General features: G+C 63.4%; 214 protein-coding genes and 6 pseudogenes (2 of these 220 cut by a window edge). 131 read left to right on the top strand and 89 right to left on the bottom strand.

Features of this window, described 5'->3' with window-relative positions; all coding sequences use genetic code 11:
• From IVB41_RS12465 to IVB41_RS12455, 3 genes and pseudogenes are all read right to left on the bottom strand, one after another.
• A pseudogene (locus tag IVB41_RS12465) lies at positions 1-243 on the bottom strand (YidB family protein); it reaches 215 nt to the left of the window's first position.
• 71 nt (positions 244-314) lie between these two features.
• Positions 315-935 carry a general stress protein gene (locus IVB41_RS12460; RefSeq protein WP_247431440.1) on the bottom strand — a complete coding sequence of 207 codons (621 nt, stop codon included), beginning with the start codon at positions 933-935 and terminating at the stop codon, positions 315-317.
• 35 nt (positions 936-970) lie between these two features.
• Complete coding sequence (locus IVB41_RS12455; protein ID WP_204513968.1) at positions 971-1,291, bottom strand: PepSY domain-containing protein; 321 nt, start codon at positions 1,289-1,291, stop codon at positions 971-973.
• A 379-nt stretch (positions 1,292-1,670) separates the two neighbouring features.
• Between IVB41_RS12455 and IVB41_RS12450 the strand changes: the two genes are divergently transcribed.
• Positions 1,671-1,856: a DUF3606 domain-containing protein gene (locus tag IVB41_RS12450; RefSeq protein WP_106946902.1), complete on the top strand. Its 186-nt coding sequence runs from the start codon at positions 1,671-1,673 to the stop codon at positions 1,854-1,856.
• 35 nt (positions 1,857-1,891) lie between these two features.
• Here the strand turns inward: IVB41_RS12450 and IVB41_RS12445 are convergent, their stop codons facing one another.
• Positions 1,892-2,791, bottom strand: coding sequence for a 3'-5' exonuclease (locus IVB41_RS12445; protein WP_247431437.1), 900 nt, complete (start codon positions 2,789-2,791; stop codon positions 1,892-1,894).
• 972 nt (positions 2,792-3,763) lie between these two features.
• Here IVB41_RS12445 and IVB41_RS12440 point away from each other — a divergent pair.
• Both IVB41_RS12440 and IVB41_RS12435 read left to right on the top strand, forming a co-directional pair.
• Positions 3,764-3,961, top strand: coding sequence for a hypothetical protein (locus tag IVB41_RS12440; RefSeq protein ID WP_247431434.1), 198 nt, complete (start codon positions 3,764-3,766; stop codon positions 3,959-3,961).
• A 256-nt stretch (positions 3,962-4,217) separates the two neighbouring features.
• Positions 4,218-5,990: an adenylate/guanylate cyclase domain-containing protein gene (locus IVB41_RS12435; protein WP_247431431.1), complete on the top strand. Its 1,773-nt coding sequence runs from the start codon at positions 4,218-4,220 to the stop codon at positions 5,988-5,990.
• A 384-nt stretch (positions 5,991-6,374) separates the two neighbouring features.
• On the opposite strand, the gene IVB41_RS12430 is transcribed toward IVB41_RS12435, so the two are convergent.
• From IVB41_RS12430 to IVB41_RS12415, 4 genes are all read right to left on the bottom strand, one after another.
• A complete protein-coding gene (locus IVB41_RS12430) occupies positions 6,375-6,830 on the bottom strand; it encodes a type II toxin-antitoxin system VapC family toxin (RefSeq protein ID WP_247431428.1) in 456 nt (151 codons plus the stop codon).
• Positions 6,831-6,835: 5 nt separating this feature from the next.
• Positions 6,836-7,333, bottom strand: coding sequence for a hypothetical protein (locus IVB41_RS12425; RefSeq protein WP_247431425.1), 498 nt, complete (start codon positions 7,331-7,333; stop codon positions 6,836-6,838).
• A 5-nt stretch (positions 7,334-7,338) separates the two neighbouring features.
• On the bottom strand, positions 7,339-9,156 hold the full coding sequence (gene ligD / locus IVB41_RS12420) for a DNA ligase D (protein ID WP_247431422.1): 1,818 nt from the start codon (positions 9,154-9,156) through the stop codon (positions 7,339-7,341).
• A gap of 119 nt (positions 9,157-9,275) precedes the next feature.
• On the bottom strand, positions 9,276-9,578 hold the full coding sequence (locus IVB41_RS12415) for a hypothetical protein (protein WP_247431419.1): 303 nt from the start codon (positions 9,576-9,578) through the stop codon (positions 9,276-9,278).
• A 723-nt stretch (positions 9,579-10,301) separates the two neighbouring features.
• Between IVB41_RS12415 and IVB41_RS12410 the strand changes: the two genes are divergently transcribed.
• Complete coding sequence (locus tag IVB41_RS12410; protein ID WP_247368085.1) at positions 10,302-10,532, top strand: hypothetical protein; 231 nt, start codon at positions 10,302-10,304, stop codon at positions 10,530-10,532.
• Between the two features lie 246 nt (positions 10,533-10,778).
• On the opposite strand, the gene IVB41_RS12405 is transcribed toward IVB41_RS12410, so the two are convergent.
• Positions 10,779-10,961: a hypothetical protein gene (locus IVB41_RS12405; RefSeq protein ID WP_027568297.1), complete on the bottom strand. Its 183-nt coding sequence runs from the start codon at positions 10,959-10,961 to the stop codon at positions 10,779-10,781.
• A gap of 189 nt (positions 10,962-11,150) precedes the next feature.
• On the opposite strand from IVB41_RS12405, the pseudogene IVB41_RS35605 reads away from it, so the two are divergent.
• Together IVB41_RS35605 and IVB41_RS12395 are read left to right on the top strand one after the other, a co-directional pair.
• Positions 11,151-11,585: pseudogene (locus IVB41_RS35605) on the top strand (CopG family transcriptional regulator); the annotation flags it as partial.
• A gap of 42 nt (positions 11,586-11,627) precedes the next feature.
• Entirely contained in the window at positions 11,628-12,827 is a 1,200-nt protein-coding gene (locus tag IVB41_RS12395; protein ID WP_247432843.1) for a PHB depolymerase family esterase, read from the top strand.
• A gap of 82 nt (positions 12,828-12,909) precedes the next feature.
• On the opposite strand, the gene IVB41_RS12390 is transcribed toward IVB41_RS12395, so the two are convergent.
• The 4 genes and pseudogenes from IVB41_RS12390 to IVB41_RS12375 all read right to left on the bottom strand — a co-directional run bounded on the left by IVB41_RS12390 (position 12,910) and on the right by IVB41_RS12375 (position 14,485).
• The gene (locus IVB41_RS12390; protein WP_081747905.1) at positions 12,910-13,119 is read right to left on the bottom strand and encodes a hypothetical protein; all 210 of its coding nucleotides are present in this window, start codon (positions 13,117-13,119) and stop codon (positions 12,910-12,912) included.
• A gap of 548 nt (positions 13,120-13,667) precedes the next feature.
• A complete protein-coding gene (locus IVB41_RS12385; protein WP_247431415.1) occupies positions 13,668-13,805 on the bottom strand; it encodes a hypothetical protein in 138 nt (45 codons plus the stop codon).
• Positions 13,806-13,926: 121 nt separating this feature from the next.
• Positions 13,927-14,205 (bottom strand): hypothetical protein, encoded by a 279-nt coding sequence (locus IVB41_RS12380; RefSeq protein WP_247431412.1) that lies wholly within the window; start codon positions 14,203-14,205, stop codon positions 13,927-13,929.
• A gap of 32 nt (positions 14,206-14,237) precedes the next feature.
• Positions 14,238-14,485 (bottom strand): annotated as a pseudogene (locus IVB41_RS12375) (hypothetical protein).
• 358 nt (positions 14,486-14,843) lie between these two features.
• Here IVB41_RS12375 and IVB41_RS12370 point away from each other — a divergent pair.
• The 5 genes from IVB41_RS12370 (at position 14,844) to IVB41_RS12350 (ending at position 19,894) form a co-directional block, all read left to right on the top strand.
• Positions 14,844-15,779 carry a Ku protein gene (locus IVB41_RS12370; RefSeq protein WP_247431409.1) on the top strand — a complete coding sequence of 312 codons (936 nt, stop codon included), beginning with the start codon at positions 14,844-14,846 and terminating at the stop codon, positions 15,777-15,779.
• A 157-nt stretch (positions 15,780-15,936) separates the two neighbouring features.
• Entirely contained in the window at positions 15,937-16,350 is a 414-nt protein-coding gene (locus tag IVB41_RS12365) for a response regulator (RefSeq protein WP_247431405.1), read from the top strand.
• A gap of 133 nt (positions 16,351-16,483) precedes the next feature.
• Positions 16,484-17,218, top strand: coding sequence for an alpha/beta fold hydrolase (locus IVB41_RS12360; RefSeq protein WP_249802633.1), 735 nt, complete (start codon positions 16,484-16,486; stop codon positions 17,216-17,218).
• Positions 17,219-18,367 carry a PAS domain-containing sensor histidine kinase gene (locus tag IVB41_RS12355; protein ID WP_247431399.1) on the top strand — a complete coding sequence of 383 codons (1,149 nt, stop codon included), beginning with the start codon at positions 17,219-17,221 and terminating at the stop codon, positions 18,365-18,367.
• A gap of 1,182 nt (positions 18,368-19,549) precedes the next feature.
• A complete protein-coding gene (locus IVB41_RS12350; RefSeq protein WP_249802597.1) occupies positions 19,550-19,894 on the top strand; it encodes a response regulator in 345 nt (114 codons plus the stop codon).
• Here the strand turns inward: IVB41_RS12350 and IVB41_RS12345 are convergent.
• Positions 19,891-20,235, bottom strand: a complete 345-nt coding sequence (locus tag IVB41_RS12345) for a response regulator (protein ID WP_346770826.1) — start codon at positions 20,233-20,235, stop codon at positions 19,891-19,893. The two genes, IVB41_RS12350 and IVB41_RS12345, sit on opposite strands and share 4 nt — an antisense overlap.
• A gap of 894 nt (positions 20,236-21,129) precedes the next feature.
• On the opposite strand from IVB41_RS12345, the gene IVB41_RS12340 reads away from it, so the two are divergent.
• Both IVB41_RS12340 and IVB41_RS35785 read left to right on the top strand, forming a co-directional pair.
• A complete protein-coding gene (locus tag IVB41_RS12340) occupies positions 21,130-21,519 on the top strand; it encodes a hypothetical protein (RefSeq protein WP_247431391.1) in 390 nt (129 codons plus the stop codon).
• A 12-nt stretch (positions 21,520-21,531) separates the two neighbouring features.
• On the top strand, positions 21,532-21,888 hold the full coding sequence (locus IVB41_RS35785) for a hypothetical protein (protein WP_346770825.1): 357 nt from the start codon (positions 21,532-21,534) through the stop codon (positions 21,886-21,888).
• A gap of 342 nt (positions 21,889-22,230) precedes the next feature.
• Here the strand turns inward: IVB41_RS35785 and IVB41_RS12330 are convergent, their stop codons facing one another.
• From IVB41_RS12330 to IVB41_RS12315, 4 genes and pseudogenes are all read right to left on the bottom strand, one after another.
• Entirely contained in the window at positions 22,231-22,680 is a 450-nt protein-coding gene (locus tag IVB41_RS12330; RefSeq protein WP_247431388.1) for a hypothetical protein, read from the bottom strand.
• A gap of 80 nt (positions 22,681-22,760) precedes the next feature.
• Positions 22,761-23,093: an AAA family ATPase gene (locus IVB41_RS12325; protein ID WP_247431385.1), complete on the bottom strand. Its 333-nt coding sequence runs from the start codon at positions 23,091-23,093 to the stop codon at positions 22,761-22,763.
• Positions 23,093-24,368 (bottom strand): annotated as a pseudogene (locus tag IVB41_RS12320) (exonuclease SbcCD subunit D). Before IVB41_RS12320 ends, IVB41_RS12325 begins: the two are co-directional and overlap by 1 nt.
• 155 nt (positions 24,369-24,523) lie before the next feature.
• Entirely contained in the window at positions 24,524-24,928 is a 405-nt protein-coding gene (locus tag IVB41_RS12315) for a hypothetical protein (protein WP_247431383.1), read from the bottom strand.
• A 304-nt stretch (positions 24,929-25,232) separates the two neighbouring features.
• Between IVB41_RS12315 and IVB41_RS12310 the strand changes: the two genes are divergently transcribed.
• Positions 25,233-25,394 carry a hypothetical protein gene (locus tag IVB41_RS12310; RefSeq protein WP_247431380.1) on the top strand — a complete coding sequence of 54 codons (162 nt, stop codon included), beginning with the start codon at positions 25,233-25,235 and terminating at the stop codon, positions 25,392-25,394.
• On the opposite strand, the pseudogene IVB41_RS12305 reads toward IVB41_RS12310, so the two are convergent.
• Positions 25,391-25,658, bottom strand: a pseudogene (locus IVB41_RS12305) (hypothetical protein). The gene IVB41_RS12310 and the pseudogene IVB41_RS12305 overlap by 4 nt on opposite strands.
• A gap of 80 nt (positions 25,659-25,738) precedes the next feature.
• Between IVB41_RS12305 and IVB41_RS12300 the strand changes: the two are divergent.
• Both IVB41_RS12300 and IVB41_RS12295 read left to right on the top strand, forming a co-directional pair.
• Complete coding sequence (locus IVB41_RS12300) at positions 25,739-25,972, top strand: hypothetical protein (RefSeq protein ID WP_247431377.1); 234 nt, start codon at positions 25,739-25,741, stop codon at positions 25,970-25,972.
• A 56-nt stretch (positions 25,973-26,028) separates the two neighbouring features.
• Positions 26,029-27,441, top strand: a complete 1,413-nt coding sequence (locus IVB41_RS12295; RefSeq protein WP_247431374.1) for an ATP-dependent endonuclease — start codon at positions 26,029-26,031, stop codon at positions 27,439-27,441.
• Between the two features lie 748 nt (positions 27,442-28,189).
• On the opposite strand, the gene IVB41_RS12290 is transcribed toward IVB41_RS12295, so the two are convergent.
• The 3 genes from IVB41_RS12290 to IVB41_RS12280 form a co-directional block, all read right to left on the bottom strand.
• Positions 28,190-29,299, bottom strand: coding sequence for a hypothetical protein (locus tag IVB41_RS12290; protein WP_247431371.1), 1,110 nt, complete (start codon positions 29,297-29,299; stop codon positions 28,190-28,192).
• A gap of 1,130 nt (positions 29,300-30,429) precedes the next feature.
• Positions 30,430-30,609: a hypothetical protein gene (locus IVB41_RS12285; protein ID WP_247431368.1), complete on the bottom strand. Its 180-nt coding sequence runs from the start codon at positions 30,607-30,609 to the stop codon at positions 30,430-30,432.
• The gene (locus IVB41_RS12280) at positions 30,609-30,869 is read right to left on the bottom strand and encodes a hypothetical protein (protein ID WP_247431365.1); all 261 of its coding nucleotides are present in this window, start codon (positions 30,867-30,869) and stop codon (positions 30,609-30,611) included. The genes IVB41_RS12285 and IVB41_RS12280 overlap by 1 nt, the downstream gene beginning before the upstream one ends.
• Before the next feature lie 329 nt (positions 30,870-31,198).
• Between IVB41_RS12280 and IVB41_RS12275 the strand changes: the two genes are divergently transcribed.
• The gene (locus IVB41_RS12275; RefSeq protein WP_247431361.1) at positions 31,199-31,543 is read left to right on the top strand and encodes a response regulator; all 345 of its coding nucleotides are present in this window, start codon (positions 31,199-31,201) and stop codon (positions 31,541-31,543) included.
• Here IVB41_RS12275 and IVB41_RS12270 read toward each other — a convergent pair.
• On the bottom strand, positions 31,540-31,884 hold the full coding sequence (locus IVB41_RS12270; protein WP_247431358.1) for a response regulator: 345 nt from the start codon (positions 31,882-31,884) through the stop codon (positions 31,540-31,542). The two genes, IVB41_RS12275 and IVB41_RS12270, sit on opposite strands and share 4 nt — an antisense overlap.
• A 623-nt stretch (positions 31,885-32,507) precedes the next feature.
• On the opposite strand from IVB41_RS12270, the gene IVB41_RS12265 reads away from it, so the two are divergent.
• The 3 genes from IVB41_RS12265 (at position 32,508) to IVB41_RS12255 (ending at position 33,849) form a co-directional block, all read left to right on the top strand.
• Positions 32,508-32,732, top strand: coding sequence for a hypothetical protein (locus IVB41_RS12265; RefSeq protein WP_247431355.1), 225 nt, complete (start codon positions 32,508-32,510; stop codon positions 32,730-32,732).
• Positions 32,729-33,088, top strand: coding sequence for a hypothetical protein (locus IVB41_RS12260; RefSeq protein WP_247431353.1), 360 nt, complete (start codon positions 32,729-32,731; stop codon positions 33,086-33,088). Before IVB41_RS12265 ends, IVB41_RS12260 begins: the two co-directional genes overlap by 4 nt.
• Positions 33,089-33,660: 572 nt before the next feature.
• Positions 33,661-33,849, top strand: a complete 189-nt coding sequence (locus IVB41_RS12255; protein WP_247431349.1) for a hypothetical protein — start codon at positions 33,661-33,663, stop codon at positions 33,847-33,849.
• A gap of 186 nt (positions 33,850-34,035) precedes the next feature.
• On the opposite strand, the gene IVB41_RS12250 is transcribed toward IVB41_RS12255, so the two are convergent.
• Both IVB41_RS12250 and IVB41_RS12245 read right to left on the bottom strand, forming a co-directional pair.
• Positions 34,036-35,100 (bottom strand): AAA family ATPase, encoded by a 1,065-nt coding sequence (locus IVB41_RS12250; protein ID WP_247431346.1) that lies wholly within the window; start codon positions 35,098-35,100, stop codon positions 34,036-34,038.
• A 14-nt stretch (positions 35,101-35,114) separates the two neighbouring features.
• Entirely contained in the window at positions 35,115-35,417 is a 303-nt protein-coding gene (locus IVB41_RS12245; protein ID WP_247431342.1) for a hypothetical protein, read from the bottom strand.
• Between the two features lie 460 nt (positions 35,418-35,877).
• Here IVB41_RS12245 and IVB41_RS12240 point away from each other — a divergent pair, with 460 nt between their 5' ends.
• A complete protein-coding gene (locus IVB41_RS12240) occupies positions 35,878-36,147 on the top strand; it encodes a hypothetical protein (protein WP_018453910.1) in 270 nt (89 codons plus the stop codon).
• A 102-nt stretch (positions 36,148-36,249) separates the two neighbouring features.
• On the opposite strand, the gene IVB41_RS12235 is transcribed toward IVB41_RS12240, so the two are convergent.
• Together IVB41_RS12235 and IVB41_RS12230 are read right to left on the bottom strand one after the other, a co-directional pair.
• Positions 36,250-36,978: a DUF72 domain-containing protein gene (locus IVB41_RS12235; RefSeq protein ID WP_247431340.1), complete on the bottom strand. Its 729-nt coding sequence runs from the start codon at positions 36,976-36,978 to the stop codon at positions 36,250-36,252.
• Positions 36,979-37,023: 45 nt separating this feature from the next.
• Positions 37,024-37,953 carry a Ku protein gene (locus IVB41_RS12230; protein ID WP_027570439.1) on the bottom strand — a complete coding sequence of 310 codons (930 nt, stop codon included), beginning with the start codon at positions 37,951-37,953 and terminating at the stop codon, positions 37,024-37,026.
• A 1,060-nt stretch (positions 37,954-39,013) separates the two neighbouring features.
• Between IVB41_RS12230 and IVB41_RS12225 the strand changes: the two are divergent.
• Positions 39,014-39,740 (top strand): annotated as a pseudogene (locus tag IVB41_RS12225) (SDR family NAD(P)-dependent oxidoreductase).
• 48 nt (positions 39,741-39,788) lie between these two features.
• Here IVB41_RS12225 and IVB41_RS12220 read toward each other — a convergent pair.
• Together IVB41_RS12220 and IVB41_RS12215 are read right to left on the bottom strand one after the other, a co-directional pair.
• Complete coding sequence (locus tag IVB41_RS12220) at positions 39,789-40,688, bottom strand: SMP-30/gluconolactonase/LRE family protein (protein ID WP_027570440.1); 900 nt, start codon at positions 40,686-40,688, stop codon at positions 39,789-39,791.
• Between the two features lie 33 nt (positions 40,689-40,721).
• Complete coding sequence (locus tag IVB41_RS12215; protein ID WP_027570441.1) at positions 40,722-41,381, bottom strand: GntR family transcriptional regulator; 660 nt, start codon at positions 41,379-41,381, stop codon at positions 40,722-40,724.
• Positions 41,382-41,611: 230 nt separating this feature from the next.
• Here IVB41_RS12215 and IVB41_RS12210 point away from each other — a divergent pair, with 230 nt between their 5' ends.
• The 7 genes from IVB41_RS12210 (at position 41,612) to IVB41_RS12180 (ending at position 46,817) form a co-directional block, all read left to right on the top strand.
• Positions 41,612-42,628, top strand: a complete 1,017-nt coding sequence (locus IVB41_RS12210) for a TRAP transporter substrate-binding protein (protein ID WP_027570442.1) — start codon at positions 41,612-41,614, stop codon at positions 42,626-42,628.
• A 75-nt stretch (positions 42,629-42,703) separates the two neighbouring features.
• Positions 42,704-43,213, top strand: a complete 510-nt coding sequence (locus tag IVB41_RS12205) for a TRAP transporter small permease (protein ID WP_027570443.1) — start codon at positions 42,704-42,706, stop codon at positions 43,211-43,213.
• A gap of 58 nt (positions 43,214-43,271) precedes the next feature.
• Positions 43,272-44,552, top strand: coding sequence for a TRAP transporter large permease (locus IVB41_RS12200; RefSeq protein WP_027570444.1), 1,281 nt, complete (start codon positions 43,272-43,274; stop codon positions 44,550-44,552).
• Between the two features lie 31 nt (positions 44,553-44,583).
• Entirely contained in the window at positions 44,584-45,078 is a 495-nt protein-coding gene (locus tag IVB41_RS12195; protein WP_247431337.1) for a type II 3-dehydroquinate dehydratase, read from the top strand.
• Positions 45,079-45,092: 14 nt separating this feature from the next.
• On the top strand, positions 45,093-45,749 hold the full coding sequence (locus tag IVB41_RS12190) for a hypothetical protein (protein ID WP_027570446.1): 657 nt from the start codon (positions 45,093-45,095) through the stop codon (positions 45,747-45,749).
• 335 nt (positions 45,750-46,084) lie between these two features.
• Positions 46,085-46,246, top strand: coding sequence for a DUF2934 domain-containing protein (locus tag IVB41_RS12185; protein ID WP_247358340.1), 162 nt, complete (start codon positions 46,085-46,087; stop codon positions 46,244-46,246).
• Positions 46,247-46,529: 283 nt separating this feature from the next.
• Positions 46,530-46,817 (top strand): DUF2934 domain-containing protein, encoded by a 288-nt coding sequence (locus tag IVB41_RS12180; protein ID WP_247431333.1) that lies wholly within the window; start codon positions 46,530-46,532, stop codon positions 46,815-46,817.
• A 276-nt stretch (positions 46,818-47,093) separates the two neighbouring features.
• On the opposite strand, the gene IVB41_RS12175 is transcribed toward IVB41_RS12180, so the two are convergent.
• On the bottom strand, positions 47,094-47,825 hold the full coding sequence (locus tag IVB41_RS12175) for a DUF3750 domain-containing protein (protein ID WP_247431329.1): 732 nt from the start codon (positions 47,823-47,825) through the stop codon (positions 47,094-47,096).
• A 121-nt stretch (positions 47,826-47,946) separates the two neighbouring features.
• Between IVB41_RS12175 and IVB41_RS12170 the strand changes: the two genes are divergently transcribed.
• Complete coding sequence (locus IVB41_RS12170; RefSeq protein ID WP_007595982.1) at positions 47,947-48,207, top strand: hypothetical protein; 261 nt, start codon at positions 47,947-47,949, stop codon at positions 48,205-48,207.
• Positions 48,208-48,366: 159 nt separating this feature from the next.
• Here the strand turns inward: IVB41_RS12170 and IVB41_RS12165 are convergent, their stop codons facing one another.
• On the bottom strand, positions 48,367-48,597 hold the full coding sequence (locus IVB41_RS12165) for a hypothetical protein (RefSeq protein WP_247431326.1): 231 nt from the start codon (positions 48,595-48,597) through the stop codon (positions 48,367-48,369).
• Between IVB41_RS12165 and IVB41_RS12160 the strand changes: the two genes are divergently transcribed.
• On the top strand, positions 48,596-51,712 hold the full coding sequence (locus tag IVB41_RS12160; RefSeq protein ID WP_247431322.1) for a DEAD/DEAH box helicase: 3,117 nt from the start codon (positions 48,596-48,598) through the stop codon (positions 51,710-51,712). The two genes, IVB41_RS12165 and IVB41_RS12160, sit on opposite strands and share 2 nt — an antisense overlap.
• 3 nt (positions 51,713-51,715) lie before the next feature.
• Here the strand turns inward: IVB41_RS12160 and IVB41_RS12155 are convergent, their stop codons facing one another.
• The 5 genes from IVB41_RS12155 to glgA all read right to left on the bottom strand — a co-directional run bounded on the left by IVB41_RS12155 (position 51,716) and on the right by glgA (position 57,551).
• Positions 51,716-52,987 carry a DUF892 family protein gene (locus IVB41_RS12155; RefSeq protein ID WP_027570451.1) on the bottom strand — a complete coding sequence of 424 codons (1,272 nt, stop codon included), beginning with the start codon at positions 52,985-52,987 and terminating at the stop codon, positions 51,716-51,718.
• 146 nt (positions 52,988-53,133) lie between these two features.
• Positions 53,134-53,427 carry a hypothetical protein gene (locus IVB41_RS12150; protein WP_027570452.1) on the bottom strand — a complete coding sequence of 98 codons (294 nt, stop codon included), beginning with the start codon at positions 53,425-53,427 and terminating at the stop codon, positions 53,134-53,136.
• Between the two features lie 104 nt (positions 53,428-53,531).
• Positions 53,532-55,769, bottom strand: a complete 2,238-nt coding sequence (gene glgX / locus IVB41_RS12145; RefSeq protein WP_247431317.1) for a glycogen debranching protein GlgX — start codon at positions 55,767-55,769, stop codon at positions 53,532-53,534.
• 41 nt (positions 55,770-55,810) lie between these two features.
• Positions 55,811-56,068: a DUF3606 domain-containing protein gene (locus tag IVB41_RS12140; protein WP_247431314.1), complete on the bottom strand. Its 258-nt coding sequence runs from the start codon at positions 56,066-56,068 to the stop codon at positions 55,811-55,813.
• A 73-nt stretch (positions 56,069-56,141) separates the two neighbouring features.
• On the bottom strand, positions 56,142-57,551 hold the full coding sequence (gene glgA, locus IVB41_RS12135; RefSeq protein ID WP_247431311.1) for a glycogen synthase GlgA: 1,410 nt from the start codon (positions 57,549-57,551) through the stop codon (positions 56,142-56,144).
• Positions 57,552-57,886: 335 nt separating this feature from the next.
• Here glgA and treZ (IVB41_RS12130) point away from each other — a divergent pair, with 335 nt between their 5' ends.
• Entirely contained in the window at positions 57,887-59,698 is a 1,812-nt protein-coding gene (treZ, locus tag IVB41_RS12130) for a malto-oligosyltrehalose trehalohydrolase (protein ID WP_247431309.1), read from the top strand.
• Positions 59,699-59,761: 63 nt separating this feature from the next.
• On the top strand, positions 59,762-60,619 hold the full coding sequence (locus IVB41_RS12125) for an SDR family oxidoreductase (RefSeq protein WP_247431305.1): 858 nt from the start codon (positions 59,762-59,764) through the stop codon (positions 60,617-60,619).
• A 63-nt stretch (positions 60,620-60,682) separates the two neighbouring features.
• On the opposite strand, the gene IVB41_RS12120 is transcribed toward IVB41_RS12125, so the two are convergent.
• On the bottom strand, positions 60,683-61,198 hold the full coding sequence (locus IVB41_RS12120; RefSeq protein ID WP_027519885.1) for a ferritin-like domain-containing protein: 516 nt from the start codon (positions 61,196-61,198) through the stop codon (positions 60,683-60,685).
• An 86-nt stretch (positions 61,199-61,284) separates the two neighbouring features.
• Between IVB41_RS12120 and IVB41_RS12115 the strand changes: the two genes are divergently transcribed.
• Both IVB41_RS12115 and IVB41_RS12110 read left to right on the top strand, forming a co-directional pair.
• Entirely contained in the window at positions 61,285-61,479 is a 195-nt protein-coding gene (locus IVB41_RS12115) for a hypothetical protein (RefSeq protein ID WP_027519884.1), read from the top strand.
• Between the two features lie 122 nt (positions 61,480-61,601).
• Positions 61,602-61,784, top strand: coding sequence for a hypothetical protein (locus IVB41_RS12110; RefSeq protein WP_247431302.1), 183 nt, complete (start codon positions 61,602-61,604; stop codon positions 61,782-61,784).
• 540 nt (positions 61,785-62,324) lie between these two features.
• On the opposite strand, the gene IVB41_RS12105 is transcribed toward IVB41_RS12110, so the two are convergent.
• Entirely contained in the window at positions 62,325-64,112 is a 1,788-nt protein-coding gene (locus IVB41_RS12105) for a peptide ABC transporter substrate-binding protein (protein ID WP_247431299.1), read from the bottom strand.
• 392 nt (positions 64,113-64,504) lie between these two features.
• On the opposite strand from IVB41_RS12105, the gene IVB41_RS12100 reads away from it, so the two are divergent.
• The 9 genes from IVB41_RS12100 (at position 64,505) to IVB41_RS12060 (ending at position 73,681) form a co-directional block, all read left to right on the top strand.
• Positions 64,505-65,299: a MetQ/NlpA family ABC transporter substrate-binding protein gene (locus tag IVB41_RS12100; RefSeq protein WP_027570461.1), complete on the top strand. Its 795-nt coding sequence runs from the start codon at positions 64,505-64,507 to the stop codon at positions 65,297-65,299.
• Between the two features lie 136 nt (positions 65,300-65,435).
• Entirely contained in the window at positions 65,436-66,470 is a 1,035-nt protein-coding gene (locus IVB41_RS12095; RefSeq protein ID WP_247431296.1) for a putative FMN-dependent luciferase-like monooxygenase, read from the top strand.
• A 47-nt stretch (positions 66,471-66,517) separates the two neighbouring features.
• On the top strand, positions 66,518-67,144 hold the full coding sequence (locus IVB41_RS12090) for a CMD domain protein (RefSeq protein ID WP_247432838.1): 627 nt from the start codon (positions 66,518-66,520) through the stop codon (positions 67,142-67,144).
• Between the two features lie 12 nt (positions 67,145-67,156).
• Positions 67,157-67,741 carry an alkylhydroperoxidase domain protein gene (locus tag IVB41_RS12085; protein WP_247287730.1) on the top strand — a complete coding sequence of 195 codons (585 nt, stop codon included), beginning with the start codon at positions 67,157-67,159 and terminating at the stop codon, positions 67,739-67,741.
• Between the two features lie 60 nt (positions 67,742-67,801).
• Complete coding sequence (locus IVB41_RS12080; protein WP_247431293.1) at positions 67,802-68,959, top strand: ABC transporter substrate-binding protein; 1,158 nt, start codon at positions 67,802-67,804, stop codon at positions 68,957-68,959.
• A gap of 13 nt (positions 68,960-68,972) precedes the next feature.
• Entirely contained in the window at positions 68,973-70,796 is a 1,824-nt protein-coding gene (locus IVB41_RS12075) for an ABC transporter permease (protein WP_247431290.1), read from the top strand.
• Positions 70,796-71,629 carry an ABC transporter ATP-binding protein gene (locus IVB41_RS12070; RefSeq protein ID WP_247431287.1) on the top strand — a complete coding sequence of 278 codons (834 nt, stop codon included), beginning with the start codon at positions 70,796-70,798 and terminating at the stop codon, positions 71,627-71,629. The genes IVB41_RS12075 and IVB41_RS12070 overlap by 1 nt, the downstream gene beginning before the upstream one ends.
• The gene (locus IVB41_RS12065; RefSeq protein WP_247431283.1) at positions 71,626-72,366 is read left to right on the top strand and encodes an ABC transporter ATP-binding protein; all 741 of its coding nucleotides are present in this window, start codon (positions 71,626-71,628) and stop codon (positions 72,364-72,366) included. Before IVB41_RS12070 ends, IVB41_RS12065 begins: the two co-directional genes overlap by 4 nt.
• Positions 72,367-72,649: 283 nt before the next feature.
• Positions 72,650-73,681 carry a HoxN/HupN/NixA family nickel/cobalt transporter gene (locus IVB41_RS12060; protein WP_247432832.1) on the top strand — a complete coding sequence of 344 codons (1,032 nt, stop codon included), beginning with the start codon at positions 72,650-72,652 and terminating at the stop codon, positions 73,679-73,681.
• 16 nt (positions 73,682-73,697) lie between these two features.
• Here the strand turns inward: IVB41_RS12060 and IVB41_RS12055 are convergent, their stop codons facing one another.
• The 7 genes from IVB41_RS12055 to IVB41_RS12025 all read right to left on the bottom strand — a co-directional run bounded on the left by IVB41_RS12055 (position 73,698) and on the right by IVB41_RS12025 (position 82,831).
• The gene (locus IVB41_RS12055) at positions 73,698-75,209 is read right to left on the bottom strand and encodes an ATP-binding protein (protein WP_247431280.1); all 1,512 of its coding nucleotides are present in this window, start codon (positions 75,207-75,209) and stop codon (positions 73,698-73,700) included.
• 102 nt (positions 75,210-75,311) lie between these two features.
• Positions 75,312-76,127 carry a YkgJ family cysteine cluster protein gene (locus IVB41_RS12050; RefSeq protein WP_247431277.1) on the bottom strand — a complete coding sequence of 272 codons (816 nt, stop codon included), beginning with the start codon at positions 76,125-76,127 and terminating at the stop codon, positions 75,312-75,314.
• A 231-nt stretch (positions 76,128-76,358) separates the two neighbouring features.
• Entirely contained in the window at positions 76,359-77,423 is a 1,065-nt protein-coding gene (locus IVB41_RS12045) for a ketopantoate reductase family protein (RefSeq protein WP_247431274.1), read from the bottom strand.
• 1,026 nt (positions 77,424-78,449) lie between these two features.
• On the bottom strand, positions 78,450-79,085 hold the full coding sequence (locus tag IVB41_RS12040) for a MarR family winged helix-turn-helix transcriptional regulator (RefSeq protein ID WP_027570472.1): 636 nt from the start codon (positions 79,083-79,085) through the stop codon (positions 78,450-78,452).
• An 863-nt stretch (positions 79,086-79,948) separates the two neighbouring features.
• Positions 79,949-81,274, bottom strand: a complete 1,326-nt coding sequence (fliI, locus tag IVB41_RS12035; RefSeq protein WP_247431271.1) for a flagellar protein export ATPase FliI — start codon at positions 81,272-81,274, stop codon at positions 79,949-79,951.
• 36 nt (positions 81,275-81,310) lie between these two features.
• Positions 81,311-82,039 (bottom strand): flagellar basal-body rod protein FlgF, encoded by a 729-nt coding sequence (gene flgF, locus IVB41_RS12030; protein ID WP_007595915.1) that lies wholly within the window; start codon positions 82,037-82,039, stop codon positions 81,311-81,313.
• A 3-nt stretch (positions 82,040-82,042) separates the two neighbouring features.
• The gene (locus tag IVB41_RS12025) at positions 82,043-82,831 is read right to left on the bottom strand and encodes a DUF1217 domain-containing protein (RefSeq protein WP_247431267.1); all 789 of its coding nucleotides are present in this window, start codon (positions 82,829-82,831) and stop codon (positions 82,043-82,045) included.
• A 142-nt stretch (positions 82,832-82,973) separates the two neighbouring features.
• Between IVB41_RS12025 and motA the strand changes: the two genes are divergently transcribed.
• From motA to IVB41_RS11840, 37 genes are all read left to right on the top strand, one after another.
• Positions 82,974-83,873 carry a flagellar motor stator protein MotA gene (gene motA / locus IVB41_RS12020; RefSeq protein ID WP_007613972.1) on the top strand — a complete coding sequence of 300 codons (900 nt, stop codon included), beginning with the start codon at positions 82,974-82,976 and terminating at the stop codon, positions 83,871-83,873.
• Positions 83,870-84,808 (top strand): flagellar motor switch protein FliM, encoded by a 939-nt coding sequence (locus tag IVB41_RS12015; protein ID WP_007613971.1) that lies wholly within the window; start codon positions 83,870-83,872, stop codon positions 84,806-84,808. Before motA ends, IVB41_RS12015 begins: the two co-directional genes overlap by 4 nt.
• Complete coding sequence (locus tag IVB41_RS12010) at positions 84,789-85,103, top strand: hypothetical protein (protein ID WP_247431263.1); 315 nt, start codon at positions 84,789-84,791, stop codon at positions 85,101-85,103. Before IVB41_RS12015 ends, IVB41_RS12010 begins: the two co-directional genes overlap by 20 nt.
• 76 nt (positions 85,104-85,179) lie before the next feature.
• Positions 85,180-85,560, top strand: coding sequence for a flagellar motor switch protein FliN (fliN, locus tag IVB41_RS12005; protein WP_027519864.1), 381 nt, complete (start codon positions 85,180-85,182; stop codon positions 85,558-85,560).
• 2 nt (positions 85,561-85,562) lie between these two features.
• Positions 85,563-86,603: a flagellar motor switch protein FliG gene (locus IVB41_RS12000; RefSeq protein WP_247431260.1), complete on the top strand. Its 1,041-nt coding sequence runs from the start codon at positions 85,563-85,565 to the stop codon at positions 86,601-86,603.
• A 13-nt stretch (positions 86,604-86,616) separates the two neighbouring features.
• Complete coding sequence (gene flhB / locus IVB41_RS11995; RefSeq protein WP_247287743.1) at positions 86,617-87,702, top strand: flagellar biosynthesis protein FlhB; 1,086 nt, start codon at positions 86,617-86,619, stop codon at positions 87,700-87,702.
• An 85-nt stretch (positions 87,703-87,787) separates the two neighbouring features.
• Positions 87,788-88,168: a flagellar basal body rod protein FlgB gene (flgB, locus tag IVB41_RS11990; protein WP_027519862.1), complete on the top strand. Its 381-nt coding sequence runs from the start codon at positions 87,788-87,790 to the stop codon at positions 88,166-88,168.
• A gap of 11 nt (positions 88,169-88,179) precedes the next feature.
• Positions 88,180-88,596, top strand: a complete 417-nt coding sequence (gene flgC, locus IVB41_RS11985) for a flagellar basal body rod protein FlgC (RefSeq protein WP_007595894.1) — start codon at positions 88,180-88,182, stop codon at positions 88,594-88,596.
• Positions 88,597-88,598: 2 nt separating this feature from the next.
• Complete coding sequence (locus IVB41_RS11980) at positions 88,599-88,928, top strand: flagellar hook-basal body complex protein FliE (protein ID WP_027570478.1); 330 nt, start codon at positions 88,599-88,601, stop codon at positions 88,926-88,928.
• 15 nt (positions 88,929-88,943) lie between these two features.
• Positions 88,944-89,732, top strand: a complete 789-nt coding sequence (gene flgG, locus IVB41_RS11975; RefSeq protein WP_007595892.1) for a flagellar basal-body rod protein FlgG — start codon at positions 88,944-88,946, stop codon at positions 89,730-89,732.
• 13 nt (positions 89,733-89,745) lie between these two features.
• Complete coding sequence (gene flgA, locus IVB41_RS11970; protein ID WP_247359608.1) at positions 89,746-90,222, top strand: flagellar basal body P-ring formation chaperone FlgA; 477 nt, start codon at positions 89,746-89,748, stop codon at positions 90,220-90,222.
• A complete protein-coding gene (flgI, locus tag IVB41_RS11965; protein ID WP_247358365.1) occupies positions 90,219-91,349 on the top strand; it encodes a flagellar basal body P-ring protein FlgI in 1,131 nt (376 codons plus the stop codon). The genes flgA and flgI overlap by 4 nt, the downstream gene beginning before the upstream one ends.
• Positions 91,350-91,413: 64 nt before the next feature.
• On the top strand, positions 91,414-92,172 hold the full coding sequence (locus IVB41_RS11960; protein WP_247431256.1) for a MotE family protein: 759 nt from the start codon (positions 91,414-91,416) through the stop codon (positions 92,170-92,172).
• On the top strand, positions 92,173-92,868 hold the full coding sequence (gene flgH / locus IVB41_RS11955) for a flagellar basal body L-ring protein FlgH (protein ID WP_018453966.1): 696 nt from the start codon (positions 92,173-92,175) through the stop codon (positions 92,866-92,868).
• 42 nt (positions 92,869-92,910) lie between these two features.
• A complete protein-coding gene (locus IVB41_RS11950; protein ID WP_247401329.1) occupies positions 92,911-93,354 on the top strand; it encodes a flagellar basal body-associated FliL family protein in 444 nt (147 codons plus the stop codon).
• On the top strand, positions 93,351-94,091 hold the full coding sequence (gene fliP, locus IVB41_RS11945) for a flagellar type III secretion system pore protein FliP (protein ID WP_247401331.1): 741 nt from the start codon (positions 93,351-93,353) through the stop codon (positions 94,089-94,091). Before IVB41_RS11950 ends, fliP begins: the two co-directional genes overlap by 4 nt.
• Before the next feature lie 264 nt (positions 94,092-94,355).
• On the top strand, positions 94,356-95,264 hold the full coding sequence (locus IVB41_RS11940; RefSeq protein ID WP_247431251.1) for a flagellin: 909 nt from the start codon (positions 94,356-94,358) through the stop codon (positions 95,262-95,264).
• A gap of 268 nt (positions 95,265-95,532) precedes the next feature.
• Complete coding sequence (locus IVB41_RS11935; protein WP_027570485.1) at positions 95,533-96,444, top strand: flagellin; 912 nt, start codon at positions 95,533-95,535, stop codon at positions 96,442-96,444.
• 304 nt (positions 96,445-96,748) lie between these two features.
• Positions 96,749-98,380 (top strand): flagellar basal-body MS-ring/collar protein FliF, encoded by a 1,632-nt coding sequence (fliF, locus tag IVB41_RS11930; protein WP_027519855.1) that lies wholly within the window; start codon positions 96,749-96,751, stop codon positions 98,378-98,380.
• Positions 98,377-99,084: a hypothetical protein gene (locus tag IVB41_RS11925; RefSeq protein ID WP_247431248.1), complete on the top strand. Its 708-nt coding sequence runs from the start codon at positions 98,377-98,379 to the stop codon at positions 99,082-99,084. The genes fliF and IVB41_RS11925 overlap by 4 nt, the downstream gene beginning before the upstream one ends.
• 6 nt (positions 99,085-99,090) lie before the next feature.
• Positions 99,091-100,422 (top strand): MotB family protein, encoded by a 1,332-nt coding sequence (locus tag IVB41_RS11920; RefSeq protein ID WP_027570487.1) that lies wholly within the window; start codon positions 99,091-99,093, stop codon positions 100,420-100,422.
• A complete protein-coding gene (locus IVB41_RS11915) occupies positions 100,419-101,621 on the top strand; it encodes a chemotaxis protein (RefSeq protein WP_247401336.1) in 1,203 nt (400 codons plus the stop codon). The genes IVB41_RS11920 and IVB41_RS11915 overlap by 4 nt, the downstream gene beginning before the upstream one ends.
• Positions 101,618-102,955, top strand: a complete 1,338-nt coding sequence (locus IVB41_RS11910) for a flagellar hook-length control protein FliK (RefSeq protein ID WP_247431245.1) — start codon at positions 101,618-101,620, stop codon at positions 102,953-102,955. Before IVB41_RS11915 ends, IVB41_RS11910 begins: the two co-directional genes overlap by 4 nt.
• Positions 102,906-103,487, top strand: a complete 582-nt coding sequence (locus IVB41_RS11905; RefSeq protein WP_247358372.1) for a transglycosylase SLT domain-containing protein — start codon at positions 102,906-102,908, stop codon at positions 103,485-103,487. Before IVB41_RS11910 ends, IVB41_RS11905 begins: the two co-directional genes overlap by 50 nt.
• A 90-nt stretch (positions 103,488-103,577) precedes the next feature.
• A complete protein-coding gene (locus IVB41_RS11900) occupies positions 103,578-104,810 on the top strand; it encodes a flagellar hook protein FlgE (protein WP_027570491.1) in 1,233 nt (410 codons plus the stop codon).
• Between the two features lie 34 nt (positions 104,811-104,844).
• Complete coding sequence (gene flgK, locus IVB41_RS11895; protein WP_247287761.1) at positions 104,845-106,323, top strand: flagellar hook-associated protein FlgK; 1,479 nt, start codon at positions 104,845-104,847, stop codon at positions 106,321-106,323.
• Between the two features lie 3 nt (positions 106,324-106,326).
• Positions 106,327-107,373: a flagellar hook-associated family protein gene (locus IVB41_RS11890; protein WP_247431242.1), complete on the top strand. Its 1,047-nt coding sequence runs from the start codon at positions 106,327-106,329 to the stop codon at positions 107,371-107,373.
• A gap of 61 nt (positions 107,374-107,434) precedes the next feature.
• A complete protein-coding gene (flaF, locus tag IVB41_RS11885) occupies positions 107,435-107,779 on the top strand; it encodes a flagellar biosynthesis regulator FlaF (RefSeq protein ID WP_027570494.1) in 345 nt (114 codons plus the stop codon).
• Positions 107,779-108,189, top strand: coding sequence for a flagellar biosynthesis repressor FlbT (flbT, locus tag IVB41_RS11880; RefSeq protein ID WP_247431240.1), 411 nt, complete (start codon positions 107,779-107,781; stop codon positions 108,187-108,189). Before flaF ends, flbT begins: the two co-directional genes overlap by 1 nt.
• A 14-nt stretch (positions 108,190-108,203) precedes the next feature.
• Positions 108,204-108,620, top strand: a complete 417-nt coding sequence (flgD, locus tag IVB41_RS11875; protein WP_247287763.1) for a flagellar hook assembly protein FlgD — start codon at positions 108,204-108,206, stop codon at positions 108,618-108,620.
• The gene (fliQ, locus tag IVB41_RS11870; RefSeq protein WP_008130649.1) at positions 108,617-108,883 is read left to right on the top strand and encodes a flagellar biosynthesis protein FliQ; all 267 of its coding nucleotides are present in this window, start codon (positions 108,617-108,619) and stop codon (positions 108,881-108,883) included. The genes flgD and fliQ overlap by 4 nt, the downstream gene beginning before the upstream one ends.
• 94 nt (positions 108,884-108,977) lie before the next feature.
• On the top strand, positions 108,978-111,059 hold the full coding sequence (flhA, locus tag IVB41_RS11865) for a flagellar biosynthesis protein FlhA (protein WP_247358374.1): 2,082 nt from the start codon (positions 108,978-108,980) through the stop codon (positions 111,057-111,059).
• On the top strand, positions 111,056-111,808 hold the full coding sequence (gene fliR, locus IVB41_RS11860; protein ID WP_027570497.1) for a flagellar biosynthesis protein FliR: 753 nt from the start codon (positions 111,056-111,058) through the stop codon (positions 111,806-111,808). Before flhA ends, fliR begins: the two co-directional genes overlap by 4 nt.
• 6 nt (positions 111,809-111,814) lie before the next feature.
• The gene (locus IVB41_RS11855; protein ID WP_247431237.1) at positions 111,815-112,234 is read left to right on the top strand and encodes a hypothetical protein; all 420 of its coding nucleotides are present in this window, start codon (positions 111,815-111,817) and stop codon (positions 112,232-112,234) included.
• Positions 112,231-112,716, top strand: a complete 486-nt coding sequence (locus tag IVB41_RS11850) for a rod-binding protein (RefSeq protein ID WP_247431234.1) — start codon at positions 112,231-112,233, stop codon at positions 112,714-112,716. The genes IVB41_RS11855 and IVB41_RS11850 overlap by 4 nt, the downstream gene beginning before the upstream one ends.
• Before the next feature lie 42 nt (positions 112,717-112,758).
• A complete protein-coding gene (locus IVB41_RS11845; protein WP_247431231.1) occupies positions 112,759-113,271 on the top strand; it encodes a flagellar biosynthesis protein FlgN in 513 nt (170 codons plus the stop codon).
• A complete protein-coding gene (locus IVB41_RS11840; RefSeq protein WP_247431228.1) occupies positions 113,268-113,726 on the top strand; it encodes a hypothetical protein in 459 nt (152 codons plus the stop codon). The genes IVB41_RS11845 and IVB41_RS11840 overlap by 4 nt, the downstream gene beginning before the upstream one ends.
• 171 nt (positions 113,727-113,897) lie before the next feature.
• On the opposite strand, the gene IVB41_RS11835 is transcribed toward IVB41_RS11840, so the two are convergent.
• Positions 113,898-114,668 carry a response regulator transcription factor gene (locus IVB41_RS11835; protein ID WP_007595845.1) on the bottom strand — a complete coding sequence of 257 codons (771 nt, stop codon included), beginning with the start codon at positions 114,666-114,668 and terminating at the stop codon, positions 113,898-113,900.
• An 815-nt stretch (positions 114,669-115,483) separates the two neighbouring features.
• Here IVB41_RS11835 and IVB41_RS11830 point away from each other — a divergent pair.
• On the top strand, positions 115,484-116,488 hold the full coding sequence (locus IVB41_RS11830; protein WP_247431225.1) for a hypothetical protein: 1,005 nt from the start codon (positions 115,484-115,486) through the stop codon (positions 116,486-116,488).
• 13 nt (positions 116,489-116,501) lie between these two features.
• Here the strand turns inward: IVB41_RS11830 and IVB41_RS11825 are convergent, their stop codons facing one another.
• Positions 116,502-117,080 carry a MarR family winged helix-turn-helix transcriptional regulator gene (locus tag IVB41_RS11825; RefSeq protein ID WP_027570502.1) on the bottom strand — a complete coding sequence of 193 codons (579 nt, stop codon included), beginning with the start codon at positions 117,078-117,080 and terminating at the stop codon, positions 116,502-116,504.
• Between the two features lie 405 nt (positions 117,081-117,485).
• Here IVB41_RS11825 and IVB41_RS11820 point away from each other — a divergent pair, with 405 nt between their 5' ends.
• Both IVB41_RS11820 and IVB41_RS11815 read left to right on the top strand, forming a co-directional pair.
• Positions 117,486-118,775, top strand: a complete 1,290-nt coding sequence (locus IVB41_RS11820) for an MFS transporter (protein WP_247432829.1) — start codon at positions 117,486-117,488, stop codon at positions 118,773-118,775.
• A 112-nt stretch (positions 118,776-118,887) separates the two neighbouring features.
• The gene (locus IVB41_RS11815) at positions 118,888-119,775 is read left to right on the top strand and encodes a dienelactone hydrolase family protein (protein WP_247431222.1); all 888 of its coding nucleotides are present in this window, start codon (positions 118,888-118,890) and stop codon (positions 119,773-119,775) included.
• A 56-nt stretch (positions 119,776-119,831) separates the two neighbouring features.
• Here the strand turns inward: IVB41_RS11815 and IVB41_RS11810 are convergent, their stop codons facing one another.
• Entirely contained in the window at positions 119,832-121,097 is a 1,266-nt protein-coding gene (locus IVB41_RS11810; RefSeq protein ID WP_247431219.1) for a serine hydrolase, read from the bottom strand.
• A gap of 120 nt (positions 121,098-121,217) precedes the next feature.
• Positions 121,218-122,069: an SDR family oxidoreductase gene (locus IVB41_RS11805; protein WP_247431216.1), complete on the bottom strand. Its 852-nt coding sequence runs from the start codon at positions 122,067-122,069 to the stop codon at positions 121,218-121,220.
• Between the two features lie 145 nt (positions 122,070-122,214).
• Here IVB41_RS11805 and IVB41_RS11800 point away from each other — a divergent pair, with 145 nt between their 5' ends.
• Positions 122,215-122,976 carry an HAD family hydrolase gene (locus IVB41_RS11800; protein WP_247431213.1) on the top strand — a complete coding sequence of 254 codons (762 nt, stop codon included), beginning with the start codon at positions 122,215-122,217 and terminating at the stop codon, positions 122,974-122,976.
• A 24-nt stretch (positions 122,977-123,000) separates the two neighbouring features.
• Here IVB41_RS11800 and IVB41_RS11795 read toward each other — a convergent pair whose 3' ends face one another.
• Complete coding sequence (locus IVB41_RS11795) at positions 123,001-123,408, bottom strand: nuclear transport factor 2 family protein (RefSeq protein WP_027519831.1); 408 nt, start codon at positions 123,406-123,408, stop codon at positions 123,001-123,003.
• 100 nt (positions 123,409-123,508) lie between these two features.
• Positions 123,509-124,993, bottom strand: a complete 1,485-nt coding sequence (locus tag IVB41_RS11790) for a mannitol dehydrogenase family protein (RefSeq protein WP_247431209.1) — start codon at positions 124,991-124,993, stop codon at positions 123,509-123,511.
• 144 nt (positions 124,994-125,137) lie between these two features.
• Between IVB41_RS11790 and IVB41_RS11785 the strand changes: the two genes are divergently transcribed.
• The 7 genes from IVB41_RS11785 to IVB41_RS11755 all read left to right on the top strand — a co-directional run bounded on the left by IVB41_RS11785 (position 125,138) and on the right by IVB41_RS11755 (position 132,564).
• The gene (locus tag IVB41_RS11785; protein ID WP_247431207.1) at positions 125,138-125,947 is read left to right on the top strand and encodes a FadR/GntR family transcriptional regulator; all 810 of its coding nucleotides are present in this window, start codon (positions 125,138-125,140) and stop codon (positions 125,945-125,947) included.
• Positions 125,948-126,051: 104 nt separating this feature from the next.
• On the top strand, positions 126,052-127,011 hold the full coding sequence (locus IVB41_RS11780) for a sialic acid TRAP transporter substrate-binding protein SiaP (protein WP_035963484.1): 960 nt from the start codon (positions 126,052-126,054) through the stop codon (positions 127,009-127,011).
• A 136-nt stretch (positions 127,012-127,147) separates the two neighbouring features.
• Complete coding sequence (locus IVB41_RS11775; protein WP_247287781.1) at positions 127,148-127,726, top strand: TRAP transporter small permease; 579 nt, start codon at positions 127,148-127,150, stop codon at positions 127,724-127,726.
• 4 nt (positions 127,727-127,730) lie between these two features.
• A complete protein-coding gene (locus IVB41_RS11770; RefSeq protein ID WP_247431203.1) occupies positions 127,731-129,137 on the top strand; it encodes a TRAP transporter large permease in 1,407 nt (468 codons plus the stop codon).
• Positions 129,134-130,183, top strand: a complete 1,050-nt coding sequence (locus IVB41_RS11765) for an L-idonate 5-dehydrogenase (protein WP_247401353.1) — start codon at positions 129,134-129,136, stop codon at positions 130,181-130,183. Before IVB41_RS11770 ends, IVB41_RS11765 begins: the two co-directional genes overlap by 4 nt.
• A 15-nt stretch (positions 130,184-130,198) precedes the next feature.
• Positions 130,199-131,389, top strand: coding sequence for a mannonate dehydratase (gene uxuA / locus IVB41_RS11760; protein ID WP_247431200.1), 1,191 nt, complete (start codon positions 130,199-130,201; stop codon positions 131,387-131,389).
• 263 nt (positions 131,390-131,652) lie between these two features.
• On the top strand, positions 131,653-132,564 hold the full coding sequence (locus IVB41_RS11755) for a lipase family protein (RefSeq protein WP_247431197.1): 912 nt from the start codon (positions 131,653-131,655) through the stop codon (positions 132,562-132,564).
• Positions 132,565-132,621: 57 nt separating this feature from the next.
• Here IVB41_RS11755 and IVB41_RS11750 read toward each other — a convergent pair whose 3' ends face one another.
• On the bottom strand, positions 132,622-133,560 hold the full coding sequence (locus IVB41_RS11750; RefSeq protein ID WP_247431194.1) for a LysR family transcriptional regulator: 939 nt from the start codon (positions 133,558-133,560) through the stop codon (positions 132,622-132,624).
• Positions 133,561-133,771: 211 nt separating this feature from the next.
• On the opposite strand from IVB41_RS11750, the gene IVB41_RS11745 reads away from it, so the two are divergent.
• The 12 genes from IVB41_RS11745 to IVB41_RS11690 all read left to right on the top strand — a co-directional run bounded on the left by IVB41_RS11745 (position 133,772) and on the right by IVB41_RS11690 (position 145,697).
• Entirely contained in the window at positions 133,772-134,854 is a 1,083-nt protein-coding gene (locus IVB41_RS11745) for an ABC transporter ATP-binding protein (RefSeq protein WP_247431192.1), read from the top strand.
• 38 nt (positions 134,855-134,892) lie between these two features.
• Positions 134,893-135,609, top strand: a complete 717-nt coding sequence (locus IVB41_RS11740; protein WP_027570518.1) for an HAD family hydrolase — start codon at positions 134,893-134,895, stop codon at positions 135,607-135,609.
• Positions 135,610-135,624: 15 nt separating this feature from the next.
• Complete coding sequence (locus IVB41_RS11735; RefSeq protein WP_247431189.1) at positions 135,625-136,932, top strand: FAD-binding oxidoreductase; 1,308 nt, start codon at positions 135,625-135,627, stop codon at positions 136,930-136,932.
• Positions 136,933-136,960: 28 nt separating this feature from the next.
• Positions 136,961-138,019: an ABC transporter substrate-binding protein gene (locus IVB41_RS11730; RefSeq protein ID WP_247431186.1), complete on the top strand. Its 1,059-nt coding sequence runs from the start codon at positions 136,961-136,963 to the stop codon at positions 138,017-138,019.
• A gap of 28 nt (positions 138,020-138,047) precedes the next feature.
• Positions 138,048-138,905 (top strand): ABC transporter permease, encoded by an 858-nt coding sequence (locus IVB41_RS11725; RefSeq protein WP_247287793.1) that lies wholly within the window; start codon positions 138,048-138,050, stop codon positions 138,903-138,905.
• Positions 138,902-139,687, top strand: coding sequence for an ABC transporter permease (locus IVB41_RS11720; RefSeq protein WP_247287794.1), 786 nt, complete (start codon positions 138,902-138,904; stop codon positions 139,685-139,687). Before IVB41_RS11725 ends, IVB41_RS11720 begins: the two co-directional genes overlap by 4 nt.
• A gap of 198 nt (positions 139,688-139,885) precedes the next feature.
• Entirely contained in the window at positions 139,886-141,547 is a 1,662-nt protein-coding gene (locus tag IVB41_RS11715) for a thiamine pyrophosphate-binding protein (RefSeq protein ID WP_247431183.1), read from the top strand.
• Positions 141,548-141,550: 3 nt separating this feature from the next.
• Entirely contained in the window at positions 141,551-142,816 is a 1,266-nt protein-coding gene (locus tag IVB41_RS11710) for an FAD-binding oxidoreductase (protein ID WP_247401356.1), read from the top strand.
• Positions 142,817-142,825: 9 nt separating this feature from the next.
• Positions 142,826-143,569, top strand: coding sequence for an aspartate/glutamate racemase family protein (locus tag IVB41_RS11705; protein ID WP_247358402.1), 744 nt, complete (start codon positions 142,826-142,828; stop codon positions 143,567-143,569).
• A gap of 162 nt (positions 143,570-143,731) precedes the next feature.
• Positions 143,732-144,271, top strand: a complete 540-nt coding sequence (locus IVB41_RS11700) for a thiamine pyrophosphate-binding protein (RefSeq protein WP_247431180.1) — start codon at positions 143,732-143,734, stop codon at positions 144,269-144,271.
• Positions 144,271-144,861 carry a thiamine pyrophosphate-dependent enzyme gene (locus IVB41_RS11695; protein ID WP_247431177.1) on the top strand — a complete coding sequence of 197 codons (591 nt, stop codon included), beginning with the start codon at positions 144,271-144,273 and terminating at the stop codon, positions 144,859-144,861. Before IVB41_RS11700 ends, IVB41_RS11695 begins: the two co-directional genes overlap by 1 nt.
• Positions 144,862-144,917: 56 nt before the next feature.
• Positions 144,918-145,697, top strand: a complete 780-nt coding sequence (locus IVB41_RS11690; RefSeq protein ID WP_247431175.1) for an SDR family NAD(P)-dependent oxidoreductase — start codon at positions 144,918-144,920, stop codon at positions 145,695-145,697.
• A 144-nt stretch (positions 145,698-145,841) separates the two neighbouring features.
• On the opposite strand, the gene IVB41_RS11685 is transcribed toward IVB41_RS11690, so the two are convergent.
• The 3 genes from IVB41_RS11685 to IVB41_RS11675 are packed head-to-tail and all read right to left on the bottom strand — an operon-like array spanning position 145,842 to position 149,609.
• The gene (locus IVB41_RS11685) at positions 145,842-146,636 is read right to left on the bottom strand and encodes an IclR family transcriptional regulator (protein ID WP_247431172.1); all 795 of its coding nucleotides are present in this window, start codon (positions 146,634-146,636) and stop codon (positions 145,842-145,844) included.
• A 17-nt stretch (positions 146,637-146,653) separates the two neighbouring features.
• Positions 146,654-148,387 carry an FAD-dependent oxidoreductase gene (locus tag IVB41_RS11680; protein WP_247431169.1) on the bottom strand — a complete coding sequence of 578 codons (1,734 nt, stop codon included), beginning with the start codon at positions 148,385-148,387 and terminating at the stop codon, positions 146,654-146,656.
• A gap of 7 nt (positions 148,388-148,394) precedes the next feature.
• The gene (locus tag IVB41_RS11675) at positions 148,395-149,609 is read right to left on the bottom strand and encodes an ABC transporter substrate-binding protein (RefSeq protein ID WP_247431166.1); all 1,215 of its coding nucleotides are present in this window, start codon (positions 149,607-149,609) and stop codon (positions 148,395-148,397) included.
• A 348-nt stretch (positions 149,610-149,957) separates the two neighbouring features.
• On the opposite strand from IVB41_RS11675, the gene IVB41_RS11670 reads away from it, so the two are divergent.
• The 9 genes from IVB41_RS11670 (at position 149,958) to IVB41_RS11630 (ending at position 161,079) form a co-directional block, all read left to right on the top strand.
• On the top strand, positions 149,958-151,259 hold the full coding sequence (locus IVB41_RS11670) for an MFS transporter (RefSeq protein WP_027570532.1): 1,302 nt from the start codon (positions 149,958-149,960) through the stop codon (positions 151,257-151,259).
• A gap of 264 nt (positions 151,260-151,523) precedes the next feature.
• Positions 151,524-152,873, top strand: coding sequence for a PotD/PotF family extracellular solute-binding protein (locus IVB41_RS11665; RefSeq protein ID WP_247358416.1), 1,350 nt, complete (start codon positions 151,524-151,526; stop codon positions 152,871-152,873).
• 55 nt (positions 152,874-152,928) lie between these two features.
• Positions 152,929-153,846 carry an ABC transporter permease gene (locus tag IVB41_RS11660; protein WP_247431162.1) on the top strand — a complete coding sequence of 306 codons (918 nt, stop codon included), beginning with the start codon at positions 152,929-152,931 and terminating at the stop codon, positions 153,844-153,846.
• Complete coding sequence (locus IVB41_RS11655) at positions 153,843-154,748, top strand: ABC transporter permease (protein ID WP_247431159.1); 906 nt, start codon at positions 153,843-153,845, stop codon at positions 154,746-154,748. Before IVB41_RS11660 ends, IVB41_RS11655 begins: the two co-directional genes overlap by 4 nt.
• 8 nt (positions 154,749-154,756) lie before the next feature.
• Positions 154,757-155,863 (top strand): ABC transporter ATP-binding protein, encoded by a 1,107-nt coding sequence (locus IVB41_RS11650; protein WP_247431156.1) that lies wholly within the window; start codon positions 154,757-154,759, stop codon positions 155,861-155,863.
• A 21-nt stretch (positions 155,864-155,884) separates the two neighbouring features.
• Entirely contained in the window at positions 155,885-156,376 is a 492-nt protein-coding gene (locus tag IVB41_RS11645; protein ID WP_247431154.1) for a (2Fe-2S)-binding protein, read from the top strand.
• 2 nt (positions 156,377-156,378) lie between these two features.
• Positions 156,379-158,766 carry a xanthine dehydrogenase family protein molybdopterin-binding subunit gene (locus IVB41_RS11640; protein WP_247431151.1) on the top strand — a complete coding sequence of 796 codons (2,388 nt, stop codon included), beginning with the start codon at positions 156,379-156,381 and terminating at the stop codon, positions 158,764-158,766.
• Positions 158,767-158,777: 11 nt separating this feature from the next.
• Positions 158,778-159,575, top strand: coding sequence for a xanthine dehydrogenase family protein subunit M (locus IVB41_RS11635; protein ID WP_247431148.1), 798 nt, complete (start codon positions 158,778-158,780; stop codon positions 159,573-159,575).
• Positions 159,576-159,591: 16 nt separating this feature from the next.
• On the top strand, positions 159,592-161,079 hold the full coding sequence (locus IVB41_RS11630; protein ID WP_247431145.1) for an amidase: 1,488 nt from the start codon (positions 159,592-159,594) through the stop codon (positions 161,077-161,079).
• 3 nt (positions 161,080-161,082) lie between these two features.
• Here the strand turns inward: IVB41_RS11630 and IVB41_RS11625 are convergent, their stop codons facing one another.
• Complete coding sequence (locus tag IVB41_RS11625; RefSeq protein WP_007613849.1) at positions 161,083-161,982, bottom strand: LysR substrate-binding domain-containing protein; 900 nt, start codon at positions 161,980-161,982, stop codon at positions 161,083-161,085.
• 202 nt (positions 161,983-162,184) lie between these two features.
• Here IVB41_RS11625 and IVB41_RS11620 point away from each other — a divergent pair, with 202 nt between their 5' ends.
• The gene (locus tag IVB41_RS11620) at positions 162,185-162,982 is read left to right on the top strand and encodes a fumarylacetoacetate hydrolase family protein (RefSeq protein WP_247358427.1); all 798 of its coding nucleotides are present in this window, start codon (positions 162,185-162,187) and stop codon (positions 162,980-162,982) included.
• 189 nt (positions 162,983-163,171) lie between these two features.
• Here the strand turns inward: IVB41_RS11620 and IVB41_RS11615 are convergent, their stop codons facing one another.
• Both IVB41_RS11615 and IVB41_RS11610 read right to left on the bottom strand, forming a co-directional pair.
• A complete protein-coding gene (locus IVB41_RS11615; RefSeq protein WP_247287818.1) occupies positions 163,172-164,023 on the bottom strand; it encodes a CoA ester lyase in 852 nt (283 codons plus the stop codon).
• On the bottom strand, positions 164,023-164,475 hold the full coding sequence (locus IVB41_RS11610; protein ID WP_007595761.1) for a MaoC family dehydratase: 453 nt from the start codon (positions 164,473-164,475) through the stop codon (positions 164,023-164,025). The genes IVB41_RS11615 and IVB41_RS11610 overlap by 1 nt, the downstream gene beginning before the upstream one ends.
• Before the next feature lie 227 nt (positions 164,476-164,702).
• On the opposite strand from IVB41_RS11610, the gene IVB41_RS11605 reads away from it, so the two are divergent.
• Positions 164,703-165,869 carry an acyl-CoA dehydrogenase family protein gene (locus tag IVB41_RS11605; protein WP_247358431.1) on the top strand — a complete coding sequence of 389 codons (1,167 nt, stop codon included), beginning with the start codon at positions 164,703-164,705 and terminating at the stop codon, positions 165,867-165,869.
• 55 nt (positions 165,870-165,924) lie between these two features.
• On the opposite strand, the gene IVB41_RS11600 is transcribed toward IVB41_RS11605, so the two are convergent.
• From IVB41_RS11600 to IVB41_RS11590, 3 genes are all read right to left on the bottom strand, one after another.
• Entirely contained in the window at positions 165,925-167,511 is a 1,587-nt protein-coding gene (locus IVB41_RS11600) for an AMP-binding protein (protein ID WP_247431142.1), read from the bottom strand.
• 33 nt (positions 167,512-167,544) lie between these two features.
• On the bottom strand, positions 167,545-168,180 hold the full coding sequence (upp, locus tag IVB41_RS11595) for a uracil phosphoribosyltransferase (RefSeq protein WP_085351919.1): 636 nt from the start codon (positions 168,178-168,180) through the stop codon (positions 167,545-167,547).
• Positions 168,181-168,394: 214 nt separating this feature from the next.
• Positions 168,395-168,862, bottom strand: a complete 468-nt coding sequence (locus IVB41_RS11590) for a hypothetical protein (RefSeq protein ID WP_247431139.1) — start codon at positions 168,860-168,862, stop codon at positions 168,395-168,397.
• A 490-nt stretch (positions 168,863-169,352) separates the two neighbouring features.
• Here IVB41_RS11590 and IVB41_RS11585 point away from each other — a divergent pair, with 490 nt between their 5' ends.
• From IVB41_RS11585 to IVB41_RS11560, 6 genes are all read left to right on the top strand, one after another.
• Entirely contained in the window at positions 169,353-169,442 is a 90-nt protein-coding gene (locus tag IVB41_RS11585) for a K(+)-transporting ATPase subunit F (RefSeq protein WP_018454042.1), read from the top strand.
• A gap of 31 nt (positions 169,443-169,473) precedes the next feature.
• On the top strand, positions 169,474-171,177 hold the full coding sequence (gene kdpA / locus IVB41_RS11580) for a potassium-transporting ATPase subunit KdpA (protein WP_247431136.1): 1,704 nt from the start codon (positions 169,474-169,476) through the stop codon (positions 171,175-171,177).
• 65 nt (positions 171,178-171,242) lie between these two features.
• Positions 171,243-173,357, top strand: coding sequence for a potassium-transporting ATPase subunit KdpB (gene kdpB / locus IVB41_RS11575; RefSeq protein ID WP_247431133.1), 2,115 nt, complete (start codon positions 171,243-171,245; stop codon positions 173,355-173,357).
• A gap of 110 nt (positions 173,358-173,467) precedes the next feature.
• On the top strand, positions 173,468-174,070 hold the full coding sequence (locus IVB41_RS11570) for a K(+)-transporting ATPase subunit C (protein WP_247431129.1): 603 nt from the start codon (positions 173,468-173,470) through the stop codon (positions 174,068-174,070).
• 37 nt (positions 174,071-174,107) lie between these two features.
• Complete coding sequence (locus tag IVB41_RS11565) at positions 174,108-176,831, top strand: sensor histidine kinase KdpD (protein ID WP_247431124.1); 2,724 nt, start codon at positions 174,108-174,110, stop codon at positions 176,829-176,831.
• The gene (locus IVB41_RS11560; protein ID WP_247431122.1) at positions 176,828-177,517 is read left to right on the top strand and encodes a response regulator; all 690 of its coding nucleotides are present in this window, start codon (positions 176,828-176,830) and stop codon (positions 177,515-177,517) included. The genes IVB41_RS11565 and IVB41_RS11560 overlap by 4 nt, the downstream gene beginning before the upstream one ends.
• Before the next feature lie 261 nt (positions 177,518-177,778).
• Here the strand turns inward: IVB41_RS11560 and IVB41_RS11555 are convergent, their stop codons facing one another.
• Complete coding sequence (locus IVB41_RS11555; protein ID WP_247431119.1) at positions 177,779-178,663, bottom strand: Ku protein; 885 nt, start codon at positions 178,661-178,663, stop codon at positions 177,779-177,781.
• 118 nt (positions 178,664-178,781) lie between these two features.
• Between IVB41_RS11555 and ligD (IVB41_RS11550) the strand changes: the two genes are divergently transcribed.
• Positions 178,782-181,472 carry a DNA ligase D gene (gene ligD, locus IVB41_RS11550; RefSeq protein ID WP_247431117.1) on the top strand — a complete coding sequence of 897 codons (2,691 nt, stop codon included), beginning with the start codon at positions 178,782-178,784 and terminating at the stop codon, positions 181,470-181,472.
• Positions 181,473-181,575: 103 nt separating this feature from the next.
• Here ligD (IVB41_RS11550) and IVB41_RS11545 read toward each other — a convergent pair whose 3' ends face one another.
• Positions 181,576-181,740: a DUF3309 family protein gene (locus tag IVB41_RS11545; RefSeq protein WP_007595743.1), complete on the bottom strand. Its 165-nt coding sequence runs from the start codon at positions 181,738-181,740 to the stop codon at positions 181,576-181,578.
• Positions 181,741-181,925: 185 nt separating this feature from the next.
• Here IVB41_RS11545 and IVB41_RS11540 point away from each other — a divergent pair, with 185 nt between their 5' ends.
• Positions 181,926-182,243 carry a polyhydroxyalkanoic acid system family protein gene (locus IVB41_RS11540; RefSeq protein ID WP_247431114.1) on the top strand — a complete coding sequence of 106 codons (318 nt, stop codon included), beginning with the start codon at positions 181,926-181,928 and terminating at the stop codon, positions 182,241-182,243.
• A 3-nt stretch (positions 182,244-182,246) separates the two neighbouring features.
• Here the strand turns inward: IVB41_RS11540 and treY are convergent, their stop codons facing one another.
• The 6 genes from treY to IVB41_RS11510 are packed head-to-tail and all read right to left on the bottom strand — an operon-like array spanning position 182,247 to position 196,247.
• The gene (gene treY / locus IVB41_RS11535) at positions 182,247-185,033 is read right to left on the bottom strand and encodes a malto-oligosyltrehalose synthase (protein WP_247431111.1); all 2,787 of its coding nucleotides are present in this window, start codon (positions 185,031-185,033) and stop codon (positions 182,247-182,249) included.
• Between the two features lies 1 nt (position 185,034).
• Positions 185,035-186,786 carry a malto-oligosyltrehalose trehalohydrolase gene (gene treZ, locus IVB41_RS11530; RefSeq protein WP_247431108.1) on the bottom strand — a complete coding sequence of 584 codons (1,752 nt, stop codon included), beginning with the start codon at positions 186,784-186,786 and terminating at the stop codon, positions 185,035-185,037.
• Complete coding sequence (gene glgX, locus IVB41_RS11525; RefSeq protein ID WP_247431105.1) at positions 186,783-188,861, bottom strand: glycogen debranching protein GlgX; 2,079 nt, start codon at positions 188,859-188,861, stop codon at positions 186,783-186,785. Before glgX (IVB41_RS11525) ends, treZ (IVB41_RS11530) begins: the two co-directional genes overlap by 4 nt.
• Positions 188,862-188,864: 3 nt before the next feature.
• Positions 188,865-191,003 (bottom strand): 1,4-alpha-glucan branching protein GlgB, encoded by a 2,139-nt coding sequence (gene glgB / locus IVB41_RS11520; protein WP_247431101.1) that lies wholly within the window; start codon positions 191,001-191,003, stop codon positions 188,865-188,867.
• Complete coding sequence (gene treS, locus IVB41_RS11515) at positions 190,996-194,289, bottom strand: maltose alpha-D-glucosyltransferase (protein WP_247431097.1); 3,294 nt, start codon at positions 194,287-194,289, stop codon at positions 190,996-190,998. Before treS ends, glgB begins: the two co-directional genes overlap by 8 nt.
• A gap of 11 nt (positions 194,290-194,300) precedes the next feature.
• Positions 194,301-196,247, bottom strand: a complete 1,947-nt coding sequence (locus IVB41_RS11510) for a maltotransferase domain-containing protein (RefSeq protein ID WP_247431094.1) — start codon at positions 196,245-196,247, stop codon at positions 194,301-194,303.
• 203 nt (positions 196,248-196,450) lie between these two features.
• Between IVB41_RS11510 and malQ the strand changes: the two genes are divergently transcribed.
• Both malQ and IVB41_RS11500 read left to right on the top strand, forming a co-directional pair.
• Positions 196,451-198,412: a 4-alpha-glucanotransferase gene (gene malQ / locus IVB41_RS11505; RefSeq protein ID WP_247431091.1), complete on the top strand. Its 1,962-nt coding sequence runs from the start codon at positions 196,451-196,453 to the stop codon at positions 198,410-198,412.
• Positions 198,413-198,454: 42 nt separating this feature from the next.
• Complete coding sequence (locus tag IVB41_RS11500) at positions 198,455-200,254, top strand: glycoside hydrolase family 15 protein (RefSeq protein WP_247431087.1); 1,800 nt, start codon at positions 198,455-198,457, stop codon at positions 200,252-200,254.
• 4 nt (positions 200,255-200,258) lie between these two features.
• On the opposite strand, the gene IVB41_RS11495 is transcribed toward IVB41_RS11500, so the two are convergent.
• From IVB41_RS11495 to IVB41_RS11470, 6 genes are read right to left on the bottom strand one after another with little or no spacing between them, the layout of a single operon-like run.
• The gene (locus IVB41_RS11495; protein WP_247431082.1) at positions 200,259-201,071 is read right to left on the bottom strand and encodes an HAD family hydrolase; all 813 of its coding nucleotides are present in this window, start codon (positions 201,069-201,071) and stop codon (positions 200,259-200,261) included.
• A gap of 34 nt (positions 201,072-201,105) precedes the next feature.
• Positions 201,106-201,636 (bottom strand): gluconokinase, encoded by a 531-nt coding sequence (locus IVB41_RS11490; protein ID WP_247431079.1) that lies wholly within the window; start codon positions 201,634-201,636, stop codon positions 201,106-201,108.
• Positions 201,623-202,372, bottom strand: coding sequence for a 6-phosphogluconolactonase (pgl, locus tag IVB41_RS11485; RefSeq protein ID WP_247431076.1), 750 nt, complete (start codon positions 202,370-202,372; stop codon positions 201,623-201,625). Before pgl ends, IVB41_RS11490 begins: the two co-directional genes overlap by 14 nt.
• Positions 202,369-203,880 (bottom strand): glucose-6-phosphate dehydrogenase, encoded by a 1,512-nt coding sequence (gene zwf / locus IVB41_RS11480; protein WP_027570566.1) that lies wholly within the window; start codon positions 203,878-203,880, stop codon positions 202,369-202,371. The genes pgl and zwf overlap by 4 nt, the downstream gene beginning before the upstream one ends.
• Before the next feature lie 43 nt (positions 203,881-203,923).
• Positions 203,924-204,922: a phosphogluconate dehydrogenase (NAD(+)-dependent, decarboxylating) gene (gene gnd, locus IVB41_RS11475; RefSeq protein WP_027570567.1), complete on the bottom strand. Its 999-nt coding sequence runs from the start codon at positions 204,920-204,922 to the stop codon at positions 203,924-203,926.
• 13 nt (positions 204,923-204,935) lie between these two features.
• The gene (locus IVB41_RS11470) at positions 204,936-207,785 is read right to left on the bottom strand and encodes a bifunctional transaldolase/phosoglucose isomerase (RefSeq protein WP_247431073.1); all 2,850 of its coding nucleotides are present in this window, start codon (positions 207,783-207,785) and stop codon (positions 204,936-204,938) included.
• Between the two features lie 307 nt (positions 207,786-208,092).
• Between IVB41_RS11470 and IVB41_RS11465 the strand changes: the two genes are divergently transcribed.
• The 4 genes from IVB41_RS11465 (at position 208,093) to IVB41_RS11450 (ending at position 213,827) form a co-directional block, all read left to right on the top strand.
• On the top strand, positions 208,093-208,755 hold the full coding sequence (locus IVB41_RS11465) for a hypothetical protein (protein ID WP_247431069.1): 663 nt from the start codon (positions 208,093-208,095) through the stop codon (positions 208,753-208,755).
• A 299-nt stretch (positions 208,756-209,054) separates the two neighbouring features.
• Positions 209,055-210,998 carry a PrkA family serine protein kinase gene (locus IVB41_RS11460; protein WP_007595704.1) on the top strand — a complete coding sequence of 648 codons (1,944 nt, stop codon included), beginning with the start codon at positions 209,055-209,057 and terminating at the stop codon, positions 210,996-210,998.
• A 19-nt stretch (positions 210,999-211,017) separates the two neighbouring features.
• Positions 211,018-212,295, top strand: a complete 1,278-nt coding sequence (locus tag IVB41_RS11455) for a YeaH/YhbH family protein (RefSeq protein ID WP_247432826.1) — start codon at positions 211,018-211,020, stop codon at positions 212,293-212,295.
• Positions 212,292-213,827, top strand: a complete 1,536-nt coding sequence (locus IVB41_RS11450) for a SpoVR family protein (RefSeq protein ID WP_247401472.1) — start codon at positions 212,292-212,294, stop codon at positions 213,825-213,827. Before IVB41_RS11455 ends, IVB41_RS11450 begins: the two co-directional genes overlap by 4 nt.
• A gap of 214 nt (positions 213,828-214,041) precedes the next feature.
• Here IVB41_RS11450 and IVB41_RS11445 read toward each other — a convergent pair whose 3' ends face one another.
• The 6 genes from IVB41_RS11445 to IVB41_RS11420 all read right to left on the bottom strand — a co-directional run bounded on the left by IVB41_RS11445 (position 214,042) and on the right by IVB41_RS11420 (position 216,821).
• Entirely contained in the window at positions 214,042-214,485 is a 444-nt protein-coding gene (locus IVB41_RS11445; RefSeq protein ID WP_247431066.1) for a DUF1801 domain-containing protein, read from the bottom strand.
• A 2-nt stretch (positions 214,486-214,487) separates the two neighbouring features.
• Positions 214,488-214,706, bottom strand: a complete 219-nt coding sequence (locus IVB41_RS11440; RefSeq protein WP_027570573.1) for a hypothetical protein — start codon at positions 214,704-214,706, stop codon at positions 214,488-214,490.
• Positions 214,707-214,750: 44 nt separating this feature from the next.
• Positions 214,751-215,182 (bottom strand): SRPBCC domain-containing protein, encoded by a 432-nt coding sequence (locus IVB41_RS11435; RefSeq protein ID WP_247358468.1) that lies wholly within the window; start codon positions 215,180-215,182, stop codon positions 214,751-214,753.
• Positions 215,179-215,505: a helix-turn-helix transcriptional regulator gene (locus tag IVB41_RS11430; protein WP_007595691.1), complete on the bottom strand. Its 327-nt coding sequence runs from the start codon at positions 215,503-215,505 to the stop codon at positions 215,179-215,181. Before IVB41_RS11430 ends, IVB41_RS11435 begins: the two co-directional genes overlap by 4 nt.
• Positions 215,506-215,719: 214 nt before the next feature.
• Positions 215,720-216,169 (bottom strand): DsrE family protein, encoded by a 450-nt coding sequence (locus IVB41_RS11425; protein WP_247431062.1) that lies wholly within the window; start codon positions 216,167-216,169, stop codon positions 215,720-215,722.
• 31 nt (positions 216,170-216,200) lie between these two features.
• Complete coding sequence (locus IVB41_RS11420) at positions 216,201-216,821, bottom strand: hypothetical protein (RefSeq protein ID WP_247287858.1); 621 nt, start codon at positions 216,819-216,821, stop codon at positions 216,201-216,203.
• 300 nt (positions 216,822-217,121) lie between these two features.
• Here IVB41_RS11420 and IVB41_RS11415 point away from each other — a divergent pair, with 300 nt between their 5' ends.
• Together IVB41_RS11415 and IVB41_RS11410 are read left to right on the top strand one after the other, a co-directional pair.
• Positions 217,122-218,684 (top strand): SUMF1/EgtB/PvdO family nonheme iron enzyme, encoded by a 1,563-nt coding sequence (locus IVB41_RS11415; RefSeq protein ID WP_247431058.1) that lies wholly within the window; start codon positions 217,122-217,124, stop codon positions 218,682-218,684.
• A 17-nt stretch (positions 218,685-218,701) separates the two neighbouring features.
• Positions 218,702-219,145: a DUF4399 domain-containing protein gene (locus tag IVB41_RS11410; RefSeq protein WP_247287860.1), complete on the top strand. Its 444-nt coding sequence runs from the start codon at positions 218,702-218,704 to the stop codon at positions 219,143-219,145.
• Between the two features lie 4 nt (positions 219,146-219,149).
• Here the strand turns inward: IVB41_RS11410 and IVB41_RS11405 are convergent, their stop codons facing one another.
• The 8 genes from IVB41_RS11405 to pqqC form a co-directional block, all read right to left on the bottom strand.
• Positions 219,150-220,205 (bottom strand): 2-oxoacid:ferredoxin oxidoreductase subunit beta, encoded by a 1,056-nt coding sequence (locus tag IVB41_RS11405; RefSeq protein ID WP_247431055.1) that lies wholly within the window; start codon positions 220,203-220,205, stop codon positions 219,150-219,152.
• Entirely contained in the window at positions 220,202-222,049 is a 1,848-nt protein-coding gene (locus tag IVB41_RS11400; RefSeq protein ID WP_027570579.1) for a 2-oxoacid:acceptor oxidoreductase subunit alpha, read from the bottom strand. The genes IVB41_RS11405 and IVB41_RS11400 overlap by 4 nt, the downstream gene beginning before the upstream one ends.
• On the bottom strand, positions 222,019-223,818 hold the full coding sequence (locus IVB41_RS11395; protein WP_247431050.1) for an FAD-dependent oxidoreductase: 1,800 nt from the start codon (positions 223,816-223,818) through the stop codon (positions 222,019-222,021). The genes IVB41_RS11400 and IVB41_RS11395 overlap by 31 nt, the downstream gene beginning before the upstream one ends.
• Positions 223,819-224,052: 234 nt before the next feature.
• The gene (locus IVB41_RS11390) at positions 224,053-224,730 is read right to left on the bottom strand and encodes a DUF4286 family protein (RefSeq protein WP_247431048.1); all 678 of its coding nucleotides are present in this window, start codon (positions 224,728-224,730) and stop codon (positions 224,053-224,055) included.
• Between the two features lie 15 nt (positions 224,731-224,745).
• The gene (gene pip, locus IVB41_RS11385; protein WP_247431045.1) at positions 224,746-225,732 is read right to left on the bottom strand and encodes a prolyl aminopeptidase; all 987 of its coding nucleotides are present in this window, start codon (positions 225,730-225,732) and stop codon (positions 224,746-224,748) included.
• On the bottom strand, positions 225,722-226,921 hold the full coding sequence (gene pqqE, locus IVB41_RS11380; RefSeq protein WP_247431042.1) for a pyrroloquinoline quinone biosynthesis protein PqqE: 1,200 nt from the start codon (positions 226,919-226,921) through the stop codon (positions 225,722-225,724). The genes pip and pqqE overlap by 11 nt, the downstream gene beginning before the upstream one ends.
• Complete coding sequence (gene pqqD / locus IVB41_RS11375) at positions 226,918-227,229, bottom strand: pyrroloquinoline quinone biosynthesis peptide chaperone PqqD (RefSeq protein ID WP_027519755.1); 312 nt, start codon at positions 227,227-227,229, stop codon at positions 226,918-226,920. Before pqqD ends, pqqE begins: the two co-directional genes overlap by 4 nt.
• A 6-nt stretch (positions 227,230-227,235) precedes the next feature.
• Positions 227,236-227,774 carry the 3' portion of a pyrroloquinoline-quinone synthase PqqC gene (pqqC, locus tag IVB41_RS11370; RefSeq protein WP_249800176.1) on the bottom strand. The gene runs 229 nt beyond the window's last position, so the window shows 539 of its 768 coding nt (coding positions 230-768); its start codon lies off the right edge, out of view; it ends in the stop codon at positions 227,236-227,238.

Here is a 227,774-nt window from a genome sequence, read left to right as displayed (position 1 = left end):
CCTGTCCATTCTGCTTGAAGTGCTCGAGCAATTCGCCGATCCCGCCGTTCAGGAGCGAACCGACGCCGCCGGCTCCCGCAAGGCCGCCAAGATTGCCGAGCATCCCGCTCAACGAGTCCTTGGCACCCGCCGGCTGACCGGAGGTCGCATTGCGAAACATGTCCGCCAGCTTGTCCCTATTTTGGTAACCGGCGATTGCGAGCATACCAGGAGGGCGGTCATCGATGGCATTCCGCGGCTCATTTTCGGCTCCTGAGTTCGATGATCGTCGTGAAGAAAATGGCGGCCCGCCTGGTGTGCGGGCCGCCGGTTATTCATCGCATTCCGGTGCCGTAGAGTTGGCGCTCTCTGCGGACCTCCTCCGCGCCGTAAGGTTTGGCGGAGGGATCGTAGCTCTTCCACCCGGCCTTCTGCCAGGCTGCGCTTCGGTCGCGCAAATTGACGGCGGACTGGTTCAGGATCGCTTCGTATCGCGCGCGATCCGCATCCGGCACACGAGCCGAAACCAGCGTGCCGCCGCGCCTCACACCTTCGGCGTAGAGTGGTGCTTCCTCGTCGGATACGCCAGCCTGCGTCAACGCCCCGACGACTCCGCCCGTCGCGCCGCCGGCAACGGCGCCGAGCGCGGTGGACGCGAGCCATCCGGCCGCCACTACCGGACCGAGGCCAGGGATAGCCAACAAACCAAGGCCCGCGAGCAAGCCGGCCGCGCCACCAAGACCTGCGCCGAGGCCCGCTCCCGTAGCCGCGCCTTCCGCCCGATCGTCAACCCCATCGCGATCGCGATCGACCTTCTTGTCGGTGCTGTACCAGTTGTCCGAATTGTTCGCGACGATGCTCAAATCCGAATGCGGCACGCCCGCGGCCTCCAGGCTCGCCACCGCGCGCTGCGCATCGGAATAGTTGTCGTAGAGACGTGAAATCGTAATGGTCATCTTGAATCCCTCTAAATCTTCGCTGCTGCGCGAAATTATTTGGCCGCGTTGACGTTGCCCTGGAAATCCAGGCTCACATTGGATGAGGCGCCGCCTTTACTGGCCTTTCCGCGCCAAACGCCGTTGTCGTCCTTCTTCAGCGATGTGACGTTCGTGTAGCCCGCGTCCTCGATCTTGGATTTGGCCTGCCCCTCGGTGAAGCTGTTGGCGCCTGCAACCGGCTTGCTGGAATTGTTCTGGCCAGAACTGTTGACCGCATTATTGTTGGGCCGATCGGCAGCCGGCGGCTTTTGCGCAAACGACGGGCCGGCGAGTAGCGAGGCCGCCGTCAGCAGAAGAAGAAATTTATTGTTCATGTCGTCCTCCAATAGTGGCACGGCACAACAGGTGCTGGTCCGAGAAGTTCCAATTTTTCCCGGTCCGGTCGGCTTGGGTTGAAGGGTCCTCAGGGCAACTACAAGATGGCAGCTGGCGCCGTCGCGTACTGCGCGAGGTCTGCGTCCTCGCCTCATGACGCCGAACAGTGCTGCCTCTTGACGACATCATTCGTTTGGTTCGACTTGGCGCGACCACTCTTGGAAGCATCGAAGCAGCCGCGACAGGAGGTGCTGGATACACCTGTCGAGTTACGCCGATGCAGGCCGGTCCATCCCGGTTGCCGCCCGCCGTCGCGCTCGGATAGAGGGACCGTTGCGGAACCTGCGAATCCTTACAGATTCGCAGAAGGAGGACTTGATGGCAGCCGCGAAGAAGAAGACTGCGCGAGGACGTAAGCAGGACCGGGCGCGCGTCGCAGGCGGGCAGAAGCACGAAGTCGGCTATGAGGCGAAGAAGACCGGACGGTCCGCGCCCGCGGTCAAGAAGGCGGTCAAGAAAGTAGGCAATTCCCGTAAGCGGGTCGAGAAGCGTCTCGGGCGCTGATGCGCAGGCGGCAGCTTCTTCCCGAGCTGCCGGCCTCAGATCCGGCTGGAGAAGCGCGTGAAAGCGGTCAGCGTCTGCAGCCGCGGCTCCACGTCGCGGAGATAGATCTCTGACCGGAGAAATGCGAGCTCCGCGTCGAGCGCGGACTCGCAGACGTCGACGTACCAGGACTTTGGCCGACCGTCCGTGCCGTCGCTCCAGCGATAGCCGCGCCGCTTCAGCGAATCCTTTAGTTCGAACGGCGACTGTTCGGCCCAGATCCGGATGGTCTTCTGTCGTGCGGTCTCGAGCAGGACGGCGAGCGCGGGCGCGCCGGTCGTTGGTAGGTCGAAGTCCAAGATCTCGAGCAGCGCGTGACAGTCGTCAACCGCGCGGTGCGCCTGGTGAAAATAGCCGGCGCCATTCAGAAGGTAGCCGAGCTTCGCTCCATCGAAGCCGTGCTGCCGCCACTGGACCTCGGTCGCGGAGCATGCCCACGCCTTGCGCTCGAAGACGGGCCAGTAGCGTTCGGAAAACTTCCGATCGAATCCACTATTATGCGCGATGACCAGGACCACGGAATCGTCGACGAAGGCGTTCACGGCGGCCTCGTCGATGCTGTGGCCGGCCACCATTTCGTCGGTGATGCCGGTAAGCGCCGTGATCTCGGCCGGGATCGGCTCGGACGGCTCATTGAAGGCGGAGAACGTGTCCCTGACATCAATGATGCGCCCGTCCGGCGTGTAGGCGAACTTGACCATGCCGAGCTCGATGACTTCGTCTTTGCGGTGGTCGAGGCCGGTGGTTTCGGTGTCGAGCAGGATGCCGATCCTCGTTTCCTGTCCGGAGGCCGGCATCGACGTTGGCCGTGGTATCAGGCGCCGCAGCACCCGGTAGTCGCTCGATCGGCCTAGTACCTCGGCCATCGCGGCCAGATCCGATGCGTCTTGAAACATCTCTTCTCATGGTGAGCCGAACCGGTACCCCGAGCCCCAGAATACCGGGGAGGCCGGTCGGGAGATACCTGAAAGACGAGCAATTCACGGGCTTTTCGGAAGTGTCGGTGCAGTTGGACTCCGTTGCGGGCCGCTCGCGCAAGGGCTATCGATCGCGAGCGCTCCGGAGGTCCCGCGCCGATGAATGGGGCGGATCGGGGCCGCCACTCCGGACGGCTGGACAGGGTCCGCGTATGGTGCCGACCCCGGATTGCTACGGTCCCACTGGTGCGTGCTCGTTTACGATCTGCAACTATATTTGTATCCATGGATCTCGAGTATGACCCCAAGCGCGAGGCCGTCGCGGCGATGAAGCTTGCCGCCGAAACCAACGGAGAGCGGCAGAGATGGATCACCGCCGCGCTGGCGTGGTCAGAACTCACTCGCCTCCGGGGGTCTGCCGAGGGCAACCTGGCGGAAGAGTCGCCTACGTGGCAGCTCGTTGCCGGTGCAAGGCGCTACGCCTTCCCCCACCCCCTCTCAGGCTGCTAGGTCCGCGTTCAGAGGCAAGTGCGATGCCGCACCCATCTACGACCTCAATTCCTCGCTGGTGAGGCTAACACCACCGGCAGGGGCCCTCCGACCAGACTGCCGCGTGCGCAGCATCATTTCGGCACTGAGCTTGGGCCGACTGCGACGACGACCCGCTGCGCAACCCGATCGACGGCTCGCTGCGGCCCTTCGGAGCGGTAGGTCCTTCGCTGCGCGCGGACTTTGCCTCAAGCAGTGGAACGGGCTCGGCCGGCCACGGTAGATGCGGCGGGCCTCCGCGCGAATGCACGGCCTGCGTGGCTCCGCCCTCTAGCCCCCAAAAGGCGGGGCCACGCTCATTCCTCCTCGTCCTCCCGCAGAATTTTTTCGTCATCAGTAACTTGCGTGAATCCCGGTGTGGGCGGTTCATGCAGGATCGCGCTTTCGCTGGGGAGACCTCCAATGTTCGATGCTGAAACCACCGCGCTTTTGCGCGCGGTCCTCGACGAGGTGTGCGAGAGCGTGTCACGTTACGAGACCTCTGCCCGCACCCGCGTCGCCTCCATGATCCTCGAAGCCGCCAGCAAGGGCGAGACATCGGTCGACGGGCTGAAGGAGATCGGCAGGAGTGCACTTCGCGATCCGATCGTGCGGAACTAACCTGCTCCCGGCGAGCCGCGAGTCGTCATGGGCCGGCAAGAAGCGCCGCCCGGCGCCACCAAACTACGGTGCTTAGTCAAAAATCTGCGCTGACTCAGGGCGCTATGACGTCCGCTCTGCTTCTGATATCCGGCGGCATCTCACCATAGGTCAGACTTAGGTCCGGACCGGACACCTCGAGTTCGTCCAAGATGTGAAATTCCTTGGCAGCCGCAGCCAACTGCGTAGACTGGCCGCGATCATCCAGGAGGGCGACTTGGCGATCGACCGGCACATCCGACGGTTGACCACGATCCTGGCGGCCGATGCAGTCGGCTACAGTCGGCTTGTGGGCAGTGACGAGGAAGGTACGCTCGATCGCCTCCGGGACCTTCGCAAGGACTTGATCGATCCCGCCATCACTGCCCATCGAGGTCGCATCGTCAAAACTACTGGAGACGGTTTGCTGGCCGAGTTCGCGTCGGTTGTAGATGCGGTTCGTACGGCGATCAATGTGCAGCGGGCCTTGGCCGGGAGCAACGCCGACCTAGCGCCGGACAAGCGCATTGAATTCCGCATCGGCATCAATGTTGGTGACGTGGTCGTGGAGGAAGACGGCGATCTCATGGGAGATGCGGTCAATGTGGCGGCGCGGTTGGAGGGGATTGCCGAGCCTGGCGGTATTTGCCTGTCCAGTGCCGCCTATGACCAGGTACGTGGCAAGATCGATATCGCAGCGCAAGATCGCGGCCGCCACAAATTGAAGAATATCGCCGGGCCAGTCCAAGTCTATACGCTATCGCCCACCCGCTCGGTAGCAACGGCGCCGGACAACGCCATCGCACCGCGGCTCTCTATCGTCGTCCTGCCCTTCGTCAACCTCAATGGCGACAGCGAGCAGGACTACTTCGTCGATGGTGTAACCGAAAGTCTGACAACCGACCTATCCCGCATTCCCGGAGCTTTCGTCATAGCTCGCAACACGGCCTTCACCTTCAAAGGCAAGCCACTGGACGTCCGGGTGATCGGCCGCGAACTTGGCGTTCGATACGTGATGGAAGGGAGCGTGCAGGGCGGCGCTGACCGCGTTCGGGTCAACGCGCAGCTTATCGACACAGAAACCGGCGCACACCTTTGGGCCGAACGTTTCGACAAGCCGCGCGCCGACATTTTCGACATGCAAGATGAGATCACCACGCGGCTCGCTCGGACTGTGGGCATCGAGCTCGTTGCTGCCGAAGGCCGCCGGGCCGAGCGCGAACGGCCAAACAACATGGATGCCGTAGATCTAGCTATGCGCGGTTGGGCGATCCTCAACCAACCCTTGTCGCTGCGCCGCGACCGTGCGGCGTGTGACCTATTCGACGAAGCGCTCAAGTTGGACGCCCAAAACGTCGAGGCGTTGATCGGTGTTGCGTTCTATCATGGCAACGAACTTCGCACGTTCGCCTCGATCAATCGGGACGAGCAACTACGAATCGCGCTTACCGCGATCACTCGGGCACTGACGCTGACTCCTAGCAACGCTCTTGCCCATTTTGTCCACGCCAACGTCCTGCATGTCTCGGGCGCGACAGAACGAGCGCTCAGCGAGCTTGAGTTCGCAATCGGGCTGGATCACAATCTGGCCTGGGCGCACGCCGACGCAGGCTTCATGAAGGTGCTACTCGGGCGCGCGGAAGAAGCAGAAGCTAGTCTCACAAACGCAATCCGACTCAGCCCGCGTGATCCCGGACTGGATCGCTGGCACGCCCTGCTTGGGATTGCGGATCTGTTCCTCGGCCGGCTCGACTCTGCCGTGGACCGGCTACGTAAATCGGTCGGATTGAATCCTAACGTCGGCATGCCTCATTTTTTCCTGGCGGCGGCCTCAGCCCTCAGCGGTCGCGCTACCGAGGCGCGAGAAGCGCGGAATGCCGGCCTCCGGCTCGACCCGAACTTCACCGTCGCCAGATTTCGGAACGAACGCCGCAGTGAAAACCCGACTTTCCTGGCGCAGCGCGAGCGCATCTACGAGGGCCTACGCTTGGCAGGGGTGCCGGAGGGGTAGGCTCGCCGCGAGACTGTCACGTCCAGCTTAGGTCACAAGTCGCCGCTGAAGGTAAGTTCCAGTTTGACTTAGGGAGCCGAGGTTTACGAGTACCCTAGCTGAGGCTGATGCCTCGAGCTACCAGGCTCGCGTCCAAGTGCACCTGATCGACACATCGTTGCACTGGTCCCGGGTAGTCCCGCTCTACCCAGGGCGCATCGGCGAAGCGAACCTGATCGATCTTCGAGAGCCGAAGGCAGATCCAGCTGGCTTGGAGAGGACGCCTGATGCTCGAACCGGCCTCCACAAGGGAGGGCGAATGCGCGCTCCTCGCCGGCGGCGTGGCCCAGTATGGGGCAGACCGTCTGGCGTTGGCCGGCATTGGTCACCTGCACGGGCCGGCGTTCAAGAAGCGCCGCTCGGCGCAGTGAAGACGTCGCTGTGCCCTGCGCTCACGATCTGAAACGGTCGCTTGAGACCGCGGAGGGGTCGGTACGCGGCGAAGTCAGGGTTGAACGTCGCTGCTCGGCTGATCCGCAGGCGCTCCATCAGCGCAAAACTCGTTCGGTCGATGAAGGAAAAGCTCTCGTCCCGAAACCTTGCCTCAATCTCCGAAGCCGCATCCAGATCGGCGCGCACGACGGGTTCGACCCGAACTCCGCTGTCGCGCAGCCGCTCCCAGAAGCTTTCCGCCACGTCCTTTCCGAATTTGGCCTTGAGCAGTTGCCACGTCTCGGTCAGCACCAGGTCGGTGGCAAGGTGCTGGTCGATGCTTTGGAGGATCGACTTGGCGCGCCCATTCTGAGCGTCCCGCTTGGCGGCGGCGGCAAACCAAACCGAGTTGTCAACGAACGCACTCATGCGCGTCACTCCTGGACCGGGTACTCCCAAATCTCGCGCTTCGGCACGTTGGCCTCATCCCATTCCTTCGCGCTCTCTTTGGAAACAAAGAGCCTGACCCAATCGGCATCTCCCACGCCTCGGGAGCCCGGATCCGGCGAGTAGAGCCAGACCGATTCTTCGGCTCGGCCGCCGTCCACTTGGTATTCCCAGGCCACGCCTTCAGGGTCATTTTCCTTGAACCACCTGTCGGCCGCATCGGCAGACGCAAACACCTTTATCCACCCGGGCTCGCCTATCGCGCGCGTTTTGCCGTCCTGGTAGTCGTCGAGGTAGAGCCATACGGTTCTGCCCTCGCGGCGAGCCTCGTCATGGTACCGAACCACCTCGTTCACCCTTTGCCGGTCGGACCGATCGGCCTCAGGCAGCGACATCACCGCGGCGTACAGTTCGGCAGGAATGCTGCGCCTGTCACGGCGAGGTTTGTGGCGCCATTCCGCCCATCGATCGAATGCATCCGACATATGGCTTACCTTCTCGACTTGGCGCGGAATGGATTGTCCATGGTGAAGGCGTCCGGCGCGATGCCGCTCTCGATCCGCTTCCAGGTCACGGGCGCTGCGATCGGAAATCCCTCCCGGGCGCGCGGGGAATAGGTGCCGATCGCCGTCGTCCCGCGGCCGTTGCGCAGAAAATCGAGGAAGATACGATCGCGACGCTTTGCCTGCGCAGACAGCAGGTAGCGGTCTGGATGGCGCGCTGCGAAAGCGGCCACCAGCTGATGCGCCACCCGATGCGCCTTATCGTGCAGCACCGGCTGATCCAGCGGCGCCATCAGATGGATTCCTTTGCCGCCGGTGAGCTTGGGCCAGGTCTCGAAGCCCTCGCGTTTCATCAGTGTGCGCAGAGCGAGCGCGGTCTCCACGACGGCCTCCCAGGTGACACCCTCGCCGGGATCAAGGTCGATCACGATGCGGTCGGCATGTTCGAAGTCCTCGGCGGTCGCATTCCACGGGTGCAGCTCGACAGCGCCGATCTCGACGAGACCAAGGAGGCCATCGAGGCTGTCGACCCACAGGCGAGTGCCTTGGCCGCCCTCGCGCTTCTGAATGTGGAGCTGGTGCACGGTGGCCGGAATGTCCTTCGGCAGCAGCCCCTTGTGATAGAAGGTCGTGCCGTGCACGTGACGCACCAGCTTGAGCGGACGATGCCCAAGGTGCGGCAGCGCCTTCTTCCAGACCCGGGTCCAATATTCTGCGAGTTGTTCTTTAGACGGAGCAACGGCTTCGGGCAGAAGCTGCAGGATGTTCTCTCGGGGGACGCCCAGCTTCGGCCGGCCCGCGACGGACGGCACCAGCCGCGGCGCCTTGACCTTGCGCACCGTAAGATCATCGCGGAAGCCCTTGAACACAGCTTCGCGGAGCAAGCCATCATCGGTCAGCGCGCCATATTGGACCTCGATTTCGAGGGTCGGCTCAACCCAGGTCGCCTTCGGCCTTTTGACCGCCATATGGAGCGGAGAAGTCTTGCGGATCAACGGATCAAGCCGCTCGCGTAATTCGCGCGCGGTCGTCTCGGTGTAGCCGGTACGCACCTTGCCGGCGTAGAGCAGCTTGCCGTTCTCGCGCCGGCCGACGTAGAGCGAGGCGACCTTGCGCGGGCGGGCCCCAAGCTTCTCCACGAAGGCGACGATCGGAAAGGTCTCGCTCTTCTTGCACTTGAGCTTGATCCAGCTCTCCTGCCGACCCGAGCGGTACGGCTGGCCCAGCCGCTTGGCGACCAGACCTTCGAGGCCCAGTTTGCACCCTTTGTCGAAGATCACGTGGCCGTCGGCCGCAAGCGCCTCGACGTAAATGAAGGTTTCCGGTGCGTCCTTCAGAAGCCGCTGCAGCAGGCGCTTGCGATCCTCATACACGACGCCACGCAAATCGTAGCCATCGAGGTACAGGAGATCAAACGCGTGGTAGCGCACACGCTCGCTGCGCTTGAAGCCGAGCTCGCGCCTCAGCTGCTGGAAGTCCGGCAATCCGCCACCGCCGTACACAACGGCCTCACCGTCGATGATCGCGCTGTTTGCTTTGAGCTGGTGGGCAGCTGCGGCGATCGAGGAGAATCGTTCCGTCCAGTCCAGGCCGGTACGTGAATAGACCTTGGCATCCCCATCTCGGAGGTGCAGCTGCGCGCGGTACCCGTCGGCCTTGATCTCGTAGACCCAGTCTTCGCCGCGCGGCGGCTTCTCGCGCAAGGTGGGATCACACGGCTCGATGTAACCAGGAACAGCAGCTTTGACAGCGCCATGGACGCGCGATACCCCCAAACGAGACTGACGCAACGCCACAGCACACATGCCGATTCAACGCGGTCGCGCTGATTCGTTCCGTCCAGCCCGCTACCGCGGGCGCGAAGTTAATTCCAGTCTAGGAGGTCACGCCGAGGCGCTCCATGAGGCAGACGACGTGACGATGGCTAGGAACGCTGCGCCCTTTCGATCGCTGCCTTTGCTTCTGCCAAGGTGCAGCCGTTCGCAGCACGGTAAAGTGAAACTGCGCGGACCTTCTCGCCAGCTTTGAGCGCATCCTCTATTGCTGTCGAACCACCCAGCGGCTCATAGCTCAGACCGCCATGTTTCAGTAGCAAATCGAGCTTTGCTTCAACTCTTTCCAGCGAGACCAGTCGCCGCTGCAGGCCTGTTATTTTCAGGCGAGAATAGAACGCCAGCGCCACGAGCATCGCGAGCACAAGGGCGGTAGATGTGGCAATCGTTTCCATGAAGCACTCAATTTAGCGTCGGGCGATTATCCCTCCGCATACGATTCCAGATAGCCGCAGACCGAGCACCGATAGGTCGTCACGGTAAGCGCCTTCCTGCCGAACATGAACGACTCGCGGTACGTGGCAGGCGGCACTCCCGCAAACCAGAGCAACTGCCCACGCCCCAGGCTGGGAATGAAGCCCTGCTCCATGGTCCTCTCGCATTTCGGGCAAGCTTTTTGCTCTGTCATTTCGGGATCGTAGACGGACCGCCGAACGTTACAAGCCCTCGCGGGAGCGCCCGTTCGGTCCGGGAGCTGGAGCAGATTCGGTCCCTGCCTCGTCTGCTGCCGGGCGGGTGGCACTCCAGCGGCGCCTTGTCCCTCCGGCGCAAAGGGCAGGAACGTCTCCAGTTTCGTGCGGTTGCCACGCGGGTGCGGAGAGCTCGACCATGCTTGAAACGGATACCTTGCTGGTAAAATGCCCGAACTGCGGGGCATGGCCTATGGCCGCAAACCTTCCCAAAAGCATCCCACGGGAGGTGGAGGTCGAGTTCAGATGCTCCCGGTGCACTCACCATGAGGTGGGACGTTTCCTACGCGCGAGGGCAGTGAAAGGGGACGAGCCTCACCGAGTGGCGTAGGCCGCAGGGACTGGATGGCTCAGCCTGAATTTCTCGCGGAACGGCGATGCTCCCCCGACTTGATGATCGGTGCGATTTTATTTCGGAGGAGAACGATCATGAAAACCATCGTCGCCACTGCCTGCCTGCTCGCAATTGCGTTGGCCTCGCCAGTGCAGGCCAAAGGATGCATCAAGGGCGCGATCGTGGGTGGTGTTGCCGGCCACATGGCGGGCCATGGGAAGCTCGGGGCGGTAGCCGGCTGCGCAATTGGACATCATGAGGCCAACAAGCAGAATGCCAATAACCCGAGCAACTCGAACGCCCAGGCGCCGTCCGGGCAGAAGTAGCTGTGCAGGGCGCTGCGGCAGCGCGCCCTGCTCGTCGCGAGCGAGCAAATCGACACAGATGCTCGGACCTGCCTTAGGCCAATCTGGACGGATTATTGCCCGTTCGATTGATCGGTATGACCGAGCGAGTTCTTTACGAAAGCAGCAATGGTGACGTGTGGGCGCTGCGCGTAGCGGCGGGCGGCCCTGAGCGCCAGCAATTGCTGAAGCTGATCGATACCCTGCTGGACGGCCGAGAGAAGGCGCTCAGGCCGACCATTTGTCTTCCTCACGGCGCGCTTCGTCGTCGTTGATTCGCTCGGCCAGGTCGGCAGCGGTTTCATGATCCTCCGTAGTGGCGATGGGCTCGCCATCTTGTTTCTTGATCTTTTGTCCTTCGGCGGTCACCGGAAAATCATCGGGTGCTAATCGCTTCTTGGAAGTGGACATGTGTCTTCCTCCTGTAGCAACGATGATAGCACGCCGCCCAACGAGCCCTCAGTTGGTTTCAGACGGTTAGACCTGACGACCGGACGAAGGGTTCCGTCATACCTTGGGAAATCGCGAAACGGCAGCGGCTCCGGTCCGAAAGCAAGGCGGGGAGAGACGTTTGCCTGCCGCCTTGAAATTCCCCCGTGAATGTCCATTTACCATCCATGCGCCATCCAATTGGATGGACAAATGGATGTACCGATGACCGACAATGTTCGCGAACTGCGACCCCGGACCCCGGATACGGAGAAGATCACAATCAACCTAGGCTATGTGGACCTCGGCCAGGTCGATCTCATGGTGCAGGAAGGGTTTTATTCGAATCGCTCCGATTTCATCCGGACCGCGATCCGCAACCAGCTCGAGCGGCACGCGGATGTGGTCAAGCAATCCACCGCCCGTAAAAGTCTCGACCTGGGGCTGCGTAATTATGCTCGCGTCGATCTCGAGAGGGCGCGGTGCGACGGCGAGATGCTGCACATCAACGTTCTCGGCTTGGCGACCATCGACCAGGACGTCACGCCCGAGCTGGCGCGCGCCACAATTGCCTCGGTCTCGGTGCTCGGAGCCCTTCATGCCAGCCCCGCGGTCAAGGCCGCTCCGCCGACCGAACGAGGTGAAACGATGCTGAATCCAGACATGGTTCGCGAAGCGACTCGCCTCACACGCGCCGGCCAACTGGTCGAAGCCACTGCACTGCTGCAGCGAATGCTGCGCGGCGACGGCGGCCCCGCAGCGACAAGGGGAACTACTGTGCCTGTCGAGCGTGCGAGGCTCGAGCCGCCGACACTCGAGCTGAAGGCCAGTGTCGTCGAGGAGACGGAGAGCGGGCCGTCCTCACAAGCCACGCCTGCCAAACGACACAATCGCCTCGCGCCCTTCGGCGGCGTTAAAGATCTTTCCGGTTTCGGCATGCCAAGTCCGGTCGGGCGCACTCCAATGTCCAAAGCGGACATTGCGCCGGGCGGCACAAGGTTCGTCTCTGCCACCTTCAGCAACGCGGCGGGAAGTCGGACCTACAAGCTGTTCATCCCCAGCCGCGCTGATGGAGGACCGCGTCCCCTCATCGTCATGCTTCACGGCTGCACCCAGTCACCGGATGATTTCGCCGCCGGCACCCGGATGAATTTTTTGGCGGACGTGCGGAATTGCTTCGTTGTCTATCCGGAGCAGCCACGCGGAGCCAACCATGCGAAATGCTGGAACTGGTTTCGCACAGGGGACCAGCGGCGGGATGGCGGTGAGCCTTCGCTGATCGCGGGCATCACCCGCCAGATCATGCGGGAGCATCCTATCGACCCCAAGCGCGTCTACGTCGCAGGCCTGTCGGCTGGCGGGGCCGCCGCGGCCATCATGGGTGCGACGTACCCCGACCTATATGCCGCCGTCGGCGTCCACTCCGGCCTGGCCTGCGGGGCTGCCAGCGACCTTCCGTCCGCATTGGCCGCTATGCGGCAGGGCAGCGCTGGACCGATCGGGACGGCTGGCGCATCGGTGCCGACCATCGTCTTCCATGGCGATCGCGATACCACGGTGCATCCGAGCAATGCTGACCGGATTCTCCGTGGCCCGAGCGAAGATGCGAGCCTGAGGACGGAAATTCTTCGCGGGCGAGTACCTGAGGGGCACGCATATACCCGCACCATCCTCACCGATGAAGGTGGCTTGGGCACGTCCGAGCACTGGAGCGTTCACGGGGCCGGCCATGCCTGGTCGGGAGGCAGTCCTGCCGGGTCCTACACCGATCCGCGCGGGCCGGACGCGACCAGGGAGATGCTGCGCTTCTTTTTCGAGCATTCGCTGGCAAGCTTCACACGGACATAGGGCGCGGGCTTGAATTCACATCGCCGGATCTCCGCTTTGCCTGAACGCGACGGAGCAGCCCGCTGGCGGGGTAGGCCTGAGGTCAGGCCTCGCCCGGTTCGGAGAAGATGGAAGCCGGCGGCGTGGTGCGCGGGATCGGCAGTGGTCGTTCAGTTGCTCCGGATTGCCCAGGGCCGCTCTTGGCGTCGTACCGCTTAGCGAGATCCAGCAGACGACGTCGGGTGAACGGATCGGCCCTTTCGGCGATGACACGGACCCGCTGCGCGAGACCCTGATAGAATTCCTGCTCCATGACGCACCCACAACATCACTGCCCCGACTTGAGTAGCCCGCGGTCGTTGAGTCAAGAAGGCACACGACACGCTCTTGCAACTTTCCGCGACCGTCTTGAGATCGGCATGGCGGCGGACGTAGACTGGCCGTCGCAGGGGAAAATCAGATGCCAGTGCCCTATCCGGTCCGGAAGGCGTGCCCGGCGTGCGGCAAGCCGATGAAGGCTGTGCCTGACGAAATCGCCAACGGGAAGCTGCGGTACGTCTGCACCAATTGCGGAGACGACCCGCTGCAGGACCCGACGGCCCGTAAGTGGGCGGACAGCCCGCTACGGCCGCCCGCGAAATAGGAGATTTCCCCGCGACTTCGGCGTTCTTGCGCCGACCGACCCCAGCCGGGATTTGCTCCCATGCGAATACTGACAGCCTCTGTTTCGTCGCCTGCCTGTTCTGCCGGCCTCCGCAGCGACGTGCTCAGAAACGATCGCGCATTCGCGGCCCGCGAGGCGCCCGTGTAGTTGAACGCCTCTCATTCGTGAGGGCAGTGCCCCCCGCCGGGCCCAACTTCTCAGAAGGCGAAAGGACGGCCGCTCACCACCGAATGTCCGATCACGACTAGCTCCGGTTGCTGAACCAGCAACGCAGCGACGCCGACCAGCAGCAGCATCGACGCGACCATGATGGCAATCCACTTCCTGTCGTCCATGAGACACCAATACCCGCTGCGACACCTCGTTCCGAGCATGGCCGCGGCCCGCGCTGCAAAAGATCACGATGATCTCAGTCCCCCGACCTCGAGCTCCCGCCCCTCGTATGCGAGAGCACCTTTACCAGTGTGCGGCCATCATCGATCTCCTTCCGGAAGCAGCGGGGCGGAGCCTAGGCCTCAAAGACTTTGCGGGTGTGAACCAGCTCTCACGTCCGCTGGATATCGACCGCGCCCGTAGCTTGCCGACTATGGCCTTCCGGAGCGCGCCCCGCTCTCGGCAGAGGTCGTCGACCTTGGCCCGCATCCTCGAGAGCAGCAGTTCGGCCGAGACGGTCGCGACGCCAGCCCGCTGCAGCATGTGGATTTCGCGCGTCTGGGCGCGGATCTGCCCACGCATGCGGGCGATCTCGTTCCGGACCCAGTGGAGTTTCATGAGGTACTGAGGTCGTCCGGAACGTCGCCGAACTTCCGGATCAGCTTGGCGTCGTTGAAGTCGCCGCTTGACGGGTCCCCGGTCCGCGAGAACGCGATGGCGCCGGCATGGCCAGGCTTGCGGGAGAGCGCCTCAGCCGCATGACCGCGGCGTTGGCGCTCGGGCATTCCGCCGCCTCGCCGGCGGCCACGCTGTCGTCGGAGAAAACGAACGGTAGAGCGACATAGTAGGTCACTTCAGACATCTGGCTCGTCCTTGCATTTGCGCGCCCTTGGAAGCCGTTCCCGGCGTGGCCGGTTGACACCTTCGAGCGGAGCTCCTGCAGCTGCATCGCTAACCATTCGCCACCAGCAAGGCTTTCCGGCTCCCGGGCGCAACCACCGCACGCCTCGATCGCCTGCTCGACGGCGGCGTCGAGGTACCCCGGCCCGGAATCGCACTGCTTGGAGGTTGCGTTCACACGATTTGTTCTCAGGAGTTAAGACCCACTATCCCGACTTCCGAAGGTCGGACGGCCTTCGGATGAATCTCGGGGACGGCGGCCGGCTTGTCGGACCGCGCGGGCCCGTACGTCTTGAATCCAAGTCCCCGTACCTGGAGCGTTGCGTAACCATGGCCACCGCGCGAACTGGAAAGGCTTCCTGCGCCTTTCGCTCGTCACCTGCCCCGTCGCGCTCTACCCGGCGACCTCGGAGAGCGAGAAGATCTCGTTCAACCAGCTCAACCCGCAGACCGGCCACCGCATCAAGTATCTCAAGGTCGACGCCGACACGGGCGAGGAGGTCCCGAACGAGGACATCGTCAAGGGGTACCAGCTCGAGAAGGACCAGTTCATCGAGGTTTCCAAGGAAGAGCTCGAAGAGATCGCGCTGGAATCTACACGCACCATCGAGATCGATGAGTTCGTCGAGAAGACCGACATCGATCCGCGATACCTCATCCGCCCCTACTACATCCGTCCCGACGGCAAGGTCGGCCACGACGCCTTCGCGGTGATCCGCGAGACCATCCGCGAGATGAACAAGGTCGCTATCGGGCGGGTGGTGCTGACCAACCGCGAACACATCATCTCGCTCGAGCCGATGGACAAGGGTCTTGTCGGCACGCTGCTGCGCTATCCCTACGAAGTGCGCAGCGAGCAGGAGTATTTCGAGGAGATCCAAGACGTGAAAGTGACCAAGGACATGCTGGATCTGGCCAGGCACATCGTGAATCAGAAGGCCGGTAGGTTCGACCCCGAAAAGTTCGAGGACCACTACGAAACAGCGCTGATCGATCTCGTCAACCAGAAGCGGGCCGGCAAGCCGATCACGCCGAAGGACAAGCCGGCCGCGACCAACGTCGTCAATCTGGTGGAGGCGCTGCGTCGGAGCGTCGGCCAAGAAGCGGCGCCGGCGAAAGTGGGCAAGGCGGCCAAGAACCCGCGGAAGGCGGGGGCCGGACAGAAGGAAATGCTGATGCCGATCGCCGGCAAAAAACCGGAGAAGGAAGCAGCGGCAAAGAAGCCCGCGACCTCCAAGCAGCGGAAATCGGCCTAACCGCAGGCTTGTTATCGAGCCCACACCGGCATTTCTCCTGCAAGGACTCGTCGCTCGGCGCGGATGGCTGAAAAGGTGAACGCTTCGCCCCTTGCTACGTTGGAGCGGGTGGCACGTTTGCTCGTGGACGGTGCCCTTCTTCGATGAGAGATGCGAGATGCACCTGAGCAACTCCCAAGATCCCGCAGAAAGATCGACATTTCTTCTGGTCGAGGATGAAGATCTCCTGCGGGAGATGCTGGAGGAGACCTTGGCGGAGGCAGGATACGGCGTACTCAGCGCCGCATCTGGCGAGGAGGCAACCAATCTTCTCAGCGGGAGGCCTTTGCCGCGTGCTCTCGTCACCGACATCAATTTGGGCCGCGCCAGGATGGATGGGTGGGAGCTCGCCCGTCTCGCGCGGGAGAACGAACCAAGTTGCGCGATCCTGTACGTGTCCGGCGATAGCGCGCATCGCTGGGCGGCGAATGGCGTTCCCCGAAGCGTCCTCCTGGCCAAACCCTTCGCGGGCGCCCAGTTGGTTGAGGCTATATCGAGACTTCTCCTGCGCTGCGGGTCAGCCCGGCAATAGAAGATGGATACGCCGATCACCGTTTGACCTAAGATACGGGTGTGAGAACAATGGGCCATGCGCAAGGGGGTGGGTCCCGGTGTCAATCGAATTCCGCAACAACGTGCAGATCCGGGGTCACGGCGAGCGGGCCATGATGTTTGCCCACGGGTTCGGGTGCGACCAGAACATGTGGCGCCTCGTGGCGCCTGCGTTCGAGCGCGATTTCAGCACGGTGCTGTTCGACCACGTGGGAGCTGGCCGTTCGGACCTCACCGCTTACGACCGTCAAAAATATTCGACGCTGTCCGGCTATGCCGACGACGTCGTCGAGATCGGGCGCTCGCTGCGCCTGAAGGACGCCGTATTCGTGGGGCATTCCGTGAGCGCGATGATCGGAGTTCTTGCCGCGACCAAGGATCCGACACTGTTCGAGAGCCTGGTGCTGGTCGGGCCTTCGGCGCGCTACATCGACGATCGCGACTACGTCGGCGGGTTCAGCGCTCAGCAGATCGAAGAGCTTCTTTCGTTTCTGGAGGAGAACCACATGGGATGGTCGGCGCAGATGGCGCCTGCCATCATGGGCAACTCCGACCGTCCCGAACTCGGCGAGGAACTGACCAACAGCTTCTGCCGTACCGACCCAGCCATCGCCAAGGAATTTGCCCGGGTCACCTTTCTCTCAGACAACCGGGCCGATTTGGCCAAGGTCAAAGCGCGCACGCTGATTCTCCAGTGCAGCGAAGACATCATCGCCGGGCAACAAGTGGGTGCGTACGTCCACCGCAACATCCCGAACAGCACAATGGTCGTGCTGAAGGCGACCGGCCATTGTCCCAACCTCAGCGCGCCCGACGAAGTCGTCGCCGCAATTCGAGATTTCGTCTGAGTGAACAACAATCATCCCGCCGACAGCGACTTCGAAGATCTCTACGAAAACGCGCCTTGCGGGTACCTCTCCGTTCGTCCGGACGGTCGCATCGATCGGGCCAATCGGACCCTTGCGGGCTGGATGGGCTACCAGCCCGATGACCTTCCCGGGATGCGGCTTAGCGAGCTGCTCAACATGGCGGGGCGCATATTCCTGGAGACCCATGTCGCGCCGCTGCTGCGCATGCAGGGCTTCTTCGACGAGTTCGCGCTCGATCTCCTGACCAAAACCGGAACGCGGCTGCCGGCAATCGCCAACGCGCGTGAGCGGCGGACCGACGCTGATGCGCTCCTGTTCACGCGCCTGACGATCATGCGGGCCACAGACCGGCGCCGTTACGAGCGCGGGCTGATCGACGCGCGCAACGAGAGCGACGAGCTCAAGACGGCTCTGGAAGAGCGTCTGCGACAGGAGCGCGAAAATGCCGAACTGCGCGAGCAGTTCATCGCCGTCCTCGGCCATGACCTGCGCAATCCACTCGCATCGATCGCGGCTGGCGCGCGGCTGATGCTCAAGGCCAAGACGCCGGAGGACGCGCTGCGGCTCGAGGCCATGATGCAGAGCAGCGTGGGGCGCATGGCCAAGATGATCGAAAGCGTTATGGATCTGGCGCGAGGTCGGCTCGGCGGAGGCATCTCGCTGTCGAAGGCCATCACCGCCATCGAGCCCGTTCTCGATCAGGTGGTCGCGGAACTGAGCGCCGCGCATCCGGAGCGCGACATCAAAACCCACTTCGAACTTGAAACCCCAGTGTTCTGCGATCCCACCCGCGTCGCGCAGTTGTTCTCCAACCTGCTCGGCAACGCGATCAGCCACGGCGCGCCGGACCAGCCGGTGCGCGTCGAAGCGAGCGCCAAGGCAGAAATGTTCGAACTCTCCGTGGCGAACGCAGGCGCTGCCATTCCGGAGGAAGCTCGCAAACGCCTGTTTCAGCCGTTCTACCGGGGAGAGGCTCACGGACCGGCGCAAGGGCTAGGGCTGGGCCTCTACATCGCTGCGGAGATTGCCAAAGCTCACGGGGGTTCGATTGACGTCGCTTCGTCCGAAGCGGAGACCAGGTTCACCTTCCGTATGCCGCTGCAAGGCGAAGGGGCACTTCGGCCCTAGTGGTCTCGCACCGCAAGAGCGGCCCCTGCGGCGGAGGTGTCATCGTAGGCTGAGCGCGGAAAGGTTCTGTTCACGACGGGATATCGTCGAGCCGTTCGGTTTCAGCGATCTAGGAAGGTGCGTGACGTCCTCGAGGGCCGCTTCGGAAACGGCGCATCGCGACACCTCAGCAGATAGTTGTAGCGCTCGACTCGAACGAGCTGCTCATCGAAAATCCTGCCGCCAGGTCGCCCGACGGCTCGCGCACGCCCGTCGATTCCTCAATGGTACTGGCCGTGGTCGACGGTGAGTACCGTCAAACGCTAACGGCGGCGACCCCGCAAGCGGGTCTGGCTCCAACCCGAGAACCCGGCACACGGCATGCTTCGCCACATCAGGCGTGAAACGCGGCTGGGAAGCTGCGGCGGATCACGTTTGCGCTCTTGCACTACCTACTGTCTAGATGACTTCTGACTCAGATAGGCCTACGAGCGGCCGCGGTTACCGTCTAAGAGCTGCCGCTCACCCCGTACGCCTAATCTTTTCTTCCGAGTTGCCCGCGAAGCTCTGCTTCGAGGTCGCGTATCATCTCTGCTGTTGGACCACTGGCGAACTCCCGCGCAAGCTGCAGGCATCGCGCCAACTTGTCCTGAGTGACTTCCTTTTCTCTTTCGTGATCCATGCTCTTATACGTCCGTTAAGGCACTACAGTTCACTCCGACTAGGCTGGTTAGGAAAAGCCGCTTGCCGGCGCTGCTTGGCATCCATAAGCAAGAGCCGCGTGGTTTGACGCGTTTGAATGGCGTCGTCGACGGGCCGCTGAGCCCGAGCGAGTAGTTCTTCTGTTTGTCGGCTAAATGGTCGCGACACGAGGCTCTCCCGGCTCAAAAGGCGGGAGCGCGTTGGCGTCTCTCAGTCACCGACGCCCTGGAATCGTGGACAGTGATGGCAAGGTAACGGACCACGCACGACATGGGGCCTATTTGATTGCGGACATTGGCTAGATCAGCTCAGGACTAGAGTTGCACAGTCCAGCGTGGTCACGAACCTCAATGTAGGCAAATCCAGTGCACCAGCCGTGGGTTAGGACCCCTTGGTGGATGTCGCCGGTACGGCGTTAGGCGAAAACCCTCAGGATAGATGGACTAGCGATTGTCGGAACTTCCGAACTTCACCTAAGTTAAGCAATCAGAGGTTTTTTCAATGAGACATACAGTTTTAGTCGTTGATGATGACACCGCCGTGCTCGACGTGATCGCGTGCATGCTCGAAGACATTGGCTGCCAGGTCGTATGCGCAAACAGCGGCGATGAAGCCCTGGAAAAATTGACGCGTCAGCAGAACATTTCGATCTTGATCACCGACATCAACATGCCCGGCATGGACGGCCATGAACTGGCTGAACGCGCCATGCGCATTCGGCCCTCACTCAAAGTTCTCCAGCTATCGGGCCGCGAGCGAAGGCGTGATGGCTTCCCGATGCTCAGGAAGCCGTTCTCGGAAGAAGACCTCGCGCGCGTGATGGAACAGACTACGGGCGTTTGTTAGGGCAGCAGAGTCGCTAAACAGCGTTCAAGCTCTTTCCAGAGGAAATGACTTTTGAAGGCCCGGATGACCCGCGAATCCTTCGGGCACCCCGTCCGCGCCATACCCGCTTGCGAAGGCAAACGGTATGCCCCTGCTTCGCAGGGCTTCTGCGATGGGTTCAGAACGATCTCTTCCAACTGTACGTCGAGAATGGCGGCGTCAACGCATGGGGCAGAAGCGAGCAGAAGCCCACTCTGCAGATCGTTAGCCTCGCCAGCAACGCTATGGCCCAACTCCGCCAGCATGTGCGCAATCATCATGCGAATGAGCGGTCCATCTTCGACCAGAAGTACAGATGCCATATGCGCTGCCCCAGGGCACTTTACCCAATTACATGGACCTTTAACATTGCTCCGACCTCCATGACTGCTCACCACAATTGTCGCATCTATAAATCCGAAAGAAAGCGGCCTGTTGGCGGCTCAAGAATGGATGTCACGAAGCTGGGCTTTTGACCGCAGCGATGGCATTCCTCTGCGGAGGCGCCTTGAGCTTCTTGCACGATACCCCTAGGCCGGAAGGCGATTACCATCGGCAACCCCGCGTCATTATTGAGCGTTCTCATGGAGGCTGCGGATGCTGCTTTAGATGCCCGCAGCAGTTCCGCGTTTTGGAACGTAAGTTCCTGTCGCGCGTTAAGCGAGTGGGGAATGCGCGTTGCACCCTCCAAAGGATGCTCACGCATGACTCAAAGTCGCCGCCGGATAACTCAAGCGAAGTCATTTCACGTGCGGCTGCTTGAAGAGGTAGCCAAGTGCCGGGAAGCGGCCAATCAGTTGCCGCCGGGTACCCAGCGAGAGAGTCTGATTAGGCGAAGCCGGCAAGCCGAGGCGGCAGCCCAGATGGACGATTGGCTGGCTGCGCCAAAACAATTGGCCGCGGCACCGCTGCGTCAGCTCACCAGACCGAACGAAAAAGCACGCCTTTCGTGAAACTATTAACTGAATATCTTGAACGAGCACACCAGCTCGAGCAGTTGGCTTTGGACGAGGCGATACCAGCTTCAAAGACCAGTTGTTGACCCAGGCACAAGCCTACCGAAAGCTCGCGGCCAAGCGGGCAGCGGAATATGGGCTACCACCGCCGAGCCCGGCCGATCCGAGCGCCTCCATATGACGAATGCAGTATCCAATCCCGACGCTCTGTCGTTCGCGTGCACCTAGCGGCAGGTATTCTCATCCACTCAGGAGGCTCACTTGGCAAAGGAAAAGTCGATAGTCGATAGGATTTCGGACACGGTTACAGAAATCGTGGACACCGCTTCGGCAGCAGCCGCGGCAGCGCTCAAGCCGGATCCCGAAGCGGTGGCGGCAACTACAAACGAACAGGTCTACATTCCGGAAGCGATCGACGCTGCGGCCACGCCAGCTCCGCTGTTCGCTCGGAAGAAGCGCGGGCCTGCCCCTATGAGAGCCAACAAGAGAGTGGCAGCGGCAAGGGCGAAGAAGACAGCGTCCCGTTCTCAACGCGCTGCCAAGCAACCGCAGAAGGCCGCCCAAAAAAAATCAGCTAAACGCGCGCCATCAAAAACTGCAAAGAAGGTTGCACAAAAAAGGACTGCGAAGGGCAAGAAATCGAAGCGCTAGTTGTGCTGTCAGTTGATCCAGCGCCACCAGGTGCGTCATTCGCCGGTGCTGCACTACTTTTGTTTTCTTAATTATTACCAGTTCGGGACAGTTCCAGAGCTTTCCGGAAATCGAAATTTTACGGCCCTCGACTACTTTCGTGGCGAAGGAGCCTCTTTCATGAAGCCGTCAGAGATATACAAAGAGAACGCCGATAACTGCGCCATGCTCGCAGAAGGAGAACCCTCGAAGGACAGCCCGGCCTACAAGCGGTACCGGCGCATGGAACAGGCGTGGCGCTCATTGGCAGAAGAGCAGGAATGGCTGGACGGCGAAGTGCCACCGCTTGGGACGGATCACGCCGACGTATCGACAAGGCCGCCTGGTTAGGACGTCTCTTTTCAGAGACTTGCGGCGATAGCTCATGCCGCCACTGAGAGACTCCAGCTTCCGCTGCCAGTCGACGGTGCAGCCCCCCGCCGTCCGGCGCAGACAGGCAGTGCTCAGTGAACCTCGTCTTCGACCGAAATAGTCCTCACGTCTTCGACATTCATGCTCCGAAAACGACAGATCGGCCGGCGGCGTCAACCCCTGAAACACCCGGTTGCGTGATGTGGACGGCCTGGATACCGTGGTCAGCGCGCTTTTGAAGATGCGATGGAGACGCGGGAGGCCACCCGTCGCCTGCTGGAAACGGAGCGGAGCCGCTAAGCGCAGTTTGGACCGCACGTCTCATGGGCGGGAACTCTGACATAGGTTCCTGTTTGTACATTGCAGATGCGAGGTCGCGCCATGGACCTTGCCGCCATCCGGGCTCGGATGGACAACCCCGATTGGCGATCGCGGAGCCAGCTCAGCGCTTGCTGAGAGCCTTGTGGCCTCGGTCGAGCGGGCTGTTGTCGGGCCTCTTTTGAAATGTCGACTGGCCTTTTTCGGCCAGTACCCGGTCCCGCAAGGTTTGCGCGCCTGGGCATTCCGAGCCGACCAGGCCTGCGGCATCGCCTTTAAGGAGCCGCTGGCTTGCCATGCCATGCGGTGAGCGGCTTGCCCGAGCGAGGTTCCGTAGCTGAGAAGCCCGCCGACGCCGGCTTGCTCCAGCGCAAGCAGGGCCGGTAAATTCTGCGACAGGGCATCGTCGGCGGCGACGAAGGGCAAGGCGACGTAGCAGGTGACCTCGGCCATCTCAGTCGTACCAATCCTTCCGATCGCGCGGGACGTCGAGCCGGCGGCGCGAGTAGCCGGCGGAAACCGAGGCCCGTAGCTCAGCGACCTGTGCCTCCAGGAACGGTATTGCCGGCATCGTCGAGCAGGCTGTTGTGGGGCAGTTTGATCCGGGAGAAGCTACGGACGCTCCCCAAGATATCGAGCTCGGCTTCGATCCGCATGGTCGGATACGGATGCAGGAAGTTGAACCTGCTTTGATGGTGAATGCCGTAAAAGAGGTCCATGCACGCCGACATGGCCGTGGATTTGCCGGCCTCGTTGGGTCCGTAAACGATGTGCAGGTCAGGGACGCCGGCGGTGCGCTCTCCGAAATTGATGGCCGTGTCCGTGAACTTGCCGTAGCGACGAAGTCCGAGCTTCCGAATGCGCATCAACGTGCCTCCTGCGTGCTACCGGCGGCAAGTCGCGCCAGCACCTCTTCGGATCCTTCGCTGGCCAGTCGGCCGATCAGCAGGTCGAGGCCGGTGTCGTCCGGAGCAAGGCTGCGTCGACATTCCGGTGGCAGCTGCGAGAGGAGGTCGTTGACGATACCGTCCGCTTCTGTCCGGAAGGCTTCGGACCCGACGATTTCGTCGCTCATCGTCTTTCGCAATGCTTCGACCGGATCTGCGCTTTCCGAATCGACGACGGGCCGTCGGCAGTCGATATCGATCTTTTCGATCCACACGTTGCCTATCGTCGCCGCACGAGTTTCGGCTTCCGTTCGCAGGAGATCGGTATCACGCCGGATGTTCCAGGCCATCGGGGTAGCTCCCGAAACGGCGAGTCGCGCGACCACATGATCAGATGCCGATCTGTCGGCGGCTTCGCCGAGGGCCTTGTCGACCCGGGCGGCCAAGTCCGGCCACGATGCCACCGCGGAGGCGTCGACGGCGATGCGTTCGAATTGCGCTAGGCTGACGATGCGCTCCTCCGTCGTGATGGAGGCGTCGTCCAGCACGCTAGTAAGCGTCACGGATTTGGGACCGTGTTCGCCGACGTCGCGCCCTTGCGGGATGCCGGGCATCACGACGGTACAGAGGCCTTCTGGTTGTGGAACGCTTGTGGATGTGCCCCAGCGCCCAGTAGCGGAAGCCCGAGGCGAGGAGTTCTGAGCTGCTGCATGGCGCGTATACGTCGTGAGGGGGCGAACCGTCCAGACTGGTATGCATCAGGCCGATGTTGATGGCGCCGGCGACTGGCGGCCGGTACTTGGCGAGAAGGTTTTCAGGAGCGTGCGGCTTCGCGAAGCTGAGGCCGTGAATCACGATCGGCCTTTCTCCCCGCTCCCGCGGGATCTCCACGGCGTCCGCACGGCCGCCGAACAAATGGACGTTTTCGGGAAGGACGAGCTCCTTGGTTATCTTGGAGAGGGCGTCATGGTTGCCCCGGATGATGAAGGTCTTTACGCCTGCGGTTTCCAGGCGGCGCAGTTGCTCGGCGAGAAAGCGCGCCGTCTTCATCGACGTCTGCTCGCCGTCATAGAGGTCTCCGGCGACCAAAAGCGCGTTTACCTGCTCGTCGAGGCACAGATCGACGATACGCGCGAACACGTGTCGGCTGGCGTTACCGACCAGCTCGGCGAGTCTCGGGTCCCGCAAAGCGAGCGAACGCAGCGGCGAGTCCAGGTGGATGTCTGCGGCATGGACAAAACGGAAAGCCGTCATCTTCGAACTCACTCTTCGGTCGAATCAGCAAGTGTACCGCGTGCGGCAAGCGATCATTCGATTGTTGGAAATAGCCGGCGGCCGCCGTCGTCGTTATCCCCAGCGCTTTCGTGGGTCCTTGAATGCAGGTGGATAGGTTGCCGCTCGTGACGAGTTCATTCGAACACCGGCCAGCAACCGTCTTCTTCGTGATTCCTCGTCCGCTGCGTGCAGGTGCTGTCGAGCAGGCGACGGCCGGCATCCTTCCAGATCGCGTCCGAACCGTAGAGCCGAGCGGCATCCGCCTTCTGAATTTCGACGATCCCGGCGCAGCGGCGGCAAACCACCCTGAGAACGTGTTGGGGAATTCGGCTTAGGGACAGCCCCCGTCTGGAGGCACCTGAGCCTGGGCCGTCACCACCGGCGCGAGAGTCGTCTAGGAGGGCCTGCCAATATTCTGGCGGCAAATCCTCTTCTGGAGCCAAGCCGGGCGGGCGAGGGGGCTTTTTGCCGGCGGCAGCGGCCATCTTTTCCATCTGCTTGGGTGTCGGCATGCGCCAGCTCGCGGGGCGGTCATTCATGCATTACTAGAACATATCATGAACGCGAGAGTCCAGACCGGAGCCGAAAAAAACTGCCGCTGGGATGTCGGAACCATGGTCGAACGATTGCCTTGGATCCCGACCCGCGGCCGCGAAGGAGCCGGCGGCGAAAAAAGCTCGGCCAGGCTGCAGCGCAAGTCGGCGTAGGACTCACCTACGATGACGATCGAGACAGGTGACAAGCGCGGACGTGCTCCTTTCATCGGGCGGAACTGTTTCAACCCGGTTTCCTACGGAGGCTGGCGCCACGTGCCGTTTACCTCATCGGGCTACGATATTCCGCGTGATGGGCAACGAATACGATCCTCAGGGTCAGGCAGAAGCGGCGATGAAGGAGGCCGTGCGCTCGGATGGCGTGGAGCGGCAGCGTTGGATCGAGGTCGCGCAGGCGTGGCTCAAGCTCGCCCGCCTTCGCCACGGCATCGCCTTCGCGCAGCCCAGCTAATCGCAAGCCGGCGGCCATTCGGGACAGGCGTCGCCGATAGTCCAGGACGTCCTCCACCGCCGCGACGGCTTCCTCCGCCGAGATCCCGACCGGCGCATGGTGGCGAGCATGGGCGATCGCGCGGTCGCGAGCGTGCGGATCGGTGCGATCCTGCATCCAGCCGTGCTCCTCGCACTCGCGGATGGCATAGGCCTCGTGCAATACAGAGATTGCCCATCCGCGCAGCGTCCGGATCGCCGGCCGTCTCTCCTTGGTCATCAGCATCGGGACCGCGCCTATCGGGATCGAATCGTGACCACCTCTTTTTCGTTCCCCGCTGCTAACACAAGGCTGGGATTCGGAATGTGTGGCGTAGCTTCTCCACGTGTTCCACTGCCGCTGCAAAGCGGAGCGGCAGCACGGAGAACTTCTGCCCGACGCGCGAAGTGACCTATGTTCGAGTTACCGATGCGCGCGAGGCGGTCAAGGCGCTGATTGTTGCCAATGAATTCCTAGAGCGACGCCTGGAAGAGCTTGCTTCGCCCGGTTACGCGCGCGGACGGGTGCTGCCGCGTGATCGGAAGGATTGGTATGATTAGGCTCGCTCTGCTTCGTGAAGAACCTTTTCCTTCTGCTATTCAAAAATGATTAATTCATGCTCAGCTCCATCACGGTCGGCCACATCAAATCGTTCTATGATCCGCAGACACTTACTCTTTCCGAAGCGAATGGAGCTAAGGGAAGCGGCTACAACGTTATTGTCGGAGCGAATAACAGCGGGAAGTCAAACTTCATTTCGCTTGTTGCGCAGTTGCTGGCCCCCGAGCAAAGTCTAACAATTGGTCGAGAAGGTCGCCACGCATCTGAAAAACCTGTGATCAAAGTAGGCTGGTCGCATACGAACGGCGAAATAGCTGACGTTAGCATTGATCCTAACGCGGACGGCGCAATCTTCAAGAAGGTTGGCAGCTATCAAGGCTTACATCAAAGCTTGAGGTTCGTTCCGTCTCGCAGACCTTTCGCGCCCGATTATCAAATCGGTGGAATCATGCCTTCCGATTATGAACATGGAGACCTGATTAGCCGTCGAGGAAATTTGGGCTACTTCGACACTCAGTTGGCGTCCGCTATCGCAAGACACTTCAACGACCCATCGGATAAGGCGCTATTCCTGGCTGAGCTTCAAGAGATTGATCCATCGTCCGCCAATTTCATGACTGACAATGTTGGAGGACGAAATGTGATGCTGTATGAGGGTCCGTCAAGACGACCTCACGTGCTTTCCGATACCGGCGACGGTATCACGAACCTACTGAGAATCGTCTTCGCGTTAGCGACAAGTCGGCAAGGCGACTGCCTCATCATCGATGAGCCGGAACTGTCTCTGCACCCGCAGATTCAGAGAAACTTGTACCAGCATCTGCTTTCTTACAGCGAAGATCGTCAAATAATCGTCGTTACGCACTCGCCGCACTTCGTCGGCTGGAAAGAGATTTCCACATCATCGCGGTTGTGCCGTGTTTACGTGAACCAAGGCGGCCACTCGACTGTAGCTTCTCCGAGCGCGAGTTCCTTCAATGCCGTGAGGGCGCATGCCAACATCACAAGTAGAAAATTTTATGATGCAGTTTGCAAAGAGTTGTTCTTTGCCGATAAAGCACTCTTGGTCGAGGGGGCTGACGACGTGCATTACCTCGAAAATTATTTGGACGAGGTTGGTGCAAAGCCGCTTCCATTTATGGGGTATGGATGCGGTGGCGCAAGCGCTATTGTTCCTTGGATGCGTCTATGCGTTGAAATGGGGATCAAGTGTGCTGCTCTGTTCGACGGAGATAAAAGCGAAGATTACATAAAGGCTCTGGCCGAGTTTGCCGATCAAGGAGATATCGCGCGCTCATACATCCTGTTCAAAGATGACATCAGGGATAAGCACAGACGTAGCGATACCGGAGTAGAGACCAACGAGGTGCTGAAGGAGGGGGTATTTAATCGGCGAGGAAAAATTCATCCTCAGAATTCGGAGGCGCTGAAGGCTCTGATCGAGACCATTCGGTTGTATCTAAATTAAAGCGTCCCAACAGCCATGTGGTTGCTGACGCTAAATCGATACCGAACGCCTTTATCACGACATTAATCGGCGTATGTGGTTCGCCAGCGCCCCAATCCCGAATTCCATTGGGATGAAACGAAAGGTTCGCATTGTCAACGCCGCGCCATTCGGCAACAGCGCGATAACCATTTCCAGATCGTCGAGTGCCGCGAAGCCCAAGGGCGGGCACCCATCTGTCAAGGTTCAATAGTGCGGTGTCGTTAAGCTCGCGCCACAACGTATCGCCTTCTCCGGCTTGATAAGCTTTAGGCGGACTGTACCCGAAAGGCGCTAGTGTTTGTTCAAGCCGTTGTGCCACGTCATCGGGTAGTCGAGTGCGCAGATCGTTCTGAAGCACTCTCCACAAAAGAAAAACCCGCCTTTGGGAGGCGGGCTAGACGCACCTTTGGCATCTAAGTTGACCATAACCTAGAATGCAGTTTTTTACTACCCGTGCCCTATGGTTTTGAGAAATCCATAGTGAAACGCCAGCAAATACAGGCCAGTTGTGAACCGCTCCACGGCGACCGCCCGGCACGTATGGGCCGCGCGATGCGCTGTTGAAATGGGATAAATCAAAAGAAAGCCCGACCGTGAGGCCGGGCAGTGGTAGGGCTAAAGCAGTCCCTAATGAGAGTATAGCCACCAGCTCGTTACCCCCCCCGGTGGGGGGCCAACCGATCTCATGTTCGGTTGACTGAATTATATCATCCGCCGCCGCTCCCCCTTAGGGGGCGCCCACTAGCTTTCTATCGTCAAGCTTGATGACCGCTCCGCGTGCCTGATTCCAATAGCGTCCGGGCGGCGCTTTCTCCGGCAGCATCTGGAAATCGGGCAGCACGGCAAGCGTTCCATCGATTATCTCGTCTACGGAAGGCACTTTGAACCGCTTGGATATCACCGGTACCTGATCGCGGCGGATGCGAGCTAGCCAAAGCGAGAAGCCTCTGTCGTGGCGGGCGAGATTGCGCTTCACTGAGTAAATATACCGCAGTCCTTCAACGACGCGCTGGCGACCAGCGGCAGGGGCATTTGCGCTATCACCTTTTCCAAGGCTCTTCATCGTTGCATTGTGGAACATGGCGCGTTTGAGCGGCCACCATAGGGATCGTGTTCCGACGATTATCATTCGGAGCAGCTTCTGTGCTTCCGCCCGGTCAAGCTGATCCGGTGTGGGCAGCGATGGAACGCGTCTAGCCAATTTGCTGGCGTCGAGCTTCGCCACTTCATCGAGTTCTTCGCAAGCGTCAATGAGTTGGGACAACTGGAAGTCGGGTACGTCGATCCGAAGCTTGCGCTTGTCTTTCTTGTCGAAATTCAGCTCTTCCGTTTCCCCGGCGGTGGGTTCTTCATCGTAAGCGAAATCGCCTTCGACTGCTCCCTCGTCTTTCTGCGCTACACCTGTAAGGAAGTTTTGCGTCGCCGTTGCATTGGCAGGTAGCGTTGCGGTGCTATAAATGCGATCCAGCCATTGCGCCGTGGCCCAGTTGCGACCGTTCTCATTCAAATGGTCGCCCAACCGTCCGGCAAAATATTCTTCTTGCAGGTACCAAGTGCGGGATATTTTATCGGTAGCGTGATCGACCGGCGGTCCGTGGTACGGCGGCGGCTTTTCAGGTTCAACATCGAAAGGCACGCCATCTTCCGCGCGCTCACCGGGTCGGTAAAAGCCCGGTACGTTGCTGCCGGAGCGCCGCTCCGCAATTTGATTCCTCACAATGGCGGCCGTTAGGACTGGGCAACTTATCTGGTTGCCAGTAATTGGATTTATCGGCGCCGCAAGGTGTACTTCGGCAGACGTGTTTGCGATTGCGCGTAAGAATTCGTCGTCGAGCATGATTCAGACACACGGGATCGTTCACGCGTTTTGCGCGTGCCACATGGATGTTTGATGAGCGTCCTCAGCGATGTTGCATGAGGCGGACTAGAGAAAGGGCGTTTACGTCAGATTCACAGTTGCAAGCAAGACTCAACTACAACCCAGATTACAACCTGAGATGCTATGCCAAAATGTCACCATACAGCGATTGCAACACTAAAGTTGCTGGTGTCCAATCATCAACGATTGCGTGCGCCGAATGGCGACGCGTCGCATGATCCGATGCGCTGGCGACGGAAGAGCTGGTGTAAGCACTACGTGCGAGACTCAGAGGGACGAGGTATCGCCGTTAAGATCGAACGCAACCGCAACCACAAAAAGTCGCGATGCATCACTCAGCCCGCGTTGAGCAGCGAAGCCCCCTAGCTTACGTGGCGAGAGAGGGCACAAGAACATATGCGGCGGGAAGCCCCCGGCCACCTGGGACATGGCCGGGGGCAACCAGTTGAACAGGTGGAGGCGAATCCCCCGTTCAAGTCAGACCATATCTCGGCATCCTTTTAGATTTTGCGACCCGGCTGCATCGGGGCGATAACGAAGCGACCCCGGCTTGCTCGGGGCTGGGTTCGGATGCCGGGACCGCTTTGGCGCAAGCGTGTGCTCACGCGGTGTTAGGCTCCAAAATGATCGAGCGGCGTACTATCGAAATGATCTATGCTTTAGTCGCCAAGGATGCACAATGAGTGCGCATGGAAACCCCTGAAGAACTTCTAGTACGGCTGGCGAGCGTCCTTGATCGCGTGGAATCGGGTGCTGAGCTAGTAATTTCAGGCCGCTACATCGAACGCGCGTTCGGCAGCACCCGCGCAATGTCAATTTCGAAAGCTGAGGTCTTCGCACGCGCTCACGGTTGCGATTTTAAATACAATCGGACCAAGCGGCAGGGAACGTTCTCGCGAAGGCATCCGTCGGGTGGACGAGCTTAAGATCAGGCAGACGTTCAAGGGTGGCGTGACAAACGAGTTTGATTCTGTCGAAAGGGGTGGGGAACCCAGCACCTGGCTAGACCCGCCACTATGCTCGCGGTGTTTACGTCGGTCGCGAGCAGTGCTGCAAGACCTTCAGCATTAATTTCGGTGGTAGCCTCTCTACGAAGTGGGAGGACTGCTCGGCATCGGTAACCCGTATTCCTTCGCGCGCTTCGCCGCCAGCTTTCGGTATGATTGAGCTTGCGCCAGCAACTGGTCTTTGAAGTCTGAATCGGATTCATCTGCCGCCAGCGCTTCAAGCTGAACTGCACGCTCAAGATAATCCTGCAACAGCTTCACTAATTCCTACTTCCTGGAAGGCCGCTGATTTTGGTGGCCTTCAGTAGACCGCTCAACGGCGCTGGTGGGGCCGTGTTTGGCTTGCTCAACCAGTCGCTCATCTGGGCCGCCTTTTCCGCCTGATACGCACGCTTCAACAGAAGCTCGCGTTCGGTGCCCTGAGCAAGCCGCTCTGCCGCTTCCCTGAATTTCGCGGCCTCTTCCAAAAGGCGATCCTTGAATGACTTAGTGTGCTTGACCCTGCGACGACGCTCGCTCACTCCAACCTCCCACTTTGCACCGCAAAATAGGTTTTAGCGGACCTTGACAGCACAACGAAGTGTGGGAACATAAGTTCCATTGCAGGAACGACAAACGGAAAGGCCATGACGACGGATCGTGTTAGGTCAAACCTTGAAGTTGTACTGGAAGAGGTTTGCCGCGAGCTTCCGAACGGTGGAGACCACGACGTTCGGAAGATGGTTGCGGAGCGGCTACTAAAAACCGCAGAAGCGGGACAACATACACTTGGCGAGCTTCGCGCCGTGGGACTGCGCGCCTTCGCAGAAGCGGCTAACTGGTCAGTCCGTAAATAGTTAGGGCGACGGCTATGGCGTCGGTACTGTTGGTGGAAGATGAATCGCTCATTCGCATGATGATCGCCGACATGCTCGTCGAGCTAGGCCATACGGTCGCGGGTGAAGCTGGCGATTTAGAGCGCGGGCTGTTGATTGCGTCCGCGCCGGGCGTCGATGCCGCCATTCTCGACCTACAGCTTGGAACGCATAGCTCTGAACCAATCGCACAAGCGCTGCACACCAAGGGCATTCCGTTTGCGTTTGCGAGTGGATATGGCGCCGATGGGGTGCCCGAACGGTTCAAGGATCATCCTATCCTTCAAAAGCCGTTTACTCTCGATGGGCTTCAACGCTGTTTAGCGACTCTGTTGCGCTAACAAAGCCCTGTCGTTTGCTTCATAACCCGAGCAAGGTCGCTTTCAGTGAAGGGCTTTCTGAGCAGCGGCAAGCCGCCTTTGCGCTGTTCTCGCCCTGACAACTGAAGCATCTTCAACGACGGATTTAAGCGCCTAGCTCGCTCGGCAAGTTCGTGACCGTCCATGCCCGGCATGTTGATGTCGGTGATCAAAGCCGCGATGTTTTTGTTACCCCGTAACGCTTCCAAAGCTTCATAACCACTATTTGCGGTTATTACTTCGCACCCCAAGTCTTCCAACATGCTCGCGAGCACATCGAGCACGTCGGGATCATCATCTACAAGCAAGACGATACGGCTCATGGCGAGGACTCCTGGCTTAGTTAACCTATGTGTATTGTCGATGTTCCCCGGTGGTGAGCGACAGGGCGCGCGGACAAGCTAATCACCGGCCTGCAATTAACCCGGATCAGCGAGTTTTCACGGTAGCAGAAAGTCCGCACCCCGCAGGAACAGCTCAGAATACCCCAAGTTGCCGAACATGGACGACGCATTGTCTTCCTCCCCCCTGACTGACCCGGTCAGCAATGCTGGCCGGGTTCTTCTTGCCCAAAAGGTTGTACCCGGCACGAAACGCGGGGACTAAGGGCTTTTAGGAACCCACTTGGGACTTGTATGTTGGCGGCCTATGAAGACTGCATCACAATACCTGCGCCTCTCGGCGGAATGTGAGGAGGCAGCGGCGCAAGCCGCAGACCAACTTTCCCGGCACCAGTTCTTCGTTCAGGCCAGCAGCTATCTCACGTTGGCACGCAGTGCCGAGTTTCTGAGCCGACCCCACGGTCTTAGGGCTGCCCAAAACCAGCAAGAGAATTAGTCCGCTTCGTCTAAGACCGGCCTGGTCTTACGGGCCGGTTTGTCCGACCTGTTTAGGAACCTGTTTCGGGACGCATAATTGAATCGCCTTTAGTTGACGGGGTGATGCCATGTGCCATCGCGATGCCGACGTTTGCCTGGATGCTCTTAGAGCGGCACGCGTCGAACTGAGCAGGTTCATTAATCCGTTCGAGTCATACGACGCGGTGCTGGTGCTGGACCGTCTTATAGACCTGCTCGATAGCGATGAGGTCGATGCAGCGCTGTCGTGCATCGATGCCCGCAAACATTTCAAGGTCATGGACTTCGACTATCACCGCGAGGCAGCGCCGTGAGTCAATCAGTATGGCTATATGTCAGCGTTCCAATGGATTGCGTGAAGGTGTTCGCTTCCTTTGATTCCGCTATCGAATGGCTTAGGGAGCACGATCCCGAAGGCGAGGCGGTCGAATACCCAATTGAGGAAGAGCACGCGCCATCAATCGTGCCGAAACGATCAGACATTCAGATCATCGTAAGCGCGTTCTTGGAAGCCCGTTCGGTCTTGAGCGACTATCTGATCCCCGGCGTCCCTCGCAATGCAGAGTTCACAGTCGAAAGACTGATGGACGCGCTCACGACGGACGAAGTGTTGGCGGCGCTTAGCCGGATCGAAGGGCGGCAACGCTTCGGTGTAGTTGAAGTTGAGTGAGGCCGGTAAAGCTCATCCGCGACTGCGCGCGTAACGGGTCGCAAAGTAACTTGAACAACCCGCGTTGGATCGGAAGCCGCCACCGGTCTTCCGACCGGAGGCGGTCGCTTCCGACCGACCGGGGGGTATGGGGGGAGAGAGTAACACCGTCAGTCGGAAGCAGTTGGAACGCGGTCGGAAGCTGGTAAGAACCGAAAGCGGAAGTCTGCAGCTTGAGCGTGATTGGCGGCTTGTGACCCGTAGCTGACCTGCCGCGATAAGTCGGTGCAGGACCGCTTGTGACCCATAGCCGACTTCGTCGTCCGTCATGTTGGGGTTTGGGCGCGGTACCGGCTGGCGTGCTCGGTGACCCCTGATGGACGACACTGCCGGTCGCTTATCGTGCTGCTTGACCGGAGTTTCCACTGGAGCGCGAGACCGTTGCTTTTGACTAAAAGCGGATTTTTCCAACTGGCGCTGCAACTGGGGTTCCGCTGTTCGCTCCAACGTTTTTTCAGTTCCAGAAGACTTCCGGTGCTACCTTAGGTATAAAGCAGCAGCTTGGGTGTTTCTATCGCGTTTGGAGAATGAGAATGCCGCAATTTACCGTCAGCGTCTGCTTCTGCGCTCCGGGCAAGAACTGGCACCAAGACACGTCGCGAGACGTAACCGCCACGATCACCGCAGGCAACGGCGTGCAAGCCGTGATCGCGGTTCTCGAAAATCTTCAGTTCGACGACCGCGCTGAGCTAGTGCACTTCATCCATGTCGGCGGCCAATGAGCAGTGAGAAGGCCCCTCGCAAATCGAACTCGGGCGTGAAGAACGCTTCCAGCGTCAGGTGAGAGTCCACCGTCAGCTGCACTGACTTCCGTTTATGGCCCTTAGCCGACTAGCGATGACGAACTGGACATGTCCGGTCTTAAGCAGTGAACGGACATGGCCTCGCCTGCGGTATAATCCAGCTTGCTAGTTGGAAGGTGCCAAAGCCAACACCGAGCGTTGCTTTGATGGCGGCCCAACGGTCGCAATCTTCAGCACACCGGCATCGAGTAGACGCTGCATCGCAGCCGCCATCGCCTTGGCATTGTACCCCTTGGAGTCGGGGTGCTCGCTAATCTTCTTAGGTGCATAGGTCGAAGACGGCTTGTGACTGAAGGTTTGGCCTTGCGCATTGAGCTTGATGAAGGTCGAGAGGAATACGTCATCAGCCGCCCGTTGTGCGAGGCTTGCTCCCGCACCGTCGCCGCCCTGATCGAGCACGAAGGCGCCATTGTTCCAGCGCAATGCAATCTCTTCGCCGACCGCCCCGTAGTTGGCTTTCATGACCTTCAGCAAGCGGCGGTCAGGATCATCGGCATCGGCTTGCAGATACAAGCGAGACCGGACGCTGTTTGACCATGCGGTGGACCCGCTGGTGCCGCGACCGCTCATCATTCCCGAAAGGGACGGGTGACTTAGCAACAGCACCGCGCATTCGTTATCCAGCGCCAGCTTCGCGAGCTTCTGAACGAACTGGCGCACCTGGACGCGCTTGATTTCATCGCCTGCGTACACGTCCGCCGCCGGATCGATGGCCACCAAACGCGGCTTGGCGTCGGCAACGATCTTTGAAAGCTTCGCAAATTGCGCTGACATTGATATGCCGCCCAGATCGTTCCCGGTGGCCAGCGTAGCGTCTAAGCCTGCCATTGGGATGATCTGCACCCCGGCCAGATCAGCCAACCGGTGACCGCTAGAAGCCGTTACAGCGGCAAAGCGGCGGTGCAGTTCTTCCGCGTCATCTTCGGCCGTGTACAAGAGCGCTGGTCCTTGCTGCACAGGCTTGCCGAACCATGGCTGACCGAGCGCCATTGCTGTCATCAACTGAATAGCGGTCAAGGTTTTGCCTGTTCCACCGTCGCCAGACAGGTTAGTGACAACCCCATCCGGGATCAGGTCTTGCACAATCCATTTGCGAGGCGGTACCGGCTTGTCTTGCCATTCGCGCGGATCGATGACGGGCAGGGGATCGCGTGCCAATTCGGCTTCCATGAACGGTCCCCAACTCATTGCAGCGCCCCGATCAGTTGAATGGCATATGCATCGAAGCTGTCGAAGCCGGGCCGCATGCCGACACATCGGCTTGTGTCAGATAAGGCTTCGTTCCAACGCTCTACATCATCAAGGTGCGGCGCCAAGGCGGTCATGTGGTCCGCCGTGAGCGCGACGTTGCGGGATAGCTCGCCCAACCGCAAGGCTGCGGCGTGGTTTCGGGGATCGCTAGGGAAGCGCTTGGCTACGGATTGGCGCCAGCGCGCGGTTCTGCGGAGGCTGGCGTAAATCGCCGCCTCGACTTCTGTTCTAGTCATTTTACCTGTTGAAAATGGCAGGGGACGCCCGGCCGAGCGGCGCACGAAAAGAAAAACCCGCCGTGCGCGGCGGGTTGGGGTTATCCTGATGGGTGGGGTTTAGATTCTTGGCGACATCGCCTCTATTCGGGACCGGCTCCACGTCCCAAGATCGAGAATTCCCGCAGGATTCTGTCGGCTATTGTGACCAAAACGCCCTCCCGCTACCAAAAAATCAACGCGATATCCAAGGCTCGGGAGCCGTCGTGTCCGGCCTGCCACCTTGAGAGAGCTCTAGGCTCCATTCGCGACCCTGCAGAAGCACTGGGCGCGCCTCATGCCGGCGCCGGCAGTCGGCTTGTGCACAGAGCCGCGGAACAAGGGGACGAACCTCAGCTCTGCCGACTACGAATCCCTGCTGCGTGCTAACCGCCGGAACGATAAGACGGGCGAAGGATTCGTCCCGGCAGGAGCAAGCTCGATGCTGATGACGAAGGAAAGACGACCGGCGATCCGAACGCTGCGCGGATGGGCGCTCAGCGTGCTGCAGGAAGCGGGCGCCATCCACGAATGCGAGGAGCACGGCTGGGCCAAGGACCGGGCCGACCCGCATGCGCGCGAGCACGCATTGGATATAGCCAGGCAGGAGCCACCCGAGGGCTTGTCTCCGGATCAGGCCGTCGGGCAAGTGCGCGAGGTTTTGCATTCGATCGGCGATACGTGCCCGGAGTGCCCGCCACGTCCCGATTAGGTCCCCTGCGCTGTCGCGCCGCTCGGATCGCGTGCGAGCCTCAAAGGCCTTCGACAAGGGTGGAGGACGTGAGGGATATGAGCGGACTTGCTAAAAGGCCCTTCAAGCGAGCAAGTCTAGTGCGTTCTCGATCGCTGCGCCGGCGGCGGTGTTGTCGAAGATGCACCAGGTCTCACTAGATGACGACGCAGCACCGAGCCGCACCTTCAGCGATCGCAGGAACGCCCCGTCGTAGGCGGAGTAGTAAATGCGCGGCGCTCCATGCAGTCGAAAATAGCGCAAGCCCGGCCACCCGCCCGGCAGGTCGGCATCGGGCACCCGCGCCGGATCCGCGGCGACGCTGGCAATCCGACGTTCCCTGAGCCAGGCGCCGACCTCGGACGTAAACCAGCTGACGTGACGCGGCTCGCAAGCGAGAGCGGCTGAGGTCCTTTCCTGCAGTGCGCGGAACAGGAACTCCGCATCGGACTCAACGAACATTTTGCGAGGCGCAAACTGAACGAGCAAAACCCCGAGCTTCGCACCAAGTCCGGCGCTCTCTTCGATGAACCGATCGAGTTCACCCTGCGCAAGCTGTGACGAGTGAGTAACAGACTTCGGGACCTTTACCGAAAAGCGGAAATCATCTGGCGTCGCGTTCGCCCACTTCTCATAGGTCGAACGCCGGTGCGGCTTGTGAAATGATGAGTTGATCTCGGTGGCGTTCAACACCCGCGCGTAGCGTTCAAGCTGGCTACCTACCCCGCCAACTCTTTCCTTCCAGACTCGCGGAACATTCCATCCCGCTGTGCCGAGCCGCGGCTCAGCCTTGACATGCGCGGCCTCTTCCATGTCAGTCCGTAACTGCCATCGGACATCACCGGATGTTTCACAATCTCACGCCGACTTCCGCCGCGTCCCTGCTGTCGGCTTCTTCGCCGTCGCTTCCTTAGCCAGCTTCTTACCGGCGATCGGCATCAGCATTTCCTTCTGAGCCGCGGCAGCCTTCTTCGTCTTCTTGGCAGGCTTTTTCGGAGCCTCGGTCTTTGCTGCTGCCCCGCCGACGCTCTTGCGTAGCGCGTCCATCAGATCGACGACGTTCTCGCCTTTCGGTCGATCCTTCGGCACGATCGGCTTGCCGGCGCGCTTCTGGTTGATGAGCTCGATCAGCGCGCTTTCATAATGGTCCTCGAACTTCTCCGGCTCGAATGATCCAGCCTTCTGGTTCACGATGTGCCTGGCCAGATCGAGCATGTCCTTCGTCACTTTGACGTCCTGGATCTCGTCGAAGTATTCCTGCTCGCTACGAACCTCGTAGGGATACCGCAGCAAGGTGCCGACCAGACCCTTGTCCATCGGCTCGAGCGCAATGATGTGCTCTCGGTTGGTGAGCACCACGCGCCCGATCGCAACCTTGTTCATCTCGCGGATGGTCTCGCGGATGACCGCGAAGGCGTCGTGGCCGACTTTTCCGTCCGGACGGATGTAGTAGGGGCGAATTAGGTAGCGCGGATCGATGTCGGCCTTGTCTACGAACTCGTCGATCTCGATGGTCCGCGTGGATTCCAGCGCGATCTCCTCAAGCTCCTCCTTGGTCACCTCGATGAACTGGTCCTTCTCGAGCTGGTAGCCCTTGACAATGTCCTCGTTGGGCACCTCGTCGCCGGTCTCGGCGTCGACTTTCAGGTACTTGATCCGATGACCGGTCTGACGGTTGAGCTGGTTGAAGGAGATCTTCTCGCTCTCCGACGTAGCTGGGTAGAGCGCCACGGGACAGGTGACCAACGAGAGACGCAAAAAGCCTTTCCAGTTCGCGCGGGGGGCCATGGTACGCAACACTCCATTGCGGGGACTTGGACTCAAGACGAACGGCGGGCCGCAGTTCCGACATCACCCGCAGGTGTCCACTGCAAATTGATGCCACGTCCCGGTCAAGCGGCCGGAATATATGGCGGGCGGTCATGACTCATACGGACAAAATAAGAACATACAGCGGTGACCCAACCCATGGCAGATCCTCGGTCATTAGACCTTTGTGGATCAGCCAATCCGTTGCTCTAAGGGGAGCGGCAACCCAGCCCGTCGGGCAAAACACCCGCCATCCCCGTCAACCCCTCCCCGCAAAATATTCCACTTTACCGAAATTCGGAAATAGCATATGTGTCGGCCATCCCGGCTCATCCTTGAGGGGCGATCTCGTTGTCGTCTTGATTGCGAGCCGGGCTTGCGATGGACGCGGCAGCGTCGGCACGAGATGGTGCGGGCAGGGCGGGTAGTCCCTGTGAGCCCGCAACCGCGTGCGAACGAGCGGCGCTGCTAGGCTTGGTCTCGTCTGTAAGTTTCCGGCTCCGTCGACTGGGCCGGGAAAACTGCGGTGAAATGGCGGGGCGTGCGTACGGCAAAACCGTGTGGTCCTGGCCGTCGTTGCTACGGTCAAGCTGTCGCGGAGGTGTGTGCGAGCCCAACCGGGCGGACAGCATCATCCAAATTCGCGAGGCGAGGGAGGCCAAAAGGAAAGTTCGGCTCCCGGGAGAGCACGGCATAAGCCGTCCAACCATCGCGCAGGGAAGGCCGAGTGATTGGCTACACCTGTATGCTGCTGTGCGGTTCTTTTGCGCTACATCTTCGCGCAGCGGACCGCTGGTGCCAGCCGGCACCCGGCCTTCCCTGCGCCCTCTTGGACAAGAGGGTGGAACGACCAGGCAAAGCTCGGGCGAAACGCGCTGCGAGAACGAGAACTCATGTCCGCTGTTGAAAGATCAGTCGCATCATTTCCCGGGATACGTCGAACGGCGCTCGCGCTACGCGGCCATCTCAGGCGGCCCTGCGGCGGGCCTTCGCCTTCGTCTTTGCCTCTGTTTTGCCGTCGGCTTCTCCGGCGCCGCCGATGGCGAGTTGCGTCGAGCTCCGGGGCCGGGGTGGGTATGAACCTGAGATTGAAAAGAAGTTCGCCTCCGAGGGCTTTACGGTGTTTGCGGGACGCCGCGACGCCGCCAAGCTCGAACCGCTCGTCAAGGAGATCGAGCAGGCCGGCGGCGAAATTCACGCGCGCGCGCTCGATGCGCGCAAGGAAGACCAGATCATCTCGTTTCTCGGCGATGCCGACAAGCACGCGCCGCTCGAGGTTTGCATCTTCGACGTCGGCGCCAACGTCAACTTTCCGATTCTCGACACCACCGAACGGGTGTTCCGCAAGGTCTGGGAAATGGCTTGCTATTCCGGCTTCCTCGCCGGCCGCGAGGCCGCGCGCCTGATGCTGCCCCGCGGCCAGGGCAATATCTTCTTCACCGGTGCGACGGCGAGCTTGCGCGGCGGAAGCGGCTATGCGGCGCTTTGCCAGCGCCAAGATCGGCCTGCGGGCGGTCGCGCAAGCCGCGGCGCGCGAATTGGGCCCGAAGAACATTCACGTGGCGCATCTGATCATCGATTCCGGCGTCGACACGGAATGGGTCCGGCAGCGGCGGATCGAGGCGCTCGGTCCGAACGCGCTGGATATTCCCGACCTCCTGATGCCGCCGTCGCCGGTCGCCGAATCCTATTGGATGCTCTGTCAGCAACCCAAGAGTGCCTGGACCTTCGAGCTGGAGATTGGTCCCTTCGGCGAGAGATGGTAGCGGAGCCGGTTCACGATGGCCCGTGCAAGGGTTCAGAATGAAAAGGCTTCAGAATGAATTGCCGAAGCGGTGTTCTGGAAGTCCCTGTGCGATGCCATCAATGGCCAGAACATGACCCGCCTGGGGTTCGCGGCTCAGTTGCTCGCGATCCAGAAACTTTCTGGCCGTCGTCACGAACAAGGTCTTCAGATCGGTTCCGCCGAAGCACACGCAGGTCGGATTGGTCGCCGGCACCGGAATGACGGTGTCGATCCGGCCGTCCGGCCGATAGCGTATCACCCGACCGCTGGAGAAGAATGCGGTCCACAGTCCGCCGGCGACGTCGACACACGCGCCGTCGGGCCTCTCCCCGGAGGCGCTGTAATCCGCGAACAGCCGTCTGTTGCCAATCACGCCGTCATCGAGATCGAAGTCGAACTGCCAGGTTTGGTATCGCCTCGTATCGGTGAAATAGAGCGTGCGATTGTCGGGTGAGAACGCGATGCCGTTCGTCACGATGACATCGCCGAACATGCGCGCTGTCCGGCCGTCGGCGTCCACGCGATACAGCGCCCCGTTCGGTCGATGCAGCTGGTTGTCCATGGTGCCGATCCATAGCCGGCCCCGCGCATCGACGCGCCCGTCGTTCAGGCGGTTGTCGGGGCCGCTTTCGACCTCGCAGAGCTGAGCTGGAGGACCGTCATTGGACGCGCGGCGATAAAGTCCCAGATCCTGCGCGAGCAGGTGGGAGCCATCCGCCGTCAGAGCCTGACTGCCGAGGAAGTTGCATGCGTACGGAACAACCTGATGAGCGCCTGTCGCCGGATCGAACGATTGATGCAGCCGCCGGTCGATGTCGACCCACCACAGCTTGCGGGATCGGTCGCACCACAACGGCGTCTCGCCGAGGACATCGCCGGCGGCGACCGCGGTCTCGACCCGATGTGCGGGGATCATGTCGGTGGTCATCCCGATATCTGATTCCAGCCGCGAGCCGGGCGATCAGTCCTCGTTCCAGGAGGCGAGGGCGTGCGCGACGCAACCGTTGATGTGCTCGGTGAGGACGGCTTTGGCGCTCTTGATGTCGCGCTTGAGCGCGTAGTCCAGCAGCGCCTTGTGCTGGTTGATCGTCTCCGCGCCACGGTAGCGCAGCGCATAGCGGAAATACTTGTCGAACACGACCGCGTGGGTCTGCATCAGCTCGCGCGAACCGCAGCTCGAGATCAGCGCCTGGTGGAATTCGCCGTCGTAGCGTTTGCGCAGCTCGGGATCGTCGCCCTCCTTGAGGACCGTCCGTTCGGTCGCCGCCAGCTTGTGATGCGCCGACACCACGCGGCCTTCCCACTCCACGTCGCCGGCGCGGAACGACTCGGCCATCGCATGATGCTCCAGCAGGATGCGCAGACCGGCGAGCTCACGCAGGTTCTGGATGGAGATCGGCGCCACCTCGAAGCCGCGCTGGCCCTCGGCGACCACAAAACCCTCGGAGGTCAGACGATTGAGGATCTCGCGCAGTGTGCTGACGCTGAGGCCGTAATCTTCCTTCATGGCGTCGAGCTTGAGGCGTCCGGATGGCGTGAGCACTCCGAAAATGATGTCGGCCCGGATGCGCTGATAGCCACTGTCGCCCGCCGACAGGGGCCGTTCCTCGAGTGACGTCATGCCTTCTGATCCCACCTGTCGCGATCGGTCAGCCACTTCGGAGGCGGCCGAACCATCAGCGTTGCCAGCAATATAGCAGATTTCAAATGTCGGACGTACGGTAAATCATCATATGAAATAGATATCATCATTTGACATAGAAATATATGTGTGATGTCTAAATGGACTGAGGGTGCGAAAAATGATGGCTTAAGCCGCCGTTCGCGCCCGTTCGAACAGGGAGGAAAACGATGAGCTTGCTGGTACGGGCGCTGTCTGCGACGGCGATCTGCGTGGCGCTGACGGTCGGCGCATCCGCTCAGGACGTTCAGGAGCGCACGATCAGGTGGGGACACCTGAACAACACCGATCACCCCGTCAGCTTTGGCGTGCAGAAATTCGCCGAGATCCTGCTGGCGAAGAGCGGGGGCAAGATGAAGGTCCGCGAGTTCGCGGCCTCACAGCTCGGCAACGAGTTGCAGCAGCAATCCGCGCTGCGCGGCGGCACCCAGGAGATGCTCTCGGCCTCGACGACATCACTTGCCACCGTCGTTCCGGAATTCGGTCTGATCGATTTCCCGTTCCTGTTCAACACGACCGAGCAGGCCGATGCTCTCGCGACCGGAAAATTCGGCAAGGCGATGATGGATACGCTGCCGTCGAAGGGGCTTATTGGCCTCGGATATTGGGGCCTGGGCTTCCGCAACGTCACGAACAGCACCCGTCCGATCACCAAGCTCGAGGACTTCAGCGGCCTCAAGCTTCGTGTGATTCCGAATCCGGTCTATCTCGAAAGCTTCAGTGCCTTTAAGGCAAATCCGGTCCCGATGGCTTTCGGTGAGCTGTATTCGGCGCTCGAGACCCGCACCGTCGACGGCCAGGAGAATCCCTACACGGTCATTCTCTCGAACAAGTTCTATGAAGTGCAGAAGTACGTTTCCGCCACCAATCACACTTTCACCCTGAACATCATCCTGGTGAGTAAGATCTTCTGGGACAAGCTGTCGCCAACCGAGCAGGGCCTGATGCGCGAAGCCTATGAAGAAAGCCGCGGCTATCAGAAGGAGCAGACCCGCCTCCAGACCGACAAGGCTCTGGCGGAGCTGCAGGCCAAGGGCATGCAGTACAACGCGATCGCTCCTGAAGAAACGGAGCGCATGCGGAAGGCAGCGCAGCCGGTCGCGGACAAGACGTCGGCCAGCCTTCGTCCCGAGACGGTGAAGCTCTTCAACGAAGAGGTCGAGCGCATCCGCAAGGACGTGAAGTAGTCGACTTCTGCTGTCACGCAGGCGTCGGAGTCGGCCAGTGGTCGGCTCCGCCCCTCATTTGTCCGGACGTCACGCATGGCGCGAGTTCTCGACCTCTATTGCACGTTCCTGAAGGCCGTCATTGCCGCGTGCCTCGCAGTGATGGTGGTCCTGGTCTTCGGCAATGTCGTCCTGCGCTACGGCTTCAACTCCGGAATCACGATTTCCGAAGAGTTGTCGCGCTGGCTGCTGGTCTGGTTGACCTTCCTGGGCGCAATCGTCGCGCTTCGCGAGCACGCCCATCTTGGCGTCGACAGCCTCGTCCGGATGCTGCCGGCCTCTGGCAAGCGCATATGCTTCGTTATCAACTATTGCCTGATGCTGTTTGCCGACTGGCTGCTGCTGTCGGGAAGCTGGCGCCAGACCATTATCAACATTGACGATCGCGCGCCGGCGACCGGTCTCTCGATGGCCATCTTTTACGCGGTCGGCGTGATTTTCGGCGCGTCGGCCGCAGTCATCCTTCTCTACGACCTCGTCCGCGTGCTCACTGGACAGGCGCGCGAATCCGACATGGTGGCCGTCAAGGAATCGGAAGAGCACTGATGTCTCATCGAACCGTGCCAGGCGGCGTCCACATCCAGCAGTCCACCGGGATCGCGTCATGACGATCGCCGTCTTCACCTTCTCGCTGCTGGGCGCCATGGCGCTGGGCATGCCGATCGCCTTTGCGTTGATCGTCTGCGGCGTGGCCCTGATGAGCACGATCGACATGTTCGACGCCCAGATCGTGGCGCAGAATGTTATCAACGGCGCCGACAGCTTTCCGCTGATGGCGATTCCCTTCTTCATGCTCGCGGGCGAGATCATGAACAAGGGAGGGCTGGCCAAGCGTATCGTGAATGTCGCGCTGGTCGCGGTCGGGCATTTCCGTGGCGGGCTCGGCTATGTCACGATCCTTGCCTCCTGCATCCTCGCGTCGCTGTCCGGCTCGGCGGCTGCCGATGCAGCGGCGCTCGCGTCCCTTCTGGTGCCCATGATGGTGGCGGCGGGGCACAAGAAGTCCTATGCAGCGGGCCTCGTGGCGGCGGGCGGCATCATTGCTCCCGTCATCCCGCCCAGCATCGGCTTCGTCATCTTCGGCGTCGCCGCGGGCGTCTCGATCTCGAAACTGTTTTTGGCTGGCATCGTGCCCGGACTGCTGCTCGGCGCAGGGCTCTGTCTGGCCTGGGCGTGGGTAGTGCGGAAAGAGAACCTGACGCCGCCGCCACGGGCCTCGTGGTCGGAGATCGTCAAGGCCGTCGTCGACGGCTTCTGGGCGTTGATGCTGCCGGTCATCATCGTGGTCGGCCTGCGCTTCGGCATCTTCACGCCGACGGAAGCCGCAGTGGTCGTCGCCGTCTATTCGCTGTTTGTCGCGACCTGCGTCTACCGCGAGCTGAAACTGTCGCAGCTCTACGCGATCTTCGTCTCCTCTGCCGTGACGACGAGCATCGTCATGTTCCTGGTCGCTGCGGCGCTGGTATCGTCCTGGCTCATCACCGTGTCCGAGATATCCGCGCAGGTCGTAACCCTGCTGAAGCCCTTCATGGGCAACAACACGCTGCTGATGCTCGCGATCATGGTTGTGGTTGTCATTGTGGGGACGGCGCTCGACATGACACCGACGATCCTCATTCTCACGCCGATCCTGATGCCGATCGTCAAGGCGGCGGGCATCGACCCCGTCTATTTCGGCGTGCTCTTCATCATCAACAATGCGATCGGCCTGATCACGCCACCGGTGGGCATCGTGCTCAATGTCGTCTGCGGCGTCTCCAGGATCAGCATGGAGGATATCATCAAGGGCGTCTGGCCCTTCATGATCGCGCAACTGATCGTCCTGTTCGCGATGGTGCTATTCCCGGGACTGGTGACGATCCCGGCCAAATGGTTTGCCGGCTAGACGCGTCGGCACAAAAGAAGGACAAACGAAAATGGCCGCAAGGATCATGATCCTCAACGGACCCAATCTCAATTTCCTCGGTATCCGCGAGCCTCACATCTACGGCTCGACGACGCTCGATGAGATCGAGGCGAGCTGCAAGGCGCTGGCCGATCAGCTCGGAGTCTCGATGTCGTTCCATCAAACGAACATGGAGGGCGAGCTCGTCAGCCTGATCCAGTCCGCCCATGGTAACGCGGACGCCATCATCATGAATCCCGCGGCCTATTCATTCACCTCGATCGCGCTGATCGATGCGCTGAAGATTTTCGAGGGTGTGAAGATCGAGGTGCATATCTCGAACATCCACGCGCGGGACGAGCTGCACCGCCATTCGATCACGTCGAGTGCCTGCACGGCGGTCATTTGCGGTCTCGGTCCATATGGCTATCTCGCCGCGATGCTCGCGGTCGTCCAACGGTTGGGGCAATTGCCTCAGACCATCGCACCGGCTCTGCACGGGCTTGCGGCCGGCGGCAAGGCGTAAGCATGGAGGGCGCAATGCGCGGCACGGGATTTCTTGCCATCTGGAGCGACGTCGAGGCTCACGACCTGACCGACTACCGGCACTGGCTGACGCGTGAGCACACGACCGAGCGCGTGACGACGAAGGGCTTCCTGGCATCGCGTGTCTTCCGCGCGGCAAGGGACGACATCGACCGCTTCTTTATTCTGTATGAGCTGGAGACGCCGGAGGTCCTCGACGGCGAGGCCTATCTGACGCGCCTCAACGCACCGACGCCGTGGTCCCAGCGCATCATGCCGAAGCTCGGCAATTTCATGCGGGGCGGCGGTGCCATGATCGTGCGGGGAGGGCGGGGCGAGGGCGCCTCGGTCGTGGCGCTCCGGATAGAGATGTTGCCGAAAGATCTCCAGGGTCTGGCTCAGGCGCTCGTTGCGTGCGACGGGGTTGCCGCCGTGCAGATCGGCGCGACTGACGAGGCGCGGACGTCGGTGCGGACGACCGAAAAGGGCATGCGGAAGAACGAGGGCTTCTTCGCGGGGCTTTTGCTGATCGAGGCGCTCGACGTCGCCTCGTTGCAGGCTGCCTTGCAGCGGGCAAGCGAGCTTGCGCCCGACGTCATGGCCGGGGCGAGCGAGCCGGAAGTTTATCAAAGCATGTTTGCGCTCGACGCCCGCATTGCGGATTTCGGTTGACGACAACGTTCTCGCTCGCCGCGCTGACCTGCTCGAGCTTGCGCCGCCTGCTGCTCGACGCCAGATTGGTTTGAATTGCTGGCTGACGTGGCATCCCGATACCCGCGGAACGCGCCGCGTCGGGAGTGCACCGCTTCATCGCGGGGTCCGCAAAAGGCGGCGACGGCGGCTTCGTTCGAGCTCGCGTGATCGCCGCTCCGAACTAGGAACTCTTGCGCACCATCGAGGCTTGACTCAGCGGGCCAGCGTCGCCGCCGATTTGCTGGCCTGCACGGCCCCGCCTCCAAGCCCCCATACCCCCCAGGGTGGGGCCGTGTCTCTTCGCAGGAGATGCAATGCCTGAGCCGACCGATCACGACATCAGAGAACGTGCGCACTGGCTTTGGGAGCGAGCTGGCAAGCCGGAAGGCCGCGAGGAAGAGTTCTGGCACGCGGCCGAGCAGGAGTTGCGCAACGAGGACAAGTCGAACCCAATGCGGACGCCGGATACGCTGTGACCGACAAGAGATGCCCATTCTGCCACGGTTTGGGATGGGTCTGCGAAAACCATCCGCTCCGCGCCTGGAGCGAGGAATTGGGCGGCTGCCGCTGCGGTGAGGGCATGCCCTGCACCTGCAACGTGACGGAAGATCCCGAAACAAGAGCAGTGATCGTCGATGCCGACACGACGTGGCACTAGCAATACCTGGCATTGAAGGCGGAACAGAGCCTTCCAGCAGGAATTGAGGTTGTGAGCAGCACGGGCTGCGACGCAGGCCCGTGGCTACGGCGGGGTTTGCGGTGGACGAGCGGCAAAAGATAGAGCACCAGATCGAACTCGCAACGCGAGCGGCAGCCCTTGTCAAAGACGAAACCACCGTCCAGCGATTCAAGAACTTCGCCGAGGAGCTGAAGCAAAAGCTGCTTCGCATGATGCGGCGCGGCAAGGTACGAGCGCGCGCGTACGAGCTCTGGGAGCAAGCCGGTCGTCCGGTCGATCGGGACGTGGAGTTTTGGGTCCAGGCCGAACGGCAGATCGAAGAAGAGCGCGATCAGCGGAGGCCCTCGGAAACCTCAGACAAACGGTAGAAGTTCCGGTAGCCACATCGGCAGCGAACAAGCTTCGGCCGCGCGTTCCTGGACAGAGAAAAAGCCGCCGAGTTCTTCACCCTGGCGGCTTCAAGAGTCCGTAGCTGTTGGTCGCTTCTCCAGCCTGGTGCGTACCGCCGTTACCTTGTTTGCGGCCATGCAAGATCATTCTAGGCCGAGGCGCTCGATTCTGCTGTGACCTGAAGCACACATTGAAAGGGTGATATCGGGAAGCTTGCGAGGGCACCGACTTTGATGGGACTGCTCCGTCATGCTTTACGCGCCGGCCGCGACACCCAGGCGGCCGATGCCTGGAAGCTTCAGCGCGGGGCGGCGGATGTCGAGGCCGAGCACCGCGCCGAGGAAATTGATCTCGACCCCTTCGACCCAGCCGATGGTCATGCCGAGATAGCCCGACAGCGAGGCGTAGAGCCCGGTGCCGGACGCCGTGATGCCGGCCCAGCGTCCGCTGTAGGGAAAGTCCTTGCCGATGGCGGTCGGCGGCAGCACCGCGCGCAGCTCGGGAACGACGTCCAGCGCGGCCTGCACGAAGGTGTTGGAATTCGGTCCCGGCCAGGCACTGTAGTCGCCATAGGCGCGGAACTTGTAATTCTCGATGACGGAACGGATCTTGGGAATTAGCGCTTCGGCCCGCGCGCCGTCGACGGCGACGACGGTTTCCGGGAGGGCGCCGAACCAGCGGCCGTCGGGGGCAAAGCCGTTGCTACGAATCGGGTCGCCCCAGGCCGTGTAGTCGTATCGGCTGTAAGTGGCGGCGCCCTTCTCCTTGACGACGATCCAGGTGTGGACGGCAAAAATACTGCGCCAGCGCACCGTGCGCGCGGCGAACACGCGGATCAGCGCGTCGGGATTGGCGGATGCGGGCGGCAGCAGGCCGGCACTGGAGCGATCCGCCGTCTGCCAATTGCCGCGGCCGTCGCCGCGCAAATAATAGCGGCCGGCCGACACGCCGATCGGCAGGAAGATCAGCAGCAGGAACAGAATCAAGGATTTCCTCAAAGGCCAACGGCGGTCAGGCGGGACGATGTCACCAATATAGTTCGCAAGGCACGCGGCGCCAGCGCTCTCCTGCTCTTGCATTCGGGTGGTGCGGCCATATGTTGCGTCCATGAGAAAGTTGTCGCTCGTCGAGGACCAGGCCATCCAGGCGCGAATCGCGTACATCGCGGGCGCCGAGATTTTCGATCGCCTCTTCGCCGGCATCCGGTTCGACGAAATCGACGGCAATCTGCTGTTTGCCATTGCCAGCGACGAAGACTGCGCAGCCGAGATCGAGGACGAGTTCTCGCACCAGCTCGCTGTGGTCGCAACGCATATCCTCGCGCAGAGCGTGGACGTGGTCGTGGTGCTGCCGAAGGTCCTGCAATAGCTGCCTGCCGGTTAGCCTTCTGCCCGTTCAGGCCGCTTGCCTTTACCCCCTGTCTCTGCTTTTCAACGCAATTGCAAAATTGTAATGACGTCATTGGGCGCTCAGGCCCGAGGTGCGTTATCGACGGAGCTCGACGGGAGGGCTCGTCCTCGCTCGCCTCTATTTGCGAAACAAAGTTGGATACACATTGGCGCCCACCAGGAAAGCCCGGGCCACGACCGGCGCGATAAAGACAAAAAGCAAGAGCTCGAAAAGCAAAGGCTCGATAAGCAAGAGCGCGAAAAGCAAGAGTTCGAAGAGCACGAGTTCGAAAAGCACGAGCTCGACAAGCAAGCGCCCGGACAAGAGCGCCTCGCGTTCCGCGGTCGCCTCCTCATCGCCGCTCGGCATGCTGGCGCTGCATCTGCTCGATCACTGGGAGAAGTCCGGCCGCGACGGCCTCGTCTTCCTCTGCGATGACGAGAGCAGGGCAGAGCGGCTGGGCGGCGTAATCCACGCCCTCGATCCCTCGGTCGACGTGCTGGTGTTTCCGCGCCTGAACACGCTGCCCTTCGACGGCCTCGAGCCCTCCCGCGAGATCGCGGGCCGGCGCAGCTCGGTGCTGCGGCGTCTCGCCAAGGCAAAGAAACCCGTCTTCCTGGTGTCGACCGCAGAAGCGATCATGGAACGGCTGCCGCTGCCGGCGAGCTGGTCGCGGTCGAGCCTCACGCTGAAGGTGGGCGCACCCTATTCCGGGCCCGAGCTGGAGACGCGGCTGGAAGCTCTCGGCTACGATCTCGACGAAGAGGCGGAGTATCCGGGCGGCGTCCTGTTCCATGGCAAGACGTTCGAAGTGTTTCCCGCCGGCGCGCTCGCTCCCTTCCGGATCGAGCATTCCGGAGACACGATCCGCAAGATCGTCGCGGTCGATCCCATCGAGCACGAGGTCGTCTACGAGACCGCCGAATTGATCATCGATCCCATGTCCGAAAGGATCGCGCTGGGAGCTACGCGCGGACAACGGGCGACGCTACCTGATTATTGCAGCCGCGCGCGATGGATCGCGGATGCCGGGGTATCGGCCCACGCCGAGAGCTGGCTGGGCACGATCGAGGACGCCGCCGGCCGCAGGGACGCGGAGCGCGAGTATCTGGGGCAGGCGGACTGGAAGCAGCTGAAGAAGCGCATCAGCGTGCTGCCGCGCAAGGCCGCCTTCATCTCGACGCCGGAGTTCTCGAAGCTGGCTTCGCCGCGCAAGGCGCTTCGCGCCTTTGTCGCCGATATGCAGCGCGGCGGATCGCGGCTGCTGTTCGTCGCCGCCGTCGAGGATGACCTTCGCGCGATGGAGCGCATGAGCGGCATCAAAGCGGAGCGCCTGGCCGATTGGAGCGAGGTGACGAAGGCACGGAGCCGCGAAGGCGCGCTGCTGGCCGATTTCGACGCGGGGTTCATTGGCGCCGGCCGCAAGCCGCTTGTCGTCGTGACCGCGTCCGACGTGCTCGGCAGCCGGGCCCATCATCCCCAGCCGATGGCGCGCGCCTGGAACCCGGCGTTCGATCATCCCGACGTGCCCGAAAAGGGCGCCGCCATTGTCCATCTGCAACGCGGGCTCGCTGTGCTTGACGGCTTGCAGACCCTGGACATGGGCAAGGGATCGCGACGTGAGATGATCAGGCTCAAATTCGCGGGCGACAATGCCGTGCTCGTACCGCCGTCCGATCTTGCCGTGATCTGGCCTTATGCCGGCGAGCCCGGCAAGCTGACGCTGGACAAGGCGGACGGCAGCAGCTGGTGGGCGCGGCGCACCGAGGCGGAAGCGGAAATCCAGGTCGCCGCCAAGGCGCTCGCCAAACACATCAGCCAGCGCCTCCGCCGTCGCGCACCCAAGCTGGTGCCGCCGGGGCCGGCTTACGAAAAATTCGTCGCACGGTTCCCCTATTTCACGACAGTGGACCAGGGCCAGGCGATTCAAGACGTCCTCGACGATCTTGCGGCGGGCCATCCCATGGACAGGGTGATCTGCGGTGACGTCGGCTTCGGCAAGACCGAGGTCGCGCTGCGAGCGGCAGCCGCCGTGGCGCTGTCGGGCAAGCAGGTGGCGATCGCGGCGCCGACCACAGTGCTGGCGCGGCAGCATGTCGAAACCTTCCGCAAACGGTTCGGCCCTCTCGGCATCGAGGTGGGAAGCCTCTCGCGGGCCAGTTCAGGCCCGGAGACGCGAGAGACCAAGGAGGGGCTGCGGCGCGGCACGCTGAAAGTCGTGGTCGGCACGCAGGCGCTTGCGGCAAAGGACGTGAAGTTCGCCGATCTTGGCCTCGTCATCATCGACGAAGAGCAGCATTTCGGGGCGGCGGAGAAGGCGAAGCTTTCAGGGCTCGCCAAGGGGGCTCATTCGCTGTGGATGAGCGCCACGCCGATTCCGCGCACGCTCGCGGCGGGACTTGCCGGCTTCAGGGATCTTAGCGTGATTGCCTCGCCGCCGGTTCATCGCCTTCCCATCGTGACCAGGATCGCGCCGCTGTCGGACGCTGCCATTGCCGCCGCGCTGCTCCGCGAGCGCAGGCGGCATGGTCAGAGCTTCCTGATCTGCCCGCGCATCCAGGATCTGGAGCCGATGCTGGCCCGTGTGCAATCGGTGGCGCCGGAGCTGCGCATCGTCTGCCTTCACGGCAGACTGCCCGTGGACGAGATCGACGACCGCATGATGAGTTTCGTCGATGGCGAGGCGGATGTGCTGCTGGCGACCAATATCGTGGAAAGCGGTCTCGATATTCCACGCGCGAACACCATCGTGGTGTGCTGGCCCGAAAAGTTCGGGCTTGCACAGCTGCATCAGCTCAGGGGACGGGTGGGACGCGGCGGCACGCGCGCGTTTGCTCATTTGCTGACGGAATCGACCTCGGAGCAGTCCGAGAAACGTCTGGCGGTGCTAGAGGAGTTCAGCAAGCCGGGTGCCGGCTTTGCGATCAGCGAGCGCGACCTCGACCTTAGGGGCGCCGGCGATCTGTTTTCGGAACAGCAGTCCGGGCACGTCCAGGTGTTCGGACCCGTGCTCTACAGTCATCTGCTGAAGCGGGCGTCCGAGCGAGGCAGCGATACCGGCGCCGATCTGTGGGTCCCCGATCTCAATATGCCGTTGGCCGACATGCTGCCTGAAGGCTACGTGCAATCGGAAGCGGTCCGGCTCGAGATCTATGGCCGCGCTGCCAGGTGCCGAAGCGACGACGATCTGGAAGACCTGGAGGAGGAGATCTCGCGTCGTTTCGGCAGACTGCCGCCGGAGGCCCGCGACTTCTTCGCATCCGCCAGGCTCCGGATCGATTGCAAACGGCGCGGCATCGTCAGGCTCGATGTCGGGCCCGAGGCCGTCGCCGCGACGTTCCTGCCAGGGCGGCTGCGGAAATTCAGGGGGAAGTCGGAGGGCCAATTGCTGCAGCGCGACGGCGACCGCGTCGTCTACGCCGGTCGCCGTGATCAGGACCCGTTCAAACGCGTCGAGGAATTCCTCGAACCCCTCGACGCCTAGGGATCATTCGGTCTGCTCGACCGCCGCGGGCATTTTCGCCACCGACATCAGCGAGCGGGCCACCTGGTTGAGGAGTTGGTCGGCGTTCTCCTCCTCGGCCAGCGATTTCGACAGCAGGGCGACGATCGCACTGTGGCGCAGCTGCTGGGCGAGGTTGCGCGCAGTAGTGTAGCCTGCGATCTCGTAATGCTCGACGCGTTGCGCTGCGCCGATCAGGGCGAGGTCGGCCGCCGCGTCCTCCTTGTCCTCGCCCTCGGCCATGACTTCCTGGCCCTCCTCGACGAGGCCCATCATGCCCTTGCAGGGCTTGGCGCGGGCGGATTTACCGAGCATTTCGAAGCATTCGTTGATGCGCTCGACCTGCGCTTCGGTCTCGGCGAGGTGCTGCTCAAACAGCTCACGCAATTGGTCGAAGCGGGCGGCCTCCGCCATCTTGGGAAGCGCCTTGGTCAATTGCTTCTCGGCATGCAGGATATCGCGCAGCTCGTTGATGAGCAGATCGCCCAGACCGGCTTCGTCTGCGGGTGGCGAACTCTCGGTGACGATGGCCGAGGCCGGACCCGGTTCGCCCGCCTGAATCGCCGGCGACTCCGTGAAGACCCAGTCGCCGCCCTCGTTCCACGGTCCGCGCGTGTCGATCTCGCCATGATCACCGGCGCCGGTAGAATCGTTGAAGAACTGATCCACGAGGCCGGGCGTCGGGGCGATGCGGCCGATGCTGAACGCCGGCTTGCCCATGCTCTCGAGCGCGAGCGCGAACGCCTTCATGTGCGTGATCTCGCGGGTCATCAGGAACTGCAGCGCGTCCTTGCTGCCGGCGTCGTCGCAGAAATTGATCAGCCGCTCGTAGACGATCTTGGCCCGCGCCTCTGCGGCGATGTTGCTGCGCAGATCGACGTCGAGCTCGCCGGTGATCTTCAGGTAGTCGGCGGTCCAGGCATTGCCCTGGGAGTTGAAGAGATTGACCCCGCCGCCGCCGGCGATGGCGATGAGGGGATCGGCTTCGGCAGCCTGGCGGTCGAATTTCGACGGCTTGAGATGCATCCGCGCCAGCGTGCCGACCACTTCCAGATGGCTGAGCTCTTCGGTGCCGATGTCCATCAGCAGGTCCTTGCGATCGGGATCCTCGCAGTTCAATCCCTGGATCGAGTACTGCATCGCGGCAGCGAGCTCGCCATTGGCGCCGCCGAACTGCTCCAGCAGCATGTTGCCGAAGCGGGGATCCGGCTCGTCGACACGCACGGTGAACATCAGCTTCTTGACATGGTGATACATGGAAGGACTCTCGGATTGGAAGGACAGGAAAGAAGATGTCTTCCGAACGGGCGGCTTCAGCGTTCGTTCCTCGCGAAACGACCTGCGCCGATGATGTCAGGCGCAGGTCGTTCGAAGTCGATCGGCAGGATTTCGGGCGGGTTCGTTCAGCGTTGATCCGGACGCTTGGCAGGCGGCCCGCTCTTGTTGCCCGGTGCGCCCTGAATATGCGCCGGATCCTGCGATTGCACGGCGGTATTGCCAGTGGAGCTCGTCGAGCTCGATCCGACGGTCTCACCAGGCTTGGCGGTCGGCCCGTTCTTGTTGCCGGGCTGTCCGGCAATGCCGGCTCCCGAATTCTGTGCGCTCGGCGCGGACGAAACGTCAGGCTTGCTGGCCTGCGCCCAGGCTGCTGCAGGCAGCGCGAGAGCGGCGAGGATAACGGCACCTGTGAACTTCATCTCGGTGTTCTCCGACTGATGCCCCATCTACTCGAACGCCGGTGACCTGCGGGCGTTCCCTGTCTCATCAAGTCGAAAACGTCTTCTCGCACTATCATGGCGAACTATCCCGGCAGCGGCGCCTCCACGACGTCCAGCAGCGCGCCGAGGCCTTGGCGCAGGCGCCGCGTGGCGATGCTCTCGGTCGCGAGGCCGAATACCACGAGGGATCGCCCGGTCATCGCATAAACATGCCCGAATTCGAATGCGGGCATCTGCCCCTCCGGTTGATTGGTGTCGATCAATCCGATCCAGCTGCGTCCCTCGGCGACCGCGGGCAAGGTGAAATTGACGACGTCGTGATGAGCATTGTAGATCAGCAGCATGGTTGCGTCCGAACCGCGGCGCTTGATCCCGGTCTCCTGGGCGCGGCCGTCGAGCAGCAAAGCGAAACATTTGGCGTTGCCGTCCTGCCACTGCTCCGTCGTCATTTCCTCTCCGGACGGCGCGAGCCACGTCACGTCCTTGACGTCCAGCTCTTCGTTGTGGGAGCCGACCAGGAAGCGGCTGCGGTAGAGAATCGGAAATGCCTTGCGCGTCGCGATCAGCTTGCGGGTGAATTCGCGAAGGCTGCGACCGTTCGCGGTGATGCCCATCCAGTCGAGCCATGTGGTCTCGTTGTCCTGGGCGTACGCGTTGTTGTTGCCGTGCTGGGTGTGTCCAAATTCGTCGCCGGCTAGCAGCATGGGCGTGCCGTGGGACAACAGCATGGTTGCCAGCAGATTGCGCTTCTGGCGCTCGCGCAGCGCAATGATCTCCGGATCGTCCGTTGGTCCCTCGGCGCCGCAGTTCCAGGAGTGATTGTTGCTGTGGCCGTCGCGATTGTCCTCGCCATTGGCCTCGTTGTGCTTGTCGTTGAACGAAACGAGGTCGTTGAGATTGAAACCGTCATGGGCGGTGACGAAGTTGACGCTGGCCCATGGCCGACGGCCGCGCTTGTTGAAGAGATCGCCGGATCCAGACACGCGCTTGGCGAAATCCGCGATCGAACCCTCGTCGCCTTTCCAGAAAGCGCGCACGGTGTCTCTGAATTTGTCGTTCCACTCCGCCCATCCCGGCGGAAACTGACCGACCTGATAGCCGCCCGGACCGATGTCCCAGGGCTCGGCGATCAGCTTGACGCTGGAGAGCACGGGGTCCTGGCGGCATGCATCGAGAAAGCCGCCGCCTTCGTCAAACCCGTAGGGCTCCCGTGCCAGGATGGTGGCGAGGTCGAAACGGAAGCCGTCGACTCGCATCTCGGTCGCCCAGTAGCGTAGGGAATCCGCGACCAGTTGCAGCACGCGCGGGTGCGACAGGTTCACCGTATTCCCGGTACCGGTGTCGTTGATGTAATAGCGCCGCTGGTCCGGCAGCAGGCGGTAATAGCTGGCGTTGTCGATGCCCTTGAATGACAGCGTCGGACCGAGTTCGTTTCCTTCCGCGGTGTGATTGTAGACGACGTCGAGGATGACCTCGATGCCATGGGCGTGGAACTGGTTGACCATGGTCTTGAATTCGTTCGCGAACGGCGTCTTGAGGTAACGCGGCTCCGGCGCAAAGAAGGCAAGGGAGTTGTAGCCCCAGTAGTTGCGCAGGCCTTTCTCGACCAGATAGCTGTCGTCGACGAAGGCATGGATCGGCAGCAATTCTGCGCTGGTGATGCCGAGTGATCGCAAATAAGCCGGGACTTCCGAATGCGCGAGACCGGAGAACGTGCCGCGGTCCGCGTCTGGCACCAGCGGATGCAGCTGGGTAAAGCCCTTGACGTGCGTCTCGTAGACGATCGTCCGCTCCCACGGCACTTCCGGTTTGCGCGCGGCGCCCCAGGTGAACGCCGGGTCGATGACGCGGCATTTCTGCATCAAGGGCGCGCTGTCGCGTTCGTCGTAGGAGAGATCCTTGTCGGCATGGTCGAGCTGGTAGCCGAACAGCTCCGGTCCCCAGCGCAACCGGCCGACCAGCTGCTTGGCGTAGGGATCGAGCACGAGCTTGTTGGGATTGAAGCGGTGTCCCGCGTCGGGTTCGTAGGGGCCATGGACGCGGTAGCCGTAGACGGTGCCGGGACGGGCCGCGGGCAAATAGCCGTGCCAGACTTCGTCGGTATATTCCGGGAGTTCGATCCGCTCCAGTTCGGTCTCGCCGTCGTCGTCAAACAGGCAAAGCTCGACCTTGGTGGCATGGGCCGAAAACAGCGCGAAATTGACGCCGAGCCCATCCCAGGTGGCGCCGAGCGGAAACGGCTTGCCCTCGCTGATGCGGGAGCGGCGCAGGCTCGAGGCCGCCCGCGTCAGGGCGTCGTCTGAATGTACTGTTTGATCCATCGTTCCCCGTACAGCCCTTCAACAATTTGGTGCACTTGCTCTCACTTGCGCGTCGCCCGTTCGCCGGCCGTCGCAGAAGTAATCACGGCGACAGGAGGCACATCGTCTGGCTTGGGCAGCGTGGTTGCCCTTTGCAGCGCCGCCTCCTTGCTGATCGCCGCAATCGAGTTGCCGATCCGCTCCACGATGCTGGTCAGCTCCGCATCGGATAGCCCGAGACGCTTTCTGACGAGGCGCACCTGAGTAGGGTCGGCCAAGTCGAGTTTGTTGCGGATCGGCTGCGGCTTCGAGTGGCGCATGTCGAAAACTCCTGTGTAGAGTTGCAACCACCCCTCAGGCGATTCCGTTCCTTGCTCGTCTGCAGTTACCCGTCTAGATCGAGGATTTGTAGATTTCTGCGTAAGACTTGGCCGACTGTGTCCAGGTAAAGGCCTGTGCCATGGCCGCGCGGCGCATGTGATCGAGCCGGTCCTTCATGCCGAAGGTGGAAAAGGCCCGGCAAAGGCTTCCAAGGAAGCCGGGCGCCGACGCGCGGTCAAACAGGAAGCCGGTCTCGCCGTCCACGATCGTCTCGGCGAGCCCGCCGGTGCGATGGCCGATCGGCAGCGAGCCGAAGCGCTGGGCGTACATCTGGCTCAGCCCGCAGGGTTCGAAGCGCGACGGCATCAGGGTAAAGTCGCTGCCGGCGAATATCTTTCGTGCCTCGGCGTCGTCGAAGCCGATCTTCACGCCGATCGAGCGCGGCGCGCGCACCTGCGCCTGCAGCAGCGCCTCCTCGAATTGCGGTTCGCCCTTGCCTGTCACGACAATCTGGCCGCCGGCGTCGATGATCGCTTGCGCACTCTCGATGACGAGGTCGACGCCCTTCTGGTGCACCAGACGCGCCACGAGCGCGAACAGGGGACCTCTCGAGACCGCCAGCCCGAACTGTTCCCTGACATCGTCGGCGTTCAATGATCGTTCGGCCCAGTCACCGGCGCCGAACGGCTGGAACAGCGAGGAGCAGGTGCGCGGATCCCAGCTCTCGTCGATTCCGTTTAAAATGCCCGAAAGCTGGTTGCGATCGGCCCGTTGCCGCAACAGCCCTTCGAGACCGCAGCCGAACTCGGCCGTGGTGATCTCGCGGGCATAGGTCTGACTGACGGTCGTCAGGTGGGAAGCGTAGACCAGGCCGGCCTTGATGAAGGACAGGCGATTGTAGAATTCCACGCCGTCGATATTGAAGCTCGCCTCGGGAATCCCCAGCGGCGCGAGCGAGCTGCGGTCGAAGACGCCTTGATAGGCCAGATTGTGGATCGTGAACACAGTCGGAATGTGCGCGTAGTGCCATTCCAGATAGCCGGGGATCAGTGCACATTGCCAGTCATTGGCATGGACGAGATCGGCGGCCCAATCCTTGTCGACCAATCCTCTCGCGACCTGCGCTGCGGCATAAGAGAAGGTTGCGAACCGGACATTGTTGTCGCCCCAATCAGCTCCGCGGCCATCGGCATAGGGCGTGCCGTCTCGTTCGTACAACGCCGGGCACCGGACGACGTAATAGGTCATGCCGTCGGCGGTATGCCCAAGATCGATGGCAAAGGCCGGAAGGGCCGCGAAAGGTTGGCATCGTCCGACGGTCGTAAGGTCTTGTAATCCGCGCAGGACGGCCGGGTAGCCGGGGATGATGACGCGGACGTCGGCAAAGTCGCGCAAGGCGCGCGGGAGAGCCGCCGAGACGGCGGCAAGTCCACCCACTTGAATGAAGTCTGATACTTCGGGCGTCGCGAAAAGGATCCGCATGCGTCACGCCGCCCGGCCCGAGGAACACCACTGGCCTCTGCCAACCATCTCTAGAATTCCAATTGCGCTTCCCCAACGGAGCGCAATTCCTGAATTCCGCGCCGCAACAAACGTTCCTAACTTTCGCCACCGAACAGACGTTTTTCGTCCTCGGTTCAAAAGTGCACACAGAGCGTGTGCGCGGGGTGCGGCGCTCGCCTGAGGAACGAATGCCTGCATCTCGGCTTCTCACGTCCTGAGCATGCTTAAGCGATCGTAAAATCGAGCCTCGCGAAGCGTGTCGTAACTTCCAGCCATGCACGCAAAGGCGGCCAGTTTTGAGTCACAGATTGGGAATGGCAGGGCAAGCGCGACACCACGGTCCTCAATGCCTCGACCGCGGGGTCTGCTTCAATCTCTGGGCGCCGACGGCGCAATCGGTCGAATTGCTCGAAGCCGGCCGGCCGGCACTTCGAACGACGCGCGACGAGGATGGCTGGTACCAATGGTTGAGCCCCACCGCGCGTGTCGGCACGCGCTATCAGTTCAGGATTAACGAAGATCTGGTCGTTCCCGACCCTGCCGCGTTCTTCCAGCCGGACGACGTCGGGGCGCCGAGCGAGGTGGTGGACACTGCGGCGTTCCGGGACTCGGTGCTCTATCCCGGCCGCCCCTGGGCGGAGGCCGTGGTCTACGAGTTGCATGTCGGCACCTTCAGCGAGGAAGGCACCTATGCCGGTATCGAGAAGAAGCTGCCCTATCTGCGCGATCTCGGCATCACCGCGATCGAGCTGATGCCGCTCAATGACGTCCCCGGCCGGCACAATTGGGGCTATGACGGCGTGCTGCTGAACGCGCCGAATGCACGCTACGGCAGGCCGGAAGACCTCAAGCGGCTGTTACGCGCGGCGCATGCCCTCGACATCATGGTCTATCTCGACGTCGTCTATAACCATTTCGGGCCGCAGCTGAACTATCTGCACCTCTATGCAGAAAGCTTCTTCACCCCGCGCCATAGCACCGGCTGGGGGCCTTCGGTCAACCTCGAGGGACACGACGGCGCGTTCGTGCGCGAGTTCCTGATCGAGAACGCGCTGATGTGGCTGCGCGACTACGGGTTCGACGGCTTGCGGCTCGACGCCGTTCACGCGCTGAAGGACGATTCCGACCGCCATTTCCTGATCGAGCTTGCCGAGACGGTTCGCAGTCAGCTGCCGGGCCGGCGCGTGCATCTGATGCTGGAGAACGAGGCCAATCAGGCCCGCCTGCTCGACCGCGCTCAAGGGCGAACCCGGCTCTATGACGCGCAATGGGGCGATGATTTTCACAACGCGCTCCACGTCCTGCTGACGGGCGAGGACGAAGGCTATTATCGCGCCTTCGCAGACAGGCCGCTTGAACATCTCGCGCGAGCGCTCACCGAGGGCTTTGCCTACCAGGGCGAAGTCTTTCCGCTGCATGACGAACCGCGCGGCGAGCCGAGCGCGCATCTGCCGCCTGAGGCCACCATCTTCTTCGCCCAGAACCACGACCAGATCGGCAACCGCGCGCTCGGGGAGCGGCTTTCCGCGCTGGTCGGTCCGGAGAAGCTGGATCAGGCCATGGCACTGGTTCTCTTGAACCCGCATATTCCGATGTTGTTCATGGGTGAGGAAGCCGCGGCCGAGACGCCATTCCTGTTCTTCGCGGACTGGTCCGGCGAAGCTGCCGAGCTGACGCGGGAAGGGCGGCGCAAGGAGTTCGCGCACTTCAAGGCATTCTCGACGCCCGACATGCGCGCCAGAATTCCGGATCCGTGCGATGAAAAAACCTTCGAGGCATCGAAGCTCGATTGGACGGACATCGATCGCTCTCCCGCCACCGCCAGGTTTCGCGGTCTGACGACCCAATTGCTGAAGATACGGCGCGAGAAGATCGTGCCGCTGATCAAACGGGGTTTCGTGTCGGCTCATTGCAAGTTGCTGGGGGAGGACCAGCGCAAGGGCGGCCTGGATGCCCGTTGGCGGACGGAGGAGGGGGACATCTTGCAGATTGTCGCCAATTTCGCCGACCGCGAACTGCCCATGCCGGCGCTGGTCGCGGGCGAGAGCCTGTGGCGATTGGGCGCGGCCGACGCGCCAGCCCTGTTGCCGAACGACATCATCGTGCGGCTTGGCCAGGAAGCGTGATGGAACGGCGAGGAACGCTTCCGAAAGCTTTCCGTTAGCGGAGCAAATCCCTGGAGCCGCTCCATGACCGACTATCCAAAACCGCCTTATCCTCCGCAACAGCAACCGATGCCCGGTTCGACTCGCGCGATGAATCCGCGACCGGATCACGGCGAGGAGACTTACAAGGGCGCCGGGCGCCTGGCCGGAAAGAAGGCAATCATCACCGGAGGCGACAGTGGCATCGGCCGCGCGGTCGCGATCGCCTATGCCCGGGAAGGCGCGGACATCGTCATCGCCTATTTGAACGAGGACGAGGATGCCGCCGAGGTGAAGGCGCTGGTGGAGCGCGAAGGACGCAAGGTCGTCCTGATCCCCGGCGACATCCGCAATCCCGATCATTGCCGCGCGATCATCTCCCGCACCGTCGAGGCGTTCGACGCAATAGACATCCTCGTCAACAACGCGGCCCATCAGGACACGTTCAAGGAGATCGGTGATATCAGCGACGAGGAATGGCAGCGGACGTTCGAGACCAACATCCATGCCATGTTCTATCTCAGCAAGGCTGCGGTGCCCCACATGCGCCCGGGAGCGGCGATCATCAATACCGCGTCGGTAAACTCCGACATGCCGAATCCGACCCTGCTGGCCTATGCCACGACCAAGGGCGCCATTCAAAACTTTACCGGTGGGCTTGCCCAGATGCTGGCGGCAAAGGGCATTCGGGTCAATGCGGTCGCTCCGGGTCCGATCTGGACGCCGCTGATTCCATCGACGATGGCGGAGGACACCGTGAAGAATTTCGGCAAGCAGGTGCCGATGCAACGGGCCGGCCAGCCGGCCGAGCTCGCGACCGCCTATGTCATGCTCGCCGATCCGCTCTCAAGCTACACATCGGGAGCGACCCTTGCGGTCACCGGCGGCAAGCCGTTCATCTGACCGAACGTGCGACAAGAAAGTGGCAGCCCTGCGAGCAGGGCCGCCACGCCCAGTACGTCTCGATCAAGCGGCGCTGGACGCCTTGGCATTGACGCCCTTGCGAAGCGCCACCGTGTTCAGCTTGGTGTTGGCGGCCTTCTCTTCGTTCAGGTTCGTCGTGAGGAAGCGCACGATGTCGTCGTGTCCAAGCTCCTCTGCCCATGCGATCAGCGTGCCGTAGCGGCACATTTCATAATGCTCGACAGCCTGTGCGTTGGCCACGATCGCGGCGTCGAGCACGGCCTTGTCCTCGATCTCGCCCGCCGTCTCATCGGCCTCCTTGATGATGCCGTCGATGGCGGGGCAGTGTGTTCCGCTGGGCTCCTTGCCGAGCTTCGCGAACACCTTGCCGAGCCTGTCGACCTGCTTGTTGGTCTCTTCCAGATGAGCTTTCAGTCCGGTGACGAGGTCCCTGTTGGTCGCCTTGTCGATCATCTTCGGCAGCGACTTCAGGATCTGCTGTTCCGCGTAATAGATGTCCTGCAGCCCGTGCAGCAGCAGGTCTTCCATCGATTTGATGTCCTTAGTGAAGAATCCCATAAACGACGTCTCCTTTCACAATGATGGAACTGGAACGCCGCACAGCCGCAGCTGTTCCATTCCCGTGACCAGATCAGGAGAGCCGAATGAGCGATGGTGCGGATCATCTTGCGAGCCTGCTCGGACGGGCGGCGATGGACGTGTGGGGCGACATGCCGCGCGATATCCAGGAAGCGCTGTTCGAGACCGCCATGAAGGGACGGCCTGCGGAGCGGGAAGAGCTCGCGCGGCTGCTGCACGAGCGGCATCCCCGTACGCTTCATCCGGCACGGCCGGGCTGAGCCGCGGCAGGAACGATCCGGCAAGGAGCCGATTTGTAAAATGGGCGAGGCGCGGTGAATGGGATTCGACGAAGCCCGTGAGCCGTGGCTCCGCCCAGGATCATATCGGTGAGTCGAGCGGCGTGACTGAAACGATTATCGGAAAATGGTACGATCCGATCTCGCAGAGATGGATTGTGCCGCGCGAAGCGCCCCCGGTGGCGGGCTACTCGCAGTCCACCCCGGAGAAGGGGTTAGAGACCCGCGCATCGGGCGAGGCGCAGCGGATCTGGGACCTGCTGGTGGATTGCTGCGCGCGCGGGTGATTTCCGAGCCGCACTATCATTGGCTTCGGCAATTCACAGAGTGATGACATAGACCGCGAAGGCAATGATGAGCGCCAGGCTCACGACGGCGGTGCTGATCAATATCTTGCCCATGGCGCGTCCGTGCTGTCTCGCAGCGTCAATGAAACAGCCGTCCTGTTCGTTCCGGACCATCTGCTGAAGGCAGCTCCGACTGTTCACATGTGAACAAAGGGCGTCGGCACCAAATGGCTTGAACTATATCATTTGATACAGACATGGCTGCGCCCGCTCTTATCATTGGCAATCCAGAAGGGCACCGCATGGTGCCATGACATGGAGACCCGATCGTGCTCAGGCGGCGTCGCGTTCAGCAAACCACCACTCTTCAAGAGCGGCTTGCGGAGTTCACCAGGACTATCCGCGAAAGGGCCGAGTCGTTGCCCGACGGTAAGGAGAGGGATGATCTGATGAAACGGCTGAGAAGCGCCGACACGGCGTCAAACCTCGACCGTCAATTCGCCGGCAGGGATTGAGCTTACAAGGATTGAGCTGAAGGCGTCAGCTGCGGTACCAGCTCGCCAGATTCCAAGTCGTGACGTCCCATCCCGACATGTCGACCATGAGGTTGTTGACCCCTGCGTTGACGATGTTGCGGGATAGAAGCGGCAGGAACACGTTGGCCTCGCAAAAAGTTTCGTCGACCTTGATCAGCAACGCGGCGCGCTTGACGGGATCGAGCTCGTTCTGTGCAGCCTTGTAGGCCTTGTCGGCCTCGGGATCGGACCAGCGCGAGACGTTGCGGCCGAGCCATTTGTTGTCCTTGTTGGAAATTTCCCAAGAGACGCACTGGTTCAGGAAGCGCTCCGGGTCGGGCTGCGGTTGCGTGGTGTTGTACATCTCCATGTCGGCATAGAACTTCGAGTAGGTGTCGGGATTGCCGACGTCGGATGAGAAGAACACCGATGCCGTGACCGCCTTGATCTCGATCTCGATGCCGGCCTTCTGGCAGGCCTGCTTGATGATGGCCTGCGTCTTCTGACGCGGCGCATTGGTCGAGGTCTGAAAAACGAATTTGAGCTTCTTGCCGTCCTTCTCACGGAGGCCGTCCGCGCCCTTGGCCCATCCGGCTTCATCGAGGATCTTGTTGGCCTTGTTGACGTCGAACTCGTATTTCAGCTTGGGCGACTTGAACTGTTTGGGTGCGTTGACGAAGCTCGCGGTGGCGATGCCGCCGCGCCCGTAAATGAACTTCTGGATCGAGTCGCGGTCGATCAGCAGGTTAATCGCGCGGCGAACGGCAGAATCGGACAGCGTCGGGTGCTTGGTCTTGGGGCTGGAGCGCTCGCCGTCCACCTCGGTCCACGGGTCCGTCGTGTTGAGGATGATGAACTCGACGTTGCCGGAGGGCGTGACGTCGAGCTTGCCCTTGCCGCTGGCCTCCATGCGCTTGAGGACCTCCTCCTCCACCTGCATGTTCCAGGCATAATCGTATTCGCCGGTCTGCAGCACGGCGCGCGCCGCGGACACCGCATCGCCGCCGCCCTTGATTTCCAGCGTATCGAAATGCGGCTGGTTCTTGACGTGATAGTCGGGATTGCGTTCTGCCCGGATCAGGTCACCGGGCTTGAACTCGACGAATTTGTAGGGACCGGTGCCGACCGGCTTCAGATTACCGGGCGCTTCGCGCGACTTCGCGCCGACATAGTCGCCGAAATGATGTTTCGGCAGGATCGGACCGACCGAGCCGACGAAGGGATCGGCCCAGAACGGCGTCGGGGCCTTGAAGAGCACCTTGACGGTGTAGTCGTCGATCTTCTCGACCGTGATGTCCTTGTAAGAACCCGTGGTGTACGCCGCCGTGGCGAGATCCGAGGCGTATTGCCAGGTGAAAACGACGTCGTCGGCGGTGAAGGGCTTGCCGTCATGCCATCTCACGCCCTGCTTCAGTTTCCAGGTCACGCTCAGGCCGTCCGGCGAAAGGCCGCCGTTCTGCTTGGATGGGGCCTCGGCCGCGAGGCAGGGGACGAGGTTGCCCTCCTTGTCCCAGCCGGCGAGGGGCTCGAAGAAGACGCGCGAGGCGATCTGGTCCTTGGTGCCGAGCGCGAAATGCGGATTGAGCAGCGTCGGGGCCTGCCAGAGCAGGATCTTGAGCGGGCCGCCGCCGCCGGCCTTGGTCGGCTTGTAAGGCAGCGTGGCGTCCGCCATCGCCACGTCGTTCCAGACCAGGATCTGGCTGGCGACCGGCGCTGCGATCCCGATCGCAGCCATCGTCTGCATGAACGAGCGTCGCGACAGCTTGCCCTGCTTCACCTCAGCGATGGACTTGCGGATTTCGTTCTCGTTCATCGGATGATCCCCACTTCACGGACAAGTCGTCACCGGCCAAGGCCCATCATGTTTCATCAAGGGCGAGGCGGCAATGCCGACAGGGTGAGAAAACCATGCGGCGAAATGACGAACGTGCGGGGAGAGGTCTGAAGCCCGGATGGGGCCGAGCGCAAACCAGGATAAGTCCAGCCGCGGCAGGCGGCGCTCCGGATTGCGCTTCGCTCCAGCGGCGTGGGCCCAACGATCCGTGCCGTTTTGCCGTGATGCGCCTCATACTTGCGCAGGTGCATTCGTTCCCCCCATGCGCACGAACGGAGAAGCGTCGTCCGCTCCAGCAGGCCAATATGGATTTCAATTTCATTGATTTCGCGCTGCGCAGAAGCGAATACGGTTCCAATCATTGCCAAGCCATGGAGACCAAGATGTCGTTTCGCCTCCCCCTGATCCTTGCGACCGTGCTCGCCGCCTGGTCGGCCGCCGCTTCAGGCGAGACCATCAAGATCGGCGTGACGCCGGGGCCGCACGCCCAGATCTTCGAGGCCGTGAAGCCGATCGCCGCCAAGCAGGGTCTCGACATCCAGCTCATCGAATTCTCCGATTACGTCGTGCCGAACGCCGCGCTCGATGCCGGCGAGATCCAGGCCAATTCGTTCCAGAACCAGCCTTATCTGGACAACCAGAAGGCCGACCGTGGCTACAAGATCGAAGCCGCCGGCCTGACCGTGAATTTTCCGATCGGCGTCTATTCCAAGAAGCACAAGGCCTTCGCCGACATCCCCGAGGGCGGCAAGGTCTCGATCCCGAACGATCCGACCAATGGCGGCCGCGTGCTGCTGCTGCTGCGCGACAAGGGCGCGATCAAGCTGAAGGACGGCACGGGCTTCAAGCCGACGGTGCTTGATATCACCGAGAATCCCAAGAAGCTGAAGTTCATCGAAGTCGACGCAGCGCAGGCGCCGCGCGCGCTCGACGATGTCGACGCCGCGGCGATCAACACCAATTATGCAACCCAGGCGGGCCTCGATCCCGTCAAGGATCCGATCCTGCGCGAGGACCCGAAGGGTCCCTACGTCAATCTCATCGCCGTTCGCACGGTCGACAAGGACAAGCCCTGGGTCAAGATCCTGGTGGACAGCTACCACACCGCAGAGGTCAAGGAGTTCGTCCTGACCAAGTTCAAGGGCGCGGTACTGCCGAGCTGGTAGGCAGTCTGCCCAGCCAAAGTTCAGCTGAGGGCGATCCCGGCGGGCAGGCTTGCGTACGAGCCCTGCGCAATGCCCGCTTGTCTGGAGCTGCGGCAACCGACATCATCGGGGCCCATCCTCGTCCGACAGGGGTCGTATGAAACGCTTAGCAAACCTGAAACGCCTGGGGTTTTTCACGCGGCTTCTCGACGAGGCCCCGCCGGCCGACCGATATCGCTTCGCGGCCGAACAGATCGTGCGCGCCGAGAAGGCGGGCCTCGATTCCGCGTGGATCGCGCAGCACCATTTCCACGAGCGCGAGGGCGGTCTGCCGTCGCCCTTTACTTTCCTCGGTTACGTCGCTGCCCAAACCTCGCGCATCCGGCTCGGTACTGGCATCGTCACCTTGCCGCTGGAGAATGCGGTGAGGGTGGCGGAAGACGCCGCGGTGCTCGATCTGCTCTGCAACGGTCGCTTCGAGCTCGGTGTTGGCACCGGCGGCAATCCCTCGGCCTTTGCCGCGTTCGGCCTCGACGGCGCCCAGCGCAACGAGATCTTTGCGCGCAATCTCGAGGTCGTCCGCACCGCGCTGGTGGGCAAGCCGCTCGACGGTGGCGACACGCTCTATCCACAGCGGCCGCAACTGGACAACCGAATCTGGCAGGCGACGTTCTCCGTGGCGGGCGGCGCGCGTGCCGGCAAGGCAGGCGATGGCCTGTTGCTGTCGCGTACCCAGCCCCGGACCAAGGAGGCGCCGAAGGCAACGCTGGCCGAGATTCAGAATCCGGTGATCGATGCCTATCTCGAAGCGCTACCGCCGGGACGCGAGCCCCGCATCATGGCTTCGCGCACCATCTTCGTCGCCGACGACCGGACCGAGGCGATGCGCCTTGCCGATATCGGCCTGCGGCGCGCTCTGCCGCAATTCCTCAAGGGCGGCCACGCCAAGCCGGGCGAGACGCTGGAGGAGATGATCGCGGCGTTCGACACCCATGTTGGCGCGGCCGACGACGTCATCGCCTCGCTGCGCGCCGACGCCACCCTGGAGCGGGTGACCGATCTCGTCTTCCAGGCACATTCGGTCGATGCCCCGCATCCCCATATCCTGCGCTCGATCGAGCTGGTCGCGGAGAAGGTCGCGCCGGCGCTGGGCTGGGCGCGGACGGCGCCCGACGTGGCGCTGGCGGGTTAGTCGGAATGAACGCAATCGCGTTGCACGAGGCTGCAAGAGGCTGAATGATGGCTACGAAAGATATCATCGACACGCTCGCCGGGATCGAACCGGGTTCGGCTCTGGACGGCGTTCGCGCCAAGCGCGTGCAGGCGCGCGACAATGCGCAGAAGAGCTATCTCTCTCTGTTCGAGCCGATCGACGACAGTGACTTCTCGCTTGTCGAGCGTGCCGCAGTCGCGTTCTTCGTGATCGGCCTTCACCGCGAGCCGACTGTAGCTGCCTTCTATCGCGCGAAGTTAGCTGCGACCGCCGATGGCGCGCGCCTGGTCGAAGCGGTCGATGTCGAAATCGCGCGGGGCGAGACCTCGGGCCCCTACGGCGCCTTTCCGGCCGGACCGCTTTCGGTCGAGAACAAGGCCGGCCTGATCTACCGCGTCAGCGCGGAGCGCAAGGCCAGTCTCGGGGACCGGCTCGTTGCGGCGTTCGAGCATGCGCATCTGCTGGTGTTCCGCCCGCGCGATGCGGCCGCGGCCGACATGAGGGCGTTGCTCGCCGCTGGCTGGTCGAACACCGGCATCGTCACGTTCTCTCAGCTCGTTGCGTTCCTGTCGTTCCAGGTGCGCGTCGTCACCGGACTGCGCGTGCTGGGTGCCTCGCTCGGGCGCGCCGCGAACGCCGCGGCCGGCGCGTAAGGAGGCTGCATCATGAACGTTGCAAACGATGTCAATCCGCCCGTCGTCTTCACCCAGGATGAACTGGGCTGGGTGTCGTGGATCGATCCGCTGCCCGAGACTGAGCTGACCGAGCGGCATTTCGCCGGCCTCGTCGATCGCTCCCGTTCCAAGTCCGAGTATTTCCGCCTGCTGGTGCGCGATCCCGAGGTGCTGGAAGCCCGCACCAAGACCGACAAGGACATCTTCTACAACGTTGCCGACGGCCTGCCGCGCGCCGAGCGCGAACTCGCAGCGGCTGCGACCTCGCGCTACAACGGCTGCATCTACTGCGCCTCCGTGCACGCGCGTTTCGCCAGCACTTATTCCAAGCGCCGCGACGATGTGCAGCGGCTGCTCGACGAGGGCGTTGGCGCCGATCTCGGCGAGCGCTGGAATGCGGTCGTCAAGGCCTCGGTGGCGCTGGCCGCAACGCCGATCGCGTTCGGCCCCGACAATATTGATGAGCTGCGCCGCGCCGGTCTCGACGATGCGGAGATCGTCGACGTCATCAACGGCGCGTCGTTCTTCAACTGGGCGAACCGGCTGATGCTGTCGCTCGGCGAGCCCTCGAAATAGCCAATCTCACCGGCGTGGAAATTGCTGGTTGTTTCAACACCTGACAGGATGGAGCCGTCCATGAGCAACATCGATCGTCGTACCCTGGTCAAGGGCTCGCTTGCCGCCATGATGGCGGGAGCGGCCTTCTCGCGCGCCGCGCTTGCGCAATCGTCCGAACCCATTTTGCTGGGCGTCAGCGGTCCATTGACCGGCCCGAACGCGCAATATGGCACGCAGTGGAAGCAGGGCTTTGATCTCGCGCTCGACGAGATTCAGGCGGCGGGCGGCATCAACGGCCGCAAGCTCGCCTACAGCTTCGAGGACAGCCAGAGCGACCCGCGCCAGTCGGTGGCGATCGCCCAGAAGTTCGTCTCCGATCCCAGGATCGTCATGGAGCTCGGCGACTTCTCCAGTCCCGCCTCGATGGCGGCGTCGCCGATCTATCAGCGCGGCGGGCTGGTGCAGTTCGGCTTCACCAATTCGCATCCCGACTTCACCAAGGGCGGCGACTTCATGTGGAGCACCTCGGTCAGTCAGGCCGACGAGCAGCCGCTGCTGGCGGCCTATGCCGTCAAACGTCTCGGCTTGAAGAAGCTCGCTGTGCTGCACCTCAACACCGATTGGGGCCGTACCAGCCGTGACTATTTCGTCAAGGCCGCGAAAGAGCACGGCGCCGAAATCGCCGTCACCGAAGGCTACATCGCGGAGGAGCGCGACTTCCGCTCCACGCTGGTGCGGGTCCGCGACGCCAATCCGGACGGGTTGATCCTGATCTCCTATTATTCCGACGGTGCGCTGATCGCGCGCCAGGCGCGCCAGGTCGGGCTGAAGCAGGTGATCTGCGCCGCTAGCTCGGTCTACTCGCCGAAATTCCTGGAGCTCGGCGGCGATGCGGTCGAGGACGTCCATGTCGGAACGCGCTACTTCCCGGAAGACCCGCGCCTCGAGGTGCAGACGTTCATCGCGGGCTTCAAGAAGAAGTACAACGGGGTGGAGCCCGACGCGTTCAACGCCTACGCCTATGACGCGATGAACATGGCGGCCGCCGTCGTGAGGATCGGCGGCGCCGACCGGCGCGCGATCCGCGACGCCTTCACGAAAGTGAAGGACGTCTCGAGCGTGATCTTCGGCAAGGCGACGTTCGACGTCGAGAGCCGGCGCGTCAAGGGCGCCATGAACGCCGAGCTCGTCGTGCGCAAGGGCCAGTTCGCCCTCTGGGACGGCAAGCCGACCTGAGGGGATTTTCTGCGTGTCTTCCTGGCTCGACTACACGATCAACGGGCTGATCGTCGGTAACGTCTACGCCCTCGTTGCGGTCGGGCTCGCGCTGATCTTCGGCGTCAGCCGGCTGATCAACTTTGCGCAAGGCTCGATCTATCTCGTTGGCGCCTATATCGGCTGGGTCGCGGTGGTGCAGCTGCATACGCCGCTCCCGCTCACCATCATCGTGGTCGCGGTGGCGGCGGCGCTGGTGGGCTTGATCATCGAGCGGTTTGGGCTGCGTCCGCTGCAAAACTCGGTGCGCATCGCGCCGTTGCTGGCGACCATAGGCATCAGCTTCGTGCTCGATCAGCTCGTGATGCTGACCTTCTCGCCCAATCCGCGCGCGCTGCCGAGCCAGTTGCCGGATATCCGCTTCCAGATCGGCGGCGGCACGATCGGACCGCTCGATCTCCTCATCGCCGGCGTCGGCCTCACCAGCGCGTTGCTGCTGTTCGTGTTCCTGCGCTACAGCAAGCTCGGCTGGGCCGTGCGTGCCACCGCGCAGGACCGCGACGCCGCGATGCAGATGGGCGTCGACGTCAATCGCGTCAATCAGGCCGTGTTCGGCATTGCGGCCGCGCTCGGCGGCGTTTCCGGCCTGCTGGTCGGCATGTACTACAACCAGATCGACACCGCGATGAGCCTGCAGGCGACGCTCAAGGGCGTCGTCGCCGAAGTCGTTGGCGGCGCCGGCAACGTGCCGGGCGCGGTGATCGGCAGTCTGCTGCTCGGACTGGTCGAGAGCTATGGCGTCGCCGTGTTCGGCACCAGCTACCGCAATCTGTTCGCGTTCCTGCTGCTGGTCGTGGTGCTCGTGCTGCGCCCGAACGGCCTGTTCGCCAGCGCCCGGCAGGCGCCGCCCGAGCCGCTCACCGGCACTTTCATTGCGCCGAGCCGCCCGGTGCGCATTCCGCGCTGGGCTCTGCTGATCGCGACCGCCGTCTTTTCGATCCTGCCGCTGTTGCCGGTGTCGTTCTATGTGCTCCAGACCCTGATCAACGCCTGGCTGCTCGGCATGCTCGCGCTGAGCCTCACCCTGGTTGCAGGCACGATCGGTCAGGTCTCGCTGGGACACGCCGCGCTGCTCGCGATCGGGGCCTACACCTCCGCGCTGCTGTCGCTCACGTTCGCCGTGCCGGTCGGCCTTGCCATCATCGGTGGCGGCCTGATGAGTGCTGCGCTCGGCACGGCGCTGATCTCGCCGTCGTTCCGGCTGCGCGGACATTATGTGTCGATCGCGACGCTCGCGATCGGCGAGATCGTCTCGCTGGTGATCCTGAACTGGGAGAGCGTCACGCGCGGGCCCATCGGCATCTCCGGCATCCCGCCGCTGTCGCTGTTTGGCTATGAGCTGGTCAGCCCGATTTCGATCTACTGGTTCAGCTTCATCGTGATGGTGGTGCTGGCGCTGCTGCAGGGACGCCTGCTCGGCTCCCACCTCGGCCGCAGCTTTCGCGCCATCCGCGACGACGACATCGCCTCGCGCGCCTATGGGCTCAGCCTGAATCGCTACAAATCGCTGGCCTTCATCTTCGGCGGCTTTGCCGCCGGAGTCAGTGGCGGCATCGCCGCGCATCTCTATTCTTACATCAACCACGAGACCTTCAACACGCAGCAATCCATTTTGGCGCTGACCGTGGTGATCCTCGGCGGCCTCGGCAATGTCGTCGGGGCCATCGTCGGAGCGGTTGCGCTGGTCGGGCTGCCGGAAGTGTTCCGGATCGCGGCGGAGTATCGCATCCTGATCTACGGCATCGTGCTGCTGCTGCTGGTGCGGTTCAGACCGCAAGGCTTGTTGGGGACGATGTGATGAGCACGACCATGCTGTCCCTGCGCGGGCTGACGCGGCGTTTCGGCGGCCTCACCGCCGCCGATGCCATCGATCTCGATCTCGCCAAAGGCGAGCTGATCAGCATCATCGGCCCGAACGGGGCCGGCAAGACGACGTTGTTCAATCTCGTGACCGGGCTTGACCGGCCGGACGCCGGGACGGTTCGCTTCGAGGGACTGGACATCACGGGTCTCTCGCCGGAGCGGCTCGCCGCCGCAGGCATCGCGCGCACGTTCCAGCTCGGCCGCGTCTTCGGCAATCTCAGCGTGATGGATAACGTGTTGATCGGTGCCCACACGCGGCTGCGTGCGGTCAAGCCGGCCGTGCCGGTGATCGGGCCATTGCTGGAATTGGGGTTGGCGTTGCTGCGCCCCGCCAGCGTCAAGGCCGAGGAGGAGCGCTTGCGCGAAGAGGTGAAGGTCATTCTCGCGCGCTTCGGCGAACGGCTGCTGCCGCGCATCGACCAGCCGGCCTACAGCCTCTCCTACGCCAATCGCCGCCGCGTCGAGATCGCGCGGGCGCTCGCGCTGAAGCCGCGTCTGCTGCTGCTGGACGAGCCGACCGCCGGCATGAACCCGACCGAGACCACGGAGATGCAGGGGCTCGTCGCCGAGCTGAAGGCCGAAGGCCTGACGATCTTGCTGATCGAGCACAAGCTCGAAATGGTGATGCGCCTCTCCGACCGCGTCATCGTCATGGACGAGGGCAAGAAGATCGCGGAAGGCCCGGGTGAACAGGTGCGCGGCGATCCCAAGGTGATCGAGGCCTATCTCGGCCACGGCCTGACGACGAAGCAGGAGAGCGCGGCATGACGAACTCGCCTCGCGATGCGCTGCTCGCGCTCACGGACGTCAATACCTTCTACGGCCAGGCCCAGGTGCATTTCGACCTGTCGATATCAGTGCCGCGCGACCACATCGTCTGCCTGCTCGGCGGCAACGCCAGCGGTAAGTCGACGACGATGAAGATCATTTTGGGCCTGGTGAAGCCACGCTCGGGCGAGGTGACTTTCGACGGGACCTCGCTGCTCGGACTGACCACGCCGCAGATCGTCCGCCGCGGCATCGCCTCGGTGCCGGAGGCGCGGCGGCTGTTCGCCGACATGAGCGTGCGCGAGAACATCCTGATGGGCGCCTTCGTGCGCGACGACCGTGAGGCGATCGCGCAGGATCTCGACAAGATGCTCACGCTGTTCCCGAAGCTCGGCCAGCGGCTGTCGCAGCGCGCCGGCTCGCTCTCGGGCGGCGAGCAGCAGATGGTCGCGATGGCGCGCGCGCTGATGAGCCGTCCCAGGATGATCGTGATGGACGAGCCGACCATGGGCCTGTCGCCGCTTTATGTGGACCGCGTGCTGGAGCTGATCCGCACCATCAACCAGGAGGGCGTCTCGGTCTTCATGGTCGAGCAGAACGCCAGCCTCGCGCTCGAGATCGCGCACGAGGCCTATGTGCTCCAGACCGGTAAGATCGTTCTCTCCGGCTCCGCCCGCGCGCTGAAGGACGATCCGCGCATCCGCGACGCTTATCTCGGCGGCTCCGAGGCGGCATAGCGCCATCATGGCCTGCATGGTTCGAGACGCCCGCTTGCGCGGGCTCCTCACCATGAGGATTGGGCATCTCGCCGCGAAACAAGACCTCATGGTGAGGAGCCCGCGCAGCGGGCGTCTCGAAGGATGGCCGCAAGCACTGCTGCAGAACCGTGCCGCCCCCTCCGGGATTGCACTGGTCAGTATGACCATCTTATGAAAAGATCATACCGCTCGTGCGATGTGGCGTGCAGCAGACGGAATGATTGTCGTGACGAAATTATCTTTGCGGGCGGTCGAGCCCGGAATGGTGCTGCTGTTCGGCGGGCTGATCGCGGCCAACATCGGGGCCTGGGCGTGGGCGTTCGCGGCGTTCGGTGATCGGCCGACGGTGATGGCGACCGCGCTGCTCGCCTGGGTGTTCGGCCTGCGCCACGCCGTCGATGCCGACCACATCGCCGCCATCGACAATGTCGTGCGCAAACAGATGCAGGCCGGCGGCGCGCCGCGCAGCGTCGGCCTCTATTTCGCGCTCGGCCATTCCACAATCGTCGTGGTCGCGACCATGCTGCTCGCGCTCGGCGTCGTGAGCCTCGGTGGCGACAGCCTGCTCAAGGAGATCGGCGGCTTCATCGGCACCTCGGTGTCGGCGCTGTTCCTGCTGGTGATCGCGGCCATCAATCTCGTCATCTTCGCCGGCCTGTGGCGGACGTTTCGCGCGGCACGGGAGCAGGGGATTCACGACGCCGAGGGCCTCGATGCCCTGCTTGCCAATCGCGGCCTTCTGGCGCGGCTGCTCGGCCCGATGTTCCGCCTGGTGACAAAACCCTGGCACATGTATCCGCTCGGCTTTTTGTTCGGGCTTGGCTTCGACACCGCGACCGAAATCGGCCTGCTCAGCATCTCCGCCGGCGAAGCCGCGCGCGGCGCTTCGTTTGCCGATGTCCTGGTCTTCCCCGCGCTGTTCGCGTCGGGCATGGCGCTGGTCGATACCGCCGACTCGGCACTGATGGTGAGCGCCTATCGCTGGGCCTTTGTCGATCCGCTGCGAAAGCTCTGGTACAACCTCACGATCACAGGGGCTTCCGTGGCAGTGGCGCTGTTGATCGGCGGCATCGAGGCGCTCGGGCTGATCGCGGACCGGCTCGGCCTGACCGGCGGCGTGTGGGCATTGGTTGACGCGCTCAACGACTCGCTCGCCAATGTCGGCTTCGCCGTGGTCGCGCTGTTCGTGATCGCCTGGCTCGTGTCGGTCGTGCTCTATCGGCGCATGTTTGCACTTGAGCGGCGGCGCGCCGCGGATGCGCTTATCGGCGCCGAGGCCACCGAAGCGGCCTGATCGACAATCCGCTGGCTCAAGCCGACGCCGCGCTTGCGACCTGCTCCGCCGGCAGATCGTCGGCATTGGGATCGCCCGGCGCGGTGGCCCAGGCCAGCTCCACCAGCGTCACGAACCGGCGGCCGGCGCCGTCGAGCTGGCAGACGATCAGGCCCTGCTCTTCCATGTAGCCGAGCAGGCGCTGCGCCCGGCGCAGCGAATGCGAGCCGTAGGCGCGGGCGATCGCGGCGTCGCCTGGACACGGCCAGCCTTCTTTAGCCGCGCGCGCGATCATCATGAACACGCCCTGCATGTCGTCGGGCAGGATCGAGGCGCGAAGCGACACATCCTGCCAGGCGTCGTCCTCGGCATGCTCGGCGCCGAGCCCGGCGCGGGCGCGTGTCAGCATGCGGCGGAATTCGGTGAGGTCGGGCACCGCCGAGCCGAGGCCTTCGATGCGGCAGCGGACCACGAACTCCTGGTAGAGCACGCCGACCGCGCGGAAACCGGCATCGGGTGCGGCGAGCACGGCACGAAGGGTCCGATCCACGCGCTCGCGCCGGTCGGCGAGCTCCTCGGCACTGACCGGGACCTCGATCATGTCGGGGCCGATCTCCGGTGCCGCAGCCTTCGCGGCGCGGAGCTGCTCGAGCAGATCGGGCGCGGGCCGGCGCTGCGGTCGGCTGGCATCGGGGGGCGGCGCGGCCAGGATCACGGCGCGCATGTTCTCGAGTGCGGCTTCGGGCATCGGCATCAGCCGCGGCGTGGAATTGCGCGGCTGGGTTTCGGTCGCGCCGATGTTCAAACGCAGGGGGCGTCGCGACAGCGCGGGGCCGAGCGCCATGAATTGTCCGCGTTCGAGATCGCGAAAGGATTCGGCCTGCCGCCGCTCCATGCCGAGCAGGTCGGCGGCGCGCGCCATGTCGATGTCGAGGAAGGTGCGGCCCATCAGGAAGTTCGACGCTTCGGCCGCGACGTTCTTGGCGAGCTTTGCCAGCCGCTGGGTCGCGATGATCCCGGCAAGCCCGCGCTTGCGGCCGCGGCACATCAGGTTGGTCATCGCGCCGAGCGAAAGCTTTCGCGCTTCGTCAGAGACTTCGCCCGCGACCGCAGGCGCAAACAGCTGCGCCTCGTCGACGACCACCAGCATCGGGTACCAATGGTCGCGCCCGACGTCGAAGAGTCCGCCAAGGAAGGCCGCGGCGCGGCGCATCTGGTTCTCGGCGTCGAGCCCTTCGAGATTGAGCACGGTGGAGACGCGATGCAGCCGCGCGCGCTCGCCGGCGACCTGAAGGCCGCGTTCGGTGTGATCCTCGGCCTCGATCACGAGATGGCCGAAATGTTCCGCCAGCGAGACGAAATCGCCTTCGGGATCGATGATGGCCTGCTGCACCCAGGGCGCGCTCTGCTCCAGCAACCGCCGCAGCAGATGTGATTTTCCGGAGCCCGAATTGCCCTGCACCAGGAGGCGGGTCGCCAGCAGTTCCTCGAGGTCCATGGCCGCCGCGGCGCCCGCCGTGGTCTGCCCCATCTCGATCGCAACCGTCATGCCCGACTCAAGTCCCATCATTCGCGGACAGGGGCTTATCAACCCGGCCGCGGCGCGTCGAGCGCCACGGCGGAAATCATGGTCCGTTGCCCACGGCGGAGTTCAGGCGTGACGCGACAAACGTAGAAGTGCGGGCCGATAGGGGGCTTGTGGATCGTCGTCCTCATTCGAGGGAATGGCGCAGGAGCCGAATTCCTGTCTGATCCGCTCGATTTCGGCGATGCGCTCGTGCAGCCGCTGCAAATGCTCCGGGGATTTCGCCCGCCAGAATCGGAAGGTGTCGGCGGTGAGCGGCAGGAACGCGGTGCCGAACAGCGTCGGCTCGGGAACGACGGTGCGCCCGAGCAGCAGGAACCGGTCGGCGCCGGAGACGACGAGCGTCGCGTAGCCGCGATTTCCGATTCGCTTGATGCCGTTCAGCGACCATTCGGCGAGCTTGCTGAAATAGGGCTCCTCGCGCCAGCGGTCGGGGCAATGGTCATCGACCGTCACGTTCACGGCGTCCTGGCTGAAATGCACGATGATGCCCGACTTCGCCGGAAACCAGTCCTCGTCGAGATGGCCTTGCAGCCAGGCGCAGACGAATGAACGGCACATCTGGGGACGGCGCTCGTAGATGGTGCACCCGGTGCCTGTCTGCCAATGCTTGCACAGCTGGTTTACCGGCTTGTCGACGCCGGCCACCTCGAGGATGTCGCAGCAGGCATTGCACGAGCCGCATTGCCGGGTGGGCGGCGGCGCAGTTCGACCGGCTGCCCTGAACCCCTGGCTATCGCGAACGAGCAGCCGCTGTTTCTCGAGTGCGTTCAATGCGCGCTCGATCTTGAGGCGGGACAAGCCGGTCGCGTCAATGACGCCCTTTATCGTCGTTGCGCCGGCTTCCACGGCGCGAACGACCTGCAACGTCGCGTGATCCATCTTCGACTACTTGTTCTTCTGCCTTCCATCTGACGATTGCGCGCCGGTCGGGAACCTGCGGAACCGCCTGCCGGCCCGTCGCGCGGCGGATAATTCGGCAACTCGCATGGCTAGAACTCGCATGGATGCGATGTTTGCGCAAATCGGTGGCGTCCCGGGGACGGTCCGAATTGCGCCTGATCGCGATCGATGTGGCAATTCCGGGCAGCAAGGCCTGCCGCGCCGATGGTGTTACAGCGCGCCCGATCCGCCCTGCACGATCTTCTCGTTGAGCTTCAGGTCCACGGTCTCGACCGTGCGGTCGATCTCTGCATTGGGCGCGCCGAGCTGATGCGAGATCAGCTTGACCAGCAGATCGACGCGCTCGATGAAGGGCGCGCCGCCGGCCACCGCGCGTGCGGCCGATGACGGCTTCAGCAGGCTCTCGGCGGCCTTGGCATATTTCGCGAACGGCACCTGATCCTGCGGATCGGCGCCCAGACGCCGGGCGATGGCGTCGACATGCTCGTAGATCGTCTGCGAGCGCGCGAGATCACCGTGCACGGCGTCGCGGATCGACTGCGGCTCGTGTGGCGTGATGCAGCGGTAGTTGCCCGTCAGCAGCATCGACCATTTCGCCAGCGGCACGAACAGAGAATCGAACACTTTCAGCTTCACCGGCACGTCGTGGCCGTCGAGGGTCACCGCATCGATGTCGGCTTCGAGCTCGCGCAGCACCTTGTTGTGCTTCTCGTCGGCGAACACGGATGCTTTGAAATTTGTGGGCAGACCGACGTGAAGCACGTTCGCAGCCTCTTCCGGCGGACGGAACGCCTGCGGGTCGGGCGAGCACAGGGTTACGAGCCCCGGGTCGAAGCGCTCCCACACCTGCGCGTTGGTGTAGGCCTCCTCGAGATCCATGTCTGCGAGCGAGGGAATCCGTTTCAGATAGGGCAGCGGCGGCATGTTCATGATCGACAGGCACGGCAGCTTCGCCGCGGCGATCCTGACCATGAGAACGCGCACCGTGTGGTTGGTGTATTGCGGCTCCTGCATCGCAAGGCCGACCATGTCGTAGCGCGACAAGTCCACATTGGCGGGTGTCACGGCGTCGAGCTTGCCGGGCAGGTCGCGCGAGAAGATGGCGCGGTGAACCGCCTCGTCACGCAACTTGATGCGCACCTCGGTCCCCTCGCGGTTGATCAGCTCCGCGGTCTTGGCGCGGCAGACCAAGGTCACGTTGTGTCCCGCCATCAGCAGCTTCGTGCCCAGCAGGGAGCCGTAGGAAGCCCCGAGAATCAGGATGTTACGCGCCATGCCTCGTCCCTTTGCCAATTTGTGATTTTTGAGCCCCGACCGTCATCCGCGGCCGGGTTTGGCGGGCATGTAAGGCAAAGTGCGTGAGGATGGCAACTGGGATAATGGATACAAGGGCCGGGCGAATATGACATGGCGGGATCGGGCGGAGTGCATCCGGGGCTGCTCGGCCCAGCGTTCGGTACCTTCCCGGATTACGCTTGCACTCCATCCGGGCTACGGGACCTCCTCTGTGTCGCCCTCTGTCAATCTATCTTCGCGAAAATATTCCACTTTACCGAAATTCGGAATTGGCGTATGTGTCGACCATCCCGGCTCATTCTTGAGGGGCGATCTTGTGGTCGTCATGTTCGCGAGCCGGGCTTGCGGTGGACGCGGCAGCGTTCGGGTACGAGAGGCTAAGGGCAGGGCGGATTGCTCTCCGTGAGCCCAAGGCTTCGTTCCGACGAGCGGCGCTGCTAGGCTTCGTCTCGTCTGTAAGTTTCCGGCTCCGTCGACAGGGCTGGGAAAACTGCGGCGAAATGGCGGGCCGTGCGTACGGCAAAACCGTGTGGTCCTGGCCGTCGTTGCTACGGTCAAGCTCTTGCGGATGCGGCATTCGCGTCAACCGGCGCGGTGCCGGCGACTTCTGTGAGGGCGAGGGAGGCCAAAGAGAACTCGGCTCCCGGGAGAGCACGGCATAAGCCGTCCAACCATCGCGCAGGGAAGGCCGAGTGATTGGCTACACCTGTATGCTGCTGTGCGGTTTCCTTGCGCTACATCTTCGCGCAGCGGACCGCGGGTGCCAGCCGGCACCCGGCCTTCCCTGCGCCCTCTTGGACAAGAGGGTGGAGTGACGAAGCAAAACTCGGGCGAATCGCGCCGCGAGGATGCGAAGCTGTGTCTGCAATTCAAAATGCGAGCTGGAAGAGTGGCGCTACCGCCTCATACTCCGTCATTGCGAGCGCAGCGAAGCAATCCAGTCTGTCGCCGCATTACGCCATGTCGCCGCTGGGTCGCAGCTCTGCGCAGCAACGCTCGCGTGCCTCACCCCTGGTTCGCCATGCGCGCGCGGTCGAGATGCTCCTCGATCTTGGGGCGGTCGCGGGTGCGCTCGAAACTGGTGCAGAGCAGTTCGGTCTCCTCGAGCGAGACCGGGGCGCGATACAAACGGCACATGAATTCCGCCGTTGCGCGTCCCTTGCCGGTACCCGGCCCGCGTTCGGCAAGAAACATGCAGTCCCGGCAGACGCTGGCATCGAGCCGCTGATGTGCTGCGTCGAGGTGATTGAGGATGTCGCGCAGCGAATCGCGCAGCCTGACGCACTCGTCGGGTCCGAGCGCCGTGACCGCGTTCAGCACGTGATTGATCGGATCGTGCTGGCTCAGGCACTTCTCGCCCTGTGCGGTGACGTGCAGCACGACAGAACGCTTGTCTTCGTGCGACGGTTTTCGCACCAGGAAGCTCTTGCTCTCCAGCGTCTTCACGATCTGCGATGCAGTTGCCCTGGTTGCGCCGATGAAGCCGGCGAGCGCGGACGGCGTGCGCGAAAACCTGTTGGCGCGGCCGAGAAAGCGCAGCGCCATCCATTCCCGATCGCGCAACCCATGCTGATCTCCTTCGAAATACCAAGCCCTCGCTGCCTGAACCAGCAGCTCCACGGCTTCTCTTGCCAATGGCATGAATTCCTACCTTGCCCCGGGGGGCACGTTTGCGGCGCCCGCGAGCCGCCTTCCGCCGTCGCGAATGAGCCGTTTGCGAGAAGCCGTACTACCGGCAATGTTCGACACATGCACAGTGCTCTTCTCTCGCGTGAAAGCACGGACTGTGCGGCCCCCGACCTGGACCAATGGGCACTGCAAGCTATGGCACGGTAAGCGGTGTTGCTGATGGTATGCCATTCGCGGCGTTGTCGTACGGGAGCCCGAATAGCCGTCGCCAGCAGACGATGGATCGGAGTAGTTCAACCGAAGCCCCTAAGGTTCAAGTCACACGCAGACGTTTCTTATCTTCCGACGAAACGATGAATGACCTTCTCAACAAAATCAAGTAGAGACCATCTCGCAGACAGGATGTCGTCGCAGGCGAATGTAACGTTCAAGACAATCTCGCTCTTCGGGACACATGATGGTGAACGCAATACGCTGTCCCACGAGCAACATGCACGCAACTATGCGACGGTTTTATTGCACGGCACGTTGTTGACTGTCGTTGATGCAAGTTGACCGAAGCTTGTGCATGACGACGATGTGCGTCGGCATGTCATCCACAACTTGTGCGTTCTGCCAAGAACTGTCCGAGGGAACTCACAGGAATTACACGCGGCGGTTGTCCGGGTCGGATCGAGAAGTCGCCGGTTCAGTCGCATTCGGCGCGGCTGCGCGATTTCCCTCACCCGAACGGTGGAGCCGATCACGGCTGAAACCGGAGACGGGCGTGCATGTGCATGCGCTGGAAGCGTGGCGGCATGCGCAATCGCCTGTCGAAAACAACGAGCAAGGTGCGATCGCGGGGCGCCTCGCGCCCCGACTCAAGCTGAGACTTGCTAGTCGCCCTTGAGCATGTCCCGCAGCTCGCGGAACGGATCGGCGCTTGGCGGAGCCGAAGCGTCCTGCCGCATCGCGCCATAGATTCTCGGGACCATGTCGACCGCCTGGTCGAGCCCCGAATCACGTCCCGCCTGGTATCCGCCCATCAGGCGAAGGTCGCGCGTGTCCTCGTATTTGGCGATCATGGCGCGCAGCTTGCTCACCAATTCGCGCTCTTCGGGGTCCCAGACGTTATGGGCGAGACGGGAGACCGAACCCAGAACGTCCACCGCCGGGTAACGTGCCTGGTCGGCGATGTGCCTGGAGAGCACGATGTGCCCATCGAGTGTGCTGCGGATGGTATCGGCGATCGGCTCGTTGTGATCGTCGCCGTCCACCAGCACGGAGAAAATCCCGGTGATCGTGCCGGACCCCTCCTCGCCGGGTCCGGCGCGCTCCAGAAGGCGCGGCAGATCGGTGAAGACGGTGGGTGCGTAGCCGCGCGCGACTGCGGGCTCACCTGCGGCGAGCGCGACTTCACGGGCGGCGTGGGCGAACCGGGTGATCGAATCGACCATGAGCAAGACCGATTCGCCCCGGTCTCGGAAATATTCGGCGACCGCCATGGCCGTCTTCGGCGCCAGTCGCCGCATCATCGGGCTCTCGTCGCCCGTCGACACGATCGTGACGGCGCGGTGACGGTCGGCGCCCAGCACGTCCTCGATGAACTCGCGCACCTCGCGGCCGCGCTCGCCCACCAGGGCCAGCACGACGGTGTCAAAACCCTGGCTGCGGGCGAGCATCGCAAGCAGCGTCGATTTACCGACACCGGAGCCGGCAAAGATGCCGACGCGCTGGCCGGCGCAGATCGGAGCGAACAGATCGATGACGCGTACGCCGGTGCGCAGCGGCTTGTGGACCCGCGCGCGCTTCATGGCCGAAGGCGCCTCCGCCTCGGCCGAGACCGGACGCGACCCGGGGGTGAGAGGGCCCTGTCCGTCCAGCGGCGCCCCGAGCGCGTTGATGACGCGGCCCTTCCAGCTCGGATCGGGTGCGAAGGACAAAGGAGGCATCCGGTAGGCGACCGAGCCGAGGCCGCCGGCGAACTGCCGGTCGAACGGCTTGGCGATGATGCCCTCGCTGTCGATCCGCACCACCTCGCCGAGCTGGGGCTTGCCGCCGGAGTTGACGCCGATCAGTTCGCCGAGCCTGACGAAGCGCGACAGGCCGGAGACACGGAAATGCGTCGACGCGATCTCGGAGATCGCGCCGCTGACGCTTGCCAGGGGAGTGCTCTGCTGAAGCTCCAGCAGCGCCCACTCAAGTTGCCGAAGAGCGTTCAAGGAAACCGTCCAACCTCATTGCGCGCGGGGCGCAGTCTATTTGCCGGGTTCGCCCAGCGTCCGGATTGCGTTCTGGAGCGAGCTCTCAGTGCCCTCGATCATTGAATTGGTGCCGTCGAAGGCGCGCGAGGCCGCGATCAGCTTCGTCAATTCCATCATCGGATTGGCGCCCGAGCCCTCGACATAGCCCTGCTTGAAGCCGTCGCGGGAGAAGTCGGCGATGGCGGTCGCAGGCCGGTTGGGCGTGACGCCCGAATTGCCGTAGCGGTCGAGATTGGCGTCGGCGGGAATGTTGAACAGGCCGATGGTGCCGATCTCGTTGTTGTCCTGGGTGATCGCGCCGCTGCGCGCGATCGAGACCGGTCCGCCGTTCGGATCGAGGGTGATTTGCGCGCCACCGGAATCGATGACGGGGAAGCCGGAGACGGTCTGAAGGTCGCCGTTGGCGGCGATCTGGAGTCGACCGTCGCGCGTATAGACCGTGCCGTTCGGACCGGCGAAGGCGATCCAGCCCTGTCCGACCACGGCGACATCGAGTGGGTTGCCGCTCTCGGTGATGCTGCCCATCTCGCGCGAAATGATGTTGTCGCCGGGCGAGGAGAAGGCGACCGGGTTCGCGCCCGCCTTGGACAACACCGTCTCGAACTTCACCACGTCGGTGCGGAACGCCGCCGTGTTGACGTTGGCGACGTTGTTGGCGATCGTCTGGAGGCGCTTTTCGAGGGCGACCTGCGCCGACAATCCTACATAGAGGGCCGATTGCATGACTTACCTGTTGAACTTGATGTTCTGAAGTGTCGTGAGCACGTTGGTATCCATGCCAATCGACGTCGTGGCGCCGCCGATCAGGACCAGCGCCGGGTTGGTCGAGGTGTCGCTCTGGGCCCGGGTCGCATCCCACATCACCGCGAAGCGCTGCACGAATTTGGTGACCTTGGCCGGATCCTGGAAATCGGTGAGCTTGATCTTGCTCGTGATCATCTTGGCCTGGGCATCGATATCAGCCGAGCTGATCGTCGACGGCAGGCCGAGCGCCGTCTGGACCACTTGCGTCATCGCCTTGTCCGCGAGGATCTGGTAGGAATTGGTGATCGTGGAAGCCTTGCGCGTGAAATAGAGCGCCAGCCGCAGGCCCTCGTTCTGGTCGCCGGCCTTCTCCTCCATCGTCTGCGTGACGTATTGTGTCGCCGTGCCGGTCGTGGCCGCGGCGGTTTGGGTCGCCTTGTCGCCGAGGGCGGCGAAATTGAAAGCGGCGGCGAATTGCCGGTAGCGGATGTCGGTCAGCTTGTTGGCGAAGGTCTTGTTGTCGGCGATACCCTCGGTCAGCACCTTGCGCATGAACGCCTTGGCGTAGGTCATGTCGCTGAGGCCATATGCCTTCATCGCGTAGGAATAGAGGCGATAGTCCTTCAGGAAGTCGTCGATGGTCTTCACGTTGCCGATGTGGCTGAGGAAGTAATCGGTGTCGCGGCTGACGTCCGGCTGCGTCGCGACCTGTGTCAGCGACTTGCCCATCTCCTTGGTCAGTCTGGTGTAGTCCGCGATGGTGGATAGCATGACCCGCGCCCCTCTGGCCGCTTTCGCGACGTCGTCGCAAGCTGCCGTGAATCGCTTGCGCGAGGCTGGCGAGGGCGAAGCCAGCCTCGCGCAAGGCTCGCCGACTAGATATTCCCGATGGGATCGGTGATGGAGCGGCGCGTTGGGCAGTTTCGTGGGGATCGTCATCACGGTAGCGGCGCTGCTGGGCGGATTTGCCGCCATGGGCGGGCATCTGGGCGTGCTGATGCAGCCTTGGGAGTTCGTGATCATCATGGGCACCGCGGCCGGCACCTTCATCATGGCCAATCCCTGGAAGACGGTCGCGGATACCGGGCTTGCCTGCGTGCAGGCAGTGACGGGGGCAGTGCCCGGTCAACGCTACTATCTCGATCTGCTCGGCGCGCTGCACGCGCTGATGCGGGAGCTGCGGGGCAAGGGCCGCAACGAGGTCGAGGCGCATATCGACGATCCCGCGTCCTCCGAGATCTTCAAGGCGTTCCCGAGCGTGCTCGGAGATCCGTCGCTGCTCCAGTTCATCTGCGACTACGTCCGTCTCATCATCATGGGTAACGCGCGAACGCATGAGATCGAAGCGCTGATGGACGAGGAGATCCACACCATCGTGAAGAGCAAGCTGGCGCCCTACCATGCGCTGGTGGTGGTCTCGGAAGCGCTGCCCGCGCTCGGCATCGTCGCCGCGGTGCTCGGCGTCATCAAGGCCATGGGTGCGCTCGACCAGTCGCCGAAGCTGCTGGGCGGCTTCATCGGCGCCGCCCTCGTCGGCACCTTCGCCGGCATTTTCCTGTCCTACGGCATCATTTCGCCCTTCGCGATGAAGGTGAAGATGACGCGCGAAAAGCGTTGCCGGCCCTACATCATCGTCAAGCAGACGCTGCTGGCGTTCATGAACGGCGCCATGCCGCAGATCGCCGTCGAGCACGGCCGCAAGATGATCGCGAGCCCCGAGCGACCCTCGATCGACGTCGTCGAGAACGAGACGATCGCGGGACCCAAGGCGGTCGTGACCGAGGTTGAACCGAAGGCTGCGCGCGCATCATGATGGAAGCCCTCGACGTCGATCAGCGCAAGCCGCTGCCGAACTATCTGCTGGACGCCGCCGGCATCTCGATCGAGCGCATGCCGATGCTCAATGTGATCTTCGATCGCATGGCGGCGTCGTGCACGGACAGCCTGCAGCCGATGGCTGGAACGCCATGCTATTTCTCGGTCAACGGCATCACCAACGACCGTGTCGGCGACATCATCAAGGACTACGAGGCCAATGCGGTTGCGGCCGTGCTCTATGCCGAGCAGTGGGACTCCCGCATCATCATCATGCTCGACCGCGACTTCGTGTTCACGATGGTCGAGGCGATGTTCGGCTCCGACGGCGCCGAACCGCCGCTCGACGTCGAGCGCAGCTTCTCGAACATCGAGATCCGCCTGGTCCAGGCGCTGTTCGAGCGGTTCGCCAAGGCGCTGCAATCCGCTTTCGCCGGCACCTCCAACGTCACTTTCCGCGTCGAGCGGGTCGAGACCGCCATGGCATCGCTGGCGATCGGGCGGAGCGGCAACATGTCGATCTGCGCGAACATCATGCTGCAGGCACTCTACCGCGGCGGCCAGATGTTCCTCATCATTCCGCACTCCGCGCTCAACCCGCTCAGGCAGAAGCTCGCGACCGTGGTCGTGAGCGATGGCCGCGCGGCCGATCCGCGCTGGCGCGAGCAGATGGAGACGGAGGTTCACCGCACCGAGGTGACGCTGAGCGCCGTGCTGGACGAAAAGATGATTTCGCTCGGCGACGTCGTGAAGTTCCAGGTCGGCCAGGTGCTCGAGCTCGAAGCCACGCCACGCACGCTGGCTCGACTCGAGAGCAACAACCAGGTGCTGTTCTGGTGTCAGATCGGCCAGCTTGACGGCTATTACGCCATGCAGGTGGCAGATCCCGTCGATCAGAAACGGGAGTTCGTCGATGATATCCTATCTCGTTGATGCCGTGCTGCTGATCGCGCTCGCCTTCACCAGCATGCGGGTGACCCGGATGCATCGCGAGCTGGCGCGGTTGCGCAGCTACCAGGGCGAGTTCTCGATCATCGTCCAGGAGACGGCGGGCGCCTTCGACACGGTCATCACCGCAGCGCATGATTCCACCGCAAATCTCGGGCGGCTCGCCAACGTGCTGAGCACGAAGATCGATCAGGCCCACGAGGCGATCGCGGCGCTCGATGCGAGGAGCGGGCTCGCATCCGCAGCGAGCGCGGGCGGCGCCGACGTGAACAAGCATTGAAGCCGAAGCCGGCGGAATAAATACGATCGGAACGTCGCGGCGCTCCGGGAGCGGAAATACCAAGAGGCGATACCAGATGGCGCAATCCTTCGACTATGAGTCAGCATCGGCGGCCGACGAGGGGCATACCGAAACATCTCCGCTGGAGCGGTTGGCGGAGATCGCCGCGCGCACCGCGGAGGAGACCGGCAAGTTCGCCAATGTCGATGCCATCCTGCGCATTCCCGTGACCATGCAGGTGGTGCTGGGATCGGCGACCATTCCGGTGGCAAATTTGATGAAGCTCGGCCGCGGCGCGGTGGTTCCGCTCGACCACAGGGTCGGCGAACCCGTCGACGTCGTGGTCAACGGCCGCGTCGTCGCCCGCGGCGAGGTGGTCGTGGTCGAGGAAGACAATTCCCGCTTCGGCGTCTCGCTCACCGAGATTGTCGGCCCGTTGGGGCAGGGTGATACCTGACCATGGCGGCACAGGTCGGCATGGCTCCCATCAAGCAGCGAGGCGTTGCCACGCTGGGCGGGACAGAGAAGGTCGCGGCACTCCTGCTCGCCATGGGCCGGCAGGCGGCCGCGAGCGTACTCGCGCAGTTCGAGCCGCAGGATATCCGCACCGTTACAAAGGCCGCGGCCGAGCTGCGGCCGATCACGGCGCAGGAACTCGAAGCGATCGTCGAGGAGTTCGCCCAGCAATTCTCGATGGGCGCCAACATTCTCGGCACCCTCGGTGGCCTGGAAGCCGTGCTCGGCGACGTGCTTCCGGCCGACCAGGTCTCGGCCATCATGTCGGACCTGCTGGGCAATTCGAGCCGGTCCGTGTGGGACCGCGTCTCGTCGGTGTCGGAAAACTCGCTGGCAAGCTACCTGTCCAAGGAGCATCCGCAGACCGCGGCGCTCATCCTGTCCAAGGTCAAGCCGTCCTGCGCCGCCAAGGTCATGAGCCAGCTGCCGTCGAGCCTGCGCAACGAACTGATGCGGCGCGTGCTCAGCCTCAAGCCGATCGTCGACGACGCCATGAGGGTCCTCGAGAAGACGCTGCATGAGGATCTGACGCTGAACTTCGCCCGCAACCTCGGCGCGGACACCTATGCCCGCGTCGCCGACATCATCAACAAGATGGAGCGCGGACACATCGAGGACATGCTCAAGAGCCTGTCGGAGAAGCGGCCGAAGTCGGCCGAAGTGCTGAAGGAGCTGCTCTTCACCTTCGACGACGTCACCAACCTGACGCCGACGGCGCGCACCATGATCTTCGACCAGGTGCCGACCGATCGCATCGTCATCGCGCTGAAGGGCACCGACAAGCACTTCCGCGAGATGATCCTGTCCTCGGTCGCCTCGCGCGTCCGCCGGGTCGTCGAGCACGAACTCGCCATCGGCGAACCGTCGAACCAGCGCGACGTGCTGGAGGCGCGGCGCGTGATCACCGACCTCGCGCTCGACCTCGCGGAAAAGGGCGAAATCGAGCTCAACCCCGAGCAGGAGGATGAGCTGGTCTTCCGCTGACCGCTGAACGGGCATGGCAGAAACAACCGATCAGGAGAGCAAGACAGAAGAGCCGACCGAGAAGAAAGTCCGCGATGCGCTCGAACAGGGCAAAATCCCGGTCTCTCGGGAGGCTTCCATCTTCGCCTCGATGGCCGCGCTGATGGTGATCCAGGCGTTCCTGATCGGCCAGGGCGTTCAGCAATTGACGCCGATGCTGACGGGCTTTCTCGATGATCCCGACGGCTTCCCTCTCAGCACCGGGGCCGACGCCCAGAATCTCCTCATCGTGGTCGGGCTTCAGGCACTGCGCTTCCTGACGCCGCTGGTCGTCACCCTGGCGGCGTTCGGGCTCGCAGCCTCGCTATTGCAAAATGCTCCCAGCCTGGTGCTCCAGCGCATCACGCCGGACCTTTCGCGAATCTCTCCGCTCAGCGGCTGGAGCCGGCTGTTTGGATCGCAGGGCCTCGTCGAGTTCGCCAAGTCGCTGTTCAAGCTCGCCGCGGTCACCGTCGTCGTCGCGTTCGTGCTGCGCTCGTCGGAAGCGAAGGCGTTCGAGGCGATGTACACCGACCCGGTCGCGCTGCCGGAGATGATTCTCAACATCGCCATGCGAATCGTCTCGGCGATCTGTATCGCGACCATCGTCCTGGTCGCGGTCGATCTCGCTTGGGCGCGCTTCCACTGGCGGCGCGAGCTGCGCATGACGCGGCAGGAGATCAAGGACGAGCACAAGCAGGCCGAAGGCGATCCGCTGATCAAGGCGCGCCTGCGCTCGTTGGCGCGCGACCGCTCGCGCCAGCGCATGATCGCCTCCGCATCGCGGGCGACGCTGGTGATCGCGAACCCCACGCACTTCGCGATCGCGCTGCGCTACAATCGCGAGGAAAATCCGGCGCCGATCGTCGTGGCGAAGGGCATGGACGTGATTGCGCTGAAGATCCGCGAAGTCGCCGAGCAGAACCGGATTCCGGTGATCGAGAACAAGGCGCTGGCGCGCGCGCTCTACGAGGCGGTTCAGGTCGACCAGGTGATTCCGGCGGAGTTCTTCCGGCCCGTCGCCGAGATCATCTACTTCCTGCAGTCCAAGCAGACGCCGCGGTCCGAGAAGGTCCAGTAGAATTCCGAGGACGGCGTCCCTTCCATCAGCCTGACGAAAGCTTGCGACTCTAAGGTTACACCGTCTGAACCAGAATGGTGCTGCCGTGGGACCGCTCTATCTCTTCGAACTCGCATCGTCGCAGGCGCGATACCTCGAGCTCCGCCAATCGACGATCGCCACCAACGTCGCCAACGCCAACACGCCGGGCTTCAAGGCGCGCGACGTCGAGCCCTTCAACAAGGTGCTCGACAGCACGCCAGTGAGACTGGCGACCACGTCGCCGTCGCACATGCAACTCTCCGCTGCCGAGAGCGACACGCGGGCAACCGCGAAAAAGGACAGCTGGGACGTGGTTCACTCCGGCAACTCCGTCAGTCTCGAGCAGGAAATGATCAAGGGCAGCGACGTCAGTCGCGACTACTCGATGAACTCGGCGGTCGTGCGGTCGTTTCACCGCATGCTGCTGTCGAGCGCGAAGACCTGAGGTGAACTGACATGCTGGACTCACTGCAATCCTCGTTGACGGTCGCGAGCTCCGGGCTCGAAGCGCAGTCGACGCGCATGCGCATCGTCTCGGAGAATCTCGCCAACGCGACGTCGACGGGGCGCGCCGCCGGCGCCGATCCCTATCAACGCAAGACGATCACCTTCGATGCCGCGATGGACCGCGCCTCGGGCGCTCAGCTGGCAAAGGTCAAGGAAATCGGCGTCGACACCACGCCGTACCGCGTGGAGTACGAGCCGGGGCATCCCGCCGCCGACAAGGCCGGCTACGTCAAGCTGCCGAACGTCAACATGATGATCGAGATGGCGGACATGCGGGAAGTCAACCGCTCCTATGAAGCCAATCTGCAGGTCGTGAAACAGGTGAGGTCGATGCTGGGCATGACCATCGATCTGCTGAGGAGCTGACAATGCTTGAAGCAATTTCATCCACAGCGATTTCGGCCGGGCAAGCGGCGAGCCGCGCGACCGAGGCGCAGGCCATCTCGTCGACGGCGACACCCGCGATCCAGTCCGGCGCCGACGTCGGATTCGAATCTGTCATGAAGCAGGTGACGACGGACGCGATCGGGACGCTGAAGGCGGGCGAGGCGGCCTCGATCTCGGCGATGCAGGGCAAAGAATCGACGCGGCGCGTCGTGGAGGCGCTGATGTCGGCCGAGCAGGCCTTGCAGACGGCGGTCGCAGTTCGCGACAAGGTCGTGCAGGCCTACCAAGAAGTCGTCCGGATGTCGATCTGATCAAGGAGTGACGCTGTGAAATCGCTTGCCATCGCGGCCACGGGCATGAACGCCCAGCAGACCAACATCGAAGTCATCGCGAACAACATCGCCAACATCAACTCGACCTCGTACAAGCGGGCGCGTGCCGAGTTCACCGATCTGTTCTACCAGATGGACCGCATGCAGGGCGTTGCCAACACCAGCGGCTCGTCGCCGATCCCGGAAGGCGCCAATCTCGGCCTCGGCGTCAAGTCGGCGGCGATCCGCAAGCTGCACATCCAGGGCGCGCTCACGCAGACCGGCAATCCCTACGACATGGCGATCAATGGCCGCGGCTGGTTTCAGGTGCTCGGGCCGAATAACGAGGTGCAGTATACCCGCGCGGGCTCGTTCAACACCAACGCCAACAGCCAGCTCGTCACGACCGACGGCTATCTGCTGGATCCCGCAATCACGGTGCCGCAGGGAACGGTTCAGGTCACGGTCAACCAGACCGGACAGGTGTTTGCCAAGCTGGATACGGAAGTGAACCCGAGGCAAATCGGCCAGCTCAATCTCGCCAATTTCGCCAACGAGGCCGGCCTCGAACCGCTGGGCAGCAATCTCTACCGCGAGACCACGGCGTCCGGCACGCCGGTCGTCGGGTTGCCCGGCGATTCCGGCTACGGCAAGATCAACCAGCAATATCTCGAAGCCTCGAACGTCGACCCGGTCAAGGAAATCACCGAGTTGATCTCCGCCCAGCGCGCCTACGAAATGAATGCCAAGGTCATCCAGGCCTCGGATGAAATGGCCCAGACGGTCTCGAAGGGCATGCGCTAGTTCCGGTGTATCCATGTTGAACAGGATGGGCTCGATCATGCGCGGGTTGGCCGCCGTGCTGCTGGTTCTCGTCTTCGCGCGAGTCGCGGCGGCCGAGGAGAAGCGGCTTCCCGTACCGGCCGTCTCGATCCGCGCCGGCGAGCTGATCCGGGACGACATGATCACCGAGCGCGCCTTTGCGCCGAACGTGCTCGGCGTCGCCGTTTTCATCGAAGGACGCCAGGTCCTGGTCGGCCGCATGGCGCGCCGCGCGCTGCTCCCCGGCCAGCCGATCCCGACCAACTCGGTGGAGGATCCCTGGACGGTCGCCCGCGGCGCGATGGTCAAGGTCGTGGTCGAGGACAGCGGCCTGTCGATCGTGACCTACGGCGCAGCGATGCAGTCGGGCGCGCCCGGCGCGCTCATCCCGATACGAAACACCGATACGGGTGTGATCATCAGGGGTGTCGTCCAGCCCGACGGCACCGTCAAGGTCGTGGACGGGTCATGACCAGAGTCCTGCTTGCGCTCGTCCTGCTCGTTTTCGCCGCCAGCGCCCACGCCGCCGTCCGCATCAAGGACATCGCGGACATCAAGGGATTGCGCGAAAACCAGATCGTCGGCTACGGCCTCGTCATCGGCCTGAACGGCACCGGCGACACGCTCCGCAATGCGCCGTTCACGGAGCAGTCCCTGCAATCGATGCTCGAGAACATGGGCATCAATGTCCGGAACGAGACCACCAGCACCAATAATCCGCCGCGTCCGACGACGCTGCGCACGCGCAATGTCGCGGCCGTGATGGTGACCGCGGACCTGCAGCCCTCGATCGGTGCCGGCGAGCGCATGGACGTGACCGTGTCGTCGCTCGGCGATGCGACCTCCCTGCTCGGCGGCACCCTGGTGATGACGTCGCTGCGCGCGGCGGACGGCGCGGTCTATGCTGTGGCGCAAGGCGCGGTCACGGTCGCCGGCTACAGCGTCGGAGGCCAGGCCCAGAACGTCAGCCAGGGCACGCCGACCGCGGGCCGCATCCCGAACGGCGCGCTGGTCGAGCGCGAGGTGCAGGGTAGTCTCCATGAAATGGAGTATCTTGTGCTGGAGCTCAAGAACCCCGACTTCGTCACCGCAACGCGAATCCTCGACGCCATCAATCGCTACGCGGGCGGACGCTACCGCGCGCAGATCGCCTTCGAGCGCGACTACCGCACCATCGTGCTGTCGAAGCCGCGCCACATCGGCCCGGTCCGCTTCCTTGCCGAAATCGGCGAGCTGACCGTCGAGCCGGACACGCCGGCGCGGGTGGTGATCAACGAGCGCACCGGCACGGTGGTGATCGGACGCGACGTACGGATATCGACCGTTGCCGTGACGCACGGCAATCTGACGGTCCGCGTCACCGAGCTTCCCGTGGTGTCGCAACCGGCGCCCTTCTCGAAAGGGCAGACGGTGGTCGTGCCCCAGACCGTGGTCGAGGCCAACGAGGCCGGATCGCAGGTGGCGATCCTGAGCGGCGTCGATCTCCAGCGCCTGGTGCGCGGCCTGAACCAGATCGGCTTGAAACCATCCGGCATCATCGCGATCCTCCAGGCGATCAAGACGGCCGGCGCCCTCCAGGCGGACGTCATCGTGCAATGACGCGCAAGCGCCGTGCAAGCTTGGTCGCTCAATGCTCTCTTGACTGAGAATCGCACGCGGACCGATGTTGAAGCTGGATCATAAAGCCAAACTCCTCCTCCTGGTCGCGGCCTCCGCGCTCGCGAGCGCTTCGCCCATTCTGGCGCTGGATGAGGCCAAGCCGTCGAAGCCGCTCAACCTGCTGTCCTTCGCGCGCGCCCGCGCGCCTGGCCCGCAGAAGCCGATCTCATCGATCCCGAGCGACAATGCGTCGATGCGGGCGACGGCGTGGGCAGCCGAAGATTCGGGACCCGCGACCACGGGTGCCGTGCCGGCCTCCGAGAAGCCCGCGCCGGCGCCCACAGCCGCGCCGCGACCCGCCAAGCCCGGTAGCGTCACGGCGCCGCCGAAGCCGGTGCCGCCCCAGGCCGCTGCAACCGCGGACAACGAATTCGCTCTGTTCTGCAGCAATGTCGCCGACCCCGCGGTCGATGCAAGGCTGGCCTGGCAGCTCAAGGAGCTGGAGAAGGCCGAGAACCAGCTCCGCGAGCGGATCGCCGAGGTCGAGGCCAAACGCGCTGAATATGAGAAGTGGATGGCGTTGCGCGACGACTTCCTGAAGAAGGCCGAAGCGAGCGTCGTCGAGATCTACTCGCGCATGAAGCCGGACGCCGCCGCAACCCAGATCGCCGGGATGGCGGACGAGACGGCTGCGGCCGTGCTCGCAAAGCTCAGCCCGAGGAGCTCGAGCGCAATCTTCAACGAGATGGAGACGGGGCGCGCGGCGCACCTCGCCGATCTGCTCGGCGGGATGCGTCGCGTGGATGACGGAAAGACCAAATAGATGAAGAATCTGATCCTCATCCTGTCGCTGTTATCGCTTGCGGGATGCGTCACTGATCCGGCCGAGGTGCTGACTGGGCCGCGATTGTCGCCGGTCGGGAGCGGTCTGAGGACGCAGGCCGATCCGATTCCCGTGACGCCCCGCATGCACTCGCCCGTCAGCTATCGCTCGACCTGGGACGACGGCACCGACCTCTACCGCGATCCCCGCGCCCGGCGCGTCGGCGACGTCGTGACGGTGATCATCTCGATGCAGGACAAGGCCAAGCTCGACAACAAGACTGGTCGCTCGCGCGATTCGCAGATCAAGTTCGGCCTCGACTGGCTGATGGACGTCGCGGGATGGCAGGACAAGGGCTCGACGAGCGCCAACCTCAACACCAACACCCAGATCAAGGGCAACGGCCAGATCGACCGCACAGAGGATATCAAACTGTCGATCGCAGCCATCGTCACCGACGTGTTGCCGAACGGCAATATGATGATCAGCGGCTCGCAGGAGTTCAAGGTCAACACGGAAATGCGCGTGCTCAACGTCGGCGGCATCGTGCGTCCACGCGATATCTCGCGAACCAACACGATCTCCTACGAGAAGATCGCCGAGGCGCGCGTGGCCTACGGCGGCCGGGGAAATCTCTCGGACGTGCAGCAGCCTGGATGGGGACATCGGATCTATGACGCCGTGGCACCGTTCTGAGATGCGCGACCGTCGGGCCGCGTCACGAGGGCAGGGGACGTCATGCGCCTGATTGCGGCCATCGTGGTGCTGACCCTGATCGCGATCGGCGCGGGCGGGCTTGCCGGCCTGCATCTGATTGCGGCCGCCGAGCGCGTCGCCGATGCCAAGAAAACCGCCACGCCGCCGCCTCTTGCCTCGAGCTACGCCGGCAGCGCGCGGCTCAGGAAGCTGTCGCCGATCGTGACCAATCTCGGCGCGCCGGCCAACAACTGGGCCCGCATCGAAGCCTCCATGGTGACCGACAGCATGAGCGACGAGGATGCCGGTATCCTGGCGGCCCATATCAGCGAGGACATCGTCACCTATCTGCGGTCGGCGACGGTGGCGCAGTTCGAGGGATCGCGCGGGCTTCAGCACCTGCGCGACGACCTGACCGAACGCGCCAATATCCGCTCCTCGGGCAAGATCCGCGAATTGATCATTGAGACGTTGGTGATTCAGTGAAACTGAGACTCCTGCTGCTTGCGTTGCTCCTGGTCGTGCTGCCCGAAGTGGCACTGGCCCAAATTCCGGACCTCAATTCGCTGCTGCCGCCGGGTAACGGCTCGACCAGCGGCCGGATCATCCAGTTGATGGCGGTGATCACGGTACTGTCCGTGGCGCCGGGACTGCTCATCATGGTAACCAGCTTCACGCGGTTTGCGGTGGCGCTGTCGTTCCTGCGCGCCGGTCTCGGACTTCAGACCACGCCGGCCAATCTGGTGCTGATCAGCCTCGCGCTGTTCATGACCTTCTACGTGATGGCGCCGACCTTCGACCGCGCCTGGGAAACCGGGATCCAGCCGCTGATGAAGAACGAGATCTCGGAGGAAGAGGCCTATCTGAAGATCACCGATCCGTTCCGCGAATTCATGCTGGCCCATGTTCGCGACAAGGATCTGCAGACCTTCGAATCGCTGGCCGCGGAGAGCTTCCGCAGGAAGTTCGACGACAAGCGCGTCGACATGCGCGTCATCATTCCAGCCTTCATGATTTCCGAGCTCAGGCGTTCGTTCGAGATCGGATTTCTCATCATCCTGCCGTTCCTCGTCATCGACATGATCGTGGCGACGCTGACCATGTCGATGGGCATGATGATGATGCCGCCGACAATCCTCGCACTGCCGTTCAAGATGCTGTTCTTCGTGCTGATCGACGGCTGGAATCTGCTTGCCTCCGGGCTGGTGCGCTCGTTCTCGTAACGGCAATGAGCGCCAGGCGGACGGTTATGGTTAGCGATAAGTACCGGACTATGGTTAGCAATAGGTACTGTTAACCATCTGATTTTACAGCGCAATTCAAGCCGATCTTAATCCGCGCGCAAGATTCGGCGTGCTAGCAATGCGTCACGGCGGGTTGGACCCCACCCACGTCAGTCCAAAGGCATGATGCCGCCCCTCCGTACCGGTGAAAGCCCGGTATGTCCCCTCGTGAAAATGTAACGCGTACATAAAGGGACATTCGCAATGTCAAGCCTGCTTACGAACTCGACCGCCATGACCGCACTCCAGACCTTGCGGTCTGTGAGCTCGCAGCTCTCCACCACGCAAACCCGCATCTCCACCGGCCAGCGCGTCTCGACCGCTTCGGACAACGCTGCCTACTGGTCGATCGCGACCTCGATGCGCGCCGACAACGCCGCGCTCTCGGCGGTCTCCGACTCGCTCGGTTTGTCAGCTGCGACCGTCGACACCGAATATACCGCTCTGACCACGGTCATCGGCGACAAGGACTCCGGCCTGACCAAGCTCCAGTCCCTGCTGGTCGAAGCCAAGACCGCCGGTATCGACCGCAGCAAGATCCAGGCCGACGTCACCCAGATCCAGCAGCAGATGAAGGCGACAGCCAGTGCGGCGACCTTCAACGGCATCAACTGGCTAAGCACGTCCGCCACGACGCCGACGACCTTCAGCCTGGTGTCGTCGTACTCGCGTGTCGGCGGTACGCCCACCATCGGCTCGATCACCGTGACGACCGCGAACTACTCGCTCTACACCTCGACCCAGACCGGCATTCTGGACACGGCTGGTTCGACCTCTCCGTCGATCAACACGATGAGCATCTCCGCGTTGACCGACTCGGCAGCTGACCAGACCACGCTCGATGGCTACATCGCGCAGGTCACCGCTGGCATCAACTCGGTGGCCTCGGCCGCCGCCAATCTCGGTGCCGTCAAGAACCGGCTCTCGACCAACACGGACTTCGTGAAGTCGCTGATGGACTCCGTGGACCGCGGTATCGGTCAGCTCGTCGACGCCGACATGAACCAGGAGTCCACCCGCCTGTCGGCCCTCCAGGTCCAGCAGCAGCTCGGCGTGCAGGCGCTCTCGATCGCCAACAACAGCAGCCAGAGCATCCTGTCGCTGTTCCGCTAAGCCTCAAACGATTTTGGGGAGGGCCGCGCTTCTCACGAGGCGCGGCCCTTTCATTTGGCGTGACATCGCGCGCCGCAATTTCAGCCGCCTTGTTGCGGCAAAGACACAGAGCCACAAGCCCCGCACAAGCTTCGCGGGCTATCGTCGCCGTTACGACAGGTTGGGCCTTGACGCTTTTGCGCAGCTCAAAGGCATGACGCCGCCCTGCCGTACCGGTGTAAGTCCGGTATGTCCCCAAATTTAATTCAATCTCCAAAGGGACATCAAAATGGGTTCTAGCCTCCTCACCAACTCGTCTGCAATGACCGCGCTGCAGACCCTTCGCAACGTCAGCTCGCAGCTCGCGACCACGCAGAACCGGATCTCGACCGGTATGCGCGTCTCGACCGCCTCGGACAACGCTGCCTATTGGTCGATCGCGACGTCGATGCGCTCCGACAACGCCGCGCTTTCCGCGGTCTCCGACTCGCTCGGCCTGTCGGCCGCGACCGTCGACACCGAATATACCGCTCTGACCTCGGTTATCGGCGACAAGGACTCCGGCCTGACCAAGCTCCAGGCGCTGCTGGTCGAAGCCAAGACCGCTGGTATCGACCGCACCAAGATCCAGGCTGACATCACCCAGATCCAGCAGGATATGAAGCTCAAGGCGAACTCGGCGACCTTCAACGGTATCAACTGGCTGAGCACGACTGCCACCACGCCGACGACCTTCAACCTGGTGTCGTCGTACTCGCGTGTCGGCGGTACGCCCACCATCGGCTCGATCACCGTGACGACCGCGAACTACTCGCTCTACACCTCGACCCAGACCGGCATTCTGGACACGGCTGGTTCGACCTCTCCGTCGATCAACACGATGAGCATCTCCGTGCTGACCGACTCGGCGGCTGACCAGACCACGCTCGATGGCTACATCGCGCAGGTCACCGCCGGGATCAACTCGGTGGCGTCGGCCGCCGCCAATCTCGGTGCCGTCAAGAACCGACTCGCGACCAACACGGAATTCGTCAAGACCCTGATGGACTCCGTGGACCGCGGTATCGGCCAGCTCGTCGATGCCGACATGAATGCGGAATCGACCCGCCTTCAGGCGCTCCAGACCCAGCAGCAGCTCGGCGTTCAGGCGCTCTCGATCGCCAACCAGAACAGCCAGAGCATCCTGTCGCTGTTCCGCTAAGCCGCGGCTTCGAAAACGACCGTGCTCCTCAGGGAGCACGGTCTCCGCCGTGAGCGGCGGATCCGACGGCACACGACGTGCCCACATCGATTTCCTGACGCCACATTCCAGGCAACACGCCGTCGGCGATCGCACCGCGATGCGACCGGCCGTCCGCTTGTCGCCGACGCGCGCAATTGCGTCACTCAGTCTCTTGTAAAATTGCAACGCCTCGCCGGCGAACCGACACATTCGTGGTCTCGCGCAACCTTCAGACAAGGTTGGCAGCAGAGTGTCCTCTACGTTCGCATTGGTATGAGGTCACATGCTGTTCAGTCGTGCGCAGATACAGCAACTGCTCAATAATCTGCTGGAGCTTGGGCCGCGACGCCTGATGGCCTTGGGATTGATCGGTTTCGCCGTTCTCGTCACCGTCGTGGGCGGCGCCTATTATCTGAGCCGGCCTGAATTCGAAACGCTCTATACCGGCCTTTCCCGCGAAGACGTGACGCGCATGGGTGCCGCGCTGCGCGAGCAAAACATCACCTTCGACGTCAACACCGCCGGCGACGCGGTCTCGGTGCGTCCGAGCCAGACCATGCAGGCGCGGATGCTGCTCGCCGAGAAGGGGCTGCCGACCAGCGCCAATTCCGGCTACGAGCTGTTCGACAAGATCGGTTCGCTCGGTCTGACCTCGTTCATGCAGGAGGTCACCAAGCTCCGGGCACTGGAAGGCGAAATCGCGCGCACGGTGCAGTTGATGAAGGGCGTGAAGGCGGCGCGGGTGCATATCGTGATGCCGGTGCGCGGGTCGTTCCGCGCGACGCAGCAGCCACCTTCGGCATCGGTCGTGCTGCGCACCGACGGCGCGATCGAGGCGCGCACGGCGCAGTCGATCCGTCATCTCGTCGCGGCGGCCATTCCGGGCATGAGCCGCGACAAGGTCACGGTGCTGGACGCCGACGGTTCGATGCTGCTTGCCGAAGAGGACGAGGCCACTGCTGCTCCGACCAAGATGGCGAGCCTGCAGAAGACGGTCGGCGGGATGGTGCAGGAGAACATCCGCAAGGCGCTGACGCCATATCTGGGCCTCGACAATTTCGAAGTGAGCGTTGCATCGCAGCTCTCCACCGACAAGCGGCAGACCAACGAAACCGTCTACGATCCGGAGAGCCGCGCCGAGCGCTCGGTGCGGAACGTTCGCGAGAACGAGAAGTCACAGAACGCGGACCGTTCGCAGCCGACCACGGTGCAGCAGAACCTTCCCGACCAGCAGGTGAACGCCGGCGGCACCAAGAATTCCAGCGAAGACAAGACCCGCCGCGAGGACGTCACCAATTTCGAGGTCTCGTCCAAGACCACGACGACGGTGAGCGACGGCTATTCGGTGAAGAAGCTGTTCATTGCCGTGCTGGTCAACCGCGGGCGGCTCATTGCCGACCTCGGCGACAAGAGCAACCAGGCCATCGTCGACAGCAAGCTCGCCGAGATCAGCCAACTCGCGGCCACGGCCGGCGGGCTGGACAAGGCGCGCGGCGACCAGATCCAGGTGACGGCCGTCGATTTCATCGAAGGCTCGCGCGAACTGGCGCCGGTGCCGCCGATCAGCTTCGTCGAGATGATCAACAAGCAGCTCGGCAGCGTCATCAACGCAGTCACGATCCTGGCCGTAGCTTCGATGCTGGTGTGGTTCGGACTTCGTCCTGCGGTCAATGGCATTCTGACCCACCGCGCGGCGCAGGAGCAGACCGAGGCGGCGGAAGCCGCCCAACTCGAGTCGGCCGCGGGCGCCCTTGCATTGGCGGATAGCGAGGAGGCCGAGCTCAACCTGGTCGAAGACCTCGAAGGCAAAATGCAGCGAACGCCGCAGAAGCGGCTGGAGCAGATCGTTCGTCTCGATCAGATGCAGGCGGCAGCGATCCTTAAAGACTGGATGCGACGCGAGGAGGCGGCATGAACGCGGCAATCGGAAAGCTCCTGACGCAGTTCGACACGAACGGGCGGGTCAAATCGCCTCCGCCTCCACCGCCGCCCAAAATCCAGGATGTGCTGACGAGGCCGAAGGAAGCCCGGCGCGAGCCTCAGCCGCAGCCTCAGACCCATTCGCAACCGCAATCGCAGCCGCAGCTTCAGTCGCCGCCCCCGGCGCCGAAGGCGGAAGCCCCGGCGGTCAATCTCCTGGACGATGCCTTTCGGCGCGGCCATGCGGCCGGCGTCGCGGAGGGCGAGTCCAGGATCGCCGAGGAAAGAGTTCGCAGCGCGATCCGGCTCGGCGAAGAGCGGGCCAAGTGGTCCGACCAGCAGGCGGTGGCGGTCGTCAGCGGCTTCGACACGGCTTGCCGCGAAATCGAGACCAACATTGCGAGCTCCGTTGCGCGGATATTGCTGCCATTCCTCGCCGACGCGGTCCGCGACAAGGCGATCGGGTCGCTGGTCGAGCAGATTGCGGCGCTAACCGGCAATTCGCCGGTGCCGGTGTTCAAGGTCACCGGCCCGAGCGAACTGCTCGACCTGGTGAAGACGCAGCTCGGGACGGCGCGGCGAACCGGCATCGAGTATGAGGCCGCCGATACATTCGAGGTTCGCGTCGTGGCCGACCAGACCGTGATCGAGACCCAGATCACGGCCTGGAGCGAGCGCCTGAAAGAGGCGCGCCGGTAGTCCGTCATGAATGAGGTCAAGTCAGAACTCGTCATCATCCGCCGGAGGAGCGCCTTCGACGACGAGAAGCCGCACGGCGGCGTCTGGAAGATCGCCTATGCGGACTTCATGACCGCGATGATGGCGTTCTTCCTGGTGATGTGGCTGATCAATGCGCTCAACCAGGATCAGAAGCAGGTGGTCGCGAGCTATTTCAATCCGATCAAGCTCGCGGAGAACGCACCTGCCCCGAAGGGGCTCAAGGATCTCTCCAAGAAGGAGCCGTCGTCGTTCGACGGCCAGGACGGCAGGCGCCAGCCGGGAGGACCGAGCGAGGAACGTCGCGGTGACTCTCCGACGGCCGAGAAGCCGCCCTTCTACGAGGAGAAGGTCCTGTTCCGCGATCCCTATACGACACTCGCCGAGATCGCCAGCAGCGCGAACCAGGCCTCGGGCCAGCGGCGCGCCGGCGCTTTGACGTCCGCCGAAGAGGATGGCCTCAAGGGAGGCGACGCCTACCGCGATCCGTTCGATCCCGGCTATTGGAAGCTTGCGCCGCAGGCACCCAAGGATGCCGATCGCATCATCGAGCCCAAGCCCGAGCTCAAGCCGAATGCGTCCGCGCGCGACACTGCGTCCGGCACAGGCGAGGGCGAGCCGCAGGCACGCCGAGCCAGGCAGGACGATGCCGGCGGAAGCGTGGCTCCGAACGCCGATGCGTCGTCCGCAAGCCTGTCGGCTCTGCTGCCGCCGGGGCCCGCGCCATCACAGGCCTCACGCGAAGGGAGCGCGCAGCCCGGCGCCCAGGCTGGTAATCAAGCCAATGCCGCCGCTCAGCCGCGTCCCAACGACACGACGAAGGAATCCGAGCCGCGCGACGCGGCTCAGGCCCAGCAATTAGCGGTCAACCAGCTTCAGTCGGCGATCGCGGACGCGCTGTCGGACGTCAAGGCTGGCGCCGGACCGGTGGCCGAGGTGCGTCAGGTCGAGGAAGGCCTGCTGATCAGCCTGACCGACGATGCCAACTTCGGCATGTTCGCGGTCGGCTCGGCTGAGCCGCGGCCCGAACTCATCCGGGTGATCGACAAGATCGGCCCGCTGCTGACGAAGCGTCCCGGCGTGATCATCGTCCGCGGCCACACCGACAATCGGCCGTACCGCTCGGAGGCCTATGACAACTGGCGGCTGTCGACGGCCCGTGCGCAGATGGCCTATTACATGCTGGTCCGCTCCGGTGTCGATGCGCAGCGCATCGAGCATGTCGAGGGTTATGCCGATCGGCGGCCGAAACTTCAAAACGATCCGGCGGCCGCGCAGAATCGCCGGATCGAGATCATGGTCCGGGAGAAGCGTCCTTGATCAGGCCGCTTCTCCGCGCCGCGCTCCTGATGCTGCTGCCGTTCACGGCGGCAGGCGCATTCGCCGAGCCGGCACCGATGCCGCCCCCGCTGGTATCGGCATCGGGCGAGCCATACGAGCTCGTTCGGGCGTTGCAGGCCGTGCAGGACGGCATCGCCAACGGCGATACCGCGGCGCACGGCAGCCACGGCGCATTGATCCGGCAGATCGGCGAAAAATTTCTCGCCGCCGATCCGGGCGTATGGAGTAATTCGCAGAACGGCCAAGCGGCCGTCATTTACCTACTTAGCGGCGGCGCGCCGCAAATCATTCGCAAGCTGCCGCGCGACAAGCTGAACGTCGATGGACGGCTGTTCGATGGCGCGCTTGCCTATGTCGAGGGTCGTCAGGACGAAGCGCGCGAACTGCTCAAGGACGTCAAGCCGCGGACGGTTCCGTCGGGCCTGGGCGGACAGCTCGCGCTGGTCCAGGGCGCGCTGTTCGCACGCGCCGAGGCATCGCTCGCAATCGAGCGTCTGGACGACGCGCGCTTGCTCTTGCCGGGCACATTGGTGGAGGAGGCCGCGCTGCGGCGCGAGATCCTGCTGGTCGGGCAAGCCGAGGATTTCGACAAGTTCGAGTTCCTGACGCTGGCCTATATCAGGCACTACCACAACTCGGTCTATGCCGGGGACTTCTGGCAGCGCTTTGCGACCGGCCTGACGCAGTCGAGCCTCGCGCTCGACGAGCGTCGGTTTGCGCGGATCACCACCCTGCTGGAGCAGATCGACCGCGCGAGCCGCCTCAAGCTCTATCTCGTGATCGCGCGGACCGCGATGGTGCGCGGAGGGCTGGCCGTGACCCGGCTTGCCGGCGAGCGTGCCCTGACACTCAGCGCCGATGCTTCGGCGGAGCGCGAGCGGGCGCATTTGTTCCGCGGCGTGTCGCGGGCGCTCGCCGACGAATATGACGGCGGTCTCGCCGAGTTGAAGGCGCTCGACCGGTCGAAGCTGCCCGAGCGCGACATTCCCTTTCTCAATGCAACGGTGCAGCTCGCACTCGACGTTCGCAAGCCGTTCGCTGGCGGATCCGCCGCCGCAGCCGACAAGTCTCCGGTCACGCCGGCGCGTCTCGACCTCGCGTCGTCGACCGCAACGCTTGCTCGCGCGCAGAAGCAACTCGGGGAACTCGAACTTCTCACCAGGGATCGCCGTCCATGACGAAGCTCAGTGGAACCTCCGGACAGGTCTTTTCGAGTCTCGCCGAAAGCCTCAACATGCGGGGCACATCGCGCTCCGGCAAGAGCGCCGGACCGAAGGCGCAGGCGGACTCCTCCTTCAACGATCTGCTGCACACCGTCTCGAGTCTCGCGAAGCGGGCGCTCAACGACGAGGGCGGCGACACGGCGGTGAAAGCCGGAACGCTGCGAACGCGCCTGGCGCATCAGAGCGGGAAGGACGACGCTAGCGACGAGACGGTGCACGACCGTGCCGCGGCAGCCGAAGAGCCCGGATCCAGGGAGAAACCCACCGAGAAATCGTCCGGGAAACATGGATTCCTCGATCCTACCGAGCAGGCCGACGTCCAGAGCCGATCGAGCATTGCCGGGATCATGGGGCAGGAGATCGTCGCCGGGCCGCCGGTCGTGATGCCGCAGATGCAAGCACCGGCCGGCGACAAGAAGGATGCGTCCGGGCGCGACGAGCGGTCTTCCACGACGAAGCGCGACGTTCAGGCCATGGGAACGGGAAAGGCGACGACCCCCGAGTTCGCGTCTCCCGCGGCTCCAACCACTGCGCACTCGCAGACCGCGGCGTCGCACGCGACGGCTACCGACCAGGCGACATCGCCGCAAGGCAGTGAGCCGTCGCAGAAGGCAACCGCACCCGGCTTCGACGCCGTCGCGGCCAATGTCGAGCGTGCTGCCAAGGTTTCGGCGCGGGACGCATTGCCCGGGACGACCAAGGTCACCGTAGTCCAGCAAGAGACTCATCTGCCGCCGGCGCAGTTCAACGCTCCGCAGCAGGTTGCCAACGCCGTTATCGCCGAGCTGAAAGAAGCTCCGGCACCGGTCTCCGCAGCTGCAGATGTTGCCGCGTCCCAAGCCAATGCGCCGGATCAGCCGCTCAAGATCCTGACCATCAATCTCGAGCCGCCCGCGCTCGGCAATGTCACCGTGCGCCTTCGTCTGGTCGGCAACGAGGTGTCCGTCCACCTTGCCGCCGCGCGCAAGGACACGAGCCAGATGCTGGATCAGCAGCGCGATTCGATCCGCGAACTGATGCAATCGGCGGGCTACGTCGCCGACATAGCACCCGTCCAGCACGGCTCGCTGGATGGTTTCCAGAGCGGCTCCGGCCAGTCGCAGCCGCAGCTTTCGGGCCAGCAACAGCCCTCGTCGCAGTCGCAAGGCACGTTCGACGGTACGAGCAATTCGTCGGGACAAGCCGACGGCGGCGCCAAGCAGGCCCGACAGGAGCGCCCGTCCAACCAGGAGACGCGTCATGATCAGGACGTGGCGCCGCAGATTCGTCGCGGCCCTGTTTATCTGTAACGCCGGCGCCGCGACTGCTGCGACCGACAATTCGCGCCCGTGCGAGCGCGAGATGGCGCGTGCGTCCCAGCAGCACGGAATTCCGCTCGGCATTCTCTACGCGGTCGGCCTGACCGAGACCGGCCGGCGCGGCGCGCTTCATCCTTACGCGCTCGGCGCCGATGGACAGACCGTATTCGCCAAAGACATGAACGACGCGATCGCCAACTTCGAAGCCATGCGAGCTAGGGGGATCAAGCTGATCGACCTCGGCTGCATGCAGATCAACCACTACTATCACGGCGACAAATTCGTCTCGGTCCGGGCGATGTTCGATCCCGCAGGGAATGTCGACTACGCCGCGCGCTTCCTGAAGGAGCTGAAGCAGCGCGAGGGCAGCTGGACCATGGCGGTCGCCCGCTACAATGCAGGCCCCAACAACCAGCCGGCGCAGAAGCGCTACGTCTGCCACATCGTCGCGCATCTCGTCTCGAGCGGCTTCGGCGCGTGGACCGACAAGGCGCGCTCGTTCTGTCAGCCCAAGACGAGCTGACGACATGAAGTTGTGCATGGTTTCTTACCATCAGCCCCGCGCAAGCAAAACCCATCATTGTAATTGCAACCTACTTAAGGAGCCCAATCCATGAGCCTCTATGGCATTATGCGTACCGGCGTTTCCGGGATGGCCGCGCAATCCAACAAGCTGTCGACGGTTTCGGACAACATCGCGAACGTCAACACCACCGGCTACAAGCGGGCTTCGACCGAATTCTCCTCGCTGATCCTGAAGAGCGGCTCCGGCAATTACGATTCCGGCGCCGTCGAGACCACCGTCCGCTACGCCATCAGCGACGCCGGACATACGCAATTCACCACATCGAGCACGGATCTTGCCGTTCAAGGCAACGGCTTCTTCGTGGTGTCCGACGCCACCAACACGCAGCAGTTCCTGACGCGGGCCGGCTCGTTCGTCCCGGACAGCCAAGGCAATCTGGTCAATGCGGCCGGCTACTACCTCCTCGGCCAGCCGGGGAAGGTGACTAATTTCTCACAGAACAGCCTGTCGGGAATGCAGATCGTGAACATCGCCCAGGTCTCGCAGGTGCCCGTGCCATCGACGGCGGGAACGCTCACCACCGGCAATCTGGATCCGACGGCAGCACTCATTGCCGGTCCGCCCGGTCCGGGCGCGTACTCGTCGAAAAGCTCGATCGTGGCCTACGACAATATCGGCCAGCCCGTTAAGGTCGATCTCTATATGTCCCATACCGCGACAGCGGCGGGCTTGGACACCTGGCAAATCCAAGCCTACAACTCGACGACGGGCGCCACGCTCGGCGCGACCGGAACTTATACCTTCGACACGACGACGGCCGGAAAGGGCGCGCTGGCCGCAGCGAGCGCCACGACGCTTGCATTTCCGGTAACCGGCGGCGCGACCGTGACCCTCGACTTGTCGAACATGACGCAGGTCGGCACCAACTTCAGCTTCAAGGCCACTGTCAACGGTAGCGTTCCGTCGGCCATCGATAAGGTCGACGTTGACCAGAACGGGTACGTGACCGCCGTGCTTAAGAACGGTCAGCAACTGACGCTCTACACGCTCATGCTCGCCGACGTGGCGAGCCCCGATAATCTGACGCCCGAGCCGGGCAACGTCTATTCGACCAACCAGAATTCGGGCAACGCCCAGGCCGCGAATGCCGGCACCGGTGGGCTTGGCACGATCCAGTCTGAAGCGCTGGAAGACTCCAACGTCGATCTCGCGGACGAGCTCACCGGGATGATCGAGGCACAGCGTGGCTTCACCGCGAACTCGAAATCGTTCCAGACCGGCGCCGACCTGCTCGACGTCGTCGTCAACCTGAAGCGCTGAATCCTTCTGCACTCGTCCCGGCCAAGAGTAGACCATGTCCCTTACCGCTGCTCTCGACTCCGCTCGCGCATCGCTCATGGCGTCGGGCATCCAGTCGTCGACGATCTCGCGCAACATCGCCGGTGCCAGTGCCGCCGGCTATTCGCGCAAGATCGCCGTATTGGACAATCTCCCCGGGGCCGGCGTTTACGTGGCGGCAATCCAGCGCGCCGCCAGCTCGGGGCTCTACGACAATGTCTTGACCGCAACCTCGACGTCGGCCAAGCAGAGCGCGATCCTTGACGGTCTCCAGAAGATCGCATCTGCCACGGTTGACGATCCGGAACTCGACCAGTCGCCGACGGCGCAGCTCAACGCGCTGAAGAAGGCGCTCCAGCAATATGCCAACGCCCCGGACAACACCACGCTGGCGCAGGCAGCGGTGACGTCCGCCAAGGACATGGCGATCGCGCTCAACCAGGCGACCCAAACCGTGCAGACGGTCCGTGAGGGCGCGGATGCCGACATGCAAACGTCGGTTCAGAACATCAATCGGTTGCTCTCCCAGTTCCAGACCGTCAACACCGCGATCGTGAAGGGGACGATCTCCGGCGACGACATCACCGACTACCTCGACCAGCGCGACAGCATCGTCTCGCAGATGTCACAGGAGGTCGGAGTGTCGATGTCGCTCCGTCCTAACGGGGACGCGGCGCTCTATACCGACAGCGGCGTCGTGCTGTTCGACAAGATAGCGCGAACGGTGAGCTTTGCGCCGACGAACGCCTATACGGCCGGCACCACCGGCAATGCCGTCTATATCGACGGCGTTCCGGTAACCGGCGCCAATTCCGTGATGCCGCTCAAGTCCGGCAAGCTTGCTGGCCTCGCGCAGCTGCGCGACAATGATACCGTTACTTACCAGAGCCAGCTCGACGAAATCGCGCGCGGCCTGGTCGATGCCTTTAAGGAGAGTGACCAGTCGCCTGTTCCGACGCTGCCCAACGTCCCCGGTCTCTTCACCTATCCCGGCGCGCCGGCGATGCCGGCGAGCGCCACCGTCTTGGTGGGCCTCGCTGGTACGATTTCCGTTGCTGCATCGGTCGATCCGGCCCAGGGCGGCAATCCCAATCTGCTGCGCGACGGTGCGATCAGCGGCAACGTCGCATACCAATACAATACCGTCGGCAATGGCGGTTACTCGGCCCGGCTGCAGCAGCTCATTGGCGCCATGGATGCGTCGCAGCCGTTCGATGCAACCACACAAGGCAAGCCGAACGGCAGCTTGATCGACTTCGCGTCGTCCTCGACGAGCTGGATCGAAAACCAGCGTAAGACCGCCGACTCTAACGTCACCTACCAGAAAACTTTGCTCGACCGCAGCACCGCGGCGCTGTCGAACGTCAGCGGCGTCAACATGGACGACGAGATGTCGTTGATGCTCCAGGTCGAACGCACCTATTCGGCCTCGTCGAAGATCATCTCGACCGTCGACGAAATGTTGCAGAGCCTGCTGGCTGCCGTGGGAAATTAAGTCATGATGAGCGCGAACTACATCTCGACCTTGATGCTATCGTCGTCGTTGAGGTCCTCGATCACCAACAATCAGGCCGCGCTGGCCAAGGCCTCGAAGGAAGCCACCACCGGCCGCTTCGCCGATGTCGGCCTCGAGCTTGGCGCCACGACGGGAGGCGACGTCACCCTGCGGGCGGATTTGAGCTTCGCCGATCAGCTCGTCGATACCAACGGGCTGGTCTCCGGACGCCTGGACATCACGCAGAGCCGAATCACCCAGCTTGGTTCGACCGCAACGGACTTCCTCAAGGACCTGATCGCGGCGCGCAGCACCGACGGCGGCGGGCGGATCATCCTGCCGCCTGCGTCCTCCAACCTGCAGGATCTGATTGGCGCGCTGAACGTCTCCTATAACGGCTCGTCTCTCTTCGCGGGCATCAACACGCAGACCACGCCGATCACGGCCTACACCGCCGGCTCGGCCAGCAAGAACCAGGTCGATGCCGACTTCCTTGCGACCTTCGGCTTCTCGCAATCATCGCCCAGCGTGAACACCATCACCCCGGCCCAGATGCAGACCTTCCTCGACGCCACCTTCGATGCGGAGTTCGCGAGCCCGGCCTGGAACACCAATTGGTCATCGGCGACCGACCAGGTGATGCAAAGCCGTATCTCCACGACCGAGATCGCAGATACCTCCGTCAGCGCCAATCAGACAGGTTTCCGCAAGCTCGCCGAGGCCTACACCATGATGGCGGATCTTGGGAACGCGAACCTGGACCAAGCGACGTTCCAAGTCGTCGTGGACAAGGCCATCGGCCTTGTCGGAAACGCCATCACTGACCTTGCGACCCTCGGCGGCGACATCGGCACGGTCCAGCAGCGGATCACCTCCGCAACCGACAAGCTGAAGACGCAGCAGGACATTCTGAACAATCAGATCGTCGGTATAGAGAAGGTGGACCCGACGGAAGCCTCCGTCAGGGTCAACACCTTGCAGACGCAGATCCAGACGGCACTTGCGCTCACCTCGCAGCTCCAGAAGATCAGCCTCATCAATTATCTCTGAGTCCAGCTCCTTCGTAAGGCGCGTAACCTTTGTCTTCGGTCTCCTGCGCAGAGTTGTCCTGATGACGTTTGAAGCCTATGAATCGGTCGTCGACGAGAGCGGCTATGAGGCGCGGGGCCGTGAGCGGCAGGCGCTCAGCCTCGGCATCGACCGGCTCGAGCGGATCCAGGAGGACCGCTTCAGCCTCGAGGATCTGGTCGAGAGCCTGCTCTATGTGCGGCGGCTGTGGACGATCTTCATCGAGGATCTCGCGCATCCGGAAAACGGGCTTCCGGAAAAGCTGCGCGCGGACATCATCTCGATCGGGCTTTGGGTGGTCAAGGAAGCCGATCGCCTTCGCGAAGAAAAGTCGAACGACGTGATCCAGCTCATCGAAATCAACCGCCTGATCCGAGACGCACTTTGATGAAGATATCCTTGCGTGCGGGCGAACGGGTCTACATCAACGGCGCGGTGCTGCGCGTGGACCGCAAGGTCTCCGTCGAGCTCGTCAATGACGTGATGTTCCTGCTCGAAGGGCAGATCATGCAGGCCTCCGACGCCACCACGGCGCTGCGGCAGCTCTATTTCATCGTCCAGCTCATGCTGATGAATCCAACCGATGTTCGGGATGCCTCGGCTCTCTACGGGCAGCATCATGCCGCTCTGCTCGCCGTGTGCGAGAGCCAGGAGATGCTGGTCGGGCTTGGTGCGGTCGACGACCTGGTCGGGGCGAGCCGTTACTTCGAGGCGCTCAAGCGGATTCGAGCACTGTTTCCGGTGGAGCAGGCCATCCTGGCCGGCGCCAAGATCAATTCCCCATTCGAGGCTGCCTGACAGCGGAGAGCGACATGAACGTCACCAGCGCGACCGATAGCACCAGCAAGTCGTCCAGTTCGACCAGCTCGACGACGTCGAGCACCGGCGTCGACTACAACACGTTTCTTCAGCTCCTCGTCGCGGAGATGAAGAATCAGGATCCGACCAATCCGATGGATACCTCGCAGTACATGAGCCAGTTTGCGCAGCTCTCGTCGGTCGAGCAGGCGATGCAGACCAATAACAAGCTCGACGCTCTACTGTCTTCGCAGTCGCTGTCGCAGGCCAATGGACTGATCGGAAAGACCGTCAGCTTCACGGACTCGACCGGAGCAAGCTTCAGCGGCAAGGTCGCTTCGGTCTCCATCAACAGCGACGGCTCCATCGCGACACTCGAGAACGGTACGAAAGTCGCGATCGGCCCCGGTCTCACGATCAGCCAGTCATGAACGAACGGGATGCCCTCGACATCGTCCAGGCGGCGATCTGGACCATCATCGTCGCCTCCGGGCCTGCCGTCGGTGCCGCGATGTTGGTCGGCACCATCATCGCGCTGATCCAGGCGCTGACCCAGATCCAGGAGGTGACGCTGACCTTCGTTCCGAAGATCATCGTCATTCTCGTGGTCGTTGCCATCTCCGGCTCCTTCATCGGAGCCCATCTCTCCACCTTCACCGAGATGGTCTATTCGCACATCGAGCGCGGCTTCTGATCCGGGCGGTCCCGGCCGCCTCTGCCACCCCTGCCACCACCCCCGCGTAAGCTTTGCACGGCAGATTACGGGCCGGATCCTCCGCCGGTGACCCATGACGGATACGTTAGCCGCTAGCCTGCCGACCCCGCGACGATTGGGCGCCGACGCCTTTTTCGCAGGCGGCATCGTGGCCATGCTCACGATCCTGTTCCTGCCCATACCGCCGATCCTGATCGATCTCGGCCTCGCATTCTCGATCGCGCTGTCGGCGCTGATCCTGATGGTCGCGCTGTGGATCCAGCGGCCGCTCGATTTCTCGGCCTTCCCGACCGTGCTCCTGATCGCGACGATCCTGCGGCTTGCGCTCAACGTCGCAACGACCCGTCTCATCCTGTCGCGCGGCGGGGAGGGCGAAAACGCCGCGGGCCATGTCGTTGCCGGTTTCTCGAAGTTCGTCATGGGTGGTGACTTCGTCATCGGCCTGATCATCTTCGCGATTCTGGTCACGGTGAACTTCGTCGTGATCACGAAGGGCGCAACGCGTATCGCCGAAGTCGGCGCCCGTTTCACTCTGGATGCCATCCCCGGCAAGCAGATGGCGATCGACGCGGATCTGTCCGCGGGCCTGATCGACGACAAGGAGGCCCAGCGCCGGCGGCGCGAGCTGGAAGAGGAGAGCGCGTTCTTCGGCGCCATGGACGGCGCCTCGAAATTCGTCCGCGGCGATGCCGTCGCCGGCCTGATCATCACCGCGATCAACATTTTCGGCGGTATCATCATCGGCGTGACGCATCACGGATTGACGCTGGCACGCGCCGCCGACGTCTACACCAAGCTCTCCGTGGGCGACGGTCTGGTAACGCAGATGCCCGCGCTGATCGTGTCGCTGTCGGCGGGCCTGCTCGTCTCGAAGGGCGGCACCAGAGGTTCGGCCGAGCAGGCGGTGTTGCGCCAGCTCGGCGGCTATCCGCGCGCGGTGTCGGCCGCCGCGCTGATGATGTTCGTGCTCGCCTTGATGCCGGGGCTGCCGACGGCGCCCTTCCTGCTGCTCGGCGGCGTCATGGCTTTCGTCGGATACTCGCTGCCGAGGCGGCAGGCAGCCCTGAAGCAGAAGGAAGATGCTCGCAAGGCCGACGAACGCGCCCAGGTCGATGCCAAGGAGTCCGTCAAGGAATCGCTCAAGACCGCGGAGATCGAGCTGGCGCTCGGGGGCCACCTCTCGGTCCATCTGCTGGGCTCGCGCAACGAGCTGGCGCACCGCGTGGCCAAGATCCGCAAGAAGTTCGCCAAGCAGTACGGCTTCGTGGTTCCCGAGATCAAGCTCACCGACAATTTGTCGATCGATCCCAAGGGATACCAGATCCGAATCCACGACACCCGCGTCGCCCAGGGCGAGCTCAGGCTCGGCGAAGTGCTGGTGCTCGTCGACAAGGATGGCAAGCCCGACGTTCCCGGCGAAGAGGTGATCGAGCCGGCCTTCGGCATGAAGGCGCTGTGGGTGACGGACGCGTTCACCGACGAGGTCAAGCGCCAGGGCTGCAAGCCGGTCGACAATCTCTCGGTGCTGCTCACGCATCTGAGCGAAGTGATCAGGGCCAACCTCGCCCAGCTCCTGTCCTACAAGGACATGCGCGGCCTGCTCGACCGGCTCGATCCCGAATACAAGCGCCTGGTCGAGGATCTCTGCCCGTCGCAGATATCGTATTCGGGGCTGCTGGCGATCCTGAAGATCCTGCTGGCCGAGCGCGTGTCGATCCGCAACCTTCATCTGATCCTCGAAGCCATCGCCGAGATCGCGCCCCATGTGCGGCGCTCCGAGCAGGTGGCAGAGCATGTGCGTACACGTCTTGCCCAGCAGATTTGCGGCGATCTCACCGACAACGGCGTGCTCAACGTGGTCCGTCTCGGCAACCGTTGGGATCTCGCGTTCCACCAGAGCCTGAAGCGCGACGCCAAGGGCGACGTCGTCGAATTCGACGCCGATCCGCGCCTGATCGAGCAGTTTGCGACCGAAGCCAGCGCCGCGATCCGCAAGTTCACCGAGAACGGCACCAGCGTGGTGCTGGCGGTGACCCCGGAAGCGCGTCCCTATGTCCGGATGATCCTGGAGCGGGTCTTTCCGACCCTGCCGATCCTGTCGCATGTCGAGGTCGCGCGCAGCACCGAGATCAGGGCCCTCGGAGCCATATCGTGATCAGCGGCCTCACCGATAGCGTGCTGGTGACGTTCATCGTGTTCTGCCGCATCGGTGCCTGCCTGATGCTGGTGCCCGGCTATTCCAGCGTCAACGTTCCGGCCCAAGTCCGCTTGTTCGTCGCGCTCGTCACGACGTTTGCGCTGACGCCGATCCTGATCGCCGTCCTGAAACCACTTACGGACAACGCGGCGCCGCTGACCCTCGTGCTGCTGATCTGTTCCGAGCTCGTGGTCGGCAGCGTCATCGGGCTCGGCGGTCGCGTGTTCTTTCTCGCACTCCAGACCATGGCCACCGTGATGGCCAGCGCAATCGGGTTGAGCAACATCCCGGGGACGCCGGTCGGCGACACCGATCCGGCGCCGGCCCTGGTGCCGCTGATCATGACGTCCGTCACCACGCTGTTCTTCATGACCGACCAGCACTGGCAGGTCCTGCGCGGCCTGATGAACTCCTACGACGTCTGGCATCCCGGCGACCGGCTCGGCGGCAGCATGCCGCTCGACCAGCTCGTCGGAAGGCTGTCGGAGGCATTCGTGCTGACGCTGCGGATCGCCAGCCCTTTCATCGTCTATTCGGTCGTCGTCAACCTGGCGGTCGGCCTGATCAACAAGCTGACGCCGGCGATTCCGGTCTATTTCATCTCGGTACCGTTCGTGCTGTTCGGTGGCTTCCTGCTGCTCTACCTCACCAGCGACGAGCTCTTGACGCAATTCATGCTTGGCGTCTCCTCGTGGCTGGCGGAGTGATCGGCCATGACGTCGCGCGCGGACAAGCTCGGCCGGATGGTCTCGCTCGTGAAGCTCCAGCTCCGGCTGTCAGAGTGGCAGCTCGCGCATCTGCGGCAGCAGGAGCGCAGCTTGCAGGATGAACAGGAATGGCTGGTCGGAACTCTCAACGAGGGCAAGCCGCCAGCGGGATCATCGAGCGAATCGGTCGCGCGGCGTCTGACCAGAACCAGCGTCGGCGCGCGCGTGGTTCAGGCGCAGGCCTCGCAGCAGCTCGACCAGGTTCGCGCGGAGAGCCGCCGTGTGAAGCAGTTCGAGCAGGTCGCGAAGGCGGCGCTCGCGGACAAGCTTCGCGACGCCGAGAAGCGATCGCTCGAGGAAATGACGGGAACAAGCCTCACCGTGCGCGAGTGGACGCCACGGCAAGCCAATCGGACCAAGACATGATCGTGACAGCGATACCCGACCTCGTTCTCGACGTCCTCGATGCTGCCGATCCCGTGACGCAGCGCGCGGCCACCGCGAAGCTCGACGCGTTGAAATCATCGGACGCGGATTTCGCCGCCACGATGGACGCGGAGGTCGGCAAGGCGAAGGCCAAGACGGCTGCTGCCGATCAATCCGCGACGAAGGTTTCGGAACCGCAGTCGGGCGCGGTGAACGGGGCGCCGGTGCAGGTGATCAAGGCGCCGGCATCCGGCGAGGTGTACCGCAAGTTCGAGGCCTTCATCCTCCAGACCTTCGTCGAGACGATGCTGCCGAAGGAGTCCGAGGAGGTCTTCGGGAAGGGCACGGCGGGCGGCGTCTGGAAGTCGATGCTGGCGGAGCAACTTGGTGCGCAGTTGGCAAAGGGCAAGGGCATTGGCATTGCCAAGCAGCTTGCTGCCGCGCATCCGGCGGGACCGGACGCTACGGGCAAGGCCGGATGATGATTCGGGAATGGGTGACAGAAGTTGAAGGGTGAATTTCCTATGCAGGCACAAGAAGGCGCGGCGGCCATGGTGATGGAGCAGCCGGCCGTGGACACCGAGGCGATGACGACGGCGGCCATGTCGGGGGATGCCCTGTTGCCCGTGCTGCTGCCGAATGTCGGTGGCGAGGTGGCGAACGACGGTGCGGAGGCGGCGAGATCGGACGAGGTGCGCGGCCTGTTGGCTGCGATCCGCCGGCTCGAAGGCATCGTCGAAGAGGAGACGGCTGCGCTCGCGACGGGCAAGAAGATCGACTTCGACGAGTTCAGCGCTCGGAAGAGCCGGAGCATGCTGGAATTCGTCCGCCTGATGCGGGCACGAATGCACCTCGGCGGCGAGCTCGAGATCACCGAGGAGGTCCAGCGGCTGCGCGAGAAGCTCGAGCGAAACCGTTCCATCCTCGAAATGCATTACGATGCGGTGCGTGAGGTTGCGACCATCATCGTCAAGGCCATCAAGGACGCCGAATCGGACGGCACCTATACCGGTCGCGCAGCACAGGACGGAAAATGATCAGACTCGTGCTGGCCGGGCTCTGGGTATGCATCCTCACCGCGGGAACGAGCTATGCCGTGGCCTATTGGAAGGAAAATGGCAGCCTGCTGCCGGCAAAGGACGAATATCTTGACGGGCTGCAGTACCAGAAGACGCGGGCGCTGAGCGTGCCGATGGTCGAGAGTGGCAACGTGCAGGGCTACATCGTCGCGCGCTTCGTCTATACCGTAGAGGCGCGGACCATGCACCAGCTCAACGTTCCGCCCGAGCCGTTCGTCGTCGATGAAGCCTTCCGCAGGATCTATGCCGACGACCGCCTCGATTTCAGAAAACTCGCCCGTTACGACCTCTCCATCCTCACGACGGCCATCAAGCAGCGTGTCAACGAGCGAATGCAGGCCGAAGTCGTCCAGGACGTCCTTGTCGAGGACTTCAATTACGTGCCGAAGGAAGAATTCCAGCAGAAGCCCTAGGACATTAACGGTTCTGATTGAATCAGAAGCGAGCCTCTAGAATATACTTACAGGCGAGCCGCAGCGCCGGTACTGCCGCGCTCTATTCGCCGTTGACGTCAGAAACTACAACGGCCTCTGCGAAGGTGGTTCGCAGAGGCCGTTGTCGGTTTCGTGGCAGCGCCCTGCCGATCAGTTTCCGGCCGGATACGCCACTGGGGCGGTATGCGCCCTGTTCAGCAGGATGCCGACTTCGTCGAGCTCCTGCATCGGCACGTCGATGGTCTCGCCGGCCGGGATGTCGAGGCGGTATCCGACGTAACGCCGGGCCACGATCGCATCGAAGCCGAGCCGGTCGCGGAGCTTCTTGCGCAGTTTGCTGACGTGGCTCTCGATCACGCTCTCGTCGAATGTCGCTTCGAAGATGCCGTAGACCGCGTTGAAGATCTGCGTCTTGGTGACCCACTTACCGTGGTTGCTGACCATATATTCGAGAATGCGCAGTTCGCGGCGGGGCAGGGTGAGGGCGTGGCCAGCGATCTCGGGGTCACGTCCGTTGAAGAAGACCTGGATCCTGGTCTCGCAGGGCCTCGGCAGTTCCCCGACCCGGCGACGCGCAATCGCGGCCGTTCGGGCGAGGATCTCGCGGAGGTGAATCGGCACGTGGACGACGTCATCGACGCCCGACTCGAAGAGCTCCAGCGTGTTCTTGAGCATCTTCTGGCCGCTCATGGCGATGATAGGGGCCGAGGAGCGCTTGCGCATCGCCCGCGGCAGGCTTCCGCGGGTGTCGCAATCCCCGAGGAGGAAGGCGTCCACCGCGGCCAGATCCGATTCACTCGCAGATTGCAGCCAGTCCCAGAATTCTCCGGAGGAGAAGCCGATCGACGATACACCTTCGCGAACGAGCCCTCCGACATAGCTGTTCGTGACGCTCTCGCGATCATCAACGATAATATACATCAGTCGCCCCTGTTTCGCACTTGTTTCGGCCGGTTGTTTGTTGTGATGCCCGGCTCGGCAACTGTGCTGTTTGACGATATTCCATCCCGCGAACCGTTATTATGGTTTCGATATTCGCGGGCAGCCCTACGCATTCAGTGCCTGCGTCTCGCAGGCCTGCTACTTCGACTCGATACTGAACGCTTACTGCGTGAGGCTCGGCGGGTGTCTTGCGGATCACCTCGCGGAGCGGATTGAGAAAGCGACCTAGAACAGTTGCGCCAAGTTGCTCATTGCATCCGAACGCTACTGTACTGTGTCAATCCCCTCGCCAACTGGCGAGAATCACTTGAGTAGGACCGTAACAATTGCCGATTTCCGATCAAGCGTGCGCAACTAAGCGTTTGCTACACGTGCTTGATGCTGTTGGTTTGGTTCGAGTTGTTTCTTTGTATATTCAATCGCATCAGTTGATTTGGAATTCGAACTAGTTTTGCACCCTGGCGGTTCTAAAGTTCCGCATCCCCGTATGATTACAGACATTTTGGGTGGTGCTGCGCTTAACGCACATCGGTGGGTTTTCAACCCGGGATTGACTCTCGTCATCGTCTGCCCACATGCGACAATTCGACTCATGTATGGCGAGGCGACTCCAGCTTGGCGAAATCTTGGCGAGGGTGTGTCTTTCGAGTCGCACTCTCGCCACGTGCGTGACGCGTTTGACTCATGTGACGTCGCATCGCGCGTGATGAAAAGTTTTCGATGCGTACGTTTCAGGCAAGCTTCGGCAACTAATGTCACCGTTCGACAGATCGAACCGAACGGAGCATTCTCGCATGTTGTCCGATGGACAAGCTCGTCCCAACGCGACCGCCGATGTTTCCGCAGCGGCGAAACCGGCTGCGGAGACGCGCGATGCCAGAGACAATGTGGCGCCGACGGCCAAGCCTTTTGCAAATACCCAGTCTTTTGCAAATACCAAGCCCACTGCAAATACCAAGCCTGCCGCGAATACCAAGCCCGCTGCGAGCACCAAGCCCGCGTCGGCAGCAGCGAACGATGAAACTCTGGCGAAAGAGGCGCTCGAGGGTCTGAAGCGTATTCGCGCCAAGGCGCGCCTCGACAAGATGGCAATCTCCAAGCCTACGCCCATCGTGATCAAGCCGGCCGTGATCGTGGCCAAACCGCCGCCGCCGCGCCCGACATGGGTCGTGCCGCTCGCGACATTGGCGGTTGCTGCGATCCTGGTCGTCTGTGCCTGCACCGGCGTGATCGCCTATCTCACCACGCAGCCCGCCCAGAGCAACGTCGCGGCCAATACTGAGATCAGGAACCTGCGCGAGACGGTGGCGCAACTGCGCAGGCAGGTGTCGGGCGTGTCCGACAATCTCGACGGCCTGCGCACCGCGGTCGATCAATCGAGCAAGGCGACCAATGACCGTTTTGGCCGGTTTGGCGAAAATCTGGATCGCATCGAACGGGTGAGTTCGTCCTCTACGGTGAAGCTCGACAAGCTTGCCCAGGTGCAGGCCCAGGCTCCGGCGCCCGTCGCCACACAGCCAATGCCAATGATGGCCTCGGCCGCTACGCCCGAGATCACGGGATCGGTAGCACCGTCCGAGCGCATCTCGGCGCCGCGCAAGACGGTCAAGGGCTGGTCGGTCCGCCAGGCCTATGAGGGGATTGCGATCCTGCAAGGCCCGAACGGCGTCGTCGAGGCGGTGTTGGGACAGCAGGTGCCCGGCCTTGGCCGTATCGAGGAGATCAAAAACGAGAACGGACGTCTGGTGGTCGAGTCCAGCGGGGGCGTCATCTATTCGTCACGCAAGGCCACGCCCTGATCGAGGGCCACTTCTATTTGCGGTGATGCTCGAAGCTAGTGCATAGCAGATCGACCTCCGCCTCCGCGATCGGCGCCCGAAACAGGCGGCAGCTGAACTCGGCCGTCGTCCTGCTGTCCGTGGTGGTGCGATCTTCGCGGAGGAAGATGCATCGCTTGCAGACGTCGGTATGGTGCCGCTGTTCGGCCGCGTCCGACTGATCCAGCACGTGGCGGAGCGCGTCGCGGAAGCTGACCTTCGCCTCGCCCTCGAGCACGGCGATGGCCTCGACGAGGACGTTGACGGGGTCGCGCACCAGGAACTTCTTGCCCTGTTGTGTCACGCTCAGCATCACCGACCGCTTGTCCTGGGCCGAGCGCTTTCGCTCGAGATATCCGAGCCGCTCCAGCTCGCCGATGATGAACGAGGCGGTACCACGCGTGGTGCCGACGTAACTCGCGAGCGCCGACGGCGTCCTGGAAAACCGGTTGGCGCGGGAAAGGAAACGCAGCGCCATCCACTCGCGGTCACGCAAGCCGTGCTTGGTGCCTTCGAACCACAGGATCCGGGCGACCTGTTCCAGCAGTTCAATCGATTCGCGAGCCAAGTTCATTTCAATTCCAGGTCGGTAAATCTTAATTCAATTGAGCTTTTGGTAGCGCAATCCGGGCGGCGGATAAGGAGGATCCCCAAAGAGGTGGAACCTTCCGGTCGTGGAACTAGAGCGTCGCGAAGAAAGTTCGAGTAAATCGCCCGGCTCAACTCTTCTGAAAATTTCAGTCAAATGACCCCGGAGTACGCGCAAATTCCGATAGCGTGGGATGTGCGTGCAACATGATGTGTCGTTGCGACCACCGCAAAGCCCATTTATTGCGTGATGCGCTTCGAATCGCGCGAGCAGGCCGGCAGAAAGGGGCGCGAGCGAACCACCGTTTGCGGTTAATGGATGTTGCGTTGCAATGCGGCCAAGCGGTTAAATCGAAATAGGATCGAGCCCGGGAATGCCAGAGTGTCGTCCGTGATCGAGCAAGTGAAGCCGTTCAGCGTCAAGCGCGCAGCATTGGCCGCCACCGTCGGCAACATGCTCGAATTCTACGACTTCATCACCTACAGCTTCTTCGCCATCCAGATCGGCCATACCTTCTTCCCGACGGGAAGCGAGTACGGCAGCCTGATGCTGTCGCTGGCGACTTTCGGCGCCGGCTTCGTGACGCGGCCGATCGGCGGAATCGTGCTTGGGATCTATTCCGACCGGATCGGCCGGCGGCCTGCCATGCTGCTGAGCTTTGCGCTCATGGGGCTATCGATCCTGACTATCGCGCTCACGCCGTCCTATCAAACGATCGGCCTTGCAGCGCCCGTCATCGTGATCGCGGCGCGTATGGCGCAAGGCTTTGCTCTGGGCGGGGAGGTTGGACCGACCACCGCCTATCTGATCGAGATCGCTCCGCCCGAGCATCGCGCGCTGGTGGTGGCCTGGCAGCCGGCGAGCCAGGAGATCGCCGCGACCGCGGGCGCGCTCGTCGGCGTCATCCTGAGCAGGACGATGGCGCCGGAGATGCTCGACGCCTATGGCTGGCGGGTGGCGTTTCTCATCGGGGCGGTGTGCCTGCCGTTCGGCTTCTGGATGCGCCGGACGCTGCCCGAGACGATCCCGCAGGCCGAAGCCGGTGCCGGCACCGTCGAGCACACCAGTCATCTTTCGCAGGCGAGACGGCACCTTGGCATCATCGGACTTGCGTTGATGATCCTGGCAAGCGGCACGATCTCGACCTACGTCACCCAATATATGACGACCTATGCGCAGAATACGCTGCACGTGTCATCGACCCTGGCTTTCACCGTGTCGCTGGTCAGCAACGGCATCCAGTTCGTTGGCGCGCTGGTCGGGGGCTGGCTGGCGGATCGTCTCGGTCGCAAGCCGGTGATGATCTGGCCGCAGCTCGCAACGCTGCTGCTGACCTACCCGACCTTCCTGTGGATCGTCCATGCGCCCGGCGCGTTGTCGCTCCTGGTTGGTTTCGGTGTCCTGTCCGTCATCGGCTCGCTGCCGTTCACCGCGTTCTACGCGACCTTCACCGAGGCGCTGCCCCAGAACATCCGCGGCGGCGTGTTCGCGACCGTCTATGCGGTCGCGATCGCGAGCTTTGGCGGGACGGCGCAGCTCGTGGTCACCTGGCTCCTCCACGTCACCGGCAATCCGCTGGCGCCGGCCTGGTACCTGCTGCTTGCGGCGATCGTCGGACTTGGCGCAATGAGCCTCATGCCCGAGACTGCGCCGGTGAAACAGCGTCAGAATAAGATCTGAAAACAAGCCCCGAAAGTGGCGCGCTCGCAGGCTGGTGATTTGCGTTTCACCGGCAATTATTGGCGAATGCGCGCCTGAAGGATCAGGGCCGCGCATCAGGAAGGATTAACCGATGAGTATCGAAACCACCATGACATCCGACGTCGTCGGGCTGACCAAGGTCGCCCCGGTCTCGCGCCGCGGATTCATGAGCGCCACCGCGGCCGTCGCCGCCGGCTACACGCTTGCGGCCGGGCCCGTGCGCGCCGAGGCGATCACGACCGACACCAGTGGCTTCCAGACCGGGGACGCCAAGATCAAGGTCGGTTCCGAGGAGATGCCTGCGTATTTCGCCCGCCCCGCCGGCGACACCAAGGCGCCGGTGATCATCGTGGCGATGGAGATTTTCGGCCTGCACGAATACATCAAGGACGTGACGCGGCGCCTTGGCAAGCTCGGCGCGTTCGCGATCGCGCCCGACTACTATTTCCGTAAGGGCGTCGATTTGACCAAGGTCACCGAGATCAAGGACCTGCTGCCGATCGTCAATGCCAAGCCGGACGCCGAGCTGCTGTCCGATCTCGATGCGACGGTGGCGTGGGCGGGATCGCAAGGCGGCGACACCGGTAAGCTCGGCATCATCGGCTTCTGCCGCGGCGGGCGCACAGTCTGGGAATATGCCGCTCACAGCGGCAGCCTCAAGGCCGGCGTCGCCTTCTACGGTCCGCCGGTCGATCCAGCCAATCCGCTGTGGCCGAAAAGCCCGATGCAGCTCGCGCCCGAGATGAAGGCACCGGTGCTCGGCCTCTATGGCGGCGCCGATACCGGCATTCCCGTCGCCCAGGTCGAGCAGCTCAAGGCAGCCTTGGAGCAGAACAAGAAGACAGCCGAGTTCAAGATCTATCCGGAAGCGCCGCACGGCTTCCATGCCGACTACCGCGGCAGCTACCGCAAGGACGCCGCAGAAGATGCCTGGAAACAGGCGCAGGCCTGGTTCAAGAAGTATGGCGTCCTGAGCTGACGCTGATTTTAGAAGGGCGGCCCGAGCGGCCGCCCTTCTATTTCAAGGCGTCGATCTCACTTCACCATCGCGCCATAAACGATGTCCTGAACCTGTTCGCGATAATATTTCCGCAGCTCGCCCGGCGCCGCCGTTCCCACCACGACCACGAGACGCTCCTTGGGGTCGCAGAAGAATTGCGTTCCGTACGCGCCATTCCAGGTGAACTCGCCGGGATTGCCGGGGACTGACGACAATCCCTCGCTGGTGCGGACCGCGACTGCGAGGCCAAAGCCGAAGCCGGCGCGATGCGGCTCGATGTTCGCCACGTTGTTCTTGATCTCCGGGCCGAGATGATTGGTCGTCATGTGATGCACGGTCCTGGGACCGAGGATGCGCTGGCCGTCGAGGTCGCCGCCGTTGAGCAGCATCTGTCCGAAGCGGATGTAGTCGCCGACGGTCGCGAACGAGCAGGCGCCGCCACAGTCGAATTTTGTCGGCGTGTCCAAAAGCTTGATGGCTTGCGGCTTGCCGGTAAGCGGATCGTTGGCGAACGGGCGGGCGAGGCGAGGGCGCTGTGCGTCGGTCGGGTGGAAGGTCGCGTCCTTCATGCCGAGCGGCTGCCAGACGTTGGCGGCGAGATAGTCGCCGAGCTTCTGCTCGCTCACCTTCTCGACGACGGCGCCGAGCACGTCGATCGAGAAACCGTATTCGAACTCGGTCGAGGGCTGATGCGCCAGCGGCAGCTTTGTGATGCGATCGATGAAGGCCTGAGTGTCACCTTCGATCGCTGGCGCGGTGCCTTCCGGATATTGCCGTGCCACCGGGCTCGCGCTGTCCGGGCGGCCGCCATACATCAGGCCAGACGTGTGTCGGTACAGGTCGTGAATGAAGATCGGTGATGCCTGCGGTTCGAGCTTCAATGAACCGTCGGCCTGCTGAACGCCGACCTTCATGTCGGCAAAGCCGGGATAATAGTCGGACAGCTTGGCCTGGAGCGGCAGCTTGCCCTGCTCCATCAATGTCAGGCCCGCGACTGCGGCCATCGGCTTGGTCATCGAAGCCAGGGCGAAGATCGCGTCGATAGGCATCGGCGTGCCCTTGTCCGGATCCAGCATACCGTAGGCCTTGTAGTGCACGAGCTTGCCGTCACGGGCGATCGCGACGACCGCACCGGGGACCCGCTTGGCGGCGATCTCACGTGCGAAGAAATTGTCGAGCCGTGCAAGCCCTTGTTTTGAGAAGCCGGCGTCGTCTGGACTAGCTTCGGGCAGCGGTGCGGCGCGTGCTGCGCCGAACGTGATGGCGGCAGCGGTTGCGGCGATCATGGCAATGTTCTTCATGGAATCCTCCCAAGCTCGGGCTCGTTATGCATTGGCCCGCTCGGTGATTAGATCACGACCGCACCGGCGCGAAGTCAAGCGCGGGCAGGGCATGTCTAGGACGCCGGGAATGCCGGAGCCCTATCCTCCTTCCTCCGCTTGCCACAACGCCTCGAGGGCGTGGCGGTAGGTCGGATAAGCAAGCGTGACGCCGAGCTCGCGCTTCATTTTCGCGTTGGAGACGCGGGCGCTGCTCGCATAGAAGCTGCGGGCCATCGCCGACATCTCGGCGGTCTCGAACGGCTCTTCCGGCGGCGGTGCAACGTTCATCAGCTTCGCCGCGTAAGCGATCACGTCCTGCGGCGGCGCCGGCTCGTCGTCGCAGACGTTCCACGTGCCGCCGCTCGGGTGATGAATCGCGGCCATGATCGCGCTCGCGATGTCGTCGACGTGGATGCGGTTGAACACCTGTCCCGGCTTGATGATGCGCCGGGCCGTTCCAGCGCGCAGCGTCACCAGCGCGTTACGGCCGGGGCCATAGATACCCGCAAGCCGCAGGATCGCGGCGTCGCCACCGGTCGTGTCGGTCCACGCCTGTTCCGCCGCGACCCGCATGCGCGTGCGGTCGAGGTCCGCCTTCGGCGGCGTGCTCTCATCGACCCAGCCGCCGGCGTGACCACCATACACGCCGATCGTGGACAAATAGACGATCTTGCGCTCGCCGCCCGCAGCCAGCAGGCCGGAGAAGGCCGCGATTGCCGGATCGCCGGCGCTGTCGGGCGGGATCGAAACGAGAAGGGCATCCGCGTCTCTCATACGTTCGATCGTCTCGCGTGCCGAACTGCTGCCGGAGAAAGCATGCACCTCGACGCCGGCGAGAGCGCCCCGCTGCGCGGGATCGCGCACCGTGCCGGCGATATGCGAGAAGCGGCCACCGAACAGGCGGACGAAGTGCTGCGCACTGTAGCCGAGGCCAAGGATAAAGAGCCGCATACATCTTCCTTGCAGGTCGGAGTTCCCGTTCGCGCCGCAGCGCGCCTCCGCTCATAAGAGATTTTTGGGTCCGGCAAAAGATATTGCAATTTGTCTCGTCCGCCTGTGCAGGCGATGGTCGCTCGTCGGGAGGGACGTATAGATCATGCAGGCAGAAGCGCCCGCCATAAGGCCATGTGACGCCGCCGAGCTGATCCGCCGCGCCGCCGCGCTGATCTTCGACGTCGACGGTACCTTGGCTGAGACCGAAGAGCTGCATCGGCAGGCCTTCAACCATGCCTTCGCCCGCCACGGTCTCGACTGGCAATGGGACCGGGCCGTCTACAAGGATCTGCTGCGGGTCACGGGCGGCAAGGAACGGATCCGCGCCCACCATGAAAGGCTGAGGATGGCCGCGCCATTATCGGATGTGGACATCGCGGAACTCCACCGCATCAAGACCGCGCATTATGCCGAACTGGTCGAAACCGGCTGCTGCCCCTTGCGGCCCGGGGTGACGGATCTCCTCGCTGCTGCCAAGGCGCGCGGCCAGCGGCTCGCGATCGCGACGACCACGTCGCACGGCAACGTCGATGCGCTGCTGTCGCAGGCTTTGGGAAAGCGCTGGGCCGCGGATTTTGATGCGATCGTCGCCGGGGATGATGTGCCGCACAAAAAGCCTGCGCCGGATGTCTATTTCGAGATCCTGCTGCGGCTGAAGCTCAACGCACCCGACTGCGTCGCGATCGAGGATTCCGCCAACGGGCTGATCGCAGCCGCGCGGGCGAACATTCCCGTGCTCATCACCAGAAGCATGTTCTTCCGGGACGACAATTTTAGCCAGGCGCGGGTCGTGCTGGATGACCTGTCTGGGCTCGGGGTGAGGCGCCAAAACAAAAAAACTGAAAAACAACCCCATGCACAGTAGAATGTGCCTGCGGGCCGAGTGCCCTCAATGGACGCGGTGGCTCGCTCTATCGTCCTCAGCTTGCTCGACAATTTGCGCGATCGGGCTGGACTGGTGGTGCACCAGGCGCCAGTCGTCGCCGACGCGCCGAAAATGGTTGGCCGCAGCCAATGCCGTGCCGTCGACGATCTCAATGCAGAGCACGCGCGCGCTGTCGCCATCGACGATGGCCTGCGGTTCCGCGCAGACGATCTGCGGCCGTTCCGGACTCTGCAGGATGTCGCGCCAGCTTCCGATCACCGTGGCCCGGCCGATGATGGCCGGCCAGCCGGGATGAATGCAGGAAATGGCGTCATCGTCCGCCCACATCCGCTCCATTTCGTCGAAATCGCCAGTCGAGAAGGCGGCGTAGAACGCTGCGTTCGCGGCGATCACCTTGGTGTCCTTTGCCATGCCTCTCGGGTGGGGCAATGACAGGCAAAAATCAAGCAAGACTTCCGTCGACTTTCCGTTCGCTCTGGACCGCAATGCAGCATTGCTGCCGGTTTTGTGGTCACACCGAGACCAGGGTCTCCACCGCACGCCGCGCGCCATCCTTGTAGAGTCGGCCGAGCGCCACGGTCACGGCCTCGCGCAGGCGCGGCTCCGCGCCTAGCGGCCCGAACACTTTCGCGACGCCGAGCAGCGCGGGCGCCAATCGTTCGGCGATGGGACCTGCCTCGCGCGCCAAATCGGCGAACTCGGCGGCGAGCGGATCGCGCACGTCGATGGTGCGGCCCTTCTCGTCGAGGCCGCTGACGTAGCGCATCCAGCCGGCCACCGCGAGCGCATGCGTCGCGATCGGCAGGTTCCTGGCGAGACGATCCTGGATCGCGCCGAGCAGCCGCTGCGGCAGTTTTTGCGAGCCATCCATCGCGATTTGCCAGGTGCGGTGATGCAGTGCCGGATTGGCGAAGCGCTTGAGCAGCGAGGCGCGATAGGCGGCCAGGTCTGCGCCTGATGGCATCGTCAGCGTCACCGCGGCCTCTTCCATCACCTGCGCGGCGAGGCGCGCGAAATGCGGATCCTGCATGGTGTCGGCGATGGTCTCGTAGCCGGCGAGATAGCCGAGATAGGCCAGCGCCGAATGGCTGGCGTTGAGCAGCCGCAGCTTCATCAACTCGAACGGCTTGACGTCGTTCACCAGTTCGACGCCGGCGGCGGCAAGGTCGGGCCGGCCTGCCGTAAAGCGATCCTCGACCACCCATTGCGTGAACGGCTCGGTCATGACCGGCCATGCGTCGTGCAAACCGAGTGCTGATGAAACCGCATCGCGGTCACCATCCGTCGTCTCCGGCACGATGCGGTCGACCATGGTCGAGGGGAAGGCCGCGGTATCCGCGATCCACTTGCCGAGATCCTTCGAGCGTAGCGCGGCGAATTGCGTCACGATCCGCTGTACGGTGTGGCCGTTGGCGGCGAGGTTGTCGCAGCTCAGCACGGTGAAGGGCGGGGCGCCCAGGGCCCGCCGGCGCGCCAGCGCGGCCACGATGAAGCCGGGAGCCGAGCGCGGCGCGTCGAAATTGTTGAGGTCGTGCACGATATCAGGATGCCGCTCGTCGAGATCGCCGGTCTGCGGCGTGTGGCAGTAGCCCTTCTCGGTGACGGTGAGGGAGACGATGCGAATGGCGGGATCGGCCATTCGCTCGACCAGTCGTGCCGGGCTCTCGCGCGCGACCACGCTGTCGAGCAGCGCACCGATGATGCGGTGTTCGGTGCCTTCGGCTGCACGGACGGCGACCGTATAGAGATGATCCTGCGGGGCGAGGGCGTCGCGTGTGTCAGGGCTGCGCAGGCTGGCGCCGACGATGCCCCACGAGGTGGCGCCGGCCGCAAGGCAATCATCGATGACGACGGCCTGGTGGGCGCGATGAAACGCGCCAAGGCCGAGATGCACGATGCCGGAGGTGACGCGCGAACGGTCGTAGGCCGGGCGGCGAATACCTGGTGGCAGCCGATCGAAATTGGCGCGGCCAAGGCGCGTTGGATCAAGGCGCATGGTCGTCTCTCCTCTTGTTTGGCCGCTGCTTGACATGGCGCCTATCCTCGGTCAATGCTGCGGTCAATTGGTAAGACCAATTTTCCAAATTGGCGGGCCGCGGGCAGCGAGAGCTGCCGGCATGACCCTTTCGGGAGGACCAGCGTGCCGCTGGAAGCTGTGGAGGCGAGACGGCTTTATCGCCAAGTCGCCGATCAATTGCGAAGCCTGATCGACAGCGGCGAGTACGCGGTCGGCAGCCGCTTGCCGACCGAACGCGAACTCGCCGAGCAGCTCAGGATTTCCAGGCCGACGGTGCGCGAAGCCCTGATCGCGCTCGAAGTCGAGGGCCGCCTCCGCATCCGCGTCGGTTCCGGCATCTATGTGATCGAGCCCGCGGCGGTTGCGGCGACCGCGCCTGCTTTCGTCATCGAGGGCCCGTTCGAGCTGCTGCGCGCCCGCGAGTTCCTGGAAAGCGCCATCGCCGAAGAAGCCGCGCGCGTGGCGACGAAAGACGACGTTGCCCGCATCGATGCGTCCCTTGTCGCGATGGGGAATGTAGAACACCCCGGCGAAGCCTCGATGGTCCACGACCGCGCCTTCCACGTCGCGATCGCCGGCAGCCTCGGCAATGCCGTTCTGGTCCGTGTGGTCGGCGAGTTGTTCGACCAGCGCCTCAATCCCTATTTCGCGCAGCTTGCGCATTATTTCGAGAGCCCGGGCACGTGGCGCACTGCGCTCGACGAGCATCGCGCGGTGCGCGACGCCATCACCGCACACGATCCTGAAGCGGCTCGCGACGCGATGCGCGATCATCTCGCGCGATCCCAGGAGCGCTTTGCGCAGAACTTCGGCGCCGAGAAAGCGGCAGCACCGTCTTCCGGGCGCACTGCGCGATCGACGGCAAAGCCGTCAAAACCGGAACGTGCGCCGAAGAAGAAGCGAGCTGAGAGCAGCAGTGCGCGACAGCGATGACATTGTGCAGCCCGCACCCGCGTTGGGGGCGGGCTGACAAGAAGCAGATTTAAAAGAAGCAGACTTGAAAGATGGAGGAAAAGTCAGTGTTGAAAAAGATGACAATGGTGCTGGCGGTCTCGGCCGCGGCGATGATTGCTACGACTGGCGCCGGCATGGCGCAGACCAAGCTCAAATGGGCCCATGTCTACGAGACCTCGGAGCCGTTCCACACCGCGTCGGTCTGGGCCGCGCAGGAGATCGGGAAGCGCACCAACGGGCGCTATGCGATCGACGTCTATCCGGCCTCGCAGCTCGGCAAGGAGGCCGACATCAACCAAGGCCTTTCGCTTGGTTCGGTCGACATCATCATCTCCGGCTCGAGTTTTGCCGCGAAGAGCTTTCCGCCGATCGGCGTCACCTATTATCCCTACACCTTCCGCGATGCCGATCATCTGCTCGCCTACACCAAGAGCGACATCTTCAAGGAGCTCACCAAGGGTTATGAGGACAAGAGCGGCCACCACATCGTCGCGGTGACCTACTACGGGGTGCGCCAGACTTCGTCGAACAAGCCGATCAAGACCTGTGCCGACCTCAAGGGCCTGAAGATGCGCGTGCCCGACGTTCCCGCCTATCTGGCGATGCCGCGCGCCTGCGGCGCCAACACCGCGCCGATCGCGTTCGCCGAAGTCTATCTGGCGCTCCAGAACGGCACCGTCGAGGCGCAGGAGAACCCGCTGACCACGATCGAGGCCAAGAAGTTCTACGAGGTGCAGAAGCACATCGTGCTGACCGGCCACATCGTCGACCATCTCAACACGGTGGTGGCCGGCGCGCTCTGGAAGAAGCTCAGCGATGAGGACAAGAAGATTTTCACCGACGTCGCGCAGGAGGCCGCCGCCAAGGCGACCGCGGAGATCAAGCAGAACGAGGCCAAGCTGGTCGCCTTCTTCAAGGAGAAGGGCCTGACCGTCACGGAGGTCGACAAGAACGAGTTCCGCGACACCGTGCTGAAGAACGTCGCGTTCGAGACGTTTGGCTATCGCAAGGCCGACTGGGAACGCATTCAGGCGGTGAAGTGACGACGTAGTCGTCATCCCGGAGCGGTCCGCAGGACCGAACCTCAGGTGCGCAATTGCGCACCTGGGAATCTCGAGGTTCTGGGTCTGGTGCTGACGCACCATCCCGGAACGACGTGATCAGTTTGAGGAGCAACCCATGTCCACCGCCGAAACGCACCGGCAGATCACCGCGGACGAGATCGCCCACACCTTCGAGGAAGAGGCGGCGCCGAAGGTCGATCTCGGCATCTACGCTTTTGAGGACTGGGTCGCGCTGGCGATTTTCTGGGTGATGGCGCTTGCCGTCTTCCTCCAGTTCTTTACCCGCTATGTGCTCAACGACAGCTACGCCTGGACCGAGGAGATCGCGACCTACTGCCTGATCGGCGTGGTCTTCATCGGCTCATCGATGTGCGTGCGGCTGTCGCGGCACATCCAGGTCGATCTGATCTATCGCTATCTGCCGCACCTCGTGGCCCGGGCGTTGTCGACGGTGATCGACCTGATCCGGATCGCCTTCTTCGGCTACGCCATCAAGCTGGTCTGGGTCTACATCCAGATCATCGGCGATGAATCCATGACCACGATCAATCTTCCCAAGGATTACGTCTACTATGCGGTGCTGCTCGGCTTCGTGCTGATGTTCGTGCGCTCCGTGCAGGTGGCAGTGCAACATTTGCGACAGGGCTATTCGATCCTCGAACGTCCCGGCGCCTACGACGGCTTTGAAGGGTAATTCCATGTTGCTGTTGCTTGGAGGCTTCCTCATCCTCATGCTGCTCGGCGTTCCCGTGGCCATCGCCATGGCGGCGTCTTCGCTGCTCTACATTCTGGTCAGCGGGGTGACGCCCGACGTCACCCTGGCGCAGCGCATGATCGCCGGCGTTGAGAGCTTTCCGCTGCTCGCCGTGCCGTTCTTCATCCTGGCCGGCAATCTCATGAACATCGCCGGCGTCACCGGCCGCATCTACAAATTCGCGGTCGCGCTGGTCGGCTGGATGCGGGGCGGCCTCGGCCACGTCAACATCATCGGCTCGGTCATCTTCTCCGGCATGTCCGGCACAGCGATCGCGGATGCCGCCGGTCTCGGTACCATCGAGATCAAGGCGATGAAGGATCACGGCTACTCCACGGAATTCTCCGTGGGCGTCACCGCGGCGTCCGCCACGCTCGGCCCGATCATCCCGCCGTCGCTGCCTTTCGTGATCTACGGCATGATGGCCAACGTCTCGATCGGCGCGTTGTTTCTGGGGGGCGTCATTCCAGGCGTCGTGCTGACGCTGCTCATGATGGCCACCGTCACCTACTTCGCGCACAAGAACAAATGGGGCAGCGATACGCCGTTCTCCTGGCCGCAATTGGGATCGGCGGGGCTTGAGATCGTCGTCGTATTGAGCTTCCCGATGGCCGTCTGGCTTCTGACGGTCGCCGGTCTCTCCACCAATTTGGCAGTTGGTCTTGGCCTATTCGCGCTGCTCGCGATCGACTGGTACTTCGATTTCTCCGCGGTGATGGCGCTGATGGCGCCGGTGATCCTGATCGGCGGCATGACGCTCGGCTGGTTCACCCCAACGGAGGCCGCGGTCGCCGCCGTGATCTGGTCGCTGTTCCTCGGCCTGGTACGCTACCGCACCATGACGTTGAAGACGGTCGCGAAAGCGACGTTCGACACCATCGAGACCACGGCGTCGGTTCTGTTCATCGTCACGGCAGCCTCGATCTTCGCCTGGTTGCTAACCGTGTCGCAGGCAGCCCAGATGCTGTCGGACTGGATGCTCAGCATCACCCACAACAAATGGGTGTTCCTGGCGCTCGCCAACGTCCTGATCCTGTTCGTCGGCTGCTTCATCGACACCACGGCGGCGATCACCATTCTGGTGCCGATCCTGTTGCCGATCGTGCTCAAGCTCGGCATCGACCCGATCCATTTCGGTCTGATCATGACGCTGAACCTGATGATCGGCCTGTTGCATCCGCCGCTCGGCATGGTGCTGTTCGTGCTCGCGCGCGTCGCAAAGCTCTCGGTCGAGCGCACGACGGTGGCAATCCTGCCCTGGCTGGTGCCGCTGATGCTCGCGCTGATCGCGATCACCTACATCCCCGAATTGACCCTCTGGCTGCCGAAATACATGGGACTTTCCAAATGACCTCAACTGCTCTCGCCGCAACCCTGTTTGGCCCCGAAGATCTGCGCATGGTCGAGCACCCGCTTGACAAGCTCGCCGAAGGCATGGTGCGCCTCCGTTTCGGCGCCGGCGGCATCTGCGGCTCGGACATGCATTATTTCCGCCATGCCCGGACCGGCGATTTCGTGGTGAAATCGCCGCTGGTGCTCGGCCATGAAATCTCCGGCGAGGTCGTGGAGATCGCGGGCTCCGCGGCGAATCTGAAGGTCGGCGACCGCGTTGCCGTCAACCCGTCGCGCTGGTGCGGCCATTGCGGCGCCTGCCGCCAAGGCCGGCAGAACCTCTGCGAAAATATCTACTTCATGGGCTCGGCCTCGAAGACTCCGCATATGCAGGGCGGCTTCGCCAATTATTTCGACGCGATTCCGGCGCAGTGCGTGAAGATTCCCGATCACGTGTCCTATCAGGCCGCGGCGCTGGCCGAGCCGCTCGCGGTCTGCCTGCACGCGGTCGCGCGTGCCGGCAACATCGAAGGCACGCGCGGCATCATCTTCGGTGCCGGTCCGATCGGGCTTCTGACCATGCTCGCCGCGCGCCGCGCCGGCATGACCGACATCACGGTGGCCGACATCGCACCGGCGCCGCTGGACTTTGCGACCCGGCTCGGCGCATCTTACGTCGAGAATGTTGCAGCCGGCGAGGAAGGCCTGAAGGCGCAGGCCGCGTCGCGCCCCTACGATGTCGCTTTCGAAGTCTCGGGCACGGCTGCAGGCCTTGCCAGTGCGATCGGTATCGTCAGGCGCGGCGGCGTTGTCGTGCAGATCGGCAATTTGCCGGGTGGCCAGATTCCGGTGCCCGCCAATGCGGTGATGGCCAAGGAGATCGATTTGCGCGGCTCGTTCCGGTTCGGGCTCGAGTTCATGACGGCGGTGGAACTGATCGCGGACGGCAGTGTCGACGTGCTGTCGCTGGTGACCGCCGAGCGGCCGCTGTCCACAGCGCCGGACGCACTGCGGCTGGCGCTCGACCGCTCGCAGAGTGTCAAGGTCGTGCTGACCGCGAACTGATCGGAGAAAATGGGCATGATGCTAGAGGGATGGCGCTGGTACGGGCCGGATGATCCGGTCTCGCTCGACGATGTCAGGCAGGCCGGGGCGAGCGACATCGTCTCGGCGCTGCATCAGGTGCCGATCGGCGAAGCCTGGACACGCAAGGCGGTCGAGGAGCGCAAGAACTTCATCGAGAACGGCCAACCCAGCCGTTCGCAGCTGACCTGGTCGGTGGTGGAATCGATTCCGATCCCCGACGACGTCAAGCGTCTTGGGGCCAAGGCGACGCGCTCGATCGAGACGTGGATCGCCAGCCTGGAGGCGGTTGCCGCCGCCGGCATCAAGATCATCTGCTACAACTTCATGCCTGTCGTGGATTGGTGCCGCACCGATCTGGAATGGGAGCTGCCGAACGGCGCCCGCGCCATGCGCTTCGACCAGGATCGCTTTGCTGCGTTCGAGCTGCACATCCTGAAGCGTCCCGCCGCTACCCAGGAATACTCATCCGAGCAGCAGGCCCGCGCGAAAAAGCTGTTCGACCAGATGAGCCAGGCCGACATCGACTATCTCGTCATGGTCATCGCCAGCGCGCTGCCGGGCTCGACCACCGAGCCGATGACCATTCCGCAATTCCGCGACCGGCTCGAAACATATCGCGACGTCACGCCAAAAATTCTGCGGCAGCATCTCGCCGAGTTTCTGGGCCGCGTCACGCCCGTCGCCGAGCAGCTCGGCGTTTCGCTGACGCTGCATCCGGACGACCCGCCGCGCCCGCTGTTCGGCCTGCCGCGCGTCGCGTCCAGCGCCGACGACTATCAGGCGTTGTTCGATGCCGTGCCGTCGAAGGCGAATGGTATCTGCCTGTGCACGGGGTCGCTCGGCGTGCGCGCCGAGAACAATCTTCCCGCGATGGCCGAACGCTTCGGTCCGCGCATCGCCTTTGCGCATCTGCGCGCGACCAAGCGCGAAGCGGATGGTTTGTCCTTCTACGAGTCCGATCATCTCGACGGTGACGTCGACATGGTCGCGGTGCTGAAGGCGCTGCTGAAGGAGAACGCGCGGCGTTCGCGCGACCGGCAAATCGTATTCCGGCCCGATCATGGCCATCGCATGCTCGACGATCTCGCGGCGACCAAGCGCACCAATCCGGGCTACACCGCGATCGGCCGCCTCCGCGGCCTCGCCGAGCTCCGCGGTGCGATCCGCGCGATCGAGCATCGATAGAGGCCAAGACTCTATCCACACCGTCATAGCGAGCGCGGCGAAGCAATCCAGAATTCCTCCGCGGAGAGACTCTGGATTGCTTCGCTACGCTCGCAATGACGCGGAGGGAGAGGTGCCTCGTCTCAACCTTGTCCTCTTAAGCGGGAAGGCAGAATACGTCCCGGGCACGCGCACAGATTGTCAAAGTTCCAACCATATGCGAAGGTAGCGCCATTCCGTTTTCGATCGACGCATTGCAGCAATAAGCCATTTAGGAGCTTGATGTGAGCATTCTGGTCGAACTCCCTCCCGATCAATATGACCGGCGGGCATTTGCAAAATTCAACGAGACATCAACCGGCTTTGATCTCGACATCGCTCGCGCGATGATGTGGATGTCGCAACTCGCCTACGAGACCCATGTGCCGGACACCATCAATAGGATCTCTCCGTTCTGGGATCTGTCCGGTGTCAAGCTGCTGAGCCAACCGGCGCATTCGACGCTGCCGCTGACCGACACGCGCGGGATCATCGCGAGCAAGGGCGACGCAACCATTGTAGCCTTCGCCGGCACCGACCCGCTTCATCTCCTGAACTGGGTCAGCGATTTCACGCTTGGCCGACCGAAGGCGCCCGTGCACCAGGGGTTCGTCGATGCGGCGGCGGCCGTATGGGACGGCGTGAAGAGCGCACTGGCGGCAGCGCTGGCGCGCAAATCACCGATCTTCATCACTGGGCACAGCCTCGGCGCCGCGATCGCGGTGGCAACGGCGGACTTCGCGCGAGAGCAGCTCCAGCTCGCGGCTGCGCAGATCTATCTTTACGGTTGTCCGCGCGTGGGCCGCGACGATTTCGTCGCCCTCTACAACGGTACGTTCGGCAGGACGACCTATCGTCTCGTGCACGGCACCGACATCGTCCCGACCGTGCCTCCGCCTGGGCTTGGCTTTCATCACGTCGGCCGTTATCTCGCCTGTGCACGCGGCGCCAAATTCAGCGCCAGCCAGCTCACGACGAATGTTGGTTCGGATGAGCCAATGGCGAATGCTGGAATTGGTGAGCAGGTCCGCAATCTCCTCAGCGGCGTATCCGAGAACACGCGGTCGGATGTCGTCGGCAGGCTCACGGTGCTGCTGCCGGCGGGGATCGGCGATCACCTGCCCGATCGTTACTGTGCCGCGCTGACACCCGCCTAGACTTCGGTTTTGATGCGTTTTCTTCACGTGAACCGGTCCACTTCGCCCGAAAACGCTCTAGTAGCAAGCCGCCATCGCGCCGAGCTTCGGATAGAGCCGGTCGATCGCGGCGACCTCGCTTTTCATCTGCGCGGTGATCCAGTCGCGGATCTCGGCGGCGATGGGACGCATCGGCCGGTTGCGCGGTGGCAGGAATTCGCAGATGCGGCGTGTGGTGGTGAGCGTGTCGGAGGCCGGCACCAGCGCGCCGGTCAACAGCCAGTGCGAGGCGACCGTCAGCCAACCGAGCGCGATGCCCTGGCCGAGCAGGGCGGCCTGCATCACGACGGCATAGTCCGTGAAGCTCAGCGCCTTGGCCGCACCGCGGCGCCCCGTGAGAAGCGATGCGTAATCCGCGGCCCAGTCGCCCGGCGTCTCGGCGAGCCGAATGATGGTGTTGCCCTCGGCGGGATCGGTTTCGCCGAGATAGGCAGGACTGCACATCGGCAGCATGACCTCCTTCATCACCAGCGTGCCGCCGGATGACGGCTCCTCGCGATCGCGGAAGCGCATGCCAAGATCGACATTTTCCACCGGACCGCGCAGCGCGCCGGAGATCAGTTGAAAGCGCAAATCGACCTGAGGGAATTGCCGCTGCAGCTTGTCGATGCGCGGCATCAGCCAATGCGTGGTGAAGGCGGAGGAGACCGACAGCGTCACCGTCTCGGTGCCCTTGCGGCGCCGCTCGATCTCGACCAGCCCGCTCTCGATGCTGCGAAAACCTTCGAGCACGCGGCGATACAAGAGTTCGCCTTCCTCGGTGAGCACGGCGCGTCCCGCCTTGCGGTCGAACAGGCGGACGCCGAGATGGTCCTCGAACTGACCCAGCATCCGGCTCACCGCAGGCTGGGTGACGTTCAATTCGGCGGCCGCAGCCGTGAAGCTGCCATTGCGCGCCGCTGCGTCGAAGACGAACAGGGCGTTACTTGAGGGCAGCATCCGGCGCAGCTCGGGCATAACACCATGTTATGAGCCGGGTGAGAATTTGGCAATTGCCGAGTTTTGCCAAGTCTGGTGTCATCGACATGACAGCCTAAAGACAGGGCTCGCGAGCGAAGAAGTTGGTGCGGTGCACGCTTCGACCGTAAGTGCTCAAATGTCCTGTCTATAAAGCAGGCTTATGGCGCGCAGTGAGGCACGCCATGTAGGGACATGGCGAGGTCGATCGTTGGACAAACGAGCGGAAAGCGTCGAGATCAGATCCGCGAGCAAGGCCTATGGCGCCGTTCGCGCCCTCGACGACGTGTCCCTCAATGTCGCGGCCGGCGAGTTCGTCTCGCTGCTCGGCCCCTCCGGTTCCGGCAAGACCACGTTGCTCGGCATCCTTGGCGGCTTCATCTTGCCATCGAGCGGAACGATCCTGTTCGGCGGCCGCGACGTCACCTGGATGCCGCCGCACAAGCGCGACATCGGCGTCGTGTTCCAGAACTACGCGCTGTTCCCGCATATGAGCGTCGGCGAGAATGTCGCCTTTCCCTTGCGCGCGCGACGGCTGCCGAAGGCGGCCTGGCCGGATAAGGTGCGCGCGGCGCTTTCGATGGTCGGCCTTGCCGGCTACGAAGAGCGCGGTATCGCGCAACTCTCCGGCGGCCAGCGCCAGCGCGTGGCGCTCGCACGCGCCATGATCTTCGAGCCGCGGCTGATCCTGATGGATGAACCGCTGTCCGCGCTCGACAAGCAGCTGCGCGAATCCATGCAGATCGAGCTGCGCACGCTGCACAAGCGCATCGGCGCCACCATCATCTACGTCACCCACGATCAACGCGAAGCGCTGACCATGAGCGACCGCGTCGCCGTGATGAAGGACGGCAGGCTGATCCAGATCGACGCTCCCGAGCGCCTGCACGATCATCCCGCGGATTCCTTCGTCGCGAGTTTCATTGGCGAGGCCACGATGCTTCCCGTGCGTCGCGTCGACGCCTCCAGCGTTGCGCTCGGCAATGTCCTTCTGCGCAGCGCCCGGGCCATTCCCGAAGGGGACGCGCTGATGCTCGCCGTGCACAGCGAAAAGCTGCTGATCGACGACGGCGCGCCGGACAACGCCTGCAATCGGCTGACCGGCACGGTCACCGACATCGTCTATCAGGGCGAGAGCCTGCGCATCTTCCTGGCGCTCGCCGATGGCATCGGGCTCAGCCTGCGCCAAGCGAGCTATCACCAGGCCTACAGCCGCATCCCGCCGCTCGGCGGCAGTCTCACCGTGACCCTTCATCCCGAGGACACCATCGTCGTGCCCAGGGTGAGGGACTGAACCCAAGCCTTGTCCAACCGAGAGAAGAAGCCAAAAAAATGTCGTCAACAGCCTCGTTCAGCAATTTCAAGGTTCTCACCTTCGACGTCGTCGGCACCTTGATCGACTTCGAGACCGGCGTGCTCTCCGCGGTGCGCCGGATCTCGGGCAAGTCGCCGGCCGAGCTCAGCGATGACAAGATCTTCGAATCCTACAAGCGCGGTCGCGACAAGCACCACGAGCGTTCGAGCGAGGTGATGTTTCATGTCTATCGCTATCTTGCCAAGGAGCTCGGGCTACAGGCCGATGACGCCTCCTGCGACGTCTTCCAACTCGCGGTGCTGCGCTGGGGACCGTTCCCGGACTCGGTCGAGGCACTCAAACGCCTGCGCACGAAATTCCGCCTGGTCGCGATGACCAATGCCGACCGGGTCGCGCTCTCCTGTTACGCGCATGCGCTCGGCAATCCCTTCGACGATACCGTGTGCGCCGACGAGACTGGCGTTGCGAAACCCGATCCGGAGTTTTTCGCGTACAACAAGGGGCGCCAGTCCGCTTTCGGTTACAAGCAGTCCGATATCCTTCACGTCGCGCAGAGCCAGTATCACGACATCGGGATCGCGCGGAAACTCGGCTACAAGGTGTGCTGGATCGAGCGTCGTCAGGGCATGGCCGGCTTCGGAGGCACACCGGCCGTGGAGACGCTGACCAAGCCGGACTTCCATTTTCCGACCTTGAAAGCGCTTGCCGATGCGGCCATTGGGCCGGCGGCGTAGGGCATGAGCGGTGGCATGACACGGGACCGGAACGCGCTGCCATCGGCCAACTCGCTGTGGGCAGCCACGGCCGAGCCCGCGCGCGAGTTTCCGGCTCTGTCAGGCGAGCACCAGGCGGATGTGGTGATCATCGGTGCGGGCTATACGGGCCTGTCCGCTGCGCACTACATCGCCAAGAGCGGCCTTTCGCCGATCGTGCTTGAAGCAAACCGCCCGGGCTGGGGCGCGAGTGGCCGCAATGGCGGCGTGATCACCGCAAAGTTCCGCCTCTCGTTCCGCGAGATCGACGCCGTGCACGGCCGCGCCATGGCGCAGCGCATGTACGGGATCGCGCATGAATCCACCGATATCGTCGAGGAGCTGGTCTCCGAATTTGGCATCACCAGTGCCGCGTTGACGCGCACCGGCCAGGTCAAGGCCGCCCACAACGAGACGACCCTGAAGGCCGCGATCGACGAAGCCAACTGGATGAAGCGCGAGATGGGCGATGCGGAGGTCCGCATCCTCGACAAGCGGCAAGTGCGCGACGAGACCGGCTCCGACATCTTCGTCGGCGGCGTGCTCAATCCCGGCTCCGGCGGCATCCATCCGCTGAATTATCTGCGCGGCCTTGCTGATGGCGTGGCGCGCCGCGGCGTGAATATTTTCCAGGAGTCACCGGTCGTCAGATTGCGGCGGGAGAACGGCGGCATCGTCGCCGAAACGCCGCAGGGCGCGGTGCGGGCAAAGCAGGCGATCCTCGCCACCAACAGCTATTCCGACCTCACCGGCGCGACCGCGAACATGCAGCGCACGCTGATCCCGTTCCGCAGCGCCATCATCGCGACCGACAAGCTGCCGCGCAACCTCGCGGGAAGCCTGATGCCGACCGGGCGCACTTACACCGAGACCAAGCGCATGATGCGCTGGTTCCGCATGGTCGACAACCTCGTGATTTTTGGCGGCCGCGGCGCGTTCGGCAAGCAGGATTCGGAAACCGCCTTCGACGCGTTGCGCAAGGCGATGGTCGGAATCTTCCCTGATCTCGCCGACGTCCCGCTCGCCTACAAATGGTCGGGCCTGGTCGGGATGACGCTAGACTCGGTGCCGCATATCGGCCGGCTCGACGACCGCACGCTGTTCTCGATGGGCTACAACGGCGCGGGCGTGGCGATGTCGAGCCTGATGGGCCGCTATCTCGCCGCCTTCGTGCGCGGCGAGACGCCACAGGTCGGGCTGCTCGACGCGCGGCGATTGAGAGCCATCCCGTTCTATCTGCTGCGCGAGCCCGCCGTCCGCATGGTCGCCGGCTGGTACCAGTTTCTCGATGCGATCGGTCAATGACGTTCAATTGGTGACAGAGGAGGCGAGGATGACGACGAAACGAGATATTCGATTTGGCTACGCGCTGTTGGGCGGATCGCTCGGATTGTTCGCAACAACCGGCATCGCCGCCGCTGCCGAACAGATCACCTTCGTCTCGCAGGGCGGCGCCTATCAGCAGGCGCAGACGGTGGCAATTCTCGATCCCTCCGCCAAGAAGCTCGGCATCACCATCAACCAGGACTCCATTCCCGATGCCTGGCCCGCGATCAAGACGCAAGTCGGCAGCGGCAAGCCGATCTGGGACGTCGTGGATACTCCAACCGGCTATTGCCTGCGCGGCGGCGAGCAGGGGCTGATCGAGAAACTCGATTTCTCGAAAATCCCTAACGCGGCGGCGATGCCGGAGGCTTATCGCAATCCCTATTCGGTGTCGTACGAGTTCTATTCCAGCGTGCTGGCCTACAGCCAGAAGACGTTCCCGAAGGATGCGCCGAACAGCTGGATCGATTTCTGGGACGTCAAGAAATTCCCCGGCCGCCGTGCGCTGCGCAACCATCCGATCGCCACGCTCGAGGCGGCGCTGATGGCCGACGGCGTCGCGCCCGACAAGCTCTATCCGCTCGACGTCGACCGGGCCTTCAAGAAGCTAGAAGAGATCAAGCCGCACATCACGGTATGGTGGACCTCCGGCGCACAGTCGGCGCAGCTTCTCAATGACGGCGAGGTCGATATGGAGATGGCCTGGAACGGCCGCGTCAGCGCCGTCGCGAAGGAAGGCGCCAAGGTCGCTTTCACCTACAACCAGGGCGTTTTGCAAAGCACCTCGCTCTGCATCCTCAAGGGCGCGCCGAATCTCGAGACGGCAGTCAAATTTCTCAACGAGGCCGTCGATCCCGTGCACCAGGCCAATCTGCCGCTCAATATCGATTACGGCCCGGGCAATCCCAAGGCGTTCGATACCGGGGTGATCAAGCCCGAGCGCGCCGCGCAATTGCCGAGCGAGCCCGCCAATGCGGCCAAGCAGGCGCTGATGTCCTACGCCTGGTGGTCCTCGCCGGCCGGCGAAGCCGCCGAGAAGCGTTGGGCGTCGTTCATGCAGAAGTAAGCCAAGCGAGACCGCATTGACGAGATCCATGCCAGATCCATCGCAAAAGCATCAGCGCCGCGAGCATGCGCTGATGCTGGCATTGGTATCGCCGGCGCTGCTGGTGATCTTGGCTCTGATCGTGCTGCCGGTCGGCTGGCTCGCCTGGCAGTCGATCTATCATGACGGCTTCACGCTGGAGAATTATCGCCGCGTCTTCACCGAAGACATCTACTGGCGCAGCTTTGCGCTGACCTTCGAGATCAGCCTCGCGGTCACGGGAATCGCGCTGCTGCTTGGCTATCCCGTGGCCTACCTCGCCAACTCGGTGCCGAAAGGATGGAGCATTCTCATCCTGTCGCTGGTCGTGCTGCCGTTCTGGACCAGTGTGCTGGTGCGCGCCTATGCCTGGCTGGCGCTGCTCCAGCGCACCGGTGTGATCAACCAGCTTTTGCGTTATCTCGATGTGACGAGCGAACCGCTCGCGCTGGTGCACAACACCTTCGGCACCGTGGTTGCGACGGTACACATCCTGTTGCCGTTCATGGTGCTGCCGCTCTATGCCACCATGCAGAAGATTCCGAGCGATCTCATGCAGGCCGGCGCCAGCCTGGGGGCGAGCCCGTCGCTCACCTTCGTCCGCGTCTTCCTGCCGCTGTCGCTACCGGGCGTGCTCGCAGGCTGCACCATGGTGTTCGTGCTCTGCCTCGGCTTCTACATCACGCCGGAACTGCTCGGCGGCGGCCGCACGGTGATGGTGTCGATGCTGGTGAGCCGCAATGTCGAGCTCTACAACCAGTTCGGCGCCGCGAGCGCGGTCGCCGTCGTGCTGCTCTTAAGCGTGCTCGCGATCTTCTTCGCCGTCAGCCGCTTCATCTCGCTCGATCGCATATTGGGGCAGAAATGACACGATTGTCGCCCGCCCGGATCGCCCTCTATGTGATCAGCGCGCTGGTGCTGGTCTACCTGATCCTGCCGGTGCTGATTATCGCGCCGATCTCCTTCTCCAGCGCGCGCTTCCTGACCTTCCCGCCGCCGTCGTTCTCGCTGCGCTGGTATCAGCAGTATTTCTCCAACGCCGCCTGGATGCAGGCGACGCGGGTGACGCTGACGGTCGCGCTCCTGACCGTGGTGATCGCGACGCCGCTCGGCGTTGCCGCCGCCTACGCCATCAGCCAGTCGAAGCTGCGCATCATGCGCGTCATCCACGTGGCGCTGCTGTTGCCGCTGGTGGTGCCGATCATCATCACTGCGGTGGGCATCTTCTTCCTCTATGCCAAAGTCGGCCTGGTCGCGACGCTGCCGGGCCTGGTGCTGGCGAACGTGATGCTGGGCCTGCCATACGTCATCATCTCGGTGCTGGCGGGTTTGCAGAGCTTCGACCCGGCGCAGGAGATGGTCGCACGCAGCCTCGGCATGAACCGCCTGCGCAGCTTCTTCGCGGTGACCCTGCCGCAGATCAAGTCCAGCGTGGTCGCAGGCGGCATCTTCGCCTTCATCTCGGCGATGGACGAGACCATCGTCGCGCTCTTCATCTCCGGCGGCCAGTATCAGCCCCTGACCAAGCGCATGTTCACCGCGCTCCGCGACGAGATCGACCCGACCATCGCCGCCATCTCGACGCTGATGACCGCGGCCTCGTTCATGCTGGTGCTGCTGGCAAGCGCGCGGCAGCGCAAAGGGGCATGACGGCAAGGGGGCCCGCTCCCAGGTCGACGTCCGAGAGAGGCATGGCTGCCGCCGCTATTTGCCGAAGAGGCATGACGAGGCCGTAATGCCGGGCAGCGGTTTCGGCCTTGCACCTTGTTTCCGGCTGTCCTACGCCAGCCCGGAACAAAATTTTCGCGAAGCTGCGAAACGCATTGCCAAAGCCTTGAGGGAGCCGTCATGACCATTCGCAACACCCGCACCGGGGGCCAGATCCTGATTGATCAGCTGGTCGCGCAAGGCGTCGAGCGCGTCACCTGCGTGCCGGGCGAGAGCTACCTTGCGGCGCTCGACGCGCTGCATGACAGCCCGATCGACGTCATGATCTGCCGCGCCGAGGGCGGTGCGGCGATGATGGCGGAGGCCTATGGCAAGCTCACCGGCCGCCCCGGAATCTGCTTCGTCACCCGCGGCCCCGGCGCCACCAATGCCAGCCACGGCGTCCACATCGCGATGCAGGATTCCACGCCGATGATCCTGTTCGTCGGTCAGGTCGACACCGGCATGCGCGAGCGCGAGGCGTTCCAGGAGCTCGACTACAAGGCGGTGTTCGGCACCATGGCGAAATGGGCGGTCGAGATCGATCGTCCCGACCGCATTCCGGAGCTGGTCGCGCGCGCCTTCCGCGTCGCCATGCAGGGGCGGCCCGGTCCCGTCGTGATCTCGCTGCCCGAAAATATGCTGACCGAGACTGCTGCCGTTGCGGACGCCATGCGGATCGAGCCGGCGGTGAGCTGGCCGGCGCCCGCCGATATCGAGCGCGTTGGCGCCATGCTTGCGAGCGCCAAGGCACCGCTCGTCATTCTCGGCGGCTCGCGCTGGACCGATGAGGCGACCAGGAGCATCGCGCGCTTTGCCGAGCGCTTCGACTTGCCGGTCGCGACCTCGTTCCGCCGGGCCTCGCTGATCGACGCCGATCACTCGCACTATGCCGGCGATCTCGGCATCGGCCCGAGCCCGGGCCTGAAGGCGCGCATCGACAACGCCGATGTCGTTCTGCTCATCGGCGGCCGCATGTCGGAGATGCCGTCCTCATCCTACACGCTGCTCGATATTCCGACCCCGCGGCAGAAGTTGATCCACGTTCATCCGGGCTCCGAAGAGCTCGGCCGCATCTATCAGCCTGAGCTCGCGATCCAGGCCACGCCCGCCGCGTTCGCGGCCGCGGTCGAGACGCTGAAGCCTGCCGGCGCCGTCGCCTGGAAGGGCGAAGCCGCCAAGGCGCATGCCGATTACCTCGCCTGGACCGAGAAGGCGCGCGAGCTGCCGGGCACGTTCCAGTACGGACAAGTCATGACCTGGCTGCGCGATCGCCTGCCCAAGGACGCGATTGTCTGCAACGGCGCCGGTAATTATGCCGGCTGGATCCATCGCCATCACCGCTTCCACAGTTTTGCGGCGCAGCTCGCTCCGACGTCGGGCTCGATGGGCTATGGCGTGCCGGCCGCGGTGCTCGCGAAGCGGCAATATCCGGACCGCACCGTCATAGCTTTCGCCGGCGACGGCTGCTTCCTGATGAACGGGCAGGAATTCGCGACTGCCGTGCAGTACGACGCAGCCCTCGTCGTCATCGTCGTCGACAATGCGCAATACGGTACCATCCGCATGCACCAGGAGCGCGACTATCCCGGTCGCGTGGTCGGCACCCAGCTCAAGAACCCTGATTTCGCGATGTACGCAAAAGCGTTCGGCGGCCACGGCGAGCGCGTCGAGCGCACCGAAGAGTTCGCGCCGGCCTTCGAGCGTGCGCTCGCCTCGGGCAAGCCGTCGATCCTCCACTGCATCATCGATCCGCGGGCGATGTCGGTCGGCAAGGACTTTGCCCCTGCGGTGAAGGCTTAAGCGATGTCGGGGGGCCGCCACGTCGCCATCATCGGTGCCGGCGCGGTCGGCGTGATCAGTGCCATCGAGGCGCTGCGCGAGGGACATCGCGTCACATTGATCGATCCGGGCGAGCCCGGTGGCGAACAGGCGGCGAGTTACGGCAATGCCGGCTGGCTCTCGTCGCATTCGGTGATCCCGCCGGCCGAGCCCGGCGTCTGGAAGAAGGTGCCGGGTTATCTGATGGATCCGCTCGGGCCGCTCGCGATCCGCTGGTCTTATCTGCCGAAGGTGCTGCCCTGGCTGATCAAGTATCTGCTGTCGGGCTGGACCGAGACGCGGGTCGAGACGACGGCCTTTGCGCTGCGCGACCTCCTGAAGGACGCGCCGCTGCTGCACAGGAAGCTCGCGGAGGAGGCGGGCGTTCCTGAATTGATCGAGCGTAACGGTGTGATGCATGTCTTCCCGTCGCGCGGCAATTTCGACAACGACCTCGGCTGGCGCGTGCGCAAGCGCGTCGGCGTCGAATGGCTGGAGCTTTCGGCCGACGAGATGCGTCAGCGCGAGCCCGATTTGCATCCGCGCTACACTTTCGGCGTGGTGGTGGAAGAGGCCGGGCGCTGCCGCGACCCCGGAGCCTATGTCGCGGCCCTCGCGCAACATGCGCTGGCAAGCGGTGCCAAGCTTGTGCGCGCCAAGGCAATCGGGCTGAAGCTATCTGACAACAAGCTCGTGGCCGTCCTGACCGAGGCCGGCGAGATTGCGTGCGATGCCGCGGTGATTGCCGCCGGCGCGCATTCGAAGCGGCTCACCGCATCCGTCGGCGATCCGCTGCCGCTGGAGACCGAGCGCGGCTATCACGTCATGATCGAGAATCCGGAGACGGGCCCGCGCAGCTCGATGATGGCCTCGGATGCGAAGATGGTGGTGAACTGGACCGACAAGGGTTTGCGCGCCGCCGGGACGGTTGAGATCGCAGGCCTCGAGGCCGAGCCCAACTGGAAGCGCGCCGAGATTTTGCGCAACAACCTCTTCAGCATGTTCCCGAAACTGCCGACGGATATTCCGGCTTCGCGTATCAAGACCTGGTTTGGCCATCGGCCCAGCATGCCGGACGGACGTCCCTGCATCGGCTACGCGCGGGCATCGCGCGACATCGTCTATGCCTTCGGCCACGGCCATATCGGCCTGGTCGGTTCGGCCCGCACCGGCCGTCTCGTCGCCCAGCTTCTGAGCGGCAAGCCGCCGGAAATTCCGCTCGCACCGTTTTCGCCCGATCGTTTTCTCTGAGATCGCATCATGACCGCTCCAGCCAACTCGTCCCCCCGAATCGCCCGCGGCGGCAAAGCCATTTATGGGGCGCCGCTCGGCATCCTGATGCTGGAGGCGCGCTTTCCCCGCATTCCCGGCGATATGGGCAACGGCACCACCTGGCCTTTCCCCGTGCTCTATCGCGTGGTGGGTGGGGCTTCGCCGGAGAAGGTGGTGCTGAAGGGTGCGGCCGGTCTGCTGCCTGACTTCATCGATGCGGCAAAGGATCTAGTGCGGCTCGGGGCCGAAGCCATCACCACCAATTGCGGCTTCCTCTCTCTGTTCCAGAAGGAGATCGCAGCCGCGGTCGGCGTTCCCGTCGCGACCTCGTCACTGATGCAGGTGCCGTGGGTGCAGGCGACCTTGCCGCCGGGCAAGCGCGTCGGCCTCGTCACGGTGTCCGGTTCATCCTTGACGCCCGCCCATCTCGCAGGTGCCGGCGTGCCGCTCGATACGCCGCTGGTCGGCACCGAGCACGGCAAGGAATTCTTCCGCGTCCTGATCAAGGCCGAGAAGGACGACATGGATATCGCGCAGGCGGAACGTGACGTGGTCGAGGCCGGCAAGGAGCTGGTCGCCAGGAACCCGGATGTCGGCGCGATCGTGCTGGAATGCACCAACATGCCGCCTTATGCGGCAGCTTTGCAGGCCGAAGTTGGATTGCCCGTGTATGACATCTATTCCATGATCACCTGGTTTCATGCCGGACTGCGCCCGCGTCGGTTTGGCTAAAGGTCGAGAAGCTGCCATGGCGCAGCAATGCGCATCGTTCTCGCTGAACTCATGCGAACGGCAGCAGCTATACAATCCCTCGATACCTGATCGCGCCAGACGGTCAGAGCTTTGGCGCCTGAACATCGCTAGAGTGCTGCTCGAAATCCACGGAGACAAGCGGTGCACAGCCTTCAATCCAATCCCGACACGCGCGCAGACGCTTGGCCGTCCGAGCTCTACCGCATCCTGAAAGCCGCCGACGTGCGGCAGATGTCCTACGTCCCCGATGCCGGTCACAGCCAGCTCATCCGCCTGTTCTCGGCAGATCGCGACGTCACCACCAACGTGCTGACGACGGAAGAGGAGGGCGTCGCCATCGCCGCGGGCGCCTGGCTCGGCGGCCAACGTAGCGTGCTCTTGATGCAGTCGAGCGGGGTCGGCAATTGCATCAACATGCTGTCGCTGTCGGCGATCGGACGATTTCCACTGCTGATGCTGGTGACGATGCGCGGCGAATGGGCCGAGTTTAATCCCTGGCAGGTGCCGATGAGCCGGGCGACGCAGCCCTCGCTGGAAGCGATCGGACTGAAGGTGATGCGCGCGGAGACGCCGAATGATCTGGTCGAGACGGTCGAATCGGCCGCAGCGCTCGCCTACGAATCCGATCAGCAGATCGCAGTCCTGATCGGGCAACGTCTGATCGGCAAGAAGAAGTGGTGATGCAAATGCAAGCTCAACTCGACCGCCGCGCCGCCGTTGCCGCGCTTCTGAAGAATCGCAAGGACACGCTGGTCGTCTCCGGCCTCGGCTCGCCGACCTACGACCTTCATTCGGTCGGTGACCACGACGGCAATTTTTACCTCTGGGGCGCCATGGGCGGCGCCGCGCTGATCGGGCTTGGTCTCGCGCAAGCCCAGCCGAGAACGCGCGTCCTCGCTTTGACCGGGGATGGCGAGCAGTTGATGGGCCTCGGCGGCATCGCCACCATCGGCGTCGCGCGCCCGCGCAATCTCGACATCGTCGTGATCGACAACCAGCATTTTGGCGAGACCGGAATGCAGGCCAGCCACACCGGGCGCGGCGTCGATCTCACCGCGATTGCCGTGGCTTGCGGCTTTGCCGCCGCCGGAACCGTGCGGACGCTCGAGGAAGTGGAACGTCTGGCGACGCAGCTCGACGAGACGGCCGATGGCCCGCGGCTTTTTGTCATCAAGGTCCTGGCGGAAAATCCGCCGCGCTCGCTGCCCTCGCGCGATGCTGTCTTTATCAAAAACCGGTTCCGTGCTCATCTCGGCTTCGCGGCGGCCTGAGCCGGGTTTCTCACCTGGCGACAGTCTGCCCCAAGCAGCTATCCTGGAGTGAGACCATGAAACTAACCGGCAAGGTCGCCGCCATCACCGGCGCGGCGCGCGGCATCGGCAAGGCCTGCGCAAAACGATTCCTCGACGACGGCGTCAAGGTCGTCATCTCGGATGTCGATGCCGACGGCTTGGCCGCGACGGCCGCCGAACTCGCGCGACCGGATGCCTTGCGTACCGTCGTCGGCAATGTCGCCAAGCGTGCCGACGTCGACCAACTGGTCGCAACGGCCGTGAAGGAGTTCGGCCGGCTCGACATCATGGTCAACAATGCCGGCGTCGCTCGCAACCGGGACCTCCTGGAGATTTCCGAAGAAGAATTCGACGAGATCATCGGCATCAATCTGAAGGGCGCGTTCTTCGGCGTGCAGGCGGCGGCGAAGCAGATGATCGCGCAAGGCGGCGGCGGGGTCATCATCAACATGTCGTCGGTGAACGCGCTGCTGGCAATCCCGGCGCTTGCGACCTACGCCATGTCCAAGGGCGGCATGAAGCAGCTCACATCAGTGGCCGCCGTCGCGCTGGCTCCGCACAATGTTCGCGTGGTGGCCGTCGGACCGGGCACGATTCTGACCGACATGGTGGCATCGTCCATCTACACCTCGGAGGAGGCCCGCAAGACCGTGATGTCACGCACGCCGGCCGGCCGTGGCGGCGAGCCGAGCGAGGTTGCCTCCGTCGTGGCGTTTCTTGCGAGCGACGATGCGTCCTACATCACGGGGCAGACGATCTACCCGGATGGTGGGCGGCTGATCCTGAATTACACGGTGCCGGTGAAGGAGAAATAGGGCGGACCCATTCGTGTCATCGCCCGGCTTGACCGGGCGATCCAGTACGCCGAGACGCCGGCGGTGAGCCGAGGTGCCTCGGCGTACTGGATGCCCCGCTTTCGCGGAGCATGACAGCGGAGGTCGGATGAGGCAGCCAGCCCCTCACTCCGCTGCAGCCGTCATCCCGTGACCCAGCCGTTTCGAAATGCCGCCCGCGCAGTCGCGCAGGGCATGAGCGAGCGGGCTGTCCCAGCGCGCGTCAAAAGTGCCTTCCGGCCCCATCGCGGTGATCACCAGCGCGACATGGCCGGAATGGTCGAACACCGGCGCAGAGAATGCGTTGACGCCGGGCAGGGGGTCGCCGAGCGCGCGGGCGAGGCCGTGCTTGCGGACCTCGGTGAGCATCTCGGCGAGCTTCGCGCCTTTCACGGCGCGCTTAGGATTGTAGCCGACGCCGTGACGATCGAGGCCGCTTTCGAGTGCGGCGTTGATCGTCTTTTCGGGCAGGAAGGCCGCAAAGGCGCGGCCCGTGGCCGTCTCCAGCAGTGCCATGACCGAGCCGGCGCGCATCACGATGTGAACGGGCAGGCCGGGTTCTTCGAGCTGCACCACGGTCGGGCCGTGCGTCCCCCAGACCGCGAGCGAGACCGCATGCCCGATCTGACTTGCGAGCGCCGCGATCTTCGGTCCTGCGATGCGTACGCCGGACAGGCGGCGCAGGCTGATCAGGCCGAGCTCCAGCGCCAGCGCGCCGATCTCGTAACGGCCGGTGGTCTCGTCCTGCTCGATCAGGCCGATGCGGGAGAAGCTGGCGAGATAGGGATGCGCCTTGGCCGGCGTCATGCCGGCCTCGCGCGCGAGATCGCGCAGCATCATTGGCTCGCCGCTGCGGGCGAGGGCGCGGAGCAATTCGCCGCCGACCTCGATCGACTGGATGCCGCGGCTTTCTCTCTTCATGCGCCTCCTGGCGTGGCTTACGCCGCGTTGCGCTTGGCGGCGCTGTCGGCGAGATGACGGCCGGCAATGTAGCCGAAGGTCAGCGCCGGCCCAAGCGTGATGCCGGCGCCGGGATAATTGCCGCCCATGATGCTCGCCATGTCGTTGCCGGCGGCATAGAGCCCCGGAATGACCCGTCCTTCCGCATCGAGCGCCCGCCCGTTCTCGTCGGTGACGATGCCTGCATAGGTGCCGAGATCGCCGACCACCATCTTGATGGCGTAGAACGGCCCGTTCTCGATCGGCGCGACGCAGGGGTTCGGGCCGTGCAGCGCATCGCCCTGGTAGCGGTTATAGGCCTTCGAGCCCTTGCCGAAGGCGGCGTCGTGCCCCTGTGGTGCGGTCGCATTGAACTGCTTGACGGTCTCGACGAACGCCATGCTGTCGATGCCCGCCTTTGCCGCGAGCGACTCCAGCGTCTCGCCGCGCATGAGATAGCCGGTCTTGAGGTGATGACCCAGCGGCATCGGGAAGGGCGGCACGCAGCCGAGGCCGTATTTGCGCAGGGTCGGGTGATCGCACACCAGGTACGCCGCGATCTCCTCGCCCGGTTTCGCCGCCTTGACCATGGCCTGGACGAAGTCGTGATAGGAATTGCCCTCATTGGCAAAGCGCTTGCCGTCACGCATCACCGCGATCACGCCGGGTTTGGCGCGGTCGATGAAATGCGGCATCACACCGTTTGAGCCGTCCTTGCGCTTGGTGACCGAGACCGGGACCCAGGCTGCCGCGTTCGGCAGCCGGTCCTCGACATGCCCGCCGGCGCTTTCCGCAAGCCGCAGGCCGTCGCCGGTGTTGCCGGTCGGTCCCGGCGAAAAATGCTCGTTCCCAGTCGGCGCGTGTGGAAACATCTTCTTGCGCCGTTCGACATCATGCGGGAAACCGCCGCAGGCGAGCACGACGCCTTGTCTGGCACGAATGCGGACGTCGCGTCCCTCGCGGGCGACAATGGCGCCGGTGACAGTGCCGTTCTCGACCGTCAGCTCGTGCACCGGCGCGGACAGCCACATCGGAATCTTCAGATCCTGCGCAGATTTTGCCAGTCGCCCGGCGAGCGCATTGCCGTTGGTCAGCGTCATGCCACGGCCATAGCGCAGCACATCCATCAGATGCCGCGACAGGCGCTTTGCGACATAGACCGCCGAATTCAGCGACTTCGTCGCGCGCATGAAATGGACGATGTCCTTGCCGGATCCGAGCATCATCCCGAATACGGTCAGCTCGGGCAGAGGCGTGCCGAGGGTCTTGATCTGGTCGCCGAGCTCGCGGCCGTCGAACGGGCGCGCCACCATCGAACGGCCACCCTGGGTGCCGCCGGGCGCCTCGGCGTGGTAGTCCGGGAACACCAGCGGCATGTCGAAACGGAGTGCGGTCTTGCTGGTGAAAAAATCGACCGCCTCGGGCCCGGCGCTCAGGAATGCATCGACGCGCGCGGCGTCAAAGTTGTTGCCGGCTTCGTGCCGCAGGTAGGTCCGCGCCTGCTCGGGCGTCTCCTCGATGCCGTAAGCCTTGGCCAGCGAGGTGCCGGGAATCCACAACCAGCCGCCGGAGCGGGCGGTGGTGCCGCCGAAGCGTGGCTCCTTCTCGACGATCAGGACGTCGAGACCGCGATAGCCCGCGGTGATCGCGGCCGACATGCCGGAGCAGCCAGATCCGGCCACGAGCACATCGCACTCGTAAGTCTCAATTGCGTTGCGCTCGTTGCCGGTCATGCAGGCCTCACTTCTTGAACAGCGGACATTTGGATTCGGAGACCGGGCGGAAGGCGTCCTCGCCCTTCACCGTCTTGATGATCTCCAAATAATCCCAGGGTTCCCTGGACTGCTCGGGTGTTTTCACCTTGGCGAGATACATGTCGCGAATGACGCGGCCGTCCTCGCGCAAGCGTCCGCCATGAACGAATGTATCCTCGATTGGCAGCTCGCGCATCTTGGCCATCGCCTTGGCGGGATCATCGGTGCCGGCGGCCTTGATGGCCTTGAGATAATGCAGCACCGAACCGTAGACCCCGGTCTGGATCATGGTCGGCATCACCTTGGTGCGCTCGTAGAATTTCCGCGACCAGGCGCGGGTTGCCTCGTCCATGTTCCAATAGGACGCCGTGGTCATGTAGGTGCCCTGCGCTGATTTGAGCCCGATCGCGTGCACGTCGGTGTCGAACATCAGGAGGCCGACCAGCTTCTGGCCGCCCTGGACCAGGCCGAACTCGCCGGACTGCTTGATCGCATTGTCGGTGTCCTGGCCCGCATTGGCGAAGGCGACAACGTCCGATTTGGAGCTTTGCGCCTGGAGTGCAAAGGAGGAGAAATCGGCCGTGTTGGTCGGGTGCTTCACGCCACCCAAGACCTTGCCGCCCATCTCGTTGATGAAGCGCGTGGCGTCCTTCTCGAGCTGCTGGCCGAAGGCGTAGTCGGCGGTGATGAAGTACCAGGACTTTCCGCCTTCCTTGATTACGGCGGATGCCGTCACCTTCGACAGCGCGTAGGTATCGTAGGTGAAGTGCACGGTGTTCGGGCTGCAAAGCTCGTCGGTCAACGAACTCGCGCCGGGGCCGGAGAGCAGCGCAATCTTGTTGCGCTCGCGCACCATGTTGTGGACGGCGATCGCGATGCCGGAGTTGGGGATGTCGACGACGGCATCGACCTTGCCGTTGTCGAACCAGCCGCGCACGATCTGCACGCCAACGTCGGTCTTCATCTGGTGGTCGGCGCTGATGATCTCGATCGGCTTGCCGAGCACGGTGGGCCCGAATTCCTCCACCGCCATTTTCGCCGCCTCGACGGAGCCCGGCCCGCTGTTGTCGCGGCCCCAGCTCGACAGATCCGTAAGCACGCCGATCCGCACGGCGTCGTCGGAGACTTGCGCGTTCGCAACGGTGGTCATGACAGCCGAAGTCATGGCCACGAACATGGCGCAGGCCAAAAGCCCTCTCATCGTCGTTCCCTCTCGTTTATGGGCCGCTTGGCGCGGCTGGTTGTTGTGACAGCAAGTTAGATAATGGTGAATAAGTTTGTCAATGACGAATAAAGGCCTCTGCGTCGTCCCGGCGAAGGCCGGGACCCACACCGCGTGATCTATTAATGCCGGGCGGTCGCAGGACCGGAGCGCGGGTCTTCGCCAAACTCCCCCTGTGGTTATGGGTCCCGGCCTTCGCCGGGACGACGGTGGGAGGCCGTAGCGCGAAAAATCTCGCATCGTGATCTGGGGAGGACTAACACTCCCGCAAGTTGCAACCGCTACAACGTTTAGCCATGATGCCATCTGGAATCTTGGGGCATGGCGATGACGGCAGCATCGGGGGTCTCCAGTGCGGCGGAGAAATCGACGACGGCGCATGTGGTGTGGGCGAGCGCGCTCGGCACCGCGATCGAGTGGTATGACTTCCTGATCTACGGCACGGCGGCGGCGCTGGTGCTGAACAAGCTGTTCTTCCCAAGCTTCGATCCCTTCGTCGGCACGCTGGCGGCGTTCTCGACCTATGCCGTCGGCTTCGTTGCGCGGCCGATCGGCGGCGCGATCATCGGGCATTATGGCGACCGGCTCGGCCGCAAGAAGATGCTGGTCGCGACCATGATCGCGATGGGACTGGGCACGTTCCTGATCGGCTGCCTGCCGACCTACAGTCAGATCGGCGTCTGGGCGCCGATCTTCCTCGTCATTTTGCGCTTCGTCCAGGGCATCGGACTCGGTGGCGAGTGGAGCGGCGCCGTGGTCATGGTGGCCGAGCACGCCGGCAACCGCCGCGGCTTTTACGGCAGCCTGGTGCAGATCGGCTTCCCCGTCGGCGTCGCCGCGTCCACCGGCATTTTTGGTCTGATGACGCAGCTGCCCGAGGCGGACTTCCTGAGCTGGGGCTGGCGCGTGCCGTTTCTGATCAGCATCCTGCTCGTCGGCGTCGGCTTCATCGTGCGGCTGAAACTCGCGGAGACGCCGCACTTCAAGGAGGTGCTCGAGCGCAAGGAGGTTCTGGCGCAGCCGGCGCTGGAAGTCCTGCGCCGCGACTGGCGCAGCTTCCTGCTCGCGATCGGCATCACGGTGTCCGAAGTCGGGCTCGCTTATCTCCTCACGGTTTTCACCGTGGTCTATGCCACGACGCAGCTCGGCCTGCCGCGGCAGGTGATCCTCAATGCGGTGGTCTATGCCGCGCTCGTCGAGCTCGCGACGTTGCCCCTCGCCGGCTGGCTGTCCGACATCTTCGGTCGCAAAGCGCTGTATCTCGCCGGCGGCGTGTTCTCGGTGGCGCTGGCGTTTCCGTTGTTCTGGTTCCTCGACACCAGGGACCCGGCGCTGATCACGCTCGCGCTCGTCGTCACGATGACCCTGACGCATGCGTTGCTGTTCGGGCCGAAGGCGGCCTTCATGCCGGAGCTGTTCCGCACCCAGGTGCGCTACAGCGGCGCATCGCTGGGAGCCAACGTTGCCGCCGCGCTGAGCGGCGGCTTCTCGCCGCTGATTGCGACGGCACTGCTGGCATGGGCCGGTTCTTATTGGGCCGTGTCGGTCTACATCATTGCACTGTCGATCGTCACCATCATCGCGACGCTGATGGCGCCAGAAACGGCGCGGGACCAGCTCAGGTCCTGAGGATCGCCTTCATCACGTCTGCCGCGCCAGCGGGCCCGCACGTTCGAAGCTATCGTTTTTGTGTGCACGTCCTGACGTCTTCTTATGCGCGCTGCCAAAAGCCGATGCAGCGGGGCGAACCATTAGCCGCGTTTATGCGGCGAATTTTTACTTCCAATTTTACTTCACGACATCCCGCCCATAGCCTCCCTCGCAATTGATCACATCCGCAGCCGGTCAATGGCGACCGGTGCGCAGCGTTCATCGTAGCCAACGAGGGTTGCCATGCTTGACAGGGACAAGGGGACATCCACTGCCAATCCGGCGGGGACGAGCGACAAGCCTGCGAAAAAGCTGAGCCGGCGCACGCTGTTGAAGGGCGCTGCGGCGGTGGCCGGCGCGGCCGCAGGATCGGACGCGATCCGCGGATTCCCGACGATCTGGGCGCAGGAGATCAAGGACATCGAGCTGCGCCATGTCGGCGTGTCCTATTCGGTGGTGAAGGCGATCGGCGACCAGGCGGCCAAGGATCTCGGCTTCAAGGTGACGATGCAGAACCTCGACACCTCCGCCGCCATCAACCGCTTCATAAGCCAGCCTAATACGGTCGACATCGCCGATCTCGAGGGGTGGCAGGCCAAGCTCGCTGCCAAGCGCGGCGTGATCCAGGGCATCGAGGTCAAGAAGGTCAAGGAGTTCGACAACATCCTGCCCATCTTCACCAAGGGCGAGATCGACGGTCACAAGATCCCGCGCCAGGGCATCTCGCCCTACGAGGCCATGTATATCGCCAAACCCGATTCGACCGATCTGAACGACGGCGTGACCGAATGGGCGACCTTCCTGCCGCAGGTCTACAATGCCGACTCCATCGGCTATCGCCCCGACCTCGTCGGCCATGAAGTCACAGAATGGAAGGATCTGATCGATCCGAAATTCAAGGGGAAGGCCGCGATCCTCGACGTGCCTGCGATCGGCATCATGGATGCCGCGCTCTGCTTCGAAAGCGCCGGGCTGATCAAGTACGGCAACAAGGGCAACATGACCAAGGAGGAGATCGACTTCACCTGCAACAAGCTGATCGAGCTCAAGAAGCAGGGCCAGTTCCGCGCGACTTGGACCACCTTCGACCAGTCGGTGCAGCTGATGGCGGCGGGTGAAGTGGTCATCCAGTCGATGTGGTCGCCGGCGGTTGCCGCGGTGCGCGTGAAGGAAATCCCGTGCGTCTACGCGCCGGTCAACATCAAGAACGGCAAGGAAGGCTATCGCGGCTGGTGCAACGGCATGGGCCTGATGAAGCATCTCTCCGGCAAGAAGCTGGACGCGGCCTACGAATATCTCAACTGGTATCTGTCGGGTTGGCAGGGCGGCTTCGTCGCGCGCTACGGCTATTACAGCCCGGTCCCCTCGACTGCGAAGAAATTCCTCACGCCGGCCGAATGGGCATTCTGGTACGAGGGCCAGCCCGCGCCTGAGGTGGTCAACGACCCCTATGGCGTGCCGATGGAGAAGAGCGGCACCAAGCGTGACGGCGGCTCGTTCCTCGACCGCGTCAAGAACATCTCGTGCTGGAACACGCTGATGGACGAAGCCGCCTACATGAACAAGCGCTGGAACGACTTCAAGGTGGCCTGAAACCTGCTTCACCTGACGTGAACGAAGCGCCGGCGCGGCAATGCGCCGGTGCCAAATGACCGAGTTCGAGGCGTTTGCCGACATGCAGCCAAGCCTTAGTCCAGCCCAAACTCCACCACGCGCAAATCTCGCTGGCTGGCTCTACGTGTCGCCGCTCGTGCTGGTGCTCGTGCCGTTCTTCGTGGCGCCGATCCTGGTCGTGCTGGCCGCGAGCTTTTTCGCCACCGACGGCTTCGGCGGGCTGACGCCGGGCTTAACGCTCGCAAGCTATGTCGAGGTACTGCATTCGGCGCTGACGCTGAAGCTGTACCTGGCGACGATCAAGTTCACGGTGCTGACCTGGGTCTTCACGCTAATCATTGGCTTCTTCGTCGCATACTTCCTGGTCTTCCACGTCCGCAATCAGCTGCTGGCGATTGGCCTGTTCCTGCTCTGCACGGTGCCGTTCTGGACCTCGAACATCATCCGGATGATTTCCTGGATTCCGCTGCTCGGCAAGGAAGGCCTGATCAACCAGGTGCTGCTGGGGCTCGGTCTGATCCGCCAGCCGCTGGAAGTGCTGTTGTTCTCGGACCTCGCGGTGGTCATCGCCTATGTCCACCAGCTTACCATTTTCATGATTGTGCCGATCTTCAATTCCATGGCACGGATCGACAAGAAGCTGATCGAGGCCGCGATCGATGCAGGCGCCAGCCGTTTCGACATCATGCGCCTGATCGTGGTGCCGATGTCCAAGAGCGGCATCGCCCTCGGCACAATCTTCGTCGTCTCGATCGTGATGGGCGATTTCTTCGTGGTCAAGGTGATGTCCGGCGGCGGCTCGGCCTCGGTGGTCAGCGCGTTCTACGAGGACGTCGGTGTATTGCAATATCCGACCGCAGCCGCAAGCGCGGTGCTGCTGACGCTGGTGCTGGTCGCCATCGTCTCGCTGATCCTGCGCACCGTCGACATCAGGCAGGAGATCACGCGATGAGCGCGGTTCTCGCCGACATGCCCAAAACCGACATGTCAAAGACGGTCGCGCCTGCGACGACCAAGGCGATTGCACCGAGCAAGGGCGGCCGGCCGTGGACGTTTTATGTTCTGGCGACACTGTTCGCGTTCTATGTGATCGCGCTGTACGGCCCGATGTTCTGTATCTACGTCCTGTCGTTCCAGGATATCCGTGGCGGCCTCGTGTTCCCGATGAAGGGCACTTCGCTGCACTGGTTCGTCGATCTCTTCACCCAGGTGCGAACCGGCGACGTCAAGGGCTCGTTCGATCGCTCGATCAAGCTCGCCGTCATTGTCACTGTCATCACGGTGGTGGTCTCGTTCCTCGCCGGGCTCGGCTTTCGCAAGCGCTTTCGCGGCGACACCGTCGTGTTCTACATGATGATCGGCAGCCTGGTCGCACCAGGTCTCGTGCTCGGCCTCGGCACCGGTCTGTTGTTCCAGGCGCTCGGGCTCAATGCGAGCTGGTACACCTCGGCGCTCGGCGCGCAACTGTCCTGGACGCTGCCGTTCGGCGTGCTCGTGATGTTCGCGGTGATGTCGCGCTTCAACCAGGTCTGGGAGGAGGCGGCCTATGACCTCGGCGCCAGCCGCTGGCAGTCGATCCGGCTGGTGATGATCCCGGTGCTGGCGCCCGGCCTGGTCGCGGTCGCGCTGTTCGGCTTCACGCTCTCCTACGACGAGTTTGCGCGCAGCCTCCAGACCGCGGGCTCACTGAACACGCTGCCGCTGGAGATCTGGAGCATGACCTTGAACGTCACGTCGCCCTCGCTTTACGCGCTCGGCACGGTGACGACGATCGTGTCCTTCATCGTCATCGGCGCGAGCCTGGGCAGCATCGTGCTGATCCAGAAGAAACGCGGCAGCAGCACAAAGGGTTGAGCTGGGAAATGAAGAGCGATCGCGGCGATATCGAACTGGCGGGCGTCTGCAAGAGCTTTGACGGCGTCAGCAATGTGGTCGACGGCGTCAACCTCAAGATCGCCGATGGCGCCTATTGCTGCTTCATCGGTCCGTCCGGCTGCGGAAAGACCACGATTCTGCGCATGATCGCCGGCCACGAGGACCCGACCGCCGGCGAGATCGTCATCGGCGGCCAGAACGTCGTCGGGCTCGCGCCGGTGCAGCGGCGCACCGCGATGATGTTTCAGTCCTACGCGCTGTTCCCGCACCTGACCGTGCGCGACAATATCGCGTTCGCCTTGCGCGTACGCGGCATGTCGAAGGCCGTTCGCCTGCGCGCAGCCGATGCCATGATCGAGAAGGTGCGTCTGACGCAGTTCGCCGACCGCCTGCCGGCGCAGCTCTCCGGCGGCCAGCAGCAGCGTGTGGCGCTGGCGCGCGCCGCGATCACCGAGCCGAGGGTACTTTTGCTCGATGAACCGCTCTCCGCCCTCGACGAGCAGCTCCGCGTGCAGATGCGCCAGGAGCTCAGGCGAATGCAGCAGGAGCTCGGCATCACCTTCATCCACGTCACCCACACCCAGCTCGAGGCGATCGCGCTCGCCGATCTGGTGGTGGTGATGGAGCAGGGCAGGATCAAGCAGGCGGGCGCGGCCCGCGACGTCTATGCCCATCCGCATGATCGTTACGTCGCCGAGTTCATGGGCGGGCAGAACGTGCTGTCGGGGCGGGTCGAGAAGGTCAACGGTTCGACCTTTACGCTCGCGCAGGCCGCGCCTGATGGCATCGAGGTCCCGCTTCAGGCGCGGCCCACGGTCAGCGTCGGCGACAAGATCGATATCGCCGTGCGCCGCGACGATGTCGCGCTGGTCCGGCCGGGCAGGGAGCTGCCGCCGGGCTGCTCCACCTCGCTGCCGAGTCGCGTGCTCGCGATCGAATACCAGGGCTATTTCGTCAAGGTCATGCTGGACACCGTGCCGGACGACGCGTTCGTCGCCTATGTGCCGGAAAAGACCTTCTTCGCGGATCCGTTCACCGTCGGCGACGTCGTGATGGCCACATGGGCCACCGGCAGCGCGCTTCCACTTTCCTAAAGACCCGTCGCGCACAGGAGTATGATCGTGCAGATATCCTTCACACTCAACGGACGGCCAACCACTGTCGATGTCGAACCGGCGATGCTCGTCGCCGAACTGCTGCGCGAGCGGCTCAACCTCACCGGTACCCATATCGGCTGCGACACCAGCCAGTGCGGCGCCTGCGTGGTGCATCTCGACGGCCTGCCGGTGAAGAGCTGCACGCTGCTGGCGCCTGCGCTCGACGGTGCGACGCTGCTCACCATCGAAGGGCTTCACGGCGCCCCCGGTTCGAACCAGATGCATCCGATGCAGGAAGCGTTTCGCGAGCATCACGGTCTACAATGCGGCTTTTGCACGCCCGGCATGCTGATGATGGCGGTGGCGCTCGCGGCCGAAAAGCCGGACCTCACGGAAGCCGACGTCCGCCACGGCCTTGAAGGCAACATCTGCCGTTGCACCGGCTATCAGAACATCGTCGTCTCGGTCATGGCTGGCGCTGCCGCCATGAACGCCGCCAGGGGAGAGTGACCATGGGCAACGTGATCGGGATCGGCGCTTCACCCAAACGGAAAGAGGACCAGCGCTTCCTCACCGGCCGCGGCAATTACGTCTCCGACATCAAGCGTCCCGGCATGACGGCCGGTGTGTTCGTGCGCTCGCCGCATGGACACGCGATGCTGCACGGCATCGACAAGAGTGCGGCCCTCGCATCGCCCGGCGTCATCGCGGTCCTGACCGGCGAGGATGCCGCCGCGGATAAGTTAGGCTCGCTGCCCTGCGGCTGGGGTATCACGGACGCCAAGGGCGTTCCGATGAAGGAGCCGCCGTTCCCGATGCTGGCGCAGGGCAAGGTGCGCTTTGTCGGCGACATGGTGGCCTTCGTCGTCGCGGAGACGCCGGCGCAGGCCAGCGCTGCAGCCGAGCTGCTGACGGTCGAGTACGAGGTGCTGCCCTCGGTGGTCGGCGTGCTCGAAGCCGTGCGACCCGGCGCGCCGCAACTGTTCGACGACGTGCCGAACAACATCTGTTGCGACTGGGAGCTCGGCGACAAGGCCGCGGTCGAGACCGCGTTCCGGAAAGCGGCACACGTCGCAAAGCTCAGCCTCGTCAACAACAGGCTGATCGGCAACCCGATGGAGCCGCGCGCGGCGATCGCCGAATACGAGCCCGGCACCGATCGCTTCACGCTGTGGACCACCAGCCAGTTCCCGCATGTCGTGCGCTTCCTGATGGGTGCGCTGGTGCTGAACATTCCGCAGCACAAGCTGCGCGTGGTGGCGCCCGATGTCGGCGGCGGCTTTGGCGTCAAGCAGTTCCACTATGGCGAGGAGGCCGTGATCACTTGGGCCGCCAAGCGCGTGATGCGGTCGATCAAATGGGTGGCGAGCCGGTCGGAAGGCTACGTCTCCGATCGCCACGGCCGCGATCACGTCACCGAGGCCGAACTCGCACTGGACGAGACCGGGAAGTTTCTGGCCTTCCGCGTCAATACGCTCGCCAATATGGGCGGCTATCTCTCGACCTTCGGACCGAACATTCCGACCAATCTCTACGGTCCGCTGCTCGGCGGCGTCTACACCACGCCGGCAATCTACTGCAACGTGAAGGTGGTCTTCACCAACACCGTGCCCGTCGACGCCTATCGCGGCGCGGGCCGGCCCGAGGCGACCTTCGTGCTGGAGCGCATCGTCGATGTCGCAGCCAGCGAGATGGGGATCGACCGGGTCGAGATCCGCCGACGCAACATGATCCCGAAGGAGGCCTATCCGTATCAGACGCCGGTGCTGGTGCAGTACGATTCCGGCGACCCGATGGGGTGTCTCGACGGCGCTCTTGTCGCGGCCGACGTCAAGAACTTCGGCATCCGCAAGGCGGAGTCGGCGCGCACGGGCAAATTCCGTGGGCTCGGCTACTCGACTTATGTCGAGGCCTGCGGCCTCGCGCCGTCGCGCTTCGCGGGACGATTGGGCGCACGCGGCGGGCTCTATGAGAGTGCCACGGTGCGGGTGCATCCGACCGGCCAGGTCACGGTCATGATCGGCACGCACAATCACGGCCAGGGCCACGAGACGACGTTCGCGCAGATCGTCTCGGAAAAGCTCGGCGTCGCGTTTGACAACGTCGACATCGTGTTCGGCGATACCGATCGCGTGCAGTTCGGCATGGGTACCTACGGCTCGCGTTCGCTGGTGGTCGGCGGCGCGGCGCTGTCGAAGGCGACGGACAAGGTGGTCGCGAAGGGCAAGAAGATCGCGGCGCATCTGCTTGAGGCGGCCGAAGTGGACATCCAGTTCGTGGCCGGAAAATTCTCGGTCGCAGGCACCGACCGCATGAAGACGTTTGAGGAGATCGCGGGCGCCGCCTACGTGCCGCACGACTATCCGCTCGAAGTGCTGGAGCCGGGACTGGAAGAGCAGGCTTATTATGATCCCGTCAACTTTACCTATCCCGGCGGCTGCCACATTGCCGAGGTCGAGATCGACCCGGAAACCGGCACGGTGACACTGGTCAATTACACCGCGGTGGACGACGTAGGCACCGTCATCAACCCGATGATAGTCGAGGGCCAGTTGCATGGCGGCATCGTGCAGGGCGTCGGCCAGGCGCTGTACGAGAACGCGGTCTATGACGAGGGCTCGGGCCAGCTGCTGTCGGGCTCGCTGATGGACTACTGCATGCCGCGTGCCGACCACATGCCGATGATGAACATCGCGACCCATTCGACGCTGTGTACGCATACGCCGATGGGCGTGAAGGGCTGCGGCGAGGTCGGCACCATCGGTTCGCCGGCTGCGGTCATCAACGCGGTGGTCGATGCGCTGTCGCATCTCGGCGTCACCCATGTCGACATGCCGGCGACGCCGAACCGGATCTGGCGCCTGCTGCAAAATGCATCGCTGCCGGTCGCTGCGGAATAGGGAGGATGACAATGAAGCCGTTTGCCTATCACCAACCGGACCGGATTCCCGACGCTGCTAAACTGCTGACCTCGATCGAGGACAGCAAGCTCGTCGCCGGCGGCATGACGCTGATCCCGACGCTGAAGCAGCGGCTCGCCAGTCCGCCAGCCTTGATCGATCTGTCGAAGCTCGGACATCTGAAGGGCATCAGCGACGACGGCGCCACCATCACGATCGGTGCGATGACGCCACATGCGGTGGTGGCCGCCTCGAAGCTGGTGCAGGCGAAGATCCCTGGTCTCGCCGCGCTGGCCTCGATGATCGGCGATCCCGCCGTCCGCATCCGCGGCACTATCGGCGGCTCGGTCGCGAACAACGATCCGGCGGCCGATTATCCCGCAGGTGTGCTCGGATTGGGCGCGACCGTCGTCACCAGCACGCGCGAGATCGCGGCCGACGGGTTCTTCCGCGGCCTGTTCGAGACCGCGCTTGGACCTGGCGAGATCATCACGGCGATCCGCTTTCCGGTGCCGCTCAAGGCAGGCTACGCCAAGTTCAAGGCGCCGGCGTCGCGCTATGCGCTGGTCGGCGTGTTCGTGGCGAAATTCGCCGATGGCGTTCGCGTGGCCGTGACCGGAGCGGGCTCCGGCGTATTCCGCGTTCCTCCGATGGAAGAAGCGCTGTCTCGAAGTTTCGATCCGTCCGCGATCGCGGCAATCAGGATCGATACCGAGGGTCTCACCTCCGACATCCATGCCGAAGCCGACTACCGTGCGCATCTCGTCACGGTCATGGCCAAGCGCGCCGTCGACGCGGCGCTCAGTTAGCACTTTAGGATTGATGATGACTGATGGTTCCGGCCGAACGGCCTTCCCGCCGGCGCCGACTGGCCTTGGCTCGCTTTCCGCAACCGAGATCCTGGCCGGCTACCGGCGCAAGGCGTTCACTCCGCGCGATGTCGTCGACGACACCATTGCCGCGCTGGAGGTGACCAATGAGGCCTGCAATGCGGTGGTGACGCCGATGTACGAGCAGGCGAGGGCGAAGGCCGATCGTCTCACCAGGGAGATGCGCGCCGGCGAAGTCAAGAGACCGCTCGCCGGTATACCTGTGACGATCAAGGACCTGGTCTTTGTCGCGGGCGTGCCGGCCTATGGCGGCTCGCCGATGAACAAGGCATTCGTGCCCGATGTCGACGCGGCGGTTGTCTCGGCGCTGAAGGAGGCGGGTGCGATCGTCACCTGCAAGACCACGACCTGCGAGTCCGGTTACAAGTTGACGGCAGACAGCCCGGTCACCGGCACCACGCGCAATCCCTGGAACCACGCTCGCACCAGTGGCGGATCGAGCGGCGGCGCGGCGGCGGGCGTTGCCGCCGGCTGCGGTCCGATCGCGATCGGAACCGATGGCGTCGGCTCGATCCGCGTGCCCTCGTCCTTCTGCGGTGTGTTCGGCCTGAAGCCGACCTTTGGCCTGGTGCCGCGTTCGCCCGGCTTTTCGCCACCGTCCTGGGGGTCGCTCGCGCATACCGGGCCGATCACGCGCACGGTCGCGGATGCTGCGCTGACGCTGGAGATCATCGCCGGCTACGATCTGCGCGATCCCGCGAGCCTGCCGGTGGCGGCGCGGCGGTTCGATACAAATGCCGCGCCGTTGAACGGCATTCGTATCGCCGCCAGCGTCGATCTCGGCTACGCCGCCGTCAGCCCCGATGTGCGCGCGGCGTTCGGCAAGGCGCTGGCCATTCTCGATGCCTGCGGCGCGCAGGTCACCATGGATGGTCCCGGCCTCGATCCCGGGATCCTCGAACACACGCTGAAGCCGATCGCCTTCACCGAACAGGCGGCCGCGGTCGCGACCAGGACCACGGCCGATCTCGCCAGCTCCGAAGCAGATTATCTTGACGTCATCAGTGCAGGCCGACGCTACAGCGGCACGGACTATATCGAAGCGGGGTATCGCCGCGGTCAGGCTCGCAGCGGCTTCCTGAAGCTTTTCGAGCGCGTCGATGCGCTGGTGACGCCGACCGTCGCGGTGACCGCGTTCGAGGCCGGCCGCATCGGCGTCGACACGGTCGACGGCAGCAAGGTCGATCCGCATCTCGGCTGGTCGCCCTTCACCTGGCCGATCAACCTCGCCGGCCTACCGGCGGCGACCCTGCCCTGCGGCTTCGATCGCGATGGAATGCCGATCGGCTTGCAGATCGTCGCTCCCTGGCTCGACGAGCCCACGATCTTCCGCATCGCCGCTGCGTTCGAAGCGGCGCAGCCCTGGGCGGTGTTCTGGCCGTCACTGGCGCTCCGCGAAAGTCCCGCGCGCGCGAAGGTATGAAGCTCAGGACAGCTCGATCGGCTCGCCGCGGCCGCTGAGCTCTTCGTCGAGGCGCAGATAGTGCGCGAGATAGTCGTGCAAGGCGGTCGCCGCCTTCGAGGTCGCGCCGCTCGACTTGTAGAGCAGCAGCTCGATCTTCGGCAGTGGCGGCAGGCCCTCGTTCGGGCCGATCTCGCGCATCGCCGGCACCAGGGCGCTGCGGCCGAGTACGGTCACGGCCATGCCGGCGAAGGCCGCCGCCTGAAGGCCGCCGACGCTTTCGCTGACGCAGGCGATGCGCCAGCGCAAATTCGCGCGTTCCAGCGTGTCGATCGCGTAGTCGCGATAGATGTTTCCGGGCGGCAGTAACGCCAGCGGAATGGGCCGTTCCTGGTGCGCGGCGGACTGCTCGCCGGTCATCCAGACCAGTTGCTCGCGCCGTACCACCTGGCCGCCCGTAAAATCGTTCATGCGGGTCACGAGCGCGATGTCGACATCGCCGCGCTTGACCAGGCCCACCAGCGGCGTCGAGAGCGCGCAATTGAGCTCGACCTGGACGCGGGGGAAGGATTTTCGGAACACGCTGAGGATCTGCGGCAGCATGAAGGCGGCATAGAGGTCCGGCGTGCCGAGTACGACCTGACCCTCGATCTCCTGTGACGCCAATTGCGAAATCAATTCGTCATGCAACCGCAGGATGGACTTGGCGTAGGTGAGAACCGTGGTGCCGTCCTCGCTCAGCGTCAGCCGGCGCCCGGCATGCTCGAACAATTGCTTGCCGGTGAGCTCCTCCAGCCGCTGCAATTGCAGGGTGATGGCCGGCTGGGTGCGGCCCAGCCGCCGCGCGGTCTCGGTAATGCTGCCGGTCTCGACCACGGAGATCAGCGACCGGAGCATGCGGATATCGAGGCTGATGAGGTTCATGCGGCATCCATGTCGCCCAGAATTTATGCAAGTTCCATGCTAGGGCGAATGGGAGCCGGGGTGGGAAGGCTCGGTCGCAGACGGCCTGTTCTCATCAATTAAACGACGTGCCGGTCCAGCATTGCTGGCATACTGAATATTGATTATCAGGCGGTCCGGCGCGCATGATGCGCCCAACGAACACAAAAAGGGAGCACAAAACATGAAAGAGAGATCAGCAACGCGACGAGAGCTGCTTGCAATTGCCGCGGCGGCAAGTGCTGCGTCAATCGCGGAAGTTGCGCCGGCTGCTGCGCAGGCCGTGCCGAAGCCGATCTTTCCGGTGCCGATGGTCACCATTCCGATCGTCGGCGAAACCCAGGTGTTCCAGGTCCGCCGCATCTACTGCATCGGGCGCAACTATGCGGCGCACGCGATCGAGCGCGGCTCGGACCCGAACCGCGAGCCGCCGTTCTTCTTCCAGAAGCCGACCGACGCAATCCAGAACGTCGCTGTGGGCGAGGTCGCCGACCATCCCTATCCGTCGCTGACCAAGAACTATCACCACGAAGTCGAGCTGGTCGCCGCGCTGAAGTCCGGCGGCTCCAACATTCCGGCCGAGAAGGCGCTCGACCATGTCTATGGCTACGCGCTCGGCCTCGACATGACCCGGCGCGATCTCCAGAACGGGATGGCCGCGGAGAAGAAGCCGTGGGAGATCGGCAAGAGCTTTGACCACGCCGCGGTGATCGGCCCGATCCACCCGGCCAGCAAGACCGGCCATTTCGACAAGGGCGCCATTTCGCTGGCGATCAACGGGACGGTGAAGCAGAGCTCGGATCTCAGCAAGATGATCTGGAGCGTGGCCGAGCAGATCGCAAAACTGTCGGAAGCCTTCGAACTGAAGGCCGGCGACATCATCTATTCCGGCACGCCGGAGAATGTCGGCCCGGTCGTGAAGGGCGACGTGCTGTTGTGCAAGCTCGACGGCTTGCCGGACATGTCGATCAAGATCGTCTAGCGCTCCCCTCTCCCCGCCTGCGGAAAGTGAGGGGCGGGACGTTTTCGCTTCGTCATGCCCGGGCTTGTCCCGGGCATCCACGTTTTTGGGTGCCGCTTGCGTGCAAGCCCGTGGATGGCCGGGACAAGCCCGGCCACGACGACGCTGAGAATGGCTTGTATCCCATCTGTCGCAGCGCGGCGTCCTGCTCTAGCTCCGGCCGAGGATCTTCTTCGCGGCGCGAAGATGCGGCCTGTCGATCATCTGGCCGTCGAGGCGCAGCGTGCCGGAGTTCGGATTGTTCGCGAACGCCGCGATCACCTTCTCCGCCCAATTACGCTCGGGCTCGGTCGGCTCGAACGCCGCGTTGACCACGTCGACGTGCTTGGGATGGATCAGCGCTTTCGCCGAAAAACCGTCACGCCGCGCCGCGCGCGTTTCCTGTTCGAGCCCCGCCAGATTGTCGATATCGGTATAGACGGTGTCGATCGGTGCGACCTCGGCCGCGGCCGCCGCCATCAGGCAGAGATCGCGCGCCAGCCGATAAGGGCTATGGAACACGCCGCCTGACGCCTTTTCAGTAGCGCCGAGCGAGGCCGAGAGATCTTCCGCGCCCCACATCAGGCCCGCGAGGCGAGGAGAGCAGCCCTTGTAGCTGCCGAGCCCGAAGATCGATCCTGCGGTTTCGGTCGCGACGCAGACGATGCGTGTTGAGCCGATGGCGATACCAGCCGCAGCTTCCAAAGCTTCGAGCCAGGTCGCGACCTGCCGCACGTCGTCGCCGCCCTGCGATTTCGGCAGCACGATGCCGTCGGGCTTGCCTGGAATCACCGCGGCAAGGTCAGCGAGCGTCATGCCGGTGTCGAGCGCGTTGACGCGGACATAGAGCTGATGGGGTTTGTTGCGGCCGTTGAGCATCGCCAACGTCAACCCGCGAGCCTCCGGCTTCTTGTCGGTGACGACGGAATCTTCGAGATCGATGATCAGCGCGTCGGCCTTGCCTTCGCTGGCCTTCTCGAATTTGCGCGGGGAGTCGCCCGGCACGAATAGCATCGAACGCATCAGACCGGCCTCTTGTGCATCATCGCCATGCGGCGGCATTTTCCGACGATCTCGTCGTTCTGGTTGAGAGCGTGGTGCTCGAACTCGACGATTCCCGCCTTGGGACGCGATTTGGACTCCCGCAATGAAAGAACCTTGGTCGTCGCCCGCAGTGTGTCGCCATGGAAGACCGGTTTCGGAAAGGTGACGTCGGTCATGCCGAGATTGGCAACGGTGGTGCCCATGGTCGTATCATAGACCGTCATGCCGATCATGATGCCGAGCGTGTAAAGGCTGTTGAAAATGCGCTGGCCGAACTCGGTCTGGGCCGAAAAATGCGCGTCGATGTGCAGCGGCTGCGGATTGAGCGTCAGCAGGCTGAACATGGTGTTGTCCATCTCCGTGACGGTCCGCGTCAGGGGATGCCTGAACTCCTGGCCCACGGAAAACTCCTCGAAATAAAGTCCGGCCATCGCGGTCTTCCTCCCTGCGAAATAACAGCGCGCTCACACCATCGCGCCGCATGATCCCATGCATGGTACACACAGTTGGCAGGCAAATTCACGTATCTGTACCCGGTTTTTCGAGCTAAAGAACGCAAGCGAGGGCACGTCCGGGCACAGCAATCGGCCGCGGCCTTCGCGTGGGAAACGCGAAGAGGGGAGATGGCGCGGGCGCGGCTCCCAACAAGGAGACCATCATGGATTTCGCGCTCACCGATCAGCAGGAGGCCATTCGCGACGCCATCGCGAAGATCTGCGAGGGCTTTCCTGACGCCTATTGGCTGAAGAAGGACCACGACGGCGGCTTCCCGCACGACTTCCACAAGGCGCTCGCCGACGCCGGCTGGCTCGGCATCTGCGTGCCGGAGGCCTACGGCGGTTCCGGGCTCGGCATCACCGAAGCCGCGATCATGATGCGCGCCATCGCGGAATCCGGCGCCGGCATGTCGGGCGCATCCGCGGTGCACATCAACGTGTTCGGTCTCAATCCCGTGGTCGTGTTCGGCACCGAGGAACAGCGCAAGCGCATGCTGCCGCCGATGGTCGAGGGCCGCGAAAAGGCGTGCTTTGCCGTGACCGAGCCCAACACCGGCCTCAACACGACCCAGCTCAAGACCCGCGCGGTGGCCAAGAACGACCGCTACATCGTCAACGGCCAGAAGGTGTGGATCTCGACCGCGCAGGTTGCGCACAAGATCCTGCTGCTGGCTCGCACCACGCCGCTGGAGGATGTGCGCTCGCCCACGCATGGGCTGAGCCTGTTCTATACGGACTTCGATCGCAACAGGATCAAGGTCCACGAGATCGAGAAGATGGGCCGCAAGGTCGTCGATTCCAACGAGCTGTTCTTCGAGGATTTCGAGATCCCCATGGAAGATCGGATCGGCGAAGAAGGCAAAGGCTTCCAGTATATCCTCGAAGGCATGAACCCGGAGCGCATCCTGATCGCAGCGGAAGCCGTCGGCCTCGGCAAGCTCGCGTTGTCGCGCGCGACCGAATACGCCAAGACCCGCGTGGTGTTCAACCGGCCCATCGGCAAGAACCAGGGCATTCAACATCCGCTGGCCGTAAACTGGGTTGAGCTCGAGGCGGCCTGGTTGATGGTGATGTCGGCGGCCTGGCAATACGACAAGGGCATGCCTTGCGGCGGCGCCGCCAATGCCGCGAAATACATTGCCGGTGAGGCCGGATATCATGCCTGCGAGCAGGCGGTGATGACCCATGGTGGCTTCGGCTATGCCAAGGAGTTCCATGTCGAGCGTTACTTGCGCGAAGTTCTGATCCCGCGCATCGCGCCGGTCAGCCCGCAGCTTGCGCTCAGCTTCATTGCGGAAAAGGTGCTGGGGCTGGCGAAGTCGTACTAGCTGATGCGCGACCTTTTAGCCGAGACGAATTCGCGTGCTATCCCAGTGGCCGTGCTTATTCCGCGGCGATCCGGTCCATCGCCATGGCACGAAGCCGGGCGCGCTGGATCTTGACTCCGTTGGCGCTGTCGGTGACGGGGAAGGCCTCCACGACATAGATCCGCGCCGGGACCTTGTAGCCGGCGAGCCGCTCGCGTAGGCGCGTGATCAACGCGTCCTGCCGCGGCGGTTCGTGCTGGGGGTCCTGGGTGGGGATCACGAAGGCAACGCAGCTGGCGTTTCCCTTCAGATCGACCGCGACGACCTGGGCGTCGGCCACGCCGGCGCACGATTTGAGCTCGTCCTCGATCTCGCCGGGTGCGACAAGAAACCCGCCGAGCCGCATGGCGTCGCCCGCGCGGGTTTCGTAGACGAAGGAGCCGTCGCCGCGCAGCCGGCCGATATCGCCGGTGCGGAAGAAGCCGTCCGCGGTGATGGCGTCGCGCGTCGCGTCGGGATTGTTGTAGTAGCCGAGGAAGCGGGACGGCGCATGGATCTCGATCTCACCGGAGACGCCGCGAGCCGCGAGTTCGCCGGTCTCGGTGTCGCGCACACGGACCTTGGCCTCCGGGGACATTGGCCAGCCGCCGCCCTCGATGCGATCGGCGAAGCCATCACTCGAGCGTGCAATCGAGAACAGCGCCTGCACCTCGCTGGAACCGTAGAGGCCGTGCAACGGCATGCCGCGCGCCTCGGCCTCCGCGGCAAGCTCGCGCCAGCCGGGCTGGAACGCGGCAAAGCCGCAGAGTTCGAGATGCGGAAACGGATGCGGCGCCTCGGTGGCGGCGAGGATGCGGCGGAACATCTCGTCCGAGCCAAAGGCATGCGTGATCCCGCACTCGCGGAGAATCTTCAGCGCCGGCGCGGCCTCGAAGGCGTCGAGCGCATGGACGATCGCGCCCGCTGCGACGAAGCCGAGCAGGCTCGTCATGCCGAAGGTGCCGCAGAACGGCAGCATGGCCAGCAGCGCATGGCGCGGGGGCGAGAGTTTTAGCGCCTCGGCGACGGAGGCGGCGTGCGTGGCCAGCGTTCGCTGCGAATGCGCGACAAGCTTCGGTCCTTTGGTCGTGCCCGACGTCGTGTAGAGCAGAACCGGCAGATCGAAATCATCCTGAGCCGGCGGGGCCGGCGGATAGGGCTTGTCGAAGGCGTCGAAGCGCACGCATGGCCATTGGGCGGGAATCTCATCCGCGCCCACAACTGCAAGCTCTCGCAGCGTAGGCACCTCGTCCTTCGCAACGTCGGCGAGAATAGCGGCAAAGTCGATCGAGCGAAACGCGGCTTCGATCACCATCAGCCTGGCGCCGGAGAGCTTCAGGAGATGCGCGACCTCCGCGCTGCGGTAGCGTGTATTGACGGCGGCAATGATGGCACCGAGGCGGCCGGCGGCGAACAGCAGCGCGATCCATTCGATCCGGTTGACCAGCCAGACCGCGACGACGTCGCCCTTGCCGATACCGCGCGCGGCAAGCCAGGCGGCGGTCTGCTCGATCTTTTCCGAGAATTCCGCGCGCGAGACCGGCGTGCCGTCGAACACGAAGGCCGGATCGGCGGCCGCCTCGGTCCGGATCAGCGATTGCAGCGAAAATACATTGGCGCTCATGGCAACCGGACTAACCCGACCGCGCGAACCTGTCTACTTGGTGCCGAACATCCGGTCGCCGGCGTCGCCCAGCCCCGGCACGATGTAGCCGTGGTCGTTGAGCCGCTCGTCGATCGCGGCGGTCCAGACCGGCACGTCCGGATGCTCGCTCTGGAACTGCGCGATCCCTTCAGGCGCGGCCAGAAGGCAGACGAAGCGGATGTCGCGGGCGCCGCGCGCCTTCAGCAGCGAGGCGCCGGCGCAAGCCGAGTTGCCGGTCGCCAGCATCGGATCCATCAGGATCACGGTGCGGTCCGAGAGGTCCTGCGGCGCCTTGAAGTAATATTCCACGGCCTGCAATGTCTCAGGATCGCGGTAGAGCCCGATATGGGCGATGCGCGCCGACGGCATCAGCGCCAGCATGCCGTCGAGGAAGCCGACGCCGGCGCGCAGGATCGGCGCCAGCGTGAGCTTCTTGCCGGCGATCTTGGGCGCCCGCATCGGCGCAATCGGCGTCTCGATCTCGACCAGCTCCAGCGGCAGGTCGCGCGTCACCTCGTAGCCGAGCAGCATCCCGATCTCGTTCAGGATCTCGCGAAAGCTCTTGGTCGAGCGGTCCTTCTCCCGCATCAGGGAGAGCTTGTGCTGGACCAGGGGATGGGCGACGACGTTGACGTTGCTGATGCTCATGAAACCGATCTACACGGTTCCGTGAAACTGCGCCAGATCGGCCGAGTGTTTTTGGTGCGGGAGACGTGCCTTCAGCCGGGCGTCGCGACCGCGCTGCGGAGCAGGTTGCTCGCCCCGGAGGCAGCCATGGTTAATTCGCGGTCGATGGGCGTGACGGTTTATGCTCCGAGCCCGCGCGCCACGAGTGTGATGACGAGCGTCAGGACCGCGCCCACTAGCCGAAATCTTCGCAGCCGACCGGCTCGTAGAGCGGGTCAGGCGCGGGACGAATAGTGGGAACGCTCGGACGCGAAACTTCCAGGGCCAATGCCTCGACCTCTATGAAAGCCGACAGCAGCGCGAGCGCGAGATCGGCGTGGCGCGCCTCGACCGCGGGGTCGAGCCAGTCCGGCAACTCGCGCTCGCGCGAGAGAGCGCAGTGCCATTCACCCTCGTCGTAGGCGATGCGGCGGACTTGCCACAGCGGCAGCTCCAGCTCCATCAGTGCCAGCGCGGCATCGGCCCAGGCTTCTGCTTCGATCAGGCGCGTGACGCGCGCAGTGCGCTCGCTCTGCCCGAGCGAAGGGAAGTGCCGGCAGGCGTGATCGATGATCTCGAGCATCAGCGGTCGCGTCATCGTGTGCGCGTGGCGCAGGCGTTCGCTGAGTGAGGGCGGATCGTAGTGCCGGAGAGCGGCGGTCATGTCAGGCCTCCTGGAATTGGCGTCGGTCAGTCGGCCGGCCTCTCCAAAATGGCCAAAACGGCATTTGAAAACGAGATGGGGGCGGGGCGGGAGATATAGGGATTTCATAAGTGTGGGATGTCGGCGGTGGCGCGCCATTCTCGGCCTTCGCCGGGACGACGATGTGAGTGCCTCGTCAGCGTTGTCCGACCACGCCGTCAGCCCCGGCCTTTTATGAGATTCCTATAACTTCGCCACGGCCCTCGTCTCGAAAACCTATGCCTGGGGTGGCACTTCAGCACGGTCAAAGTCCCGGTGGGCGCCGTGGAAATGCACTGGCATTTCCTTTCACGCGCCGACCGGGTCTCCCGAGAAACGGTTGCACCCAAATCAAGGGCGCAACGAGGAGTATCTCCATGATGGACATTCTGATGCTGGCGCTGGGCTTCGGCTTCTTCGCCCTTGCGATCGGCTACACCTATGCCTGCGAACGGCTGTGAGGGAGCGGACCATGATCTTCGATTATTCGCTCGCCGGCGCCGTTTCGCTCGGCCTCCTGTTCTACCTCACTTACGCGCTGCTGCGGCCCGAGCGGTTCTGACCGTGCTCACGAAGCCTGAAGGGTTGATGTCATGACTGTGATCGGTTGGCTCCAGATCATTCTCTTTTGCGTCATTATCGTCGCGCTCACAAAACCGCTCGGCTGGTACATGACGCGCGTGTTCAACGGCGAGCGGACCTTCCTCTCGCCGGTGCTGCGTCCCATCGAGGCCGGCATCTACTGGTTCTCCGGCGTCGACGAGAAGCGCGAGCAGCATTGGCTGACCTATACGGTCGCCATGCTGTTGTTCCATGTCGGCGGCTTCCTCATCATCTACGGCGTGATGCGGTTGCAGGCCGTACTGCCGTTCAATCCGGCCGGCCAAGGCGCGGTCGCCGCGGATCTCTCCTTCAATACGGCGATCTCCTTCATCACCAACACCAACTGGCAGAACTACGGCGGCGAGAGCACGATCTCCTATCTCGTGCAGATGCTCGGCTTGACGCACCAGAACTTCCTGTCGGCGGCGACCGGTATCGCACTCGCGGTCGCCCTGATCCGCGGCTTCTCGCGTGCGTCGGCACGCATCGTCGGAAATTTCTGGGTCGACGTCACCCGCTGCACGCTCTATGTGCTGTTGCCAATCTGTATCGTCTATACGCTGTTCCTGGTCTCGCAAGGCATACCGCAGACGCTCGGTGACTATGTCGAGGCCACCACGCTCGAGGGTGCCAAGCAAACCATTGCGGTCGGCCCGGTCGCCTCCCAGGTCGCGATCAAGATGCTCGGCACCAATGGCGGCGGCTTCTTCAACGCCAATGCGGCGCATCCGTTCGAAAATCCAACCGCGCTGTCCAACTTCATTCAGATGCTGTCGATCTTCGTTCTGGGTGCGGCGCTGACCAACGTGTTCGGCCGCATGGTCGGCAACCAGCGCCAGGGCTGGGCGATCCTGTCCGTGATGGGCGTGCTGTTCGTCGCCGGTGTCGCCATCACCTATTGGGCGGAGGCCAACGGTACTTCGACCCTGCACGCACTCGGCCTGACCGGCGGCAACATGGAAGGCAAGGAGGTTCGCTTCGGCATCGTCGCGTCCTCCCTGTTCGCCGTGATCACGACGGCCGCCTCCTGCGGCGCGGTCAACGCCATGCATGACAGCTTCACGGCGCTCGGCGGCATGATTCCCCTGATCAATATGCAGCTCGGCGAAATCATCGTCGGCGGCGTCGGCGCCGGCCTCTATGGCATGCTGCTGTTCGTCGTGCTCGCGATCTTCGTGGCAGGCCTGATGGTCGGCCGCACGCCGGAGTATGTCGGCAAGAAGATCGAGGCGCGCGAAGTGAAGATGGCGATGCTCGCGATCCTGGTGCTGCCGCTGATGTATCTGGGCTGGACCGCCGTCGGCGTGGTCTATCCGGCGGCGGTCGCCTCGATGGCGAATGCCGGGCCGCATGGCTTCACCGAGGTGCTCTACGCCTTCACCTCGGCGACCGGCAACAACGGCTCGGCCTTCGCGGGCCTCACTGGCAACACCTTCTTCTACAACCTGACGCTCGCAAGCGCGATGTTCGTCGGCCGCTTCTTCATGATCATCCCGGCGATGGCGATCGCGGGTTCGCTGGCCGCCAAGAAATCGATCCCGCCGTCCGCGGGCACCCTCCCGACCACGGGCGGGCTGTTCGTCGGCCTCGTCGTCGGCGTGATCCTGATCATCGGCGGCCTCACCTTCTTCCCGGCCCTCGCCCTCGGCCCCATCGTCGAGCATCTCGCGATGAACACCGGCCAAGTGTTTTGAACAACAAGTGTTCTGAACAGCAAGTGTTCTGATCGACAGCCTTCTGATTGTTTGGAGTGACCTCCATGGATACCATGAAACTGCAAAAACGCGCGTCCGTCTCGGCGATGCTCGATCCCAAGATCGTCGTGCCTGCGATCCGCGCGTCCTTCATCAAGCTCGATCCGCGCTTGATGATCAAGAATCCGGTGATGTTCGTGGTCGAGATCGTGGCCGCGCTCACCACGGTGATCTTCCTGCGCGACCTCGTCACGGGCGGCGAGAATCTCGGCTTCACCTTCCAAATCATCGTTTGGCTCTGGTTCACGGTGCTGTTTGCCAACTTCGCCGAAGCGGTGGCTGAAGGCCGCGGCAAGGCGCAGGCGGAATCGCTGCGCAAGACCCGCACCGAGAGCCAGGCAAAGCTGCTGACCGGCGCCGGCTTGGCCTTCAATCTCGTGTGGGGCACCAGCCTCAAGGTCGGCGACATCGTGCTGGTCGAGGCCGGCGATACCATTCCCTCCGATGGCGAGGTGATCGAGGGCGTTGCGTCCGTCAACGAGGCCGCCATCACCGGCGAGTCCGCACCCGTGATCCGCGAATCTGGCGGCGACCGTTCGGCGGTGACCGGCGGCACCCAGGTGCTGTCCGACTGGATCCGCGTGCGGATCACGGCAGCGCAGGGCTCGACCTTCATCGACCGCATGATCAAGCTGGTCGAGGGCGCGGAACGGGCGAAGACCCCGAACGAGATCGCGCTCAACATCCTGCTGGCCGGCCTCACCATCATCTTCGTGTTCGCCACCGTCACCATCCCGAGTTACGCGGCCTATGCCGGCGGCTCGATTTCGGTGGTTGTGCTGGTCGCGCTATTCGTGACGCTGATCCCGACCACGATTGGCGCGCTGCTGTCGGCGATCGGCATCGCCGGCATGGACCGTCTGGTCCGCTTCAACGTGCTGGCGATGTCCGGCCGTGCGGTCGAGGCCGCCGGAGACGTCGACACGCTGCTGCTCGACAAGACCGGAACGATCACGCTCGGCAACCGCCAGGCGACCTCCTTCCGCCCGGTGCGTGGCGTCACCGAGCAGGAGCTCGCGGACGCCGCCCAGCTCGCATCGCTCGCCGACGAGACCCCGGAGGGTCGTTCGATCGTGGTGCTGGCCAAGGAAAAATACGGCATCCGTGGCCGCGAGATGGCCGAGTTGGGAGCCACCTTCATCCCCTTCACGGCGCAGACCCGCATGAGCGGTGTCGACGCCGGCGGCTCGTCGGTGCGCAAGGGCGCGGTCGATGCGATGCTCAACTATGTCGGTGGCGGTGCACCGCTGGTGGTTGCCTCTGGCAACACGGCTCGTTCCATCCAGCTCGCCGGGCTCTCGGACATCGGTCGCGAGATCCAGACCATTGCCGACGAGATATCGAAGGCCGGCGGCACGCCGCTGGCGGTCGCCAGGGACGGTAGGCTGCTCGGCGTCATCCAGCTCAAGGACATCGTCAAGGGCGGCATCCGCGAGCGCTTTGCCGAGCTGCGGCGCATGGGCATTCGCACCGTCATGATTACCGGCGACAATCCCATGACGGCCGCCGCGATTGCAGCGGAAGCCGGCGTCGACGACTTCCTGGCGCAGGCAACTCCCGAGGACAAGCTCAAGCTGATCCGCGACGAGCAGGCCAAGGGTAAGCTGGTGGCGATGTGCGGCGACGGCACCAACGACGCGCCGGCGCTCGCACAGGCAGACGTCGGTGTCGCCATGAACACCGGCACGCAGGCGGCCCGCGAGGCCGGCAACATGGTCGATCTCGATTCCAACCCGACCAAGCTGATCGAGGTGGTCGAGATCGGCAAGCAGCTCTTGATGACGCGCGGCGCGCTGACCACGTTCTCGATCGCCAACGACGTCGCGAAGTATTTCGCGATCATCCCGGCGATGTTCCTGGCGTTCTACCCCCAGCTCAGCGTGGTCAACGTCATGAACCTGTCGAGCCCGCAGAGCGCCATCCTGTCGGCGATCATCTTCAACGCACTTGTTATCATCGCGCTGATCCCGCTGGCGCTGAAGGGCGTCGCCTATCGCGCGGTCGGGGCCGGCGCACTGCTCCGGCGCAACCTGCTGATCTACGGCCTTGGTGGCATCGTCATTCCCTTCATCGGCATCAAGGCGATCGACCTCGTCGTCGTTGCCTTGCACCTGGCTTAACCCCGTCATTGCGAGCGAAGCGAAGCAATCCAGAATTCTTGCCGCGGCTGAGAGACTGGATTGCTTCGTCGCTTCGCTCCTCGCAATGACGAAAGAAATAGGAGAAACGCATGCTCAGAGAAATCCGCCCCGCCATCGTCCTGCTGCTGGTGCTCACCGCCATCACCGGCCTGGCCTACCCGCTCGCGATGACCGCTATTGCCGGTGCGATCTTCCCCGCGCAGGCGCAGGGCAGCTTGATCGAGAAGGACGGCAAGGTGGTCGGCTCCGCCCTGATCGGGCAGGAGTTCAAGGACGACAAATATTTCCACGGCCGTCCCTCGGCGACGGTGGCGCCGGATCCGAACGATTCGACCAAGACGGTACCGGCGCCCTACAACGCCGCGAATTCGGGTGGCTCAAATCTCGGCCCGACCAGCAAGGCGCTGGCCGACCGGCTGAAGGAAGACGTGGACAAGCTCAGGGGCGAGAATCCGAATGCCGCCGTGCCGGTCGACCTCGTGACGACCTCAGCCAGTGGCCTCGATCCGGATATCTCGCCGGAAGCGGCGCAATTCCAGGTGCCGCGCGTCGCGAAGGCGCGAAACGTGCCGGAGGATCAGGTCAAGCAACTGGTGGCTTCCAACACCCAGGGCCGCCTGCTCGGCCTGATTGGCGAGCCCCGGATCAACGTGCTGACTCTGAATCTCGCGCTCGATCGTGCCACGAAGTAGTCTAGGCTAGGTCCGCGCGGATGATTATATTGATCTGATGGTCCGAGAGCGCCGCGATCCCGAACAACGTCCTTCGCCCGAGGCGCTGCTGGAGGCCGCGCGCCGGGAGGAGGGCGTGAGCGGCAAGCTGAAAATCTTCGTCGGCGCCGCTCCCGGCGTCGGCAAGACCTACGAGATGCTGCAAAGCGCCCACGCCAAGCGCAAGGCCGGCATCGACGTCGTGGTCGGCTTCGTCGAGACCCATGGCCGGGCCGAGACCGAGGCGCTGGTGCGCGGGCTGGAAGTGATCCCGCGCAAGAAGCTCGACTACCGCGGCCAGATTGTCGAGGAAATGGACCTCGACGCCGTGATCGCGCGCCGGCCGAAAATCGCGCTGGTCGACGAGCTCGCCCACACCAATGCTCCTCTTTGCCGTCATCCGAAGCGCTATCTCGATGTCGAGGAGCTGCTGTCCCACGGCATCGACGTCTACACCGCCGTCAATATCCAGCACATCGAGAGCCTGAACGACGTTGTCGCGCAGATCACCCATGTGCGGGTGCGGGAGACCGTGCCGGATTCGGTGTTCGACCGCGCAGACGCTATCGAGCTGATCGACCTCACGCCCGACGACCTGATCCAGCGCCTGAAGGAAGGCAAGGTCTATGTCCCCAGGCAGGCCGAGCGGGCGCTGGAGCATTATTTCTCGCCGGGTAACCTGACTGCGTTGCGCGAACTCGCGCTGCGGCGCACGGCCGAACGGGTCGACGAGCAGCTGCTCACCCACATGCAGGCGAACGCGATCGCCGGTCCCTGGGCCGCAGGCGAGCGCATCCTCGTCTGCGTCAGCGAAGATCCGCGCGCGGCCAGCCTCGTGCGTTACACCAAGCGGCTGGCCGACCGGCTGCACGCGCCGTTTATCGCGGTGTCGATCGAGACGCGGCGGTCCCTGCAAATGTCCGATGAGGAGCGCGACCGGCTGGCCGATACGCTGCGGCTCGCGGAATCGCTCGGCGGCGAGGCGCTGACGATCCCGGGCGTCGGCCGCCGCCTCGCCGACGACGTGGTCAACTTCGCGCAGGGCAACAACGTCACCCAGATCGTGATCGGAAAGTCGACGCGCTCGCTCTGGTTCGAGATGACGCGCGGCTCCGTCGTGCACGATCTGGTGCGCCGCGCCGGCAATATCAGCGTGCATGTCATCCCAGGCGACGAGCTCACGAGCGAGCCGGCGCCGAAGACGGCGGTGCAGACCGCAACGCGATCGGACCCGTTCGATGCGCGGCCCTATCTGAAGGCACTCGGGATCACCGCGCTTGGCCTCGCTGCCGCCGTGGCCATCAAGCCTTATTTCGGCATTGAGAACGTCGACCTGATGTTTCTGACCGCCGTGGTGACGGTTGCCGTGCGCTACGGATTATGGCCGTCGCTGCTTGCGAGCGTCGCGGCGTCGCTCGCCTACAATTTCTTCTTTCTGCCGCCGGTCTATACCTTCACCATCACCGATCCGACCAATGTCGCGGCGTTCTTTTTCTTCATGCTGATAGCGTTCGTGGTGTCGAACGTGGCGGGGCGGGTCCGCACCCAGGCTGATGCTGCGATCGGCCGCATCCGGACCACGGAGCAGCTCTATGCTTTCAGCCGCAAGCTCGCCGGCACCGGTACGCTCGACGACGTGCTGTGGGCGACCGCCTACCAGATCGCGCTGATGCTGAAAGTCCGCGTGGTGCTGCTATTGCCGGACGAAGGTCTGCTCACGGTGAAGTCGGGCTATCCCCCCGAGGACGATCTCGATCAGGCCGACCTTGCCGCCGCCAACTGGGCCAGGAGCAACGACCGCCCTGCAGGCCGCGGCTCGGACACGCTGCCCGGCGCAAAGCGGCTGTTCCTGCCGATGCGCACCGGGCGCGGCCCGATCGGCGTCATCGGCATCGACGACGACCGCACCGGTCCCTTGCTGACGCCGGACCAGCGCCGGCTGCTGGACGCGCTGGTCGACCAAGGCGCGCTGGCGATCGAGCGCGTGCTGCTGGTCGAGGACGTCGATCGCGTCAAGCGCTCCGTCGAATCCGAGCGGCTGCGTTCCGCATTGCTGACCTCGATTTCACACGACCTGAAGACGCCGCTCGCATCCGTGCTGGGTGCGGCCTCGACTATGCGCGATCTTGCCAGCGCGCTCTCCGACACCGAGAAGCGCGACCTGCTGGCGACGGTCATCGACGAATCCGAACGGCTCAACCGCTTCATTGCCAATCTGCTCGACATGACCAAGCTCGAATCCGGCGCCATCGTGCCCAACGCTGCGTTGCACGATCTCGGAGAGATCGTCGGCAGTGCGCTCCGGCGGGCAGCCAAGATCCTCACCGCCCACAAGGTGGAGCTGGAGTTGGCCGCAGATCTTCCCATGCTCCAGCTCGATGCGGTGCTGTTCGAGCAGGTGCTGTTCAACCTGCTCGACAACGCCGCCAAATATTCGCCGCCCCACGCCACGGTCTCGATCCGCAGCCGGCGCGACAGCGATCATGTGGTGCTCCAGATCGCCGACGAGGGCGACGGCATTCCGTCCGAGGAGCTCGAGAGTGTGTTCGACAAGTTTTATCGCGCGCAGAAGGGCGACCATGTCCGTCCCGGCACCGGGCTCGGGCTCGCCATCTCCCGCGGCTTCGTCGAGGCGATGCGTGGCACGATCTCCGCCGCGAATCGCGGCGACCGGAGCGGGGCGGTTCTGACGATTCGTCTGCCCATTCCGGCCCGGACCCACGCATTGGATACCGCCGCATGAGCGCAGCCCCGATCAAGGTGCTGGTCATCGACGACGAGCCGCCGATCCGCAAATTGCTGCGGATGGGGCTCTCGACGCAAGGCTATGAGATCCTGGAGGCGTCGAACGGCAAGACCGCGCTGGAGAAGCTCAGCGAGGATCCCGCGCTGATCATCCTCGATCTCGGCCTGCCCGATATCCAGGGCCATGAGCTGTTACGTACCATCCGCGCCCGCAATGAAGCTGTGCCGATCGTGGTGTTGTCGAGCCGTGGCGATGAGGCCGGCAAGGTGGAGGCGCTCGATCTCGGGGCCGACGATTACCTGACAAAGCCGTTCGGCATGGACGAGCTGCTGGCGCGCCTGCGCGCCGCGCTGCGGCACCAGCTTCAGATTCAGGGCGAACGGCCGGTGTTTCGTGCCGGCGATCTTTCGGTCGATCTGGTGCGCCGGATCGTCAGGGTCGGAGAGCGCGATGTCAAACTGTCGCCGAAGGAATATGACCTCCTGCGTGTGTTGGTGCAGCACGCCGGCAAGGTGCTCACTCACCGCTTCCTGCTGAGGGAACTCTGGGACGAACTGACGGATGCCCAATATCTGCGCGTCTATGTCCGCCAGCTCCGGCAGAAGATCGAAGCCGATCCGGAACGGCCGCAATACGTGCTGACGGAGACGGGGATCGGGTACCGGTTGAAGGCGGGGAATTAGGCTGACCACGTGCGACGATCCGTCATGGCCGGGCTTGTCCCGGCCATCCACGTCCTGACGCGGCATCGAGAACGTGGATGCCCGGGCCTTCGCCGCGCCGAAGGGGCTTCGGCCCCGCAGGCGGGACAAGCCCGGGCATGACGACCGGATGGCGGCGCAAGCCTGCATCAGCATCGTCATTGCGAGCGCAGCGAAGCAATCCAGACTGCCGCCGCGGAAAGATACTGGATTGCTTCGCTGCGCTCGCAATGACGGATTAAGTCAACCCGCCTTCCTCTGCCGCGCCGTCGATCGGTGCGTCTTCTTCGCGGCCCGCTGTCGCCCCGATGCCCGGCGCGCATGAGACTTCGCCGCCGTCTTCTTCCCGCCGCGTCCCTTCAAGCTCTGCTTCAGCGCATCCATCAGGCTAACGACGTTGCTCGGCCGCTCTTCGGGCTCCGGCAGCTCGATCTTTTTGCCGCTGGCCTTGCGCTTCACCAGGGCCTTCAGCGCGTTCTCGTAGTCGTCCTTGAACTTGCTGGGATCGAAATGGGAGGCCTTGGTCTGGAGGATATGGCCGGCGAGCTCAACCATGTCCTTGGTGATCTTCGGGCTCTTGATGTCGTCGAAGAACTGGTCCTCGTCGCGCAGTTCGTAAGGGAAGCGCAGCGTGGTGCCGAGCAGGCCCTTGCCGAGCGGCTCGATCGCGATGATGTGCTCGCGATTGGTGAGTACGATCTTGGCGAGCGCGACGCGATCCTGGTCCTTCATGGCGTCGCGGATCACGGCAAAAGCATCGACCGCGGCCTTGCCGTCGGGCGCGATGTAGTAGGGATGGTTGAGGTAGCGCTGGTCGATCTCGTCGCTCGGCACAAAACTCTCGATGTCGATGGTGTGATTGCTCTCGATCTGGACGGCTTCGAGCTCCTCCGGCTCGATCTCGACATATTTGCCCTTACGCAGCTCGTAGCCGCGTCCCTTCTGGTCGCTTTCGACGACGTCGCCGGTCTCGGCGTCGATCATCTGCTGCTTCAACCGGTTGCCGGTCTCGCGGTTGATCATGTGAAACCGCGTCTTCTCGGCCGCGGTGGTCGCCGGATAAAGCACGACGGGGCAACTGACCAGCGAGAGCTTCAACGTTCCCTTCCAATAGGCGCGCGGTGCCATTCCGTTCTCCAGCGTCTGCGAGTCATTTTGGAACCCCAACCGTCCCGCGGGGTTTTGGTTCCGGGTGGGATGCGGGCCGTGATAGGCTTCCACGCCGAAAGAGAATCCGGGACCAGTCGTGCTGCAAAAGCTCTCCAAGTATCGACAGAAACGTGATTTCGAGAAGACGCCGGAGCCGTCGGGCAAAACCGCGGTGGCGCCATCGAAGCAGCGGCGCTTCGTGATCCAGAAGCACGACGCCACGCGGCTGCACTACGATCTGCGGCTTGAGTTCGACGGCGTCTTCAAGTCCTGGGCGGTGACGAAAGGGCCCTCGCTCGATCCGCACGACAAGCGGCTGGCCGTCGAGGTCGAAGACCACCCGCTCGACTATGGTGATTTCGAGGGCACGATTCCGGAGGGCCAGTACGGCGGCGGCACGGTCATGCTGTGGGACCGCGGCACTTGGGAATCCGAAGATCCCGAACGCGGTTTCAAGAAGGGCGATCTGAAGTTCACCCTGCATGGCGAGAAGCTGCACGGCAGCTGGGTCCTGGTGCGCATGCGCAACGACCGTACCGGCGGCAAACGGACCAATTGGCTCCTGATCAAGCATCGCGACGAACATGTTCGCGAGGGCGCAGACAACGACATTCTCGAGGAGGACAAGTCGGTCGCCTCCGGCCGTGCGATGGATCAGATCGCCGGAGGCAAGGGTCGCGCGCCAAAACCGTTCATGCTGGCGAAGGGCACCAAGGCCAAGGCCGACGCGGTCTGGCAGTCCAACCGGGCGGACGAGGCGAAAGAGCGCACGGTGAAGCCGGCGCCTCGCGCGGCGTTGAAAACCGGCAAAACGGCAAAGAAGAAAGCCACGACTGCCACGAGCGCGAAGAAGGCCGCGGAGATGCCGGATTTCGTCGCGCCGCAGCTCTGCACCTCGGTCGAGCGCCCGCCGGGTGGCGACGGCTGGTGCCACGAGATCAAGTTCGACGGCTACCGCGTGCAGCTGCGGGTCGAGGGCGGCAAGGCGACGTTGAAGACACGCAAAGGCCTCGACTGGACCGAAAAATTCGCAAGCATCGCGAAGGAAGCGGGCGCGTTGCCGGATATGATGATCGACGGCGAGATCGTCGCGCTCGACCACAACGGCGCACCGAATTTTTCATCGCTCCAGGCCGCGCTGTCGGACGGCAAGACCGACGAGCTCATCTTCTTCGCCTTCGACCTCCTGTTCGTCGAAGGCCTCGATTTGCGGCGGCTACCGCTCGGGGAGCGCAAGGACCGCCTCAAGGAGCTCCTGGAGGCACCTAAGAAGAAATCGAGCCAGATTCGCTATGTCGAGCATTTCGAAAGCGGCGGCGACGCCGTGCTGCAATCGGCCTGCAAGCTCGAGCTCGAGGGGGTGGTGTCGAAGAAGCTTGACGCGCCTTATCGTTCGGGGCGGACGGAAAGCTGGACCAAGGCCAAATGCCGCGCCGGCCATGAAGTCGTGATCGGCGGTTACAAGACCACCAACGGCAAATTCCGTTCGCTGATGGCCGGCGTGCACCGCGGTGATCATCTCGCCTTCGTCGGCATGGTCGGCACCGGCTTCGGCGCCGACAAGGTCAAGCGAATCATGCCGTCCTTAAAAGCTATGGAGGCGAAGCAAAGCCCGTTCGGCGGCAAGAACGCACCGAAAAAGACGCGCGAGGTGCACTGGCTGAAGCCGGAGCTCGTGGCGGAGATCGAGTTCGCCGGCTTCACCGCCGACGGCAATATCCGCCAGGCCGCCTTCAAGGGTCTGCGGCAGGACAAGCCGGCGGTGGAGGTCGAGGCCGAGACACCGGTGGATACCGAGCTTGCCGAGCCCACGACGAAGCGGCGCGCCAAGCCGCGCGCGCAAGCGAAGACTGGCGCACGAACGGCCCAGGCTGGCGGCAGTGCCGAAGTGATGGGAGTCGTCATCTCCAAGCCGGACAAGGAGCTCTGGCCGGACGACGGCAATGGCGATCCCGTCACCAAGCTGGATCTCGCGCGCTATCTCGAAGCCGTCGGCGAATGGATGATCGTGCACCTGAAGGGCCGGCCGTGCTCGCTGATCCGCGCCCCTGACGGCATCAAGGGCGAATGCTTCTTCCAGCGCCATGCCATGCAGGGCACGTCAAACCTTCTGGAGCTCGCGCGGGTCTCCGGCGACCGCAAGCCTTACCTGCAGATCGATCGGGTCGAGGGGCTCGCGGCCGTAGCACAGATTGGTGGCGTCGAGCTGCATCCCTGGAATTGCGCGCCCTACGCCTACGATATCCCGGGCCGGCTGGTGTTCGATCTCGATCCCGCGCCCGACGTCGTCTTCGCCGAGGTCGTTGAGGCCGCCAAGGAGATGCGGCAGCGGCTGACCGACATCGGCATGGAAAGCTTCTGCAAGACCACCGGCGGCAAGGGCCTGCACGTCGTGGTGCCCTTGCGCCATGGCGCGCGCGACCAGGTGAGCTGGAAAGAGGCGAAGGCCTTCGCACAAGGCGTCTGCCAGTGGATGGCGGACGACGCTCCCGAGCGCTACCTGCTCAACATGTCGAAGAAGTTGCGAGAGGGAAAGATCTTCCTGGACTATTTGCGCAACGACCGCATGTCGACTGCGGTGGCCCCTCTGTCGCCGCGCGCGCGCGCCGGCGCCACCGTGTCGATGCCGCTCACCTGGGCGCAGGTGAAGACCGATCTTGATCCGAAGCGCTATACGTTGCGGACGGTGCCGGGGCTGCTGCCGCGGTCGAAGGCGTGGGACGGTTATGACGATGCCGCCGCGTCGATCAAGGCCGCGATCAAGAAGCTCGCCGGGAAAACAAAGTAGGGTGGGCAAAGCGAAGCGTGCCCACCATCCTCTCTCGGCCGAGCAAAAAGGGGGGCACGGCGCGTTGCGCCTTTGCCCACCCTACTAGATATTCGCTCGGTCGCTAGATCCGTCCCAGCAGCAACAGGATCAGCAAGATCACGATGACTAGCCCGAGGCCGCCGCCGCCGTAATAGCCGGTGCCGTAGAACGGGCCGCCGCCGATGCCGCTGAAGCCGCCGAGTAGCGCGATGACCAAAATGATCAGAATGATCGTACCGATAGACATGCGGAAATCTCCTCCAGCCCTTCGTTGAAGGGTCGTTTGCAACCTGTCCCGTGGTGCGAGGGCAACTTGCCGCAGGTTCTAAAGTTCCGCCAATGAAACACCGGGTGCACGCGCAACTTGCATGGAACCTTTGTGGTACCGGCGGGCATGACTATGTGAGGTTCAATCACTAACCGGGCAGAGCCATGTCAGCACCGCTTGTCGTCTCCATTCCCCACCGCCTCGGCCGCGAGGAGGCGGTGCGCCGGCTCAAGACTGGGCTCGGCCGTTCTGCGGCGAGCATTCCCGTGATGCAGGTCGAGGAGGAGCGCTGGAACGGCGACAGCATGAATTTTCGCATCCGCGCGCTCGGGCAGATCGCAACGGGGCAGGTCGACGTCGCCGACGATCATGTCAAGGTGCAGGTCGTGCTGCCCTGGCTATTGCAGCGCTTTGCGGAGATGGCGCAGGCCACGATCCGCAAGCGTGGCCAGCTGCTGTTGGGCAAAGACGCGAAAAGTTAGCGTTCAAGCGCGGGCGCGCTGCCGCACCGGCTTCGCCGCACCCGCGGGGCGCGCCGGGATGACCGTAGCGGGAAAACCGCGAAGCGCCTGCGCCAGCGGCAGATCGTTGCCGGCCAAACCCGGCACGTTGTAGCCCGTGACGTCGATGGTGGCGTCGGCCCCATCGAGCGCCGGCCATTCGCGTCCGGCTTGCGTGAACGGTGCGAAGTGGCGCCCGACCGCGACGATTGCCGCGGCGCGGCCGTGGCGGCGGGCAAAGGCCACGACATGGTCGGCATGTGCGCCCCGCACCTGAAGCGGCTGGTAGTCACCTCGCGCGAAGACGTCGGGCAGCTCGCTGCGCAGCTTGAGCAGGTGCCGCGTCCAGGCCAGCTTGAGCTGGCCGTCCGGCCAGCTCTTGATCAGGTGATTCCAGTTCGGATTGTCCAGCGTGCCCAGCGCCGCGTGTCGCGCGGAAAAATCCACCGGACGCCGGTTGTCGGGATCGACCAGCGAGAGGTCCCAGAATTCGGTGCCTTGGTAGAAGTCGGGCACGCCCGGCAGAGTCGCCTTGAGCGTGAGCTGGCTCAGCGCATTCAGCGCGCCGAGCAGCGCGACGCGGCGAACCAAGGTTTGCAGCGCCTCGAGGAATTCGCCTGACAGCGCGGGATCGAGGATCTTCGCGATGAAGCTCTTGACGCCGTTCTCATAGGCCTCGTGCGGGTTGAGCCAACTCGTCTCCTCCTTGCCCTCGCGCGCGGCCTTGAGCGCAAAGGCCTGGATACGCGCGACGAAACCGGCATCTGCCGTCTCCACAAGCGGCCAGGCGCCGAGCAGGGTCTGGTAGAGCATGTATTCGAACGTGGCCGACGGAGCGCGCAGATTGCCGTCGAGCGCGAGGTGCGGTGCGTTCAGGACTTTCCAGCGCGCGACCGCGCTGGTCCATTCGCCGGGAATTTCACTTAAGGCGGCGACCCGCGCCCGGGCGTCCTCGCCACGTTTGGTGTCGTGCGTGGCGGTCGCCGTCATCCCTTGCGGCCATTCCCTGGCGCGGGCCTGCATGGTGTCGTGGAAAGCGGGAATGGTGAGGCCCTTGCTCGCGGGATCGCCGCCGACTTCGTTCAGGGCGAGCAGCCGGTGGAATTGATAGAAGGCAGTGTCCTCCAGCGATTTCGCCATCATCGGCCCGGTGAATTGCTGCACCTTCAGCGCAAAGCGGCGCACCCGCGGCGCGCTGTGAGGGGGACGGCCAGGCTTGAGCAGATCCATGGTGAGCGCGTCGCGCAGGAAGTCGAAAATGCCTTCGTCTGCGGCAAACCATTCCCGGCGCGCTTGCTCGATGGTGTCGTCGATCAGCTTGCGATCGTTCGCCGTCGGCGCGCCTGTCGTCAAATAGGTGCGGTACACCGGGAAATGCAGCACATAGAGCTCGAGCGCCTGCCGCAGGCTGTCGGCGGAAAAGTCGCGGGTCGAATAGTGCCCGTTGGCGATGCGCGCAAGCAGGCGCGTCAGAACCGTGAATTCGCTGGTCAGCAGCGTCTCCAGCACGCGCCTTTTGGCGTCCTTGACGTAAGGCGCCAGCCGTGGCGGCCGGTTGCTGATCTGCCGCCAGATCTCGTCGAGGGCCTCCAGCCCCTTGGCGTCGACCAGAACGTGAGTGATGGCATTCATCCACTCATAGCCGGTGGTGCCCTGGACGCCGGCGAAATGCGGCAGGCGCTCGTGCTCGCACAGGATCTTCTCGATCACCGTATAGAACGGCCTTGTGGTGCCCTGCGCGTCGCGCACCAGCCGGCGCAGCCGCTGGCAATATTGCGCGGGATCGCGCAGCCCGTCGATATGATCAAGCCGGATGCCTTGCAGTTTGCCTTCGGCAATGAGTTGCTTCACCAGCCGGTGCGTGGCGGCGAACGTGCCGGGATCCTCGACGCGCATGCCGGCGAGCCCGTTGACGTCGAAGAAGCGGCGATAGTTGATGTCGCTGGAGGCAAGCCGCCAGTGCCCGAGCTTGTAGTGCTGGCGCTCCAGCAAATGATGCAGCGCCAGCGTCTGCGCGGGGCGGTCCTTGGCGGCGCGATACGCGCCGAGGCCGCGCGCGATGATGTCGGCGCTGCCTGCGATCTCCCTGAGCTCCGCCTTGAAGCCGGGCGCTTCCTTGCGGTTGGGACGGCGCAGTCCCGTGTAGCGCGCCGCGAGCGACAGCATGCGCTTGCCGGCCTCGGACTCGGCGGCGTCGGCTTCCTTCACGATCATCCGCAGCATCTCGCCATAACGCTCCGGCGCGATCGGCAATCGATGCTCGAAATACCAGGCGGAGAAACTACCTTCATTGGCATCGTAGCGCAGCTCGATATCGCCACTCTCGAGCGCTTCGCCATAGGACGCTCCGAGGATCGGCAGCAGCACGCCGCCACGGGCGCGGAAAGCCAGTTGATCCCAGTCGATATCGAAGGAGACGGCGTGCGGCGAGGCCTGGCCCCATTCCAGCACGTCCAGCCACCAGGGATTGTCGGCAAAGTGGACGCCGACATGGTTCGGTACGAAATCGATGATGAGGCCGAGGTCGTGTCGCGTCAGCGCCTCGCTCAGCCGGGCGAAGCCGGCCTCGCCGCCGAGCTCCGGATTGAACTGGCTGTGGTCGACGGTGTCATAGCCGTGGGTCGAGCCCTTGCGGGCCTTCATCACCGGCGAGGTGTAGAGATGCGTGATTCCCAGCGCCTTCAGATAGGGCACCACCGCGGCGGCCTTGTCGAAGTCGAAATCCGCGGTGAGCTGAAGCCGGTAGGTTGCGAGAGGAACGGCTGAAGGCATGTCAAACTCCGAGGCGCCAGACCACCGACCAGGGCGCAAGCCGGTCGCCGGTCGCGCCGCCCCAGATCAGGGTCCCCACACCGCCGGAATATGCGGCGTCCTTGTCGGCGAGATTGGCTACGAGGCGCAACGTCGCGCCATCTCCCATGTGCCAATGTGCGGTGAGCAGGCCGCTATCGGCTACGGCGGCATCACCGAAGCGCGCACCTTTCAGTCGTGGCGCGATCTCTTTGTGACGGAGTGCGAGCAGCTCCCGCACCAGCGCGAGACGTGCATCCTGCTCCGGCGTGTGGCCGGTCCAGTCGAGCACGGCCGATTGCGGCGTTGCCGGATCGAGCGGGTCGGGCACCTCGTCGCCATACGTCTCATAGGCCCAGGCATACTCCTGCTTGCGCCCCTTGCGGACGGCATCAGCCAGCCCGCCCTCGAAGTCGCAGAAGAACGGGAAGGGCACGATGGAGCCCCACTCCTCGCCCTGAAACAGCATCGGCACCATCGGCGCGAGCAGGGTCACCGCGAGTGCTGCTTCGATCTGCTTGGGCGATGCCAGGCTTTCGAGCCGGTCACCGAGCGGCCGGTTGCCGATCTGGTCGTGGTTTTGCAGGAAGTTGACGAAGGTTGCCGGCGGCAGCTCGTCGCTTTTCTCGCCGCGCGGCTGCTTGCCCCAGAATTCCGAGATCTCGCCCTGATAGACGAAGCCGGAGGCGAGCGCGCGTGCGAGATCGAGCCGCGGCGTTTGATAGTCCGCGTAATAGCCGGCGAGCTCTCCCGTCAGCATCACGTGCCAGACGTGGTGGTAGTCGTCGTTCCACTGGGCGCGATATTTGCCGTTCGGTGGCTCCTGCGCCGCGTCGAGCAGGCTCGCGCGGTTGTCGCCGTTCTCCAGCACGAGATGGATATGCCGCCCCGTCGCCTTGGCAAGCTCGCCCGCGGCGACGCTGAGGTCCTGCAGCATCGATTGCTCGCCGGGGATCGCCATGATGTGGTTGGCGGCATCAAGCCTGAGGCCGTCGAAGCGATAGTCGCTGAGCCACGACAGCGCGTTCTCGACGGCAAAAGCGCGAACCTGCGGCACGCGATAATCGATCGCACTGCCCCACGGCGTATGCGCGTCGGTGAAGAAGGTCGGCGCGTAGCGGCCGAGGTAATTTCCCTCGGGCCCGAAATGATTATAGACGACGTCGAGGAACATCATCAGCCCGCGCAGATGGGCTTCGTCGATCAGCCTTTTCAAATCATCGGGATGACCATAGGCGCTGTCGGGCGCGTACCACAGCACGCCATCATAACCCCAGCCGCGGCGACCGGCGAAGTCGGCCAGCGGCATCAGCTCGACCGCGGTGATGCCGGTCGCGACGAGATGATCGAGCTTGTCGATCATGGCGCGATAGGTGCCTTCCGCGGTGAAGGTGCCGACATGCGTCTCGATCAGCACCGTCTCCTCCCAGGGACGGCCGCGCCAATCGGATGCGCGCCAGGCAAAGGCGTCATGATCGATCACCTCGCTCGGGCCGAACACGTCGTCCGGCTGGAATGCAGACGCCGGATCGGGCACGTCGATCTCGTCGTCGATCCTGAATTTGTAGGTGCTGCCGACGGGCAGATTGGCAATCTCGGCGACATACCAGCCATCCTGCCGGCGCTGCATCGCGTGTCGTCTGTCGAGCAGCAGATCGACACGGCGCGCCGCAGGCGCCCACAGCCGGAACGACACGCCGTCCTTCGTCGGCCTCGCCCCGAAGGATGGCCTCATAGCGCCCCCGCGAAAGCGAGCACGGAGCGCGGCGGCGCCTTGCTGTCGCTTCCGGGCTGGAAGTCGACCGTGTTCAGCTTGGCGTCGGTCGTGTTCAGGATTTGCTGCCAACTCTTGTATTCAGTCATTTTTGGCAATTTGAATGCGATCTCTTCGGGGGCTGCGTTGAGTACGATAAAGATCGCGGCGCTGCCGGGTTCCATCGGTCCCATCACATAGGAGAGGAACCGCCCTTCCGGGAATTTCCAGTCGCTTTCCGTCATTTCGTCGCCGGCCGGCGTCAGCCACAGCGCGCCGTAGGAGATGCCGTCCTTGGGGCGGCCGTCGAGCCAGCGATGGCTGCGAAGCTGCGAGAACCGACGGCGGATATCGGCGAGCTCGGCGACGAAATCGACCATGTCGTCGCCGTCCTTGCCGAGATTGTCCCAGCCGACCCAGCCAACCTCGTTGTCCTGGCAATAGGCGTTGTTGTTGCCTGATTGCGAATTCCCGACCTCGTCGCCGGCGAGGATCAGCGGAATGCCCTGCGCCAGCATGAGGCAAGCCAGCACGTTCTTGCGAAGCTGCCGGCGCAAGCTGACGATTTGGGGATCGTCGGTCGGGCCCTCGACACCGCAATTGTTGCTGTGGTTGTCGTTGGAGCCGTCGCGATTGTCCTCGCCATTGGCCTCGTTGTGCTTCTCGTTGTAGCTGAAGAGATCTGCGAGGGTGAAACCGTCATGCACGGTGATGTGGTTGACGCTGGCGCGCGGCCGCCGTCCGTCGTGGTTGAACAGGTCGGAGGACGCCGTCATGCGGCTGGAGATGTCGCCGATCAGGCTGCCTTCGCCGCTCCAGTAGCGGCGCATGGCGCTGCGGTAACGGTCGTTCCACTCCGACCATTGCGAGGGAAATGCGCCGACCTGGTAGCCGCCGAGGCCGAGGTCCCAGGGTTCGGCGACGAGCTTGACGCTCGCCAGCACCGGATCCTGCCGGATCGCGGTCAGGAACGAGCTGCCGCGATCATAACCATTCGGCCCGCGCGCCAGCGTGGTGGCGAGGTCGAAACGGAAACCGTCGACGTGGCAGACCTCGACCCAGTAGCGCAGGGAATCCATCACCATCTGCAGCACGCGCGGATGGGTGAGGTTCACCGACGAGCCGCAGCCGGTGAAGTCGTCGTAATAGCGCGGGTTCTCGCGGTTCAGCCAGTAATAAGACGCGTTGTCGATGCCGCGATAGCACAGCGTCGGGCCGAGGTGATTGCCCTCGGCTGTGTGGTTATAGACGACGTCGAGCATCACCTCGATGCCGGCATCGTGCAGGCGCGCGACCGTGGTGCGAAAGGAATCGAGGGCGTTGTCCTGGGCGTAGCGCTGCTCGGGCGCGAAGAAGGACAGGGTGTTATAGCCCCAGTAATTGACGAGCTTCTTCTCCACCAGGATGCGGTCATCGACGAAGCTGTGCACCGGCAGAAGCTCCACCGTGGTGACGCCGAGCTTCTTCAGGTGCTCGATGATGGCCGGCGAGGACAAGCCGCCATAGGTGCCGCGCAAATTCGGCGGCACGTCGTCGCGCTTCTGTGTCAGTCCCTTGACGTGGGCCTCGTAGATGATGGTGTCTTCCCAGGGAATGTTGGGCCGGATCTCGCGCCGGCCCCAGTTGAAGGTCTCGTCGACGACGACGGCCTTAGGCATGCCGCGCGCGTTGTCGCGCCGGTCGAACGACAGGTCCTCGCGCGGGCTTCCGGTGCGATAGGCGAAATGCGCGTCGCTCCAGACCAGCCGCCCGGAAAGCCGCTTGGCATAGGGGTCGAGCAGCAGCTTGTTGGCGTTGAAGCGGTGGCCGTGCTCGGGCTCGTAGGGGCCATGCACGCGGTAGCCGTAGAGCTGGCCGGGCGAGACGTCGTTGAGATAGCCGTGCCAGACATCCTCGGTGCGCTCCGGCAGCTCGACGCGTTCGAGCTCGCGGCGGCCCTGCATGTCGAACAGACACAACTCGACCTTCTGCGCGTTGGCGGAGAACAGCGCGAAATTGGTGCCGCGTCCGTCCCAGCTTGCGCCGAGGCGTGCGGGCGATCCAGCAGTCAGGCGCATCGTTCAGCTTTCCGGAACGAGGAAGATCGCAGCGAGCGGCGGAATGGTGAGGCGGAGCTCGCCATTGACGGCGTGGACTTCGCCGATGTTGCCGACATTGCTGCCGCCGTAATGAGCGGAGTCCGAGTTGAACACTTCCTTCCACTTGCCGCCGAGCGGCGCGCGAACCCGGTAGTTGCGATAGACGTTGGGTGAGAAGTTGACGATCACCATGCACCGGGCGTGCTCGTCAAATCCCTTGCGCAGCCAGGCGAACACGTTGCGGCTGGCATCGTCGGTGATCAGCCATTCGAAGCCGGCCTGCTCGCAGTCCATCTGGTGCAGCGCGGGCACCGCGCGATAGAGCCGGTTGAGATCGCGGATCAGCGCCTGGATGCCTGAATGGGGCTTGTACTCGAGCAAGTGCCAGTCGAGCGACTGGTCGTGATTCCATTCGCGGCTTTGCGCGATCTCGGCGCCCATGAACAGCAGCTTCTTGCCGGGATGGCCGAACATGAAGCTGTAATAGGCGCGCAAATTCGCGAAGCGCTGCCATTCGTCGCCGGGCATGCGCCCCAGGATCGAGCGCTTGCCGTGCACGACCTCGTCGTGCGACAGCGGCAGCACGAAGTTCTCCGAGAAGGCGTAGTGCAGGCCGAACAGGATGTCGCCGTGATGATGCTTGCGGTGGATCGGATCCTTGCTGATGTAGTTCAGCGTGTCGTGCATCCAGCCCATGTTCCACTTATAGCCGAAGCCGAGCCCGCCGAATTCGACCGGACGCGAGACCTGGGGCCAGGCGGTGGACTCCTCGGCGGCCGTGGTCGCCTGCGGGAAACGCGCGAACAGTTCGGTGTTGAAGCGGCGCAGGAACGCGATCGCCTCGATGTTCTCCCGGCCGCCATGCTGGTTCGGAATCCACGCGCCGGGCGGACGGCTGTAGTCGAGGTAGAGCATGGACGCGACCGCATCGACGCGCAGTCCGTCGATCGCGTAGCGCTCGAGCCAGAACAGCGCGTTCGACACCAGGAAGTTCGTCACTTCGGTGCGGCCGTAATTGTAGATCAGCGTGCCCCAATCGAGATGCCGGCCCTGGAGCGGATTAGCGTGTTCGTACAGCGCTGTGCCGTCAAAGCTGCCGAGCCCGTGCGGATCGTCCGGGAAGTGGCCGGGCACCCAGTCGAGCAGCACGCCGACGCCCTCGCGGTGGCAGGCATCGACCAGCGCGGCAAAATCCTCTGGCGTGCCGAAGCGGCTGGTCGGCGCATACAGCCCGGTCGGCTGATAGCCCCACGAGCCGTCGAAAGGATGCTCGCTCACGGGGAGGAATTCGAGATGGGTGAAGCCCATGTCGCGGGCGTAGGCCGGCAGCTGCTCGGCCAGCTCGCGATAGGTCAGCCATTCATTGCCGTTCTTGCGCCGCCATGAGCCGAGATGGACCTCGTAGATCGACATCGGCGCAGATAATGCGTTGATGCCGTCGGGCGCCGGTCGCGGCCGGGGCAGATGCGCCTCGTCGAACACGATGGAGGCGGTCTTCGGCCGCACCTCGCTTGCAAAGGCCATCGGATCGGACTTCAGCGGGAGCAGATGGCCATGCGGTCCGATAATTTCGAACTTGTAGTGGTCGCCGGCCTTGGCGTGCGGGATGAACAATTCCCAATAGCCAGCGCCGCGCACCCGCATCGGATGGCGCCGCCCGTCCCAGAAGTTGAAGTCGCCGACCACGGAGACGCGCCGGGCGTTGGGCGCCAGCACCACGAAGCCGATGCCATCGATGCCTTCGAGCCGCATGGGATGCGCGCCGAGCTTGTCGTAAAGGCGCTGGTGGGTGCCTTCGCCGAGCAGATAGAGGTCGAAATCGGTCAGGATCGGTGGAAAGCGATAGGTGTCCTCGAATTCGATGACGTTGTCGCCGAACTTCGCGCGAAGCTGGTAGTGCTTCGCGCCGTTCGGCAGAGCCCCGATGAACAGGCCGGAATCATGAACGCGATCTAGCTTCGCCACCTCGCCGTGCTCGCCCACCGCCTCGACGTTGGAGGCATCAGGAAGAAACGCGCGCACCACGCTCTTGTCGCCCTCGGGATGCAGCCCGAGATAGTGGAACGGATCGGAGTGGCGACCCTCGATGATCGCATAGGCCTCGGCAGGGAGTTTAGGCATGGGCTTCGCTCTCGATAGTGGACAGAATGCGAAGCAGTCCTGACAGCGGCGCATGGAGCCCCTCAGGCCGGTGGGACAGCTCGTACTCTACTTCCTCAAACGCTTGATCAAGCAGGAAAAACCTTAACAGGCCTGCCGCGGATTGCGGATCTTCCGGCCAGAGCCGTCGATCGGTCATGGCTTCGCGGTAGGCGGTGAGGAACGTCGCGGTGGTGCGCTCGCGCCATTCGTCCAGCGCAGCCGTAAGCCGGCCCTGTTCGTCGGAAGCACCGGTGAGCGCGCGGTGGAGCGCCGCGTTAACCGAAAGATCAATCGAGCGGATCAGGCCGGCAACGTCGCGCGCCGCAGGCAGCTTGCGCCGCTTGTCGGCCAGCGGCAAACGCGGATCTCCATCGTAGTCGATGATGAAGATATCGTCCTTCACGATCAGAGTTTGCCCGAGGCGGAAGTCGCCATGATGACGGATGTTCAACCCGCCGATCTCGGAAGGCAACAGCGCGTCGAGCCGGCCGGACAGGGACGCGCGCACGGCGGCGAGCTGATTGATCAGCGGCCGATCTGCCTCCCGCAGGCCGTTGGTGCTGGCGGCCAGCCGCTCGAAAACCCGCTCGGCCCGTGCCTTGAGCTCCGATGACCAGCGCTTGATTTGTGCGGAGCCAATCGGCTCCGGCGCGAGATCGCCTGGCTTTGCGGCGGCCAGAGCCACATGCAGCTCGGCGAGCCGCCGGCCGATCTGCGTAATGAAGTGCAGATAGGGCGCCTGCTCCTGGGTCTCGCGGGGCATCTCGCCCGGTGGCAGCACCCGCTGCTCGTCGATATAGCGGTCGAGATAGCCCGCGGTGACGCCCCAGCCGTCGCCCTGGTTCTCGACATAGGCGTGCAGCACGCCGACTGCGCTGCGACGGTCGTCTTCAACCAGCTCGACGCTGCCGAGCAGTGCCGGCGTATTGGCAAAGCGGGCGATTTCGGTGAGGTAGGAGCCGATCTCGATCTCGGGATTGATGCCGGCTTCGAGCTGGCGATAGATCTTGGCGACATACTGGTTGTCGACCAGCGCGGTGCTGTTCGACTGCTCGATCGCGCGGATGCGTTCGGGCTCCTTGATGGTGTACTCGGCAAACCGGCTGGTCGCCTTGAACTCCAGCCGCAGATTGTTTTCTTCCACCACCAGGTTCTGCGACAGGTTGCGCAGGAACAGCCCGATGAAGATCTGCTCCGTTGCCACATCCAGCAGCGTCCCTTCGCGGGCGCCCTGACGCACGGCGGCGAGCGCTCTGGGATTGAAGCGTTCGCGGTCGAAGCGCACCCATTCGATCTGCATCGGCAGCACGTAGCGCGTGGTGACGTCGCCCTGCGCCACCTCGAAGAACGCGATCCAGGGCCTGTTGTCGCCGATGTCGCAGAACGGCACCGCCGAGGTCAGCGTCGGCTTGATCTGCTTGGGATTGTGCTCTGGATACCAGCGCGTGCGCGACAGGAATCCCGGCAGCACCTCATGCTCGAACACGCCGCGCTCGCGCGCCAGCGACACCCAGGTCGAGTTCACCGGCACCACCAGCGTCTCGAATTCCGGCACAGCGCGCGGCGTCACCGGCTCGGACTTTTCGCGCTCGGTGAGCTGGAACCAGTAGAAGCCATAGGGTCCCAGCGTGACCATGTAGGGCAGTTCGCCGATCGCCGGAAAACGCGTGCGGCCGAGCATCTCCTGCGGGATGCGGTCTTTCCAGGGCGACAGATCGAGCTCGGTCGCCTGGGCCGCGCGCGACAGATTGGCGACGCAGAGGATCACCTCGTCGCGGTACTGCCGGACATAGGCCAGCACGGCCCGGTTGGCCGGGCGGATGAAGGTCATGGTGCCGCGGCCGAAGGCGAGCGTCGATTTACGCACCGAGATCAGGCGCTTGGTCGCGCTGAGCAGCGAGGATAGGCTGCGCGACTGTGCCTCCACGTTCACCGATTCGTAGCCGTAGACCGGATCCATGATCAGCGGCGCGTAGAGGCGGGCTGGGTCACAGCGCGAGAAGCCGCCATTGCGGTCCGGGCTCCACTGCATCGGCGTGCGCACGCCGTTGCGGTCGCCGAGATAGATGTTGTCGCCCATCCCGATCTCGTCGCCGTAATAGATGATCGGCGTTCCCGGGAAGGACAGCAGCAGCGAGTTCATCAGCTCGATCTTGCGCCGGTCGTTGTCCATCAGCGGCGCGAGGCGCCGGCGGATGCCGACATTGATGCGGGCGCGCGGATCGTTGGCGTAGGTGGTCCACAGGTAGTCGCGCTCGACGTCGGTCACCATCTCCAGCGTCAGTTCGTCATGGTTGCGCAGGAACAGCGCCCATTGGCAGCTCGCCGGAATGTCCGGCGTCTGGCGCAGGATGTCGGTGATGGGGAAGCGGTCCTCCTGCGCGATCGCCATGTAGATGCGCGGCATCAGCGGGAAGTGATAGGCCATGTGGCACTCGTCGCCGCGGCCGAAATATTCCTGCACGTCCTCCGGCCATTGATTGGCTTCGGCCAGCAGCAGCTTGCCCTTGGAGTAGGAATCCAGCTCATGGCGCAGCCGCTTGATGATGGCATGCGTCTCGGGGAGGTTCTCGTTCGAGGTACCTTCGCGCTCGCAGAGATAGGGAATGGCGTCCAGACGGAAGCCGTCGACGCCGGCATCGAGCCAGCGCTTCATCACCTGGATCAGGGCGCTGACGACGCGCGGATTGTCGAAATTGAGATCCGGCTGGTGCGAGAAGAAGCGGTGCCAATAGAACGCGCCGGCCTCGTGATCCCAGGTCCAGTTCGACTTCTCGGTGTCGGTGAAGATGATGCGGGTGCCCTGGTATTTCTGGTCGGTGTCGCTCCAGACATACCAGTTGCGGGCGCTCGAGCCCGGAGGGCTGCGGCGCGCGCGCTTGAACCAATTGTGCTGGTCCGAGGTGTGGTTGACGACGAGCTCGGTGATGACGCGCAGCCCGCGTTTCTGCGCTTCCTGGATGAAGCGCTTGAAATCCTTCATCGTCCCGAAATCGGGATTGACCGCGCCGTAGTCGGCGATGTCGTAGCCGTCGTCACGGCCGGGCGAAGGATAGAACGGCAGCAGCCACAGCGCGGTGACGCCGAGCTCCTGGAGATAAGGCAGCTTCTCGGTCAGCCCTGCGAAATCGCCGATGCCGTCATGATTGCTATCGGCAAACGCCTTGACGTGAAGCTGATAGATGATGGCGTCCTTGTACCAGAGTTCATCCACGATCTCGGCAGCCTCGGCTTTCTTGGTGTCGACGGAAGACAATACGTTCATGGCGTGCGCCCTTACGCCAGGCAGCGGAACAGCAGCGCCGGATCGCGGTCGGGATCGATACGCAACCTGATCCCGCCCCATTCGATGCGGGCCTGTTCGCCGGTGAGGAGGTTTTCGAGTGCCGACACGTGGTGTCGCTGCCCGCCGGCGTCAACCGTGATGTCGCCGAGCGGCAACCAGAATTCGCGTACGTGGCGCGAGAGCGCAACCACGGCCACGACGATGTTGGCCGGGTCGGTCGCTTCCTTGACGAAGGCGATCGTCTCGTCGTCTTCGATGCCGAGGAAGCGCAGGTTCGCCGCCTGCTGAAGCGCAGCATTTTCGTTGCGGATGCGATTGAGCTCCGTGATGTACGTCTTGATATTGCCGGGCTTGTCCCAGTCGCGCTGCTTGATCTGGTATTTCTCGGAGTCGAGATACTCCTCGCGGCCGGGGATCGCGTCGTGCTCTAGCAACTCGAACCCGCTGTAGACGCCGTAATTGCCGGACAACGTCGCGGCCAGCGCGACGCGCGATTTGAACGCCCAGGTCTCGCCGCCCTGCAGATGATAGGGCAGCAGGTCGGGCGTGCTCACGAACAGGTTCGGCCGATAGAAGTCACGTTCGGGATAGCGCGTCAGCTCGCCGAGATATTGCTCCAGCTCCCACTTCGCCGTTCGCCAGGGGAAATAGCTGAAGGATTGTGCAAAGCCGAGCTTGGCGAGGCCCTTCATCAGCTTCGGGCGGGCATACGTCTTGGAGAACAAGATTACCTCGGGATGCCGGCGGCGGATGTCACGGATGAGCCATTCCCAGAAGGCGAGCGGCGCGGTGTCGTGATTGTCGATGGCGAAGATGGTGACGCCGTGGTCGATCCAGAACAGCATGGCGTCGCGAAATGCGTTCCACAGTCCAGCCCGGTCGACGGACGTGAAATCGGGGATGACGATGTCGGAATAGGGGCCCTCAGCCGTCCGCACCGAGCGGTCCGGGCGCCATTTGAACCATTCCGGATGCTGTGTCAGCCACGGGTGGTCCGGCGAGCATTGCACGGCGAAGTCGAGCGCGAGCTCGAGCCCGTATTCCAGGCAGGTCGCGACCAGCGCGCGAAAATCCTCGATCGTGCCGAGTTCGGGATGCAGCGCGTCGTGCCCGCCTTCGATGGCGCCGATCGCATAAGGCGAGCCGGGATCGCCTTCAGTCGCCACCGGCGTGTTGTTGCGGCCCTTGCGCCGGGTGCGGCCAATGGGATGAATGGGCGTGAAGTAGAGCACGTCAAAGCCCATCGCGGCGATGTCGGGCACGCGCGCGATGCAGTCGCGGAGCGTGCCATGCTGTCCTGACACCACGCTCTGACTGCGCGGCATCATCTGATACCAGGCGCCGAAGCGTGCCTTGTCGCGGTCGACGAACAGTGGGAATAGAGCCGAGCGCGTCAGGTCAGGCCGCGACTGGCTCTCGGCCATGGCTGCGCCGAGCTCGGTTGCCAGCAGCGGGGCAACGTCGCCGGTCTGAAGATAGTCCTCGCATTGCCTGACGATGACGGCGGCGGCGTCCTGCTGCGCGCCATGCGCCTTGGTCAGAAGGCCGGCGCCCTCGATCGCATCGAGCGTGACGTCGGCACCGGAGCGTTGCTTGCGCGCGACCCCGTGCGACCAAGTGGCGAATTCGTCGGTCCAGGCTTCGATCGCATAGACATATTTGCCGGGCTCGACGGGTGTGAACGCGCCGGACCACCGGTCATTGCCGTGATGGATCATCGGCTCGCTCTGCCATTCGCGGTCCTGTTCTTGTCGCCAGATCAGCGCTGCGCCGATCACGGCGTCGCCGTCGCGGTAGATGTCGGCCCAGACCTCGACCGGTTCGCGCGCGATCCGCTTCACGGCGAAGCGCCCGCCGTCGATCAGGGGATAGACGTCTTCGATGAGGAAAGTGCTGCCGGCTGCGGCACTCTCGACAGTTTGAATTGTCTTGTTCACGGTGATGCCATTGACAAGAAAGCAGGAGCCCGTTTCCCTTGCCGGGAACCTACGCTTGATACCTATATAGAAAGCCGCTTGTGTGTCATTGGTTCCCTGGGGAACGGCAGGCGCGGTTTGCGAGTTACCCAGACTAACCTCTTCCGTGACCTCGTTAAAATCAATTCCCCCGGCCAGAGAATGGCTTGCAAGCTGCGTGCCGAATGGATCTTTTAGCTCAAGCCCGGATCAAGGGCGTTCAATCCGAATTCGTCGATGCCCTCGGAAAGCTGCGGGTCACCGATCCCGTGGCCCTCAAATCCATCCTCGACGCCCTACCCGAGAAGCGGGTTTACCGCTTCGTCAGCGGGCCAGTGGTGGTGCGCGCCTTGGGACAACCGCGCACCGAATTGGTGACGATCGGTGCGCCGCCGCTCAAATGGAAGATGACCGGCAACGGCAATTTGATCGCGCAAGGTGAGACGCGCGAGCCCGTGATTGCCTGGCCCGCCGGCCTGCCGCTCGGCTATCACCGCCTGACGCTGACCGATGCCGAAGGCGTGATCGAAGAGGTGCCGATGATCGTGGCGCCGGAGCGGGCCTTCGGCGGCGATTTCGACCGCGGCTGGCTGCTTGCCGTGCAGCTCTACAGCGTCCGCTCGGAGCGCAATTGGGGCATCGGTGATTTCACCGACCTCGCCGGTCTCGTCCGGCTCGCCAAGCAGTTGGGAGCCGACGGCGTCGGGCTTAATCCCCTGCACGTGCTGTTCGACGACCATCCGGCCGATTGCAGCCCCTATTCGCCGAACAGCCGGCTGTTTCTCAATCCGCTCTATATCGACGTCGAGGCGATCCCGGAATTTTCCCCCGACCTCGTCCCCGACGCCGCCGCGACCGCCGCGCGGCTCCGCCAAGGTGATCGTGTGCCCTATCCGGACATGGCGGCCTTGAAATGGTTGGCCTTGCGTGCCGCCTTCGACAGCTTCGTGAAAACCGCGAGCGGCGTCCGCCGCAATCAGTTCGACGCTTTCCGCGCGGCTCGCGCGCCGCTGTTGTCCCGTTTTGCCTGCTTCGAGGTGCTCCGTCATCGCTTCGCGGCGCCGTGGTGGGAATGGCCGATGGAATGGCAGCAGCCGGACGAGACAAAATGCGCCGAGCTGCGCAGCGGGCCCGACAAGCACGAGGTCGAGTTCGTCGAATTCGTGCAATGGACCGCCGATAGCCAATTGCATGCCGCCAAGGAGCTGGCCGGCCAGCTCGGCATGCGGGTCGGGCTTTATCTCGACGTTGCTGTCGGCGTGCAGTCGAACGGCTTCGATGCCTGGAATGAGCAGGGTGCGATCTCCCGTCATCTGGCGGTCGGCGCGCCGCCGGACGTGCTCAACACCATCGGCCAGGATTGGGGCCTCGCCGGCTTCAACGCCGGCGGCCTGGAGGCGCAGTCGTTCGTGCCGTTCGCCGATATGCTCGCGGCTTCGATGCGCCATTCTGGGGCCATCCGTCTCGATCACGTGCTGGGCCTGAAGCGGCTGTATCTGGTGCCGCGCGGCTTCAAGCCCGACAATGGCGCCTATGTGCAGATGCCGTTCGAGGCGCTGCTGGCGACCGTGGCGCGCGAGAGCGCGGCCCATAAGTGCATCGTCATCGGCGAGGACCTCGGCACGGTGCCGGAAGGTTTTCGCGAGACCATGCAGGATTTCGGCATCTGGTCCTACCTCGTCATGATGTTCGAGCGCGACGATGCCGGTCACTTCCGGCCCGTCGATCACTACCGGCCCAACGCGCTGGTGACGCTGAACACCCATGATTTGTCGACCTATGCCGGCTGGCGCTCATTCAGCGATCTCAAGATGAAGCGCTCGCTCGGGCTCGATCCCGGCGAGAACGATCAGGCCCGCTGGGATGCGCTCGGCCTGCTCGACGAGATCCTGCGTGCCAACGGCATCCGTGCCAATGATGTCTATTCGGTGCTCGCCTTCCTGTCGCGCACGCCCTCGCGGCTGCTTGCGGTGTCGCTGGAGGATCTGCTCGGCGTGATCGACCAGCCCAACATTCCCGGCACGATCGACGAGCATCCGAACTGGCGCCAGCGCCTGCCCGTGACGCTCGACAAGATCCCCTCGAAAGTCGATCTCGCAGCTTTGAAGGCCGCGACGCGGGAACGCTCGTTGCCCGGCGGGCGTTGATCGCCGGGGTCTCCGGACGTCGTTTTCGAGGCTCGCACGACATTGTCTCAGAAAATCGAGGACTATGCGCTGATCGGCGACTGCGAGACCGCGGCGCTGGTCGGCCGCAACGGCTCGATCGACTGGCTGTGCTGGCCGGCCTTCGATTCCGATGCCTGCTTTGCCGCGCTCCTCGGCACGCACAAGAACGGCCGCTGGCTGATCGCGCCGGGCGAGGACGCCACCGCGACGTCGCGCCGCTATCTCGGCGACACCCTCATCCTCGAAACGCGCTTCGAGACGAAGAGCGGCACCGTTGCGCTGATCGACTTCATGCCGCCGCGCGGCAAGGCCTCCGACATCGTGCGGCTGGTCCGCGGAGTCAGCGGCACGGTCAAGATGCGGATGGAGCTCGTCATCCGCTTCGGCTTCGGAGTCGACATCCCGTGGGTGCGGCGGATCGACCATTCCCTGCTGGCGGTCGCCGGGCAGGACATGACCGTGCTGCGGACGCCGGCGCAGACCCGCGGCGAGGATCTGACCACGGTTTCCGATTTCGAAGTGAAGGCCGGCGAGACCGTGCCGTTCGTGCTGACCTACGGCCCCTCGCATCTCGAGCCACCCCCGCCGATCGACCCGGAGCTCGCGCTTCAGGAGACGGAAAAATTCTGGCAGGACTGGTGCAGCCACTGCAATCGCGATGGCGACTATCGCGACCTGATCGTGCGCTCGCTGATCACACTCAAGGCGCTGACCTTCGGTCCGACCGGCGGCATCGTCGCGGCGCCGACCACCTCGTTGCCGGAGAAGCTTGGCGGCGCCAGGAATTGGGACTACCGCTTCTGCTGGCTGCGTGACGCCACCTTCACGCTGCTGGCGCTGATGAACTCGGGTTACACCGAGGAAGCCTCGGCTTGGCACAATTGGCTGTTGCGTGCGGCGGCAGGCTCACCGTCGAACATGCAGATCATGTACGGCATCTGGGGGCAGCGGCGGCTGCTGGAATGGGAAGCCGGTTGGCTCGACGGCTACGAGGGCGCGCAGCCGGTGCGCGTCGGCAATGCCGCGCATGCGCAGCTCCAGCTCGACGTCTACGGCGAACTGATCGACGCCTTCCACCAATCGCGGATGGCCAAGCTCAAGCTCGATGACGAGAGCTGGGCGCTGGAATGCGCCGTGCTCAAACATCTCGCCGAAGTCTGGGACCAGCCCGATCATGGCATCTGGGAACGGCGCGGAGAGCCGAAGCACTACGTCTTCTCCAAGGTGATGACCTGGGTCGCCTTCGACCGCGGCATCAAGAGCGCCGAGACCTTCGGCTTCAAGGCGCCCCTGCTGCACTGGCGCACCTTGCGCGACGCCATTCATCGCGACGTCTGCAACAGGGGCTTCGACGTGGAGGAGAATGCCTTCGTGGAGTCCTACGGCTCGAAGCTGCTCGATGCCAGCGTGCTGCTGCTGCCGGCCGTCGGCTTCCTGGAAGCGTCGGATCCGCGCATTCGCGGCACCCTCGCGGCGGTCGAAAACCACATGCTGCGCGACGGCTTCGTGCTGCGGCACGATCCCCGCGAGGTGCCTGCGGGGCAACCGCCGCTCGAAGGCGCCTTCCTCGCCTGCAGCCTGTGGCTGGCCGATGCCCATGTGCTGGCGGGCGATCTCGACAAGGCGCAGATCTTGTTCGATCGCGTGGTCGATATCGCCAATGACGTCGGGCTGCTGGCCGAGGAATATGATTCAGGCGCCAAGCGTCAGACCGGCAATTTCCCGCAGGCGCTGACGCATATCGCGCTGGTCAACACCGCGCATAATCTGTCGGCGGCAAGGCAGGGCAGCCAGAAGCCCGCGATGCAGCGGTCGAAGTAGTGACCTAGGCGACCTCGTTCCGCTTCAAGATCATCTCCATCGCTTCCGCAAAACCGTCTTGCTCGTTGGTCGCGGTGACGTGGGTCGCCTGCTCCTTGACGTTGTCGGCGGCGTTGCCCATGGCGATCGAGGTGCCGCTGACGCGGAACATCGCGAGGTCGTTCTGCATGTCGCCGATGGTGGCGACCGCGTCGGTTGAAATGCCGAGGCGCTTGGCCATGGCTTGCACGAATGTGCCCTTGTCGAAGCCGGGCGGGGTGATGTCGAGGTAGTAGGTTTGCGAACGCACTGCCGTCGCCTCGCTGCCGAGCGCCTTCTGCATCGCCTTCTCGCAACGCTCGAGGCCCGCCGCATCGGCGCTGGCGCCGACGATCTTGCAGGCGCTGGCGAGATACGGCGAGAAATCCGTGACGATGGTGGGATCGGAGCGGATCGTGTGCTGCTCGTGAGCGACGTATTGGCCATCAGGCCTGTCGATCAGCCATTTGTCGGTCGTGAACAGCCAGATGTCGGCGCCGAAATCCCGGAGAATTTGCAAGCTCCGCTCGGCCGCGCCGGCGGGGATGAGATGCTGCTCGACCGGATTCATCTCGGGGTCGACGATTGAGGAGCCGTTGAACGGGCCGACCGGCAGCCAGAGTGCCAGCGGCTCGATCAGGAAGCGCATGCCGATCGCGGGGCGGCTCGACGTAATCGTGAAACCGATGCCGGCCTGGTGCAGACGCTGCACCGCTGACCTCGCGCGGTCGGTCAGCGTCTTGTCCTTGGTCAGCAGCGTACCGTCGACGTCGGAGACGACGAGCGAGATTTTTGTCATGGCGGTCCCTTGGGTGTTTCTTGGGTGTTTGGCCTCAGCGTTTCGCGCCGCCCAGTTTCAACTGCCGCACCGCGCCGTCCACGATCGCTTCCACGGATTCGTCGATCGAGACGGTGATCACGTGCTCGCCAGCCTCCGGCGGCTCCAGCGTGTTGAATTGGCTCGTCAGCAGGCCGGGCGGCATGAAGTGCCCCTTGCGTTGCGCGAGGCGGGCGGCGATCAGCTCCTTCGTGCCCCTTAGGAAGACGAAGCGGACGTCGTCGCGTCCGCGCAGCAGCACATCCCGATAAGTATGCTTTAGCGCCGAGCAGGCGATGATCACGTGCTCGCCCTTGTCACAGACCCGCGCGATCTCGTCGGCGATGGCGTTGAGCCAGGGCCAGCGATCCTCGTCGGTGAGGGGATGGCCGGCCCGCATCTTCTCGACATTGCTGGCGGGATGAAAGCTGTCTCCGTCCTCGAATCGCCAGCCGAGGCGCTCGCCCAACGCTTCTGCAACCGTGCTCTTGCCCGAGCCCGACACGCCCATCACGATCAATGCACAAGGTGCTTCAACGCCCGTCACGAATTCCCCCCGGAAGCGCGGCCTGGTCGACCAGCCAGACGGTCTCGCCATTCGAGCGCGCGCGTACGGCCGGCAGAGTCTCGCCATTGAGCAGGCGCGTCAAGATCGGCTGCTTGTCGTGCCCCGCTATCTCGAACAGCATTTCGCGGCAGGACGCCAGCGCGGGCAGGGTGAGCGAGACCCGCGGCACGAAGGGGGCAACATTGGCCTTGGGGACGCCGACCACCCAGCGCTCGGTCTCCTCGATCGCAGGATAGCCCGGGAACAGCGAAGCAGTGTGGCCGTCGGGACCTGCGCCCATCAAGACCATGTCGAACATCGGCCGTGCCGGGTCCAGGCTTTCCGCGCCGTAGAAAGCCTGCAGCTCGCGCGCATAGGCCTCGGCGCTCTGATCGGGGGTGTCAGCCGTCGTCGGGATCGGGTGAACATGGCCGGAGGGCGCGTTGCTATCGAGAAAGGTCGCGCGCGCGACCGCCATGTTGTTGAGGGGATCGCTTTCGGGCACGAAGCGCTCGTCACCGATGAACCAGTGCACGCGCTCCCACGGGATTTTTTCGCGCCAGACCTCGCTGCCCAAAAGCTGGTAGAGCTTCTTCGGGCTGGAGCCGCCGGTCAGGCAGATCGCAATGCGCCCGGGATTAGCCGCGATTCGCGCCATCACCCGCTCGGCCGCGGCCCGCGCGAGAGCCTCGGCGTCGGACTCGACGATCAGCTTCGGTTGTCCCGCAGCCGTCACGAAAACTTCCGCCAGCTTCGGCCGTCGCGGCGGAGCAATTCATCGGCGCAGGCGGGGCCGTCGCTGCCGGCTTGATAGGTCTCGATGCCGTTGCTGCCCGCGTTCTTCCAGGCGTCCAGGAACGGCTGCACCGCCTGCCATCCGGCCTCGATGCCGTCGGCGCGCTGGAACAGGATGTTGTCGCCGATCATGCAGTCGTAGATCAGCGTCTCGTAGCCGGTCGAGGGATCGGCCCGGAAATAGTCGCCATAGCGGAACTTCATCTCGACGCCGTCGATGGTGACGCTCGGCCCCGGGATCTTGGCGTTGAACTGGAGCTCGATGGTCTCGGTCGGCGCGATGCCGATCGTGAGGAAGTTCTGGGAGAGGCGATCGACAGCCGTGCCTGAGAACATCGACAACGGTGCCTGCTTGAACTTGATCGCGACCTCGGTGCGCTTGTGGCCGAGCGCCTTGCCGGTGCGCAAATAGAACGGCACGCCGGCCCAGCGCCAATTGTCGATCATCAGCTTCAGCGCGACATAGGTCTCGGTGGTGCTGCCGGGTTTGACGTCCTCGGTCTTGCGATAGTCCGGGATCTCATCGTCGCCGATTCGCCCCGAGAGATATTGGGCGCGCACCGAGCTCTTCAGCGCTTCCTCTTCGCTCGGGCGCTGAATCGAGGTCAGAATCTCGGCCTTCTCGGAGCGCACCGAATGGGCGTCGAAACGCGCCGGCGGCTCCATCGCGACCAGCGACATCAGCTGAAACAGATGGTTCGGCACCATGTCGCGCAGCGCGCCGGTGGCGTCGTAAAAGCCGCCGCGATGGCCGACGCCGAGCTTTTCCTCCACCGTGATCTGGATGTGGTCGATATGGTTGCGATTCCAGATCGGCTCGAACATGCCGTTGGCAAAGCGCAGCACCAGGATGTTCTGCACCGTCTCCTTGCCGAGATAGTGATCGATCCGGTAGATCTGGTGCTCGTCCATGATCTTCAGGAGTTCGGTGTTCAGCGCGCGCGCCGACGCAAGATCGGTGCCGAACGGCTTTTCGATCACCAGCCGCCGCCACGCGCCGTTCTCCTTCATCATGCCGGTGCGGCCGAGCTCGCGCGCGGTCGGCGCGAATGCGGCCGGCGGCGTCGCAAGGTAGAACAGCCGGTTGCCACCGGTACCTTCCGAACATTCCAGCTGATCGAGATGCGCGCGCAGGCGATCGAATGACGGCGGGTCCTTTGCGTCGGCCTCCACGAAGGTGACGCATTGCAGGAGCTGCCGGGCGACGACGTCGTCCACGGGGCGCGTCGCGAACTCGCGCAGGCCTTTCATCAGGCTCACGCGCAATTCGTCGTCCGACTGGCCCTTGCGGGCCACGCCGACGACGCAGAATTTCTCCGGCAGCATTTTCTCGGCCGCCAGATTGTACAGCGAGGGCATCACCAGTCGATGGGTGAGGTCTCCGGTCACGCCAAAGATGACGAAGGCGCAATTTTCCGGCTTGCGCTTTGGCTGCGGGTCTTTTGTCACGAACTATTGGCCTTCGCTTGTTACGTTTTACTTCCGCTTCGAGCTATTTGGGCTTCGAAGCAGCCGACTGCTTCGGCTCCTTGTGGCCGCCGAAGCCGGCTCGCATCGCTGAGAGTATTTTCTCGGCGAAGGTGTGTTCCTTGCGGGAACGGAAACGTGCGAACAGCGCCGCGGTCAGGACTTCGGCCGGCACGGCCTCGTCGATGGCGGCATTCACGGTCCAGCGTCCTTCGCCGGAATCCTCGACGAAACCGGAATACTCCGCCAGCGCAGGGCTATCCGCGAGCGCGGTCGAGGTAAGGTCGAGCAGCCAGGACGGGATCACGCTGCCGCGCCGCCACACTTCGGCGATGTCGGCGAGATCGAAATCGTAACGATGATCCGCCGGCAAGGCCTCGATGTTGGCGTTCTTGAGGATATCAAAACCTTCGGCATAGGCCTGCATCAAGCCGTATTCGATCCCGTTGTGGATCATCTTGACGAAATGCCCGGCGCCAACCGGACCGGCATGGATGTAGCCCTGCTCGATGCGGGGATCGCGCCCCTCACGTCCCTCCGTGCGTGGAATGTCGCCGGCGCCGGGCGCGAGCGCGGCGAAGATCGGATCGAGCCGATCGACCACCTGTTTCTCGCCGCCGATCATCATGCAATAGCCGCGGTCGAGGCCCCAGACGCCCCCGGAGGTGCCGACGTCGACATAGTGGATGCCGCGCTCCTTCAGCGCCTTGCCGCGGCGAACGTCGTCCTGCCAAAACGTGTTGCCGCCGTCGATGATCACGTCGCCTTCCTGCATCACGCCCGCGATGGTATCGATCGTGGTCTCGGTGATGTGGCCGGCCGGCAGCATCACCCAGGCCGTGCGCGGCCGCTCCAGTTTCGCAATGAACTCTTCGAGCGTCGCCGAGCCTGTCGCGCCGTCTGCGGCAAGGCCCGCGACGGCCTTGGCGTCCTTGTCGTAGACCACGGTCGAATGTCCCTGGCGCATCAGGCGGCGAACGATGTTGCCGCCCATCCGGCCGAGGCCGATCATGCCGAGTTGCATTTGAGAAATTCCCTTAGTTCAGTGCGTCATTGAGCGCCGCATTGAGCGCCGCGAGACCCTTCTTGAGCCCGCCCTTCAGGTGGACCCGCAGCGCGCGCCGGCCGCGCTCGGTAAGCACGTCGAAGTCGCCGCGCGCCTGCGCGGCCTTGATGACGCCGAAGCTGGCCTTCTGGCCCGGCACCGGCAAGTCCCTGGCATCGTCGGCGGTGATCTGGAGGAACACGCCGCTGTCGGGCCCGCCCTTGTAGGCCTGCCCGGTGGAGTGCAGGAAACGCGGGCCGAACTCGGCGCAGGTTGCGACATGTCGCTTCTCGCGCACTTCGAGCCGCATGGTCTGGAGTGCGTCGATCGTCGTCTTGTCGCGGGCGATGTAGCCGAGCAGGGCGACATAGTCGCCATGTTTGGAGCGGGACAGATGCGCCTTCAGCCATGAGGTGAGGTCGCCGTTGGCGCCGGCGGCCCGCAGGGCCGCGGCATTGGTCTCGTCGGTGTAGAGATCGGCCTCATTGGTGCTGACAACCGGCCGTTCGGCCGGCAGCGTGCCGGTCTTTTCGAACGAGGCGGTGAGCTCTCGGGTCTTGATCTTGGCCGCTTCCACGTCCGGCTGGTCGAACGGGTTGATGCCAAGGATGCTGCCCGCGACCGCCGTTGCCATCTCGAAGCGGAAGAACTCCTGGCCGAGATGGTCGATCGACTTCATCACGATACGCACGACGGGATGGCCGGCCGCTTCGATCGCAGCAAGCTGCGAGTCATGGGCGGGGTCCGCCTCACCCTCGATACGGATGTCGATGAAGAGCCGGTCATTGCCATAGACCGCGGGCTCGCCCAGCGGCTCGCCATCGATCGGGATCAGGCCCTTGCCGTCCTTGCCGGTCGATTCCGCGATGAGCTGCTCGGCCCAGGCGCCGAAATCGGCGATCTTCTTCGACGACAGGATCGTCACCTTGTCGCGACCTTCGAGCGCTGCATGGCCCATGGCAAGACCGAGCTGCACGCCGGGGTTCTCACTTGGCGGCACGTCCGGTCCGCAGGAGCGGGCCATCGCAAGCGCGTGCTTGACGAAGGTCTTGATATCGATGCCCGCGGTTGCCGCCGGCACCAGCCCGAACGGCGAGAGCACCGAGTAGCGTCCTCCGATGGAGGGCTCGCCGTGGAAGATGCGCGCGTAGTTCAGCGTCTTCGCCGCCTTCTCCAGCGACGACCCGGGATCGGTGACCGCAATGAAGCGATGGCCGGTCTTGACCTTCGGCCCGACCGCCTGCGCGACGCGCTCGTGGAAATAATCCTTCATCGCATTCGGTTCCGTGGTGCCGCCGGATTTGCTGGAGACGATGAACACAGTGTTGGCGATGTCGATCCTGGCTTCCATCGCCCGCACCTGCGCCGGATCGGTGGAATCCAGCACGTGCAGCTTCGGGAACCCGGGCTTCTTGCCGAAGGTCTCGGCCAGCACCTCCGGTCCGAGGCTTGATCCGCCCATGCCGAGCACGACGGCGTCGGAGAATTTCTGGCCCTTCACGCGACCGGCATAGTCCTCATAGTCGGCAACGTCGGCCTTGGCGGCGCTGTCGAGCCAGCCGAGCCATTTGTCCTCGTCGGTGCCGGTCCATACCGATTTGTCGCGCTGCCAAAGCCGGCGGATCTTGGCGGATGCGCGCCATTCCTCGGTGCTCTTGGCCACGGCCTTGCCGAGACCGTCGCCGAGCGAGAGAAGCTGGCGGTCGATCGCGGGCCCGAGCACGGTGGCGCGCTTGTGGGCGACCGCGCCATAGAGCTTGTCGGCGGCGTCGGCGAACTGCCTGACGCCGTCCCTGACGAGCTCCTCGGTGATGGCATCGAGCGAGACGCCGGAGCGCTCCAGCTCTTCCAGCACGCGCCTGGCGTCGTCGACATTCTCTTCCAGGCTGTCGCGCGGCGTGCCGTGGTCGCGGAACGCATCCAGTGTCGCCGGCGGCACGGTGTTGATGGTGTCGGGACCGATCAATTCCTCGACATAGAGGACGTCGCTATAGTCCTTGTTCTTGGTACCGGTCGAGGCCCACAGCATGCGCTGCGGTTTGGCGCCCTTGGCCGCGAGCTTCTCCCAGCGCGGCCCCGAGAACAGGCGCTTGTAGTCCTGGTAGGCGACCTTCGCATTGGCGATCGCGACCTTGCCCTTCAGCGCGGCGAGCCGTTCCTTCTCGCTCGGATCGTTGGCGCGGGCGATCTTCTCGTCGAGCTGCTTGTCGACCACCGAGTCGATGCGACTGACGAAGAAGCTCGCGACGCTCGCCACGTGGGAGGGGTCGCCGCCACCTGCGACGTATTGCTCCAGACCGGCGAGATAGGCCTCGGCGACTTGCAGATAGACGTCCCTGGAGAACAGCAGCGTGATGTTGATGCTGATTCCGTCGCCGATGAGCTGTTCGATCGCCGGCAGGCCGTCCGGCGTCGCCGGCACCTTCACCATCAGGTTCTTGCGGTTGACGTCCTTCCAGAGCCGCCGTGCCTCGGTGACCGTTTCACCGGTGTCCATCGCCAGATAGGGCGAGACTTCCAGGCTGACATAGCCGTCGCCGCCCTTGAGGCGGTCGTAGACCGGGCGCAGCACGTCGGCGGCGTTCTGGATGTCCTCGACCGCGACGGCCTCGAACAGGTCGGCGACCGACCGATCGCCGCGCTTCAATGCCTTGCCGATCGGCGCGTCGTATTCGTCGGAGCTGCCGATCGCTTTCTCGAAGATCGAGGGGTTGGAGGTGACGCCCTTGACGCCGTCGGTGTCGATCAGCCGCTTCAGGTCGCCTTTGGCGATGAAGCCGCGGGCCAGGAAGTCCAGCCAGACGGCTTGTCCGTGCTTTTCCAGTTCTTTGACGGGATTCATGATGCTAATTTATCTCCAAGCCTGCGGGCGAGGGGTTTCCGCGCCGGTCCTGACGCGCTATCCTCTAGCTTACATGCATCCTTGAGGGAACCAATCAAGGGTATGGGCGTCATATCCTCCAGTGTAACTCCGTCGCGATCATGGCGATCCGCGTAGAGGGAGCCGAGTTGCGTAAAAGGTCGTTGGCCGTGAGAAATCGGCCTGGCCCCGTTGCGTAACGTCAGCTGCTTCGGCTCGTCGCTCGTGGCTGCGCGGAGTACTCATCAGCGGATTCCGGTCCGCCTGATGCATCGTGGCTCGGTCGCGAATGGCCATGCTGGGGGAAAGCATGCAAGCACATAATGACCGTCCGGCGCTCGCCGTCACAGACAGTCCTCAATCGGTCACGTCGACCGGAAGCGTCGATGCGTCCCACGATCTCGAAATCGGTCCATGTACGACCCAAACGCGGCTGCTGGTCGTAGCAGGCTTCGCCATGACGCTGCTCAGCGCGACACTCGCGTTGGGCTGGTGGGATGCTTTTGGCGATTACGACACGACGGTCGGCTCTGCTGGCGTGGTGGTGTTCGCCCTGATGACCGGTCGGCTGATCTGGATGCTCCCCGCCGAACGGGGATCGGTGGTGATCGTCACCCCCTATGGCATCCGCGATCTCCGCATCGGCAATGAATTTTTGCTGTGGGACTCGATTGCGGAGATTTCGGCTGAAGAACGCCGCGGGCGCAAGGTGATCGTGCTGACGCCGACGCCGGCCTTGCAGCGGCAGCTCTGCACCATCCGCGGCTTGGCCCGTTGTGCGCAGGACGATCGGCAGAACGACCGCATCGTCATCCAGTCGGAGGGCCTGGCGACCGATTTTGATACACTGCTGCGCGCTTGCCGCGACTGTCACGCCGCCGGCGGTCCACGCACCGCATTGCAGCAGGAAGATGAACGCGGCACCCAAGGCTTCGCCGTACAAGCGTCATAAGATCGCCGTTCGCAGATCGCTATGATGGGGCGCCGGATGAACGCATCCCCGGTAACGCCCGGATGTTGCGAGCGAGTGACATTTTCTGGAAATGAGCCAATATACACAAAGATTCGCTCAAATATCAGGCAGGTGCCTGTTCGTAACTCACCCTGTGCCTACGTTGTGCGTTGCGCCGAGAAGGCGCCCGGGTGTCGAATGATCGTCATGTGCTCACGCTGATTCGAGAGTGGCGCTAAGGAACGGTCCGGTCGCTGCTTTCGTTCAATTGTGTAGCGGAACTCACGCGGAGAGGGATCATGTACAACGATTCTCTATTCAACGCTTTCGCTAAGTCGTTCGAGGCGAGAAGCCAACACGACATGTCGATGGCGGAATATCTGGAATCGTGTCGAAGCGATCCCATGAAATACGCGAACGCGGCCGAACGACTGCTAGCAGCGATCGGTGAGCCCCAGACGATTGACACGGCCAAGGACCCACGCCTTGGCCGTATTTTTTTGAACCGCACGATCCGCACCTATCCCGCCTTCGCCGGCTTCTACGGCATGGAAGAAACCATCGAGCGCATCGTCGGTTTCTTCCGTCATGCGGCGCAGGGCCTCGAAGAGCGCAAGCAGATCCTGTATCTGCTCGGTCCGGTCGGCGGCGGCAAGTCCTCGCTCGCCGAGCGGCTCAAGTCGCTGATGGAAGTGCACCCGATTTACGTGCTCAAGGCCGGCGACGAGCTCTCGCCCGTGTTCGAAAGCCCGCTCAGCCTGTTCGATCCGGATCAGCTCGGCCCGATGCTGGAAGAGAAATACGGCATTCCGCGCCGCCGTCTCACCGGCCTGATGAGCCCGTGGTGCTACAAGCGGCTGGAAGCCTTTGGCGGCGACATTTCCCAGTTTCGGGTCGCAAAGATCCAGCCGTCGCGGCTGCGCCAGATCGGCATCGCCAAGACCGAGCCGGGTGACGAGAACAACCAGGACATCTCCTCGCTGGTCGGCAAGGTCGACATCCGCAAGCTCGAAACCTACGCGCAGAACGATCCCGACGCCTACAGCTATTCCGGCGGCCTCAACCGCGCCAACCAGGGCGTGCTCGAGTTCGTCGAGATGTTCAAGGCGCCGATCAAGATGCTGCACCCGCTGCTCACCGCGACGCAGGAAGGCAACTACATCGGCACCGAGAACATCGGCGCTATTCCGTTCACCGGCGTCATCCTCGCGCACTCCAATGAAGCCGAGTGGTCGAGCTTCAAGGCCAACAAGAACAACGAGGCCTTCATCGACCGTATCTGCGTGATCAAGGTGCCTTATTGCCTGCGGATCACGGAAGAGCAGAAGATCTACGAGAAGCTGATCCAGGGATCCGAGCTCGCGGCCGCGCCTTGCGCGCCCGCGACGCTGGAGACGCTGGCGCGGTTCTCGGTGATGTCTCGGCTGCGGAAGCACGAAAATTCCACGACCTACGCCAAGATGAGGGTTTACGACGGCGAGAGCCTGAAGGAGACCGATCCGAAGGCGCGCAGCGTCCAGGAATATCGCGATGCCGCCGGCGTCGACGAGGGCATGGACGGTGTCTCCACCCGCTTTGCCTTCAAGATCCTGGCTGCGACCTTCAACCACGATCCGCAGGAAGTCGCCGCCGACGCCGTGCATCTGATGTACGCGCTGGAGCAATCGATCAAGCGCGAGCAGCTGCCCGAGGAAGTCGAGAAGCGCTACCTCGAATTCATCAAGGCGGACCTTGCACCGCGTTATGCCGAGTTCATCGGAAACGAGATCCAGAAGGCTTATCTCGAATCCTACTCGGATTACGGCCAGAACCTGTTCGACCGCTATGTCGATTACGCCGATGCCTGGATCGAGGACCAGGATTTCAAGGACGCCGACACCGGCCAGCTGCTTGATCGCGAACTCTTGAACCAGGAGCTGACCAAGATCGAGAAGCCGGCGGGCATCGCCAACCCGAAGGATTTCCGCAACGAGGTGGTCAAATTCTCGTTACGGTCGCGCGCCCAGAACGGTGGCAAGAATCCGACCTGGATCTCCTACGAGAAGATTCGCGATGTGATCGAAAAGCGGATATTCTCCCAGGTCGAGGACCTGCTTCCGGTCATCTCCTTCGGGTCGAAGAAGGACGGCGAGACGGAGAAGAAGCACGGCGAGTTCGTCGCACGCATGGTGGAGCGCGGCTACACCGAGCGTCAGGTTCGCCGGCTCGTCGAATGGTACATGCGCGTGAAGCAGGCCGGTTGAGGCGGATGGTAAAGTGCCGATTCACATTATTGACAGGCGCCTGAATCCAGGCGGCAAGAGTCTCGAGAACCGGCAGCGGTTCTTGCGTCGGGCCAAATCCCTGGTGCAGGGCGCCGTCAAGAAGACCTCGCAGGAACGCGACATCAAGGACGTCCTGGAGGGTGGCGAGGTCACGATTCCGCTCGACGGCATGCACGAGCCGCGTTTCCGCCGCGACGGCGGAACGCGCGACATGGTGTTGCCGGGCAACAAGAAGTTCATCGAGGGCGACTATCTCCAGCGCTCCGGCCACGGCAGCGCCAAGGATTCCGGTCCGGGCGAAGGCGACAGCGAGGACGCCTTCCGCTTCGTGCTCAGCCGCGACGAATTCGTCGATCTCTTCCTCGATGATCTCGAACTTCCCGATCTGGCCAAGCGCAAGATCGCGCAGACCGAGAGCGAGGGCATCCAGCGCGCCGGCTACACCACGTCGGGCTCGCCATCCAACATCTCGGTGAGCCGGACGGTTCGGCGCGCAATGGCGCGCCGTATCGCGCTCAAGCGTCCCAGCAAGGAGGAGATCGAAGAGCTGGAAGCCGCCATCGCCGCTTGCGCGGATGAGGACGAGCGTCTGGTGCTGATGGCCCAGCTCGAAAAACTGAAGGCGAAGTCAAAGCGCATTCCCTTCATCGATCCGCTCGACATCCGCTACCGCCGCTTCGAGACGGTGCCCAAGCCCGTTGCCCAGGCCGTGATGTTCTGCCTGATGGACGTGTCGGGCTCGATGTCCGAGCACATGAAGGATCTCGCCAAGCGCTTCTACATGCTGCTCTACGTCTTCCTGAAGCGTCGCTACAAGCATGTCGACATCGTCTTCATCCGCCACACCGATCGCGCCGAGGAGGTGGACGAGCAGACCTTCTTCTACGGCCCGGCTTCCGGCGGTACGCTGGTCTCCAGCGCGCTGCAGGCCATGCACGAGATCGTGCGCGAACGCTTCAGCCCGTCGGACTGGAATATCTACGCCGCGCAAGCCTCCGACGGCGACAATTCCTATTCCGACGGCGAGCTCGCGGGCATGCTGCTGACCGACAAGATCCTGCCGGTCTGCCAGTTCTTCGCCTATCTCGAGGTCGGCGAGTCCGGCGGCAGCGCCTTCGATCTGTCCGACTCCTCGCTCTGGACCCTCTACGAGCGCCTGCGCAACAGCGGCGCACCGCTCTCGATGCGCAAGGTCAGCGAGCGCAGCGAGATTTTTCCGGTGTTCCACGACCTGTTTCAGCGCCGCGACACTGCCCAGGAGAAAGCCGCTCCATGACGGAACGCTTGTTCGAAGGCGCCGATTGGGATTTTCACACCTTGCAGCGCATCACGGATGCCTGCGAGGAGGTGGCGACGAAAGATCTCGGGCTCGACGTCTATCCGAACCAGATCGAGGTCATCACCGCCGAACAGATGCTGGATGCCTATTCGTCGGTCGGCATGCCGCTGTTCTACAAGCATTGGTCATTCGGAAAGCAGTTCGCCTATCACGAGGCCTCATACCGCAAGGGCCTGATGGGGCTCGCTTATGAGATCGTGATCAACTCCTCGCCCTGCATCTCCTATCTGATGGAGGAGAACACGGCGACGATGCAGACGCTGGTCATTGCGCACGCCGCTTTTGGCCACAACCACTTCTTCAAGAACAATTACCTGTTCAAGCAGTGGACCGACGCCGACGGCATTCTGGACTATCTCGACTTCGCCAAGAAGTATGTGATGAGCTGCGAGGATCGCTACGGCCGCACCGAAGTCGAGCGCACGCTGGACGCCGCACATGCGCTGATGTCGCATGGGATCGACCGCTATCCCGGCAAGAAGAAGCTCGATCTCCGCGCCGAAGAGAAGCGGGCAGGGCGCCGCCGCCAGCACGAGGAGGAGGTCTTCAACGACCTCTGGCGCACCGTGCCGGCGGGAAAGAGCAAGACCCGGTCCGCGCTCAGCATCGAACGGCGCCGCAAGCTGCTCGGCCTGCCGCAGGAGAACCTGCTCTACTTCCTGGAGAAAAGCGCGCCGCGGCTGGCGCCCTGGCAGCGCGAGCTGTTGCGCATCGTCCGCCACATCGCGCAATATTTCTATCCGCAGAGCCAGACCAAGGTGATGAACGAGGGGACGGCGACCTACGTCCACTATCGCATCATGACCAAGCTGCATCAGCAGGGCCGCATCAGCGACGGCAATTTCCTCGAATTCCTGCAGTCGCACACCAACGTCGTGTTCCAGCCCGAATTCGACGACCAGCGCTTCTCCGGCTTCAACCCCTATGCGCTCGGCTTCGCCATGATGCAGGACATCGAGCGCATCGTGACGCGGCCGGAAGACGAGGATCGCGAGTGGTTCCCGGACATCGCCGGCAAGAACGATGTGATGGGCGTGCTGCGCGACGTCTGGGCCAACTACCGCGATGAAAGCTTCATCGCCCAGTTCCTGAGCCCGAAGCTGATGCGGCACCTTCGCATGTTCCACCTGCATGACGATCCCGAGGAACGCGCCGGCATCCGGGTCGACGCCATTCACGACGAGCGCGGCTTCCGCCGCGTCCGGCGCGAGCTGGCACGGCAGCACGATGTCGGCTACATCGACGCGAATATCGAGGTGGTCGACGTCGATCTCTCCGGCGACCGGCGGCTGATCCTGCATCACCATGTCATCAAGGGCGCGCAGCTCAACGAGACCGACGCCAAGCGCGTGCTCCAGCATCTGGCCGATCTCTGGACCTACGATGTCGCGCTGATCGAGGTCGACGCCAACGACAAGGTGCTGCGCGAATATGTCGTAAGCCCGCGCCCGATCTCGGCGGTGGCCTGACGCTGCTGACTATGCGGAGCAATACGGCGAGATGCGCGTTGATGTGCCCTCGCCCTTGTGGGAGAGGGCGGCGACGCCGGGAGACACAAGCTCACGGCGGTGAGGGGTATCTCTCCACACTTCCCGTGTCGATAGAGACCCCTCATCCGGCGCTTCGCGCCACCTTCTCCCACAAGGGGAGAAGGAAAGCGTTCGTGGCTCCACAACAACGGTTCTATGCGGAACGTTTCGCCGGCTTCTTCTTGGCTTTCGACGCATTCAGCTCCACCGCCGCGCGGATCAGCGCCTTCAACGCCCTCTCGTTGATCTTTTCGCCTTCGCGAATATCGATCGCGCGGCGCACGTTGCCGTCGAGGCTCGAGTTGAACAGGCCCGCGGGATCCTCCAGCGCCGCGCCCTTGGCAAACGTCATCTTCACCACGGCCTTGTAGGTCTCGCCGGTGCAGATGATGCCGTCGTGCTCCCAGACGGGAACGCCGCGCCACTTCCATTCCTCGACGACATCAGGGTCGGCGTCCTTGATCAGGCCGCGGATTCGCCCGAGCATCTCGCCGCGCCAGTCGCCGAGTTCCTTGATCCTGCCGTCGATCATCCTGGATGGCGAGGCGCCATCCGTCTTCGTCGTGCTGCTGTTTTTCGCGGTCACGGCCTTCTTCATGTTCACGCCTCTTGTCGGGCGCCGCGGCGGCGGCCGAGATATGGCAGCGCGAACATATAGAGCCCGGTCGCAAGCAATGGGATCAATGGGACGAAGGCGAGCAAGCCGATCCACGTCGCCTGGACTTGCAGCGTCAGGGCGACGATGTTGGCGATGACGGCAAGCGTGAAAGCGATCGACAGCCAGCGATGGATCTGCCGAATCCACATATTTCCGGTCAATGAAACCTCCTCTTGAGATGATCGAATGAAGGCCGGCGGCCGACCTAATCTGCCCGCGCCAGCAGCTCGTCCAGCTTGGCGAAAAACTGCTTCCAGCCGGCATGCGCGCCGCCAAAAGCCTGCTTCTGCGTTGGGCTGAAGCCCGCTTGCTCGACGCGCAGATGCGTGCCTGCGCCGGTCGGGGTCAGTGTGAAGGTCACGACGCTCTTGAGATCGAACGCCGCGTCGTCATGCGAGAAATTCCAGGTGTAGGCGAGCGTCTTCTGCGGCTCGATGGTGAGGACCTCGCAGTCCAACACGCCGCCCCACTCGCCGCGAAGGTTGAAGCGGTGGCCCACGTTCGGCTTGAAGTCGTTCTTCATCAGCCATTCCTCGATCAGATGTGGCTGCGTCAGCGCGCGCCAGATCCGCTCTGCCGGAAAGGCAAATTCGCGCTCGATGACGACAGATCGGGTTTCGGCCGCGGATTCGTTCATTGGTCCATCCTCTTCAGGAGATCGTCGAGCGCGTCGAGCCGGTTCTGCCAGAACCCGGCCATCTGGCTGGTCCAGTCGATCAGCGGATTGAGCGCGCCGGGCTGGGCGCTGTAATGCGTCTGCCGCCCTTGATGCCGGTCGCGCACGAGGCCGGCCTGCTTCAGCGCACCGAGATGTTTTGAGACCGCCGGCTGGGACACGCCCGACAGTGCCGTCAGGGCCCCGACCGTCTGTTCGCCCTCGCGGCACAGTCGCTCGAAGATCGCCCGACGGGTGGGGTCGGCGAGCGTTCTGAACAGAAGATCGTGGGCGGCGGCGGGCATATAATCCATAACCTGTAAGTTATGGATGTATTCATAACCGTGGAGTTATGGATAAGTCAAGAGCGTTGCGAGCGTGTGGTCCTCGCTCGCGCAACCCGCTCCGCCGTCATTGCGAGGAGCCCTTGCGACGAAGCAATCCAGTCTGCCTCAGTGGAGGGACTGGATTGTTTCGCTGCGCTCGAATGACGGACAATGTAGCGGCGCCTCCCGCGCCCTACGGCCGCAGATAAAGATAGCCCTGCGACTGGAGCTCGGCCAAACGGACCACGCCGCCCTTCTCCGCGCTGACGAAGCCCGGCAAGAGATCCGTGAGCGTGACGTTCTGCGCCTTCATCGTGTTGCCGCAGGCGGCAAGCTCGACGCCATCCTTGGAGAAATCGCCGACGCGCTTGCTGATGTCAGGGTTGGCCTGCGCCCAGTGAAACGCCTTCAGCGCCGGTCCGTGGATCACCAGCGCGATCGTCACATGCTCGGGGCCGCCCACGCCGTCGATGTGGTTCTGGATGTTGCCGAGCACGAAATTGACTTTCTCGGCATCGCTCAAATGATAGACCACCTTCAGCTTGTTGCCCGTGCCGGCTTCGGTCGCGGCCTTCGCGCTGGAGGCGCCAAGCGCCGCGCCCAGGCCTGAGATGGCGCTCCACAACATGTTCCGGCGGTTCATGACGATCTCCCTCGATTGCGCCGGACACATATCATTTGTGGCGGAGCGCGGCGAGTTCCTTGCGGTCGGTCACGAGCGAGGCGCATTCCTTGTTGTCCGTTCGATCTAGGCGGAAAATCCCGTCATCGGCCCCGGCGACCAGCGATTGCTCGGCATCCTCATCCGGCTTGTTGTTCTGCCAGACCCTGACCCGCGCCAGCCGCACGATCGCCGATTTGTCGTCCTTCGAGAGCGCGACGCCGATGCCGCCGCCCTCGCAGTCGACGCCGCAACCGAGGCGGATCTCGGTGCCGTCCTTGGTAAACACGGCGTGATGACAGGAGCCGCTGGAGTCGAAATCGCCGGAGCGGTGACGATATCTGAATCCGAGGCGGAAGGAGTTGTGGAGCTGCTTGTCCTCCGTGTCCAATTCCGCCGAGATCAGCAGCTTCATCGAGGCGACCTTCTGCTTCGGATGGTGCGCCAGATGCTCGGCATCGTAGCGCCGCACGAAGCAGGCATAGGCCTTGTTGCCGGGTGCACCGACATACATGCGCGCGTTGAAGGTCTCGACTTCGGCCTTGCTGGCCTCACGGATATCGTCGGCCTCCTCGGCGTGGGCCGCGCCGGCAAACGCGGCGAGGAAGACGGCAGCAACGAGAAAAAACTTCATGATGGCCTCGCGTGCAGCAACTGAGCTGTACGCTGTAGACGCCGCCCAGGTACGACGCGTTCAACGTTCGCAATCTGACGTGATCTTCGCAGGAGGGAGCGAGGTGAAGTTCCACGCCGGGCATTAGTCTTCGGTGGGGTCACGAAGGTTCATTCGAGCTGACGCCTTCGCCTTTCGGAACTCGACGCCGACGATTGCTCCGACGTTGCCCGATTTCATCGATGTGATAGCCTTCACAGACGATCGCCTCTCGCAGTCGTAGGCTGGGGTCTGCCTTGTAGTTTGTGGAGTCCCCCCGCAATGGGCGAAATTCGCAACTTCAGATCCGGGAATGACGAGCCGCCCACACACGGCCCTATGCCTCGTCGTCTCGCGGCCATCATTGTCGGTGACATCGCTTCCTACAGCCGCCTGATGCAGGCCGACGAGGAGGGCACGCACGTCCGCGTCAAGCGGATCGAGCGGGATCTCATCCAGCCCAGCATCGTCGAGCACCACGGAAGTCTGGTGAAGACGACGGGCGATGGCTTCATCGCGATCTTCGACAGTCCGGTCGAGGCCGTGCGATGCAGCATCGTCATCCAGCAAAATCTCATCGGCCGCAACGCTTCGCTTCCGAAGGAGACCCGGATCGAGTACCGGATTGGCGTCAATCTCGGTGACGTCATCGTGGAGCCTGATGACGTCTACGGCGATGGCGTCAACATCGCGACGCGCATCGAGGGCATCGCAGAGCCAGGCCAGGTCTTTATCTCCGGCGCGATCTACGAGCAGATAAAGCACAAGGTCGTGTGCGGTTACGAGTCGCTCGGGGACCGCAAAGTCAAGAACATCACCGATCCCGTGCGCGTCTATAAAGTGCTGCCGGATGCAGACGCGGTCGGCAGGACGCGCGGGCGGCGCGAGAATGCTCTGATCTTTCTCCTGGGAATCACGCTGTCGGTGATGGCCGCCGGCGTGCTGTGGTATCTGCTGGCTCAGACGCCGGGCAGGGTGGGCGAGCAGGCCGCCGTCACTACCGTTTCTCCTGCCACTTCTCCGGCCGCATCGCCGAGCCCGCAGCCTCCGCCGCGCGAAGCGGCGCCGCAGACGCCGCAGCCGTCTCCCTCCGCGGCTTCGTCATCTCCATCGCCCGCTCCGGCGCCAATTCAATCGACGAGTCAATCGGCAAGTCAATCGCCAATTCCCGTCCGCGAACCCGAGATGGTCGCCATTCGCGGCGGCAGCTTTGCGGTGGGAAGCAACGACGACCCGACCGAGCGTCCTGTCCATCAGGTGACGGTCAAGCCGTTCTCGATCGGAAAATATCCGGTGACCGTGCAGGAATGGAACGAGTGCGCCGCTGCAAAGGCGTGCGGCTTCACGGCGATCGGCAAGGACGATGCGCCTGTCAGCAATGTGAGCTGGACCGACGCGCAGCAATATGCGGCCTATCTCGCTCAGGCGACGAAGAAGACTTATCGGCTTCCGAGTGAAGCCGAATGGGAATATGCCGCGCGGGGCGGAACGCAGACCAAATATTGGTGGGGCGACAAGCTGCAGCCGGGCATGGCCGGCTGCAAGGATTGCGGTGATCTCGCGGCCGAGCAGCCCGCGAAGGTCGGCAGCTTCAGGCCGAATCCGTTCGGGCTCCACGACATGGGCGGCGGTGTCGATCAGTGGGTCGAGGACTGCTGGCACAAGACCTATCAGGGCGCGCCCGGCGACGCCTCGGCATGGAGCAGCGGGGACTGCAGCGCTCATGTCCTGCGCTCGGGCTCCTGGAAGAACGATTCGAGATATGTGCGGCCGTCCAACCGCGACGGCTACGACACCAATGTTCGTTATCCCACGCACGGATTCCGCGTGGCGCTCAGCCCCTAAATGGTGGAGTTGGTTTGATGCAGATATTTCGTTGCGTCGCGCTGGCGGCGGCGCTCGCATTGCTCCCGGGGGCAGCCTTTTCACAAGGCAAGGCAGCGCCCAAGGACGCCAAGCTCTATTTCATCACCCCGCATGACGGGCAGAAGGTCCGCGGCGGATTCTGGGTCCGGTTCGGCTTGCGCAACATGGGAGTGACCCACGCCGGCGACGAGTATCAGAACGCCGGCCACCATCATCTGCTGATCGACGTCAACGATCCCATCGATCCCAAGGAGCCGATCCTGCAGGACAAGTCGCATCTGCATTTCGGGGCAGGGCAGACCGAAACGCTGCTCGAGCTTCCGCCCGGAACGCACACGCTTCAACTCGTGCTGGGCGATGCCAGGCACTATCCGTTCGAGCCGCCCATCGTGTCGGAGAAAATCACCATACGCGTCCGGCAGCCGGCCGCGGCGCGATAGGCGATCACCGCAGGCTGGCGTTGAACTTGTCCAGCGCCGCCGAGCCCGGGCAGAGCGTGTTCGCTTCCAGCCTGTTGAGCGGCGTCTCAACCGTGTTGAGATGCTCGTGCAGATCTTCCGCATCAGGGTCGACGTAGAGCAGGCCGGTGACGATCTGTCCCTTGGCGGCGTGCTTTTGCAGAAAGGTCTGGGCGCCGAGCCGGTCATGCGGATCGTAGTCGGCGTCGATCTTGCGCAGCGCGATCCTGCTGCCGTCATGCTGCTCGACCATCTGCACCGTGCCTGGTGCGTAATCCACCGCGATCGGATCGCGGCCAACCAGCACGTCGAGCCGGTTCACCGCGTCATTGTGCTCGCGGACATAGTCGAAGCTCTTGGTCGAGCCGGCGTGGTTGTTGAATGCGATGCAGGGGCTGATGACGTCGATGAACGACGCGCCCTTGTGGCGGATCGCGGCCGCGATCAGCGGCACGAGCTGGGTCTTGTCGCCGGAGAACGAGCGCGCGACGAAAGTGGCCCCTAACTGCAGCGCGATCGCGACGAGGTCGATGGCGTTGTCGGTGTTGGTGACGCCCTTCTTGGACTTCGAGCCGCGGTCGGCGGTCGCCGAGAACTGGCCCTTGGTCAGGCCGTAGACGCCGTTGTTCTCGACGATATAGGTCATGTTGACGCCGCGCCGGATCGAATGCGCGAACTGGCCGAAGCCGATCGAGGCGGAATCGCCGTCGCCGGAGACGCCGAGATAGATCAAATCGCGATTGGCGAGGTTGGCGCCGGTCAGGACCGACGGCATGCGGCCGTGCACGGAGTTGAAGCCGTGCGAATTGCCGAGGAAGTAATCGGGCGTCTTGGACGAGCAGCCGATGCCCGAGATCTTGGCGACCCGGTGCGGCTCGATCGAAAGCTCATAGCAGGCCTCGATGATCGAGGCCGTGATCGAATCATGGCCGCAGCCGGCGCAGAGGGTCGAGATCTTGCCTTCGTAGTCGCGATGGGTGTAGCCGAGCTCGTTCTTCTTCAGCCCGGGATGGTGGAATTTCGGCTTTGCAATGTAGGTCATGACACGGCCTTGCGGAGCGGGGTCACCTTGAGGTGATCCTGGTGGTCGCCAATGGCTTTTGCGATGAAGCGGGCGGTGATCGGCGAGCCGTCGTAATGCACGATCGGCACCAGCCGCACCGGGTCGATGCCGTTCTCGTTGACGATCAACTGGCGCAACTGGCTGTCGCGATTCTGCTCGACGACGTAGACGAAATCGTGCTCGGCGAGGAAGCTCGCCACGCTGGAGTGAAACGGGAAGGCTCGGATGCGCAGGCGGTCGAGCTGGTGCCCGCGCGTTTCCAGCAGGCCGATCGCCTCGTCCATCGCCGGCGAGGTCGAGCCGAAATAGATCACGCCGTATTTGGTCGGCCGTTCCGCATTGGCCTGGAGCGGCCGCGGCACCATGTCCTGCGCGGACTCGAACTTGCGCATGAGCCGCTGCATGTTGTCGGCGTAGACCGAGCCTTCCTCGGAGTAACGCGCATAGCGGTCACGCGACGTGCCGCGGGTGAAATAGGACCCCTTGGTCGGATGCGTGCCGGGATAGGTGCGGTAGGGGATGCCGTCGCCGTCGACGTCGAGATAGCGGCCGAAGTCGCGGCCTTCGTCCAGCATCTCCGCGGTCATCACCTTGCCGCGGTCATATTGCTTGGAATCGTCCCACTTCAGCGGACGGCAGAGCCGGTGGTTCATGCCGATGTCGAGGTCCAGCATCAGGAAGATGGTGGTTTGGAGCCGCTCGGCGAGATCGAAGGCCGCGGCCGCGAACTCGAACGCTTCAGCGGGATCTTCGGGGAACAGCAGCACATGCTTGGTGTCGCCATGCGAAGCATAGGCGCAGGCGATGATGTCGCATTGCTGGGTGCGGGTCGGCATGCCGGTCGAGGGACCGGCGCGCTGGATGTTCATGATCACGGCCGGGATTTCGGCGAAATACGACAGGCCGATGAACTCGGTCATCAACGAGATGCCGGGGCCGGAGGTCGCGGTGAAGGCGCGCGCGCCGTTCCAGGAGGCGCCGATCACGATGCCGATCGAAGCGAGCTCGTCCTCGCCCTGCACGATGGCGTATTTGGCCTTGCCGGTCTCGGGATCGTGCCGGTACTTCTTGCAGTGGGCGGTAAAAGCCTCCGCCACCGACGAGGACGGCGTGATCGGATACCAGGCGCATACCGTGGCGCCGCCATAGACGGCGCCGAGCGCGGCCGCGCTGTTGCCCTCGATGAAGATGCGGTCGCCGACCTTGTCGGACTTCTTCACCCGCAGCCCGGTCGGGCATTTCAGATTCTGCAGCGCCCAGTCGCGGCCGAGATGCAGCGCGTGGACGTTTGAGGACAGGAGCTTCTCCTTGCCCTTGTACTGCTCGCCGATCAGCTGCTCGATCAGTTTCGGGTCCATGTCGAGTAGCGCCGAGAGCGCGCCGAGGTAGATGATGTTCTTGAACAGCTGGCGCTGGCGCGGATCGGTGTAAGTCGAGTTGGTGATCGCGGTCAGGGGGACGCCGATCACGGTGATGTCGTCGCGGAATTTCGTCGACGGCATCGGCTTGGTGGAATCGTAGAACAGATAGCCGCCGGGCTCGATGCCGGCGACGTCCTTGTCCCAGGTCTGCGGGTTCATTGCGACCATCATGTCGACGCCGCCGCGGGCGCCGAGATGGCCGTCTTCGGTCACCCGCACCTCGTACCAGGTCGGCAGGCCCTGGATGTTGGAGGGGAAAATGTTGCGCGGGCTGACCGGAACGCCATGGCGCAGGATCGCGCGCGCGAACATCTCGTTGGCGCTGGCCGAGCCCGATCCGTTGACGTTGGCGAAGCGGACGACGAAGTCGTTTACGCTGCTGATCGGCTTTTTGTCGGACATGTCGAACCCGCTTGAGTCATTTCGATCAAATATTTCTGCATGTCCCAGGCGCCGGTGGGACAACGCTCGGCGCACAGCCCGCAATGCAGGCAGACGTCCTCGTCCTTCACCATCACGCGCCCGGTCTTGAGATCAGAGGACACGTAGAGGTCCTGGTCGGGATGCAGTGACGGCGCCTTCAGGCGCTGGCGCAGATCGGTTTCCTCGCCATCCTCCGTGAAGGTGATGCAATCCATCGGACAGATGTCGACGCAGGCATCGCACTCGATGCAGAGCGATGTCGAGAACACGGTCTGGACGTCGCAGTTCAGGCAGCGATGGGCTTCGCCGAGCGCGAGCTTGACGTCGTAGCCGAGTTCGACCTCGGTGCGGATGTCCTTCAGCGCGATCACCTTGTCGCGATGCGGCACCTTGTAGCGCTTGTCGTTGGAGATGTCGTTGTCATAGCTCCATTCGTGGATGCCCATCTTCTGCGAGGAGACGTGCACCTCCGGCAATGGCCGCTCGGTGACGTCCTCGCCCGAGAGCATTTTGTGGATCGACAGCGCGGCGTCATGGCCCTGCGCCACCGCCCAGATGATGTTCTTCGGCCCGAACGCGGCGTCGCCGCCGAAGAACACTTTTGGATTGGTGGATACGAACGTCTTCGGATCGACCTTGGGCATGTGCCATTTGTCGAACTCGATGCCGCAATCCTGCTCAATCCAGGGGAAAGCGTTCTCCTGGCCGACCGCGACCAGCACGTCGTCGCATTCGATGGTCTGGTCCGGCTCGCCCGAGGGCACGAGATTGCGGCGGCCCTTGGCGTCGTATTCGGCCTTCACCTTCTGGAAGGTGATACCGGTGAGCTTGCCGTTATCGTGGACGAAAGCCGTGGGCACGAGGAAGTTGAGGATCGGGATGTCCTCGTGGAGCGCGTCTTCCTTTTCCCAGGGCGAGGCCTTCATTTCCTCGAAGCCGGAGCGCACGACGACCTTCACCTCTTCGCCGCCGAGGCGGCGCGCGGTGCGGCAGCAATCCATCGCGGTGTTGCCGCCGCCGAGCACGATGACGCGCTTGCCGATCTTGTCGGTATGGCCGAACGAGACCGAGGACAGCCAATCGATACCGATATGGACGTTGGCGGCGGCTTCCTTGCGTCCGGGAATGTCGAGCTCGCGGCCGCGCGGTGCGCCGGAGCCGACGAAAATCGCGTCGTACTTCTCCGCGAGCAGCGCCTTCATGCTCTCGATGCGGTGGCCGCCCTTGAAGTCGACCCCGAGACCCAGGATGTAGCCGGTCTCCTCGTCGATGACCGAGTCGGGCAGGCGGAATTTCGGGATCTGCGAGCGCATCATGCCGCCGGCTTGGGGATCGGCGTCGAGCACCGTGCAGTGATAGCCGAGCGGCGCGAGATCGCGCGCCACCGTCAGCGAAGCGGGACCGCCGCCGACGAAGGCAACGCGCTTGCCGTTCTTGGCCGCGGGCCGCGGCAGGCGTTGCGTGATGTCGTCCTTGAAGTCGGCGGCGACGCGCTTGAGGCGGCAGATTGCGACCGGCGTCTCCTCGACCCGTCCGCGGCGGCACGCCGGCTCGCATGGACGATCGCAGGTGCGTCCCAGAATTCCGGGAAACACGTTCGATTTCCAATTGATCATATAGGCGTCGCTGTAGCGGCCTTGGGCGATCAGTCGGATGTATTCGGGAACGGGGGTGTGCGCAGGACAGGCCCATTGGCAATCGACCACTTTGTGAAAGTAGTCGGGGGCCGCAATATCGGTCGGTTTCATTCCTACCCTGTCCGCGCAGGCTCAAAGACCCGGCGGCCTTTTCTTGAGCTTGGCGAATGCTAACGCGCGGCGATCTGGTTTCTGAATGACGTCATTGGGTTAGCTTATTAGAACCGTTCCGAAGTACAACGGCAAATTTCGCGCTTCCCCTCTTTCATGGGAGCCACGCGCACACAGCATTAACGGCCGCGCGCAGTATGTGGCGGTGCAACATGTTGCAATGCGTGCGACGGCTTAGTTGCGCGCGATGTCGCTCTTGGCGAGGTCCCACATCAGGCTGTAGGTGCCGACCGACACGGGAAGCGGGAATGGCGAGGCGGCAGGGCCGGTGAAGCGCGCGGCGATCACGGCCGAGACCGCGCCGACATGCGTGCCGTCGATCAGCACGAACCAGTCGCGCGCGCCTTCATTGCGTACTGCCGGAACATCCGCCGTTGCGCCCGACAATTCCGGCTCGCTCTCGAGCAGATGCATCGAGATGATACCGTCGTGCTTATCCGGCGCCAGCCGTTCTTGCAGTGCGTCACGCCACGCGGCTGCATTGTCCGGCGTCGGCCGCAGCCGCACGAGGCCGAGCGTCGCGCCGCGTCCGGTACCATTGCTGATCGTGATGCGGGCGACCACGCGCAGCATGTCCTTGAAATGCGCCATACTCCGCCGCGACCATTCAGTCTGGTTGGCGAGCCGCGCCCGGTAGGCGGGACTGTCGAGCACGTCGAGTGTCGCGGTCGAATACAGCGAGAGGTACTTGGGATTGGCGGCGTGCGCGACATAGCGCCGCGCCTCCAGAAAACCCTCGATCGCAACGCGCTCTTCCAGATGCTCGCGGTCGTACCAGCGATTGAAATCGGCTTCGGCAGCTGCATCGATGTTCATGGACGTCAGCAGCATGCCCTTCCCGGCGAGTGGCATTTTCTTGTTGTCCTGTTAGCGCGAGATCTTCGAGGCGATATCCGCGATCGACTTCATGACCGCGTCCCGCACGCCGGCATCATAGAGCGAATGTCCGGCTTCTTCCACGACGCGAATCTCGGAACCCGGCCACGCTTTCGCGAGCGCCTGCGATGTCTCGGGAGGGCACAACAGATCGTAGCGGCCCTGGACGATGATGCCGGGGATGCCGTCAAGCTTGCCGGCGTTCCGCAACAACTGGTTCTCCGTCATGAAGCTGTCCTGGACGAAATAATGCGCCTCCATGAACGGCGTCGCCGGCAATGTGCGCCACACGTTCAGCGACGCCAGGTCGATCCGCGTCTTTGCCGCCTTGTGCTCCGACAGGGCGCGCTCGGTGTCGTGCCAGGCGCGCGATGCGGGGCCATGCACGGCCGGATCGGCATCGAGGATGCGGCGATAATAGGCCTCCACCGGCCGCGCGCGTTCCTCGACCGGCAGCACGCTGAGGAAATCCTCGTAGAGGGCGGGGTAGAATTGCGACAGGCGCGAGGTGAAGGCAATCTCGACTTCGGCACGCGTGCCGAGAAACGTCGCGCGGAGCGCAATCCCGGAGACGCGCGCGGGATGCGCTTGCGCATAAGCCAGCGCCAGCGTCGCGCCCCAGGAGCCGCCGACCACCATCCAGCGCGCGACCCCGAATTTCTCGCGGATCTGCTCCATGTCCGCGATCAGATGCTGCGTGGTGTTGTGTGCGCGCGATCCCTTCGGCCGGCTGCGGCCGCAGCCGCGCTGGTCGAACAGCACGGCATGGAAACGGTCGGGATCAAAGAGGCGGCGATGATCGGGTTGGCAGCCGCTGCCGGGGCCGCCATGCAGATAGACCGCGGGGATTCCGTCGGCGCGGCCGACGCTCTCGACATAGAGCTCGTGGCCGTCGCCGACGTCGAGCATTTCGGAGGTCAGCGGCGCAAAGGGATCGGCGCGCTTGACTGAGCTGGCCGCGTCGGCGTCAGGCATCATTCCCGGATTCCAGAGTGCCCCCGGCGAAATTGCGATAGACGAAGCGGTTGGTTTCGCCCTCGGCCTCGCGCTCGGCCTGCTTGAAGATGGTCTCGTGCAGCGGCGACAGCGCACAGGCAGGATCGGTGTTGGCGGCGTCACCGGTCAGCGCAAAGGCCTGGCAGCGGCAGCCGCCGAAATCGATCTCGCGGAATTCGCAACTCTTGCACGGCTCCTTCATCCAGCCGGTGCCGCGATAGCGGTTGAAGGCCTCCGAGTTCTGCCAGATCCAGGCGATCGAATGGTTGGAGCGCACCGATTCAAAGTCGAGCCCGGTGATGCTCTCGGCGGCGTGGCAGGGCAGCACCTTGCCGGCCGGCGAAATGTTGAAGAACTGCCGGCCCCAGCCGCCCATGCACTTCTTCGGCCGCAGCGCGTAATAATCGGGCACGACATAGTCGATCGTCAGCCGGCCCTTCAGCCGCTCGCGCGCTTCTTCGACGATGCGGGTGCACTCGTCGAGCTGCGCCACCGTCGGCATCAAGGCGGCGCGGTTCTTCAGCGCCCAGCCGTAATATTGGACGTTGGCGACCTCGAGCCGGTCGGCGTCGAGATCGACCGACATCTGGATGATATCAGGCAGCTGATGCAGGTTCTGCCGGTGCATCACCGCATTCACGGTGAGCGGCAAATCGAGCTCGCGCGTCCATTTTGCGACTTCGAGCTTCTTGCGGTGCCCGTTTTTGTAACCGCCGACGCGATCGGCGAGGGCTTCTTCAACGCCCTGGAAGCTGATCTGGACATGGCAGAGCCCGGCATCGGCAAGCTCGCTCAGCCGCTCGCGCGACAGCAGCACCGCCGAGGTGATGAGGTTGGTGTAGAGGCCGACATCGCTGGCGTGCTTGACCAGTTCCACGAGGTCTTTGCGCGCCGTCGGCTCGCCGCCGGAGAAATGCACCTGGAGCACGCCGATCTCGGCGAGCTCGCTCAATACCTTCTTCCATTCCTCGGTGGTCAGCTCCTTGCCCGAGCGGTCGAGCTCGACCGGGTTGGAGCAATAGGGGCATTGCAGCGGGCAGCGATGGGTGATCTCGAGCAGCACGGCGAGCGGAATGCCGAACGTCTCTGCCGTCGAGCGGCTCTTCTCCAGCACCGCGAGGCTGTCGCTGGCGTCGGGCGGGATGGTGGGATTGCCGAGCACATCGCTCATGACGTCTTCTCCCGGGCCTCCGTGAGAAAGCCCTTGTCGGCGAGATCCTGCAGCATGACGATGACGTCGGCCAGGATCGCCTCGCGCGGCGCGGCGTATTTTGCGGCGAGCTGGTCGGAAACCTCGCCGACATTGCGCTCGCCGTCGCAGAGCTGCAAGACCTCGACCGCGATCTCGTCCGGCGCCAGCACGCGTTCGGGCGCCAGGATCACCCAGACTTTTCGCGTTTCGTCATATTTCAGCTTGGCGTGCCTCGGCAGAACCGGCCGGCTGGTCTCGCTGACGCTGATGTTGCGCGGCCCGGCCATTGTTCCTCAACTCGCTTTTTGGTGTTCTTGGGGCACGAACGCGCCCGGCGGAATGTGGCCCTCGACATAGGCGTGTTGGAGCGCGTCGAGCTGCACCCATAGCACGTTGGTCTTGAAGATCAGCGCGTTGCAGACCGACGCGCGTTGCTCGGGCGTAGTGGCATGCGCCTTGACATAGTCGAGCGCAAAGCCGGCGTCGCGCGGCGCCTGCGCCAGCCGGCGCTTGAAGTAGCTCATGATGTCAGGATTGACGAAGTCGTAGTGCTCCAGCATGCCGGAGATGCGCTCTTCGTGCAGGTTCGGCGCGAACAATTCGGTGAGCGAGGAGGCGATCGCCTCCAGCGGCGACTTCTCGCGGCAATAGTGCACATAGGCTTCCACCGCAAAACGCGTCGCAGGCAGGATGCCTTCAGTCGATTCCACGTAAGCCGTGTCCAGCCCGAGGCCGTCGGTCAGCTTCAGCCAGCGCTCGATACCGCCTTCGGAGCCGATATCGCCGTCATGATCCTCGATGCGGTGGCGCCATTCCACGCGCGTGGCGCGGT

Origin of the sequence: Bradyrhizobium sp. 44 (assembly GCF_023073095.1) — a bacterium.
Classification (GTDB): domain Bacteria; phylum Pseudomonadota; class Alphaproteobacteria; order Rhizobiales; family Xanthobacteraceae; genus Bradyrhizobium.
The sequence above is the reverse complement of the archived record's forward strand: the minus strand, read 5'-3'. Positions and strand labels throughout refer to the sequence as shown.

Coding starts and splice junctions, on each gene's coding strand:
- IVB41_RS11570 (WP_247431129.1), top strand. CDS start 173,468: ATGCTCAGAGAAATCCGCCCCGCCATCGTCCTGCTGCTGGTGCTCACC.
- glgA (WP_247431311.1), bottom strand. CDS start 57,551: ATGCGGATCCTTTTCGCGACGCCCGAAGTATCAGACTTCATTCAAGTG.
- IVB41_RS12365 (WP_247431405.1), top strand. CDS start 15,937: ATGCACCTGAGCAACTCCCAAGATCCCGCAGAAAGATCGACATTTCTT.
- IVB41_RS11400 (WP_027570579.1), bottom strand. CDS start 222,049: ATGTCCGACAAAAAGCCGATCAGCAGCGTAAACGACTTCGTCGTCCGC.
- flgK (WP_247287761.1), top strand. CDS start 104,845: ATGTCCCTTACCGCTGCTCTCGACTCCGCTCGCGCATCGCTCATGGCG.
- IVB41_RS11795 (WP_027519831.1), bottom strand. CDS start 123,408: ATGGCAAAGGACACCAAGGTGATCGCCGCGAACGCAGCGTTCTACGCC.
- IVB41_RS12315 (WP_247431383.1), bottom strand. CDS start 24,928: ATGAATGACCGCCCCGCGAGCTGGCGCATGCCGACACCCAAGCAGATG.
- IVB41_RS11565 (WP_247431124.1), top strand. CDS start 174,108: ATGGTCCGAGAGCGCCGCGATCCCGAACAACGTCCTTCGCCCGAGGCG.
- IVB41_RS12165 (WP_247431326.1), bottom strand. CDS start 48,597: ATGCCGAGCGGCGATGAGGAGGCGACCGCGGAACGCGAGGCGCTCTTG.
- IVB41_RS12080 (WP_247431293.1), top strand. CDS start 67,802: ATGAGCAACATCGATCGTCGTACCCTGGTCAAGGGCTCGCTTGCCGCC.
- IVB41_RS11765 (WP_247401353.1), top strand. CDS start 129,134: ATGACCTCAACTGCTCTCGCCGCAACCCTGTTTGGCCCCGAAGATCTG.
- IVB41_RS11545 (WP_007595743.1), bottom strand. CDS start 181,740: ATGTCTATCGGTACGATCATTCTGATCATTTTGGTCATCGCGCTACTC.
- IVB41_RS12045 (WP_247431274.1), bottom strand. CDS start 77,423: ATGGCGCGTAACATCCTGATTCTCGGGGCTTCCTACGGCTCCCTGCTG.
- IVB41_RS12450 (WP_106946902.1), top strand. CDS start 1,671: ATGGCAGCCGCGAAGAAGAAGACTGCGCGAGGACGTAAGCAGGACCGG.
- IVB41_RS11425 (WP_247431062.1), bottom strand. CDS start 216,169: ATGAACCGCCGGAACATGTTGTGGAGCGCCATCTCAGGCCTGGGCGCG.
- flgI (WP_247358365.1), top strand. CDS start 90,219: ATGACCAGAGTCCTGCTTGCGCTCGTCCTGCTCGTTTTCGCCGCCAGC.
- IVB41_RS12295 (WP_247431374.1), top strand. CDS start 26,029: ATGCTCAGCTCCATCACGGTCGGCCACATCAAATCGTTCTATGATCCG.
- IVB41_RS11935 (WP_027570485.1), top strand. CDS start 95,533: ATGGGTTCTAGCCTCCTCACCAACTCGTCTGCAATGACCGCGCTGCAG.
- IVB41_RS11600 (WP_247431142.1), bottom strand. CDS start 167,511: ATGAGCGCCAATGTATTTTCGCTGCAATCGCTGATCCGGACCGAGGCG.
- IVB41_RS11950 (WP_247401329.1), top strand. CDS start 92,911: ATGCGCCTGATTGCGGCCATCGTGGTGCTGACCCTGATCGCGATCGGC.
- IVB41_RS11770 (WP_247431203.1), top strand. CDS start 127,731: ATGTTGCTGTTGCTTGGAGGCTTCCTCATCCTCATGCTGCTCGGCGTT.
- IVB41_RS12330 (WP_247431388.1), bottom strand. CDS start 22,680: ATGGCCGAGGTCACCTGCTACGTCGCCTTGCCCTTCGTCGCCGCCGAC.
- IVB41_RS12155 (WP_027570451.1), bottom strand. CDS start 52,987: ATGTATCACCATGTCAAGAAGCTGATGTTCACCGTGCGTGTCGACGAG.
- IVB41_RS11735 (WP_247431189.1), top strand. CDS start 135,625: ATGACACGGGACCGGAACGCGCTGCCATCGGCCAACTCGCTGTGGGCA.
- malQ (WP_247431091.1), top strand. CDS start 196,451: ATGGATCTTTTAGCTCAAGCCCGGATCAAGGGCGTTCAATCCGAATTC.
- IVB41_RS12055 (WP_247431280.1), bottom strand. CDS start 75,209: ATGACGGTTGCGATCGAGATGGGGCAGACCACGGCGGGCGCCGCGGCG.
- IVB41_RS12105 (WP_247431299.1), bottom strand. CDS start 64,112: ATGAACGAGAACGAAATCCGCAAGTCCATCGCTGAGGTGAAGCAGGGC.
- IVB41_RS12085 (WP_247287730.1), top strand. CDS start 67,157: ATGAACGTTGCAAACGATGTCAATCCGCCCGTCGTCTTCACCCAGGAT.
- IVB41_RS11845 (WP_247431231.1), top strand. CDS start 112,759: ATGCAGGCACAAGAAGGCGCGGCGGCCATGGTGATGGAGCAGCCGGCC.
- IVB41_RS12290 (WP_247431371.1), bottom strand. CDS start 29,299: ATGCTCGACGACGAATTCTTACGCGCAATCGCAAACACGTCTGCCGAA.
- IVB41_RS11980 (WP_027570478.1), top strand. CDS start 88,599: ATGCTTGAAGCAATTTCATCCACAGCGATTTCGGCCGGGCAAGCGGCG.
- IVB41_RS12200 (WP_027570444.1), top strand. CDS start 43,272: ATGACGATCGCCGTCTTCACCTTCTCGCTGCTGGGCGCCATGGCGCTG.
- flhA (WP_247358374.1), top strand. CDS start 108,978: ATGACGGATACGTTAGCCGCTAGCCTGCCGACCCCGCGACGATTGGGC.
- IVB41_RS12205 (WP_027570443.1), top strand. CDS start 42,704: ATGGCGCGAGTTCTCGACCTCTATTGCACGTTCCTGAAGGCCGTCATT.
- IVB41_RS11635 (WP_247431148.1), top strand. CDS start 158,778: ATGAAGCCGTTTGCCTATCACCAACCGGACCGGATTCCCGACGCTGCT.
- IVB41_RS11680 (WP_247431169.1), bottom strand. CDS start 148,387: ATGACCGGCAACGAGCGCAACGCAATTGAGACTTACGAGTGCGATGTG.
- IVB41_RS11620 (WP_247358427.1), top strand. CDS start 162,185: ATGAAAGAGAGATCAGCAACGCGACGAGAGCTGCTTGCAATTGCCGCG.
- IVB41_RS12460 (WP_247431440.1), bottom strand. CDS start 935: ATGACCATTACGATTTCACGTCTCTACGACAACTATTCCGATGCGCAG.
- IVB41_RS11415 (WP_247431058.1), top strand. CDS start 217,122: ATGGGCGAAATTCGCAACTTCAGATCCGGGAATGACGAGCCGCCCACA.
- IVB41_RS11690 (WP_247431175.1), top strand. CDS start 144,918: ATGAAACTAACCGGCAAGGTCGCCGCCATCACCGGCGCGGCGCGCGGC.
- IVB41_RS11655 (WP_247431159.1), top strand. CDS start 153,843: ATGAGCGCGGTTCTCGCCGACATGCCCAAAACCGACATGTCAAAGACG.
- glgX (WP_247431317.1), bottom strand. CDS start 55,769: ATGGATCAAACAGTACATTCAGACGACGCCCTGACGCGGGCGGCCTCG.
- IVB41_RS12425 (WP_247431425.1), bottom strand. CDS start 7,333: ATGTCGGATGCATTCGATCGATGGGCGGAATGGCGCCACAAACCTCGC.
- IVB41_RS11830 (WP_247431225.1), top strand. CDS start 115,484: ATGTTGTCCGATGGACAAGCTCGTCCCAACGCGACCGCCGATGTTTCC.
- gnd (WP_027570567.1), bottom strand. CDS start 204,922: ATGCAACTCGGCATGATCGGCCTCGGCCGGATGGGCGGCAACATCGTT.
- IVB41_RS12245 (WP_247431342.1), bottom strand. CDS start 35,417: ATGACTAGAACAGAAGTCGAGGCGGCGATTTACGCCAGCCTCCGCAGA.
- IVB41_RS11410 (WP_247287860.1), top strand. CDS start 218,702: ATGCAGATATTTCGTTGCGTCGCGCTGGCGGCGGCGCTCGCATTGCTC.
- IVB41_RS12000 (WP_247431260.1), top strand. CDS start 85,563: ATGGCGGCACAGGTCGGCATGGCTCCCATCAAGCAGCGAGGCGTTGCC.
- IVB41_RS12220 (WP_027570440.1), bottom strand. CDS start 40,688: ATGACCACCGACATGATCCCCGCACATCGGGTCGAGACCGCGGTCGCC.
- IVB41_RS11740 (WP_027570518.1), top strand. CDS start 134,893: ATGTCGTCAACAGCCTCGTTCAGCAATTTCAAGGTTCTCACCTTCGAC.
- flgA (WP_247359608.1), top strand. CDS start 89,746: ATGTTGAACAGGATGGGCTCGATCATGCGCGGGTTGGCCGCCGTGCTG.
- uxuA (WP_247431200.1), top strand. CDS start 130,199: ATGATGCTAGAGGGATGGCGCTGGTACGGGCCGGATGATCCGGTCTCG.
- fliN (WP_027519864.1), top strand. CDS start 85,180: ATGGCGCAATCCTTCGACTATGAGTCAGCATCGGCGGCCGACGAGGGG.
- IVB41_RS11630 (WP_247431145.1), top strand. CDS start 159,592: ATGACTGATGGTTCCGGCCGAACGGCCTTCCCGCCGGCGCCGACTGGC.
- IVB41_RS11405 (WP_247431055.1), bottom strand. CDS start 220,205: ATGACCTACATTGCAAAGCCGAAATTCCACCATCCCGGGCTGAAGAAG.
- pip (WP_247431045.1), bottom strand. CDS start 225,732: ATGATGCCTGACGCCGACGCGGCCAGCTCAGTCAAGCGCGCCGATCCC.
- IVB41_RS11910 (WP_247431245.1), top strand. CDS start 101,618: ATGACGAAGCTCAGTGGAACCTCCGGACAGGTCTTTTCGAGTCTCGCC.
- IVB41_RS11610 (WP_007595761.1), bottom strand. CDS start 164,475: ATGGCCGGACTTTATTTCGAGGAGTTTTCCGTGGGCCAGGAGTTCAGG.
- IVB41_RS12345 (WP_346770826.1), bottom strand. CDS start 20,235: ATGGCATCTGTACTTCTGGTCGAAGATGGACCGCTCATTCGCATGATG.
- flhB (WP_247287743.1), top strand. CDS start 86,617: ATGGCAGAAACAACCGATCAGGAGAGCAAGACAGAAGAGCCGACCGAG.
- IVB41_RS11730 (WP_247431186.1), top strand. CDS start 136,961: ATGACGACGAAACGAGATATTCGATTTGGCTACGCGCTGTTGGGCGGA.
- IVB41_RS11900 (WP_027570491.1), top strand. CDS start 103,578: ATGAGCCTCTATGGCATTATGCGTACCGGCGTTTCCGGGATGGCCGCG.
- IVB41_RS12140 (WP_247431314.1), bottom strand. CDS start 56,068: ATGCGCCACTCGAAGCCGCAGCCGATCCGCAACAAACTCGACTTGGCC.
- IVB41_RS12195 (WP_247431337.1), top strand. CDS start 44,584: ATGGCCGCAAGGATCATGATCCTCAACGGACCCAATCTCAATTTCCTC.
- pqqE (WP_247431042.1), bottom strand. CDS start 226,921: ATGAGCGATGTGCTCGGCAATCCCACCATCCCGCCCGACGCCAGCGAC.
- IVB41_RS11645 (WP_247431154.1), top strand. CDS start 155,885: ATGATCGTGCAGATATCCTTCACACTCAACGGACGGCCAACCACTGTC.
- flgH (WP_018453966.1), top strand. CDS start 92,173: ATGAAGAATCTGATCCTCATCCTGTCGCTGTTATCGCTTGCGGGATGC.
- IVB41_RS11840 (WP_247431228.1), top strand. CDS start 113,268: ATGATCAGACTCGTGCTGGCCGGGCTCTGGGTATGCATCCTCACCGCG.
- IVB41_RS12100 (WP_027570461.1), top strand. CDS start 64,505: ATGGAGACCAAGATGTCGTTTCGCCTCCCCCTGATCCTTGCGACCGTG.
- flgC (WP_007595894.1), top strand. CDS start 88,180: ATGCTGGACTCACTGCAATCCTCGTTGACGGTCGCGAGCTCCGGGCTC.
- IVB41_RS12230 (WP_027570439.1), bottom strand. CDS start 37,953: ATGGCCCCCCGCGCGAACTGGAAAGGCTTTTTGCGTCTCTCGTTGGTC.
- IVB41_RS12390 (WP_081747905.1), bottom strand. CDS start 13,119: ATGGAGCAGGAATTCTATCAGGGTCTCGCGCAGCGGGTCCGTGTCATC.
- IVB41_RS11445 (WP_247431066.1), bottom strand. CDS start 214,485: ATGAAGAAGGCCGTGACCGCGAAAAACAGCAGCACGACGAAGACGGAT.
- IVB41_RS11790 (WP_247431209.1), bottom strand. CDS start 124,993: ATGCGCCTTGATCCAACGCGCCTTGGCCGCGCCAATTTCGATCGGCTG.
- IVB41_RS12265 (WP_247431355.1), top strand. CDS start 32,508: ATGTGCCATCGCGATGCCGACGTTTGCCTGGATGCTCTTAGAGCGGCA.
- IVB41_RS11495 (WP_247431082.1), bottom strand. CDS start 201,071: ATGACAAAAATCTCGCTCGTCGTCTCCGACGTCGACGGTACGCTGCTG.
- IVB41_RS11390 (WP_247431048.1), bottom strand. CDS start 224,730: ATGCCACTCGCCGGGAAGGGCATGCTGCTGACGTCCATGAACATCGAT.
- IVB41_RS11605 (WP_247358431.1), top strand. CDS start 164,703: ATGGATTTCGCGCTCACCGATCAGCAGGAGGCCATTCGCGACGCCATC.
- flgD (WP_247287763.1), top strand. CDS start 108,204: ATGAACGTCACCAGCGCGACCGATAGCACCAGCAAGTCGTCCAGTTCG.
- IVB41_RS11825 (WP_027570502.1), bottom strand. CDS start 117,080: ATGAACTTGGCTCGCGAATCGATTGAACTGCTGGAACAGGTCGCCCGG.
- IVB41_RS11705 (WP_247358402.1), top strand. CDS start 142,826: ATGACCGCTCCAGCCAACTCGTCCCCCCGAATCGCCCGCGGCGGCAAA.
- IVB41_RS11675 (WP_247431166.1), bottom strand. CDS start 149,609: ATGAGAGGGCTTTTGGCCTGCGCCATGTTCGTGGCCATGACTTCGGCT.
- glgX (WP_247431105.1), bottom strand. CDS start 188,861: ATGCGCCTGACTGCTGGATCGCCCGCACGCCTCGGCGCAAGCTGGGAC.
- IVB41_RS12050 (WP_247431277.1), bottom strand. CDS start 76,127: ATGGATCACGCGACGTTGCAGGTCGTTCGCGCCGTGGAAGCCGGCGCA.
- IVB41_RS11710 (WP_247401356.1), top strand. CDS start 141,551: ATGTCGGGGGGCCGCCACGTCGCCATCATCGGTGCCGGCGCGGTCGGC.
- IVB41_RS12065 (WP_247431283.1), top strand. CDS start 71,626: ATGACGAACTCGCCTCGCGATGCGCTGCTCGCGCTCACGGACGTCAAT.
- IVB41_RS11805 (WP_247431216.1), bottom strand. CDS start 122,069: ATGCGGCTCTTTATCCTTGGCCTCGGCTACAGTGCGCAGCACTTCGTC.
- IVB41_RS11435 (WP_247358468.1), bottom strand. CDS start 215,182: ATGAACGAATCCGCGGCCGAAACCCGATCTGTCGTCATCGAGCGCGAA.
- flgF (WP_007595915.1), bottom strand. CDS start 82,039: ATGCAATCGGCCCTCTATGTAGGATTGTCGGCGCAGGTCGCCCTCGAA.
- IVB41_RS11960 (WP_247431256.1), top strand. CDS start 91,414: ATGTTGAAGCTGGATCATAAAGCCAAACTCCTCCTCCTGGTCGCGGCC.
- IVB41_RS12160 (WP_247431322.1), top strand. CDS start 48,596: ATGCTGGCGCTGCATCTGCTCGATCACTGGGAGAAGTCCGGCCGCGAC.
- ligD (WP_247431422.1), bottom strand. CDS start 9,156: ATGTGTGCTGTGGCGTTGCGTCAGTCTCGTTTGGGGGTATCGCGCGTC.
- IVB41_RS11800 (WP_247431213.1), top strand. CDS start 122,215: ATGCAGGCAGAAGCGCCCGCCATAAGGCCATGTGACGCCGCCGAGCTG.
- IVB41_RS11725 (WP_247287793.1), top strand. CDS start 138,048: ATGCCAGATCCATCGCAAAAGCATCAGCGCCGCGAGCATGCGCTGATG.
- IVB41_RS12070 (WP_247431287.1), top strand. CDS start 70,796: ATGAGCACGACCATGCTGTCCCTGCGCGGGCTGACGCGGCGTTTCGGC.
- IVB41_RS11925 (WP_247431248.1), top strand. CDS start 98,377: ATGAACGCGGCAATCGGAAAGCTCCTGACGCAGTTCGACACGAACGGG.
- IVB41_RS12210 (WP_027570442.1), top strand. CDS start 41,612: ATGAGCTTGCTGGTACGGGCGCTGTCTGCGACGGCGATCTGCGTGGCG.
- IVB41_RS12240 (WP_018453910.1), top strand. CDS start 35,878: ATGCTGATGACGAAGGAAAGACGACCGGCGATCCGAACGCTGCGCGGA.
- IVB41_RS11855 (WP_247431237.1), top strand. CDS start 111,815: ATGACGTCGCGCGCGGACAAGCTCGGCCGGATGGTCTCGCTCGTGAAG.
- kdpB (WP_247431133.1), top strand. CDS start 171,243: ATGGATACCATGAAACTGCAAAAACGCGCGTCCGTCTCGGCGATGCTC.
- IVB41_RS12410 (WP_247368085.1), top strand. CDS start 10,302: ATGAAAACCATCGTCGCCACTGCCTGCCTGCTCGCAATTGCGTTGGCC.
- IVB41_RS12255 (WP_247431349.1), top strand. CDS start 33,661: ATGCCGCAATTTACCGTCAGCGTCTGCTTCTGCGCTCCGGGCAAGAAC.
- IVB41_RS12440 (WP_247431434.1), top strand. CDS start 3,764: ATGTTCGATGCTGAAACCACCGCGCTTTTGCGCGCGGTCCTCGACGAG.
- IVB41_RS11590 (WP_247431139.1), bottom strand. CDS start 168,862: ATGACCGCCGCTCTCCGGCACTACGATCCGCCCTCACTCAGCGAACGC.
- IVB41_RS11850 (WP_247431234.1), top strand. CDS start 112,231: ATGATCGTGACAGCGATACCCGACCTCGTTCTCGACGTCCTCGATGCT.
- IVB41_RS12060 (WP_247432832.1), top strand. CDS start 72,650: ATGGTGCTGCTGTTCGGCGGGCTGATCGCGGCCAACATCGGGGCCTGG.
- IVB41_RS12150 (WP_027570452.1), bottom strand. CDS start 53,427: ATGAAGTTCACAGGTGCCGTTATCCTCGCCGCTCTCGCGCTGCCTGCA.
- upp (WP_085351919.1), bottom strand. CDS start 168,180: ATGAGCATCAGCAACGTCAACGTCGTCGCCCATCCCCTGGTCCAGCAC.
- IVB41_RS12445 (WP_247431437.1), bottom strand. CDS start 2,791: ATGTTTCAAGACGCATCGGATCTGGCCGCGATGGCCGAGGTACTAGGC.
- IVB41_RS11585 (WP_018454042.1), top strand. CDS start 169,353: ATGATCTTCGATTATTCGCTCGCCGGCGCCGTTTCGCTCGGCCTCCTG.
- IVB41_RS11920 (WP_027570487.1), top strand. CDS start 99,091: ATGAATGAGGTCAAGTCAGAACTCGTCATCATCCGCCGGAGGAGCGCC.
- IVB41_RS11450 (WP_247401472.1), top strand. CDS start 212,292: ATGACGGAACGCTTGTTCGAAGGCGCCGATTGGGATTTTCACACCTTG.
- IVB41_RS12270 (WP_247431358.1), bottom strand. CDS start 31,884: ATGAGCCGTATCGTCTTGCTTGTAGATGATGATCCCGACGTGCTCGAT.
- IVB41_RS11940 (WP_247431251.1), top strand. CDS start 94,356: ATGTCAAGCCTGCTTACGAACTCGACCGCCATGACCGCACTCCAGACC.
- IVB41_RS12350 (WP_249802597.1), top strand. CDS start 19,550: ATGAGACATACAGTTTTAGTCGTTGATGATGACACCGCCGTGCTCGAC.
- IVB41_RS11660 (WP_247431162.1), top strand. CDS start 152,929: ATGACCGAGTTCGAGGCGTTTGCCGACATGCAGCCAAGCCTTAGTCCA.
- IVB41_RS12275 (WP_247431361.1), top strand. CDS start 31,199: ATGGCGTCGGTACTGTTGGTGGAAGATGAATCGCTCATTCGCATGATG.
- kdpA (WP_247431136.1), top strand. CDS start 169,474: ATGACTGTGATCGGTTGGCTCCAGATCATTCTCTTTTGCGTCATTATC.
- IVB41_RS12095 (WP_247431296.1), top strand. CDS start 65,436: ATGAAACGCTTAGCAAACCTGAAACGCCTGGGGTTTTTCACGCGGCTT.
- IVB41_RS12405 (WP_027568297.1), bottom strand. CDS start 10,961: ATGTCCACTTCCAAGAAGCGATTAGCACCCGATGATTTTCCGGTGACC.
- treZ (WP_247431309.1), top strand. CDS start 57,887: ATGGCAGGGCAAGCGCGACACCACGGTCCTCAATGCCTCGACCGCGGG.
- IVB41_RS11780 (WP_035963484.1), top strand. CDS start 126,052: ATGGTGCTGGCGGTCTCGGCCGCGGCGATGATTGCTACGACTGGCGCC.
- IVB41_RS12395 (WP_247432843.1), top strand. CDS start 11,628: ATGCTGAATCCAGACATGGTTCGCGAAGCGACTCGCCTCACACGCGCC.
- IVB41_RS12010 (WP_247431263.1), top strand. CDS start 84,789: ATGATATCCTATCTCGTTGATGCCGTGCTGCTGATCGCGCTCGCCTTC.
- IVB41_RS11470 (WP_247431073.1), bottom strand. CDS start 207,785: ATGAATCCCGTCAAAGAACTGGAAAAGCACGGACAAGCCGTCTGGCTG.
- IVB41_RS12125 (WP_247431305.1), top strand. CDS start 59,762: ATGACCGACTATCCAAAACCGCCTTATCCTCCGCAACAGCAACCGATG.
- treS (WP_247431097.1), bottom strand. CDS start 194,289: ATGAACGTATTGTCTTCCGTCGACACCAAGAAAGCCGAGGCTGCCGAG.
- IVB41_RS11615 (WP_247287818.1), bottom strand. CDS start 164,023: ATGCGTTCGATGCTATTCGTGCCGGGCGACTCCCCGCGCAAATTCGAG.
- IVB41_RS11555 (WP_247431119.1), bottom strand. CDS start 178,663: ATGGCACCGCGCGCCTATTGGAAGGGAACGTTGAAGCTCTCGCTGGTC.
- IVB41_RS12380 (WP_247431412.1), bottom strand. CDS start 14,205: ATGCGTGGGCAGATCCGCGCCCAGACGCGCGAAATCCACATGCTGCAG.
- IVB41_RS11560 (WP_247431122.1), top strand. CDS start 176,828: ATGAGCGCAGCCCCGATCAAGGTGCTGGTCATCGACGACGAGCCGCCG.
- IVB41_RS12415 (WP_247431419.1), bottom strand. CDS start 9,578: ATGGAAACGATTGCCACATCTACCGCCCTTGTGCTCGCGATGCTCGTG.
- IVB41_RS12385 (WP_247431415.1), bottom strand. CDS start 13,805: ATGGACGACAGGAAGTGGATTGCCATCATGGTCGCGTCGATGCTGCTG.
- IVB41_RS12235 (WP_247431340.1), bottom strand. CDS start 36,978: ATGGAAGAGGCCGCGCATGTCAAGGCTGAGCCGCGGCTCGGCACAGCG.
- IVB41_RS12215 (WP_027570441.1), bottom strand. CDS start 41,381: ATGACGTCACTCGAGGAACGGCCCCTGTCGGCGGGCGACAGTGGCTAT.
- fliF (WP_027519855.1), top strand. CDS start 96,749: ATGCTGTTCAGTCGTGCGCAGATACAGCAACTGCTCAATAATCTGCTG.
- IVB41_RS12115 (WP_027519884.1), top strand. CDS start 61,285: ATGAGCGATGGTGCGGATCATCTTGCGAGCCTGCTCGGACGGGCGGCG.
- fliQ (WP_008130649.1), top strand. CDS start 108,617: ATGAACGAACGGGATGCCCTCGACATCGTCCAGGCGGCGATCTGGACC.
- IVB41_RS12360 (WP_249802633.1), top strand. CDS start 16,484: ATGATGTTTGCCCACGGGTTCGGGTGCGACCAGAACATGTGGCGCCTC.
- flbT (WP_247431240.1), top strand. CDS start 107,779: ATGAAGATATCCTTGCGTGCGGGCGAACGGGTCTACATCAACGGCGCG.
- IVB41_RS11465 (WP_247431069.1), top strand. CDS start 208,093: ATGGCCATGCTGGGGGAAAGCATGCAAGCACATAATGACCGTCCGGCG.
- flaF (WP_027570494.1), top strand. CDS start 107,435: ATGACGTTTGAAGCCTATGAATCGGTCGTCGACGAGAGCGGCTATGAG.
- IVB41_RS11420 (WP_247287858.1), bottom strand. CDS start 216,821: ATGAAGTTTTTTCTCGTTGCTGCCGTCTTCCTCGCCGCGTTTGCCGGC.
- IVB41_RS11775 (WP_247287781.1), top strand. CDS start 127,148: ATGTCCACCGCCGAAACGCACCGGCAGATCACCGCGGACGAGATCGCC.
- IVB41_RS11540 (WP_247431114.1), top strand. CDS start 181,926: ATGTCAGCACCGCTTGTCGTCTCCATTCCCCACCGCCTCGGCCGCGAG.
- IVB41_RS11460 (WP_007595704.1), top strand. CDS start 209,055: ATGTACAACGATTCTCTATTCAACGCTTTCGCTAAGTCGTTCGAGGCG.
- IVB41_RS12455 (WP_204513968.1), bottom strand. CDS start 1,291: ATGAACAATAAATTTCTTCTTCTGCTGACGGCGGCCTCGCTACTCGCC.
- IVB41_RS11695 (WP_247431177.1), top strand. CDS start 144,271: ATGCAAATGCAAGCTCAACTCGACCGCCGCGCCGCCGTTGCCGCGCTT.
- IVB41_RS12090 (WP_247432838.1), top strand. CDS start 66,518: ATGGCTACGAAAGATATCATCGACACGCTCGCCGGGATCGAACCGGGT.
- IVB41_RS12250 (WP_247431346.1), bottom strand. CDS start 35,100: ATGGAAGCCGAATTGGCACGCGATCCCCTGCCCGTCATCGATCCGCGC.
- IVB41_RS11905 (WP_247358372.1), top strand. CDS start 102,906: ATGATCAGGACGTGGCGCCGCAGATTCGTCGCGGCCCTGTTTATCTGT.
- IVB41_RS11430 (WP_007595691.1), bottom strand. CDS start 215,505: ATGCCCGCCGCCGCCCACGATCTTCTGTTCAGAACGCTCGCCGACCCC.
- IVB41_RS12040 (WP_027570472.1), bottom strand. CDS start 79,085: ATGCCATTGGCAAGAGAAGCCGTGGAGCTGCTGGTTCAGGCAGCGAGG.
- treZ (WP_247431108.1), bottom strand. CDS start 186,786: ATGAGGCCATCCTTCGGGGCGAGGCCGACGAAGGACGGCGTGTCGTTC.
- IVB41_RS12190 (WP_027570446.1), top strand. CDS start 45,093: ATGCGCGGCACGGGATTTCTTGCCATCTGGAGCGACGTCGAGGCTCAC.
- IVB41_RS12120 (WP_027519885.1), bottom strand. CDS start 61,198: ATGGGATTCTTCACTAAGGACATCAAATCGATGGAAGACCTGCTGCTG.
- IVB41_RS12170 (WP_007595982.1), top strand. CDS start 47,947: ATGAGAAAGTTGTCGCTCGTCGAGGACCAGGCCATCCAGGCGCGAATC.
- IVB41_RS11810 (WP_247431219.1), bottom strand. CDS start 121,097: ATGAAGAACATTGCCATGATCGCCGCAACCGCTGCCGCCATCACGTTC.
- IVB41_RS11665 (WP_247358416.1), top strand. CDS start 151,524: ATGCTTGACAGGGACAAGGGGACATCCACTGCCAATCCGGCGGGGACG.
- glgB (WP_247431101.1), bottom strand. CDS start 191,003: ATGCCTAAACTCCCTGCCGAGGCCTATGCGATCATCGAGGGTCGCCAC.
- IVB41_RS11650 (WP_247431156.1), top strand. CDS start 154,757: ATGAAGAGCGATCGCGGCGATATCGAACTGGCGGGCGTCTGCAAGAGC.
- IVB41_RS11685 (WP_247431172.1), bottom strand. CDS start 146,636: ATGAAGAGAGAAAGCCGCGGCATCCAGTCGATCGAGGTCGGCGGCGAA.
- IVB41_RS11835 (WP_007595845.1), bottom strand. CDS start 114,668: ATGTATATTATCGTTGATGATCGCGAGAGCGTCACGAACAGCTATGTC.
- IVB41_RS12015 (WP_007613971.1), top strand. CDS start 83,870: ATGATGGAAGCCCTCGACGTCGATCAGCGCAAGCCGCTGCCGAACTAT.
- IVB41_RS11715 (WP_247431183.1), top strand. CDS start 139,886: ATGACCATTCGCAACACCCGCACCGGGGGCCAGATCCTGATTGATCAG.
- IVB41_RS11720 (WP_247287794.1), top strand. CDS start 138,902: ATGACACGATTGTCGCCCGCCCGGATCGCCCTCTATGTGATCAGCGCG.
- IVB41_RS11815 (WP_247431222.1), top strand. CDS start 118,888: ATGAGTATCGAAACCACCATGACATCCGACGTCGTCGGGCTGACCAAG.
- IVB41_RS11395 (WP_247431050.1), bottom strand. CDS start 223,818: ATGAAACCGACCGATATTGCGGCCCCCGACTACTTTCACAAAGTGGTC.
- IVB41_RS11625 (WP_007613849.1), bottom strand. CDS start 161,982: ATGAACCTCATCAGCCTCGATATCCGCATGCTCCGGTCGCTGATCTCC.
- IVB41_RS12025 (WP_247431267.1), bottom strand. CDS start 82,831: ATGCTATCCACCATCGCGGACTACACCAGACTGACCAAGGAGATGGGC.
- IVB41_RS11890 (WP_247431242.1), top strand. CDS start 106,327: ATGATGAGCGCGAACTACATCTCGACCTTGATGCTATCGTCGTCGTTG.
- treY (WP_247431111.1), bottom strand. CDS start 185,033: ATGCCTTCAGCCGTTCCTCTCGCAACCTACCGGCTTCAGCTCACCGCG.
- IVB41_RS12325 (WP_247431385.1), bottom strand. CDS start 23,093: ATGCGCATTCGGAAGCTCGGACTTCGTCGCTACGGCAAGTTCACGGAC.
- IVB41_RS11670 (WP_027570532.1), top strand. CDS start 149,958: ATGACGGCAGCATCGGGGGTCTCCAGTGCGGCGGAGAAATCGACGACG.
- IVB41_RS11750 (WP_247431194.1), bottom strand. CDS start 133,560: ATGCCCGAGCTGCGCCGGATGCTGCCCTCAAGTAACGCCCTGTTCGTC.
- IVB41_RS12430 (WP_247431428.1), bottom strand. CDS start 6,830: ATGAGTGCGTTCGTTGACAACTCGGTTTGGTTTGCCGCCGCCGCCAAG.
- IVB41_RS12185 (WP_247358340.1), top strand. CDS start 46,085: ATGCCTGAGCCGACCGATCACGACATCAGAGAACGTGCGCACTGGCTT.
- pqqD (WP_027519755.1), bottom strand. CDS start 227,229: ATGGCCGGGCCGCGCAACATCAGCGTCAGCGAGACCAGCCGGCCGGTT.
- IVB41_RS11640 (WP_247431151.1), top strand. CDS start 156,379: ATGGGCAACGTGATCGGGATCGGCGCTTCACCCAAACGGAAAGAGGAC.